Source organism: Arthrobacter sp. 10T419 (genome assembly GCF_056394105.1).
The window spans coordinates 1-226237 of sequence record NZ_JBFTHF010000004.1; the positions used below are offsets into that span (position 1 = coordinate 1).

210 protein-coding genes, 2 tRNA genes, 1 rRNA gene, 1 pseudogene and 4 riboswitches (1 of these 218 cut by a window edge) are annotated in these 226237 nt (G+C 68.0%); of the genes and pseudogenes, 144 read left to right on the forward strand and 70 right to left on the reverse strand.

From position 1 onward, the window contains the following. Nucleotides 1–31 precede the first annotated feature (31 nt). The 3 genes from rrf (at nucleotide 32) to AC1DBD_RS08855 (ending at nucleotide 1443) form a co-directional block, all read left to right on the forward strand. A 5S ribosomal RNA gene (rrf, locus tag AC1DBD_RS08845) occupies nucleotides 32–148 on the forward strand. A 124-nt stretch (nucleotides 149–272) separates the two neighbouring features. Next, nucleotides 273–761, forward strand: a complete 489-nt coding sequence (locus AC1DBD_RS08850) for an SRPBCC domain-containing protein (RefSeq protein WP_476893189.1) — start codon at nucleotides 273–275, stop codon at nucleotides 759–761. Further along, nucleotides 754–1443 (forward strand): GNAT family N-acetyltransferase, encoded by a 690-nt coding sequence (locus AC1DBD_RS08855; protein WP_476925726.1) that lies wholly within the window; start codon nucleotides 754–756, stop codon nucleotides 1441–1443. The genes AC1DBD_RS08850 and AC1DBD_RS08855 overlap by 8 nt, the downstream gene beginning before the upstream one ends. Here AC1DBD_RS08855 and AC1DBD_RS08860 read toward each other — a convergent pair. Further along, the gene (locus AC1DBD_RS08860; protein WP_441418185.1) at nucleotides 1440–2471 is read right to left on the reverse strand and encodes a LacI family DNA-binding transcriptional regulator; all 1032 of its coding nucleotides are present in this window, start codon (nucleotides 2469–2471) and stop codon (nucleotides 1440–1442) included. The genes AC1DBD_RS08855 and AC1DBD_RS08860 overlap by 4 nt on opposite strands. 2 nt (nucleotides 2472–2473) lie before the next feature. Next, nucleotides 2474–4219 carry a glycoside hydrolase family 13 protein gene (locus tag AC1DBD_RS08865; RefSeq protein ID WP_476925728.1) on the reverse strand — a complete coding sequence of 582 codons (1746 nt, stop codon included), beginning with the start codon at nucleotides 4217–4219 and terminating at the stop codon, nucleotides 2474–2476. A 324-nt stretch (nucleotides 4220–4543) separates the two neighbouring features. Between AC1DBD_RS08865 and AC1DBD_RS08870 the strand changes: the two genes are divergently transcribed. From AC1DBD_RS08870 to AC1DBD_RS08890, 5 genes are all read left to right on the forward strand, one after another. Further along, nucleotides 4544–5860 carry a sugar ABC transporter substrate-binding protein gene (locus tag AC1DBD_RS08870; protein ID WP_476981908.1) on the forward strand — a complete coding sequence of 439 codons (1317 nt, stop codon included), beginning with the start codon at nucleotides 4544–4546 and terminating at the stop codon, nucleotides 5858–5860. A gap of 122 nt (nucleotides 5861–5982) precedes the next feature. Beyond that, on the forward strand, nucleotides 5983–7635 hold the full coding sequence (locus tag AC1DBD_RS08875) for an ABC transporter permease subunit (RefSeq protein WP_476981909.1): 1653 nt from the start codon (nucleotides 5983–5985) through the stop codon (nucleotides 7633–7635). Further along, complete coding sequence (locus AC1DBD_RS08880) at nucleotides 7632–8594, forward strand: sugar ABC transporter permease (RefSeq protein ID WP_476981910.1); 963 nt, start codon at nucleotides 7632–7634, stop codon at nucleotides 8592–8594. The genes AC1DBD_RS08875 and AC1DBD_RS08880 overlap by 4 nt, the downstream gene beginning before the upstream one ends. Nucleotides 8595–8596: 2 nt before the next feature. Then, nucleotides 8597–10471: a glycoside hydrolase family 13 protein gene (locus tag AC1DBD_RS08885; protein ID WP_476981911.1), complete on the forward strand. Its 1875-nt coding sequence runs from the start codon at nucleotides 8597–8599 to the stop codon at nucleotides 10469–10471. Nucleotides 10472–10520: 49 nt separating this feature from the next. Continuing rightward, entirely contained in the window at nucleotides 10521–11891 is a 1371-nt protein-coding gene (locus AC1DBD_RS08890) for an FAD-binding oxidoreductase (protein WP_476981912.1), read from the forward strand. A gap of 106 nt (nucleotides 11892–11997) precedes the next feature. Here the strand turns inward: AC1DBD_RS08890 and AC1DBD_RS08895 are convergent, their stop codons facing one another. Both AC1DBD_RS08895 and AC1DBD_RS08900 read right to left on the reverse strand, forming a co-directional pair. Further along, the gene (locus AC1DBD_RS08895) at nucleotides 11998–13407 is read right to left on the reverse strand and encodes a DUF4032 domain-containing protein (protein WP_441418391.1); all 1410 of its coding nucleotides are present in this window, start codon (nucleotides 13405–13407) and stop codon (nucleotides 11998–12000) included. 355 nt (nucleotides 13408–13762) lie between these two features. Continuing rightward, entirely contained in the window at nucleotides 13763–14845 is a 1083-nt protein-coding gene (locus tag AC1DBD_RS08900) for an ABC transporter ATP-binding protein (RefSeq protein ID WP_476909065.1), read from the reverse strand. Between the two features lie 258 nt (nucleotides 14846–15103). Here AC1DBD_RS08900 and AC1DBD_RS08905 point away from each other — a divergent pair, with 258 nt between their 5' ends. Next, entirely contained in the window at nucleotides 15104–15514 is a 411-nt protein-coding gene (locus tag AC1DBD_RS08905; RefSeq protein WP_476981913.1) for a VOC family protein, read from the forward strand. Nucleotides 15515–15555: 41 nt separating this feature from the next. On the opposite strand, the gene AC1DBD_RS08910 is transcribed toward AC1DBD_RS08905, so the two are convergent. The 3 genes from AC1DBD_RS08910 to AC1DBD_RS08920 all read right to left on the reverse strand — a co-directional run bounded on the left by AC1DBD_RS08910 (nucleotide 15556) and on the right by AC1DBD_RS08920 (nucleotide 18344). Continuing rightward, nucleotides 15556–15960, reverse strand: coding sequence for a hypothetical protein (locus AC1DBD_RS08910; protein ID WP_476981914.1), 405 nt, complete (start codon nucleotides 15958–15960; stop codon nucleotides 15556–15558). Between the two features lie 130 nt (nucleotides 15961–16090). Next, nucleotides 16091–16903 carry a trehalose-phosphatase gene (gene otsB, locus AC1DBD_RS08915; protein WP_476893178.1) on the reverse strand — a complete coding sequence of 271 codons (813 nt, stop codon included), beginning with the start codon at nucleotides 16901–16903 and terminating at the stop codon, nucleotides 16091–16093. Continuing rightward, the gene (locus tag AC1DBD_RS08920) at nucleotides 16893–18344 is read right to left on the reverse strand and encodes an alpha,alpha-trehalose-phosphate synthase (UDP-forming) (RefSeq protein ID WP_441418392.1); all 1452 of its coding nucleotides are present in this window, start codon (nucleotides 18342–18344) and stop codon (nucleotides 16893–16895) included. Before AC1DBD_RS08920 ends, otsB begins: the two co-directional genes overlap by 11 nt. 270 nt (nucleotides 18345–18614) lie before the next feature. Here AC1DBD_RS08920 and AC1DBD_RS08925 point away from each other — a divergent pair, with 270 nt between their 5' ends. Continuing rightward, the gene (locus tag AC1DBD_RS08925; RefSeq protein WP_441418196.1) at nucleotides 18615–19505 is read left to right on the forward strand and encodes a DsbA family protein; all 891 of its coding nucleotides are present in this window, start codon (nucleotides 18615–18617) and stop codon (nucleotides 19503–19505) included. Nucleotides 19506–19654: 149 nt separating this feature from the next. Next, a tRNA-Thr gene (locus AC1DBD_RS08930) sits at nucleotides 19655–19731 on the forward strand. A 344-nt stretch (nucleotides 19732–20075) separates the two neighbouring features. On the opposite strand, the gene AC1DBD_RS08935 is transcribed toward AC1DBD_RS08930, so the two are convergent. From AC1DBD_RS08935 to AC1DBD_RS08950, 4 genes are all read right to left on the reverse strand, one after another. After that, nucleotides 20076–20618: a hypothetical protein gene (locus tag AC1DBD_RS08935; RefSeq protein ID WP_476981915.1), complete on the reverse strand. Its 543-nt coding sequence runs from the start codon at nucleotides 20616–20618 to the stop codon at nucleotides 20076–20078. A 119-nt stretch (nucleotides 20619–20737) separates the two neighbouring features. Next, nucleotides 20738–23590: an FAD-binding and (Fe-S)-binding domain-containing protein gene (locus tag AC1DBD_RS08940; protein ID WP_476981916.1), complete on the reverse strand. Its 2853-nt coding sequence runs from the start codon at nucleotides 23588–23590 to the stop codon at nucleotides 20738–20740. A 16-nt stretch (nucleotides 23591–23606) separates the two neighbouring features. Then, nucleotides 23607–24359, reverse strand: coding sequence for a FadR/GntR family transcriptional regulator (locus AC1DBD_RS08945; RefSeq protein WP_476909068.1), 753 nt, complete (start codon nucleotides 24357–24359; stop codon nucleotides 23607–23609). 71 nt (nucleotides 24360–24430) lie between these two features. Continuing rightward, nucleotides 24431–26176, reverse strand: a complete 1746-nt coding sequence (locus AC1DBD_RS08950; RefSeq protein WP_476893174.1) for an L-lactate permease — start codon at nucleotides 26174–26176, stop codon at nucleotides 24431–24433. Between the two features lie 188 nt (nucleotides 26177–26364). Here AC1DBD_RS08950 and AC1DBD_RS08955 point away from each other — a divergent pair, with 188 nt between their 5' ends. The 5 genes from AC1DBD_RS08955 (at nucleotide 26365) to AC1DBD_RS08975 (ending at nucleotide 30279) form a co-directional block, all read left to right on the forward strand. Further along, a complete protein-coding gene (locus AC1DBD_RS08955) occupies nucleotides 26365–27168 on the forward strand; it encodes a (Fe-S)-binding protein (RefSeq protein ID WP_476893173.1) in 804 nt (267 codons plus the stop codon). Next, a complete protein-coding gene (locus AC1DBD_RS08960; protein WP_476981917.1) occupies nucleotides 27165–28703 on the forward strand; it encodes a LutB/LldF family L-lactate oxidation iron-sulfur protein in 1539 nt (512 codons plus the stop codon). The genes AC1DBD_RS08955 and AC1DBD_RS08960 overlap by 4 nt, the downstream gene beginning before the upstream one ends. Further along, nucleotides 28700–29335, forward strand: a complete 636-nt coding sequence (locus AC1DBD_RS08965; protein ID WP_476981918.1) for a LutC/YkgG family protein — start codon at nucleotides 28700–28702, stop codon at nucleotides 29333–29335. Before AC1DBD_RS08960 ends, AC1DBD_RS08965 begins: the two co-directional genes overlap by 4 nt. A 40-nt stretch (nucleotides 29336–29375) precedes the next feature. After that, nucleotides 29376–29666 carry a hypothetical protein gene (locus AC1DBD_RS08970; RefSeq protein WP_476981919.1) on the forward strand — a complete coding sequence of 97 codons (291 nt, stop codon included), beginning with the start codon at nucleotides 29376–29378 and terminating at the stop codon, nucleotides 29664–29666. Nucleotides 29667–29778: 112 nt separating this feature from the next. Then, on the forward strand, nucleotides 29779–30279 hold the full coding sequence (locus AC1DBD_RS08975; protein ID WP_476981920.1) for a GyrI-like domain-containing protein: 501 nt from the start codon (nucleotides 29779–29781) through the stop codon (nucleotides 30277–30279). A 19-nt stretch (nucleotides 30280–30298) separates the two neighbouring features. Here the strand turns inward: AC1DBD_RS08975 and AC1DBD_RS08980 are convergent, their stop codons facing one another. Then, nucleotides 30299–30646 (reverse strand): hypothetical protein, encoded by a 348-nt coding sequence (locus AC1DBD_RS08980; protein WP_476982031.1) that lies wholly within the window; start codon nucleotides 30644–30646, stop codon nucleotides 30299–30301. 141 nt (nucleotides 30647–30787) lie between these two features. On the opposite strand from AC1DBD_RS08980, the gene AC1DBD_RS08985 reads away from it, so the two are divergent. Both AC1DBD_RS08985 and AC1DBD_RS08990 read left to right on the forward strand, forming a co-directional pair. Continuing rightward, the gene (locus AC1DBD_RS08985; protein WP_056741192.1) at nucleotides 30788–31090 is read left to right on the forward strand and encodes a DUF4193 domain-containing protein; all 303 of its coding nucleotides are present in this window, start codon (nucleotides 30788–30790) and stop codon (nucleotides 31088–31090) included. Nucleotides 31091–31359: 269 nt separating this feature from the next. After that, nucleotides 31360–31920, forward strand: a complete 561-nt coding sequence (locus AC1DBD_RS08990; RefSeq protein WP_476981921.1) for an AMIN-like domain-containing (lipo)protein — start codon at nucleotides 31360–31362, stop codon at nucleotides 31918–31920. Between the two features lie 41 nt (nucleotides 31921–31961). Here AC1DBD_RS08990 and AC1DBD_RS08995 read toward each other — a convergent pair whose 3' ends face one another. The 4 genes from AC1DBD_RS08995 to AC1DBD_RS09010 are packed head-to-tail and all read right to left on the reverse strand — an operon-like array spanning nucleotide 31962 to nucleotide 35182. Further along, a complete protein-coding gene (locus AC1DBD_RS08995) occupies nucleotides 31962–32351 on the reverse strand; it encodes a flagellar assembly protein FliW (RefSeq protein ID WP_476893167.1) in 390 nt (129 codons plus the stop codon). Continuing rightward, the gene (gene flgL / locus AC1DBD_RS09000; RefSeq protein ID WP_476893166.1) at nucleotides 32348–33271 is read right to left on the reverse strand and encodes a flagellar hook-associated protein FlgL; all 924 of its coding nucleotides are present in this window, start codon (nucleotides 33269–33271) and stop codon (nucleotides 32348–32350) included. Before flgL ends, AC1DBD_RS08995 begins: the two co-directional genes overlap by 4 nt. Nucleotides 33272–33273: 2 nt before the next feature. Further along, nucleotides 33274–34686: a flagellar hook-associated protein FlgK gene (flgK, locus tag AC1DBD_RS09005; protein ID WP_476981922.1), complete on the reverse strand. Its 1413-nt coding sequence runs from the start codon at nucleotides 34684–34686 to the stop codon at nucleotides 33274–33276. 10 nt (nucleotides 34687–34696) lie between these two features. Further along, nucleotides 34697–35182 carry a flagellar protein FlgN gene (locus AC1DBD_RS09010; RefSeq protein ID WP_441418211.1) on the reverse strand — a complete coding sequence of 162 codons (486 nt, stop codon included), beginning with the start codon at nucleotides 35180–35182 and terminating at the stop codon, nucleotides 34697–34699. 294 nt (nucleotides 35183–35476) lie between these two features. Between AC1DBD_RS09010 and AC1DBD_RS09015 the strand changes: the two genes are divergently transcribed. From AC1DBD_RS09015 to AC1DBD_RS09155, 29 genes are all read left to right on the forward strand, one after another. Continuing rightward, nucleotides 35477–36349, forward strand: a complete 873-nt coding sequence (locus AC1DBD_RS09015; RefSeq protein ID WP_476909076.1) for a flagellin N-terminal helical domain-containing protein — start codon at nucleotides 35477–35479, stop codon at nucleotides 36347–36349. 177 nt (nucleotides 36350–36526) lie between these two features. Continuing rightward, entirely contained in the window at nucleotides 36527–37855 is a 1329-nt protein-coding gene (fliD, locus tag AC1DBD_RS09020; RefSeq protein ID WP_476909077.1) for a flagellar filament capping protein FliD, read from the forward strand. Next, complete coding sequence (gene fliS / locus AC1DBD_RS09025) at nucleotides 37855–38415, forward strand: flagellar export chaperone FliS (RefSeq protein ID WP_476981923.1); 561 nt, start codon at nucleotides 37855–37857, stop codon at nucleotides 38413–38415. The genes fliD and fliS overlap by 1 nt, the downstream gene beginning before the upstream one ends. Beyond that, complete coding sequence (locus AC1DBD_RS09030; protein ID WP_476909079.1) at nucleotides 38408–38797, forward strand: hypothetical protein; 390 nt, start codon at nucleotides 38408–38410, stop codon at nucleotides 38795–38797. The genes fliS and AC1DBD_RS09030 overlap by 8 nt, the downstream gene beginning before the upstream one ends. A 155-nt stretch (nucleotides 38798–38952) precedes the next feature. Further along, the gene (locus AC1DBD_RS09035) at nucleotides 38953–39294 is read left to right on the forward strand and encodes a flagellar basal body rod protein FlgB (RefSeq protein ID WP_476981924.1); all 342 of its coding nucleotides are present in this window, start codon (nucleotides 38953–38955) and stop codon (nucleotides 39292–39294) included. Further along, a complete protein-coding gene (locus AC1DBD_RS09040; RefSeq protein ID WP_349414489.1) occupies nucleotides 39294–39686 on the forward strand; it encodes a flagellar basal body rod protein FlgC in 393 nt (130 codons plus the stop codon). Before AC1DBD_RS09035 ends, AC1DBD_RS09040 begins: the two co-directional genes overlap by 1 nt. After that, on the forward strand, nucleotides 39686–39991 hold the full coding sequence (gene fliE / locus AC1DBD_RS09045; protein ID WP_476981925.1) for a flagellar hook-basal body complex protein FliE: 306 nt from the start codon (nucleotides 39686–39688) through the stop codon (nucleotides 39989–39991). The genes AC1DBD_RS09040 and fliE overlap by 1 nt, the downstream gene beginning before the upstream one ends. Continuing rightward, nucleotides 39991–41601 (forward strand): flagellar basal-body MS-ring/collar protein FliF, encoded by a 1611-nt coding sequence (gene fliF / locus AC1DBD_RS09050; RefSeq protein WP_476981926.1) that lies wholly within the window; start codon nucleotides 39991–39993, stop codon nucleotides 41599–41601. The genes fliE and fliF overlap by 1 nt, the downstream gene beginning before the upstream one ends. After that, a complete protein-coding gene (gene fliG, locus AC1DBD_RS09055; RefSeq protein WP_441418220.1) occupies nucleotides 41598–42614 on the forward strand; it encodes a flagellar motor switch protein FliG in 1017 nt (338 codons plus the stop codon). The genes fliF and fliG overlap by 4 nt, the downstream gene beginning before the upstream one ends. Beyond that, nucleotides 42604–43284 (forward strand): FliH/SctL family protein, encoded by a 681-nt coding sequence (locus tag AC1DBD_RS09060; RefSeq protein ID WP_476909082.1) that lies wholly within the window; start codon nucleotides 42604–42606, stop codon nucleotides 43282–43284. The genes fliG and AC1DBD_RS09060 overlap by 11 nt, the downstream gene beginning before the upstream one ends. Beyond that, on the forward strand, nucleotides 43281–44609 hold the full coding sequence (locus AC1DBD_RS09065; protein WP_441418222.1) for a FliI/YscN family ATPase: 1329 nt from the start codon (nucleotides 43281–43283) through the stop codon (nucleotides 44607–44609). The genes AC1DBD_RS09060 and AC1DBD_RS09065 overlap by 4 nt, the downstream gene beginning before the upstream one ends. Beyond that, nucleotides 44606–45040 carry a flagellar FliJ family protein gene (locus tag AC1DBD_RS09070; protein WP_441418223.1) on the forward strand — a complete coding sequence of 145 codons (435 nt, stop codon included), beginning with the start codon at nucleotides 44606–44608 and terminating at the stop codon, nucleotides 45038–45040. The genes AC1DBD_RS09065 and AC1DBD_RS09070 overlap by 4 nt, the downstream gene beginning before the upstream one ends. Beyond that, nucleotides 45037–45729, forward strand: coding sequence for a C40 family peptidase (locus AC1DBD_RS09075; protein WP_476917768.1), 693 nt, complete (start codon nucleotides 45037–45039; stop codon nucleotides 45727–45729). Before AC1DBD_RS09070 ends, AC1DBD_RS09075 begins: the two co-directional genes overlap by 4 nt. After that, nucleotides 45726–47354 (forward strand): flagellar hook-length control protein FliK, encoded by a 1629-nt coding sequence (locus AC1DBD_RS09080; protein ID WP_476981927.1) that lies wholly within the window; start codon nucleotides 45726–45728, stop codon nucleotides 47352–47354. The genes AC1DBD_RS09075 and AC1DBD_RS09080 overlap by 4 nt, the downstream gene beginning before the upstream one ends. A gap of 18 nt (nucleotides 47355–47372) precedes the next feature. Beyond that, complete coding sequence (locus AC1DBD_RS09085) at nucleotides 47373–47807, forward strand: flagellar hook assembly protein FlgD (protein WP_441418226.1); 435 nt, start codon at nucleotides 47373–47375, stop codon at nucleotides 47805–47807. Nucleotides 47808–47837: 30 nt separating this feature from the next. Continuing rightward, the gene (locus AC1DBD_RS09090; RefSeq protein WP_441418227.1) at nucleotides 47838–48998 is read left to right on the forward strand and encodes a flagellar hook protein FlgE; all 1161 of its coding nucleotides are present in this window, start codon (nucleotides 47838–47840) and stop codon (nucleotides 48996–48998) included. Nucleotides 48999–49414: 416 nt separating this feature from the next. Beyond that, nucleotides 49415–49702, forward strand: a complete 288-nt coding sequence (locus tag AC1DBD_RS09095; protein WP_441418228.1) for a flagellar FlbD family protein — start codon at nucleotides 49415–49417, stop codon at nucleotides 49700–49702. A gap of 3 nt (nucleotides 49703–49705) precedes the next feature. Next, nucleotides 49706–50527 carry a motility protein A gene (locus AC1DBD_RS09100; RefSeq protein WP_476909088.1) on the forward strand — a complete coding sequence of 274 codons (822 nt, stop codon included), beginning with the start codon at nucleotides 49706–49708 and terminating at the stop codon, nucleotides 50525–50527. Further along, entirely contained in the window at nucleotides 50524–51351 is an 828-nt protein-coding gene (locus AC1DBD_RS09105; RefSeq protein ID WP_441418230.1) for an OmpA/MotB family protein, read from the forward strand. The genes AC1DBD_RS09100 and AC1DBD_RS09105 overlap by 4 nt, the downstream gene beginning before the upstream one ends. 87 nt (nucleotides 51352–51438) lie before the next feature. Further along, nucleotides 51439–52335, forward strand: coding sequence for a flagellar motor switch protein FliM (locus tag AC1DBD_RS09110; RefSeq protein WP_476893159.1), 897 nt, complete (start codon nucleotides 51439–51441; stop codon nucleotides 52333–52335). Next, entirely contained in the window at nucleotides 52332–53060 is a 729-nt protein-coding gene (fliN, locus tag AC1DBD_RS09115) for a flagellar motor switch protein FliN (protein ID WP_441418232.1), read from the forward strand. The genes AC1DBD_RS09110 and fliN overlap by 4 nt, the downstream gene beginning before the upstream one ends. After that, a complete protein-coding gene (gene fliO, locus AC1DBD_RS09120) occupies nucleotides 53061–53660 on the forward strand; it encodes a flagellar biosynthetic protein FliO (protein WP_476981928.1) in 600 nt (199 codons plus the stop codon). Nucleotides 53661–53719: 59 nt separating this feature from the next. Beyond that, nucleotides 53720–54535, forward strand: a complete 816-nt coding sequence (fliP, locus tag AC1DBD_RS09125; RefSeq protein WP_441418393.1) for a flagellar type III secretion system pore protein FliP — start codon at nucleotides 53720–53722, stop codon at nucleotides 54533–54535. Continuing rightward, nucleotides 54532–54807, forward strand: a complete 276-nt coding sequence (gene fliQ, locus AC1DBD_RS09130) for a flagellar biosynthesis protein FliQ (protein ID WP_175321994.1) — start codon at nucleotides 54532–54534, stop codon at nucleotides 54805–54807. Before fliP ends, fliQ begins: the two co-directional genes overlap by 4 nt. 1 nt (nucleotide 54808) lies before the next feature. After that, nucleotides 54809–55567 (forward strand): flagellar biosynthetic protein FliR, encoded by a 759-nt coding sequence (locus tag AC1DBD_RS09135; RefSeq protein ID WP_441418234.1) that lies wholly within the window; start codon nucleotides 54809–54811, stop codon nucleotides 55565–55567. After that, complete coding sequence (locus AC1DBD_RS09140; protein ID WP_441418235.1) at nucleotides 55567–56649, forward strand: EscU/YscU/HrcU family type III secretion system export apparatus switch protein; 1083 nt, start codon at nucleotides 55567–55569, stop codon at nucleotides 56647–56649. Before AC1DBD_RS09135 ends, AC1DBD_RS09140 begins: the two co-directional genes overlap by 1 nt. A 49-nt stretch (nucleotides 56650–56698) precedes the next feature. After that, the gene (locus tag AC1DBD_RS09145; protein ID WP_441418236.1) at nucleotides 56699–58747 is read left to right on the forward strand and encodes a flagellar biosynthesis protein FlhA; all 2049 of its coding nucleotides are present in this window, start codon (nucleotides 56699–56701) and stop codon (nucleotides 58745–58747) included. Then, the gene (locus AC1DBD_RS09150) at nucleotides 58725–59867 is read left to right on the forward strand and encodes a hypothetical protein (RefSeq protein ID WP_476981929.1); all 1143 of its coding nucleotides are present in this window, start codon (nucleotides 58725–58727) and stop codon (nucleotides 59865–59867) included. The genes AC1DBD_RS09145 and AC1DBD_RS09150 overlap by 23 nt, the downstream gene beginning before the upstream one ends. A gap of 9 nt (nucleotides 59868–59876) precedes the next feature. Further along, nucleotides 59877–60131: a carbon storage regulator gene (locus AC1DBD_RS09155; protein ID WP_441418238.1), complete on the forward strand. Its 255-nt coding sequence runs from the start codon at nucleotides 59877–59879 to the stop codon at nucleotides 60129–60131. Nucleotides 60132–60137: 6 nt separating this feature from the next. Here AC1DBD_RS09155 and flgN read toward each other — a convergent pair whose 3' ends face one another. Next, nucleotides 60138–60674 (reverse strand): flagellar export chaperone FlgN, encoded by a 537-nt coding sequence (flgN, locus tag AC1DBD_RS09160; protein ID WP_476893155.1) that lies wholly within the window; start codon nucleotides 60672–60674, stop codon nucleotides 60138–60140. Nucleotides 60675–60878: 204 nt separating this feature from the next. Between flgN and AC1DBD_RS09165 the strand changes: the two genes are divergently transcribed. Both AC1DBD_RS09165 and AC1DBD_RS09170 read left to right on the forward strand, forming a co-directional pair. Next, nucleotides 60879–61697 carry a sigma-70 family RNA polymerase sigma factor gene (locus tag AC1DBD_RS09165; protein WP_441418240.1) on the forward strand — a complete coding sequence of 273 codons (819 nt, stop codon included), beginning with the start codon at nucleotides 60879–60881 and terminating at the stop codon, nucleotides 61695–61697. 133 nt (nucleotides 61698–61830) lie between these two features. Then, entirely contained in the window at nucleotides 61831–62313 is a 483-nt protein-coding gene (locus tag AC1DBD_RS09170; protein ID WP_441418241.1) for a Dps family protein, read from the forward strand. Between the two features lie 124 nt (nucleotides 62314–62437). Here the strand turns inward: AC1DBD_RS09170 and AC1DBD_RS09175 are convergent, their stop codons facing one another. Then, nucleotides 62438–64006: an MFS transporter gene (locus AC1DBD_RS09175; protein ID WP_476893154.1), complete on the reverse strand. Its 1569-nt coding sequence runs from the start codon at nucleotides 64004–64006 to the stop codon at nucleotides 62438–62440. Nucleotides 64007–64074: 68 nt separating this feature from the next. Here AC1DBD_RS09175 and AC1DBD_RS09180 point away from each other — a divergent pair, with 68 nt between their 5' ends. Beyond that, on the forward strand, nucleotides 64075–64614 hold the full coding sequence (locus AC1DBD_RS09180; protein ID WP_441418243.1) for a TetR/AcrR family transcriptional regulator: 540 nt from the start codon (nucleotides 64075–64077) through the stop codon (nucleotides 64612–64614). Nucleotides 64615–64638: 24 nt separating this feature from the next. Here AC1DBD_RS09180 and AC1DBD_RS09185 read toward each other — a convergent pair whose 3' ends face one another. After that, nucleotides 64639–65517: an aldo/keto reductase gene (locus AC1DBD_RS09185; protein ID WP_476909097.1), complete on the reverse strand. Its 879-nt coding sequence runs from the start codon at nucleotides 65515–65517 to the stop codon at nucleotides 64639–64641. Nucleotides 65518–65686: 169 nt separating this feature from the next. Continuing rightward, a riboswitch (glycine riboswitch) is annotated at nucleotides 65687–65785 on the forward strand. Between the two features lies 1 nt (nucleotide 65786). Then, nucleotides 65787–65902, forward strand: a riboswitch (glycine riboswitch). 39 nt (nucleotides 65903–65941) lie between these two features. On the opposite strand from AC1DBD_RS09185, the gene gcvP reads away from it, so the two are divergent. The 5 genes from gcvP (at nucleotide 65942) to AC1DBD_RS09210 (ending at nucleotide 73940) form a co-directional block, all read left to right on the forward strand. Continuing rightward, nucleotides 65942–68863, forward strand: coding sequence for an aminomethyl-transferring glycine dehydrogenase (gene gcvP, locus AC1DBD_RS09190; protein ID WP_476909098.1), 2922 nt, complete (start codon nucleotides 65942–65944; stop codon nucleotides 68861–68863). A gap of 12 nt (nucleotides 68864–68875) precedes the next feature. Continuing rightward, nucleotides 68876–70009, forward strand: coding sequence for a glycine cleavage system aminomethyltransferase GcvT (gcvT, locus tag AC1DBD_RS09195; RefSeq protein WP_476917554.1), 1134 nt, complete (start codon nucleotides 68876–68878; stop codon nucleotides 70007–70009). Between the two features lie 497 nt (nucleotides 70010–70506). Then, the gene (gene gcvH, locus AC1DBD_RS09200) at nucleotides 70507–70890 is read left to right on the forward strand and encodes a glycine cleavage system protein GcvH (RefSeq protein WP_441418247.1); all 384 of its coding nucleotides are present in this window, start codon (nucleotides 70507–70509) and stop codon (nucleotides 70888–70890) included. Then, the gene (glyA, locus tag AC1DBD_RS09205; RefSeq protein WP_476981930.1) at nucleotides 70887–72221 is read left to right on the forward strand and encodes a serine hydroxymethyltransferase; all 1335 of its coding nucleotides are present in this window, start codon (nucleotides 70887–70889) and stop codon (nucleotides 72219–72221) included. The genes gcvH and glyA overlap by 4 nt, the downstream gene beginning before the upstream one ends. 306 nt (nucleotides 72222–72527) lie before the next feature. Then, nucleotides 72528–73940, forward strand: coding sequence for an L-serine ammonia-lyase (locus AC1DBD_RS09210; RefSeq protein WP_476981931.1), 1413 nt, complete (start codon nucleotides 72528–72530; stop codon nucleotides 73938–73940). Between the two features lie 24 nt (nucleotides 73941–73964). Here the strand turns inward: AC1DBD_RS09210 and AC1DBD_RS09215 are convergent, their stop codons facing one another. Further along, the gene (locus AC1DBD_RS09215; RefSeq protein WP_441418250.1) at nucleotides 73965–74519 is read right to left on the reverse strand and encodes a TspO/MBR family protein; all 555 of its coding nucleotides are present in this window, start codon (nucleotides 74517–74519) and stop codon (nucleotides 73965–73967) included. Between the two features lie 136 nt (nucleotides 74520–74655). Here AC1DBD_RS09215 and AC1DBD_RS09220 point away from each other — a divergent pair, with 136 nt between their 5' ends. Beyond that, a complete protein-coding gene (locus tag AC1DBD_RS09220; RefSeq protein WP_476981932.1) occupies nucleotides 74656–75729 on the forward strand; it encodes a lipid II:glycine glycyltransferase FemX in 1074 nt (357 codons plus the stop codon). Nucleotides 75730–75760: 31 nt separating this feature from the next. Continuing rightward, entirely contained in the window at nucleotides 75761–77257 is a 1497-nt protein-coding gene (locus AC1DBD_RS09225; protein WP_441418252.1) for a threonine/serine exporter family protein, read from the forward strand. A 166-nt stretch (nucleotides 77258–77423) separates the two neighbouring features. Here the strand turns inward: AC1DBD_RS09225 and AC1DBD_RS09230 are convergent, their stop codons facing one another. Both AC1DBD_RS09230 and AC1DBD_RS09235 read right to left on the reverse strand, forming a co-directional pair. Next, nucleotides 77424–78263, reverse strand: a complete 840-nt coding sequence (locus tag AC1DBD_RS09230; protein WP_476981933.1) for a siderophore-interacting protein — start codon at nucleotides 78261–78263, stop codon at nucleotides 77424–77426. A 26-nt stretch (nucleotides 78264–78289) separates the two neighbouring features. Continuing rightward, nucleotides 78290–78994 carry a uracil-DNA glycosylase gene (locus AC1DBD_RS09235; RefSeq protein ID WP_441418394.1) on the reverse strand — a complete coding sequence of 235 codons (705 nt, stop codon included), beginning with the start codon at nucleotides 78992–78994 and terminating at the stop codon, nucleotides 78290–78292. A 184-nt stretch (nucleotides 78995–79178) separates the two neighbouring features. Between AC1DBD_RS09235 and AC1DBD_RS09240 the strand changes: the two genes are divergently transcribed. The 6 genes from AC1DBD_RS09240 (at nucleotide 79179) to AC1DBD_RS09265 (ending at nucleotide 85157) form a co-directional block, all read left to right on the forward strand. After that, nucleotides 79179–79502 carry a DUF3263 domain-containing protein gene (locus AC1DBD_RS09240; protein WP_441418254.1) on the forward strand — a complete coding sequence of 108 codons (324 nt, stop codon included), beginning with the start codon at nucleotides 79179–79181 and terminating at the stop codon, nucleotides 79500–79502. A 91-nt stretch (nucleotides 79503–79593) separates the two neighbouring features. Continuing rightward, a complete protein-coding gene (locus AC1DBD_RS09245; protein WP_476981934.1) occupies nucleotides 79594–80241 on the forward strand; it encodes a LytR C-terminal domain-containing protein in 648 nt (215 codons plus the stop codon). A 173-nt stretch (nucleotides 80242–80414) separates the two neighbouring features. Beyond that, the gene (locus AC1DBD_RS09250) at nucleotides 80415–80618 is read left to right on the forward strand and encodes a cold-shock protein (protein ID WP_175322015.1); all 204 of its coding nucleotides are present in this window, start codon (nucleotides 80415–80417) and stop codon (nucleotides 80616–80618) included. After that, nucleotides 80618–81931: an ABC transporter substrate-binding protein gene (locus AC1DBD_RS09255; protein ID WP_476981935.1), complete on the forward strand. Its 1314-nt coding sequence runs from the start codon at nucleotides 80618–80620 to the stop codon at nucleotides 81929–81931. The genes AC1DBD_RS09250 and AC1DBD_RS09255 overlap by 1 nt, the downstream gene beginning before the upstream one ends. Before the next feature lie 297 nt (nucleotides 81932–82228). Next, nucleotides 82229–83866, forward strand: coding sequence for a chaperonin GroEL (groL, locus tag AC1DBD_RS09260; RefSeq protein WP_175322016.1), 1638 nt, complete (start codon nucleotides 82229–82231; stop codon nucleotides 83864–83866). A gap of 250 nt (nucleotides 83867–84116) precedes the next feature. Then, nucleotides 84117–85157, forward strand: a complete 1041-nt coding sequence (locus tag AC1DBD_RS09265) for an RNase H family protein (protein ID WP_476981936.1) — start codon at nucleotides 84117–84119, stop codon at nucleotides 85155–85157. A gap of 33 nt (nucleotides 85158–85190) precedes the next feature. On the opposite strand, the gene AC1DBD_RS09270 is transcribed toward AC1DBD_RS09265, so the two are convergent. From AC1DBD_RS09270 to AC1DBD_RS09295, 6 genes are all read right to left on the reverse strand, one after another. Further along, nucleotides 85191–85478, reverse strand: a complete 288-nt coding sequence (locus AC1DBD_RS09270) for a WXG100 family type VII secretion target (protein WP_476981937.1) — start codon at nucleotides 85476–85478, stop codon at nucleotides 85191–85193. 130 nt (nucleotides 85479–85608) lie between these two features. Then, nucleotides 85609–87171 (reverse strand): sensor histidine kinase, encoded by a 1563-nt coding sequence (locus AC1DBD_RS09275; RefSeq protein ID WP_476981938.1) that lies wholly within the window; start codon nucleotides 87169–87171, stop codon nucleotides 85609–85611. A 2-nt stretch (nucleotides 87172–87173) separates the two neighbouring features. Then, on the reverse strand, nucleotides 87174–87884 hold the full coding sequence (locus AC1DBD_RS09280; protein WP_175322020.1) for a response regulator transcription factor: 711 nt from the start codon (nucleotides 87882–87884) through the stop codon (nucleotides 87174–87176). 67 nt (nucleotides 87885–87951) lie between these two features. Beyond that, nucleotides 87952–89598 carry a DNA repair helicase XPB gene (locus AC1DBD_RS09285; protein WP_175322021.1) on the reverse strand — a complete coding sequence of 549 codons (1647 nt, stop codon included), beginning with the start codon at nucleotides 89596–89598 and terminating at the stop codon, nucleotides 87952–87954. Further along, complete coding sequence (locus AC1DBD_RS09290; RefSeq protein ID WP_476981939.1) at nucleotides 89595–92096, reverse strand: helicase-associated domain-containing protein; 2502 nt, start codon at nucleotides 92094–92096, stop codon at nucleotides 89595–89597. Before AC1DBD_RS09290 ends, AC1DBD_RS09285 begins: the two co-directional genes overlap by 4 nt. A 10-nt stretch (nucleotides 92097–92106) precedes the next feature. Continuing rightward, the gene (locus AC1DBD_RS09295) at nucleotides 92107–92340 is read right to left on the reverse strand and encodes a hypothetical protein (protein ID WP_441418260.1); all 234 of its coding nucleotides are present in this window, start codon (nucleotides 92338–92340) and stop codon (nucleotides 92107–92109) included. 177 nt (nucleotides 92341–92517) lie between these two features. Here AC1DBD_RS09295 and AC1DBD_RS09300 point away from each other — a divergent pair, with 177 nt between their 5' ends. From AC1DBD_RS09300 to AC1DBD_RS09310, 3 genes are read left to right on the forward strand one after another with little or no spacing between them, the layout of a single operon-like run. Beyond that, nucleotides 92518–92901, forward strand: a complete 384-nt coding sequence (locus AC1DBD_RS09300) for a cold shock domain-containing protein (RefSeq protein ID WP_175322024.1) — start codon at nucleotides 92518–92520, stop codon at nucleotides 92899–92901. A gap of 9 nt (nucleotides 92902–92910) precedes the next feature. Beyond that, entirely contained in the window at nucleotides 92911–93474 is a 564-nt protein-coding gene (locus AC1DBD_RS09305; protein WP_476893149.1) for a DUF3027 domain-containing protein, read from the forward strand. 42 nt (nucleotides 93475–93516) lie between these two features. Then, nucleotides 93517–94866: an MFS transporter gene (locus AC1DBD_RS09310; RefSeq protein WP_476981940.1), complete on the forward strand. Its 1350-nt coding sequence runs from the start codon at nucleotides 93517–93519 to the stop codon at nucleotides 94864–94866. 27 nt (nucleotides 94867–94893) lie between these two features. Here AC1DBD_RS09310 and serC read toward each other — a convergent pair whose 3' ends face one another. Next, nucleotides 94894–96024: a phosphoserine transaminase gene (serC, locus tag AC1DBD_RS09315; RefSeq protein ID WP_476917561.1), complete on the reverse strand. Its 1131-nt coding sequence runs from the start codon at nucleotides 96022–96024 to the stop codon at nucleotides 94894–94896. 315 nt (nucleotides 96025–96339) lie between these two features. Here serC and AC1DBD_RS09320 point away from each other — a divergent pair, with 315 nt between their 5' ends. From AC1DBD_RS09320 to AC1DBD_RS09360, 9 genes are all read left to right on the forward strand, one after another. Beyond that, nucleotides 96340–97032 (forward strand): iron-dependent transcriptional repressor DtxR, encoded by a 693-nt coding sequence (locus tag AC1DBD_RS09320; RefSeq protein ID WP_175322028.1) that lies wholly within the window; start codon nucleotides 96340–96342, stop codon nucleotides 97030–97032. Nucleotides 97033–97174: 142 nt separating this feature from the next. After that, nucleotides 97175–97394, forward strand: a riboswitch (cyclic di-AMP (ydaO/yuaA leader). A gap of 4 nt (nucleotides 97395–97398) precedes the next feature. Next, a complete protein-coding gene (locus tag AC1DBD_RS09325) occupies nucleotides 97399–98217 on the forward strand; it encodes a M23 family metallopeptidase (RefSeq protein ID WP_441418264.1) in 819 nt (272 codons plus the stop codon). Nucleotides 98218–98363: 146 nt separating this feature from the next. After that, nucleotides 98364–98522, forward strand: a riboswitch (cyclic di-AMP (ydaO/yuaA leader). 263 nt (nucleotides 98523–98785) lie between these two features. Next, a complete protein-coding gene (locus tag AC1DBD_RS09330; protein ID WP_441418265.1) occupies nucleotides 98786–99550 on the forward strand; it encodes an NlpC/P60 family protein in 765 nt (254 codons plus the stop codon). 243 nt (nucleotides 99551–99793) lie between these two features. After that, a complete protein-coding gene (locus tag AC1DBD_RS09335; protein WP_476981941.1) occupies nucleotides 99794–100294 on the forward strand; it encodes an HNH endonuclease in 501 nt (166 codons plus the stop codon). 90 nt (nucleotides 100295–100384) lie between these two features. After that, the gene (gene mobA, locus AC1DBD_RS09340; RefSeq protein WP_476981942.1) at nucleotides 100385–101095 is read left to right on the forward strand and encodes a molybdenum cofactor guanylyltransferase; all 711 of its coding nucleotides are present in this window, start codon (nucleotides 100385–100387) and stop codon (nucleotides 101093–101095) included. Beyond that, entirely contained in the window at nucleotides 101079–101366 is a 288-nt protein-coding gene (locus tag AC1DBD_RS09345; RefSeq protein ID WP_349627252.1) for a DUF6457 domain-containing protein, read from the forward strand. Before mobA ends, AC1DBD_RS09345 begins: the two co-directional genes overlap by 17 nt. Continuing rightward, nucleotides 101363–102868, forward strand: a complete 1506-nt coding sequence (locus AC1DBD_RS09350; RefSeq protein ID WP_476981943.1) for a molybdopterin-binding protein — start codon at nucleotides 101363–101365, stop codon at nucleotides 102866–102868. The genes AC1DBD_RS09345 and AC1DBD_RS09350 overlap by 4 nt, the downstream gene beginning before the upstream one ends. Nucleotides 102869–102955: 87 nt before the next feature. Further along, nucleotides 102956–103840 (forward strand): formate dehydrogenase accessory sulfurtransferase FdhD, encoded by an 885-nt coding sequence (fdhD, locus tag AC1DBD_RS09355; RefSeq protein WP_476981944.1) that lies wholly within the window; start codon nucleotides 102956–102958, stop codon nucleotides 103838–103840. A 105-nt stretch (nucleotides 103841–103945) separates the two neighbouring features. Beyond that, complete coding sequence (locus AC1DBD_RS09360) at nucleotides 103946–106969, forward strand: alpha-mannosidase (protein WP_476981945.1); 3024 nt, start codon at nucleotides 103946–103948, stop codon at nucleotides 106967–106969. 218 nt (nucleotides 106970–107187) lie between these two features. On the opposite strand, the gene AC1DBD_RS09365 is transcribed toward AC1DBD_RS09360, so the two are convergent. The 5 genes from AC1DBD_RS09365 to AC1DBD_RS09385 form a co-directional block, all read right to left on the reverse strand. Then, complete coding sequence (locus AC1DBD_RS09365) at nucleotides 107188–107913, reverse strand: hypothetical protein (protein WP_476893144.1); 726 nt, start codon at nucleotides 107911–107913, stop codon at nucleotides 107188–107190. Nucleotides 107914–107974: 61 nt separating this feature from the next. After that, entirely contained in the window at nucleotides 107975–108760 is a 786-nt protein-coding gene (locus AC1DBD_RS09370; protein ID WP_476981946.1) for a hypothetical protein, read from the reverse strand. After that, the gene (locus AC1DBD_RS09375; RefSeq protein WP_476981947.1) at nucleotides 108757–109497 is read right to left on the reverse strand and encodes a hypothetical protein; all 741 of its coding nucleotides are present in this window, start codon (nucleotides 109495–109497) and stop codon (nucleotides 108757–108759) included. The genes AC1DBD_RS09370 and AC1DBD_RS09375 overlap by 4 nt, the downstream gene beginning before the upstream one ends. Further along, a complete protein-coding gene (locus AC1DBD_RS09380; RefSeq protein WP_476893141.1) occupies nucleotides 109494–110228 on the reverse strand; it encodes a hypothetical protein in 735 nt (244 codons plus the stop codon). Before AC1DBD_RS09380 ends, AC1DBD_RS09375 begins: the two co-directional genes overlap by 4 nt. An 86-nt stretch (nucleotides 110229–110314) precedes the next feature. Further along, on the reverse strand, nucleotides 110315–111094 hold the full coding sequence (locus AC1DBD_RS09385; protein WP_476981948.1) for a hypothetical protein: 780 nt from the start codon (nucleotides 111092–111094) through the stop codon (nucleotides 110315–110317). A 260-nt stretch (nucleotides 111095–111354) separates the two neighbouring features. On the opposite strand from AC1DBD_RS09385, the gene AC1DBD_RS09390 reads away from it, so the two are divergent. Both AC1DBD_RS09390 and AC1DBD_RS09395 read left to right on the forward strand, forming a co-directional pair. After that, nucleotides 111355–113025, forward strand: a complete 1671-nt coding sequence (locus tag AC1DBD_RS09390; protein ID WP_476909116.1) for an ABC-F family ATP-binding cassette domain-containing protein — start codon at nucleotides 111355–111357, stop codon at nucleotides 113023–113025. Further along, nucleotides 113022–114935 carry an ABC transporter ATP-binding protein gene (locus AC1DBD_RS09395; protein WP_441418277.1) on the forward strand — a complete coding sequence of 638 codons (1914 nt, stop codon included), beginning with the start codon at nucleotides 113022–113024 and terminating at the stop codon, nucleotides 114933–114935. The genes AC1DBD_RS09390 and AC1DBD_RS09395 overlap by 4 nt, the downstream gene beginning before the upstream one ends. Here AC1DBD_RS09395 and AC1DBD_RS09400 read toward each other — a convergent pair. The 3 genes and pseudogenes from AC1DBD_RS09400 to AC1DBD_RS09410 form a co-directional block, all read right to left on the reverse strand. Beyond that, a complete protein-coding gene (locus AC1DBD_RS09400) occupies nucleotides 114932–115363 on the reverse strand; it encodes an NUDIX hydrolase (RefSeq protein ID WP_476893193.1) in 432 nt (143 codons plus the stop codon). The two genes, AC1DBD_RS09395 and AC1DBD_RS09400, sit on opposite strands and share 4 nt — an antisense overlap. Nucleotides 115364–115381: 18 nt before the next feature. Continuing rightward, nucleotides 115382–115855, reverse strand: a pseudogene (locus tag AC1DBD_RS09405) (DUF6314 family protein); the annotation flags it as partial. Between the two features lies 1 nt (nucleotide 115856). Next, nucleotides 115857–115929 (reverse strand) — tRNA-Arg (locus AC1DBD_RS09410). An 85-nt stretch (nucleotides 115930–116014) separates the two neighbouring features. Between AC1DBD_RS09410 and AC1DBD_RS09415 the strand changes: the two genes are divergently transcribed. The 6 genes from AC1DBD_RS09415 to AC1DBD_RS09440 all read left to right on the forward strand — a co-directional run bounded on the left by AC1DBD_RS09415 (nucleotide 116015) and on the right by AC1DBD_RS09440 (nucleotide 122057). Further along, entirely contained in the window at nucleotides 116015–116809 is a 795-nt protein-coding gene (locus AC1DBD_RS09415; protein ID WP_441418278.1) for a DUF998 domain-containing protein, read from the forward strand. 41 nt (nucleotides 116810–116850) lie between these two features. Continuing rightward, complete coding sequence (locus AC1DBD_RS09420) at nucleotides 116851–117735, forward strand: hypothetical protein (RefSeq protein ID WP_476981949.1); 885 nt, start codon at nucleotides 116851–116853, stop codon at nucleotides 117733–117735. Then, nucleotides 117732–119255, forward strand: coding sequence for a PGAP1-like alpha/beta domain-containing protein (locus tag AC1DBD_RS09425; RefSeq protein WP_476981950.1), 1524 nt, complete (start codon nucleotides 117732–117734; stop codon nucleotides 119253–119255). Before AC1DBD_RS09420 ends, AC1DBD_RS09425 begins: the two co-directional genes overlap by 4 nt. A gap of 40 nt (nucleotides 119256–119295) precedes the next feature. Next, on the forward strand, nucleotides 119296–119709 hold the full coding sequence (locus tag AC1DBD_RS09430; RefSeq protein WP_476981951.1) for a hypothetical protein: 414 nt from the start codon (nucleotides 119296–119298) through the stop codon (nucleotides 119707–119709). 289 nt (nucleotides 119710–119998) lie between these two features. Next, the gene (locus tag AC1DBD_RS09435) at nucleotides 119999–120532 is read left to right on the forward strand and encodes a DUF7793 family protein (RefSeq protein ID WP_476981952.1); all 534 of its coding nucleotides are present in this window, start codon (nucleotides 119999–120001) and stop codon (nucleotides 120530–120532) included. Next, nucleotides 120522–122057, forward strand: coding sequence for a putative bifunctional diguanylate cyclase/phosphodiesterase (locus tag AC1DBD_RS09440; RefSeq protein ID WP_476909122.1), 1536 nt, complete (start codon nucleotides 120522–120524; stop codon nucleotides 122055–122057). The genes AC1DBD_RS09435 and AC1DBD_RS09440 overlap by 11 nt, the downstream gene beginning before the upstream one ends. Nucleotides 122058–122206: 149 nt before the next feature. Here the strand turns inward: AC1DBD_RS09440 and AC1DBD_RS09445 are convergent, their stop codons facing one another. Then, on the reverse strand, nucleotides 122207–122356 hold the full coding sequence (locus tag AC1DBD_RS09445; protein ID WP_476909123.1) for a hypothetical protein: 150 nt from the start codon (nucleotides 122354–122356) through the stop codon (nucleotides 122207–122209). A 201-nt stretch (nucleotides 122357–122557) separates the two neighbouring features. Here AC1DBD_RS09445 and AC1DBD_RS09450 point away from each other — a divergent pair, with 201 nt between their 5' ends. Then, nucleotides 122558–123631: a hypothetical protein gene (locus tag AC1DBD_RS09450; protein ID WP_476909124.1), complete on the forward strand. Its 1074-nt coding sequence runs from the start codon at nucleotides 122558–122560 to the stop codon at nucleotides 123629–123631. A gap of 258 nt (nucleotides 123632–123889) precedes the next feature. Here the strand turns inward: AC1DBD_RS09450 and AC1DBD_RS09455 are convergent, their stop codons facing one another. Beyond that, a complete protein-coding gene (locus AC1DBD_RS09455; protein ID WP_476981953.1) occupies nucleotides 123890–124543 on the reverse strand; it encodes a hypothetical protein in 654 nt (217 codons plus the stop codon). Nucleotides 124544–124651: 108 nt separating this feature from the next. Between AC1DBD_RS09455 and AC1DBD_RS09460 the strand changes: the two genes are divergently transcribed. The 10 genes from AC1DBD_RS09460 to AC1DBD_RS09505 all read left to right on the forward strand — a co-directional run bounded on the left by AC1DBD_RS09460 (nucleotide 124652) and on the right by AC1DBD_RS09505 (nucleotide 137267). After that, complete coding sequence (locus AC1DBD_RS09460) at nucleotides 124652–125524, forward strand: inositol monophosphatase family protein (RefSeq protein ID WP_476981954.1); 873 nt, start codon at nucleotides 124652–124654, stop codon at nucleotides 125522–125524. Between the two features lie 467 nt (nucleotides 125525–125991). Further along, the gene (gene pcrA, locus AC1DBD_RS09465) at nucleotides 125992–128514 is read left to right on the forward strand and encodes a DNA helicase PcrA (protein ID WP_476981955.1); all 2523 of its coding nucleotides are present in this window, start codon (nucleotides 125992–125994) and stop codon (nucleotides 128512–128514) included. A 55-nt stretch (nucleotides 128515–128569) separates the two neighbouring features. After that, a complete protein-coding gene (locus AC1DBD_RS09470; protein ID WP_476909127.1) occupies nucleotides 128570–129277 on the forward strand; it encodes a hypothetical protein in 708 nt (235 codons plus the stop codon). A gap of 225 nt (nucleotides 129278–129502) precedes the next feature. Next, a complete protein-coding gene (gene sucC / locus AC1DBD_RS09475; protein ID WP_476981956.1) occupies nucleotides 129503–130672 on the forward strand; it encodes an ADP-forming succinate--CoA ligase subunit beta in 1170 nt (389 codons plus the stop codon). A gap of 12 nt (nucleotides 130673–130684) precedes the next feature. Next, entirely contained in the window at nucleotides 130685–131587 is a 903-nt protein-coding gene (sucD, locus tag AC1DBD_RS09480) for a succinate--CoA ligase subunit alpha (protein WP_441418289.1), read from the forward strand. Nucleotides 131588–131766: 179 nt separating this feature from the next. Next, nucleotides 131767–132495: a FadR/GntR family transcriptional regulator gene (locus AC1DBD_RS09485; RefSeq protein WP_441418290.1), complete on the forward strand. Its 729-nt coding sequence runs from the start codon at nucleotides 131767–131769 to the stop codon at nucleotides 132493–132495. 204 nt (nucleotides 132496–132699) lie between these two features. Continuing rightward, nucleotides 132700–134049 carry an MFS transporter gene (locus AC1DBD_RS09490; protein ID WP_441418291.1) on the forward strand — a complete coding sequence of 450 codons (1350 nt, stop codon included), beginning with the start codon at nucleotides 132700–132702 and terminating at the stop codon, nucleotides 134047–134049. A gap of 9 nt (nucleotides 134050–134058) precedes the next feature. Further along, complete coding sequence (locus tag AC1DBD_RS09495; protein WP_476981957.1) at nucleotides 134059–134832, forward strand: SDR family NAD(P)-dependent oxidoreductase; 774 nt, start codon at nucleotides 134059–134061, stop codon at nucleotides 134830–134832. A gap of 63 nt (nucleotides 134833–134895) precedes the next feature. Next, complete coding sequence (locus tag AC1DBD_RS09500) at nucleotides 134896–136398, forward strand: four-carbon acid sugar kinase family protein (RefSeq protein ID WP_476981958.1); 1503 nt, start codon at nucleotides 134896–134898, stop codon at nucleotides 136396–136398. Then, nucleotides 136395–137267 carry an NAD(P)-dependent oxidoreductase gene (locus tag AC1DBD_RS09505; protein ID WP_476981959.1) on the forward strand — a complete coding sequence of 291 codons (873 nt, stop codon included), beginning with the start codon at nucleotides 136395–136397 and terminating at the stop codon, nucleotides 137265–137267. Before AC1DBD_RS09500 ends, AC1DBD_RS09505 begins: the two co-directional genes overlap by 4 nt. Before the next feature lie 29 nt (nucleotides 137268–137296). Here AC1DBD_RS09505 and AC1DBD_RS09510 read toward each other — a convergent pair whose 3' ends face one another. Continuing rightward, a complete protein-coding gene (locus AC1DBD_RS09510) occupies nucleotides 137297–138052 on the reverse strand; it encodes a ZIP family metal transporter (protein WP_441418295.1) in 756 nt (251 codons plus the stop codon). A gap of 240 nt (nucleotides 138053–138292) precedes the next feature. Here AC1DBD_RS09510 and AC1DBD_RS09515 point away from each other — a divergent pair, with 240 nt between their 5' ends. The 8 genes from AC1DBD_RS09515 to AC1DBD_RS09550 all read left to right on the forward strand — a co-directional run bounded on the left by AC1DBD_RS09515 (nucleotide 138293) and on the right by AC1DBD_RS09550 (nucleotide 146494). After that, on the forward strand, nucleotides 138293–138997 hold the full coding sequence (locus AC1DBD_RS09515) for a GntR family transcriptional regulator (protein ID WP_441418296.1): 705 nt from the start codon (nucleotides 138293–138295) through the stop codon (nucleotides 138995–138997). A gap of 159 nt (nucleotides 138998–139156) precedes the next feature. Continuing rightward, nucleotides 139157–140155 (forward strand): sugar phosphate isomerase/epimerase family protein, encoded by a 999-nt coding sequence (locus tag AC1DBD_RS09520; protein ID WP_476893122.1) that lies wholly within the window; start codon nucleotides 139157–139159, stop codon nucleotides 140153–140155. Between the two features lie 60 nt (nucleotides 140156–140215). Next, nucleotides 140216–141937 (forward strand): dihydroxyacetone kinase subunit DhaL, encoded by a 1722-nt coding sequence (dhaL, locus tag AC1DBD_RS09525; protein ID WP_476981960.1) that lies wholly within the window; start codon nucleotides 140216–140218, stop codon nucleotides 141935–141937. Between the two features lie 12 nt (nucleotides 141938–141949). Then, nucleotides 141950–142468 (forward strand): ribose-5-phosphate isomerase, encoded by a 519-nt coding sequence (locus AC1DBD_RS09530; RefSeq protein WP_476893120.1) that lies wholly within the window; start codon nucleotides 141950–141952, stop codon nucleotides 142466–142468. Next, the gene (locus tag AC1DBD_RS09535) at nucleotides 142465–143418 is read left to right on the forward strand and encodes a 3-hydroxyacyl-CoA dehydrogenase family protein (protein ID WP_441418299.1); all 954 of its coding nucleotides are present in this window, start codon (nucleotides 142465–142467) and stop codon (nucleotides 143416–143418) included. The genes AC1DBD_RS09530 and AC1DBD_RS09535 overlap by 4 nt, the downstream gene beginning before the upstream one ends. A 35-nt stretch (nucleotides 143419–143453) precedes the next feature. After that, nucleotides 143454–144221, forward strand: a complete 768-nt coding sequence (locus AC1DBD_RS09540; protein ID WP_441418300.1) for an SDR family NAD(P)-dependent oxidoreductase — start codon at nucleotides 143454–143456, stop codon at nucleotides 144219–144221. Between the two features lie 87 nt (nucleotides 144222–144308). After that, complete coding sequence (locus tag AC1DBD_RS09545; protein ID WP_441418301.1) at nucleotides 144309–145655, forward strand: MFS transporter; 1347 nt, start codon at nucleotides 144309–144311, stop codon at nucleotides 145653–145655. A 38-nt stretch (nucleotides 145656–145693) separates the two neighbouring features. Continuing rightward, the gene (locus AC1DBD_RS09550) at nucleotides 145694–146494 is read left to right on the forward strand and encodes a triose-phosphate isomerase family protein (RefSeq protein WP_441418302.1); all 801 of its coding nucleotides are present in this window, start codon (nucleotides 145694–145696) and stop codon (nucleotides 146492–146494) included. Here the strand turns inward: AC1DBD_RS09550 and AC1DBD_RS09555 are convergent. The 3 genes from AC1DBD_RS09555 to AC1DBD_RS09565 form a co-directional block, all read right to left on the reverse strand. Continuing rightward, entirely contained in the window at nucleotides 146452–146934 is a 483-nt protein-coding gene (locus AC1DBD_RS09555) for an SRPBCC family protein (protein WP_476909132.1), read from the reverse strand. The two genes, AC1DBD_RS09550 and AC1DBD_RS09555, sit on opposite strands and share 43 nt — an antisense overlap. After that, on the reverse strand, nucleotides 146931–147287 hold the full coding sequence (locus tag AC1DBD_RS09560; protein ID WP_441418304.1) for an ArsR/SmtB family transcription factor: 357 nt from the start codon (nucleotides 147285–147287) through the stop codon (nucleotides 146931–146933). The genes AC1DBD_RS09555 and AC1DBD_RS09560 overlap by 4 nt, the downstream gene beginning before the upstream one ends. A gap of 116 nt (nucleotides 147288–147403) precedes the next feature. Then, nucleotides 147404–147853, reverse strand: coding sequence for a MarR family winged helix-turn-helix transcriptional regulator (locus tag AC1DBD_RS09565; protein ID WP_441418305.1), 450 nt, complete (start codon nucleotides 147851–147853; stop codon nucleotides 147404–147406). 172 nt (nucleotides 147854–148025) lie between these two features. On the opposite strand from AC1DBD_RS09565, the gene AC1DBD_RS09570 reads away from it, so the two are divergent. Then, the gene (locus AC1DBD_RS09570) at nucleotides 148026–149288 is read left to right on the forward strand and encodes an MFS transporter (protein ID WP_476981961.1); all 1263 of its coding nucleotides are present in this window, start codon (nucleotides 148026–148028) and stop codon (nucleotides 149286–149288) included. Here the strand turns inward: AC1DBD_RS09570 and AC1DBD_RS09575 are convergent. Continuing rightward, the gene (locus tag AC1DBD_RS09575; protein WP_476981962.1) at nucleotides 149285–150070 is read right to left on the reverse strand and encodes a gamma-glutamyl-gamma-aminobutyrate hydrolase family protein; all 786 of its coding nucleotides are present in this window, start codon (nucleotides 150068–150070) and stop codon (nucleotides 149285–149287) included. The two genes, AC1DBD_RS09570 and AC1DBD_RS09575, sit on opposite strands and share 4 nt — an antisense overlap. Nucleotides 150071–150123: 53 nt before the next feature. On the opposite strand from AC1DBD_RS09575, the gene AC1DBD_RS09580 reads away from it, so the two are divergent. Beyond that, on the forward strand, nucleotides 150124–150618 hold the full coding sequence (locus tag AC1DBD_RS09580; protein WP_476981963.1) for an SRPBCC family protein: 495 nt from the start codon (nucleotides 150124–150126) through the stop codon (nucleotides 150616–150618). 9 nt (nucleotides 150619–150627) lie between these two features. Continuing rightward, a complete protein-coding gene (locus AC1DBD_RS09585) occupies nucleotides 150628–151761 on the forward strand; it encodes an LOG family protein (protein WP_441418309.1) in 1134 nt (377 codons plus the stop codon). A 38-nt stretch (nucleotides 151762–151799) separates the two neighbouring features. On the opposite strand, the gene AC1DBD_RS09590 is transcribed toward AC1DBD_RS09585, so the two are convergent. Both AC1DBD_RS09590 and AC1DBD_RS09595 read right to left on the reverse strand, forming a co-directional pair. Beyond that, nucleotides 151800–152735 carry a matrixin family metalloprotease gene (locus AC1DBD_RS09590; RefSeq protein WP_476909136.1) on the reverse strand — a complete coding sequence of 312 codons (936 nt, stop codon included), beginning with the start codon at nucleotides 152733–152735 and terminating at the stop codon, nucleotides 151800–151802. Beyond that, a complete protein-coding gene (locus tag AC1DBD_RS09595; protein ID WP_476981964.1) occupies nucleotides 152735–153910 on the reverse strand; it encodes a VIT1/CCC1 transporter family protein in 1176 nt (391 codons plus the stop codon). The genes AC1DBD_RS09590 and AC1DBD_RS09595 overlap by 1 nt, the downstream gene beginning before the upstream one ends. A 301-nt stretch (nucleotides 153911–154211) precedes the next feature. Here AC1DBD_RS09595 and AC1DBD_RS09600 point away from each other — a divergent pair, with 301 nt between their 5' ends. Then, nucleotides 154212–154445, forward strand: coding sequence for a hypothetical protein (locus AC1DBD_RS09600; protein ID WP_441418312.1), 234 nt, complete (start codon nucleotides 154212–154214; stop codon nucleotides 154443–154445). Between the two features lie 147 nt (nucleotides 154446–154592). On the opposite strand, the gene AC1DBD_RS09605 is transcribed toward AC1DBD_RS09600, so the two are convergent. Continuing rightward, a complete protein-coding gene (locus AC1DBD_RS09605; protein ID WP_441418313.1) occupies nucleotides 154593–156119 on the reverse strand; it encodes a sodium:solute symporter family protein in 1527 nt (508 codons plus the stop codon). 279 nt (nucleotides 156120–156398) lie between these two features. Between AC1DBD_RS09605 and AC1DBD_RS09610 the strand changes: the two genes are divergently transcribed. Further along, complete coding sequence (locus AC1DBD_RS09610; protein WP_476981965.1) at nucleotides 156399–156974, forward strand: helix-turn-helix domain-containing protein; 576 nt, start codon at nucleotides 156399–156401, stop codon at nucleotides 156972–156974. A 187-nt stretch (nucleotides 156975–157161) separates the two neighbouring features. Here the strand turns inward: AC1DBD_RS09610 and AC1DBD_RS09615 are convergent, their stop codons facing one another. Then, nucleotides 157162–157989 carry a DUF559 domain-containing protein gene (locus tag AC1DBD_RS09615; RefSeq protein ID WP_476981966.1) on the reverse strand — a complete coding sequence of 276 codons (828 nt, stop codon included), beginning with the start codon at nucleotides 157987–157989 and terminating at the stop codon, nucleotides 157162–157164. Nucleotides 157990–158329: 340 nt separating this feature from the next. On the opposite strand from AC1DBD_RS09615, the gene speB reads away from it, so the two are divergent. The 10 genes from speB (at nucleotide 158330) to AC1DBD_RS09665 (ending at nucleotide 172470) form a co-directional block, all read left to right on the forward strand. Continuing rightward, nucleotides 158330–159418, forward strand: coding sequence for an agmatinase (speB, locus tag AC1DBD_RS09620; protein ID WP_476981967.1), 1089 nt, complete (start codon nucleotides 158330–158332; stop codon nucleotides 159416–159418). Further along, a complete protein-coding gene (locus AC1DBD_RS09625) occupies nucleotides 159415–161082 on the forward strand; it encodes a thiamine pyrophosphate-binding protein (protein ID WP_476981968.1) in 1668 nt (555 codons plus the stop codon). Before speB ends, AC1DBD_RS09625 begins: the two co-directional genes overlap by 4 nt. Nucleotides 161083–161241: 159 nt before the next feature. Next, the gene (locus AC1DBD_RS09630) at nucleotides 161242–161727 is read left to right on the forward strand and encodes a MarR family winged helix-turn-helix transcriptional regulator (protein ID WP_476981969.1); all 486 of its coding nucleotides are present in this window, start codon (nucleotides 161242–161244) and stop codon (nucleotides 161725–161727) included. 97 nt (nucleotides 161728–161824) lie between these two features. After that, nucleotides 161825–163903 (forward strand): MDR family MFS transporter, encoded by a 2079-nt coding sequence (locus AC1DBD_RS09635; protein ID WP_476982032.1) that lies wholly within the window; start codon nucleotides 161825–161827, stop codon nucleotides 163901–163903. A 264-nt stretch (nucleotides 163904–164167) separates the two neighbouring features. After that, the gene (locus AC1DBD_RS09640; protein ID WP_441418319.1) at nucleotides 164168–165901 is read left to right on the forward strand and encodes an ABC transporter ATP-binding protein; all 1734 of its coding nucleotides are present in this window, start codon (nucleotides 164168–164170) and stop codon (nucleotides 165899–165901) included. Continuing rightward, nucleotides 165898–167964, forward strand: coding sequence for an ABC transporter ATP-binding protein (locus tag AC1DBD_RS09645; protein ID WP_476981970.1), 2067 nt, complete (start codon nucleotides 165898–165900; stop codon nucleotides 167962–167964). The genes AC1DBD_RS09640 and AC1DBD_RS09645 overlap by 4 nt, the downstream gene beginning before the upstream one ends. Nucleotides 167965–168032: 68 nt before the next feature. Continuing rightward, nucleotides 168033–168467, forward strand: a complete 435-nt coding sequence (locus tag AC1DBD_RS09650; RefSeq protein ID WP_476982033.1) for an acyl-CoA thioesterase — start codon at nucleotides 168033–168035, stop codon at nucleotides 168465–168467. A 164-nt stretch (nucleotides 168468–168631) separates the two neighbouring features. Beyond that, nucleotides 168632–168886, forward strand: a complete 255-nt coding sequence (locus tag AC1DBD_RS09655) for a hypothetical protein (RefSeq protein ID WP_175322085.1) — start codon at nucleotides 168632–168634, stop codon at nucleotides 168884–168886. 124 nt (nucleotides 168887–169010) lie between these two features. After that, nucleotides 169011–171239, forward strand: a complete 2229-nt coding sequence (locus tag AC1DBD_RS09660) for an McrB family protein (RefSeq protein ID WP_476909141.1) — start codon at nucleotides 169011–169013, stop codon at nucleotides 171237–171239. Next, nucleotides 171226–172470, forward strand: a complete 1245-nt coding sequence (locus AC1DBD_RS09665; protein ID WP_476981971.1) for a 5-methylcytosine restriction system specificity protein McrC — start codon at nucleotides 171226–171228, stop codon at nucleotides 172468–172470. Before AC1DBD_RS09660 ends, AC1DBD_RS09665 begins: the two co-directional genes overlap by 14 nt. A gap of 12 nt (nucleotides 172471–172482) precedes the next feature. On the opposite strand, the gene AC1DBD_RS09670 is transcribed toward AC1DBD_RS09665, so the two are convergent. Then, nucleotides 172483–172740: a hypothetical protein gene (locus tag AC1DBD_RS09670; protein ID WP_441418324.1), complete on the reverse strand. Its 258-nt coding sequence runs from the start codon at nucleotides 172738–172740 to the stop codon at nucleotides 172483–172485. Nucleotides 172741–172859: 119 nt separating this feature from the next. On the opposite strand from AC1DBD_RS09670, the gene AC1DBD_RS09675 reads away from it, so the two are divergent. Next, the gene (locus AC1DBD_RS09675; RefSeq protein WP_476981972.1) at nucleotides 172860–173522 is read left to right on the forward strand and encodes a TetR/AcrR family transcriptional regulator; all 663 of its coding nucleotides are present in this window, start codon (nucleotides 172860–172862) and stop codon (nucleotides 173520–173522) included. A 7-nt stretch (nucleotides 173523–173529) separates the two neighbouring features. Here the strand turns inward: AC1DBD_RS09675 and AC1DBD_RS09680 are convergent, their stop codons facing one another. Together AC1DBD_RS09680 and AC1DBD_RS09685 are read right to left on the reverse strand one after the other, a co-directional pair. Further along, entirely contained in the window at nucleotides 173530–173952 is a 423-nt protein-coding gene (locus AC1DBD_RS09680; protein WP_476893102.1) for a very short patch repair endonuclease, read from the reverse strand. 40 nt (nucleotides 173953–173992) lie between these two features. Further along, nucleotides 173993–174427: a pyridoxamine 5'-phosphate oxidase family protein gene (locus tag AC1DBD_RS09685; protein WP_441418327.1), complete on the reverse strand. Its 435-nt coding sequence runs from the start codon at nucleotides 174425–174427 to the stop codon at nucleotides 173993–173995. A gap of 254 nt (nucleotides 174428–174681) precedes the next feature. Between AC1DBD_RS09685 and AC1DBD_RS09690 the strand changes: the two genes are divergently transcribed. From AC1DBD_RS09690 to AC1DBD_RS09705, 4 genes are all read left to right on the forward strand, one after another. Then, nucleotides 174682–175323, forward strand: coding sequence for a DUF4190 domain-containing protein (locus AC1DBD_RS09690; protein WP_476893101.1), 642 nt, complete (start codon nucleotides 174682–174684; stop codon nucleotides 175321–175323). A gap of 295 nt (nucleotides 175324–175618) precedes the next feature. Beyond that, entirely contained in the window at nucleotides 175619–176281 is a 663-nt protein-coding gene (locus AC1DBD_RS09695; protein WP_476981973.1) for a DUF6318 family protein, read from the forward strand. Between the two features lie 177 nt (nucleotides 176282–176458). Next, nucleotides 176459–177223, forward strand: a complete 765-nt coding sequence (locus AC1DBD_RS09700; protein ID WP_476981974.1) for a PKD domain-containing protein — start codon at nucleotides 176459–176461, stop codon at nucleotides 177221–177223. Nucleotides 177224–177313: 90 nt separating this feature from the next. Further along, entirely contained in the window at nucleotides 177314–178384 is a 1071-nt protein-coding gene (locus AC1DBD_RS09705) for an alkene reductase (protein WP_476893098.1), read from the forward strand. Between the two features lie 406 nt (nucleotides 178385–178790). Here AC1DBD_RS09705 and AC1DBD_RS09710 read toward each other — a convergent pair whose 3' ends face one another. Beyond that, complete coding sequence (locus AC1DBD_RS09710; RefSeq protein ID WP_476981975.1) at nucleotides 178791–182465, reverse strand: TM0106 family RecB-like putative nuclease; 3675 nt, start codon at nucleotides 182463–182465, stop codon at nucleotides 178791–178793. Between the two features lie 154 nt (nucleotides 182466–182619). Between AC1DBD_RS09710 and AC1DBD_RS09715 the strand changes: the two genes are divergently transcribed. The 6 genes from AC1DBD_RS09715 to AC1DBD_RS09740 all read left to right on the forward strand — a co-directional run bounded on the left by AC1DBD_RS09715 (nucleotide 182620) and on the right by AC1DBD_RS09740 (nucleotide 190769). Next, a complete protein-coding gene (locus AC1DBD_RS09715; RefSeq protein WP_476981976.1) occupies nucleotides 182620–183264 on the forward strand; it encodes an SOUL family heme-binding protein in 645 nt (214 codons plus the stop codon). Nucleotides 183265–183287: 23 nt separating this feature from the next. After that, complete coding sequence (locus tag AC1DBD_RS09720) at nucleotides 183288–185687, forward strand: Tex family protein (protein ID WP_476981977.1); 2400 nt, start codon at nucleotides 183288–183290, stop codon at nucleotides 185685–185687. Nucleotides 185688–185844: 157 nt separating this feature from the next. Next, nucleotides 185845–187239, forward strand: a complete 1395-nt coding sequence (locus tag AC1DBD_RS09725; protein ID WP_441418335.1) for an OFA family MFS transporter — start codon at nucleotides 185845–185847, stop codon at nucleotides 187237–187239. Between the two features lies 1 nt (nucleotide 187240). Next, nucleotides 187241–187384 carry an MFS transporter small subunit gene (locus AC1DBD_RS09730; protein WP_441418336.1) on the forward strand — a complete coding sequence of 48 codons (144 nt, stop codon included), beginning with the start codon at nucleotides 187241–187243 and terminating at the stop codon, nucleotides 187382–187384. 3 nt (nucleotides 187385–187387) lie between these two features. Beyond that, on the forward strand, nucleotides 187388–189220 hold the full coding sequence (locus tag AC1DBD_RS09735) for a gamma-glutamyltransferase family protein (protein ID WP_476917388.1): 1833 nt from the start codon (nucleotides 187388–187390) through the stop codon (nucleotides 189218–189220). Nucleotides 189221–189290: 70 nt separating this feature from the next. Then, complete coding sequence (locus tag AC1DBD_RS09740) at nucleotides 189291–190769, forward strand: glycosyltransferase family 39 protein (protein WP_476981978.1); 1479 nt, start codon at nucleotides 189291–189293, stop codon at nucleotides 190767–190769. A 760-nt stretch (nucleotides 190770–191529) separates the two neighbouring features. Here the strand turns inward: AC1DBD_RS09740 and AC1DBD_RS09745 are convergent. The 6 genes from AC1DBD_RS09745 to AC1DBD_RS09770 form a co-directional block, all read right to left on the reverse strand. Further along, complete coding sequence (locus tag AC1DBD_RS09745; RefSeq protein ID WP_476981979.1) at nucleotides 191530–192978, reverse strand: HNH endonuclease signature motif containing protein; 1449 nt, start codon at nucleotides 192976–192978, stop codon at nucleotides 191530–191532. Nucleotides 192979–193067: 89 nt separating this feature from the next. Beyond that, nucleotides 193068–193793 carry a YqjF family protein gene (locus AC1DBD_RS09750; RefSeq protein ID WP_476981980.1) on the reverse strand — a complete coding sequence of 242 codons (726 nt, stop codon included), beginning with the start codon at nucleotides 193791–193793 and terminating at the stop codon, nucleotides 193068–193070. Between the two features lie 14 nt (nucleotides 193794–193807). Further along, nucleotides 193808–194587, reverse strand: a complete 780-nt coding sequence (locus tag AC1DBD_RS09755) for an isocitrate lyase/PEP mutase family protein (protein ID WP_476981981.1) — start codon at nucleotides 194585–194587, stop codon at nucleotides 193808–193810. A gap of 62 nt (nucleotides 194588–194649) precedes the next feature. Then, entirely contained in the window at nucleotides 194650–195039 is a 390-nt protein-coding gene (locus AC1DBD_RS09760) for a DUF1622 domain-containing protein (RefSeq protein ID WP_476917384.1), read from the reverse strand. 56 nt (nucleotides 195040–195095) lie between these two features. Further along, on the reverse strand, nucleotides 195096–195986 hold the full coding sequence (locus tag AC1DBD_RS09765; RefSeq protein ID WP_476981982.1) for an SDR family oxidoreductase: 891 nt from the start codon (nucleotides 195984–195986) through the stop codon (nucleotides 195096–195098). A 162-nt stretch (nucleotides 195987–196148) separates the two neighbouring features. After that, nucleotides 196149–197051, reverse strand: a complete 903-nt coding sequence (locus AC1DBD_RS09770) for an MSMEG_6728 family protein (protein ID WP_476981983.1) — start codon at nucleotides 197049–197051, stop codon at nucleotides 196149–196151. 145 nt (nucleotides 197052–197196) lie between these two features. Between AC1DBD_RS09770 and AC1DBD_RS09775 the strand changes: the two genes are divergently transcribed. Then, nucleotides 197197–197769, forward strand: a complete 573-nt coding sequence (locus AC1DBD_RS09775) for a hypothetical protein (protein ID WP_476917382.1) — start codon at nucleotides 197197–197199, stop codon at nucleotides 197767–197769. 14 nt (nucleotides 197770–197783) lie between these two features. Here the strand turns inward: AC1DBD_RS09775 and uvrA are convergent, their stop codons facing one another. Beyond that, nucleotides 197784–200330 carry an excinuclease ABC subunit UvrA gene (gene uvrA, locus AC1DBD_RS09780; RefSeq protein WP_476981984.1) on the reverse strand — a complete coding sequence of 849 codons (2547 nt, stop codon included), beginning with the start codon at nucleotides 200328–200330 and terminating at the stop codon, nucleotides 197784–197786. A 48-nt stretch (nucleotides 200331–200378) separates the two neighbouring features. Between uvrA and AC1DBD_RS09785 the strand changes: the two genes are divergently transcribed. After that, nucleotides 200379–201443 (forward strand): adenosine deaminase, encoded by a 1065-nt coding sequence (locus tag AC1DBD_RS09785; protein WP_476981985.1) that lies wholly within the window; start codon nucleotides 200379–200381, stop codon nucleotides 201441–201443. A 79-nt stretch (nucleotides 201444–201522) separates the two neighbouring features. Here AC1DBD_RS09785 and AC1DBD_RS09790 read toward each other — a convergent pair whose 3' ends face one another. Next, nucleotides 201523–202497 carry an aldo/keto reductase gene (locus AC1DBD_RS09790; protein WP_441418348.1) on the reverse strand — a complete coding sequence of 325 codons (975 nt, stop codon included), beginning with the start codon at nucleotides 202495–202497 and terminating at the stop codon, nucleotides 201523–201525. A 79-nt stretch (nucleotides 202498–202576) separates the two neighbouring features. Further along, nucleotides 202577–203017 (reverse strand): DUF2177 family protein, encoded by a 441-nt coding sequence (locus AC1DBD_RS09795; RefSeq protein ID WP_441418349.1) that lies wholly within the window; start codon nucleotides 203015–203017, stop codon nucleotides 202577–202579. Nucleotides 203018–203174: 157 nt separating this feature from the next. On the opposite strand from AC1DBD_RS09795, the gene AC1DBD_RS09800 reads away from it, so the two are divergent. Together AC1DBD_RS09800 and AC1DBD_RS09805 are read left to right on the forward strand one after the other, a co-directional pair. Then, nucleotides 203175–204041 (forward strand): DUF1295 domain-containing protein, encoded by an 867-nt coding sequence (locus tag AC1DBD_RS09800; protein WP_476981986.1) that lies wholly within the window; start codon nucleotides 203175–203177, stop codon nucleotides 204039–204041. A 123-nt stretch (nucleotides 204042–204164) separates the two neighbouring features. Next, the gene (locus AC1DBD_RS09805; protein ID WP_476981987.1) at nucleotides 204165–205037 is read left to right on the forward strand and encodes a pullulanase X25 domain-containing protein; all 873 of its coding nucleotides are present in this window, start codon (nucleotides 204165–204167) and stop codon (nucleotides 205035–205037) included. A 425-nt stretch (nucleotides 205038–205462) separates the two neighbouring features. Here AC1DBD_RS09805 and AC1DBD_RS09810 read toward each other — a convergent pair whose 3' ends face one another. Beyond that, nucleotides 205463–206698 (reverse strand): mechanosensitive ion channel family protein, encoded by a 1236-nt coding sequence (locus tag AC1DBD_RS09810; protein ID WP_476917378.1) that lies wholly within the window; start codon nucleotides 206696–206698, stop codon nucleotides 205463–205465. A 266-nt stretch (nucleotides 206699–206964) separates the two neighbouring features. Between AC1DBD_RS09810 and AC1DBD_RS09815 the strand changes: the two genes are divergently transcribed. From AC1DBD_RS09815 to AC1DBD_RS09825, 3 genes are read left to right on the forward strand one after another with little or no spacing between them, the layout of a single operon-like run. Then, nucleotides 206965–207165, forward strand: coding sequence for a hypothetical protein (locus tag AC1DBD_RS09815; protein ID WP_476981988.1), 201 nt, complete (start codon nucleotides 206965–206967; stop codon nucleotides 207163–207165). A gap of 25 nt (nucleotides 207166–207190) precedes the next feature. Beyond that, nucleotides 207191–207640, forward strand: a complete 450-nt coding sequence (locus tag AC1DBD_RS09820; protein WP_476981989.1) for a hypothetical protein — start codon at nucleotides 207191–207193, stop codon at nucleotides 207638–207640. A 7-nt stretch (nucleotides 207641–207647) separates the two neighbouring features. After that, nucleotides 207648–208364, forward strand: coding sequence for a hypothetical protein (locus tag AC1DBD_RS09825; RefSeq protein WP_476981990.1), 717 nt, complete (start codon nucleotides 207648–207650; stop codon nucleotides 208362–208364). Nucleotides 208365–208411: 47 nt separating this feature from the next. On the opposite strand, the gene AC1DBD_RS09830 is transcribed toward AC1DBD_RS09825, so the two are convergent. Then, nucleotides 208412–208678 (reverse strand): YegP family protein, encoded by a 267-nt coding sequence (locus AC1DBD_RS09830; protein ID WP_441418356.1) that lies wholly within the window; start codon nucleotides 208676–208678, stop codon nucleotides 208412–208414. A 156-nt stretch (nucleotides 208679–208834) separates the two neighbouring features. On the opposite strand from AC1DBD_RS09830, the gene AC1DBD_RS09835 reads away from it, so the two are divergent. Next, complete coding sequence (locus AC1DBD_RS09835; protein WP_441418357.1) at nucleotides 208835–209152, forward strand: acylphosphatase; 318 nt, start codon at nucleotides 208835–208837, stop codon at nucleotides 209150–209152. A gap of 27 nt (nucleotides 209153–209179) precedes the next feature. Here the strand turns inward: AC1DBD_RS09835 and AC1DBD_RS09840 are convergent, their stop codons facing one another. Beyond that, entirely contained in the window at nucleotides 209180–210892 is a 1713-nt protein-coding gene (locus AC1DBD_RS09840; protein WP_476981991.1) for a RecQ family ATP-dependent DNA helicase, read from the reverse strand. Nucleotides 210893–211048: 156 nt separating this feature from the next. On the opposite strand from AC1DBD_RS09840, the gene AC1DBD_RS09845 reads away from it, so the two are divergent. The 8 genes from AC1DBD_RS09845 (at nucleotide 211049) to AC1DBD_RS09880 (ending at nucleotide 219618) form a co-directional block, all read left to right on the forward strand. Then, on the forward strand, nucleotides 211049–211384 hold the full coding sequence (locus tag AC1DBD_RS09845) for a cupin domain-containing protein (RefSeq protein WP_441418359.1): 336 nt from the start codon (nucleotides 211049–211051) through the stop codon (nucleotides 211382–211384). Nucleotides 211385–211426: 42 nt separating this feature from the next. Continuing rightward, nucleotides 211427–212698, forward strand: coding sequence for an alpha-hydroxy acid oxidase (locus AC1DBD_RS09850; protein ID WP_476981992.1), 1272 nt, complete (start codon nucleotides 211427–211429; stop codon nucleotides 212696–212698). A gap of 81 nt (nucleotides 212699–212779) precedes the next feature. After that, nucleotides 212780–213682 carry an ABC transporter substrate-binding protein gene (locus AC1DBD_RS09855; RefSeq protein WP_476893083.1) on the forward strand — a complete coding sequence of 301 codons (903 nt, stop codon included), beginning with the start codon at nucleotides 212780–212782 and terminating at the stop codon, nucleotides 213680–213682. 6 nt (nucleotides 213683–213688) lie between these two features. Continuing rightward, the gene (locus AC1DBD_RS09860; protein WP_476893082.1) at nucleotides 213689–214777 is read left to right on the forward strand and encodes an amino acid ABC transporter permease; all 1089 of its coding nucleotides are present in this window, start codon (nucleotides 213689–213691) and stop codon (nucleotides 214775–214777) included. Continuing rightward, complete coding sequence (locus AC1DBD_RS09865; protein ID WP_476909160.1) at nucleotides 214774–215541, forward strand: amino acid ABC transporter ATP-binding protein; 768 nt, start codon at nucleotides 214774–214776, stop codon at nucleotides 215539–215541. Before AC1DBD_RS09860 ends, AC1DBD_RS09865 begins: the two co-directional genes overlap by 4 nt. A gap of 194 nt (nucleotides 215542–215735) precedes the next feature. Beyond that, nucleotides 215736–216056, forward strand: coding sequence for a GYD domain-containing protein (locus AC1DBD_RS09870; protein ID WP_476981993.1), 321 nt, complete (start codon nucleotides 215736–215738; stop codon nucleotides 216054–216056). Between the two features lie 98 nt (nucleotides 216057–216154). Continuing rightward, a complete protein-coding gene (locus AC1DBD_RS09875; RefSeq protein ID WP_476917368.1) occupies nucleotides 216155–217519 on the forward strand; it encodes an MFS transporter in 1365 nt (454 codons plus the stop codon). A 206-nt stretch (nucleotides 217520–217725) separates the two neighbouring features. Further along, nucleotides 217726–219618, forward strand: coding sequence for an FAD-binding monooxygenase (locus AC1DBD_RS09880; protein WP_476981994.1), 1893 nt, complete (start codon nucleotides 217726–217728; stop codon nucleotides 219616–219618). A 63-nt stretch (nucleotides 219619–219681) separates the two neighbouring features. Here the strand turns inward: AC1DBD_RS09880 and AC1DBD_RS09885 are convergent, their stop codons facing one another. The 6 genes from AC1DBD_RS09885 to AC1DBD_RS09910 all read right to left on the reverse strand — a co-directional run. Next, a complete protein-coding gene (locus tag AC1DBD_RS09885; RefSeq protein ID WP_476981995.1) occupies nucleotides 219682–220419 on the reverse strand; it encodes a YoaK family protein in 738 nt (245 codons plus the stop codon). Further along, the gene (locus tag AC1DBD_RS09890) at nucleotides 220404–221756 is read right to left on the reverse strand and encodes a Wadjet anti-phage system protein JetD domain-containing protein (RefSeq protein ID WP_476981996.1); all 1353 of its coding nucleotides are present in this window, start codon (nucleotides 221754–221756) and stop codon (nucleotides 220404–220406) included. Before AC1DBD_RS09890 ends, AC1DBD_RS09885 begins: the two co-directional genes overlap by 16 nt. Continuing rightward, on the reverse strand, nucleotides 221746–222714 hold the full coding sequence (locus tag AC1DBD_RS09895) for an SbcC/MukB-like Walker B domain-containing protein (RefSeq protein WP_476982034.1): 969 nt from the start codon (nucleotides 222712–222714) through the stop codon (nucleotides 221746–221748). Before AC1DBD_RS09895 ends, AC1DBD_RS09890 begins: the two co-directional genes overlap by 11 nt. Nucleotides 222715–223349: 635 nt before the next feature. Beyond that, nucleotides 223350–225149: an ATP-binding protein gene (locus tag AC1DBD_RS09900; RefSeq protein WP_476981997.1), complete on the reverse strand. Its 1800-nt coding sequence runs from the start codon at nucleotides 225147–225149 to the stop codon at nucleotides 223350–223352. After that, a complete protein-coding gene (locus tag AC1DBD_RS09905) occupies nucleotides 225146–225802 on the reverse strand; it encodes a DUF4194 domain-containing protein (RefSeq protein ID WP_476981998.1) in 657 nt (218 codons plus the stop codon). The genes AC1DBD_RS09900 and AC1DBD_RS09905 overlap by 4 nt, the downstream gene beginning before the upstream one ends. Next, nucleotides 225799–226237, reverse strand: partial view of a DUF3375 domain-containing protein gene (locus AC1DBD_RS09910; protein ID WP_476981999.1) — the end only. The gene runs 1004 nt beyond the window's last position; the window shows 439 of its 1443 coding nt (coding positions 1005–1443); the start codon falls outside the window, past its right edge; it ends in the stop codon at nucleotides 225799–225801. The genes AC1DBD_RS09905 and AC1DBD_RS09910 overlap by 4 nt, the downstream gene beginning before the upstream one ends.

Genomic DNA, 226237 nt, shown 5'->3' on the forward strand with positions numbered 1-226237 from the left:
CACCAGGGCCCCGGGGGCGCGGACACAGGGTTACGGCGGTCATAGCGTGGGGGAAACGCCCGGTCCCATCCCGAACCCGGAAGCTAAGACCCACAGCGCCGATGGTACTGCACCCGGGAGGGTGTGGGAGAGTAGGTCACCGCCGGACAACCATTACAGTCAGGCCCCGACACACAGTGTCGGGGCCTGAGCCTTTTAACACCCCAAAAACGTATAGCGCCCCTCCCGCACTCCCGGCGTGCACACAACCGACCCTTGTAAAGTTGATGCCTATGGATAACCTCTTCAGCCACGCCGCGGCAGCCCCGGAACCCGAGCCGGCCGAAGGGCTGGAGCCGGTGGTATGCACCGTCGTTGTCCCCGGCCCCGTGGCCCGGGCTTTCATGGGTTTCACCGAGCACACGCACCTCTGGTGGCCGCTCGAGGGCCACAGCGTCTACGGCCCGGGCTCCTATGTTGAGTTCGAGGAAAGCCTCATTCTTGAGACCGCAGACGACGGCAGGACCGCCATCTGGGGGTCCATCGACGACTGGCAGCCACCCTTGTCCTTCCACGCCACCTGGCATCCCGGGACGCAGGCCCTGTGGTCCACGGAGCTGCGGGTGGCCTTCCGGGCCGTTGAGGGCGGCACCGAGCTCCGGTTGGTGCACAGCGGCTGGGAGGGCGCGCAGGACCCCGCCGCTACGCGAGCGGACTACCAGGCGGGCTGGCCCGGCGTGCTGCAGCGGTTCGTCCGGTTTATGGGCGGCGCCGATGACTGACGGTGAGCTGCCGGTGACCCGGCCCGTGATCCGTCGGTTCGAAGCGGGGGAGTGGAAACAGTACCGCGCCCTACGGCTGGAAATGCTGGAGGATGCGCCCACGGCTTACGTGGAGACCCTCGACTCGGCCCGGGAGCAAACGGACCGGCAATGGCAGGAGCGCGCCGCGCTGATGGCGGCTTCGGGTTGCGTATCCCTCGTGGCCGGAGATGCCGCGGAGCCGGCTGATAGCCCGCATTCCGCCTCGCCGCTCCTTGCCGGCGGGGTGCCTGCCGAGGTCAAAGTGCCTGCCGGTGAAGACCTTGCCGCTGCCAGGCTGCGGGCACTGATGCGCGTTGTGCCGAAGGTCCCGCAGGATCCTGACCGTCCGCGCCAGGCAGTGCTGCTCAGCGTCTACGTGGGCCCGGAGTTGCGGGGCTCCGGCCTGGCCGACGAGATGCTGCGGCGGGCCATCGCCGGTGCCCGGGATGAGCTCGGCGCCGTGGTGCTGGAACTTGGCGTGCACGAGGCAAACGGCCGTGCCCAGGCGTTCTACTCCCGGCACGGGTTCAAGGACACCGGACGGCGGGAACCCTACCCGCTTGATCCGGACCGCTCGGAGATCATCATGGAACTTCCCTTGGACGCGCCCTGCGCACTAGAAGCACCAGAAGCTACAGAAGCGCCGGCAGAGTACAGCTAGCGCAAGGGTGCGGCGTCGGCCGGCGGGACGGCCGTGCTGGAACGGATCACAAATTTCGTCGGATACTCGGTGTCCGCCGCCGCCGTGTCCGCGCCGCCGTCGAGCCCTGCGAGCAGACGGCGGACCGCCATCGCCCCTTGACCGCGAGGATCCTGGTCGATGGTGGTGAGGCCGAATAGTTCGCCGAGTTCGTGGCCGTCGATGCCGATGACGGACAGATCCTGGGGAACGCGCAGTCCGAAGTCGCGGGCGGCGAGGATGGTGCCGATCGCCATCTCATCCGAGGCCGCGAAGACCGCTGTGGGGCGTTCCGGGGAACTGCCGAGCAGCTGACGGGCGCTGGCGTAAGCACCCTGGATGGTGAAGTCGGCGGAGACCAGCCATTCCGGACGGATCGTCAGCCCGGCGTCGCGCATGGCCTTGGTAAAGCCGCCCTGGCGCGTGCCCGGCAGCCGGAAGTCCTTCTCATACGCCGCGTCACCGGTCATATGCGCAATCCTGCTGTGGCCAAGCTGGATCAGGTGCCGGGCGGCCGCCTCGGCGATGCCCGAGTCGTTGATCCGGATCGTCGAGGCGCCCGGCAGGGGCCCGCCAATCCCCACGATGGGGCGGTGGATGGCGAGCAGCTGCTGGATCTCGGCCTCGCTGAGCTCCAGGGAGACCGCAATGACCGCGTCCACGCGCTTGCGCAGCAGGAAGTCGTTGAGCACGCTGTGCCGGCGCTCCTCGCCCTCGCTGACGTTGTACAGCGTGAGGTCGTAGCCGGCGTCGAGCAGGGTCGCGGATACGCCCTCCACCACCGAGGAGAAGAACCAGCGGTGCACGGACGGAACCACGACGCCGACGTTGTGGTTCCGCCCGGACGCCAGGCTGGAGGCGTGGTATGACAGGACAAAGCCGAGCTCGGTTGCGGCGGCCTGGGCGCGCTCACGGCTCTGGGCCGAGACATTGCCCTTGCCGCTCAAGGCGCGCGAAACGGTGGCGATGGAGAGGCCGGCCCGTTCCGCGACGTCCTTGATGCCGGGCATTTTTAGCTCTCCGTGTCCTCGATGTAGATTTCCAGCCAAACAGTTTCACCTGAGCTTAACCGATGGGCGTCTTCACCCTGTTCCCCCGACACGGAGCTGCGCAGCAGCACCTGTCCGGCGGGCAGTTCGAGCGGCTCCTGCCCGACGTTCAGCAGCACCGCGGTGGTGCCGTTGAGGTAGGCCAGCGAGGTGTCCGTGCACCAGTTTTCAATCCAGTTGAGGGAGCCCTGGCCGAGGCTGAGCTCGCGCCGGAGCGCCAGCATCCGCCGGTACAGGGACAGGTGCGACGACGGCGACGCGGCCTGCGCGTCCCGGGCCAGCTCGGCGAAGCTCGCCGGCTGCGGCAGCCACGGATCCGCTCCGGCGCCGAAGCCCGCGTGGGGCTCGCCGGAACGCCATGGCAGCGGTACCCGGCAGCCGTCCCGGCCCAGACGCTCGCCGCCGGTCCGACCGAAGGTGGGGTCCTGGCGCTGGCTGTCCGGAATGTCGATGCCGTCGGGGAGGCCGAGTTCCTCGCCCTGGTAGAGGTACGCGCCGCCGGGCAGGCCCAGCATGAACATGGAGGCCGCCGCGGCCCGGGAGCGTCCGAGTTCCTCGTCCGGCTGCACGTCGCCGGGGCCGATGCCGTCCCCGTCGCGGGGCGCTGGTCCGTTGTAGCCGAAGCGGGTGGCGTGCCGGACGACGTCGTGGTTGGACAGCACCCAGGTGCTCGGCGCACCGACGGCGTCCAGGGCGGTCAGTGACTCCGTGATGACGTGGCGCATCCGGTGCACGTCCAGGCCGGCGTGCAGGTAAGGGAAGTTGAAGGCCTGGTGCATTTCGTCCGGGCGGACCCAGTCGGCGAGCCGGGGGAGCGGGTCCACGTTGGCTTCCGCGCAGAGGATGCGGTCGGGGCCGTATTCGGCCAGGATCCGGCGCCAGGTCCGGTAGATGTCATGCAGCGCCGGCTGGCCGAACATCGGGGCTTCGTGCCCGGGGAAGCCGTGCGAGCTGTTGCCGTCGGCGCGGCCGCCCCATTCGGGCAGGCCCGGCGCCTTGACGAGTGCGTGGGCGACGTCGACCCGGAAGCCGGAGACGCCGCGGTCCAGCCAGAAGCGCAGGACGCGTTCGAATTCGGCGTGGACGGCGTCGTTGTCCCAATTGAAGTCGGGCTGGGAGGTGTCGAAAAGGTGCAGGTACCACTGGCCGGGGGTGCCGTCCGGTTCGATGATCCGGGTCCACGCCGGTCCGCCGAAGTGCGACTGCCAGTTGTTCGGGGGCTGCTCGCCGGAATCACCGCGGCCGTCCCGGAAGATGAACATGTCCCGCTCCGGGCTGCCTGCGGGGGCTGCCAGCGCCGCCTGGAAGGCGGAGTGCTGGTCCGAGCAGTGGTTGGGCACGAGATCCACGATCAGCCGCAGCCCGAGGCGCGTGGCCTCGGCCATCATGGCGTCGAAATCCGCCAGGGTGCCGAACAGGGGATCGACGTCGCAATAGTCGCTGACGTCGTAGCCGGCGTCGCGCTGCGGGGAGCGGTAGAACGGCGAGAGCCAGACCGCGTCGATCTCCAGCTCGGCGAGCTGCGGGAGTTCGGCGGTAATGCCGGCCAGATCGCCGACGCCGTCGCCGTTCAGGTCCCGGAACGAGCGCGGGTACACCTGGTAGATCACGGCGGAGCGCCACCAGCCGGGGGTGTCATCTGCAGCGTGCACCAGGGTCAGCGGGCCGGCCAGTGCGGCGGGGGCTGTGAGTACTGAATCAACGGACATGCCGGTAATCGTAAGTCCCCGACGTCGAAATTGAAAACGCTTCCAGTCAATAAATCTTTTGAGTCTGCTCGGGGAGCCTGGGGTGGATCCGCGGCATGGGCCCGTATGTTCCGCGCCACTAGGCCTTCTGGAGGTGTCTCGCAGTCTCCCAGCGTGGTCGCCGCCCCGCGACACGCCACGCTAGAATGACTTTCCAAAGCGTCCATCACCGTGTAGCTTGGAAGCGCTTGCAGCTGTGAGCCACATCACCGACGATGCCACCGGGCCCAGGAGACTTCCGAAGAGCCCTACGCGTGGATGCAGGATTTTATGAAAGGGACACCAATGAAGGTGCAGAACACCCTCACAACCGGAACCAGCCGCCGGGTATTCACGGCCGGTGCGATCTCCGTTGTTGCAGCGCTGGCGCTCAGCGCCTGCGGCGGCGCAGCAGCCTCCGGTCCGGCCACGGCCACGGCCACGGCCTCCGCCTCCGCGAAGCCGGACCTCAAGTCCGGCGGCGCCGGCACGATCACCATGTGGGTCGACGCCGAGCGTTCACCCGCTCTGAAGGACATCACCGCGAAGTTCAAGGCTGACACCGGAATCGACGTGAAGCTCGTCGTCAAGGACTTCGCAGCTGTGCGCGACGACTTCATCACCCAGGTCCCGACGGGCAAGGGCCCGGACCTCATCGTCGGCCCGCACGACTGGGTAGGCAAGTTCGTCCAGAACGGCGTGATCGCACCCGTCGAGCTTGGCGACAAGAAGGACGCCTTCCAGGAGTCCTCGATCAAGGCCATGTCCTTCAACGGCTCGGTCTACGGTGTTCCCTACGCGATCGAAAACATCGCACTGCTGCGCAACACGGCCATCGTGCCCGACGCGGCCAAGACCATGGACGAGGTCATTGCCAACGGCAAGAAGGCAGTCGCAGACGGCAAGGCCAAGTTCCCGTTCCTCGTCGGCATGGACCCGAAGCAGGGCGACCCGTACCACCTGTACCCGCTGCAGGCCTCCATGGGCTCGCAGGTCTTCGGCAAGGCTGCCGACGGCGGCTACGACCCGAAGCAGCTCCTGATCGGCGACGCTGCCGGCGTCGAGTTCGCCAAGAAGCTCACCGCCTGGGGCGACAAGGGCGAAAAGATCATCAACTCCAACATCACCGGTGACATCGCCAAGGAGAAGTTCCTCGCCGGCGAGTCCCCGTACTACCTGACCGGCCCGTGGAACCTCCCGGACGTACAGAAGAAGGGCATCAAGTTCGCCGTTGACGAGCTGCCGACCGCCGGCGACCAGCCGGCCCAGCCGTTCATCGGCGTCAACGGCTTCTTCATCAGCGCCAAGAGCGCCAACGCCCTGGCCACCAATGAGTTCGTCACCAACTACCTGACCTCCGAGGCAGCCCAGGACTCCATGTACAAGGCCGGCGGCCGCCCGCCGGCACTGAAGGCCTCCTTCGACAAGGCAGCCAGCGACCCGGTTGTTGCCGCCTTCGGCAAGATCGGCGCCACCGGCGTCCCGATGCCGGCTATCCCGGAAATGAGTGCTGTCTGGGCTGACTGGGGAGCCACCGAGCTCGCCCTGATCAAGGGCCAGGGCGACCCGGCTGCTGACTGGGCCAAGATGGCAGCCAGCATCAAGAGCAAAATCAAGGGTTAGTCCCCGCGCCGGTTCCTGACGCTTCCACGCGCCGGGAACCGGCAGCACCGGGCCGGGCGGCCACCAGGCTGCCCGGCCCGTTCCTGCATCACCCCAGCTTCTCCCAAGGACTGTAGACAGCCATGTCAGAAACCGAACTCCGCGAGGACACCGAGCCCGCAGCGTCGTCCGCCCCGGACCCCGCCACCACAACCTCCGGCCGGCAGGCCAGAACCCTCCGCCAACGCCGGACCGGCCCCGAGGGGGTGAAGGGCACCATCGCCAAGATCGTGCTGCTGGGCCTTGTCGATGCCCTCGCTGTCTACGTCCTGATCATGCTCTTCCTGAGCCAGTCCTGGCTGGCCCTGGGAGTCTCCGCCGCCGTCGTAGTGGTGATCAACTGGATCTACCTGCGCAAGGGCGGCCTGCCCGCCAAGTACCTGGCCCCGGGCGTGCTCTTCCTGCTGGTTTTCCAGGTCTTCGTGGTCATGTTCAGCGGCTACATCGCCTTCACCAACTACGGCGACGGGCACAACAGCACCAAGGATGACGCGATCGCCGCCATCCAGCTCACCGCGCAGAAGCGCGTCCCGGATTCACCGGCCTACAAGACTTCCGTGCTGGCCAAGGACAACTCCTTCTACCTGCTCTTCACGGACCCGCAGGGAAAGGTCTCGCTGGGCAGCACGGACAAGCCGCTGGAGGAAGTCTCCGGGGCCGTCAAGGACTCCACCGGCAAGGCCAAGACGCTGGACGGCTACCAAACCCTGAACTTCCAGGAAATCGTGGCCAACCAGCAAAGCATCCTGGACATCACCGTGCCGGTCTCCGCGAACCCGGCGGACGGCACGCTGCGCACCGCGGACGGCAGCAACGCCTACCAGTTCAAGCCGGCGCTGAAGTACGACGCGGCCGCTGACACCTTCACCGACACCACCACGGGTGCCGTCTACCGCGACAACGGCAAGGGCGCCTTCGCGGCGGACAACGGCGAGACCCTGTCCACGGGCTGGAAGATCGACGTCGGGATGGAGAACTTCGCCCGCGCCTTCACCGACCCGAGCCTGCGCGGACCCCTGCTGGGCGTCATCCTTTGGACCTTCACCTTCGCCGTGGCCTCCGTCGCGCTGACCTTCGCCATGGGCCTGTTCCTGGCCATCACCTTCAACCGCGAAGACCTCAAGGGCAAGAAGGTGTACCGGATCCTGATGATCCTGCCGTACGCTTTCCCCGCGTTCCTCACCGGCCTGGTCTGGTCCGGCATCCTCAACCCGGAGTTCGGCTGGCTCAACCAGACCCTGCTTGGCGGGGCCTCGATCGGCTGGCTTACGGATCCGGTCCTGGCCAAGATCAGCGTCCTGGTGGTCAACCTCTGGCTCGGCTTCCCCTACATGTTCCTGGTCTGCACCGGCGCCCTGCAGTCGCTGCCCAACGAACTGGACGAGGCCGCCCGGATGGACGGCGCCGGCCCGTGGCGCGTGTTCCGCTCCATCAAGCTGCCGCTGCTGCTGGTCTCGATCGCCCCGCTGCTGATCTCCTCCTTCGCCTTCAATTTCAACAACTTCAACGTGATCTTCATGCTCACCGGCGGCGGACCCCGGTTCGCCGACACCGACCGGGACATCGGAGCCACCGACATCCTGATCACCCTCGTCTACAAGGTTGCCTTCGGGCAGGGCACCGGCCGTGACTACGGCCTGGCCAGCGCCCTCGCCATCATCATCTTCATCATCGTGGCCACCGTTTCGGCCATCAGTTTCAAGCAGACCAAGGCACTCGAGGACGTGAACTCATGAACGGGTCAGCACCGCGCACCGCGGCTCCGGCGCACCAGGCCGAGCAGGGCATCACCACCGGCACCACCGACGTCGAATACCTCAAGTCGCTACAGCGCCGGCGCCCCTTCGGCGTCTGGTTCAAGGACAAGGGCTGGCGCCACCTGGTGGGCGTCATCGTGACGATCTTCGCCGTCTTCCCGCTGCTCTACGTGCTCTCGGCGGCACTGAACTCCACCGGCACCCTGGTGGGTTCCAACGCGCTGTTCAGCAAGATCGACTTCGGGAACTTCACCGCCCTGTTCGACATGCCCTCGCGGCCCTTTGCGCAGTGGTTCCTGAACACCATGGTGGTGGGCGGCGTGACCTCCGCGGCCACGGTGTTCCTCGGGGCGATGGCCGCGTATGCCTTCTCCCGGATGCGCTTCACGGGCCGCCGGGTGGGCCTGCTGAGCCTGCTCCTGCTGCAGATGTTCCCGCAGCTGCTGGCCGTCGTCGCCATCTTCCTGCTGCTCAGCGGCATCTCCGAGGTCATCCCCGCCCTGGGCCTGGGCAGCCAGATGGGCCTGATCATGGTCTACCTGGGCGGCGCCCTGGGCGTGAACACCTACCTGATGTACGGCTTCTTCAACACCGTGCCGCAGTCCCTGGACGAGGCCGCCAAGATTGACGGGGCGAGCCACAGCCAGATCTTCTTCGGCATCATCATGCGCCTGGTCACGCCGATCCTGGCCGTCGTGGGGCTGCTGTCCTTCATCGGCATCTCCGGCGAATTCGTGATCGCGTCCGTGGTGCTCACGGACCCGGACAGCCAGACCCTCGCCGTCGGGCTCTACTCCTTCGTGGCGCAGCAGCGCTCCGAGAACTGGGGTGTCTTTGCCGCCGGCGCGGTCATCAGCGCCATCCCGGTGATGGCCCTGTTCCTGTTCCTGCAGCGCTACATCGTCAGCGGGCTCACGCAGGGCTCGGTGAAGGGCTAGGCATGTCCGGCGCTGGCATGGCCGGGCTGCTGCCGCACCACGACGGGTCCGGCCTGCACGCACCGCAAACGGTGGAGGCCGGAGCCGCGGCCCGGCTCCGGATCCGTATCCCGGACGCGTGGGGCCGGGCCAGCCGGGTCTGGCTCCGCTCCGTGCACGACGGCGAACCCCGGTACACGGGCTGCGTGAACATCGGCGAGGCCGACGGCTGGGTGTGGTGGGAAGCTGACATGGCAGTCACCAACCCGGTGGCCCGCTACCGGTTCCTGATCGAGGCCGACGCGCGGTACTGGACCCTCAACGCGCAGGGCCTGTTCAGCAGGGACGTCTCCGACTACGCGGACTTCCGGCTGACTACGTTCCCGGCCGGCCCGCCGTGGCTGCGCCAAGGCACCATGTACCAGGTCTTCCCGGACCGTTTCGCGCGCTCGGCCCGGGCAGCGGCGCACCCGGTCCCGGACTGGGCCGTGCCCAGCGACTGGGACGGCACCGAAGTGCAAGGCTCGTCCGCCGAGACACCCTTCCAGTTCTACGGCGGCGACCTGCACGGTGTCACGGAACACCTGGACCACATCCAGGGGCTCGGGGCGGACATCATTTACCTGACGCCGTTCTTTCCCGCGCGGTCCAACCACCGCTATGACGCCTCGACCTTTTCCATGGTGGACCCGCTGCTGGGCGGCGACGCGGCCCTGGTCGAACTCGTGGAAGCGGCCCACGCCCGCGGCCTGAAAGTGTTGGGGGACCTCACCGCCAACCACTCCGGCGACGCGCACGAATGGTTCCAGCGCGCCCTGGCGGCACCGGACTCCGAGGAAGCCGGCTACTACTACTTCAACGAGGACCACAGCTCCTATGAGGCTTGGTACGGCGTGCCGTCGCTGCCCAAGCTGAACTGGTCCTCGGCCGGCCTGCGGGACAAGTTCGTCTTGGACGACGAATCCCCGGTGGCCCGCTGGCTCCGCCCGCCGTTCAGCCTGGACGGCTGGCGGATCGACGTCGGCAACATGACCGGACGGCTCGGGGAGACCGACCTCAATCAGGAAGTGGCCCGGCTGATCGCGGAGCGGGTCCGCGGAATCAACTCGGACGCGGCGCTGCTGGCGGAGGCGACCAACGACGCCGCTCCGGATTTCAGCGGCGAACATTGGCACGGCGCCATGACGTACTCCAATTTCACCCGCCCGCTGTGGGCCTGGCTCTCCGGCGACGCCGGGCACGTCAACTTCTTCGGCACGCCGCTGCCCGGGCCCAACCGGATCGGGGCTGAGGATTTCCTCGCCACGCACCAGGATCTGGCCGCCGCCTTCAGCTGGGACGTCCGGCAGCAGAACATGAATGCCCTGAACAGCCACGACACCGCCCGGGCCGCCACGGTCATGATCGACGGCGGCCAGCAGCTGGGCGCCGTGCTGATGTTCACCCTGCCCGGCGTGCCGGTGGTGTTTGCCGGGGACGAGTTCGGGCTCAAGGGCGATAACGGGGAGTTCTCCCGGACGCCCATGCCCTGGACCGACCCCACGCGGATCCTGGCCGACCTCCGTGGCACGTATGCCGCGCTTACCGCGCTGCGCCGGGAACAGCCCGCCCTCACCGGCGGCGGACTCCGCTGGCTGCACGCGCAGGGGGACGCGCTGGCCTTTGTGCGGGAAACCGCGGACAGCACGGTGCTGGTGGTCGTGGCCAGGACCGCCGCAGACGTCGAACTCGCCACTGGCCTGCTCTCCGCCGGGCAGCTCGCTGCGCTGGCGCAACCGCATGTCTTTGCTGCCGGCGACATCGTGGTGGAGCCGGGGTCCGCAGGCGCGCTCTTCCGCAGTGGCGGCCCAGCGGCCGCCCTCTGGGTGCTGCCGGGCGTGGCGCTGCCGGCACCCTAGACTGAAGGCCGAGACTGACGGCCGGATTCGACGGAGAACTGGAGAGCGCATGCGCGGCATTGTTGAGGAGTTGACGTCCGCCCTGGGCGGGGCGAAGGTCACCGTGGATGAGGCGGCCCTGGCGGCGTACGCCGTGGACCAGGCGCCTGTACTGGACTACCAGCTCCCGCAGGCCGTGGTCCTGGCCGAATCGGTGGCGGACGTCCAGGCCGCCGTCCGTGCCTGTGCCGCCCACCGGATTCCACTGGTGCCCCGCGGCGCGGGCACCGGGGTCTCCGGGGGCGCCCACGCCAGCGAAGGCTGCGTGGTCCTCAGCCTGGAACGGATGAACCGCATCCTGGACCTCAACCCGGACGACGAGACCGCCGTCGTCGAACCCGGCGTCATCAACGCCGCACTGAACGACGCGGCGGCGGTGCACGGCCTGATGTACGCGCCGGACCCGGCCAGCTACCGGATCTCCACCATCGGCGGGAACGTCGCCACGAACGCCGGCGGCCTGCGCTGCGCGAAGTACGGGGTGACGCGGGACTCCGTGCTGGCGCTCGACGTCGTGCTGGCGGACGGCACGCTGATCCATACCGGGCACCAGACCTTCAAAGGTGTGGCCGGCTACGACCTCACGGGCTTGTTCGTGGGCTCCGAGGGCACCCTCGGGATCGTCGTCGGGATCACGGTGCGGCTGAAGTACTTGCCCCGGGAAGTCCACACCATCGCCGCGTTCTATCCCGACTTCCGCAGCGCCGCGGCGGGCGTCCTCGCGGTGGGCAAGGCGCGCGTGCAGCCGGCCATCATGGAACTGCTCGACGGTGGCTCGCTCGCCCAGCTCGACGACGCCCACGGCTCGGACCTGGCCTCGCGGGGCGCCTCGCTGCTGCTGATCCAGACCGACGGTTTCGGCGCCGCGGCGGAGGCCGCCGCGATCCGGCCGCTGCTGGCCGCAGGCGGAGCGGTGGTGACCATGGAAGCCAGTGCCGAGGCCGAACAGCTGGTGGAGCTCCGCCGCAACAGCCGCGGCGTCGAGGTCGACGACGAATACCGGGTGGGCGAGGATGTCGCCGTGCCGCGGTCCCGGCTGGTGGACTACATTGCGGAGCTGGAGGCGATGGCCGTGCGGCACCAGGTCAAGCTCAAGGTGGTGGCCCACGCCGGTGACGGCAACCTGCACCCCACCTTCTGGGTGGACCGGGCCGGCGATGCGGTGGACGCCGCGGCCATGGAACGGCTGGGAGCGGCCCTGGACAACTCGGTCACCGTGGCCCTCGCGATGGGCGGCACCATCACGGGGGAGCACGGCGTCGGCCAGTACAAGCTGCGCTGGCTGGGCCTGGAGCAGAAGGAACCGGTGCGCGAACTGCAGCGCCGGATCAAGGAGCTCTTCGACCCGGCCGGGATCCTTAACCCCGGCAAGGCGATTTAGCCCGGCTGTGCCGGAACCGGTTCCACCCAACTAGCTCGCAATAGTTGTCGTTTTGAACTCTCAAAGCGACAACTAATGCGAGCTAGTTGGGCCGGGAAGCGGGTGTTCAGTCGTCGGAGTCCGGGTATTCGTCGATCGCCTCGTCGTCGCCGTACCGGGACTCCTCGGTTTCGACTTCCAGGATCTTGAGCAGTTCGGTGTCCGGGTTCAGCATGATCGCGGCCTCGTCCCGGCGGTGCCGGAGCTCGGAATCGATGTAGGACTGCACAGCCTCGGCCAGCGGAATGTGCCGGTTCTCCTTCTCGGACATGTACCAGCGGTGCTCCAGGATCTCGTGCACGGCCTCCGCCGGTTCGAGCTTCCCGGAGAGGTCGCGCGGGATCGACCGGACGATCGGCTCGAAGATCTGGCTTACCCACAGGTGCGCGCTGTATTCCTCGTCCATGCCGGGGTTGTTGTCCGCCCGGAAGGAGTCCATGTCGTTCAGCAGCCGCCGGGCCTGGTTTTCCTGCGCATCGAGGCCGGTCAGGCGCAGCAGCCGGCGCTGATGGTGCCCCGCGTCCACCACCTTGGGCTGAAGCTGGATCGTGGAGCCGTTCTGCGTGGTCTTGATGGCGTATTCCTCGACGTCGAAGCCCAGTTCGTTGAGCCGGCGGATGCGTGCGGCCACCCGCCAGCGCTCACCGATTTCGAAGGATTCCTTTTCCGTCAGCTCGGTCCAGAGCCGCCGGTAGCTCTCCATGATGAGCTCGCTGGTGGCGACCGGATCGACCTTTTCCTCGATCAGGCCGCCGTCGAGCAGGTCCATCAGTTCTCCGGCGATGTTGACCCGGGCGATTTCCAGGTCGTACTCGCGCTGTCCGGTGGACAGGTCCGGGTACAGCTCGCCGGTTTCGGCGTCCACGAGGTAGGCCGCGAAGGCGCCGGCGTCGCGGCGGAAGAGCGTGTTGGAGAGCGAGACGTCGCCCCAGTAGAAGCCGATCAGGTGCAGCCGGACCAGCAGCAGGGCCTGGGCGTCGATCAGGCGGGTCAGGGTGTCTTTGCGCAGCATCTGCGAGAACAGCGCGCGGTACGGCATGGAGAACTTCAGGTGCCGGGTGACCAGCACGGGGTTCAGCGGCCGGCCCTCCGGGGTAGTGCGGCCGGTGATGACAGCGACCGGCTCCACGCAGGGGACATCCAGCCGGGCGAGCTTGCGGAGCATGTGGTACTCATGCCGGGCGATGTGCTCCGAGGTTTCCTTGATGGCGATCACCGAGCCGCCCAGGTGGGCGAACCGCACGATGTGCCGGGAGATGCCGCGGGGGAGGGCGGCGAGGTATTCCGCCGGCCAGTCCTCCAAGGCGATGTGCCAGGGCAGGTCCAGCAGTTCGGGCTCCGTGGCCGCGGCGGTGATGCTCAGCGAACTGGAGACGGCCTTGTCGTTGGCGCTGGCGGCCTCGTACCGGGGCAGCTTGCCGATCTGGCCGTAGTCAGTGGGTTCGTCGTGCCACTGGGCACCGTTGTCCTCGGTCATGCGGTTTTCCTCGGTCATAACGCAATTCTCCCGTACGAGGGCGGGCCTCGCCTAAAATCTGCCGGTTAACGGCCGACGGCGGCCCTCCCGGAGGAGGACCGCCGTCGAATGCTGACGTGGGCCCACGCCGGCAGGGATCCCTAACCGAAGCGATGCGAGGTTAGGGGGCCGGTGGGTGGGCCCACGCCGGCAGGGATCCCTAACCGAAGCGAAGCGAGGTTAGGGGGCCGGTGGGTGGGCCCACGCCGGCAGGGATCCCTAACCGAAGTGAAGCGAGGTTAGGGGGCCGGTGGGTGGGCCCACGCCGGCAGGGATCCCTAACCGAAGTGAAGCGAGGTTAGGGGGCCGGTGGGGACTAGTCGCCCAGGCGCAGGCCGGTCTTGGTGTCGAACAGGTGCACGTGGCCCGACTGCGGGCGGACCCAGACGGTCTCGCCCTTCATCGGGGGACGGCGGCCGTCGACGCGGGCCACGATGTCGTGGTCCTTGCCGTCCAGCGTGGTGTGGCCGTAGACGTAGGCGTCGGCGCCGAGTTCTTCGACGACGTCGACCTCGACTTGGAGGCCCTCGCCCTGCGGCGCGGTCTCGAGGTCTTCCGGACGGGTGCCCAGCGTGACGGTGGAGCCGGAAGCGTCCTCAAGGACATCGCGCGGGACCGGGTAGACGGTGCCCCCGAACTGCACGCCGCCGTCGACAACGGGGAGTTCGAGCAGGTTCATGGCGGGGGAGCCGATGAAGCCGGCGACAAAGACGTTCTTCGGCTTGTCGTAGAGGTTGCGCGGGGTGTCCACCTGCATCAGCAGGCCGTCCTTGAGCACAGCGACGCGGTCGCCCATTGTCATGGCCTCGACCTGGTCGTGGGTGACGTAGACGGTGGTGACGCCGAGGCGGCGGGTCAGCGACGCGATCTGCGTGCGGGTCTGCACGCGGAGCTTGGCATCCAGGTTGGACAGCGGCTCGTCCATCAGGAACACCTGCGGGTTACGCACGATTGCGCGGCCCATGGCGACACGCTGGCGCTGGCCGCCGGAGAGGGCCTTCGGCTTGCGGTCCAGGTACGGCTCGAGGTCCAGGAGCTTGGCGGCTTCACGGACACGCTCGGCGCGTTCTTCCTTGCTGACGCCGGCAATCTTCAGCGCGAAGCCCATGTTGTCTGCGACCGTCATGTGGGGGTACAGGGCGTAGTTCTGGAAGACCATGGCGATGTCGCGGTCCTTCGGCGGGACGTCCGTGACGTCGCGGTCACCGATCAGGATCCGGCCGGAGTTCACGTCCTCAAGGCCTGCGAGCATGCGCAGCGAGGTGGACTTTCCGCAGCCGGAGGGTCCAACGAGGACCAGGAACTCGCCATCGGCGATTTCAATGTTGAGCTTGTCAACAGCGGGCTTCTCTGTGCCCGGGTACAGACGCGTAGCGTTATCAAAAGTAACTGTAGCCACAGTTATCAATCCCTTCACCGGCAGGTACGTGCCGGACGATCCGTAGTGAATGGTTCTTCATATTCAGTTGTGGCATCCGGAGGTGGATGCGCATGCTCCCCGGCCAAGGCCGAGGAGCATCCAATGACGCCGCACGGTAGTTGTGCGCCACATCACATACAGAGTATGTCAGATTTTTGGCTTTTGGGCTAAAAAGTTACGGATGTCACAGGTGAGGTTGCCCACTCAGGCTCTCCGGGCGGTCTGTATGCTGTGCCCATGACGGCCTTGCAGATCTATGTCAGCTTCCCCGGCACGGCGCGGGAGGCGCTTGGCTTCTACGCGGACGTTTTCGGCGGGGGCTTGTCCCTGTTTACGTATCAGGAGTTCAACCGCACCGACGGCCCGCCGGATGCCATCGCGCACGGGCAGCTTAACGGCCCTGTAGCCCTGGCGGGATCGGATGTGGCGGCGGGCCAGCAGGGTGTCCGGTGCGAAGGCCTGATGCTCTCACTCCTGGGGACCGCCTCGCCGTCCGTCCTGCACGAGTGGTTCGACAAGCTCTCGGCCGGCGGCCGGGTGGTGGACCCCCTGGGCCCGAAGCCGTGGGGCGCCTCAGACGGCCAGGTCGTCGACCGCCACGGACTTCACTGGCTGATTGGTTACGAACCGGAGTCCGCATCCAGCTAATGCGCGTTGAGGCCTTGATCGTCAGCTAACTTGATCGTCAGCTAATGGGAGTCAGTTTGGTTCGGTTCCGACTCTTTTCGCGGGCGGCCTTTGCGCGTGGGGTCCACCGTGCCATCGGTCCCGTAGTTGCCCTCGGAATACCGTCCGACTTCCGAGTCCGCGGTGCGCGCCGGCGCAGATCCGGCCCCGCCGTAGTCCGCCCTGACGTAGCGTCCCGATTCCCGGGCCTTGTCGCCTAGCGGTTCGGGCAGTCCACCTTCGGATCCCGCCGCGCCGTAGTTGCCTTCAATGTACTGGCCTTCCTCGTCGTCCGCGTGCCGGCCGGACTGTGCGCCGGACTTGCCGAAGTCGCCTTCGACGTACCGGCCCCGGAGGTCTTTTTCCTCGGGGTTCGTGCCGGAACCGGCTGCATCCGAGGTGTTTTCCTTGCCGCTGTTCTTGGTCATGATCGTTCCTTCCCGAAACGAAATCTGCGTCTTGTGCGGCGCAATTCAAGTCTAGCGAGGGCAGGCGGTCGTCAACAGGATGTGCCGGGAGCGCCGTGGTGAAGGCGTCCAGGAGCGGAGCGGCGACTGCCTAGGCGCCGACGGCCTTTCGCCGTTCCCGCAGCAGCGCTTCCAGAAACTCGGAGACATGCACAGGCGCCTCCACCCGGAACTCAGCCTGGGTGAAGTCCAATCCGACCTTGACGCCCAGGTCCCCGCGGATGAGGCTGCCCAGGGCGTCCTCGTCCGTGGTGTCGTCGCCGGCGAAGACGACTGCGGTGGCCCCGGTGGCCTGGCGGAGGAATGAGATCCCCTCGCCTTTGGAGGCGTGCACGACGGCGGTTTCCAGCACACGGTTTCCGGTCTTGAGGAAGACGCCCGCGCGGTCCTGCAGAGCGGCCTTGGCGGCCGCCACGGCATCCTCGGCGACGTCGTCGGCGGCCAGGCGGGTATGCAGCACGACGCCGGCGGGCTTGTCTTCGAGCAGGGTGCCGGGCGCGACGTCCACGATCTCGGCCAGGATCCGCCGCACGTCCGCGAGCAGTTCCCGCTGCGCGTCGTCGAGCTGGAGTTCGGTGGAACCGGGGCCCATCCAGACTTCCGCGCCGTGGCTGCCGATCAGCAGGGTGTTCTCCGGCGGCGAGGCGACCGCCCGCAGGCTGTCCAGGGCCCGGCCGGAGATGAGCGCCGTCGTCGTCCGCGGCAACTCCGCGAGGGCGGCGAAGGCGGCGGCCGAGCGGGGCAGTGCCCGGGCGTCCCCCGCATGGTCCACCAGCGGGGCCATGGTGCCGTCGAAGTCCATGGCCACCAACAGCTGTTCCGTGCCGGCGACGCGGTGCACGGCCGCCAGCAGTTCGGGGGAGAGGGAGAGGCTGGTCCGGGCTGGGTTGGGCTCAGGAGTCATCGCGGACCACCTTTTCCTTGAGCGCGCTGAGGAAGTCCGCGGACCAGAGGTCGACGTCGTGGGTGAGGATCTGCTTGCGCATCGCGCGCATCCGGCGAGCGGCCTCGGCGGGCTGCATGTTGACCGCCTTCATGATGGTGTCCTTGAGGCCGTCGATGTCGTGCGGGTTCATCAGGAGCGCCTGTTTGAGCTGGTCCGCGGCGCCGGCGAATTCGCTGAGCACCAGGGCGCCGTCGTTGTTGGTCCGGGCCGTGACGTATTCCTTGGCGACCAGGTTCATGCCGTCTCGCAGGGCGGTGACGAGCATGACGTCGGCGGCCAGGTACAGGGCCACCATTTCCTCGATCGGGTAGCTGTGGTGCAGGTACCGGACGGCGGTGTTCTGCATCGTGTCGTAGGTGCCGTTGATGTGGCCGACGGTGCCTTCCACTTCTTCGCGCAGCAGTCGGTACTGTTCGACGCGTTCGCGGCTGGGGCTGGCAACCTGGATCAGGGAGGCGTCCTCCACCGTGACCTTTCCGTCCTGCAGGAGTTCCTCGTAGGCCTTGAGCCGGTGCCGGATGCCCTTGGTGTAGTCCAGTCGGTCGACGCCCAGCAGGATGGTCTTGGGGTTGCCGAGGTCGCGGCGGATCTGCTTGGCGCGCTCGATGATCTCCGGCTTCCGCGCCAGTTCACTGATCTGCTTCACGTCGATGGAGATCGGGAAGGCCTGCGCGCGGGCAATGTGCGTGGTTTCGCCGTCGGCGCCCTTCACGTGGACCTGCTGCTGTTTGACGCTGGCCCCGAGGAAGCGGCGGGCGGAGCGCATGAAGTTCCCGGCGTCGCTGCTGCGCTGGAAGCCCACCAGGTCCGCGCCCAGGAGCCCGTCGATGATTGCGCGGCGCCACGGCAGCTGCGCGAAAATCTCCGGCGGCGGGAACGGGATGTGGTTGAAGAAGCCGATCTTGAGGTCCGGGCGCGCCTCGCGGAGCATCTTGGGGACCAGCTGCAGCTGGTAGTCCTGCACCCAGACAGTGGCGCCCTTGGCGGCATGGCGGACGACGGCGTCGGCGAACCGTTTGTTGACCTTGCGGTATGAGTCCCACCAGGCGCGGTGGAACTCGGGAGGGGCGATCACGTCGTGGTAGAGCGGCCAGAGCGTGGCGTTGGAGAAGCCCTCATAGAAGAGCTCGATATCCCGCGTGCTGAGCTGGACCGGGATTAGGTCGATGCCGCCGTGGCTGAACGGCTCGAGGTGCTCGTCGGGGGCGCCGTGCCAGCCCACCCAGGCGCCATCGGTCTTGGTCATCATCGGCGCCAGCGCGGTCACCAGGCCGCCGGGGGAACGGCGCCAGCCGTCCTCGCAGCCGGGCTCATCCGGGGAGCACCGGTCGACCGGCATGCGGTTGGACACCACCATGAAATCGAAGGTGGCGCCTGGCTCCGACGCGTTGGCGTGCATTTCGGTGGCGGGCTCGGTGTGTTGCCCCCCGTCGGCTGTCTGTGCAGTCTCCTGCTCGGCGCGCTGCTCAACGCTCTCGGTTGCTTGCATTGGTGCCCCCTGGGGTCGCTTGTGGCTCTCATCCACCCTAGCCGGGCGGAATCTTCTGTGCTATTCGTCCGTTGGGCACACGGAAGGAAACTTGAAAGCGCAAGCTCCTCAGGTTTCTCCCCTAAAATGATGAAGTTGCCACCCAGTGGACCATCCCAGGCCGATCGACACGAGGAACCAATGAGCGCCGCAAACGAACCCCGTCAGTCCAAAGCGGAGCGCACCGCCGCGGCCCGCGAGAAAGCCCGTGAGATCCGCGAGGCGCAGCTGAAGAAGGAAAAGCGCAACAAGCTGCTCATCGGCTGGGGCATCGTGGCCGCCGTCGTCGCCATCATCGTGATTGTGGCCCTGGTGGTCACCTCGAACATCAAGAACAACGCCCCGGTAGCCGACTCCGGCCCGACGCCGGCCAACGGCAACGTCCACGGCGGCGTCACCCTGCTGGCCAACACCGCAGTGGCGAAGACCGAACCGGCCACCGTCAATGTCGCGGATCTGCCCTCGCCCGCCGCGACGCCTCCCGCCGACATCAAGGCACCCGGCGCCGAGGCCGAGGCCGGCAAACCGGTCAAGGTGGTCCTCTACATCGACTTCATCTGCCCGGTTTGCAAGAACTTCGAGGCGCAATACAACCCCACCCTCACCAAGCTGCGCAACGAGGGCAAGATTACGGTCGAGTACCGTCCGCTGGGCTTCCTGGACAGCCGCTCCAGCACCAATTACTCCTCGCGGGCCGCCAATGCCGCGGCCTGTGTCGTGAACGAATCCCCGGAAAAGTACTCGGACTTCGTTGACGCCCTGTTCGCCAAGCAGCCGGCCGAGGGCACTGCGGGCCTCTCCGACGCGGAGCTCAAGACGATGGCGACCGACGTCGGGGCCAAGAGCATCGACAAGTGCGTGGATGACAAGACGTACCGCCCGTACGTGAAGTACACCACCCAGGAGGCGGCGGCCATCGGTGTCACGGGTACGCCGACGGTCTTCGTCGAGGGCAAGCAGTGGGGCAAGGGCGCCAGCGCGCAGACCCCGTTCGAGCAGTTCCTGCAGGCCGCGGTGGACGCCAAGAAGTAACCGCCGCACGAAACAGCAGCCCGGCCCCGGATCCGTCCGGGGCCGGGCTGTCTTGTTTCCGGCATTTTTCTCCGGCGGGGGTCCGTGGGCTACCCTTATCTAGCAGTCAGCGTCGGGCCGGATTTTCGGTCAGGCGACGACGGCGGATTGCCTCCTTAGCTCAGTTGGCCAGAGCACCGCTCTTGTAAAGCGGGGGTCGTCGGTTCGAATCCGACAGGGGGCCCCACGAACCCCTCCATCCCGGCGATTTTGCCCGGGATGGAGGGGTTTTTTGTGCGCTTGGAGCCTGCCTGCGCCGCCGTTTCGACGGTTCCCTGCGCACTCGATGCTTCTCAACGTCGAGTGTGCAGGGAACCGTCGAAACGGGTCCCTGGGGAAGGCCGGGTTGAGCTGCCAGGGCGGCCGACCGAGGAGGCAAGCCTCAGGGAGGGGGTGCCCCGGAGCCGCCTCCGCTGCTTCGCCGCCGGAGCAGCCGCACTGCCCACGCGACAAGCAACGTCACGCCTTGCACCACAACGGCTGCAGCCACCAGGAGTAGCAGGAAGACCGTGATGTTCCAGCCCTCGAGTCTCATGGAGCGGTGATCCTGATCCCGGCGACCGCCCCGGTCCAGGCGCCGTCCGGGTGGACGCGGGTGAGCTGGGCGCCGACGGGCCCTGCCGCCAGCTGAACTACCTGCGTCTGGGTCCGTGAGCAGTCAACCTCGAATACCGTATGCTCGGTTCCGCTTTCCGTGTCCTGGGAGAGGTAGATCTGGGCATGCGGAATGCCGACGCAGGCCATGGTGACAGTATGCTGACCGGCCGCCGGGACGGCCGCAGCCTTGCTGAACCCCACTCCCGGACCGTCGGCGGGGCCCGAGTCGGCCAGGATCACAGACCCGAAAGCCTTCGCTAAGCGCCGCTCCAGTTCCGCGTAGTTGCGCGCCTCCACCGCCAGGAGATCGGGATCCGTCGTCGCAGTGCTGCGCGCCGCCGCGTGGCTTTGGCTAGCCGTGCGTTGCGGATCGCCCGGATCCTCGTAAGTGCAGCCGCCCAGGCCCGCGGCCAGCAGCAGGCTGATGGTGAATGCCGCAATGGAGCGGACTGCCTTCGTTCCCCCAATACCAGACATGCGCCGAGTCTAGGGCCCCGTTCCGCCACTTCGACGGTTCCCCGCGGATTCGACGCCTTGAAACGTCGAATTTGCACGGAACCGTCGAACCGGCCACTCACCCGCTCCTCACCCGCCCCTCACCCCTCCGGACGGGTGGCCTCTTCCAGGATTTCCAGCAGGTGCCGGTAGGAGTGGCCGGTGGCCTTGGACATGCCCAGTTCGCAGGTGCGGTTCGTTGAGGCGTAGGCGTCGAACTCGCGTTCGTTGATTTCCCGGGCCTGCTTGTCCGTGGCGGAGTCGGTCAGTTCCGGGTGCAGCAGGCCGCGGTCGCCGGCGAAGGCGCAGCAGCCCCAGTTCAGCGGCACAAACACGTCCCCGGTCACGGCCCGGGCGATGTCCATCAGCGCACCGTTGGTCCCCAGCTGGGTGGAAGAACAGGTCGGATGCAGGGCCATGGATCCCACCGGCGCGGTGACGGTCAGTTGCCCGAGCACGTGCTGGTGCACGAACTCCACCGAGTCCACGAACCGCAGCCCGGCGTACCGTTCCCCGCCCTCGGCCGCGAGCCGCTTCATGGTCTCCAGGCCCTCGGTGCAGGAGGCGGCGTCGCACACCACCGGCAGCCGGCCCTGGCCGCTGGCCTCGTAAAGGCCGTCCAGGACCTTCGCGGACATCGCCGCGTAGCCCTGCGCGAAGCCCTTGGATTTCCACGGGGTGCCGCAGCACAGGCTGCCGATGTCGTCCGGAACGGTCAGCCCCACGCCGGCGCGCTCGCAGAGCTCCAGGAACGCCTGGGCCGAGCCCTTGGCGGGGCCGCCCGCACCGCCCTCAGCGCCACCGGGCGTGTCCGCGGGGCCGAACATGGTGCCGATGCAGGCGGGGAAAAACACGGCGACGCTGTCCGGGTCGCGCCGCGGCCGGCGCCTGGAGCCGCCGCCGGGCAGCACTGCGTCGTAGGCGGGAACGGTCTCCGCGCCCAGCAACGCACGGCCGACGGCGGTCGCTGCCTTGGCCAGCGGCGCGGGCATCGCCTTCGCCACGGTCAGGGCCACGCCGCCGCCGGACGTGACCGCGCCCCAGTGGTCCGCCGCGGCGCTCCAGCCGGCTTCCGCGACGGCGTTCGCGTTTTCCTTCCGCAGCCGCCGGACCAGGTCCCCGGTATTGATCAGCACCGGGCAGGCGGTGACGCACATGCCGTCGGCCGCGCAGGTCTGCACGCCGTCGTACTCGTAGTCCTTGCGCAGCCGGGCGGCCAAGGCGTCGTCGCCGCGCAGTTCCGCGGCTGCCATCTCGCGCCGCAGCACGATGCGCTGGCGGGGCGTGAGGGTGATGTCCTTGCTCGGGCAGACCGGTTCGCAGTAGCCGCACTCGACGCAGCGGTCCACCTCTTCCTCCACCGTCGGCGCCACCTTGAGGTTCTGAACGTAGGAAAGCGGCTCCTCCGCGAGCAGCACGCCGGGGTTGAGGAGATTGGCGGGGTCGATCAGCCGTTTGATCTCCTGCATGACTTCATAGAGCTCGTCGCCGTACTGGCGGCGCACGAACGGGGCCATGATGCGCCCGGTGCCGTGCTCGGCCTTGAGTGAGCCGCCGGCGCCGAGGACCAGGTCCACCATGTCGTCGGTAAACGCCTGGTAGCGCAGCAGCTGGGCGGGGTCGTCGAAGCGCTCGTTGAGCATGAAGTGGACGTTGCCGTCCTTCGCGTGGCCAAAGATCACCGAGTCCTCGTAGCGGTGTTCGGCGAAGAGCCGGGTCAGTTCGCCGCAGGTGTCCGCCAGGGCCGGAACCGGAACCACGATGTCTTCCAGCAGCGCGTTGGTACCGGAGGGGCGGGCGCCGGCCACCGTCGTGTAGAGGCCCTTGCGCACGTGCCAGAGTGCCGCGCGGTCTTTCGGGTCCGTGGTCAGCGCGAACGGCGAGGCCAGGTCCAGGGACGCGAAGAGCGGCTGCGAGTTGTGACGCTTGCCGGTCAGTTCCGCGGCGTCGGCGCCCTGGTGTTCCACCAGCAGCGCGGTGTGTCCCTCGACCGGGAGCGAACGGATGGCCGCGGGCGCGTCGGCAGCGAGCTGCGCGACCTTCAACGCGGCGGCGTCCATCAGTTCGATGGTCGCCAGGCCGGATGCCACCAGCTCGGGCAGGGCGGCCGTGGCTGCGGCGAGCGTGTTGAAGACCAGCAGCCCGGTGGCGACGGCGGGCTTGACCTCGACGGTGCGGAAGACCGCTTCCGCCACGAAGCCGAGGGTGCCTTCGCTGCCGATCATCAGGTGCATCAGGATGTCGACGGCGCGTTCGTAGTCCAGGAACGAGTTCACCCCGTAGCCCATCGTGTTCTTCATCGAGAACAGCGAGGTGATGGTGCGCACCGACTCCGCGTTTCCGGCCACCCGGCGGCGCAGCCGCAGCAGGCCCTCGTGGAGTTCCGGCTCCAGTTCGCGCAGGCGCGCGTCCGCGTCGGCGTCGGCGGTATCGATGACTGTGCCCGAGGGCAGCACCAAGACCATGGATTCCAGGGTGCGGTAGGTGTTGAACTCCGTGCCACAGGCCATCCCGGAAGAATTGTTGGCGATCACGCCGCCCACGGTGCAGGCGATTTCGCTCGCCGGGTCGGGGCCGAGTTTGCGGCCGAACGCGGCCAGGCGGGCGTTGACGCTGCGGATGGTGGCGCCGGGCTGGACGCGGACGCGGGCGCCGCCGTCGAGGACCTCAATGCCGCGGAAATGCTGGCGGGTGTTGATCAGCAGGCTGTCGCTGAGCGCCTGGCCGGAGAGGCTCGTGCCGCCGGAACGGAAAGTGGCGGGCAGGTTGAGCTCGCGGCTGCGGCGCAGCAGCTGCCCGACGTCGTCGGCGTTGCGCGGGGTGGCGACGCCCTGGGGGATCAGCAGGTAGTGGGACGCGTCGTGCGCCATGGCCCGGCGGTCCAGGTCCCTTGTGCTGACCGTGTCGAGGTTCAGCTGGTCGATCAGGGGTGCGGCGGCGGCCGTGGCGGTCATGCGGTGCTCCAAGGTGTTACGGGGTGGGAGGGGACTGCGGCGGGGTGGCTTCCTGCGCCCGAAGGTAGAACCACTCGATGTGTTCGCGCAGCAGGCGGCCCGCAAGCTCGCCGTCGCGCGCCCGGACGGCATCAAAGATGCCGTGGTGCTGGCTCCGCAGCTCGCACAGGACGTCCGGCCAGGACTCCATCGCGTCCATGGCGCCCTTGACGTAGCCGACAATGGAGCCGCTGAGGGAGTCCATCATCGTGGCGACGACGGCGTTCCCGGCGAGCGAGCTCAGCGCGACATGGAACCGCGCATCGAGTTCGTGGAAGGTCGCCCGGTCAATCCCGGGATTGTCCATGGCGTCCAGCAGCGCGGCAGCCTGCTCCAGCTCTTCCTCCGTGCCGCCGCGGGCAGCCCCGGCCTGGGCCGACCAGGTCTCGAGCAGGATGCGGGTCTGCACGATGTCCTCGACGGGCAGCCGGTTGCTGGCCACATGCAGGCGCAGGGCGGAGGACAGGCCCGCGGACGGGTCGGAGATAACGATGGCCCCGGAGGTTGGCCCGGAGCCGACGGAGCTGCGCAGCACGCCCATGGCGTCCAGGATCCGGATGGCTTCGCGGACCGAGGCCCGGGAGATCCCGTAGCTTTCCGCCAGGGTCCGCTCGCCCGGAAGGCGGTCGCCGAGCTTGATCTTGCCGGAGCGCAGATCGGCCTCGATGTCCTGCAGGAGCGCGTCATAGGTACGACGGCGGGGGGCTGCTCCTGCTTCGGCGGCTGTCACGGGCTTTTCCTTCCGGGCGGGAGTGCGGGCCGTGGCGCGGCCCGCACTCTTGATTGCGTGGGGGCTGGCGGCTAAGGCAGCATCCAGCCCAGGACGGGGGTGGACTGCAGGAAGGCAAGGGTGCACAGGACCAGCAGGAGAGCCACGCTCCACCCGACCACCTTACGCAGGATCACCGACTCCTGGCCGTCAAGGTTGACGGCTGTCGCCGCGATGGCGAGGTTTTGCGGACTGATCAGCTTGCCCACGACGCCGCCGGAGGTGTTGGCGGCCACCAGCAGGTTCGGATCGATGCCCGCCTTCAGGCCCGCGGTCTGCTGCAGCTTGGCGAACAGCGCGTTGGCGGAGGTGTCCGAGCCGGTCACGGCGGTGCCCAGCCAGCCGAGCACGGGCGAGAGGAAGGCGAAGAAGCTGCCGGTGCCGGCCAGCCAGGTTCCGATCGAGACCGTCTGGCCGGAGTTGTTCATGACGTACGCCAGGGCGAGCACCGTGATGATGGTCAGCCCTGCCCAGCGCATCTTGAAGATGGTCCGTCCGATCTCCCGGACCGCGTCGCCGACCGAAAGGCGGAAGCGGCCGCCGTCGTCGTACTTGGAGTAAACCAGCGCCACCAGCAGCCCGGTGATCAGCAGCAGCGTGCCCGGGCTGGACAGCCACTGGAAGGTGTACACGGTGGAGGAGACCGGCTTGCCCTCGGCGTTGACCAGGGCGTCGTGCAGGATCGGCCAGGGAATCTTGATGTCCGTGGCGGCGAGGAACGCGGGCAGGTCGACCCCGAGCTTCCAGAGCTTGGCGATGCCGAACACGACGATCACGAGGAAGTACGGAAAGAGGGCCAGCCACGTGCGCGTCGGGGTAAGGCCGCCGTCCGTGGCCTTTTCGGCGGTCACGACGCCGGCCTTGCCGGCATCCTGCGAGCCGCTGCTCCGGGCGGCGGTGCCGCGGGCAACAGCGTCGGCGGCAACGCCAAGGCGCTCGCGGGCGGCCGCGCTGCCCTTCGGCTTCCACATCCGGAAGAACACCACGGCGGCGCCGAGGCCGACCAGCGAGGCCAGGATGTCGGTGAGTTCGTAGGAGAAGAAGTTGGAGCACAGGAACTGGGCGACGGCGAAGGAGCCGCCGACCACCAGCGCGGCGGGCCAGCAGTCCTTCAGACCGCGGCGGCCGTCGATGATGAAGAGCAGGATCAGCGGCACGAAGGTGGCCAGCAGGGGAGCCTGGCGGCCCACGATGGATGCGATGTCGGTCGCGTGCAGGCCGGTCAGTCCGGCGGCGGTCGTAATCGGGATGGCCATCGCGCCGAACGCGACCGGTGCGGTGTTTGCCACCAGTACGGCGGCGGCAGCACGCAGCGGCGGGAGACCCAGGGCCAGCAGCATGGTGGCGGTGATCGCCACCGGGGCGCCGAAGCCGGCGAGGGCCTCAAGCAGGCCGCCGAAGCAGAAGGCCACCAGAACGGCCTGCAGGCGCACGTCGCCGCCGCCGATCACGTCGAAGACGCGGCGCAGGTCCTCGAACCGGCCGCTGAGGACGGTCACCTGGTAAAGCCAGACGGCCATGACGACGATCCAGAGCACCGGGAAGGCGCCGAAGACCCCGCCCTGGGTGGCCGAAAGGATCGCCAGGCCGGCCGGCATGTGGAAGGCGGCGATGCCGACCACGAGGGCGGCCAGCAGGGCGAAGGCACCGGCCACGTGGGCCTTGGTCTTCACAACGGCCAGCAGGATGAAGAAGGTGAGCAGCGGCAGTAAGCCAACGATGGCCGACCAGGCCACGCTGTTCAGCACCGGGTCGGTGGTGGGGGTGAAGTGGTCCACGGAAGTTCCTCTGCGTTGAGAGACGACGAGTTCTTTGGTCAGACCACTGTGGTCGGACCATGAGAGTGTAGCGCAGATCTCATTCGGCGTGTGAGGGGGTTCACTTCCCTGTTCAGGTTGGGAGTGGCGGGCATCACGTGCTTTACTATGGTCAGACCACACACGTCGGCGCTGCTCGAAAGGCTGTCATGAGAATCGCTTTGTTCGCCACCTGCATCGTCGATGCGATGTATCCGCGCACCGCGCAGGCCACCGTGAGCATCCTGGAACGGCTGGGGCACGAGGTCGTGTTCCCGTCCGGCCAGGCCTGCTGCGGGCAGATGCACGTCAACAGCGGCTACCTCCAGGAAGCCGTCCCGGTCGTCGCCAACCACGTGCGCGCCTTCGACACCGGGGACTACGACGTCGCCGTCGCGCCGTCCGGGTCGTGCGTCGCCTCGGTCAAGCACCAGCACCCGATGGTGGCCCGCTCCTGCGGCGACAGCGCGCTGGAAGCCAGGGCTGCCGCCGTCGGCGCCAGGACCTACGAGCTCTCCGAGCTGCTGGTGGACGTGCTGGGCGTGACCGACGCCGGCGCCCAGCTGGGCTCCTACTTCCCGCACCGGGTCACCTACCACCCCAGCTGCCACGGCATGCGCCTGCTCCGCCTCGGCGACCGCCAGGCCCGGCTGCTGCGCAGCGTCCAGGGAATCGAGCTGGCCGAGCTGCCCGAAGCCGACCAGTGCTGCGGCTTCGGCGGCACCTTCTCGATGAAAAACGCCGACGTGTCCTCGGCCATGCTCGAGGACAAGACCGCCAACGTCCGCTCCACCGGCGCCGAGCTGTGCACGGGCGGGGACGCCTCCTGCCTGATGCACATCGGCGGCGGCCTGTCCCGCCAGGGCAGCGACGTGACCACCCTGCACCTGGCCGAAATCCTCGCCAGCACCGCGGAAGCGCCGGCGTCCGTCACCGGCGAGGTACGCGTTTCCACCGGAAAGGCAACACGATGAGCACCTTCCTGGGCATGCCCTCCCTTCCCGTCTTCGGCACGGGTAACCTGCATGCCGCCGAATCGTTCCCGACGGCGGCGCACCGCGAGCTGGGCAACGCCCAGCTGCGCGCCAACCTCGGCCACGCCACCCACACCATTCGCGACAAGCGTCTCCAGGTCGTCTCCGAACTGCCCGACTGGGAACAGCTGCGCGACGCCGGATCCGCCATCAAGGAATCCGTGATGGCCCGGCTCCCCGAACTCCTCGAACAGTTCGAGCAGCACTTCACCGCCCGGGGCGGAGTCATCCACTGGGCGCGCGACGCCGACGAGGCTAACGAAATCGTCGCGGGACTGATCCGGGACACCGGCGAAACAGAAGTGGTCAAGGTCAAGTCCATGGCCACCCAGGAGATCGGGCTCAACGAATACCTCGAACAGCAGGGGATCGCGGCGTTCGAAACGGACCTGGCCGAGCTGATCGTGCAGCTGGACCACGACAAGCCCAGCCACATCCTGGTCCCCGCCATCCACAAGAACCGCACCGAAATCCGCGACATCTTCCTGCGCGAAATGCCCGGCGCGGACCCGGAGCTGACCGATAACCCCGCGGTGCTGGCCATGGCGGCCCGCGCGCACCTGCGCCGCAAGTTCCTCACGGCCAAGGTGGCCGTGTCCGGAGCCAACTTCGCGCTCGCTGATTCCGGCACCCTGGCCGTCGTCGAATCCGAGGGCAACGGCCGGATGTGCCTGACGCTGCCGGAGACCCTGATCACCGTGATGGGCGTGGAAAAACTGCTGCCGAGCTGGCAGGACCTCGAGGTGTTCATGCAGCTGCTCCCGCGCTCCTCCACCGGGGAACGGATGAACCCCTACACCTCGTTGTGGACCGGTGTCACCGAGGGGGACGGGCCGCAAAACGTGCACCTGGTGCTGCTCGACAACGGACGCAGCGCCGCGCTCGCGGACGAGCTTGGCCGCTCCGCACTGCACTGCATCCGTTGCAGCGCGTGCATGAACGTCTGCCCGGTGTACGAGCGGACCGGCGGCCACGCCTACGGCTCCACCTACCCCGGCCCGATCGGCGCCATCCTTTCCCCGCTGCTGACCGGCATCGAGTCGGAGGAAAACAGCTCCCTGCCCTACGCTTCCTCACTGTGCGGGGCCTGCTACGACGCCTGCCCGGTGAAGATCAACATTCCGGACATCCTGGTGCACCTGCGCAGCGTGGACGTGGACAGCAAGCGCGGAAAGAAGAAGCTGCCCAGCCAGATGGACGTCGGCATGAAGGCCGCATCCTGGGCGCTGTCCTCGGGGAAGCGGCTCGGGCTGCTCGAAAAGGGCCTTCCCGTGGGCCGCCTGGTGGCCGGTCCGGACAAAAAGATCACCAAGCTGCCCGGCATCGCCGCCGGCTGGACCCAAAGCCGCGACATCCCGGCGCCGCCGCAGAGATCCTTCCGCGACTGGTGGGCCAAGGAACACCACGGCCCGGAATCCGGCGGCACCCCCGCGGATACCCACAACAACGCCCAGGACAAGGAAGACGGAGCATGAGCGCGCGCGAAGATATCCTCGGCCGGATCCGTTCCGCGCTGCGGGACGCACCCGTAGCACCGCAGATTCCGCGGGAATACCTCGCATCATCCGAGCTGGACCAGGATGCGCTGATCCATCTGCTGGTGGACCGTTTGGTCGACTATAAAGCCCGGGTCTGCGTGGTGGACGCGGCCGAGGTGCCCGTGCGGATCGCCGAACTGCTCGCGGACGCCCGCAGCTACGTCGTGCCGGCGGGGCTCGACGCCGGCTGGACCGCCGGCATCGGCTCCGCCCGGGGCGGCGATCGCCGCCGCGTGGATTCCGTCTCTGAGCCGCTGACCGTTGCCGAGCTGGACGCCACCGACGCCGTCGTGACTGCCAGCGCCGTCGCCGTCGCCGAAACGGGGACGATCATCCTGGACGGGAGCCCCAACCAGGGCCGCCGCGCCATCAGCCTCGTCCCGGACCACCACATCTGCGTCGTGAACGCCGCCGACATCGCCGGCATCCTCCCCGAGGCGCTGCGGCGGATCGACGGCACCCGGCCGCTCACCATGATCAGTGGACCGAGCGCCACCAGCGACATCGAACTTGAACGCGTCGAAGGGGTCCACGGTCCGCGCACCCTCGACGTGATCATCGCGCGGTAGTCGCGGCGGTCCTGACCAACGCCGTAGGAAGGAAGCGTCCGTGGCCTATTACTGCCATCACGCCTGGCACGACCTGGTCGGCCTCGTAGTGGAGGTCCGCAGGGAAGGCGCGGTGGTCCGCGAAGGACTCGTCGACGCCGCCATGGCGGATTCCTCCGCCCTGTGGATCGCCGCCGACGGATTCCAGGACCGGGTGCTGATCGAAGCCGCAGAGGGCTATGAGGTGTGGCTTGAACCCCGTCGGCTGGACGGCAAGTCCGCTTATCGGCTGGCTCAGAGCTGGCCGGCTCCCCGGAGGCCCGGAATGGCATCTTCCTTGGTGGGGAAGTAGCCGAAGAGGACCTGCCGGGGCTGCCCCCGAGTCCACTTTCTGCCAGACGCGACGACCGCCGGCGGGACGTTCGGCCCTTGACCGTCCCAAGGTCGCGGCGAAGTGTAGGCCTATGACTGATCCACATCCGGAACTGACGCCGGACATCAAGTCCACCGACCTCGAGGAAAAGCCGACGGCGGTGCTGCGCGAGACCGTGCCCATGAATGCGCTGCGCGAATTCTTCGACCGCGCCTACCGTTCCGTGATGACGGCCGTGCAGCAGCAAAACGTCCAGCTGGCCGGGCCGCCGTTTGCCCTGTATCGCGGCATGCCCACGGACGTCGTCGACGTCGAGGCAGGCTTTCCGCTGGCCGCGCCGTATCCGGGCGGGGGAGCCCAAGCGGAAGAGTCCGGCGTGACGGCGGGCACGCTGCCTGCCGGGCGGGCGCTCGAGGCGATGCACGTGGGGCCATACGAGACGTTGCCGGAGACCTACAATGCCGTGATGGCCAGGATGCAGGCGGAAGGCCTCACTCCGGGCGACGCCATGTGGGAGTACTACCTCAGCGACCCTGCCACGGAACCGGATCCGGCGGTTTGGAAAACCCTCATCGTCTGGCCGGTGGCCTGAGCCCGGACGGAACCCGGCGCTAGTCCGCGTCGATTTCTTCGAGGAGCTTCCTGGCGGCTTCGGCGATATCGTCGTGGCCGTGTTGCGCGGCCCGGCTCTCCAACGAAATGACGGCGCAGCGGTGGACTTTCTTGAAGTCGCCGAAGGGAAAGGTCACGCTGCCCTTGGTTCCCTCGGAAGCGTCCGGGTCCACCCCCAGATGCCAGTGGGAGAACTCCGCGAATCCGTTCTTTTCAATGAACTTGTTCTCCTGCTCGGCTGGCGGTGCGTGCTCGCTCCAGTCGTCCCGGGTGTCCCGCTGGACCTTCCCGTCTTTGACCAGTCGGCGGGCGAGGGAGAGCGCTTGTTTGTTCAGTTTCGTAGCCATCATTGCCTCCAGATTGACCCTGTCCGGCGACGCTTAATGTCGCTTTCACCACACTATTCTTCATCTCCAAGGATGATGCCCTAAACTGCTTCACTGAGGTGCCTGAAATGGCGCTGCGCAGCAACGAAAGTGAACCCCGCTATGGCTACCGATTACGACGCCCCACGCAAGACAGAAGAAGAGTCTCCCGCTGAATCGCTGGAGGCCCTTCAGGCATCCCGTGGCGGCGGTGCCCAGACTGCTGTTATCGACGTCGACGAGAACGACACCGCTGAAGGCATCGACCTTCCCGGCGCCGACCTCTCCGGCGAAGAACTGACCGTCATTGTTGTTCCTGAGCAGTCCGACGAATTCACCTGTTCCTCCTGCTTCCTGGTCCGCCACCGGTCCCAGGTGGCCAAGGAAAAGAACGGCCTGAAGTACTGCCGCGACTGCGAAGGCTAAAGCCCTCCCGCCCGGACCCCCGGGCTCGTTTCGAGAATTTTGATTTACCCAAAGCAAAGCGCCGGACGCCCGCCAGGGCCCGGCGCTTTGCCGTACCCGCCCGCTGCCGAACCCAACTGACTCGCAGCAGGTGTCGTTTTGAACCCTCAAAACGACACCTGCTGCCAGTTAGTTGGGGCTAACGACCTCTCGTCAACCCAGACGGGCGGTTCTACTCTTGAGGTATCCGGGTGAGGTGGATGTCCGGATGATTCGAGGGGGCGGCTGTCGTGACAAAATCCCGAGCGAACAGGCTCACCGTCTGGCTGGTGGCCTTGCTGACGGCGGCCGGGCTGGGGCTCCTGGCGCCCGGGCCGGCCGCGGCGTCACCCTATTGCGGACTCGTGTGGGGATCGCTCGCCAAGGCCGACGCCGCCATGAGCCAGGCGAAGGTGGTCAACGTCCGGACTGGCCAGCACTACTGCTTCGACCGCCTCGTCATCGACCTCAACGGACCGGCGGCCGGCTACTCGGTGCGGTATGTGCCCCAGGTGGTGCAGGACGGTTCCGGCCTGCCGATCCCGCTGCGCGGCCAGGCCTTCATCCAGCTCACCGCCAACGCGCCGGCCTACGACGCGGCCGGGAAGTCCACCTACAACCCGGCCAACAAGGCCGAGCTGAGCAATGTTGCCGGGTACCAGACCTTCCGGCAGGTGGCGTGGGCCGGAAGCTTCGAGGGATATACCAGCCTGGGACTGGGGGTCCGCGCGCGACTGCCCTTCCGGGTCTTCACCTTGGCCGGGCCTGGCTCGGGCTCCCGCTTGGTCATCGACGTGGCGCACTTCTGGTGACCAGGCTCTGCTGAGCCTGTGGGGCCCGACGGCGGTATCGGCTACAGCGCGCCGAGCTCCGCCCGAAGCGGGTACTCCTTGCCGTCCAGCACGAGCTGGGTGCAACGCCCGCTGGCGGGGTTGAACACGATCGGTGCCATCAGGTTCACCGTGGTGGACGCGGGGGAGTGGTTGACCACCACCAGCACCCGGGGCGAATCGCCGTCGGCAAGCTCCAGGGCTTCCAGCGCGGCGGCCGGAAGCGGCGGCGTATAGCCGGGGACGAAGACTGCGGCGTCCGCAAGGAACAGCCGCACCGGCGTGGAGCCGGATTCGAGGGCGAACAGGCCAGGGGCGCTGTCGATGTTCCGCAGGGCGAAGTCGTGTACCTTCTCCAACCCCGGCATCGGGGCAGTGAAGGTCACCGGGGTGCTGCTGAGGACGGAGTTCATCGCAGGAAGTCCATCAAGGTGGGCTGCAGGACCTTCGCCGTGGCGGCCAAGGCCACCTGGTAGTTGGTCTCCTGTAGCTTCAGGTCCATGATCACGCTGCCGAGGTCAGCTTTTTCGATGCCGGTCCGCTGGGCGTCCAAGGAAGCCTCCAATTCGGTGTTGACGTTTCCGGCACGTTCCAGCTGTGCCTGCCGTGTTCCAATTTCAGCACGGCCGTTGACGATGTTCTTGAAGGCGGTGTCGACGGCGGCCACCCGCGGGTCGATATCGGTGCCGGTCCGCAGGTCGGCCGCCAGCTTGCCCACGATGTCGAAGACGGAACCGGTGCCGTTGCCGAAGATCGTGGCGCCGTCGGCGTCAACCCGGACGGTCTGGGTGGCGCTGATCCGCCGCTCCACCGCGCTGGCACCCGTGCCGTTAAAAGTCGGCGGCGTGCCGGTGTCACTGGGAATACTGGGGTTGCGTGGCGTTCCGGTGGTGAAGGCGCCAGCGGCGTCCGAGTTGCCGGCGAAGATGTTCCGGCCCAGATGCTGGGAGTTGGCGATCGAAATCAGGTCCGTCTTCAGCGACTCCAGCTCGGCGGCGATCGCGTCCTTGCCGGACTGGTTCAGGGAGCCGTTGCCGGCCATCACGGTGAGGTCCTTGACCCGGCGCATCACGTTGGTGGCCTGCTCCAGCGCAGAATCCGCAGCGGTCAGCCAGGTGTTGCCGTCGTCAATGTTCCGGCCGTACTGGGCATTGGCCGCCTGAAGGGACCGCGTCGCCAAAGCCTGGGCCGTAGCGGCAGGGTCATCCGAGGGGCGGGAGATTTTGTTCAGCGAGGTGGCTTTTTCCTGCAGCTCGGCCAGCTTTGCCTGCTGGAACTGCAGCGTCCGCTGGGCGCTCGCATTCATGGTCAGGTTTGTTACCCGGTTCAGCATGATTACCTTCCTACCAGTCCGGTGCGGTTGATCAGGACGTCCAGGGCTTCGTCGACGGCGGTCATCACGCGGGCCGCCGCCTGATAGGCGTGCTGGTTGGAGAGCAGGTTGACGTTTTCTTCGTCCAGGCTCACCGACGCCTGCGAGGCGCGGCTGGTCGCCGCGGACGCCTGGGCCGCGGTGGTCAGGGACTCGCGCTGCTGTGCGCCGCGGGACTCGACGCCGATCCCCGTAACGATGCCGGACCACAGCTTGTCCGGTGAGGCCGGTCCGGTACCAAGCTGGGAAATCCGGTCCGCGATGCTGGTGTCCAGCGCGCCCTTGTTCGGGGCCTTGAGGGCGATGTTGTCGGTGCTGGCGGGGGTTTTGAGCCCGAGAGCAGCAGGCCCGGTGGCGCTGACCGTGAAAAAGTCGACGTTGGTGGCGCCGGTTCCGGCTTGGCCGGAGCGGTGCACGGTGTTGACGGTCTGGGCGAGGGAGCTGGCGAGCTTGTTGTAAGACTCAGCTGCCTCGGCGATGACGCCGCCGTTGCCGCCGGCAGCCGGGGCCAGCACCGAGAGGGCTCCGGCGATTTCACCGCCGTCGGAGGAAGCCACTCCCGCCGGGTTCTTCCAGAGCAGTTGCACGGTGGATCCGAGGGCATCCCCGGCCTGGCTGCCGGAGAGTTCCAGTTCCCGCACGGAGGTGCCCATTACGAGGGCATTGCCGCCGACATGGACGTCCACTGTGCCATCCGGCTGTTCGCGCACGGTGCCGCCGGCAAGCCGGGAAATGGTTTCGGTGAGTTTGGCGCGGGCGTCGATGAGTTCGTTCGCGGATCCGCCAGACGCCAGGGTGGAGCGGATGGTGGCGTTGTAGGCGGCCACCTGGCTGGCGGCGGCATTGACGACGCTGACGGCGTCGGCAGCCTGCGCGCGGACACTGCTCCACTGCCCTTGAAGGGCCTGGTAGGCGGAGGAAATCTTGGTCGTGAGGGAGTTGGCGGCGTTCAGCAGCAGACCCTTGGGGCCGTCCTCGCCAGGCTGGTTCGCGGCACCCTGCCACGCGGACCAGAACCCCTGGAGGGCGGCGGAGATGCCGTTGTCGCCGGGTTCCTGCAGGGTGGCCTCGATGCCTTGCAGGGCCGAGGAACGTATCCCGGCGTAGCCAGCCTGCGCACTGGCGGAGCGGACGCCGGCATCGAGGACGCTGCTGCCAAGCCGCGCGATGGCGTCAACCGAAACGCCCTGGCCCACCTGGACCGTGCCGCCGCTGAAGAGTCCGCGGGCCGGCGCGGCCAGAGCGGACTGCTCGACGCGCTGGCGGGTGTATCCCTCGGTGGCGGCGTTGGCGATGTTCTGGCCGGCAACGTTCATGCCCTGCTGGGCAGCAGTCAGCCCGCGGTAGGCGGTATTCAGGGCGCCGAAGGTGCTCATGGTCGCTTCCTTAGAATTGCTTGTCGAAGATGCGGGAGCCGGCGGATTCCCCGGTCTTGCCGTGGGCGTCGTACGTGCCGGGAGTGGCCGGCCGCAGATCGGCGAGGGACTCCTGGGTGGAGCGGACCGCGGTGCGCAAGTACTGCTCATTCGCATCGCGCAGTTCCTTGATCAGGGCAGTCTGGCGGGTCAGGGCTGCGAGATGCGCACTGAGCACCTCGGCCCAGGCGCCCTCCGGGGCCGCCTCAGCAAGCTCGCCGAGCGTGGCGTCGGTGGGCAGTCCCCACATTTCGGCGACGACGGCGGCTTCGATGGTGCGCGCCAGGCTTGCCTGGGAGAGGTGCCCCAGGACCTGCTCCACTTCCCGGGTGCCGTGGGGCAGCCAGCGGGACTTGCCGGAGGTGAGCAGCAGCTGCTCCTCTTCCAACTTGAAAGTCAGAACGTCCAGAAGTTCACGCTCCCGCCACAGCAGGGCAGAAAGTTCGTGGATGGCCATGGTCCGGACGGCTCCCTCAGGTGTATGGATAATGCGGGCGAGTAATGCATGAGTGCAGAGGCGTTGCTGCATCGTGCGGACGGTGCAGCCTTCTGCAGGGTTCGTACAAACTATCGGCAGGATTTGCGCACCCGTTAGCAGGAATAAGGCTGATAACACGCGGATTCTGACGGCCGGGAAATTCCGAAAAGAATTTTGGATTTCTCCTTACCTGTGCAACCCAAGTGGCGATAGCTACTGCTGAAGGCCCACGGACGGGCCATCGCTTACAGTCCCACTCACGGAGGAAATACCATGGGCTTCGTTATTAACAACAACCTCGCGGCTAACAACTCGTACCGCAACCTCAACTCCACCCAGAACGATCTCTCCAAGTCCCTGGAGAAGCTGTCCACCGGCCTGCGCATCAACCGCGCCGGCGATGACGCAGCAGGCCTGTCCATCTCCGAGGGCCTGAAGGCACAGGTCACCGGTTCGGCCCAGGCCGCCCGCAACGCCCAGGACGGCATCTCGGTCATCCAGACCGCTGAAGGCGCCCTGACCGAGGTTCACTCCATCCTGCAGCGCATGCGCGACCTCGCTGTCCAGGGCGCAAACGACACCAACAACGCGGATGCTCGTACCGCTATCAAGACTGAAGCTGACCAGCTCGGCGGGGAACTGTCCCGCATCTCCGAGTCGACCAACTTCGGCGGCATTAACCTCTTCCAGGCCGGTACGGTTGCCGGTCCCGCGACGCTGAAGATTCAGGTCGGCGCCGAAGGTGATGCCACCTCGCAGATCACGGTCAAGAACGCCGATCTCAAGACGGCTCTCACCGACGTCGTAACCCTTGTCGGTGGAACGGTTGGCACCGCTGCGGCTGGTTTCACGGTCACCGATGCGACTACGGCGCAGACGACCATCGAAAACATCGATAAGGCGATCAAGAACATCTCGACCTCCCGTGCGGACCTGGGTGCCTCTCAGAACCGTCTCGAGCACACCATCAAGTCGCTGAACGTTGCCGGTGAAAACCTGCAGGCCGCTCAGTCCCGCATCGCCGACGTCGACATGGCTCAGGAAATGGTCAAGTTCACCAAGGCAAACATCCTGTCCCAGGCCGGCACCGCAATGCTGGCCCAGGCCAACCAGTCCAGCCAGGGCGTTCTTTCGCTCCTGCGCTAGGCAAATCCGGCAGTTTAGCAGTAGGGCTGCCACCGGCGATCGGACGAAGAGACACCCCCGATCATCCAGCTGCGGAGGGGCCGGACGATGGCAAAACCATCGTCCGGCCCTTACGTGCAAGACCGATACTTCAGATACAGCAGCATTAATCATTCTTGACAGCAAGGAGAGGCAGCGATGGGAATCTCACTCGACGGACTGGCCAGCGGGCTCGATACCACCGCCCTCATCAGCTCCATCATGCAGTCGGAGGCCCTCCCGCAGACGCTGCTCAAGAACAAGTCCTACGACATCCAGTCCATGGTCTCCGCCCTCCAAGGGCTCAACGGCAAGGTTGCCGCGCTGGCAACCCAGGCCACAGCCGCCGCCAAGCCCGGCGCCCTGGACCTCTACGCCGCGACCACGAACAGCGACAAAGTCGTCGCCACCACCACCGCGGCCGCCAAAGCGGGATCCCTCGACTTCCAGGTCACCAAGTTGGCCCAGACCCAGGTCACCGTCACCCCCAAGGTGAATGCCGTGACCGGCTGGCCTTACAGCACCCTGACCATCAACAGCGGGGGCACGAACTACACCATCACGCCGGCCTCCAACAACCTGGACGACGTCGTGACCGCTGTCAACGCCGCCGGTGCCGGCGTCACCGCCAGCAAGGTCGACGTCGGCGGCGGAGACTTCCGCCTCCAGTTCACCGCGACGAAGTCCGGCGCAGCCGGCGCGTTCACCATCACGGACCCGGGAACCACCTTCACGGACGTCAAGACCGCCCAGGACGCAGAGATTTCGCTCTGGCCGGGCACCACCGCGGCGCAGCCCGTGACGTCCTCCACGAACACCTTTACGAATCTGCTGCCCGGCGTCTCCATCACCGCCAAAGACGTCACCACCACGCCCGTGACCCTCACGGTGTCCCGCGACAACGCCGGCATCACGAAGCTGGCCTCCGACCTGGTTGACGGAGTGAACGGCATTCTCTCACTGGTTGCCAGCAAGACCGCGGTCAGCACAACCACAAACACCAGCGGCACTAGCGTCTCCGCCGGAGTCTTCGCCGGCGACAGCACCGTGCGTTCCGTGAACCAGAGCATCCTCTCCGCCGCCTCGCTGCCCGTCGGCACCCCGCCGCGGTCGCCGTCGGAGATCGGCATCAGCATCACTAAGACAGGTTCGATGGAGTTCGACGCCACCAAGTTCGGCGCCGCCCTGGCCGCCGACCCGGCCGGCACCGCCGCCAAGGTGCAGGAACTTGCCGGCCGCATCGCGACCGCGGCTACCAACGCCTCGGACAAGTACACGGGCACGCTGACCACCAAGATCACCGGCCAGCAGTCCGAGGTCCGGGATCTGGCTGACCGGATCAGCGACTGGGATATGCGGCTCGCCTCCCGCAAGGCCACCCTGCAGCGCACCTACTCCGGCTTGGAAACCGCGCTGAGCAACATGAAGGCGCAGCAGTCCTGGCTCACCTCCCAGCTCGCGGGCCTCTCCGGCGGGAGCGCCCAGTAATGACCAGCACCCCCTACGGCTACGGCAACGGCTACGGCAATGGCTACGGCAGCGGCAGCGGCAGCGGCTTCGGCGGCGCCGCCCAGCGCAACCAGTACCTCGCGGACTCGGTCCTCTCCGCCCCGCCGGCACGCCTCCTCACCATGCTCTACGACCGGCTCCTGCTGGACCTCGGCCGCGCCGAGAGCGCCCAGCAGGCCGCCAACTGGCAGGTCGCCTCGGAGAACCTCCTGCACGGCCAAGCAATCATCGCCGAGCTGATCTCCTCGCTCAAGACCGATGCGTGGGACGGCGCGGACGGTCTCCTGGGCCTCTACAACTACGCCTTCACGGCGCTGGTCAACGCCAACATCCAGCGGGACGCGGCTTTGACCCGCGAAGCAATCGAGCTGCTGGAGCCCCTCCGCCAGGCCTGGCATGAGGCCGCCGCGGCCATCCCGGCAGCCCGGCCGGCCGGCCTGTCGGCGGCACAGGCCGCACCGGCCGCCACGCCCTTCGCTGCAGCCGGCGCCTGGAGCACGCAGCCGGGCGCCGCTGGCGGGAGCCTTGGTTTTGGCTGAGCCTGCCTACTGGGAGGACTACCCCCGCGCCGCGCAGTCCGCACCCGACCCGGCCCTCGCCGCGTGGATGCTGGTGCTGGACGTGCTGGAGATGGCTGTCGTCGCCGCGGAGAAGACGTTGAAGGATCCGCTCGGTCCCTTGTCCGCCCCGGAGCAGCCGGTGGCCGCTCTGCCGGTGGAGCGCTGGTCCCCGCCGACTCTTAGCGGCCCCTTGCCGCCCGAAGCGCGGCGCCGGGCCATGGCGTTGTCAGCAGCACAGGAGCGGGTGGCCCGGCGTCTGGAAGCCGCGAAACAGGACGTGGCCAAGCAGCTGCAAGCCGTGAGTTCGGTGCCCGGCGTCGGCGATCCTGCCGGCGCGATTTACCTCGACGTGAACAGCTAAACCCGCCGTCGGCCGGTCAATTCAAAGAACCCGAATAAACCTTTCACATTTTCTCTAACGCGGCGCTGAACAGTGCCGATAACCACAGTAAGAGCACGGATCGCTCGTTTACCGGCCACGGATCGGCCACCCCACAATTCCCCAGGCAGGACTCTGTGCTCGAATCCGTGACTTCCGCAGCCCTGGCCAGCGCCATGGACGGGCTGGCTTTGCGCCAACGCGCCATCGCGAACAACATCGCGAACGTCAACACACCGAACTACCACGCCAAGCGCGTCAGCTTTGAAGCTGCCCTTGCCGCGTCCGTGCAGTCCGGGGACGGCCACGCCGAGGCCACGACGGCGACCTCGCTTGAGCCCACCCAACTCAACGGCAACAACGTCAACCTGGACACCGAGACCCTCTCCAACATCGACACCGTGCTGCGCTTCCAGTTCGCCGCCCGCGCCATCGGTGGGGAATTCACCGCCGTCCGCGCCGCTATGAGGACCAACTAATGACCTTCGACGCCATCGGCATCGCCGGCTCCGCGCTCACCGTGCACCGTAAGTGGCTCGACGCCGTCTCGGACAACCTGGCCAACATGAACAATGCCTCCGCCACCTCCGGCCCTGCCTTCCGTGCGAAGTACGTCGAAGCGGCCGAAGGCGCCGAGGGCACGGGCGTGTACGTCAAGAGCACCCAGCTGGGTGACGGCGCGGGCCGCATCGTCTACCAGCCGGACCACCCCCTCGCCGACGCCAACGGCAACGTGAAGTACCCGGACATCGACATGGCCGAGCAGATGGGCGCCCTGATCATCGCCCAGCGCGGCTACCAGGCAAACGCCCAGGTCGTGGACCGCGCCCGCGAGACCTACCTCGCCGCCCTTGAGATTGGAAGATCCTGATGCCTGTTTCCCCCATCGCTCCGGTCCAGGGCGTACTGCCGACGGACTACCTCGGCGGGGCCGCCTCGGTGCCCGCAACGGACGGCTCCGGTTTCGCCTCTTCCCTCACCGGCGCCGTGGACAACCTCCAGCAGCTGCAGTCGACGTCGAAAGAGCTCGCCGTCTCCGCCGTGACCGGCAACCTCGACGACATCCACAACGCCACCATCGCCGCCAGCCGGGCCCAGATCACCCTGGAACTCGTGGCCACGGTCCGGAACAAGGGCGTTGACGCGTTCAACGAGATCATGAGGATGCAGGCCTGATGCCTCCGCAGATCACTGTCTTCTTCCAGCGCTTCGGCGCCGGCCTCAAGAGCTTCACCACCGGCCAGCGCACGCTCGCCGTCATCGGCGCCGCACTGTTGATTGTTGGCGTTGTGGCGCTCTCCGCCTGGCTCACCCGGCCCACCCTGGCGCCGCTGTTCTCCGGCCTCAAGGACACGGACGCGAACGGCATTGTGGAGCAGCTGCGCAAGGACAACGTGCCCTACGAGCTCAGCGACGGCGGCTCCACCATCCTCGTGCCGCAGGACAAGGTCTACGACGAGCGCCTCAAAGCCGCCGCCGCCGGCCTTCCGACCGCCGCGGCCACCGGCTACTCGCTGCTGGACAAGATGGGCGTCACGTCCTCCGAGTTCCAGCAGTCCGTGACCTACAAGCGCGCCCTCGAAGGCGAACTGGCCAGCACCATCTCCGCCATGGACGGCGTGAAGACCGCCGCGGTCCGGCTCGCCATCCCGGAAAAGACCGTCTTCGTCTCGAAGACCCCGGACACCACGGCCTCGGTCTTCGTCGAGACCGCGCCCGGCGTGACCCTCTCCGGCGACAAGGTCCAGGCCATCGTGCACCTGACCTCCGCCGCGATCGAGAACCTCAAACCCGCCAACGTCTCCGTGGTGGACTCGCAGGGCAACGTCCTCTCCACGGTGGGTGGCGGGGCCGCGGGATCCTCCTCCAAGCAGGCCGCCGACTACCAGCAGCGCACCGGCGACGCCGTCCGCGCCGTCCTGGACCGCGTGGTCGGTCCTGGCAACTCCACCGTGGCGGTCGCGGCAGATGTCACCGGAGAATCCGCCCAGCAAAAGAGCGAAACCTTCTCCAACACCCCCGGCGCGCTGCCGCTGAGCGAATCCTCCAAGACGGAAAAGTACAGCGGAGGCGCGGGCGGTGCCGCCGGCGTCCTCGGACCGGACAACATCGCGGTCCCCGGCGGAACCAGCGGCAACGGCAGCTTCGACTCCACGACCGCGACCAAGAACAACGCCGTCAACAAGGTCACCGAGGACCGGGTCATCCCGCCGGGCGCCGTGAAGCGCCAGACCATTTCGGTGGCCGTCAGCCAGTCCGCCGCGGGCGGCCTGAACATCGGCTCGCTCACCGCGCTGGTGACCTCCGCCGCCGGCGTCGACAAGGCCCGGGGCGACATCGTCACCGTCGAGGTGATCCCGTTTAGCACCGCGGCCGCGGATGCGGCCAACGCCTCCCTCGACGCGGCCAAGGCCGACCTCGAGGCCCAGAAGCAGCAGGCGTTCTTCGCAACCCTGGTCACGGCCGGCAGCATCCTGCTCGGACTGCTGATCCTGGCCCTGGTCATCACCATCATCCTGCGCCGCCGCCAGAAGCGTGAGCCGGTGGACCTGGGCGAACGCCTGGACCTGCTGCCGGCGATCCCCGCTGTCACGGCCATCGATCCGGCCCCCGCGACGTCGGCCATCCCGCTGACGGCCCTGCCGCTGCAGCCGCTGCCGGCGCCGCCGATGGAGGTGCTTGAAGCCGAACGCCGCATGCAGGAGATCGACAACATGGTCGCCGCCAACCCGGAGAAGGCAGCCGACTACCTCCGCAGCCTCATGGATGACAGGCAGCCCGCATGAAACTTGCCGAATCGACCCTCACCGGCACCCAGCGCGCCGCCGTCGTCCTGATGCAGATGAGTCCGCCCAACGCGGCCCGGGTGATGGCACAGTTGACGGACTCCGAGGCGGAGGAAATCGCCGCCGAGATTGTCCGGCTCCGCAAGGTGGATCCGGAGGTCGCCGAGCAGATCATGAAGGACTTCCACGAGGCTGCCCTGAGCAGCCCGCGGCAGGCCCGCGGCGGCCGTGAGCTCGCCGAAGGCCTGCTCGAGGCCTCCTTCGGCTCGGAAAAGGCCGCCGGCCTGATCAACCGGCTGACCGTCAACATGGCCGGCAAATCGTTTGAGTTCCTCGAAGACATCGAACCGGTGCAGATCCTCGCGCTGATCGACGGCGAACTTCCGCAGACCATCGCGCTGGTCCTGGCCCACCTGAGCCCGCGCAAGGCCTCGGCCGTGATGTCCGGGCTGCCGGGCTCGCTGCGGGCCGACGTCGCGCTCAGCATCGCCACCATGGGCTCGGGCGCGCCGGAAGCCATCGGCATCGTCGCGGACACCCTGAAGCTGCGCGGCGGCGCGGCCGTCTCGCAGCAGGCCTCCAAAGTGGTCGGCGGCATCCAGCCGCTGCTGGAAATCATCAACCGGACCGACGCCGGCACCGAACGCTCCGTCCTGGACGGGCTCGACCTGCTGGATCCGGACCTCGCCGTGGAAATCCGCGCCCAGATGGTGACCTTCGACGACATCGTCAAGCTGGAACGCCGCGACGTGCAGCTGGTGCTCCGCGGCCTGGACGCCTCCGTGCTCGCCGTGGCCATGAAGGGCGCCACCGAACCGGTGCTGGAAACCATCACCACCAACGTCTCCGGCCGCAACCTCGAAATCCTCGAATCCGAGATGGCGGCACTGGGACCGCTGCGCGCCTCGCAGATCGAGGAGGCGCGGGCCGCCGTCGTCCGCTCCATCCGCGAGCTCGAAGCCGAAGGCCAGATCACCATCCAGCGCGGGGACGAAGAAGACTATGTTTACTGACGGGTCGTTTACGGACGCCGGCTCCGCCGAAAGCGCCCCGGCCCGCATCGTCTTCCCCTCGCTGCGGTCCAGCGGACCGGCCAACGAGCAGGCCGGCTACACCGAGGGCCACGCCGCGGGCTACGCCGCGGGCGTCCGCGCCGCCGCCAAGGAGCAGCGCCGCTGGCGCGACCGGATGGCTGCCGAGCAGGCCGCCTCGCTCGCCGCCGGGCAGCAGGACCTGGACCGTGCCGTCCGCGCCCTCGCCGTGGCCCGCACCGACTTCGCGCACCGCAACGTCCAGGCCCTGCACGACGCCGAAGAGGTCCTGGCCCGCACCGCGCTGGAACTGGCCGAAGCCATCCTCGGCTACGAACTTGCCGAGGGCACCCGGACGGCCCGCGCCGCCCTGGACCGCGCCCTGTCCGGAAACGACGCGGCCACCGTGCTGGCCATCCGGCTGCACCCGGCCGACATCGAGGTGCTCGCCAAGGAAGGCCAGGACCTGCCGGCCGGCCTTCCGCTGCTCGCCGACGCGTCCCTGCAGCGCGGCGACGCGAAGGTGGAATACCAGCAGGGCTGGCTGGACGCCAGCCTGGGCAGCGCCCTGGCCCGTGCCAAGGCGGCCCTGATGGGGGACCAGCAGTGGCCCGCCGATGCCCCGGATTCGCTCTCCGGCGGGCAGCCATGATCGCCCAGTGGCGCCCCAAGGGCGACGACTTCGCGGCTGCCCTCGCCGCGGCCGCGCCGCAGCGCGTCGGCACCGTCACCTCCGTGATGGGCCTGGGCCTGGAAGTGTCCGGCCTGGACTGCGCCCTCGGTGACCTGGTCACCGTGGGGGAGAACCCCGGACTCGACGCCGAGGTCGTGGCGGCCCTGGACGGCTCCGTGCGCTGCATGCCGCTCGGGCGCCTCGCCGGCGTCGCCGCCGGAGACCCGGTCCGCGCCAAGGGCGGCACCGTGCTGGTCCCCACCGGTGCGGGGCTCTTCGGCCGCGTCATCGACGGCCTCGGCCGCCCGATCGACGGCAAGGGCCCGCTGCTCAGCGGACCGCGCGTGCCGATCGACAACGAGGCGCCGAACGCCATGAAACGCGCACGGATCGACACCGCGCTGCAGACCGGCGTCCGGGTGCTGGACACCATGACCACCCTGGGCAAGGGCCAGCGCATGGGCCTCTTCGCCGGCTCCGGCGTCGGCAAGTCTTCACTGCTGTCCATGATCGCCCGCGGCACCGACGCCGAAGTATCCGTGATCGCCCTCGTGGGGGAGCGCGGCCGCGAAGTCCGCGAATTCCTGGAGGACGACCTTGGCCCCGCCGGGCTGGCCCGCTCGGTCGTCGTCGTCGCCACCTCCGACGAGCCGGCGCTGATGCGCATGCGCGCCGCGTTCACCGCCACCCGGATCGCCGAATCCTTCCGGGACCAGGGCCAGGACGTTGTGCTCATGATGGATTCGCTGACCCGCGTGGCCATGGCCCAGCGCGAGATCGGCCTCTCCGCCGGCGAGCCCCCCGCTACCCGCGGCTACCCGCCGTCGACGTTCTCCGTCCTGGCCCGGCTGCTGGAGCGGGCCGGCACCGCCGAGGCCGGCTCAGTGACCGGCATCTACACCGTGCTGGTGGACGGCGACGACCACAATGAACCCATCGCCGATGCCGCCCGGTCCATCCTCGACGGCCACGTGGTGCTGGACCGGAAGCTCGCCGTGACGGGACACTTCCCCTCGGTGGACGTGCTGGGTTCGGTCTCGCGCGTCGCCTCCAAGGTCAACGCCCGTCACCACCTCGACGCGGCCTCCACGCTGCGCAGGGTCCTCGCGGCCCGCAAGGCAGCCCAGGACCTGATCGACGTCGGCGCCTACCAGGCCGGGACCAACCCGCTGGTGGATGCCGCCCTGGCGCATGAGGACTCCGTCAGCGGCTTCCTGCAGCAGCCGATGGACGAGTCCACCCCCCACCCCGAGTCCTGGCGTCAGCTGGACCACCTCACTTCGATCCTGGGAGCCGCGGCATGAACCGGCAATTCTCGCTCGCGGGGCTGTTGCGCCTCCGCCAGATCCAGCAGGACCAGGCGGCGTCCGGGCTGGCCCGCGCCCGTTCCCGGTCCACTTCGGTCCGGGCCCGGGAAGCCTCGGCCCGCCGGCAGCTGTCCGCCACCGACGAGGACATCGTCAGCTCCGCGTCGCTGCGCGCCGTCGCGGCGTCCCGCGCGGCGTCCCACAGCATGCTGGCGGACCTGGAGAACCTGGCCCGCGCAGCCGAGACGGACGAGGCCGCGGCGCGCGAGGAATTCATCGCCGCCCGCACCCGGTCCGTCGGCCTGGAAAAGCTGCAGGCCCGCCACCACGCCGAAGTGAACACCGCGGAGCTGCGCGCCGAACAGTCCACCCTGGACGAGATTTCCTCGACGATCTGGCACCGGGACGAACAGCAGGTGCGCTCATGAGCATGACCGAGGCGCTGGGCCGCATGCAGGGCATCCAGTCGATGATCGCTGAGCTCACCCGTCCCACCCAGACCGAAAGCACCGCCGCGGCGCTGAAGTCCGCCGCAGCCACGTCCCTCGCGACCGGGACCGGCACCGGCGACGCCGGCTCCTTCACGGAGGCGCTCACCGCGGCCCTCGGCGGAAGCGCAAGCGCCTCCGGAACGGATCCCTCATCCCTGGCCGGCGGCCTGGGCCTGGGCGGCACCGCGGGCATCGGCGCCTTCAAGGGGCTCACCGCACCGGCACCCGCTGTGCCGGTAGCTGCAGGCAGCGCGACCGGCACGGACGTGGTGGCCATGGCCAAGAAGTACATCGGGGTGCCCTACGTCTGGGGCGGCACCAACCCGGCCACCGGGATGGACTGCTCTGGCTTCACGCAGCGGGTCTTCAAGGACCTCGGCGTCGAGCTTCCGCGGGTCGTCAGCGACCAGATGAAGCAGGGAACCCCGGTGGCGTCCCTCGCCGAGGCCAAGCCCGGCGACCTGCTGATCAGTTTCGGCGGGAACCACATCTCCATCTACCTCGGCAACGGCAAAGCCATCGACGCGCCCGTGCCAGGCAAGACCATCCAGATCCGCGACGCCTGGGAGCAACAGTCCAACCTGACCTCCATCCGGCGGATCGTCCCGGCGGGAGGCGCCTCATGAAGGGCATGGCTTCGATGGACCTGGCGACTGCGCTCGCCGGGTCTCCGGTGCACGCCCGCGGCGCCCAGCAAGGGAGCCGCGCGCGCACAGACAGTGGGGCGCCCGACGCCGGCGGCTTCGGGTCCGTGCTGAGCGACGCGGTGAGCCACGAGGCAGCTTCCGCTGCCCCGTCGTCCGTCACGGCTGCCCCCTCGTCCACCGCTACTGCGACCGGCACCGCTACTGCGCCCGGCACCGCCGCGGCGCCCGGCGAGGCCAAGACCTCGAAAGACGGGGCCCCGGCGGACGCCCCCGCCCAGGACGCAACTGCTGCCCCTGACGGCTCCGCCGCTGCGTCAGCGGCCGATGCCGGCATCCTGGCCGCTTCGGCCCAGTTCGCCGCAGCGATCCAGCCCGCCGCGGCCGCGGGGGAGACAACGCCCGCGACGGCGGAACCCGGCGGCATCGCCCCGCCATCTGTGAGCCCAGCAGCAGCTTCCGGCCAGCTCTTTGTGGACCCGCGGCTGGCGCCCCCGACCGGCGCTGTGACGGCCCCGTCCGCGGGAGAGACTGCGGCGGCGCCCGCACCGGTCGTGGCGTCCGTTGCCGGCGGTGTCGCCCTGCGCCACGAACCGGCGAGCAACCCAGCAGCGGGCCCCGCAGCAGCCGGCCTCGCCACACCACCGCAAGCCGGTGCGGCGCTTCCGGGCATCGTCCTTCCGGCCGCCGCGGCTCAGGCTGCCCTCCGCCCGGCGGGCGTCCCGGCGGGTGGCAAGCCGGCCGCTGGCACGGCTGCCGGCGTCGTTCCCGCCCAGGCTGTTGCCGCGGCTGGAGCCACGACCGCGACCGCGGATCCCGCTGCGGCGCTGCCCCCGGCAGCCGCTCCGGCGACGGGAGTTCCGCCGACGGCGGCGCAGACCGCAGCGGCGCCCACCGCTGCCGGCACGGCGGCACCGGGCCTGCCCGGCGTCGTCGTCGGGATCGGAGGGAGGCTCCCCGGCGGGGCCCCCGACGCTCCCGCCGAGAGCCGTCCGGCTGCTCCCGCAGCGACGGACAGCGTGGCCGCTGCCGGCGCCGCAGCGGTGGCCCCGCCCACGCCGGGCCCGGCCCGCAGCACGGCACTACCGGCGGCCGCGACTCCGGCTCCGGCCCAGCAGCCCGCCCTCACCCCGCAGCTGGCAAAGCCGCTGTTCACGCTCGCTGCGGCCCCGCACGGCCAGCACATCATGACCCTGAAAGTTACCCCCGAGGACCTCGGTCCGCTGACCGTGCGCGCCCACATCGACGGCGCCGGCGTTCGGATCGAACTGTTCGCTCCCGGAGACACCGGCCGGGAAGCACTGCGCGGGATCCTGCCGGAACTGCGCAAGGAACTTGCCGACGCCGGCTTTGGTGCGACCCTCGACCTCTCGGACCACAGCGGACCGGCGGGCCGGGGCCAGGACGCAGGAGGGGACGCGGGACAGGGTGCAGCCGGCCGCGAAGCCTCCGAAGCCGGCAGCGGTGCCGACTCGGGACCCGGCGGCCGGAACGGGCCCGGCGAACCGCGGCCCGGGCACCGGTGGGATGCCCTGGCGGACCAAGCGTCGCTGCGCAGCACCAGGATCCTGAACGGTCCCCAAACCACCCTCGACATTCTCGTCTGACACGAAGGAACCCGACCCATGACTATCCAGCCCATCGCCCCGCAGCCGGTTACGGCCGCGGGGACGACCCCACAGGCTGCCGCCGTCCGGGCCCCCGTGCAGTCCATGGACGCCAACGTGTTCATGACCCTCCTCGTGGCCCAGCTCAAGAACCAGAACCCCAGCGCCCCCATGGATACGAACCAGATGATGGCGCAGACCATCCAGCTTTCCATGATGGAAAAAATGACCGAACTGACTTCCAACAGCAAGGAGGGATTCTCCCTCCAGATGCGCTCGGCAGCATCACAGCTGATCGGCCACTCCGTTGACTACAAACTCGCCGACGGCACCACCGGCACCGGAATCGCCAGCTCGGTTTCCTTCGCCGACGCAGTACCGACCGTCAAGGTCGGCGATCTCTCCATCCCCCTCGACTCCATCACCGGCCTTACCGCGCCGGCCGCTTCCTGACCAGTTTCCTCCCGTAGAAAGGCAGTTCCCATGCTCCGCTCGCTGTACTCCGGAATCTCCGGCCTTCGTGCCCACCAGACCATGCTGGATGTCACCGGCAACAACATCGCCAACGTCAACACGGCCGGCTTCAAGGCGTCCTCCACGCAGTTCCAGGACACCCTCTCGCAGCTGACCCAGGGCGCGTCCGCGCCGCAGGGTGAGTCCGGCGGCAGCAACCCGGCGCAGATCGGCCTCGGCGTCCGCGTCGCCGGCGTCAGCACCAACTTCGCCCAGGGCTCCTCGCAGAGCACCGGCCGCGCAACGGACATGATGATCTCCGGCGACGGCTTCTTCGTCACCAGCAAGGGCGGCCAGCAGCTGTTCACCCGTGCGGGATCCATGACGTTCGACGCCGCCAGCCAGCTCGTCAGCCCGGACGGCGGCATCCTGCAGGGCTGGACCGCCAACAACGGCAAGGTGGACCAGGCGGGTGCCATCGGCGACATCACGCTTAACCCCAACACCATGATCGCGACCCCCACGACCTCCATGACGCTGGACGGCAACCTGCCCGCGGACGCCGGTTCGGCGTCGTTCGACCGCGTGGTCAAGGTCTACGACTCCGTCGGCGCCGCCAGCAACCTCACCCTCACCTTTGTCCAGCAGCCTGGCGGCTGGGGTGTGTCCACCGACGGCGGCGCCACCATCGCGGACCGGATGAGCTTCACCGACGGCCGACTGACCTCTCCGGGCAAGCTCAACGTTGCGGGCAAGACCATCGACGTAAGCCAGGTTTCCTCCTTCGCCGGCATGAGCTCGCTCACCGTCAGCGGCCAGAACGGCACCCCGGCCGGGAAGCTGGAATCCTTCACCCTCGGCAATGACGGCTCCCTGATCGGGTCCTTCAGCAACGGCACCAAGCAGGTCCTGGCCAAGATCGCGCTGGCGAAGTTCACCAACCCGGCCGGCCTGGAGAAGGCCGGCGGATCCTCCTACGTCGCCACCGCCAACTCCGGCAACGTCCAGCTGGGCGCGGCCGGCGACCCGGGCATCGGCACCCTGGCCGGCGGCTCGCTGGAGATGTCCAACGTGGACCTGTCCCAGGAGTTCACCAACCTGATCGTCGCCCAGCGCGGCTTCCAGGCCAACGCCCGCATCATCACCACCTCGGACGAGGTCCTGCAGGAGCTCGGCAACCTCAAGCGCTAACCCCTGGCGCACCGCGGTCCAAGGTCGCCAGCGAGGGGCGCACGGAAGACAGCCACGGGCCTCATCCAGTTCCGAGGCCCGAGCTGTCCCCTCGAATGCACCCGTGCGACGGCAAACGCGGTGCCGGCCGTGTTTTTTCGCACCGGTTTTGGAAAAACGCGGCGCGGGCGGCCTGATGCGCCCCGGATCCGGGGCGCGCAGGCCCGTTTCCGCCGCGGGTGTCCGCTGCCGTAGCGAAATGCGGGCGAACGGCACGGCCGTGGAACGGCGTGCCACATGGAAGGGGTCCCTTGGGGACCCCTTTCGTGTGTCCGCGGCGCCTAACGAAAGCGCGGGGGCGGCCGACAGTAAGGGGAGAACACCCCTACCCGCCGCTTGGCCGCACCGCCAGGCAGTCCCCAGAGCAGAATCGGCCCATGATCGTTGTCACACGCCTCAACGGAACGCGCTTCGCGGTCAATCCGGACCTGATTGAACGGATCCACGAGAGTCCGGACACCCACCTGGTCACGCTCGACGGCGCCGCTTACGTTGTGCTTGAAAGCCTGGCCGAGGTGGTCGAGCTGATTGCCGACTACCGCGCCTACGTCCTGAACAAGGCTCGGGATTTCCCCGCCGTCACGGGCTACCCCTTGAGCCTGGTCCCGCCTGCCGGACCGGACGACGACGCCGACGCCTCCGCACCTGAACCACCAAGGAAGTAAGCCATGGATCCCGCAACAATCATTGGACTGCTCCTCGCGTTTGGTTCCGTCGTCACCATGGTGGTCATTGAAGGTGGCAGCATCTCCGGCCTGCTGCTGCCCGGGCCCCTGGTCCTGGTCTTCGGGGCAACCCTGGCCATCGGGCTGGCCGGCAACACGCTCAAGGACGTGATCCAAGCGTTCAAGGCCGTGCCGGCAATGTTCATGGGAAAGACGTCGAAGCCCCAGGAAAGCATCGACCAGATGGTCCGCTTCGCGGAGAAGGCGCGCGCCGAGGGCCTGCTCTCCCTTGAGGAAGAGGCCGCGAGCGTCAAGGATCCGTTCCTGGCCCGAGCCCTGCAGAACATCGCAGACGGCACCGACGCCGAGGACCTCCGCCTGCAGATGGAGGACGAGATTGACACGAAGTCCCGCAGCGACCACGCGTCGTCGAAGTTCTTCGCCAGCCTCGGCGGCTACGCCCCTACCGTGGGGATCGTCGGAACTGTCGTGTCCCTCACCCACGTCCTCGAAAACCTCTCCAAGCCGGACGAACTGGGGCACATGATCGCCGCCGCCTTCGTCGCGACCCTGTGGGGCCTGCTCTCGGCCAACTTCATCTGGCTGCCGTTCAGTTCGCGACTGGCCAGGCTCTCCGAGTTGAACATCGAACGCATGACCCTCGTGATGGAGGGCATGCTCGCCGTGCAGTCCGGCGCCCAGCCCCTGCTGCTGGCCGAACGGCTCCGTTCCATGGTCCCGGAGCACCAGCTCAAGAGCGCCGACAAGGGCCGCAAGGCGCCCAGCGGTGACGGCACCGCGGAGTCGATGGACACCGCAGCGTGAGCGGACGCCGCCGGCCCCGCAAGAAACCCGAAGCGCACCACGTCGACGAACGCTGGATGGCTTCCTACATGGACATGGTCACCGTGCTCATGTGCCTCTTCATCGTCCTTTACGCCATGTCCACGGTCGACGCGAACAAGTTTGAGAAACTGCGCAACTCGCTCGCCACCGGGTTCGGCGCGGTGGCCTCGGAAACCGTGGACACCGCCTCCGGGACCGTGGTCCCGCCCGAATTCGTCAACAAAGACCTCGAGGCCTTTGCCGCCGTCCAGTCGGACGACAAGAAAGCCCAGGACGCAGCCCTCGCCGCCGCGAAGAAAGAAGTGGACCGGCTGCGCGCCCTCGAGAAAAAGATGAAGGCCGGCCTGGCCGCCGCCGGGCTCAGCCAGAACGTGGAGTTCCAGATCGACCAGCGCGGCCTGACGGTCAAGCTCATCGGCTCCCAGGCTTTCTTCGCCCCCGACCGGCCCGAGCTCACCAACCGCGCGTCCCAGGTGCTGCACATCATCTCGCCCATCCTCGGCCCCGCGGCGCTGGAGATCATGGTGGAAGGCCACGCGGCGAAGGGCATTACCGCGTACCCGTCCACTTGGGAGCTGTCCTCGGCGCGCGCGGTCAACGTGCTGCGCTACATGGTGGACCGCGGCGGGATCCCGCCGCAGCGGATCGGGGCCGTCGCCTTCGGCTCGGCCCGCCAGGTCAACGACGATTCCACGCCGGCGCTGATGGAGCGGAACCGGCGGGTGGACATCGTAGTCATCTCCGACAAGCCCGACGTCGTCCGGGCCCTCATTCCCCAGGCCTTGAAGCTGACCCAGAAATAGCGGCTCTTTCGCGTGCTGTCTGACGCCCCGTTTATTGCCTGGGGCAGACTGCTTACGACGGCGGATCCCTTGCCGATAGTGGCAACCGTGAGTGTTCTGGATGAGCGGGAAGTGGTACGGGAGCGGACCGTCAGCGTCTATGACTTCCGGCGTCCCGCGACGCTGGCGCGAGAGCACAGCCGCGTCCTGGAACTCGCCTTCGAGACGTTCGCCCGCCAGTGGGGCACCCAGCTGACCGCCAAGGTCCGCGTGAAGTCCGTGGTGCGGCTCGAGGACGTCGGCATGCAGAGCTACGACGAGTACGCCGCCTCCCTCCCGGCGGTGACCGCCATGGTGCTGTGCACCGTGGAGTCGCACGATTCCAAGCTGGTGGTGCAGTTCCCCGCTCCCTCGGCCCTGGGCTGGATCAACCGGATGCTGGGCGCCTCGAACGACACGGTGATGCCGGACCGGAAGTTTACGCAGATTGAACAGGCCCTGGTCAAGGGACTTATGGACGAGGCCCTCGAGGACCTCGGCTACTCGCTCGGGCCGCTGTTGAGCGAAACCATCCGGGTGGACACCGTCCAGTACAACTCCCAGTTCGCCCAGGCCGCAGCGCCCAGCGAACTCATGATTGTCGCCTCCTTCACGATCAACGTCGGCAACATCAGTGCCCCGGCCACCCTGGCGGTGCCGGCGGGAATCCTGCTGGGCCGGCTGAAGAAGGTCAACCCGACGGACAACCGCGGGGACGCCGCCGCCCGCATCAGCTCGCAGTTGGAGCGCGTCCCGGTGGAACTCTCGGTGCGGCTCTCGACGTCGTACGTCACCCCCAGCCAGGTGCTGGGCCTCGCGGTGGGGGACGTCCTGACCCTCCCGCACCTGGAAAACCGGCCGTTCGACCTCACCCTGGATGGCACGAGGCTGGCCACCGCCGCCCCGGCCCGCAACGGGTCCCGGGCCGCAGCCGTCATTGTCACAATCGAGGAGAATAACCAATGAGCATCACCCTGACCAAGCATGAATCGTCGGCGGAACGGCTCGTTGAGGAACTGCCGAGCCCGGTAGCCCTGAAGGTCGTCGCGCTGGTCCCGGCCCGCGCCGCAGCCCCCTACGCCCGCCAGGCCGTCACCGCGACCTTCGTCGGCTCCGTGACCGCAGATCTCGCCCTGATGCTCAGCGACCGCACGTTCCTGGACGAGGCGGCCGGCGGAATGGCCGGCGGCCAACTCGGCGTCGTCTCCGTCACCGATGTCCTCCGCCCCGCGATGGAAAGCGCAAGCTCGGTCTTTGGCGCCGGCGTGCTCTCGGACCTGCGCGAGTCCGACGCGTCCGGGCTGCTTTCGGACCCCGACACTGCCGTCTTCGAACTCTCCGACGGCACCAGCCCGGCGGCATGGTTCGCGGTCCGGCTGCGCGAACACGGCACCAGCCAGGACCGTGCCGGCGACCTCTTCGGCGGCGGCGACACGGTGGCCGGCCGGCTGGGCCGCATCAACAACATCGAGATGGCCCTGACCGTGGAGATCGGCCGCACCCGCATGTCCGTCCGCGACGTGCTCTCGCTCGAACCCGGCAAGATCATCGAACTGGACCGCTCCGCGGGCGCCCCCGCCGACGTTCTGCTCAACGGCCGGCTGATCGCCCACGGCGAGGTTGTGGTCCTGGACCAGGACTACGCCGTGCGGATCACCCGGATCCTCGACGTGGCCGAGGGGCTTAGCTGAATGGACTCGCTGATCCTCGGGCTGCGGGTAGCCGTAGCCCTGGGCGCGGTGCTTGGACTGATCTGGCTGCTGCAGCGCCGTCTCGGCAAAGGCACGGGACGACGCCGCGCTGACGCCGCCCTGAGCGTCGTCAGCCGCCAAAGCGTCGGCCAGCGTGCCTCCGTAGTGGTGGTCGACGCCGGTGGCCAGCGCTTCCTGCTCGGCGTCACCGACCACGCCGTCAACGTCCTGCACACCGGCGACATCCCGGCAGAGGCGGCAGAGGCCCTGGATCCGGAGCCCCGCCGCGCCGGCGCCGCCGGCGCCTTCGCGCAGATCCTCGCAAGCGCGGGAGCCGGAGCCGGAGCCGCTGCCTCCGCCGCACCCCTAAACGGGGCCGGGACCGCGGACCAGGTCGGCAGCCTGGCGGCTGGCGAGCCCGGGGCACCGGACCGGCCGCTGTCCCGCCGCAACTCCATCCGCCGCGAACCCCACCCCCGGACCGCCCCGGGGCGCGGGACCGCGCCCGCCGCGTCCCACCCGCCGCTGCACGGGTCAATTCTGGCCGGTTCCACCTGGAAGCAGGCCGCTGCCGCTCTCAGGAGCGGACGCCGCAATTGATCCGCCCTGCCACCGCCCGCTCCGCCCGCGTCCCGTCAACCAGCAGCAGCCGAACCGGCATCAGCCGAACCACAAGGTTCCTGGCCATCGGCGTCGCCGCCGTGCTCTGCGCCGTCCTGCTGCTCTGGCTTAACGCCTCCGCCGGCCATGCGACTGCCCCCGTGCCGCCGGTTCCGCCAACCCCGCCGGCCAGCCCGGACACCGGCAGCGTCAACATCGAGATCAACGGCATGGACGGAAAGCCATCCACAGCGGTCCTGACCCTGATCGGGATCACCCTGTTGTCCGTCGCGCCCGCGCTGCTGCTGATGATGACCTCGTTCACCAAGATCTTCGTGGTGCTCGCGATGACCCGCAACGCGCTCTCGCTCCCGTCCATACCGCCCAACCAGGTGCTGGCGGGCCTGGCCCTGTTCCTGTCGATCTTCGTCATGTGGCCGGTCATCAACGAGATGAACACCATCGGCGTGCAGCCCTACCTGAACGGCACCTTGGATTTCAACGGCGCGCTCAGCGCCGGCTCGGGCCCGCTGCAGCACTTCATGCTGGCGCACACCCGCGAGGAAGACATCGCACTGATGACCCGCGCCGCCGGCATGGAGAACCCGGCCACGCCGGAAGCGGTGCCGCTGCAGACGCTCATCCCGGCGTTCATGATTTCCGAACTCCGGGCCGCCTTCATTATCGGCTTCGTCATCTTCATCCCGTTCCTCGTGATCGACCTCGTCGTCTCCGCGGCCCTGATGTCGATGGGCATGATGATGCTTCCGCCGGTGATGATCTCGCTGCCGTTCAAGATCCTGCTCTTTGTCCTCGTGGACGGCTGGGGCCTGATCATCACCTCGCTGATCCAAAGTTATGCAGGCTCGGGATGAACGCCAACGCCGTCCTGGACATCTGCCTCCAGGCCATGATCGTGGCCGCCAAGCTCTCGGCCCCGGTGCTGGTGACCGCGCTGGTGGTGGGCCTGGCGATTTCCCTGCTTCAGTCCATCACCCAGCTCCAGGAAGCCACCCTCTCCTTCGTGCCCAAACTGGCCGCCGTGGCGGTGGCGCTGCTGATCTGCGGGCACTGGATGATCTCGGAGATGGTCGCGTTCACCAACGACCTCTTCGCCAAGATCCCCTCCCTGCTCGGAGGCTTGTGAGGTGGGCATCCCGATCGATCAGACGTGGCTGGAAGTCCTCCTGCTGGCCACCGTCCGGATGACGGCATTCCTGATCGTGGCACCGCCTTTCGCGCACCAGGCCTTCCCCGGGCGGATCAAAGCCATGCTGGGCGTCGGCCTGGGCCTGGCCGTCTCGCAGCGGCTCTCCGCCGGCTACGTCGCCCGCGACACGGCAGGCTTCCTCACCGGAGTGGTCCTGGAACTCGTCACCGGCCTGGTCCTGGGCTTCCTGGTCATGCTGGTCTTCGCGGCGGTCCAGTCCGCCGGCAGCCTGATCGACCTCTTCAGCGGCTTCCAGATGGCCCAGGCCTTCGACCCGCAGATGATGGTCAACGGCGCCCAGTTCACCCGGCTGCTGCAGATGGCGGCGCTCGCCCTGCTGTTCTCCTCGGACGGCTACCAGCTCGTCATCGGCGGCCTGACCGGAAGCTTCACCGCCCTGCCGCTGGCCGGCGGCCTTGACCTGGCCCAGCCGGTCCAGGCCATGACCTCCGCCGTCACCGGCATGTTCCTCGCCGCCGTCCAGATCGCCGGCCCGCTGCTGGTGGTGCTGTTCCTCGCCGACGTCGGGCTCGGCCTGCTGACCCGGGTGGCCCCGGCACTGAATGCCTTCTCGCTGGGCTTCCCGCTCAAGATCATGCTGACCCTCTCGTTGGCAGGATTCCTCTTCCTCGCCCTGCCCAGGATCGTCTCCACCCTCGCCGGGCAGGCCGCCAAGACTGTGCTGGGGGTGGGCTGATGGCGGATTCACAGGAAAAAACCGAACAAGCCACCGACAAACGCATGCGGGAGGTCCGCTCCAAGGGCCAGCTCTCGCGCTCCCAGGACCTCACCGCCTGGCTGGCGGTCGGCGCCGCCGCCGTCATGATCCCCGCGACCGTGCAGCGCGGGGCCAACGCGGCCACGGACCAGCTCTTCAGCGTCCGGGGCGTCATGGCGCAGCCGGATCCGGCAAGGGCCGTGAAGGCCCTCGAGGACGGCCTCGGCGCGCTCGCCGGAATCCTCGGACCGTTGCTAATCGTCGTGCTCCTTGTCGTCCTGGTGGGTTCGGCGCTGCAGGGCGGCATCCACCTGAAGAAGTTCCGCCTGGACTTCGAGAACTTCAAACTGCTCAGCGGGCTGAAGCGCATCTTCGGCACCCAGGCGCTGTGGGGCGGGGTCAAGGCGCTGCTGAAGGCCAGCGTTGTCGGCCTCGTGCTCTACTCCGTCGTTCAGGGGCTCATCCCGGTGCTGCTCACCGCCGGCGGCCTTCCGGTGTCCGGCGTCGTGGCGGCGGCCGGGAGCGGCATCTCCTCCCTGGTCCAGTTCGCCGTCTTCGCCGGCATCGCGCTGGCGGCCGTGGACTTCTTCGTGGTGATGCGCCGGAACCGGAAGAAGACCCGGATGTCCAAGAAGGAAGTCCAGGACGAGAACAAGAGCAGCGAAGGCGATCCGCTGATCCGCTCCCAGCGCCGGGCCCGGCAGCTGTCCATGAGCCGGAACCGCATGATCGCGGCAATCGGGGACGCCGACGTCGTCCTCGTCAACCCCACGCACGTCGCCGTCGCGCTGAAGTACGAGCCCGGAAAGTCGGCCCCGCGGGTGGTGGCCAAGGGTGCCGGTCACGTCGCGTCGCGGATCAGGCAGGAGGCCGAGGCGAAGAACGTGCCCATGGTCCAGGACATCCCGCTCGCCCGGGCGCTGCACGGCGCCTGCGAGCTGGGGCAGGAGATCCCGGTGGATTTCTACCACGCCGTGGCCGGGGTGCTGGCCTTCGTCATGTCGCTCAAGGCCCGCGGCGCCGGAGCCGGGCTGCACCGGATGGCCGGAGCCGCGCTATGAGCATCTTCGCGAACATTTTTGGAACCAGCGTCTGTGAAAGGACCGCATCATGAACAACAGGCTCGCCCGGCTGGCGGTGCCGATCGGCATCGTGGGCATCGTGCTGCTGCTGGTGGTTCCCGTGCCCGCCCCGCTGCTGGACTTCCTCATCGTGTGCAACATCCTGCTGGCGCTGCTGGTGCTGCTGACCAGCATGTTCGTGAAGAAGCCGCTGGACTTCTCCGTGTTCCCCTCGCTGCTGCTCGTGGCCACGCTGTTCCGGCTGGGCCTCAACGTTGCCTCCACCCGGCTGGTCCTCGGCAACGGTTACGCCGGCCAGGTCATTGAGGCCTTCGGCAAGGTGACCGTGGGCGGCTCCATGATCATCGGCGCCGTCGTGTTCCTGATTCTGGTGGTTATCCAGTTCGTCGTGGTCACGAAGGGCGCTGAGCGCGTCGCCGAAGTCGGGGCGCGGTTCACCCTGGACGCCATGCCGGGCAAGCAGATGGCGATCGACGCCGACCTCAACGCCGGGCTGATTACCGACACCCAGGCCCGGGAGCGGCGCGCCGAGGTCTCGGCAGAGGCCGACTTCTACGGCGCGATGGACGGAGCCTCGAAGTTCGTCAAGGGTGACGCCATCGCCGGCATCATCATCATCATCATCAACTTCATTGGCGGCATCGCCATCGGCATGCTGCAGCGCGGCATGGAGATCGGCGACGCCCTCAACACCTACGGCCTGCTGACCATGGGTGACGGACTTGTCACCCAGATCCCGGCGCTGCTGATGGCTGTCTCCACCGGCATGATCGTGACGCGGTCCAACGCGGAGGCGGACATGGGCCGGACGGCCTCCACGCAGCTGCTGCAGTCGCCCAACGCCCTGATGATCGCGGGCGTGGCCGCCCTCGCCATGGCCCTCATCCCCGGCATGCCGCCCATTCCGTTCGTCCTGGTCGGCGCCGGCCTGATCCTGGCTTCGCGCCGCACCGCCGCCGGTCAGCAGCAGGCGGAAAAGGCCCGCGACGCCGAGGCCGCCGCGCTGAACTCCCCGCAGCTGGACCCCAACGAGAAGCTGCTGGAGGACATGCGCGTCCACCCCGTGGAGATCCTGCTGGCCCCCGACCTTGTCGACATGGTCTCCGGCGCCTCCGACGACCTGCTGGCCCGGGTCCGATCGCTGCGGCACAAGATCGCAATGGAACTGGGCCTGGTCATCCCGCCGGTCCGCACCCGGGACAGTGTGGATCTCCCGCCGGCCACCTACGCCATTCGGATCGCCGGGGTGGAGGCCGGCCGCGGCACCGCCCCGGGCGGCCAGATGCTGGCCCTCGGCGACTCACTGGACTCGCTCCCGGGCGTCGCCATGATTGAGCCGGTCTTCGGGCTCGCCGGGAAGTGGATTCCGGCCGAGATGCGGCACAACGCCGAGATGACCGGGGCCACCGTGATCGACCGCGTCTCGGTGCTGGTCACGCACCTGTCCTCCATCGTCACGGGCAATGCTGCCCGGCTGCTCTCCCGCGAGGATGTCCGGGTGCTGACCGAGGGCGTCCGCAAGCAGAGCCCCTCCGCCGTGGACGAACTGACTCCCGCGCTGCTCTCGCTCGCCGAGCTGCAGCGGGTGCTCCAAGGCCTGCTCGACGAGCAGGTCCCCATCAACGACCTGGCCCGCATCTACGAGGCGCTTACGCTCCGGGCCAAGGTTTCCACCGACCCGGAGTCGCTGGTGGAGGCGGCCCGCCAGGCACTCGGTCCGGCGCTGACCGCCAAGTTCATGGAGGGCCCGGTGCTCAACGTGATCATGATCGACCCGCTCCTGGAACAGTCCATGCTGGAGGATATGCGGCCGGCCGAGGGCGGCAGCCAGATCGTGATGGGACAGGACCGGCTCGACGCCGTGCTCCGCTCGGTGCGCAACGCGGTGGACTCCGCGGCCGCCGCCAACCGGCAGGCCGTCCTGGTCTGCGCCCCGGCGCTGCGTCCGGCCATCCACCGGCTTATCGGAGCCCAGCCCGGGTCCGTCCCGGTGCTGTCGTACCGCGAAGTCACTTCCGCCAATGTCCGGATCGAAACTGTAGGAGTCGTGCGCCATGCCGAACCGCTATCGGCTTAAGGGAGCCTCGCTGGAGGAAATCCGCAGCAAGGCCGAGGCCCAGTACGGCCCGTCGGCCCGCATCGTTTCCGCCGAGCGCGTGATCAGTCCCGGCATCGCCGGGCTGTTCGCGGCGAACCGCTACGAGGCCATCGTCGAGGTCCAGCCCAAGCACGACGTCGTCACCGGCGAGGTCGTGCCGGATGCGGACATCCTGTCCGAGGGTGAGATCGTGGAGCGGGCCGCCGCCACATCGGCAGACGCCCCGCGGGATACCGTCCGGGAAGCGCCGCGGCGGACGGAGACGCCGCCCAGCACGCGGATCGCCGCGGCCCCCGCCCACCAGCTGCAGGGCGACGCGATCGCCGCCCTGCTGGCCGAAGCCGACGCCGCCGAACTGACCCTGCACCGGACCGGCACCCCAGGGGTCTCGACCGAGTCGCCGGACTTCGCCGAACTGCTGGACCAGCTCGGATCCGGGCTGCGGCCGACGTCGGCCGGAGCGGGACAGCCCGACCCGGACCGGGCAGCACGCCCGGGGAACGGCGCGGGGGAGCGCACCGCACCGGCCCACGACCGCGTGCCGCCGTCGCCGTCCGTGCGAAATGCCGCGCCGGCGCGCGAGCCGGTCCCGGTCCCGCTGAGCGGCACCGGGGACCTGGTGGTGCTGGTCGGCCTCGGCGACGACGCGATGGACACCGCCCTGGCCATGTCCATCGCCGCTGGCGGCGCGGACGTGCGCACCGCCGGAGAATTGAGCGCTTACGGCCACCTGCACCTGGACGGACGCCAGAGCGCGACGGCGGCCCGCGCCCACGCCGTGGAGACCGAGCAGACGGTGCTGGCCGCCTTCGGGCTCGGCAAGGCCCGCAATACCCTGGCGCGGCTGCAGGCGATCTCGGCGCTTTCCCCGGACCAGCTCTGGGTTGTGGTCGACGCCGGGCGCAAGCACGAGGACACCGCCCGCTGGGTGAGCCTGCTGCGGGCCCGGCTCGAGGTGGCCGCGGTGGCCGTGGTGGGCGCAGCGGACACCGGGACGCCCGAAAGCGTGGACGCCCTCGGCCTGCCGGTGGGCTGGATCGATGGCCGGCCGGCGACCCGGCCGACGCCGTGGGCCGCAGCGTCCGGCCGCGAAGGGTAGATTGAGAGAATGCTGGTACTAACACGCAAGCCGGGCGAACAGATCATGATCGGCGACGGCATCGTCATCACTGTTCTGGAAGGGCGCGGCGACGGCGTCCGGATCGGCATCGAGGCGCCCCGCGGCGTTCCGATCCAGCGGCGGGAAGTAATCGAGGCCATTGCTGCGGCGAACCTGGCGGCAGCTGAAGCAGGCGCCGAATCCGGTCCCGGCACCGAGGACGCGCTGCGCGGCCTGCTGCCCCCGGCGGCCGCCCGCGACTAAAGGCTGTCAGTGCGAGTTCGCGTCGTCGCCTAGGTACTGGGCCATGAGCGGCTGGGTCGCGCGGCGCGTAATGGCAAGGGCACGCTCAATGTTTCCGGCAACCGTCAGCTGTTCGAGGATTCCGGCAGGATCGTTCGGGCCCGCGGGCCGTTGCAGGCTTCGAAGCAGCTCCTCGTTGGCGCGGGCGGCCTCGCCAAGCCGGCCCATCAAGCCGCGCAGTCCGTCCAGGTGCTCCTGCAGGACGGTGGGCCAGGACCCCTGCGGCGCGCCGGCAATCAGTTCAACCAGCGTTGCCTGCGCCGGCAGGCCCCATTCGGCCGCCACCGCCGCGGACTCGACATTGCGGGCCAGCGCTTCGAAGCGCAGCCGGTCCAGAACGGCTTCCACCTCGGAAGCGGTGAAGGTCAGCCAGTGGGTGTTGCCGGCGGCCACGTGCAGGCGCTGGGTTTCCAACCTGAACAGGAGCAGTTCCAACTGCCGCCGTTCCTGCCACAGCGCCGCCGAAAGATCCCCTGCACCCATGGGCCCCATTTCCCCTGCCATCACGGCCAAATTACGGCTTTCCGCATTTTCCGCCAAGCTTTTCCCTGAGGGTACACGCAGATGCCGGATCAGGTGATAGGTTTCGTTCTGGGTGCTGCGCCCGAGCTTCGAACACCGCCTCCCATGGGGGGAGCGCTGGACCGTTTGTGGGTGCGGCTCTCAGGGTTTTAAAGCTCCTGATCCGTCTCATGGGGGGACACACTATTGAATCGCGTGGAACGCAACGAGATGGTCACCCAGCACCTTCCGCTGGTCGGCTATCTCGTCTCAGATTTGTGCTCGAAGGCGTCCCACCTCTCGCGCGATGACCTGGCGTCGGCTGGCGCCGTGGCCTTGATTACCTCGGCCGATTCCTTCGACCCTGACCTTGGCGTGCCCTTCGGCGCGTTCGCGCGCCGCCGCATCCTTGGCGCGTTCGCCGATGAGATGCGCGCCAGCGACTGGGCCACGCGCTCGGCACGCCGCCGGATCAAAGAGACCATGTCCGTCCAGGAAACCTTGGCGGCGGCTCTCGGACGCACGCCCTCGGTTGACGAGATCGCCTCCGCGCTCGGCGTCCAGCAAAGCGTCGTGGAAGCCGCCCTCGCGGACGCGTCGCGCACCCTCACACCGCTCGACGACGCCGTCGTTGACACCCTCGCCGCGGAGACCCTGTCCCCGGAAAGCTCGGTGCTCGCGGACGAACGGCTACAGTACCTCCGTGCCGCCGTGAAGTCGCTGCCGGAACGGATGCGCTACGTCGTCGAGGAGATCTACTTCGGCGACCGGACGGTCAAGGACCTGGCAGCCGAACTGGGCTCCACGCACGCCGCCGTGTCGCAGCAGCGCGCCGAAGCGATCCGCCTCATGCGTGATGGCCTCACCGCCCACTACGCGGACGACCCGGACCAGGGTTTCGAACCGCAGTCCCGGATCACGCCGCGCCGCCGGAACGACTACCTCGCCCAGCTTTCCGAAGCCACCGCCGGGGGGATCACCCGGGCCATCTTCCCGCAGGGACCGATGCTGAACCAGGCCGTCTGAGCCGGTCCCGGGAGGCTTACTAAGCTTACTTAGTAAGCTGATCGTGAAATTGCGCCGCGACCATCGCGTGCCGTCTGCTCGGTGGGGTAGCGTCTGAGGCATAACGCCAAGCCGTTCCTATCAAGGAGGATGCATGAAAGCAACGCCCACCCTGACGAGCAACCTGCAAGCCGTTCTCGTGGACCTGATCGAACTCCATGTGCAGGGCAAGCAGGCGCACTGGAACATTGTGGGGACGAACTTCCGCGACCTTCACCTGCAGCTTGACGAGATCATCGAGGCCGCCCGCGGCTTTGCCGACGACCTGGCCGAGCGTATGCGCGCCCTCCACGCCCTGCCGGACGGCCGCAGCTCCACCGTTTCCAAAACCACCGCACTCGCAGAATTCCCGACCGGCCTGATCAACACCAAGGACGCGATCGACAAGATCGTCGCCGCCCTTGAGGCTGCCGTCGGTACGATGCGCAAGGTGCACGATGAGGTGGACGAGGAAGACCCCACGACCGCCGACCTGCTGCACGCGTTCATTGCCAAGCTCGAGCAGTACGCCTGGATGGTCAACGCCGAAACCATGCGTGCCACCGCCAGCGTCACCACGCCGGACACCAAGAAGTAGCCGCTTCCTTCTACGCGCTTACTTCCACGCGTCCGACGCCGGGTTCCGTCCCGGCGTCGGACGCTTGCCATTTAACGCCTTGCCGGCCGCTGCCATCTGAACAGAGGTGCCCTGCACCTGACGCCTAGTTCGCCGTCGGTACCTTGCGCAGCACGACGGCGGCAAGGGCCGCGGCGCCGGCCATCAGCACCAGCGCGATGGCGGCCGTGATGTGAACGCCGGAGTCGAATGCGGCCCGGGCGGCAGCCATCACGGCCTCGGCCAGCGGAGCCGGGAGGGTATGCGCCAGTTCGGCGGCCCCGGCGAGCGTCTCGCCGGCCTGGGCCGCGGTTTCCGCCGGTGCCGTCCCGGCGACGCCGGCGGGCAGCTGCAGGTTGCGCTGGTAGGAGGCGGTCAGGATGGAACCGAGGATGGCGGTGCCGAGCAGGGAGCCCACCTCGTAGCCGGTTTCCGAGATGGCGGACGCTGCGCCCGATTTCGCCGCCGGCGCCGCCCCCAGGATCAGGTCGTTGGAGATGGTCTCGGCCGCGCCGACCCCCAGGCACAGCACCAGCAGGGCGGCCAGCAGCACGCCGGGCCCGGCGCCGTGGTCTCCGAAGGCCACGAGGCCATAACCCGCAGCGCTAAGGAGCAGGCCGCCCGCCACCACGAACCCCGGACGGACCTTGCGGACCAGCGGGACCACGAGCAGCCCGGCGACGACGGTGGCGACGAGTGCCGGGATCATCGCCATGCCGGATTCTGACGGCGACTGCCCCTCTAGCAGCTGCAAATGCTGGGCGAGGAACAAGATGAAACCGTTGTACGAAAACAGGGCCAGGACGTTGGCGGTGATCGCGGTGCTGAAGACCGGGTTGGCGAAGAGGCTAAGGTCCAGCAGCGGAGCAGAGGATGCCGAGGCCGCCAGCCGGCGCTGCCGCCGGACGAAGGCGTACCCCATCAGCAGCCCGATCCCGAGGGCGGCGAGCGGCTCCGGCGCCACGCCGTCGGTCGCCAGGATCTTGATGCCGTAGACCGCCGGACCCATGGCCAGCAGGGACAAGACGATGCTGGGCGCGTCCACCCTGCCCGGGTTGGGGTCCCGCGATTCCGGAATCAGCGCGGGGCCCAGGACCAGCAGGGGCAGGATGATCGGCACGGCGACCAGCAGGACCGCACCCCACCAGAGGTGCTCCACCAGCCAGCCGCCGAAGATCGGGCCCAGCGCGGCGCCGCCGGAGAAGCCCGCGGCCCAGATCGCCACCGCGAGCCGCCGCCGGTTGGGCTCCGGGAAGATATTGCGGATCAGGGACAGCGTGGACGGCATCAGCATGGCGCCGAAGAAGCCCAGGCCGGCCCGTCCCGCGATCAGCCATTCCGCGCTGGGCGCGAAAGCCGTCACCGCGGAAACCAGGGCGAAACCGGTGCTGCCGATGAACAGCAGCCGGCGCCGGCCGATCCTGTCACCGAGGCTGCCCATCGCCACGAGCAGGCCGGCCAGCACCAGCGGATACGCATCGACGATCCACAGCAGCTGCACCCCGGTGGCGTCCAGGCTGCGGGCGATCGCCGGCAGGGCAAAGGTCAGCGCGGTGTTGTCCACGGCTACGAGCAGGACCGGGAACATCAGCAGCGACAAGGCCAGCCAGTCGCGCCAAGGCGCGCGCGGGGCCTGTTCGGTGCGGGTGGCTGCGGACAGGGATGCGGTGCTCATGACGGTTAACTGTACCGTCCAGACGGTACAGTTAAGAAATTCGCGTCACGGCAGGCATGATGGGAGCCATGGCCAGAAAACCCGTAGCCCGTGAAGCCGTCCTCGACGCCTTCGAATCCCTCCTCATTGCGGAGGGGGAGCGCGCCGCGACACTGGACGCGGTCGCCCGGCGGGCCGGCGTCTCCAAAGGCGGACTGCTGTACCACTTCCCAAACAAGGAGGCCATGATCTCGGTGCTGCTTGAGCGCCTGGACCGGCTCCTCGCCGCGGACCTGGCGGCCATGGCCGCGGCACCGGAAGGAGCGGCGGCGTACTTCATCAGATCCTCCGTATGGGCCGATACCCCGCTGGACCGGGTCTTCGTGGCCGCCACCCGGTTGGCCGAGGTGGCCCACGCCGAGACCCTGCGGCGGATGGCCGGGGTCCAGGCGAGCTGGCTGGCGCTCCTTGCCGCTGATGTGGGCCCCGCCATGGCCAAGCCCGTGCTGTACATGGGGGACGGGCTGTACTTCAACGCCATGCTGGCGCGGGGACCCGGCGAGGCGCCGGCCGAGGTGGCCGGCGACGTCGAGAGCCTGCTGGCCGCCGTCGAACGCCTGCGCAGCTAAGGGCGGCTTTAGGCTTGCCGGCCGTCAGGTCGAGGCCGGCCAGCCGGAGCCCACAGCGTGCCAGGCGCGGTCGATGCCTTCCAGCGTAGAAGCCGGAAGAGGGCCCCGTCCGGCGGCGGTGATATTAGCGCGCAGGTTGGCCAGCTTGGCCGTGCCGGCAATTGCGGTGTCCACGCCGGGCGCGTACACCGTGAAGCGCAGGGCGAACTCGGCCCAGTCCAGGTCTCCTGGGTCGAGCTCCAGGGCCCGCAGCCGTTCCCAATAGAGCTCCGCGTAGTTCCCGGTGGGTCGTTCAGCGAAGCGCCACGGCGCGTTCGCGATCGGGCGCTTGGCGATGACTCCCGGGCCGAGCCGGGGACGGAGAACGTTTCGGAGATTCCACTGGTCGGCTATGTTGACGCTGGTTTCGATGGCACCGAACCGGCCGGAGTCCACAGCGAATGCGAGCGGCGCGTTGTCTCCGCTGTAGCCGGCGACACCGATCTTGCCGGCGGCGACTGCCTGGTCCAGGGTGTCCTGCAGATCGCCACGCCGCAGGATTTCAAGCGGGCATGAGTGCAGATAGAAGACGTCGAGCCGTTCCGACCGGGTCAAGCGCAGGGACTGTTCGATACTCTCCAGCACGCTGCCCGGCGACCAGTCCCGTCGGCCGTTGATCTTGGGCCCACCCTTCGTGGACAATACGAACTCGTCCCGGCGTCCGCCGAGGTGCCGGCCGATGCGCTCTTCGCTCAGCCCGTAACTGGCGGCGGTATCGATCAGCGTGACGCCGAGATCCAATGCCCCGTTGAGCACCTCGGCGGCTTCGGCCTCGGTGACATCACTTTCACCGATCTGGCCGGCGCCGAGCCCCACGATGGAGACTTCCAAACCAGTGTTCCCGAAGGGCCTTCGCTCCAGCATGAATTGTCTCCTTGAGTAGTAATTTGCCCAGTGGCCGCATGCGCCGCCGCCTCTTGGCCACCGCTCTACCGTAACGCTGAAGCGGCCCGGGTACCGGAGTTTGCGGACGTGCCTCCGGCATAGGACAATGGGAGTTGTGACTGCGGTCACGAGCAATTGAATATGCCTTTGATCTGCGGCGGGAGAGTTCTGCAAGTAGGTACAAGCAGGCGCCGTAGGAGCAAACCCTCCCCAGGAATCTCTCAGGCCCATGTACCGCCGCGGCAAGGCAACTCTGGAAAGCAGCAAGTGCGTCACGCGGCGCGCTGTGCTCACCGACGGTGCAAGCGGAGCCTCGCGAAAGCGGCTGCGCGGAAACTCTCAGGTCCAATACAGAGCGGGGAGGAACCCGAATCAATGTGGCGTACCCTGCGCCGCCTTAGTTATGGAGTTCCTTGTGACTGTTACCTCAGCCTCCACGTCCTTCGTTGACCGGCATATCGGCGCCCGGCGCCAGTCCGACGTCGACGCCATGCTGAAGGCTGTCGGCTACGACACCGTCGACGCCTTGGTGGATACCGCCGTCCCGAAGGACATCCGGCAGGACTCCGACCTGGCGCTCGCCGCGGCGCTGAGCGAAGTGGAAGTGCTCGCCGAACTGCGCAAGCTGGCATCGAAGAACAAGACCGCAGTGCAGATGATTGGCCAGGGCTATTACGACACCGTCACCCCGGCCGTGATCCGCCGCAACATCCTCGAGGCACCGGCCTGGTACACCGCGTACACGCCGTACCAGCCCGAAATCTCCCAGGGCCGGCTCGAGGCGCTGTTGAACTTCCAGACCATGGTCCAGGACCTCGTCGGGCTCCCGATCGCCAACGCCTCGCTGCTGGACGAAGCCACGGCCGTCGCCGAGGCCGTGCTGATGATGCGACGGGCCAACAAGAACAAGACGGCCCACGACGGCAAGACCGTCCTCGACGCCGACTGCCTCCCGCAGACCATCGCCATCGTCAAGGGCCGCGCCGAGGCCCTCGGCTTCGAGGTCGAGGTCGCGGACCTGTCCAAGGGCCTGCCCGAGGGCGTCATCAACGGCGTCGTGCTGCAGCAGCCCGGTGCCTCCGGACGCGTGTTCGACCACTCGGACGTCATCGCGGACGCCAAGGAACGCGGCGCGCTCGTCACCGTGGCCGCGGACCTGCTGTCCCTGACCCTGATCACCTCCCCGGGCGAACAGGGCGCGGACATCGCGGTCGGCTCCGCCCAGCGCTTCGGCGTGCCGCTGTTCTTCGGCGGCCCGCACGCCGCGTACATGGCCGTCCAGAAGGGCCTGGAGCGCTCCATGCCCGGCCGCCTCGTGGGCGTCTCCAAGGACAACGCCGGCGTCCCCGCCTACCGGCTGGCGCTGCAGACCCGCGAACAGCACATCCGCCGTGAGAAGGCCACCTCCAACATCTGCACCGCCCAGGCGCTGCTGGCCATCGTGGCCTCCTTCTACGCCGTTTACCACGGCCCGGACGGGCTGAAGGCCATTGCCGAGACCACCCACGGCCACGCCCGGACCATTGCCGCCTCGCTGAAAGCTGCGGGACTGGACGTGCTGCACACCTCGTTCTTCGACACCGTGACCGTCTCCGTGCCGGGCAAGGCCGCGGAATTCATCGCCGCCGCCGACGCCAAGGGCATCAACCTGCGCGCCGTCGACGCCGACACGGTCGGCATCTCCGCCGATGAGGCCACGACGGCGGCGATCGTCGCCGACGTCGTCGCCGCTTTCGGCGCCAGCGTCGCGGATAGTGCCGCAGGCACGGACACTGCGTTTGCCCTGGACTCCGCCGTCGAGCGCACCTCCGACTACCTCCAGCACCCGGTCTTCAACACGCACCGCTCCGAAACCCAGCTGCTGCGCTACATCCGCCGCCTCTCGGACCGGGACCTGGCCCTGGACCGCACCATGATCCCGCTGGGTTCCTGCACCATGAAGCTGAACGCTACGGCCGAAATGGAAGCCATCTCCTGGCCGGAGTTCGCCTCCATCCACCCCTTCGCGCCCGAATCCCAGACCGCCGGCTGGCGCGAACTGATCGAGGACCTCGAAGCCCAGCTGACCGAGATCACCGGCTACGACCAGGTCTCCATCCAGCCGAACGCCGGCTCCCAGGGTGAGCTCGCCGGACTGCTCGCCATTCGCGGCTACCACCTCTCCCGCGGCGACGACCAGCGCAACATCTGCCTCATTCCGGCCTCCGCGCACGGCACGAACGCCGCCTCCGCAGTGCTGGCCGGCATGAAGGTCGTCGTCGTGGCCACCGCCTCCGACGGCACGATCGACCACGCTGACCTGCAGGCCAAGATCGAGCTGCACAAGGACGCCCTCTCGGCGATCATGATCACCTACCCGTCCACGCACGGGGTGTACGACGCCGACGTCCGCGAGGTCTGCGATGCCATCCACGCCGCCGGCGGCCAGGTCTACATTGACGGCGCCAACCTCAACGCACTCGTCGGACTGGCCCAGCCGGGCCAGTTCGGCGGAGACGTCTCGCACCTGAACCTGCACAAGACCTTCTGCATCCCGCACGGCGGCGGCGGACCCGGCGTCGGACCTGTCGCGGCGAAGGCCCACCTGGCCCCGTTCATGCCCGGCAACGCGGCTGATCCGGCCAACGGCGCCGAGGGCACGCCGATCTCCGCCTCCCGCTACGGCTCGGCCGGCGTGCTGCCGATTTCCTGGGCCTACGTGAAGCTGATGGGCGGACAGGGCCTGACCGAGGCCACCAAGTCGGCCCTGCTCGCGGCCAACTACATTGCGGCCCGCCTCAACGACTACTTCCCGGTGCTCTACACCGGCGAGGGCGGCCTGGTGGCCCACGAATGCATCCTGGACCTGCGCGAACTCACGGCCAAGACCGGTGTGACCGCCGAGGACGTCGCCAAGCGCCTCATCGACTACGGTTTCCACGCGCCCACCCTGGCGTTCCCGGTGGCGGGGACCTTGATGGTGGAGCCCACCGAGTCCGAGGACCTCGGCGAGATCGACCGTTTCATCACGGCCATGATCGCCATCCGCGCCGAGATTGACCAGGTGGCCCACGGCGACTTCACCGTGGAGCACAGCCCGCTGCGCAACGCCCCGCACACCGCGGCCGCCGTCATCAGCACCAACTGGGAGCGGAGCTACCCGCGCGAACAGGCCGTCTTCCCGGTGCACACGCTCAAGCAGGACAAGTACTTCCCGCCGGTCGGCCGGATCGATGGGGCCGCGGGCGACCGCAACCTGATCTGCTCATGCCCTCCCCTCGAAGCCTTCGAGGAAGACACAGCAGCCCACTCCGACGACTCCGCCAACTCCGCCTCTAACAACTAGGGACAGCCAACGATGACTGAGAACTACACGGCACTTTACGAAGAGCACAAGAAGCTCGGCGCCTCCTTCACGGACTTCGGCGGCTGGCAGATGCCGCTGAAGTACAGCTCCGAACTCGCCGAACACCACGCCGTCCGCAAGTCCGCCGGCCTGTTCGACCTCTCCCACATGGGCGAGGTCTGGGTCACCGGCCCCGACGCCGCCGCCTTCCTGGACTACGCCCTCGTGGGCAAGATCTCCGCCATGGCGGTCGGCAAGGCCAAGTACTCGCTGATCTGCAACGAGGACGGCGGCATCATCGACGACCTCATCACCTACCGCCGCGGTGACGAGAAATTCCTTGTCGTCCCCAACGCCGGCAACGCCAAAGTCGTCGCCGCGGCCCTGGCCGAGCGGGCTGGAAAGTTCGACGTCACGGTCCGGGACGCCTCCGCCGAGACCTCGCTGATCGCGGTCCAGGGCCCCAAAGCGGAAGCCATCCTGCTCCGCCTGGTCCCCGCCGCCCAGCACGAGCTCGTCACCGGCCTGAAGTACTACGCCGCCGTCGACGTCCCGTTCATGGTCAGCGGCGCCAGCCAGGACCTGCTGCTGGCACGCACCGGTTACACCGGTGAGGACGGCTTCGAAATCTTCGTCTCCAACGACGACGCCGCCGCCCTCTGGCAGGCGCTCATCGCCATCGCCGAGGACGGCGAGCTGACGCCCGCCGGCCTGGCCTCCCGCGACTCGCTCCGGCTCGAGGCCGGCATGCCGCTGTACGGCAACGAACTCTCCCTCGAGGGCGACCCGTTCGCCGCCGGGCTCGGCCCCGTCGTCGCGCTGTCCAAGGACGGCGACTTCGTCGGCAAGGCTGCCCTGGCCGCCAAGAAGGAGGCCGGCGCAGGCTCCACCGCCGGGCGCAAACTCGTCGGGCTCAAGGGCCTCGGACGCCGGGCCGGCCGCGGCCACTACCCGGTCCTGAAGGACGGCAACACGGTCGGCGAAGTCACCTCCGGCCAGCCCAGCCCCACTCTGGGCTACCCGGTCGCCATGGCCTACGTCGACGTCGAGTTCACCGAACCCGGCACCGCACTGGACATCGACCTGCGCGGCAAAACCGAGCCGTTCGAAGTTGTCGCACTGCCGTTCTACAAGCGCCAAAAGTAGCCCGTGCCGTGCCGTCCCGGGGCCGTGGCTGGCTCCGGGACCGGCCGTCCCCGGCTCCGGGACCGACTAGCCCCAGTTTTCACGCGTGCTCGCTCGTTCCTCGCTTAGACGCACGCTTTCGAAAACCGCGGCCAGCCGCCCCCTCGTGGACAGCTCACCTTTTAGAACAACCCACAACACCAAAACCAACGGGAGCCATCGCCTTCGAAAGCCAAAGGTGATGGGGCCCGTACCGCCTACCGAGGGTCGGCTCTAAAAGATATCGACGGCCTCTGTTTCTTTCCGGAGAACGGCGGTTTGGCCCAAAACTATTGGCCTCCGGAACTGAACTGGCATTTAGCGGTGGGGGACGTCATCCGGAAACGTGCGTCTAAGCGAGGGACGAGCGAGCACGCGGAGGATGGCGGGCCGCGCCGCGTAACCCGGCCACGGTCACTCCGCAACCCGGCCACAATTGATTTAGCACCAACGACCACTTCAAGACTTAGGAAAAACACATGGCAAAAGTTGCCCCTGAACTGCAGTACTCCGACGAGCACGAGTGGGTTGCGCGGGAGGCCGGGAACCTTGTGTCCATCGGCATCTCCGCGGTCGCCACGGACGCCCTGGGCGACATCGTATACGTTGACCTGCCCGAGGTCGGCTCCGCGGTGACCGCGGGGGAGACCTGCGGCGAGGTCGAGTCGACCAAGTCCGTCTCGGACCTGTACGCCCCCGTCACGGGCGAGGTCACCGAAATCAACCCCGCCGTCGTCGACGACCCGGCCCTGATCAACAGCGACCCGTACGGCGCCGGCTGGCTCTTCAAGGTCGCCGCCGAATCGGACGGCCCGCTGCTCTCCGCGCAGGATTACGCGTCCAAGAACGGCGGCGAACTGTGAGCGCCGCCGCGGCCGCAGGTACAAACACCGCGGTATTCGAGCAGGTCGTTTCGCCGAGCCTGGACGCTGAACTGTCCGCGCTGGATCCGGAGATCGCCGCGAAGATCGACGCCGAGCTCAGCCGCCAGCGCGACGGCCTGGAAATGATCGCCTCGGAAAACCACACCGCCAAGGCCGTCATGCAGGCGCAGGGCTCGGTGCTGACCAACAAGTACGCCGAGGGCTACCCGGGCAAGCGCTACTACGGCGGCTGCGAACACGTCGACGTCGTCGAGCAGCTCGCGATCGACCGGGTCAAGGCCCTGTTCGGCGCCGAGTACGCCAACGTCCAGCCGCACTCCGGCGCGCAGGCCAACGCCTCGGTCATGCACGCCCTGATCCGTCCGGGCGACACCATCATGGGCCTGAACCTGGCGCACGGCGGACACCTGACCCACGGCATGAAGATCAACTTCTCCGGCCGGCTGTACAACGTCATCCCGTACCAGGTCCGGGAGGATGACCACCGGATCGACATGGCCGAGGTGGAGCGCCTGGCCCAGGAGCACAAGCCGGCCCTGATCGTCGCCGGCTGGTCCGCCTACGCCCGCCAGCTCGACTTCGCGGAATTCCGCCGGATCGCCGACTCCGTGGGGGCCTACCTGATGGTGGACATGGCCCACTTCGCCGGGCTCGTCGCGGCCGGGCTGCACCCGTCGCCGGTGCCGCACGCGCACGTGACCACCTCCACGACGCACAAGACCCTGGCCGGTCCGCGTGGCGGCATCATCCTCTCCAACGACGCCGACATCGCCAAGAAGATCAACTCGGCAGTGTTCCCGGGCCAGCAGGGCGGCCCGCTGGAGCACGTCATCGCCGGCAAGGCCGTGGCGTTCAAGATCGCCGCCTCGCCCGAGTTCAAGGAACGCCAGGAACGTGTGCTGGCCGGCGCCCGGATCCTCGCCGAGCGCCTGGTCCAGCCGGACGTCACCGCCAAGGGGATCAACGTGATCTCCGGCGGCACCGACGTGCACCTGGTCCTGGTGGACCTGCGCAACTGCGAGCTCAACGGGCAGGAGGCCGAGGACCGCCTCGCGGAAATCGACATCACCGTCAACCGCAACGCCGTTCCGTTCGACCCGCGCCCGCCGATGGTTACCTCGGGGCTGCGGATCGGCACCCCGGCGCTGGCCACCCGCGGCTTCGGCGAGGCCGCCTTTACCGAAGTTGCGGACATCATCGCCGAGGCGCTGACCGCCGACGCCGGCGCGGACCTGTCCGGTCTGCGCTCCCGCGTCGAGGCCCTCGCCGCCGCCCACCCGCTCTACCCCTCGGTTGCTAATCTAGGTTGACCGCTGCGGCTGGCTCCGGGGCCGATCTCTTTCGGGTTGGCTCCGGGCCCGGCGGACCGGACTTTTCACGCGTGCTCGCTCGTCCCTCGCTTAGACGCACGCTTTCGAAAAGCCCGGCTCCGCCGGCCCCTCGTGGGCACCTCGCCCCCGCATTGACGTCTCAACCACATAGTGCCGCTCACGGTGACGGCCCCCGGGGAGGGGGCCGAGCATCCGGCAGCATGCGTCAAAGCGACGAAGGAGCAGCATGCAGAGGATGTCCGTCCCCCTCCCCGCCCGACCGCAGTGCCTAGTTAGGATTCAGTAATGGCTGTTGGCGTCTTTGATCTTTTTTCGATTGGGATCGGGCCTTCGAGTTCGCATACCGTGGGGCCGATGCGGGCTGCTGCGGTGTTTGCCGAGGAGCTCAAGGCCTCGGGGGATCTGGACCGCGTGGCGTCGCTCCGGGTTGACCTGTACGGCTCCCTCGCCGCCACCGGCCATGGCCACGGCACCATGACAGCCATCCTGCTCGGACTCGAGGGCTTCCACCCGGAGAAGATCCTCCCCGAGGAAGTCGAGGACCGGCTGGCCGCCATTGCCCAGACGGGCACCCTGCACCTGGCCGGATTCGTCGCGTTGCCCTACGGCGTGAAGGACATGGTGCTGCGCCCGCTCACCATCCTGCCCCGGCACACCAACGGCATGACGTTCACGGTGTCTGACGCCGACGGCGCCGTCGTGCACAACGCCACCTTCTTCTCCGTCGGCGGCGGCTTCATCGTCCGCGAGGGTGAGGAGGACGCGGCGCTGAAGGAACTCGACGAGTCCAAGAAGGAACTCCCGCTGCCGTTCCGCACGGCCGCTGAACTGCTGGGCCGCTGCCAGTCCAAGGGGCTCTCGATCGGCGAAATCATGTTCGTCAACGAGCGCGCCTCCCGTACCGACGAGGAGATCCGCGAAGGCCTCCTGCACATCTACTCCGTGATGGAAGGCTGCGTCGAGGTCAGCCTTAAGCGCGAGGGCCTGCTTCCCGGCGGGCTCAAGGTCCGCCGTCGGGCCCCCGACTGGCACGAACGGCTGATGAAGGAAAACCACGGCCAGGACCCCGACTACCGGGACCCCAAGTACTGGCAGGAGTGGGTGAACCTGATCGCGCTCGCGGTGAACGAGGAGAACGCCTCCGGCGGCCGGGTTGTCACCGCGCCCACCAACGGCGCCGCGGGTATCATTCCGGCCGTGCTTTACTACGCGCTGCACTTCGCCCCCGGCATGGATAAAGCCACCCAGGCCGACCGCGACGACGTCGTGGTTAAGTTCCTGTTGACCGCCGGTGCCATCGGGGTGCTCTACAAGGAACAGGCCTCGATCTCCGGCGCCGAGGTGGGCTGCCAGGGCGAGGTGGGTTCGGCGTCGTCAATGGCGGCCGCCGGCCTGGCCGAGGTGATGGGCGGAACGCCCCAGCAGGTGGAGAACGCCGCCGAGATCGCGATGGAGCACAACCTCGGCCTGACCTGCGACCCGATCGGCGGGCTGGTGCAGATCCCGTGCATCGAGCGCAACGCCATCGCCGCAGCTAAGGCGATCAACGCCGCCAAGATGGCCCTCTGGGGCGACGGCTCACACCGCGTGTCGCTCGACGAGGTCATTGTGACCATGCGCGAGACCGGCAAGGACATGAGCTCCAAGTACAAGGAAACCGCCATGGGCGGCCTCGCCGTCAACGTGGTGGAGTGCTGATTTCCCAGTCGTTCCTGATTGTCCTCAGTTGTTCAGTGCCGCCCACAGATTCAGTGACGCGGCGAACACGATCCAGGACAGGTAGGGGAGCAGCAGCAGCCCGGCGGTGCGGCTGATCGGGCCGAAGCGCAGCACGGTGGCGGCCACCGCGACCGCCAGCGCCACGATGATGACGAAGCCGATCCAAAGCGCGGGGGAACCCATGGCGGGGTACAGGCCAAAGAACACCGGGGTCCACAGCAGGTTCAGCACCAGCTGCACGGCGTAGGCGGTGAGGGCGGGCCTGGCGCCTTCCGCCCGGCTGCGCCAGACCAGCCATGCCGCTACGGCCATCGCGATGTACAGAATCGTCCAGACGGGCCCGAAGAGCCAGTTCGGCGGAGACCACGGGGCCTTGTCCGCGGCCGCGTACCATCCGTCGACGTTGCTGGCGCTGGCCAGTCCGCCGAGTGCCGCCACGAGGGCCGAAGCGCCGAGCAGTACCAGCAGGGCCACCGCCTCGACGCCGGGCCGGCGCGTCCCGGCCCCGCCCGGACGGAACTGCCGGCGGACGGCTGACGGTTCCGGCTGCGCATCCATACCTTCAGCCTAAACCCGGTGCGACGGCCGGCACAGGGCCGCAGCGCCCTGAGAGCCGCCGGCCTCCCGATAGACTTGATGCTGCATGCCAGCCATGCCGCCGAAGCTCGTTCCGCAAAGATTGGATACCGCACCCTTGCGAGAATTCACTGCCCGCTTTGCCTCCGCCGAAGAGGTTGCCAACTGGGACGCCCACGTCACCGCGAACCCCAACGGCGGGAATCTGCTTCAATCCGAGGCCTTCGCCGAGGTCAAGCAGCACTTCGGCTGGAAGCCCCTCCACCTGGTCTATGAGACGGCCGACTACACCAGCTACAACCTGGTCCTGGAGAAGTCCTTCCCCCTCCTCGGCAAGCTCTGGTACCTCATCAAGGGCCCGGATGTGGCCTCGGTGGAGGACATCCCCGGCATCGCGGCCGCCAACGCCGACTTCGTCAAGCGCGCCCGGCTGGGGGTATTCGCCATCAAGATCGAGCCCGACATCGTCTTGTCGGAGGACGCGCGGCGCATCATCGAAGGCGCGGGCCTGGTCAAGACCCACAACCTCCAGCCCAACGACTCCACCGCGCTGCTGGACATCTCGCCGCAGGAAAACCAGCTGCTGCGCAACCTGCACTCCCGCGGCCGCAACGCCGTCCGGCGGGCCATCCGCGAGGAGGTCGAGGTCCACAACGTGGAGCCGACCGAAGAGAACTTCCGGGCGATGTACGCGCTGATGACGAACACCGTGGAGGCCAAGTCCCAGGTCCGGGTCCGCGAGTACGAGTATTACCGCCAGTTCTGGACCAACTTCGTGGACCGCGGCCAGGGCCGGCTGCTCTTCGTCTATGAAAACGGCGTGCCCTCGGTGGGGGCGTTCGTGATCAACTACGGACGGAAGGGCACCTACAAGGACGGCGGTTCCCTGCAGAAGCGCAGCCAGTACGGCGACTCGCACCTGGTCCAGTGGACGGCCATCAACCAGCTCAAGGAACTCGGCTGCACCGAATACGACTTCTGCGGCACGCCGCCCAGCGACAAGCTGAAGGACACCTCCAATCCCTTCCACGGCCTCGGCCTGTTCAAGACCAGCTTCAGCAAGACCGTCACGGACTTCGTCGGCTGCTACGACCAGGTCCTGAGTCCGCTGAAGTACAAGGCCTGGATGGCCGCCGGGGAGCGCGTCGCCCGCCAGCTGTACACGCGGCGCACGGGCCAGCAGTTCTACTAGACCGCCCGCAAGGTGAAATGAGGAGGCCGGAATGACCAAACCACCCGACGGCCGCCGCGGGCCGCAGACGGACGGCCTGCCCCGGACCGAGCCGATGTCGCCCCTGCAGGTGCGCCAGAACGCCGCCGCCAAACGCATGCTCCGCAGGCTGGTCCAAGGTGAGAACCCGCCCACGGCACCGCTGAGCATCGTCGACCGGCTGGCCGGCAGCCCGTACGCCAACCCGATGATCCAGGTCGGAGGCGTGGACACCTCCGCCCGCAAGACCATCGACTTTGCCCTCAAGCTGGCCGAATCGATGTTCCGCTACGGCGCCGGTGCCCTCGAAGTGGAAACCAGCATCATCGCCATTACCGCCGCGCTGGGGCTGAAGAACATCGAGGTGGACATCACCAACCAGTCGGTGGCCATCAACTATGCCCCGAAGGACCAGACACCCATTACGCTGCTGCGCGTGGTGCGGTCCTGGACCAACAACTACGCCGGCCTCGCCCAGGTCCACCAGTTGGTCACGGACATTGTGGCCGGCGGAGTGGGCCGCGAGGAAGCGGTGCGCCGGCTCGAAGAGATCACGCACAGCTCGAAGCCATTCCCGCGCTGGATGGTCACCGTGGCCTTCGGCGTCTTCTCCGCGGTGTTCGTCGGCGTGCTGGGCGGCGGGGTGGCCGCGTCCGGCATCGCCTTCCTGTCCAACCTGCTGATCAGCCTGCTGGCGCGGCAACTGGGCCGCTGGCGCACCCCGGACTTCTTCATCACGGCGTCCTGTTCCTTCGTCGTCACCCTGATCGCGCTGCTGCTCTGGCGCTTCGGCAGCCCGCTGGGAATCCAGATCGCCCCCGCCATCGTGGTGGTCGGCGGAATCCTCCTGCTGCTGCCCACCGGTCGGCTCGTCTCCTCGGTGCAGGACGCCATCAACGGCTTCCCGGTGACCGCGGCCGGCCGGTTCCTGTCCACCATGCTGACCTTCGGCGCGCTGGTCTCCGGGATCGCCGTCGGCTTTGTGGTGGGGGCGATGACCGGGATGCAGTCCATTGACGTCACCGAAACATTCCCGCCGAAGTATCCTTTGTGGGTGCTTGTGCCGCTGGTGGCCATCGCGGTCGTCGCGATCGGCGTCACCGAGCAGACCTCGCTGAAGCTGTTGCTGCCGACGGCGGCCGTCGGCGTCGTGGGTCATCTGGTGCTGATCGGGGGAACAGCCATCGGCATCGGTCCCCGGTTCGCCCCGGCCCTCGCCGCCGTGGTCATCGGCCTCCTGGCCCGCGTGGTCGCACTCCGGATGGGGGCCCCGCAGCTGGTCGTGGCGGTGCCCGCGGCGCTCATCCTTCTGCCGGGCCTGACTATATTCCGTTCCATGTATGTATTGACGATTGAAGAGTCCGAGATCCTGATGGGAGCCGGCGGGATGCTCAACGCCGGGGCAATCGTGCTCGGCGTCGCGGCCGGCATTGTGCTCGGCGACACCCTCGCCCGGCCGTTGACCCGGAGCCTGGCCAGCAACGAGCGGCGCCGCGCCCGCCGCCGCTAACGACGGCGGAGATGGCTCGTCTGCCTACGAGCTGAAGCGCCGCGTTTCCCCACCTTCGCCGGGCTCCGACGGCGTGTCAGCCGGCCGCGCCGGGCTGTCCCGGCGTCGTGGCGGCAAAAGTGGGGAAACTCCGCGGCGCCCGCCCGCGTCAGCCGGGGATGGCTGGCTAGATCTTGCCGATCGGCAGCTTCTTTTCGGCCTGGAAGTCGTCCTCTACCCGGCCACTGGCCCAATACCCGGAGAGCGAGACCTGGCCCCGTTCGAGGCCACGGTCGGCAAAGAACACCGGGCGCAGGCCCTTCATGTAGCCGCGCTCCCCGTGCGCGAAGACCTGCACTCGGCCCTCGGGCCACTGCGCGCCGCGTACGGCGTCCACCAGCAGGGTCCCGTTTCCGGCCGGAGTCCCGCGGCGCAGCAGCCAGCGCAGTTCCACCCCGGCCGGGGCGTCGATCGCCAGGACGTCGGCGTCGCTGTCCACCTCCAGGAAGGCCAGACCGCGGGCATCCCGGGGGAGTGACTCGATCGCGGCGCTGATCGCCGGCAGGGCGGACTCGTCGCCCGCGAAGAGGTACCAGTCCGCCGCCGGGTCAGGGTTGTAGCCCCCGCCCGGCCCGGTGAAGACAAGGCTGTCCCCGGCCTGTGCGGAGGCGGCCCACGGCCCGGCCAGGCCCTCATCGCCGTGGATGACGAAGTCGATCGCCAGCTCGCCCGCCGCCTCGTCGACCCAACGGACGGTGTAGGTCCGGGTGCGCGGCCACTCTTGCCGCGGGTGGGACTCCCGGATGGCCCAGAGATCCAGCGGCTGCGGATAGTCGACCCCCGGCTGCGGGAACGCGATCTTGACGTACCGGTCCACGTAACCGTTGTTGACGAAGGCAGCGAAACCCGGGCCGCCGGCGACGATCCGGACCATGTGCGGCGAGAGCTGCTCGCGGCGCAGGACCGTGAGGTTGGTCTGCGGCCGGGAGTTCCGGTTGGCGGTGGTGGTGGCGGGGACGGAAGTCATGGACCTAAGCCTAGCCAAGAACCGTGTCAGGGCAGCGGCGGCAGTTCCCAGTCCACGGTGCCGTCACCCTGGGCGGTGAGCAGGTCATTGGCGCGGCTGAAGGGCCGTGAGCCGAAGAACCCGCGCGAGGCCGAGAGCGGGCTGGGGTGGGCGCTGGCGATCACGGCGGCCGAGCCCAGCAGCGGCCGCACGCCCTCCGCGTCCTTGCCCCAGAGGACCACCACGAGCGGCGCGGGGCTGCCGTCGTCTCGGCGCCGCTGCGCGACGGCCCTGATGGCGGCCGCCGTGACGGCCTCCCAGCCCTTGTTCCGGTGCGAACCGGCTGCTCCGGCCCGGACGCTGAGGACTCGGTTGAGCAGCAGCACCCCCTGCTCCGCCCACCGGCTGAGATCACCGTGGACGCGGGGCGGCAGCCCGAGGTCGGCGTCGAGCTCCTTGTAGATATTGGCGAGACTGCGCGGGATCGGCCGGGTGCCGCCATCCACCGCGAAGGACAGCCCGACGGCGTGACCCGGTGTGGGGTAGGGATCCTGGCCCACAATCAGAACCCGCACGCCGGAGAGCGGCTGCCGGAAGGCCCGGAGGATGTTCGACGGCGCCGGCAGCACCTCATGGCCGTCGGCCGTCTCGGCGGCGAGGAACGCGAGGACCGACCGCAGCTGTCCCTCGACCGGTGCCAGCGCCGCGGCCCAGTCCGGCGCCACCAGCCCGTCCAAGGGAAGGTGCGCCATCGCCGCGAGGTCCACCGCCTCTGCGGCGGGGTCAAGTTCGAAGAGCGCGTCGGGATTAGATGAATCAGGCACGGCTTCATTCTCGCAGGAGCCCGGGCAGCCGGCCGGGCCGGCTAAATGACAAGCCTGTTATTCGGCCGTAACATGTGGGGGAGACCTATCGGAACGAGCCAGGGAGTGTGCAGTGGCCGAAGCAGCACCCGAGTACCTGTCGGCGGATGACGCCGACGCCGTGCTCGCGGCAGTCTCCGAAGACTCGCCGTTGAGCAGCCGGGAGCAGCAGATGCTTGCCTTGGAGCGGCAGTGGTGGAAGTACGCCGGCGCCAAGGAACAAGCCATCCGGGAACTCTTTGACCTCTCCGCCACGCACTACTACCAGATCCTCAACGCCCTGATCGACACCGAGGCGGCGCTGGCCCACGATCCCATGCTGGTCAAGAGATTGCGTAGACTACGTACGTCACGACAACGTGCCCGCACTGCACGCCGTTTGGGCTCGGACGCTTAAGAGCACGTGAAGTCCGGCCGGAAGCGCGGAATTTCGCGCGGATTCCGGCGTCGGGCCATCAGCCAGAAATCAGCAAGGACGTCGTTTTACCATGACCAAGTACGCACGGGATGAATTTGATCGGGTCCCGGAGGCCTCCACGCGCCAGGGTGTCCACCGGACGGTCGCCGCTCCCGGTGCCCGCCGGCTGGGCCCCGTCCTCGCCACCGGCGCCGCGGCCCTGGTAGTCGGCCTCGTCGCCTTCCTTCTGCTGCCCAAACTGGGCTTTGGTCCCGCCGGTGGCTCGGCCATGACCGCGGACCAAGCCAGCAACAACGCCGCGGCGTCGCAGGCACCCACAACGTCCGCCGGCTCGAAGCCGTCCCCCAGCAGCCAGCCGACCGGGAGCCTCGCCCCCGCGGGCTCCAAGCCCTCCGCTTCTGCAACGCCGAGCGCCGCCGGGGACCAGTCCGGGGACCAGAAGCTTGACAAGACCCAGCCCGTGGCGATCTACAACGGAACCACGACGCCGGGCTTGGCCGGTCGCGTCGGCTCCAGGATCTCCGCCGCTGGATGGGTCCAGGGCCCGCTCGGCAACTGGGGCGGCGCCCCCCAGCAGACCTCGGTCGTCTTCTACAAGGGCCCGGCGCAGAAGGCCAACGCCGCAGAGCTGGGTTCCCTCCTCGGGATTGGCACCCTGGTGGATTCGGCGGAATTCCAGATGCCGCTGGTCATCGTCCTCGGCCCCGGTTTCAATTAGCCCCAGGGTGGCCGCCGGCTTCGGTTACGCCTGAATAACTATTCCCGGCCGGGCCGGGACCCTGCCCGGGCACCGGTGGAAGGCTGTGGGTAGAGTGTCTGCGGACTTCATTTCGCATAACGCGGCGCACATTGGGGTGGGCCGTTCGCAAGCTAGCTGAAAGTGTGGAGAACATGGCACTGGGGACCGTCAAGTGGTTCAACGCCGAAAAGGGCTACGGGTTCATCACCGTCGACAGCTCCGGGGCCGACGTCTTCGTGCACTGGTCCGCGATCGCGGGCGAAGGCTACCGTGCTTTGGCTGAAGGCCAGCGGGTGGAACTGGAAGTCGGCGAGGGCGAAAAGGGCCCGCAGGCCGAAAGCGTCCGGCCCGCCTAGTGGCAGTCTCCGCTGCGGCAGCTGCCCCGAAGAGCGATGGCCGCCGGCGCAAGCTCCGGCGGTTCAACCGTGCAGCGGCCGCCGGCGTGGCCGCAGCCGTGGCGCTGGCCGCCTGCGCCGGTCCCACCGGCAACGCCCGGGTGGATGCCGCGGAGGCGAGCGGCGACGGAACGCTGCGGATCGGCCTGATCCTGGACAACACCGGCCGGCAGGACTTCCTCAATCCGCCCCAACTGGCGGCGGCGAAGCTGGCGGTCAAGGAAATCAACGCGGCGGGCGGCCACAAGGGTAAGCCCGTGGAACTGCTGCCCGAGTCCATCGGTACGGACACCGCGGCCCAGGCCAAGGACCTGGTGGCGGCCAAGGCCGACGTCGTGATCGGGCCCACCGACTCCAGCCGCGCCGCCGGCGCCATCGACGTCCTCTCCCGCGCCAAAGTCGCCCTCATTTCACCGGCCAACACCGCGCCGGGACTCAGCTCGTACAAGAGCGGCGGCTACTACTTCCGGACCGCGGCCGCCGACATCGCGCAGGCCTCGGTCCTGGTCAAGCTCGCCCAGGACGGCGGCGCCAAGACCCTTGCCGTGGTGCACGAGGAAGGCGACTACGGCAAGGACGTCTCCGTGGCCGTCTCGGCGGCCGCGAAGGCCGCGGGCCTGGGCACCTCCGTCGACGCTGAATTCAAGGCCGGTCAGGCGCAACAGGCGGCCGCGGCGGCCAAGGCTGCCTCGCCGGACGCCGTCGTGCTGGTGGCCCGGGACGGTGCCCAGGGCGCCATCGCCGAGCTCAACAACGCGGGACTGTCCGGAAAGAAGCTCATCCTCAGCGACGGGGCCGTAAACCAGTACGGCGACGGCCTTGGCTCCAAGGCGCTGGACGGCGCCCGCGGGGTCCTGCCGGGCACGTTCCCCTCCGCGCACTTCCAGGCGGAACTCGTGGCCGTCGACCCGGGCCTGAAGGACATGGCGTTTGCCGCCGAGACGTACGACGCCGTCAACCTCGCCGCCCTCGCCGCCGCCGCGGCGGAGGACGACGCTGGGACCTCCATCGCCTCGAAGCTGGTCGCAGTGTCCGGCGGAACGGCTGCCGGCACCGGGGCCCCGTCCGGGGAAGCCGCGGCCTGCAAGTCCTACCAGGAATGCGTGGCCGCGCTCCGCGCCGGCAAGCGCCCCGACTACGACGGCGCCTCCGGCCCGATCAACTTCGACAGCAACGGCGACGTCACCGCCGCCGCCTACATGGTCTACAGCTATGGCCCGGACAACAACGCCGAGATGACCGGCAGCGAAACGGCCCGCAGCGCCGGCTCCTGATCGCTCCTAGCGAAGAGCGCCCGGCGGGGCGCACCCTGACCTCACCACTGCTTGCACTCTCCCCGGGGGAGTGCTAATTATGGAGTTAGCACTCCCGCGTATTGACTGCTAACTCGACGCCCCGGTTCGGCCGGTCGCGTGGAGGCGGCGGACGGACCGGGAGCGAGAGAAATACCTGGCTGGGGTGAGATCCCCGGCCCGGCGGCGTACAGAGGCTGCCGGGTTGGAATCGTCCGTCGCGGGCACCGCAGCGCAAGGTTCATTCTTAACGACTGTCCCGAAAGGACTACTGCCGTTATGGCCAAGATCATTGCATTTGATGAAGAGGCACGCCGCGGTCTTGAGCGGGGCCTGAACATCCTCGCCGACGCCGTCAAGGTCACCCTCGGCCCGCGTGGACGCAACGTCGTCCTCGAAAAGAAGTGGGGCGCCCCCACGATCACCAACGATGGTGTCTCCATCGCCAAGGAGATCGAGCTGGACGACCCTTACGAGAAGATCGGCGCCGAGCTGGTCAAGGAAGTTGCCAAGAAGACTGACGACGTCGCCGGTGACGGTACCACCACGGCAACCGTGCTGGCCCAGGCCCTCGTCAAGGAAGGCCTGCGCAACGTCGCGGCCGGCGCTGACCCGCTGTCCCTCAAGCGCGGCATCGAGAAGGCTGTTGAAGCGGTCACCCGCGAGCTCCTGGCTTCTGCCAAGGAAATCGAAACCAAGGAAGAGATCGCCGCCACCGCGTCCATCTCCGCCGGTGACAACGAAATTGGCGCCCTGATTGCCGAAGCCCTGGACAAGGTCGGCAAGGAAGGCGTCATCACCGTCGAGGAGTCGAACACCTTCGGCCTCGAGCTGGAGCTCACCGAGGGCATGCGTTTCGACAAGGGCTACATCTCGGCCTACTTCGTCACCGACGCCGAGCGTCAGGAAACGGTCCTCGAGGATCCGTACATCCTGATCGTCAACTCCAAGATCTCCAACGTCAAGGAACTGGTTGCAGTCCTCGAAAAGGTCATGCAGTCCAACAAGCCGCTGCTGATCATCGCCGAGGACATCGAGGGCGAGGCCCTGGCCACCCTGATCGTGAACAAGATCCGCGGCACCTTCAAGTCCGTCGCCGTCAAGGCTCCGGGCTTCGGTGACCGCCGTAAGGCACAGCTGGCCGACATCGCCATCCTCACCGGCGGCCAGGTCATCTCCGAGGAAGTCGGCCTCAAGCTTGAGACCGCCGGCCTCGAACTGCTGGGCAAGGCACGCAAGGTTGTTGTCACCAAGGACGAGACCACCATCGTCGAAGGTGCCGGCGACGCCGACCAGATCGCCGGCCGTGTGTCCCAGATCCGCGCCGAGATCGAGAACTCCGATTCCGACTACGACCGCGAGAAGCTGCAGGAACGCCTGGCCAAGCTGGCCGGCGGCGTTGCAGTCATCAAGGCCGGTGCCGCAACCGAGGTTGAGCTCAAGGAACGCAAGCACCGCATCGAGGACGCTGTCCGCAACGCCAAGGCTGCTGTCGAAGAGGGCATCGTCGCCGGCGGTGGCGTGGCCCTGATCCAGGCCGGCGCCAAGGCGTTCGCCAACCTGCAGCTCGAAGGTGACGAGGCAACCGGCGCGAACATCGTGCGCGTAGCCATCGACGCCCCGCTGAAGCAGATCGCCTTCAACGCCGGCCTCGAGCCCGGCGTTGTGGTGGACAAGGTCCGCGGCCTGCCCGCGGGCCACGGCCTGAACGCAGCAACCGGCGAGTACGTCGATCTGCTCGCTGCCGGCATCAACGACCCGGTCAAGGTCACCCGCTCGGCCCTGCAGAACGCGGCTTCCATCGCCGGCCTGTTCCTCACCACCGAGGCCGTCGTGGCCGACAAGCCGGAGAAGAACTCCCCGGCCATGGGCGGCGGCGACGACATGGGCGGCATGGGCGGCATGGGCGGTTTCTAACCACCCGGCTACCAAGCCCTGAACGCCTGAACTGACGGTTCTCCGTCAGCGACGGCACGTTCGACGACGGCGGTCCCACCACTGGTGGGGCCGCCGTCGTCGTTAAACCCTCCCGCCCCGGGGCATCGCCCCTCAGGTGGTGCGGTGGTTGGCCGGGTGCTCTCGGTTGGTGGGGTGCTCTTACCCGGTGCCGGTGCCAGTGCCGGTGGTGCGGGAGCGTCGGGCGGCGGAGGTCTGGCAGGATGGTGCAGTGACGATTACAGCAGCGGCCGACGGTTCGGCTTTAGGAAATCCCGGCCCGGCCGGATGGGCCTGGTACGTGAACGACGACTGCTGGCGTGCCGGCGGGTGGCCGCACGGGACCAACAACCAGGGGGAGCTGATGGCCGTCCTGGACCTCTTCCGGGCCACGGCGCACCTTCCGGGCGAGGACCTGCACATTCTGTGCGACAGCCAGTACGTCATCAACTCGGTGACCAAGTGGATGCCCGGCTGGAAGCGTAAAGGCTGGCGGAAGTCCGACGGCAAGCCGGTGCTCAACGTTGAGCTGCTCAAGGAGATCGATCAGGCGCTCACCGGACGCAAGTACACCTTCGAATGGGTCCGCGGACACGCCGGCCACGACCTCAACGAGGCGGCGGATGACCGCGCCAGGGCCGCCGCCACCGCCTACCAGCAGGGCGTCGCGGCCCGGCAGGGCCCCGGCTTCGTCCGAGCCGGAGACGTTGCCGCCGCCGGCGTGCAGACTGCCCCCGCCGCGCAGCAGGCTTCGGCCGCGCCGGCCCCGGCCTCAGCCCCGGCGCAGTCCCGGCAGGCATCGTCCGCTCACGCCGGAACGCGGGAACTGATCGCTGAGCCGACGCTGTTCGGCGAATCCAGCCTTTTCGCTGAGCCGGATCTCTTCAGCGAACTGGAGGAGGAATCCCGCGTTGCGGCGGCCGGCCCGGAGCAGAGCCCGGAGGCAATCGTCGAGGCGCTGGAGCGAGAGCTGCTGCTCCCCGAGACGCGCTCGGATCTGGGGCGCACAGGAGTGCTGCTGCACCCGGACTTTACCGAGATCGGCAGTTCCGGACGGCTCTGGACCCGCGACGAGACGATGATGGCCCTCGAGGATGATCCCGGTGTGCCCGCCGAGCTGGAGCTTCTGGCCGCGGACCGCCTCAGTGAGGGCGCCGTGCTGCTCACCTACCGCAGCCACACCCGCACGGGGACGGCGTTGCGCAGCTCCCTGTGGGTCCTGGACGGCGCGCAATGGCGGCTCCGCTTCCACCAGGGCACTCCCGAGGCCTAGGAGGCACACAGGGCCGCGGGCAGGCCTCCGCCGCTAGTTGAACCGCTGGGCGTTGCTCAGCTCGGCCTGGGCGTAGCTGGCCGCGGCGGATTTGAGCGCGAGATTGATCGAAGCCAGGGAGGCCTCGACCTTGCCCTGGGTCAGGGTCCATTCTGCAAGCAGGGCCTGGAAATTGGTGGCGGCCGACCCGCGCCAGCTCGCCTGCAGTTCGTCCAGCCCGTGCCTCATGGCCTGCACGTCGGCGCTGATTCTTTCCACCGTGGCCTGGACGTTGGCGGACTTGAGCTGGAGCAGTTCGGTATCGACGGAAATGATGCTCACGGGAGGGCCTTTCACGGGTGCCGGGGATGAGGATGTCCGGATTTTCCTGACACTGTCAGCCTAGGAAGGCGCTGCGGCCTGCCCCAGCGGAGAAGCCCCCTATGTGGAAAACCCGACCAGCGTAAAAGGGTTACCCGCGCGCCGCGCCGCCCGACCCCAGGCCAGGCTCCACGCCTGCATCAGCGCCGGACCCAGCGCCGGACTCAGCGTCCGGCTCAGCGCCTTTCAGCTCCGCTTCTGCTGTCTCGGCCTCCGGCGGCTCCGCTTCGGCCAGGAACGGGAGGCTGACCACCAGGGTGGCGCCGCCGCCCTCGGTCGGCTGGACACGGACCGAGCCCGAGTGCGAGCCGACGATGGCCGCCACGATTGCCAGTCCGAGGCCGCTGCCGCCGGTCTCCCTGGTCCGGGAGGTGTCCGCACGGTAAAAGCGTTCAAAGATCCGGGCCGCTTCGTCCTCCGAGACACCCGGCCCGTGGTCACGGACTTCGATCACGGAGCGGCGCGTCCCGTCGGCGTCGGACCGCACCCCCACGGCGAGCTCGATCGGGGTGCCATCCGGGGTGTAGCGCAGGGCGTTGCCCACGAGGTTGCCGACCACCTGGCGCAGCTTCGCCTCGTCGCCCATCACCGGGGCCGACGCCCCCGCGCCGCCGTCGAGGCCCCGGAGCGAGATCACCCGGCTGCGGTCGCTGGCCTGGGTGTCAACCACGGCGTCATGGGCCAGCAGCAGCAGGTCCACCGGCTTCTGCTGCAGCGGGCGCTGTTCGTCGATCCGGGCCAGCAGCAGCAGGTCTTCCACCATCGCACCCATCCGCTTGGCCTCGCTCTCGATCCGGCCCATCGCGGTGGCGACGTCCTCGGGCGTGGCCAGGGCGCCGTGCCGGTACAGCTCCGAGAAGCCGCGGATTGTGACCAGCGGGGTGCGCAGTTCGTGGGACGCGTCGGCGGCGAAGCGGCGCATCCTCTCCTCGGAGGCCATCCTGGCGGCAAAGGCCGACTCGATATGCGCCAGCATGGCGTTGAGGGACCGGCTGAGCCGGCCGACCTCGGTGTCGGGGTTCTCGACTTCCACGCGCCGCGAGAGGTCGCCCGCGGCGATGGCGGCCGCGGTCTTTTCCACCCGCGCCAGCGGCCGGAAGGACCGGGTGACGGTCCAGGTGGCAATGAAGAAGGCCAGCACCAGGGTCAGCAGCCCGACGCCGACCACCACGAGCGCGGCGTGCTCCATCACCGAATCCACCGGATACAGCGGCAGTCCGATCACGACGACGGCGGCGCGCTGGTTGCCGTCCAGCACGTTGACGGCCACCACCCGCCAGTTCCGCCCGTCGGTGCCGCGGACCTGGAACGGAACCTCGCCGCGGTCGTGGGCCTCCTGCGGCGCGATGCTGCTGATGGCCGGCCGTGAGCCCTTGCTGCCGCCGAACACGTAGGCGGACTGGCCCGGGCTGAAAAGCATCAGCGAATAGTCGGTGGGGACGTTCGGGTTCTGGTCCTGCAGCTGGCTGAAGGATTGCTGCTGCCGGGCCGATCCCACGGCGGCCTTGAGCTTGTCATCGACCTGGCCCTGCAGGTAGCTGTGCAGCAGGGCAAGCGTGCCCGCGCCCGTGGCGGTGAGGGCCACGAGCATCAGGGCCATCATGATGGCGACCAGCTGCGACCGCAGCGATGCCGCCTTCCATCGGTGCAGCAAGGTCAGCGCTTCTCAGCCGTCCGGAGCACGTAGCCGACGCCCCGCTTCGTCTGGATCAGGGCCGGCGCCGCGGGGTCGATGTCCACCTTGCGCCGGAGGTAGGAGATGTAGGACTCCACGATCGAGGCGTCGCCGTTGAAGTCGTACTCCCAGACGTGGTCCAGGATCTGGGCCTTGGAGAGCACCCGGTTCGGGTTGAGCATGAGGTAGCGCAGCAGCTTGAACTCGGTGGGGGACAACTCGATCACTGTGCCACCGCGGCGCACCTCATGGGCGTCGTCGTCGAGCTCAAGATCGTCGACCCGGATGACGGCGTCGTCGTCCTGCAGCGGCTGGGTGCGGCGCAGCACGGCGCGGATGCGGGCCACCACCTCGTCGAGGCTGAACGGTTTGGTGACGTAGTCGTCGCCGCCGACGGTAAGGCCGGTGACCTTGTCCTCGGTGTCGTCCTTGGCGGTCAGGAACAGCACCGGGAAATGCTTGCCCGCGGCGCGCAGCCGGCGGGTGACGGTGAACCCGTCCATGTCCGGCAGCATCACGTCGAGGACGGCGAGGTCCGGGGAGTGGAGCTCCGCGGCGGCGAGGGCATCGCGGCCGGTACCTGCGGAGACGACTTCGAACCCGGCGAAGCGCAGCGAGGTAGAAAGCAGCTCGCGGATGTTGGGTTCATCATCGACGACGAGCAGCTTGGCTTCGGGACCGTTCTTTTTCATGGTTCCCATGATGCTCCCAGACTCTGTGAGTTTTCTGAAAGGCGGATGTGTGTTGAATGGGCGTCTGCTAGTTGCCTGCGCCGACGTCCTTGGCGTCCATGATCCGGTAGGCGTAGCCCTGCTCGGCCAGGAAGCGCTGGCGTTTCGCGGCAAAGTCCTGGTCCAGGGTGTCCCTGGCCACGAGCGAGTAGAACCGCGCGGCCCGGCCGTCCTGCTTGGGACGTAGCAGGCGTCCCAGCCGCTGCGCCTCCTCCTGGCGTGAGCCGAAGGAACCGGAAACCTGGATCGCCACCGAGGCCTCCGGCAAGTCGATGGAGAAGTTGGCGACCTTGGACACCACAAGGGTCTGGACCTCCCCGGCGCGGAACGCGTCGAAGAGCCGCTGGCGCTCCTTGACCGAGGTGTCGCCCTTGATCACCGGCGCCTGCAGGCGCTCGCCGATCTCGTCCAGCTGGTCGATGTACTGCCCGATCACGAGCAGCTGCTCGCCGGCGTGTTCCGCCACAAGCCGCTCCACGATCCCGGTCTTGGTCTCGGACGTCGCGCAGAGCCGGTACTTGTCGGCGTCCTCGGCCATGGCATAGGCCACCCGTTCGTCCCGGGGGAGGTCGACCCGGACTTCAACGCAGTCCGCAGGGGCGATGTAGCCCTGCGCCTCGATGTCCTTCCACGGGGCGTCGTAGCGCTTGGGTCCGATCAGGCTGAACACCTCTCCCTCGCGGCCGTCCTCGCGGACCAGGGTGGCGGTCAACCCGAGGCGGCGGCGCGCCTGCAGGTCCGCGGTCATCCGGAAGATCGGCGCCGGGAGCAGGTGGACCTCGTCGTAGATGATGAGGCCCCAGTCGTTGCCGTCGACCAGTTCCAGGTGCGGGTACAGCCCGCCGCGCTTGGTGGTGAGCACTTGGTACGTGGCGATCGTGACGGGGCGGACTTCCTTGACGGAACCGGAGTATTCGCCGATCTCCTCCTCGGTGAGCGAGGTCCTCTTGAGCAGCTCGTCCTTCCACTGCCGCGCGGACACTGTGTTGGTCACCAGGATCAGCGTGGTGGTGGAACTCGTGGCCATCGCGGCGGCACCCACCAGGGTCTTGCCGGCCCCGCAGGGAAGCACGACGACGCCGCTGCCGCCGGCCCAGAAGTTCTCCGTGGCCAGTTGCTGGTACGGGCGGAGCTTCCAGCCGGTTTCGTTGAGCATGATGGGGTGCGGCGTGCCGTCCACGTAGCCGGCGAAGTCCTCCGCAGGCCAGCCGATCTTCAGCAGCAGCTGCTTGAGCTGGCCGCGCTGGGAGGAGTGCACCACCACGGTCTCGGCATCGATCCGCGGCCCCAACAACGGAGCGATCTTCTTGGCGCGGCTGACTTCTTCGAGGACCGGATAGTCGGAGGTGCGCATCACGAGGCCGTGCTGCGGATCCTTCTCCAGCCGCAGCCGGCCGTAACGGGACATGGTCTCTTCGATGTCGATCAGCAGGGAGTGCGGCACCGGGAACCGGGAGTACTTGAGCAGCGTATCCAAGACCTGTTCGGCGTCCAGCCCGGCGGCCCGGGCGTTCCAAAGTCCCAGCGGCGTGAGGCGGTAGCTGTGGACATGCTCGGGGGCGCGCTCCAGCTCGGCGAACGCCGCGATTGCATGGCGCGCCTCGGTGGCCTGTTCGTGGTCCACTTCCAGCAGGATGGTCTTGTCACTCTGGACGATCAGCGGTCCGTCATTCACTGGAGCAATTCCTCTGTGGCTTCAACATCAATGATCCGGTGGATGGACAGGACACGTTCGGTTTCCTTGGCCGGATCGAACACGCGCACACGCCCGCCATTCACTGCTACCGGAACAACGGTTTCGCGGGTGGCATTCCCCAGGCTGTCCACGATGTTCATCACCACCCGCTGCTTGAGCCGGATGGCCTTCTGCAGGGTCTCCAGGCCCAGTTGCGTCGCGGCCTCGCCGCCCGCCCCGGCCCCGCGGCTTCCGGGGGCGGCGGCATCGGAGAAGGAGGAAGGCGAACCGCCGTCGCGCAGCACCGCGAGCTGGGCGTCGACGTCGGCGTTCGCCGGAGCGGTGCGCGGGGCGGTGTAGACCGGCCGGACGCTGCCTGGCGCCGCGGTGCTGCGGCGCAGCCGGACGGTGGCCGAACCGGTTTCCTCCACCGCGGGGGACAGGCCCAGCCCGCGCAGCAGCTGGGCCGCTTCCCGGGGTGCGACGTGCGAGACCAGCACGGTCGGGGCGATCCGGACCAGGCCCAGTCCGGACGCCGCGGGGGTGTTGAGCAGCTCCAGCAGGGCTGTTTCATCCTCGCTCTGGATGAAGCTGGCGGCCGGGCCCACCCGGAGCCGGGCGTGGCGCGCGGCGGTGTCCTCGATGAGGTACTGCAGCGGCTGGGGCACGGCGGTGGCCGAGTGCTCGCGCAGGAAGTCCATGAGTGCCCCGGCGTCCTGCCCGGCGTCCAGGGCGCGCCGGACGGACGCCACCGAAAAGCGGTAGATGGTGGCCGGCCCCTGGCCCTCCGCGTCGGCCATGGTCAGGAGTTTCTCGCTCAGTTCCGGGTCCAGGTAGCCGGGGGCGACGGCGGTCAGGTCCGCCTGGAGCAACACATGGTTCAGCGCCGCCGGCAGGTGCTCGCCGAGGATGGCCAGGGCTTCGTCGGGCTGTTCGACGGCGATCGCCGCCCCGATCTGGCTGAGGGCGCCCGAGCCGACCAGGCCCAGCATTTCGGCTTCGGCGAGGACGCCCTGGATGAGCGAACTGAAGCGCCGCGCCATCCGCGGCTGCGACCAGTCGGCCCGTTCCAACACGGCGGCGGCGTCCAGCACCGGCGCCTCCCCGTCGGCCGCGGCCGCCTCCTGGGTGAGTTCGTTGAGGATTTCCAGGATCCGTTTCCGGACCACGGGGGCGTCCGGCCGCTGCGCCTCCGCGGAGAGGGCATTGATGGCGCTGCCGGCGGGGCCGCGGTGCGCCTGCGCGGTGGCGACGCCGCTGACCGGCTGCCCGACCAGCGACGGGACCCGTTCGCTGGCAAGCCAGGCGTTGACCAGCCACAGCCACTGCTCCTGCCGGGGCAGCGTTAGCCATTCCAGCTGCGGCGCCTGGATCCAGGCGGAGCTGTCCACGTCCAGGCGGAGCAGCCCGGAGAGGGCGCACAGCTCGGCGAGGACGCCAGCCTCATGCAGCCCGATTCGCAGGGCGTCGGCGAGGCGCTTCATTTCCCGGATGCCCACGCCGCCGCTGCGCAACGTGGCGAGCGGCTGCTCGCGCACGGCGTACAGCAGTTCGCCGGTCAGCCGCAGGGTTTCGGCGATGGCGCCGAGCGCGGCATTGCGGCGCAGCGAAGCGCTGGTCTGTCCCAGTCTCGGCACCGGCGGGCTGAGCGCGAAGTGCTCAATGACGAAGCCGCCGCGGAGCGAGACGCCCACGCTGTGCGGGAGCTCCACGTGGGCGGCGTCTAGCGGCACCAGCAGCCCGCGGGCCAGCAGCCAGTCGACGGGCCCGACGTCGGAGCCCTCGTTCAGCACGGACGCGCGGCGCTGCGCCTGGGGCACCGCGCCCATGGCCCAGTTTCCGAAGCGGGCGAGGAGCGCGGTCGTGCGCTCCGGTGCGGTGGCCAGGATCGCTTGCAGGGCCTCCGGCGACGCGGTCCAGTGCTGCAGCGACAGCGCCGCCTCCATCGGGGTGCTGGCGGGGGCGATGTCGGCGCCGGTGTGGTGGAGCTCGCCGACCAGCTGCACCACACGCTGCGCGAAGGCCGGCTGGAGCCGGACGAGCTCCGTGTAGCTGCGTCCCAGCCCCGCCGGGTAGATGCCGATGACGTCCTTGAGGCTGCCGACCGGGAGGTAATGGCGCTGCCGGGCCGTGGCCTGGCTGGCGCCGTGCGGGGGGTCGGCCCGGTGCACAAGCGCCAGTTCCTGCAGGGAGTGCAGCAGCCGGTCCAGCGCGGCGACGGAAGAGCCGTTGATCAGGCGCTTGAGCGTCGCGGCGGACGCGCTGTGTCCGGTGTCCGTGTTGGTGCACAGGTGCAGGGTTTCGAGCACCTGCATTTGCGGACGGTTCAGCCGTTCCAGCGCCCGTTGCACACTGACCCGGCCGCTGGCTCGGGCGGCGAGGGCGGAGAAATCCGGCACCGGGGGGGAAATCAGGTCCGGCCGCGCGGAGAACAGGGCCCGCAACGAGTCGTCGCTGCGGGACTGCAGTTCCTTGCTGAGCGCGCGGATAAGGGACATCAGTCCAACGCTACCTTCCGCCGTGCCCGGGTGTCCGGCGCCGGGCAGCGACGGCGTCGACCACCAGGGCGAGCATGAGCAGGAACGCCACGGGCAGCCCGTAGAGCGCGGTCGACGTGACCCAGGCCGGCGCCACCGTGTTGTTGAAGGCCATGACCATGACGGCTCCGACGGCGGCCAGCGAGAGCGCGGCAACGGTGGCCGCAAGAATCAAGAGCGGCCGCCGGAAGCGCTGTGGTGTCATGGAGGCAACGCTAACAGCCCGGCTTCGCCCGCGCCTCAAGCCGTCAAAGTGGCCAAGGCAGGATAACCTTGGAGGAACAGACCAACACGGTCCGGGCAGTCACACCCTGAACCCGCATATCCATGCGGATGCGGTGACCGCCGGCCGCGTCCCCGCAGAACGAAGAAGGTTGATTACGTGCCTACCGGCAAGGTCAAGTGGTATGACAAGGAAAAGGGCTTCGGATTCCTCGCAGGCGAAGACGGCCAGGAGGTCTTCCTGCCCAAGTCGGCGCTGCCCGAGGGCGTAACCGAGCTCAAAGCCGGAACCCGGGTGGAATTCGGCGTCGCCGACGGCCGCAAGGGAGCCCAGGCCCTGGGCCTGCGGGTGCTGGACAAGACCCCGTCGATCGCCAAGGCCAAGCGACCCAGCGCCAAGGACCTCGCACCGCTGGTGCAGGATCTGGTCAGCGTGCTGGACAACCTCTCGGGAACGCTGTCCGCGGGCAAGTACCCGGAAGGCAACAAGGCCAAGGCGATCGCCGTCGCGCTTCGTAAGGTCGCCGACGAGCTGGACGCGTAAGGCTCTGCGATGACAACGGAACCTGAACAGAACGCCGCCGCGGCGGCCGGTGCGGCCGCCAAGGCCGCCGGCGCCAAAGCAGGATCCAAGCCGCGCTACGGCGTGCCCGTGTGGCGCGTCGGCAAGCCCGACGCCTTCCTGGCCGCGTCCGTCGATGTGGCCCGTGCCGCCGTGGAAGGCATCGCGCCGGCAGAGCAGATCGGCCGGCACCTGGGCGCGAAGAGCGAAGGCGACCGCCTGGTCACGCACCTCTTCGAGTCCAAGCTGCCCGGCTACGGCGGTTGGCAGTGGTACGCGGTGCTGACCCGCAATTCGCGCTCCAAGACCGTGACGGTGGATGAGCTGGGCCTGCTGCCCTCCGAGGATTCCATCCTGGCCCCGGAGTGGGTTCCGTGGGCCGAACGCGTGCGCCCGGAAGATGCGCAGCAGGACGAGGCCGCCGAAGCTCCCGCCGCCGCGGCTGCGTCGGATGAGACCGCCGACGACGGTGCCGCGGAGGCGCAGGCAGAGCCTGCCGAAGCAGGAGCCGACGCTGGAGCGGTCCAGGACGAGTCCGCCGTCGAGGTCGACTAACGGTTTGGGGCCGTTCGGGAGCGTGCAGCGGAAGGTCGGGACATGAGGTCCACCTTCAAATCGCTGCACATCCTGAACTACCGGATCTGGTTCATCGGCGCCCTGATCTCCAATATCGGGACCTGGATGCAGCGCACCGCGCAGGACTGGCTGGTCTTTGACCATCTGAGTGCCCAGGACGCCGGCGCCATGGGCATCACGATGGCCCTGCAGCTGGGACCACAGCTCTTCCTCGCCCCCGTCGCCGGGCTGGTCGCCGACCGCTTCAACCGCAAGCAGCTGCTGGTCCTGACACAGTCCTCCATGGCCGTGTTGAGCGCAGCGCTCGGTGCCCTGGTGCTGTCCGGGGCCGCGCAGCTCTGGCACGTCTACATATTCGCCCTGCTGCTGGGCGTGGTCTCCGCCCTGGACGCCCCGGTGCGCCAGACCTTTGTCTCCGAACTGGTGCGCGACGACTACCTGCCCAACGCCGTGGCCCTCAACAGCGCCTCGTTCAACGTGGCCCGGATGATCGGCCCGGCCGTCGCCGGCCTGCTCACCGTGGCCATCGGGCCCGGCTGGGTCTTCCTGGTCAACACCGTCACGTTCCTGGCGCTGCTCCTGAGCCTGGCCAAAATCCCCGCCGCCTCGCTGCGCCAGCTGCCCCGCGCGCCGGCCGGGAAGGGCCGGATCCGCGAGGGCCTGCGCTACGTGCGTTTCCGGCCGGACATTGTGGTCGTGCTGGTGGCGGTGTTCATCGTGGGAACCCTGGGGCTGAACTTCGTCCTCTTTATCGCTGCCATGGTCGGCACCGAATTCGGCCTCGATGCCGGCGCCTTCGGCCTGATGAACTCGATCATGGCGATCGGTTCGGTCGCCGGAGCGCTGCTCTCGGCCGGGCGGGGCCGGCCGCGGATGCGCGTGATCTTCGGCGCGGCCGGCGCCTTCGGCCTGACCTCCGGCCTCGCCGCGCTGGCGCCGGACTACTTCTGGTTCGGCGTCGCGCTGGTGCCGGTCGGCCTGTTCGCGATCACCATGATGACCAGCGCCAACGGTTACGTCCAGACCACCACGGACCCGGTGATGCGCGGCCGCGTGATGGCCTTGTATATGGCGATCTTCATGGGCGGCACTCCGATCGGCGCACCGCTGGTCGGCTGGGTGGCGAACGTCGCCGGCGCGCGCTGGTCCATGGGGGTGGCGGCGGCCTCCGGGCTGATCGCGGCACTGATCGGCATACTCTGGATTGTCCGGGCCAAGCAGCTGCGGATCGCCTTCAACCGGCGTGCGCGGGGCCTGCGGTATTTCCGGGTCGTCCCCGGCAGTTCTGTGACCGGCGGCTCTGTGACCGGCGGCTCGGTGACCGGCGGCGCCGCCCGGGAGGAAGACCCGGACGACGCCGTCGACCGCTGACGCGTCCCGAAGGGGACGGCGCGGTGGCTACTTCTTGAGCTCGCCGACGACGAAGTCGATGCACTCGAGCAGTGCGGAGACGTCGTCGGGTTCGATCGCCACGAAGGTGGCGATGCGCAGCTGGTTCCGTCCCAGCTTGCGGTACGGCTCGGTATCCACGATCCCGTTGGCGCGCAGGACCTTGGCGATGGCGGAGGCGTCGATCGAGTCGTCGAAGTCGATGGTGGCAATCACGTTGGACCGGTCCTCGGCCCTGGCTACGAACGGCGTGGCGTAGGCGGAGGCCTCGGCCCAGCGGTAGATGCGTCCGGCCGAGTCGGCGGTGCGGGCGGCGGCGAAGTCGAGGCCGCCGTTGGCGTTGAGCCACTGCACCTGCGCGTCCAGGGTCACGAGGGTGGCCAGCGCCGGAGTGTTGTAGGTCTGGTTCAGCCGCGAGTTGTCGATCGCGGTCTGGAGGTCCAGGAAGTCCGGAATCCAGCGGCCGCCGGCCTTGATCCGGGCCGCGCGCTCCAACGCCGCCGGGGAGAACAGTCCAAGCCAGAGGCCGCCGTCGGAGGCGAAGTTCTTCTGCGGGGCAAAGTAGTAGACGTCGGCTTCGGCGACGTCCACGTCCAGGCCGCCGGCCGCGGAGGTGGCATCCACCAGCACGAGGGAGCCTGCATCGGCGCCGGCCACGCGCTTGACCGGCGCTGCGACACCGGTGGAGGTCTCATTCTGCGGCCACGCGTAGGCATCGACGCCGGCCTCGGCCCGCGCCTCGGGTCGGGTGCCGGGTTCGGATTTGATGATCGAGGACTCGGCCAGGAACGGTGCCTTGTTGGTGGCCGCGGCGAACTTCGAGCCGAATTCGCCGAAAGACAGGTGCTGCGCCTTGTTTTCCACGAGGCCGAAGCTGGCAATGTCCCAGAACGCCGTGGACCCGCCGACGCCGAGGATGACCTCGTAGCCCTCCGGGGCGCGGAAGAAGTCGCTCAGTCCGCTCCGGACCGATCCCACGAGGTTCTTGACCGGGGCCTGGCGGTGCGAGGTCCCCAGCAGCGTCGCCGCCGCAGCAGACAGGGCCTCCATCTGCTCCGGCCGGACCTTCGACGGGCCGGCGCCAAACCGGCCGTCCTTGGGCAGGAGGTTCGCGGGGATGGTGATGCTGGTGTCGCTCACAGGGGCTCCAATTTTCGGCTGGGTGTGTGGCGTGGCTTGGACGGGCTCTGCCGGGCGTGACCGGGACCCGCTATTTATTCTGCCCGACGGCCCCACGCGGGTGGGAATAAGGCCCGTCATAGTCCGGTCATTGAGACGGCGGCCCGGCGCCGGGCGGGGCGTAGTCCACAGGTCCGCGCGGCAGCCCACAGATTATCCGGACTAATTCAAAATAGGCTAGGCTGTGCGGTGACGTACGGCGGATCTCGCCAGGGCGCAACCCGCACGCTGTACGGTGGGAATGACGCAAGGACGGCGCTCGAGGAGCTGAGCTGAATGACGGATCTGATCGATACCACCGAGATGTATCTCCGGACCATCCTGGAACTTGAAGAAGAGAACATCATCGCCCTCCGCGCCCGCATCGCCGAGCGGCTCCGTCACTCCGGCCCCACCGTTTCCCAGACCGTCGGCCGCATGGAGCGCGACGGCCTCGTGGTTGTCTCCGGCGACCGGCACCTTGAACTGACCGAAACGGGCCGGAAGCGCGCCATCGAGGTCATGCGCAAGCACCGCCTGGCCGAACGGCTGCTTGCCGACGTGATCGGGCTCGACTGGGCCTACGTCCATGAGGAAGCGTGCCGCTGGGAGCACGTGATGAGCGAACGGGTCGAGCGCCGCATTTTCGAAATGCTGGACCACCCGACCGTGTCCCCCTACGGGAACCCGATTCCCGGACTCGCCGAACTGGGCGGGCTTCCGACGCCGGACCGCGGCGCCGTGGTCAACCTGCTTGACGCCATGGCCGGCTACGGCGCCGATTCGCGGATCACCGTGAGCCGGCTGGCCGAGCCGATCCAGGTCGAGCCGGAGCTGCTGGTCCAGCTGGACGAGGGCGGAATCCGTCCGGGCGCCAGGGTGTCGCTGGAGCGGGTGGGGGAGTACATCTCTGTCCGGGTCCCCGACATTGAAGGCGCCCTCGAGCTGCCTCCCGAGGTCGCCGCCCATGTGTTCGTTACGCTCGGGTAACCCGGCGTCAAAATCCTTCCGCCGGACAGCAGGTAAGTTGTGCACAGGCGAGATAACGGAATTATTACCGCCTGCCTTAATCCCCTATAGTTGATGACTAGCACTGATACTAAAGCGTTATCTGATCCGGAGCCGAGCTCTGCCAGCGGATCAGCCGGCGATTCACCTTCTGGCAGAGGCGGGGGAACCACAACCGGCTGTTGATTCAACAGCCTTGGGGTGAAGTCCGCTAGCGGCAAGCAATTCAAACTGGGACCTCCGTGGATGCCCCTGCGTCTGGATGCTTGCACCGGCGGACCGGGTCTTTGATCTCTCTGACCCGAATCCGACAGCTAACTTCGCAGGCTATCCAGAGAGGAACCGTTCTTGACCACCCAGACCGTCAGGGGCCGCCGTCGTGCGACCGGTCCCGCTCCGGAGCCACGCCCGGCCGCCGTCGTCCTCGACGAGCGCCCGCGTGACGCGCACCGCGAAGCGCGCCGCGGCCGGCGCAGCGCGTTCCGTCAGGTAACAGACTTCGCCGCTGTCAGCGGCGTGGGGCAGAAGGCAGGCATTGCCCTGGCCGCCACGGGTTTGGTCCTCACCGTTACAGTTCCGGCCACCGGCCCCGTGATGGCCACCGATGCGGCCAGGTCCGGTTCGGTTTCCGCGGCGGCCCAGCCCGAGGTCAAGGCCCCGGCCGCCGAGATCAACTTCAACCGCACGGCCGTCACCACCAAGGGTGACCCGGACAGCAAGCTCAAGCAGTTGCTGAGCGCGCAGTCCGTCGGCAGCATCACCCGGGCAGCCTCCGCGGGCAGCCTCGGGGCGCCGCTGGATTCCATGGTCACGGCCTCGCCGTTCGGCTACCGGGTCAGTCCCATCACGGGAGCCGTCGGGGAATTCCACCGGGGCCAGGACTACGCGGCCCAGTGCGGCACTCCTGTACATGCCGCCGCGAGCGGCACCGTAACCTTTTCCGGCTGGCACCCCTACGGGGGCGGCAACCGGGTCGTGATCGACCATGGCAACGGCCTGGAGACCACGTACAACCACTTGTCGTCCTCCGACGTCCACGTGGGCCAGCAGGTCTCACGTGGCGATGTGGTGGCGATGAGCGGGACCACCGGCGCCTCCACCGGCTGCCACCTCCACTTCGAGGTGATGGTCAACGGGGAAGTTGTTGACCCGCTCGGCTGGCTTTAGCCAAGCCGAGGGACCACTCGCATTTCTGTGACACGCCGTGATCTGAATGTGACATTGAGTCCCAACTGCTGTACCGTATGAAGCACGCCAACTTCTCCGAAGTTGGCGCTCTTGAGTGGATTGCCTAACTCTGCCACCGCTCAAGGTCCGTTCGCATGACATCGTCTGGCAGGGGCGGGGGAACCAATTTTGGTCTTCGCAAGAAGACCTTGGGGTTAAGTCGCAAAGCTTCCCAGGAAGCAGCGCGGCCGGGTGACTCCCATCCGAATCCGACAGCTCACCTCGTAGGCATTGGGAGAGGCTACTTTCGTGTCTTCACGCCACAATGCTGCGCGTTCTCGCGCTGGCGAGGCTCAGTTGAGCCCGCTGAATTCCATGCTCCGTGCCGCCCTTGCCGGCGCCCGGACTGGATCACACAACGCAGTTCCCGCTTTTGGCGCGTCTTCGCAGTACACCCTTCGCTAAGAAACCCGTTTCGGGGCGATCCGGCGTACCCCCAAGATGCCGGAGCGTCCTCAGTCCCGCCTGCAAGCAGCGCGGACCCAAGGATCACGAAAGAGAGAACTGAATGACTACTCGTGCAACCATTGCACGCCACCGCGCGGAGGTCACCAAGACCAACTCGCTGGCTGTCATTGCTAAGGCCGTCGGCGACAACGCCGGTGGTATGGGTCGCCAGGCCGCGGTTATCGCTGCAGCCTCCGGCCTGGTCCTGACCAGCGGTATCGCAGCCAACGCTGCCGAGACCAACGTTCAGCGTGAATCGACTTCCGCTTCGGCCATGGAAGTACAGTCCAACGCACCGGCCACGATCTCCGCGGCCTCCAGCATCGCGATCTCCTACGAGAAGCCTGCTGTCACCACCGCGCCGGCTCCGGTTGTCGAGGCGGCCAAGCCCGTCGTCAACGTCCAGGAAGCGGACACCGCCGTCACCGGTACCGGAACTGGTACCGGCACCGCGGTCACCGCATCGCTGGCCACCAAGGCTCCGGCCGCCGTCAGCGGCATGGGCGCTTCGATCGCCGCTGCTGCCTACGCACAGATCGGTGTCTCCCAGGACTGCACCATGCTGGCCACCAACGCGCTGGCCGCAGTCGGCGTCCACTACCACGGCTGGCCGGCGGGTTACCTGTCCTTGGGCCGCACCGTGAGCGCCGCCGAGGCCCAGCCGGGCGACCTCGCCTACTACCAGAACGGCGGCATGGGCATGGCCCACATCGCCGTTTACGTCGGCAACGGCATGGCCGTCCATGGCGGCTGGAACGGCGGCACCACCGCGCTGTACAGCGTCAACGTGGGCTCCGGCCCGGTCTTCATCCGCGTCGGCGGCTAGGACTTAGGCGCGTCTAACGCCTGAAGCTTTGTGAAGGACCCCTGCCCTCGCGGCAGGGGTCCTTTGCAGTTTGCGGCTCGCTCGCGCCCGACCGCCGAGGCGCGGCCAGGAAGCCCGGCAAAGAAAAATTCGGCAATCCGGGCCTTCGGTGTTTACTCTTGTGGTGTCGATCCATAGCCCGACCATGCACAGGGCAGCCGGCCCTCGTGCCCCTGGCGGGTGCGGCCGTGAAGAGGTATGCGGATGCGCACTCTCGTTCTGAATGCTGGATATGAACCGCTGGCGGTAGTCACCTTCCGCCGGGCGCTGGTGCTTGTACTGACCGGGAAGGCCAGCGTGGTGGCCGAGGGGGATGAGCCCGTGGTGGGTCCGCAGGATATCCTCGGCCGACCGACGGTGATCCTGCTTAACCGGTACATCAGGCCGCGCTACAACACCCTGACGGCCGTGAGCCGCAGGGGAGTGCTCCGCAGGGACAACCACCGTTGCGCCTACTGCGGCAAGGCTGCCCACACCATCGACCATGTCCACCCCAAGTCGCGGGGCGGGGCGGATTCCTGGGAGAACCTGGTGGCGGCCTGCCTGCGCTGCAACAACGCCAAGGGAGACCACACGCCCGCCGAAATGGGCTGGAAGCTGGGCTTCGTTCCCGGGCCGCCGAAGGGCACGATCTGGCAGATCAAGGAACTGGAGAAGCCGACGCCCGCCTGGGATCCGTTCCTGCTCCCCGAAAAGGCGCACTAGGCAGGCGCACCGGGCAGGCGCACTGAGCAGGCGCACCGGCGTCGCGGGCTGACCCGGCCGCGGTGAGGCCGATGCGGCTAGGCTGGGCTGGTGGAATTCGACGCTGTTGTACTCGCCGGGGGCCGGTCCGCCAGGCTTGGCGGCGTACCCAAGGCCCTGCTGACGGTCGACGGCGGCACCCTGCTAAGTCGGTCACTGCAGGCTGCCCGGGGCGCCCGCCGGACCGTCGTCGTCGGCCCCGACCCCGGCGACCTCCCACCAGATGTGCTCGGCTGCCGCGAGGACCCGCCGTTTGGCGGACCCGCCGCCGCGATTGCCGCCGGCCTTTCCGCCCTGGCCGCCGTTGGGCGCGGCGAGCCCACCGCAGCCGGCGCGGCCTCGCTGACCCTCGTGCTGGCCTGCGACATGCCCCGCGTGGCCGACGCCGTCCGCGCCTTGCTCGACGCACTGGCTGATGTCCTCGCCAATGCCCCGGGTGACGCCGCGGCCGGCCCCGTCGACGGGTTCGTGGCCGTTTCGGCGGACGGCCGCCTGCAACCCCTCGTGGGACTTTATGGCACGGCCGCGCTAGAACGCGCCGTCGCCGACGCGGCGCGGCGGAACGCCCTCGAGGGGGGCTCAGTGTTCTCCCTCCTTGCTAGTCTTGAGCTGCGGCAGGTTCCGGTTCCGTCGGGTTCCACCGATGATGTGGACACTTGGGACGACGCCTCCGCCATGGGGGTGTCCACGCCCGGTCCGGGCCAGTCCGGGGCGCTGGGGCCCAACTCAACTTTGGAGGCAAACGGTGAAGAGCCAGGATGAAACGCTTGAAGACTGGTGCCGTGCGCTGCTCCAGGCCCTTGAGCTCGAAGATGTCGAGATCGACATCAACGAAGTGCTGGGGCTGGCCGGTGTGGCCGCCCACTCCGTCGTCCGGCCGGCCGCGCCGCTGACCACCTTCATCGCCGGCTTCGCCGCCGGCCTGGCGTCCGGATCCGGCCAGGCGCCGGACAGCGTGTCAATGCAGGCCGCCATGGGCGTGGCCCGGAAGCTCGCCAAGGAGTACGCCGCCGCCGAGGCTTCCGGGGCATGACCCCGGAGCCCCCTGACGGCAGCAGCGGCGTCGAGGACGACGATTCCGTGTCCGAACCGTCCGCCGCGCCACCGGATGCCGACGCCTCCGTCGACAATAACGCCCACGACGACGATGACGCCGACGACGGCGCCGCGGCCGTCGCGGAGGCGCCGCACCGGCATCTCGCCCACAGCTGGCAGGAAGCCCGGCAACTGGCCTTCGACTGCGCCGTGCCCATCCCGTCCTCGCCCATTCCGCTCCGGCACGCCTTGGGCCGGACGCTGGCCGAGGACCTGACAGCACTGCATGACATGCCCCACTACGCCTCCTCCGCGATGGACGGCTGGGCGGTCAACGGCAGCGGCCCGTGGATCCTGGCCGAGCCGGGCCAGCGGCTGGCCCCGCACCAGGCGAGCCCGATCAACACCGGTGGACTGATCCCGCCGGGTGCGAAAGCCGTGCTCCGCAGCGAGAGCGGCGTCATCGCCCCGGACGAGGACGGGCTGCCGGTCCTGAAACTGGGCGGTGGCGCCAAGCCCGGGGAACCCCGCAACGGCGAACACATCCGCAAGGCCGCGGAGGAAGCCGCCGCCGGAGAGGTGCTGATCAAGGCCGGCGCCGTGCTCAACCCCGCGCACCTGGCCCTGGCCGCCCTCGCCGGTCACGACGCCCTGCCGGTCCTCGGCAAGGCGATGGTGCGGCTGGTGCTCACCGGCGCCGAAGTCGTCAGCACCGGCGTCCCAGCGCCGGGGGAGGTGCGGGACACGTTCGGGCCGCAGCTCGGCGCCGTCGTGGAAATGCTCGGCGGAATCTGCGCGGGCGAGGTCAAGATCGGGGACAGCGACGCCGATTGGCTCGCCGCGCTCGAAGACACCGAAGACACCGGCGCAGCTCACGATCCGGTGGGCGGCGCGGAGCCGGCCGGCGAGACACTCCCGGCCGACGTCGTGATCACCACAGGCGGCACCGGCCGCTCCGGCACTGACCATCTCAGGCGCACGGTTGCGGAATTGGGCGGCAGGCTGCTGATTGATGGCATCGCCATGCGCCCGGGCCATCCCGCGGTGCTGGCCGAACTGCCGGACGGGCGCTTCGTCATCGGGCTCCCCGGGAACCCGCTCGCCGCCATGATGGCGCTGTCCACGATTGGCGCCCCGCTGCTGGCCGCGCTGGGCCACGGGACGCCGCCGCCGGTGACGGAGGTGCCGTGCGGGACCATGATCGAGCCCGACCCCGGCCGGACCAGGCTGATGCCGTTCCGTATGCTGTACGGGATGGCATCGCCGGCGCACCACACCGGCCCGGGCATGATGCGGGGACTGGCGGCGGCCGACGGCATCCTGGTGGTCCCGCCGCACGGCGTCCAGCTGGGGGAGCCGGTCCCGGCGTTTGCCCTCCCGTGGGGAGCCGCGCTTCCGGAGCCCGCCCCCGCGAAGGCTGCCGCCAAACCGGCCACCAAGCGCACCGCCAGGAAGCCGGCACCGGAGGGTCCGGTTGACTGGAGCGGTCTGCTTGGCTGACGCCCGGACAGAGTTCATGATGGATTCAGGGGAGAGCCGCCGCAGCTGGCGGCCGAACCCGTACTTAACGCTGATGAGGAGTATCCGATGGGCCGCGTGACACAGCGCCGCAAGGTGCACAAATTTGTCCTGGACGGCTCGCCGCAGGCGCTCGAGTTCCCGGTCCGGCACCGGGAAGACGTGTTGGCGGTCGAGGAGCCGCTTGAGATCCGGCTGGGCAATCTGTCCTTTTCCGTCACGATGCGGACCCCGGGCAACGACTTCGACCTTGTTGCCGGGTTCCTGGTCTCGGAGGGCGTCATCTGGACGCCGGATCAACTCGTCTCGCTGCGCTTCTGCGCCGGCGAGGACGAGGACGGCATCCAGACCTTCAACGTCGTCGAAGCGCAGCTGCGCCCCGACGTCGTCCGGCCGGACACGGGGCGAAACTTCTTCACCTCCAGCTCCTGTGGGATCTGCGGCACCGACTCGATCGACGCCGTGCGCAAGTCCTCGCACTTCAGCCCGGCAGCGGACCCGCTGACCGTGCCGGTGGAGACCCTCGCCTCGCTGCCGGACCGGCTGAGGGAGGCCCAAACCGTTTTCGACGTCACCGGCGGCGTGCATGCGGCGGGACTCTTCCGGATTGCCGACGACGGCTCGGCCGAGCTGCTTTGCCTGCGCGAGGATGTGGGCCGGCACAACGCAGTGGACAAGGTGGTGGGCTGGGCGCTGCGCGAAGGCCTGCTGCCCTTGAGCGGGACCGTGCTCCAGGTTTCCGGCCGGGCATCCTTCGAACTGGTGCAGAAAGCCTCGCTGGCCGGGATCCCGGTGCTGGCCGCCGTCAGCGCGCCCTCCAGCCTGGCCGTCGAACTCGCCGAGGACAGCGGGATGACCCTGGCCGGGTTCAGCCGTGGCACCACCTTGAACGTCTACGCCGGCCACGAACGCGTGTCCATGCGGCAGTCATCGGCCAGCGGCGCCCCCGCTTAACAACGTTGGCTTAACCGAGGCGGCCGACGTAGATTTTATCCATCGACTGGACACAGGGGTCGACCACGACTTGGCAACACCGGCACCAGCGCGAAGAGGATCACATTGCACGACGACCGCCGTCTCACGGAAGTCCGGCTGGACCGCTTTCTGCGCGAACGCATCATCCCCGCCGTGTACCCGCGCCGGGTCCCGCTCACGCTAAGCAGCTGGGACGTTGCGGGGGAACCGGTCCCGGTACAGGATGCGCTGCGGCAGACGTTCGTCCCGCAGGATCAAGGGGCGGCGTGGGGACAGCCATGGAGCACCAAGTGGCTGCGCCTCCAGGGCGAGGTCCCCGACTCCTGGGGCAGCCGCGCGGACACCGCCGTCGAAATCCTGGTGGACCTCGGCTTCAGCGGTGACCTGCCCGGGTTCCAGTGCGAGGGTACGGCCTGGCGGGCCGACGGATCGGTAATCAAGGCGATCTCCCCGCGGAACCAGTACATCCCCCTCAAGCTGCTGGGCAGCGGCATGTCCGTGGACTTCTACGTCGAAGCCGCTGCGAACCCCGACCTCTCGCAGGGCTGGACCTTCGCAGCTACCCCTTACGGCGATAAGGCGACCGCCGGCACCGAGCCGCAGTACCGGCTGGGTCCGATCGTCATCGCCGAGCTCAACCAGGCCGTCTGGGAACTGCACCAGGACATTGCCACGCTTAGCGGGCTGATGCACGAACTCCCCATGGAGCTGCCCCGACGGCACGAGATCCTCCGTGCGCTGGAACGGATGCTGGACGTCATGGACCCGGACGATGTCCCCGGCACCGCTGCCGACGGCCGTGCCGCGCTCGCCGAAGTCCTCGCCCGGCCGGCCTACGCCTCGGCCCACCAACTCGTCGCCACCGGCCACGCTCACATCGACTCTGCCTGGCTGTGGCCGGTCCGGGAAACCATCCGGAAGTGTGCGCGGACCTTCTCCAACGTCGTGGCGCTGATGGACGAGGACCCTAGCTTCGTCTTTTCCTGCTCGTCGGCGCAGCAGCTGGCCTGGATCAAGGAGTACTACCCGGAGCTGTTCGGGCGCATCCGGGAAAAGGTCAAAACCGGCCAGTTCGTCCCGGTGGGGGGCATGTGGGTCGAATCGGACAGCAACATGCCGGGAGGCGAAGCCATGGCGCGCCAGTTCCTGGAGGGCAAGAGCTTCTTCCTGGCCGAGTTCGGCGTCGAATGCCAGGAAGCGTGGCTGCCGGACACCTTCGGCTACTCCGCCGCGCTGCCGCAGATCGTCAAGGCCGCCGGCAGCCGCTGGTTCCTGACCCAGAAGATTTCCTGGAACCAGGTCAACCGGATGCCGCACCACACCTTCCACTGGGAAGGGATCGATGGCACCCGGCTCTTCACGCACTTCCCGCCCGTGGACACCTACAGCTCCGAAATCAGCGCCCGGGAGCTGGCACACGCCGAACGCAACTACCGGGACCACGGCCGCGGCACCATGTCCCTGCTCCCGTTCGGCTACGGCGACGGCGGCGGCGGACCCACCCGGGAGATGCTGGCGGCGGCGCAGCGCAACGCGGACCTGGAAGGTTCGCCGAAGGTGCGGCTGGGCTCGGCCGCGGAGTTCTTCGCCGGCGCCGAGGAGGAATACCAGGGCCTCCCGGTCTGGGTGGGCGAGATGTACCTGGAACTCCACCGCGGCACGTATACCAGCCAGGCCAACACTAAACGGGGCAACCGACGCAGCGAGCACCTCCTCCGGGAGGCGGAACTCTGGTGCGCCACCGCCGCGGTCCGAGCCAGCGCCGCGTACCCGGCGGCGGAGCTCAAGCGGCTCTGGCGGCTGGTGCTGCTGCAGCAGTTCCATGACATCCTTCCCGGCAGCTCGATCGCCTGGGTGCACCAGGACGCGGAGCGGAACTACGACGCCGTCGCCCGCGAGCTGGAGGCGATCACCGCCGCCGCCGCCGTGGCCGTGTTGGGAGAGGGCGAGCAGGAGTTCCTGCTCAACGCGGCCCCGCACCCCCGCCGCGGTGTCCCGGCGCTCGCCGCCGCCACGCCCGTCAACGCGGCCGCACCCGTGCAGTCCACGGATGCCGACGGCGGCCACGTGCTGGACAACGGGATCATCCGCGCGGTGGTGAACGCAGACGGACTCCTGGTCTCGCTGCGGGACCACGCCAGCGGCCGTGAAGCAATCGCGCCGGGGGAGTTCGGCAATCTCCTCGAACTGCACCGGGACACCCCAAACGAATGGGACGCCTGGGATATCGACGCGTTCTACCGCCGCAACGTCACCCCGCTGACGGAGGCCCGCTCCTTGACGCTGGAACGCGACGGCGGGGCCGTCGTCGTCGTGGTGGAGCGGCTGGCCGGAACCTCCGCCGTGACCCAGCGGATCCGGCTGGAACCGGGTGCGCCGTCGCTGGCGATCTCCACCGCGGTGGACTGGCAGGAACGTGAGAAGCTGCTTAAGCTCGGCTTCGCCCTCGACGTCCGGGCCGATCGCTCGGCCTCGGAGACGCAGTTCGGCCATGTGTTCCGGCCCACCCACCTCAACACCTCGTGGGAGGCCGCCAAGTTCGAGATCTGCGCACACCGGTGGATCCACGTGGCCGAGCCCGGGTACGGCGTCGCGGTCTCGAACGCCGCCAGCTACGGTCACGACGTCACCCGCAAGATCCGCGCGGACGACGGCGGGACCACCACCACCGTCCGGGTTTCGCTGTTGCGGGCACCCAAGTTTCCGGATCCGGACGCGGACCGCGGCCGGCACGAACTGACGGTCACCGTGCGGCCAGGCGCCAGCATCGCCGACGCCGTCGAGGAGGGGTACCGCACCAACCTCGCCCCGCGCGTGGTCAGGGGAGCCCGCGGCGCGGAGCCGCTGTTCACGGTCTCCAATCCCGCCCTCGTGATCGAGGCGGTCAAACTGGCGGAGGACGGCTCCGGCGACGTGATCGTCCGCCTTTACGAGTCACTGGGGGAGCGCTCCGCCGGCACGGTCTTGGCCCAATTCGCCGCCACGGGGGTGCGGACCGTGGACCTCCTGGAACGTCCCGCGGACGCACCGGGCGTAACGATTCAGGACGGTTCCGCGGAGCTGGTCCTGCGGCCGTTCCAATTGCTGACCCTGAGATTCCAGCGCTGAGCCTTCTTTGCCCGGGTCAAGCGGCCAGCCGAAGCTTGATTCCCGTTAAACAGGCTGAGTGGGAGCGGTCCTTGCGGACCGCTACCACTCATCCCCCCAATGGCGCTTGGACGCCCCGCCAGGTTCCGTAAGACTGAATCCCCATTCACGGATGCTGGCCGGCGTTTTCACACATTCATGATTATCTCACGGTCTAATGATTTTGTGAATCCCCTGGCTCACGACTGAGGAAACGTTGCCGGAGTGTTACGTGGCGGGCGGCCGCTTTGCCCGGAGAACCAGAAGGCGAGGAGTCCCAGGACGTATCCCAGCACCGCCAGGTAGTTCACGAACAGCCGGGGCAAATCCCATGACTCCGGGGCGAAGGACACGGGCACGCTCGCGACGGCCGCCACGGCTCCCACCATGGTCAAGGCGGCGCCGGTCCGCACCAGCCGTGGCAGGGCTGCCTTGATGGCTGCCCGCAGTGAAGGGAGCAGGAGCAGCGAAACAAACGCGGGGTAGCTGCGGCCGGCTGCCGCGTAGAGCGGGGCGAGAACGGCGTTACGCCCGCTGCCTGTCATGTCTTGAAGACCGGCTGAAGAACCCCGGGTGTCCATCAGGAAGAACGTCACTCCGACGGCCAGGCACGCGGCTGCCAGCGCCCAGCGTCCCGCGCGGCCGGTGATCAGCTCCTTCGCGCGGGCTGCGCCCAGCCCCGCGGCCAGGCGCAGCCCGACCAGGAAGACCATTCCGAACACAATGAAGCGCAGAACCAGGTTGGTGAGGTTCAAGCTCCCCAGCGCACCATCGATCGCCGCGTAGGGTCCGGGGATGCTGAGCAGACTGCAGAGGGTGGCGAGGAACAGGATCCCGAACACAGCCCTGTTGCGACCGCGCAGGGCATCCGGCAGACGCAGTAACAGAACCAGGCCGCAAATAATCAGCGTTCCCCATTCAAGCATGTCCACCTCCTACTCACTCCGGCTTGGGCTCCCGGCGCCGCGGGCCCTTGAACTCTCTCACCTAGTCGCGTCCAATCTCACCCGGAGTCTTCGTTGATGACCCTTGGAGTCGCGGGGCTTTTCCCGCCGCTTCCTCCGGCAGCTGCCGGGTTGCCGCGACCCGCGCCAGCCAGATGACGGTCAGACCAATGCTGAGGCCAAGCGCGGCGGTGAAGTTGATCTTCGCCTGGACCCCGGATGAGCCTGGCGCAAAGAGCGGAAACAGGGCCGCAGCAATCAGTGCTGCGTACCCGAAGGACAAGAGCCCGGCACCGATCCGGATCGCGGCCGGCAAACGCCCCCTGACGGCACGCAGCGTAGCAGGGACCAGGCAGGCTGCCACGAAGGCGGGGTAGACCCTCCCCGCTGTCGCGTACAGTCCGATTAGCTGGGCGTTTTCCGCGCTCCGCAGGGGCAGCCCGTTGAGGCCAGTGGAGGAGCCGGTGGTGTCCGCCAGCAGGAACAGAACCGCAGTGGCAACTGCGATGGCGCCGAGCACGGCCAGCCCCAACGGCCCTGAGACGCGGCGGAGGCCGTTCCCGTCACCGAAGGCCTTCGCGGTGCGGTAGCCGGCCAAGGCCACCGCCCCGTATACGAGAAACCTCAAGATGAGGTTTGCGTAGTTGGCGCTCCCAAGCCACGCGTCGACGGCCAGGTACGGGCCATCGATGCTCAGCAGGATCGCGCCGGCCGAGAGGAGGAAGGCGCCAACAATTGACCGGTTGCGGCCCTTGATGGCGTCGGGGACGCGGGCTAAGGCGACGGCGCCGCAGATCGCCAAGGCCGACCACTGCAGGACCGCGGTCATCTATCTGCTCCGCGGGTCCGGCTTCGCGGCGGACGCTTGGCCGCCAGACGCCCCACCCAGATCAGAACGAGCCCGAGCACAAGGCACAGAATGCCGGTGTAATTGATGACAAACTCCCAGCTGGACAGCCCGGCCGGAATGATCGGGAATGCCAGTGTCAATGCGATGGCCACGGACCCGATGCCCAGGGCAACGGCGCTGCCGCGGATAATCAGCGGGAGCCTGCCGATGGCCGTCCTGGCCAGCGCGGGCAGCAGGGCCAGCAGGACGAAGGCCGGATAGAGCCTTCCGGCGGCGCCGTAGTACTCGGCCAGCACGGCATTGCGGCCGCTGCTGGCCGCCACCCCGGCAAGTCCCGCGGAGGACCCGGCCGTGTCCATCATCAAGAACAGGATGGTGACGGCGGCGCACGACAGTAGCGCCATACCGATCCCCAAAGGACCCGTCAGGAAGCGCCGGGCATCGTCGGCACTGAAGCCTTTCGCGAGCTGGAGGCCCAGGAAGAACACCGCGGCGAACCCAATGAAACGCAGCACCAGATTCGCTATGTTGAAACCGCCCAGTACCTGGTCAATTGCCTGGTACGGTTCCTCGATGCTTAGCAAGATGGTCAACATGATCAGGACAAGGACGTAGAAGACGGGCCGGTTTTCACCCCGCCGGGCACTGGGGATCCGGGCAAGCGCCACCAGGGTGCACACTGCGAAGGTGCTCCATTGCAGGGCGCCGACGTTCATCCGAGGTTCTCCCAGATCTTTTCGGCTTGCGCCTGCTCCTGCTCCTGGCGGCGGAGTGTCTTGCCCAGGGCTTGGAGCCGCTCACCGGCCAAGGCAACCAGCTCGCCGTCGGACAGTGCATCCAGCGCGGACTGCCGGGCATCCGCGGGCCAGCCGGCTTCGGCCTCGGTGATGAGCCCCGTCGCGACGAGGCCGCCCGTCAAGCCCACGCCCCCGGCGCGCGAGGTTGCCACCGCAAGTTCCGGCGAGAGCCGGTTCGCGGTCAGCTGGGCTGAATAGTTCTGCGGGGCGACGCCGGTAGCGGCGGAAACGCGGTGGCGGAGTTCGCCGTCGTCGATGGCGTCCACCCAGTTTCGCACCGAGGTGGCGTGCGGAGCCGGGCTGAGCACGCGGAGCGTCCCAGTGCCGTTCTCGTGGTCCTGAGCGGAACGGGTAATGACGGCCCGCAGCAGGTCCATGGTGGCGACCTGGCTGACGAGCTCCGCCGGGGTGGGCGGCTGGGCAAGCCGGGTCAGGTCCGCGTACGTGCTGAAGTCGGCGAGCGATTCAGCGGGGTTCAGGCCGAGGGCCCGGCTGATGCTCACCACGGTGGTTTCGGCGACCTTGCCGCGCACCAGTTGCTGTGCCAAAGTGGTGCGCTTGACGCCGGAGATCCTGCAAATGTCCGCGGTGCTCATTGCCGGGGCAACGCCATGGAGCCAGAGTTGAAACGCTTTGGCGGGTAGTGCCATCTATGACTTTCTGCAGGGTCTTGCGCGGACTTAGCTGCTGGGCCGCTACACCGCCGGAGAAGCGCGGTGCCGCAACCCTCACATCATCATAATTCTTCAGCCGCGATCTTTTCTTGACCTTGCCCGCGGTGCGCGTCGGCCAAGGACGGGCTGTTTCGCGGGCCGCGTCGCGCGGACACCCTTCCCAGCCAGATCAGCGACAGGCCCACCATCAGCCCGAGCACCCCAACCAAGCTGATGATGTATTGGATGAAGGCCAGGCGCTGGGGCAGGAGGTCGCTGATGGGCAGAAGGATCATGGCGGCGGATCCGGCCGTCAGGAGTGCCGCTCCGCCGCGAACGAGCCCCGGCAGGCGGGATCGAAGGGCCTTGATGGTCGCCGGCAGAAGGCAGGCCGCCACGTATGCCGGGTAGAGCCGGCCGGCCGTCGTATAGAGGGCGATCAGCTGGCGGTTAGGGCCGCTCTGGTCCGGCAGCGTGGCCAGTCCCACTGAGGTGCCGGCGGTATTCGCCATCAGGAACGGCACTGCGGTGGCGAGGCAGATGGTCGCCAGCGCCGCCAGGCCCACGGGGCCGAGGAGCAGGCGGAGGCTGTGGGTGTTCTCAAAGCCCTTGACAATCTTGTACCCGGCCAGCAGGACGGTTCCATAAACCACATAGCGCAGCGCCAGGTTGGCGTAGTTGTAGGAACCCAGGAAACCGTCGATCAGCGTGTAGCTCCACTGGATGCTCAGCACCATGCCCACCGTGACAAGCAGGAAAATGCCGAAGAGCGAGCGGTTTTCTCCGCGCAGCGCCGCTGGCAGGCGGAGGAAGGTGATCAGGGCACAGACAGCCAGGACGAACCATTGCAGGGCACTGATCATGGGCGTTTCCTTTTCCAGCGCGTCCGCACGTGCTTCCGTTGTGCGTCTTCACTCACGAGGGTCCGAGACGCTGGCAATTTTGCCGTGGGACCCAATTCAACTATGCTAGATGCTCGAACCCGCTGGTCCGTACACCCCCCAAGTCCGGACCAGCGGGTTCTTCTATGCCCGGCGGGTTGTCGGCGGATCTGCTACGAATTTCCGGCCCCTGACGGCTGCCTGCGGCCGTCCGTTTTGGGCCTCAGTGAGAGAATGGACTAATGACTGCAACCCTTGTTGCCAAGGACCTTTCCGGTGGTCACGACCACCGGACTCTCTTCTCCAAACTCTCCCTCACCGTCGCGCCGGGCGACGTCGTCGGCGTCGTGGGCGCCAACGGTGCCGGCAAGTCCACGCTGCTGCGGCTGCTCGCCGGCGTCGACCAGCCGCAGGAGGGAACGGTGAGCCTTGCCCCGGCCGACGCGTTCGTCGGGTGGCTGCCGCAGGAGCATGAACGGATCGACGGCGAAACCGTGGCCGGCTACATCGCCCGGCGCACCGGTTGCGGCCAGGCGACGGCGGACATGGAGTCCACCGCGGAGGCGCTGGGAACCGGCGCCCCGGGTTCCGAGGACGCGTACTCGGTGGCGTTCGACCGCTGGATGGCGTCCGGCGCCGCGGACCTGGAAGAGCGGATTCCGCCGGTACTGGCGGACCTGGGCCTCGAAGTGGGACCCGACGCCGCGATGACCGGGCTCTCCGGCGGGCAGGCCGCCCGGGTGGCGCTCGCGGCCCTCCTGTTGAGCCGCTTCGACATCGTGCTCCTCGATGAGCCCACCAACGACCTCGACCTGGGCGGCCTGGCCAAGCTGGAGGCCTTCGTCCAGGGACTGCGCGGCGGCGTCGTCCTGGTCTCGCACGACCGGGAGTTCCTGGCCCGCTGCGTGACCACGATCGTGGAATTGGACCTGGCGCAGAACTCCGTCGCGGTTTACGACGGCGGCTACGAGGCCTACCTGGAGGAGCGCGCCGTGGCCCGCCGGCACGCCCGGGAACGCTATGAAGAGTTCGCCTCCACCAAGGCAGACCTGGTCTCCCGCGCCCGCACGCAGCGTGAATGGAGCTCCCAGGGCGTCCGCAACGCGATGAAGAAGAGCCCGGACAATGACAAGATCCGCCGGGCAGCGAGCACCGAGTCCTCGGAAAAGCAGGGGCAGAAGGTCCGCCAGATGGAATCACGGATCGCCCGGCTCGAGGAAGTCGAGGAACCGCGCAAGGAATGGCAGCTGCAGTTCAGCATCGGGGCGGCGCCGCGCTCCAGCGCCGTCGTCGCGACCCTGCGGGACGCCGTCGTACACCAGGGGGACTTCACCCTGGGGCCGGTGAACCTGCAGCTCAACGCCGGCGAGCGGATTGGCATCACCGGGCCCAACGGGGCGGGCAAGTCCACCCTGCTGCGCCTGCTGCTCGGCGTGCAGCGGCCCGACGCCGGCGACGCCTCCATGGGCGCCTCGGTGGCGGTCGGGGAAATCGACCAGGCCCGCGGGCTGCTGGCGGGGCACCTCAAGCTTGCCGACGCCGTTGAAGCCGTGCTGACGGACCAGACCCCGGCGGAGGTGCGCACCCTGCTGGCCAAGTTCGGGCTCAAGGCCGACCACACTGCCCGGCCCGTTGACTCGCTCTCACCGGGCGAACGGACCCGGGCCGCGCTGGCGCTCCTGCAGGCCCGCGGAGTGAACCTGCTGGTCCTCGACGAGCCGACCAACCACCTGGATCTTCCCGCGATCGAGCAGCTGGAGGAAGCCCTCGACAGCTACGACGGCGCCCTGCTGCTCGTCACACACGACCGCCGACTGCTGGAAAACGTGCGCCTTGACGTGCGCTGGAACGTCGTCGACGGCGTCGTCACCGAACTGCTGGGCGCGAGCGCCCCGAAAGGTACCAACCGATGAGCATGGACCGGGTTGCCTGGAGCTCCCTTTACAACATCACCCGCGCCTCGAGCGGCTCCAAGCCGTTCTCCAAGGAACTGCTCAAGCGCGTGTTCGGCTTTGCCCGGCCGCACCGGGGCCGGCTGATCGCCTTCGTGCTGCTGTCCATCGTGATGGCGGTCCTCGCGGTCGCCACGCCGGTGCTCGCCGGCCAGGTGGTGGACGCGATCATCGCGAAGGCGGACGCCGGCACCGTGATCTGGCTGGCCGTGCTGATCGCGATCGTGGCGGTCGCCGAGGCCGGGATCGGGCTGGTGACGCGCTGGCTGTCCTCGACCATCGGTGAAGGCGTGATCGTGGACCTGCGCACCAAGGTCTTCGACCACGTGCAGAAGATGCCGATCGCGTTCTTCACCCGGACCCGCACCGGGGCGTTGGTCAGCCGGCTCAACAACGACGTGATCGGCGCGCAGTCGGCCTTCGCCGGCACGCTCTCCGGTGTTGTCAGCAACGTGGTGGCGCTGGCCCTCACCCTCGTGGTGATGCTGAACAAGTCCTGGCTCGTTACCGTGCTGGCCATGATCCTGCTGCCAATCTTCCTCATCCCGGCCCGCCGGATGGGCTCCAAGCTGGCCGAGCTGCGCCGCGAGGCGGCCGAGCACAACGCCGCCATGGGCACGCAGATGACGGAACGCTTCTCCGCCCCCGGCGCCACCCTGGTGAAGCTCTTCGGCAGGCCCGACGAGGAATCCCACGAATTCGCGCTTCGCGCCGGCCGGGTGCGGGACATCGGCGTCCGCACCGCCATGCTCCAGTTCACCTTCGTCACGGCCCTGACCCTGGTTTCGGCCCTTGCCCTCGCGCTGGTCTACGGCCTGGGCGGCTGGCTGGCCCTTGGCGGGCAGCTCGCCGCGGGCGACGTCGTCGTGCTGGCACTGCTGCTCACCCGCCTGTACGCGCCGCTCACCGCGCTGTCCAACGCCCGGGTGGAAATCATGAGCGCCCTGGTCAGCTTCGAGCGGGTCTTCGAGATCCTGGACCTCAAGCCGCTCATCCAGCAGAAGCCGGACGCGGTGGAATCGCCACGCGGCCCGCTCTCGGTGGAGTTCGACGACGTCCGCTTCTCCTACCCCTCGGCGGACAAGGTCTCGCTGGCCTCGCTCGAGGACGTCTCCACGCTGGACACCCGCGGCGGCGAGGAAGTGCTGCACGGGATCAGCTTCCGGGTGGAACCGGGCCAGACCGTGGCGCTGGTGGGTTCCTCGGGCGCCGGCAAGTCCACCATCGCGCAGTTGCTCTCACGGCTCTACGACGTCGATTCGGGCGCCGTCCGCTTCGGCGGTGCGGGGTCCGGCGCCGGCGTGGACGTCCGCGACCTCACCTTCGATTCGATGCGCGAAACCCTGGGCATGGTCACGCAGGACGGGCACCTCTTCCACGAGAGCATCGCCTCCAACCTGCGCCTGGCCCGCCCGGGCGCCAGCGAAGAACTGATGTGGGACGTGCTGCGCCAGGCCCGGCTTGAGGACATGATCCGCTCGCTGCCGGACGGGCTGGACACCGTGGTGGGGGAGCGCGGCTACCGACTCTCGGGAGGCGAACGGCAGCGGCTCACCATCGCCCGCCTGCTCATCGCCCAGCCGCGGGTCGTGATCCTGGACGAGGCCACGGCCGCGCTGGACTCGACGAACGAGGCCGCGGTGCAGGAAGCGCTTGGCGCGGCGCTCGAAGGCCGCACCGCCGTGGTGATCGCGCACCGGCTTTCCACGATCCGCGCCGCCGATGCCATCCTGGTGGTCGAGGACGGCACGATCGTGGAACGCGGGACGCACAACGAACTCCTCGCCGCCGAGGGGCGCTACGCAGAGCTCTACCGGACCCAGTTCGCCGAGGCCACCGCGGTGGCCGCTGAGGCGGTGCCGGAACTCTAGCTTTTCCGGGCCGCCTTCGCGGCGAGGGCCGGCAGAACATGGTCCGTAAGCAGCGGAGCCAGGTCGTCCGGCAGCCCGGCGGCCAGGTCCAGCCAGCGGATTTCGGCGATCTCCGCCGACGGGTGCGCCGTCCAGCTGCCTGCTGCATTAACTAACGTGGGCGCGGTGAACACCGTGGCCTCGATCTGCGTGGCGGCCTCGTTGGCGGCCTCGGCCAGCCAACTTCCGAAGGGTTCGAGGTCCTCGGGCGCCACAATGATGCCGACTTCCTCCTCGAGTTCCCGGGACGCCGCCTGTGCCGCGGATTCACCGGCTTCGGGTTTGCCGCCCGGATGCATGAACTTGTCAGTGCCGCGCTTGCGGACGGTGAGGAGGCGTCCGGCGTCGTCAAAGACGCAGACGGCGGACACCACGATGCGGGGGTTCACGGCCGCTCGGTGCAGCACGGATTCGAGCAGCAGATCCTTGGCCGGACCCGTGACATCCCAGCGGTAGCGGAAGTCATCCGGACCGAGCTTGGTGTACCCGACCCGGTACGTGTCGGGATCGCACCAATGCTGGTCCCGGTTGTCCTGGCCGCCGAAGCCGATGCGGTGGAAAGGGCGGCCGTCGGGGAAGAACATGTCCATCGTCGCTGGTGTTGCCGAGGGCTTGAGCAGATACTCGCGCCTTGCCGGGCCTTTAAAGGGTGCACCGCCGGCCGGGTTCCACTGCACGGTGCCTTCTTCGCGGAAGCGGAGGCCGCCGTCGTCGGTTTCAGTGAAACGGACGACGCCGTTAAAGGTGCCGCGGCTGCCGGTGGCCCGGTCCAGCATGGTGCGGTCCACGCTCCAGTTGCCCAGCAGGTAGGCGCGCAGTTCAAAGCGCGGCTCAGCGGGCTGGTCAGGTTCCGGGCCGGCGCCCGGCGTCTGGGAGTCCAAGTGCCCTCGATTGGAATCGAACCAACGACACCGGCTTTAGGAGAGCCGTGCTCTATCCACTGAGCTACGAGGGCGGGCGAACAGGCGGGCGGCCTTCGGCCGGCCCGTCGGGACACGGATACAAGCATACAAGGTGGGCGCGCGTACTACGCTCTTGGCATGACAGCCTCTGCCCCGACGGTTTCCCGGGAGCTCATCTACATCCCCGACGTGGCCTCCGCCCGGTTTTATCTCGGCGCGCTCGCGAAATTGAGCGTGCTGCAGTATTTCGTCGCCGAAGCGGCGGTGATCGGCGCCTGGGCGGGCCGGGAGCCGTACAGCCGGCGCACCGGCTACATCAGCGATCTCGGCGCCCTTGGCTGCGGCGAATTCTCCGGCCGCGACGTCTGCTCGCCGGCGCACCTGCTGATGAATGCCTCGTTCGTGGTGCAGGGGATCGGCATGATGGTCGGGGCGCTGCTGCTCAGCTCGGCCGTGATCGGTGTTGCCGCCCGGGCCGGAACCAGGCTCGCCGTGGCCCCGGGCCGGCGGTCGCCGTCGGCCGCGGCGTTTGGCGCCCGCTCGCTCAGCATCACCGCGGGCGCCGGAACCGTGATCGTGGGACTGGTGCCGGAAGACGCCGGCTCCGGCTGGCACGTGGCCGGAGCGCTCATGTACTTCGCCGCGGGAGGTCTGGCCCTCCTGCTGGTCGGCTGGCTCTGGCGCAAACAGACACCGCTGGGCTGGTTCATCCTTGCCTGCGGCGCGGTCGCCCTGGCCGCGCTCATCGCCGGCGGAGCGACCGGGATGCGGGTTCCGGAACCCGGCACGTTGGAACGGCTGATGGGGTATCCCATCACGATTGGCACGGCGGCACTGGGACTGGTCGTCGCGCAGCGCGTCCGGCAGGAGCTCGTTGTGCGGAAGCGTGCGCGCGTGCAGGGGAGTTCTCCCCATCCCGCCGGTCGCGCCTAGCCAGTAGGGTAAGCGCACGGTCTGAACTATTTGGGGGAATCGTGCTGCAAAGTATTGGGGATCCTGATCTCAACATTTTTGAGATCAGCGGGCTGGCCTGGGCGGTCGCCGTTGACAGGGCGCTGAGGGCACTTGCCGCCGAACCGGAGACCGACTTTGCCGCCTACCAGCAGTCCTCAACCGCCCTGGCGCTGGGCTCGCTGGAGCCGGCGGACACTCGGCGCCTCGACGCGGAACTTCGCGAGGCAGGCATTGTCGACCCGGACGGCACGATGCCGGATCAATGGCTGCTGGCGGTGCTGATTGCCGTCAGTGCCCCGATCCGGGTCACTGTCGTGGCCCGAACCGGGGAGCACTCCGCGCACACCCACCTGGGGCTGGCTGGCGGGCGCGGAATCGCCGTCTCCTACCGGCGGCGGATCCGGACCACGGACGCGGGGACGGCCGTGACCGGGATCCAGGACGTCGTCGAGGTGGCCCTGTTCGAGGAGCAGCACGCCTGGTCCGCCGTGCGACGGATTCTTCCGGGCTTCACGGAGCTCCAGGCCGGCCCAGGCAGCGACCGCGGCCTGGACGGCGCCCGCGGCCTGGACGGCGCCCGCACGCCGGTCAGCCCGCAGCAGCTTCAGGCCGTTGGCAGCGCCGAGCTGCAGCAGGACGTGAAGGACGCCGTCCTGGCCCCGCGCTGCACCGTGCACCTGGACGTGGTGGCGGCTCCGCCCGGGACCGCGCCTGCCTTCCGCGCCGCGGATCTCTGGCACCTGTCGGAAAAGCTCTATTCGGTGCGGACCAGCGGCGACGACGGCGGCCGTTCCCTCGTGATGGTGGATGTTCCGCCGGGGGATGTGGCCAGGGAACTGTTCTGGCGGCTGCTCGGAGCGCGCGAGTTCCTCGCCGGTTCCGCGGGTCAGGCGGCGCAACGATGAGCCTGCACGGAATGGATGTGGAGTCCGGACGCCGGCTCAGCGAAGAACTGGACCGGGCCGGCGAGCGGCTGCTGGCGCTGAGCGCCAGCCTGACCCCCGCCATTGCCGCCGCCCCCTGGGCCGGCCAAGACGGCCAGCGGTTCAAGGATGAATGGGCCGGGCACCGGCAGCGGCTGACCGGGGCGGGAAACGCGCTCAAGGCGGCGTCGGGCGCAGTGCGGCGCAACGTCGAAGAGCAGCTCGAAGCCAGCAACCACGGCGCCGGGGCCGGCGGCCTTTCCGGTGCCGGGGCCGGCGGCGGGTCCGGCGATGCGGGCGGTGCCGGCGGCGGCTCCCTTTTCCACCGACTGGGACTCGACCGGCTGGCGGGCGGCGTTGCCGACACGGCAGGGGATCTCTGGAACCAGGGCGGCAAGGTCCTCAGCACGGTGGGAGCCGCGAGCGACTTCGGCTGGAACTGGCTCCAGGACGGCGCGCCCCTGCCGGTCAGGAACCTGATGGATGCCCAGTCCAACGTGCTGGACCAAGTCGGCCACTATGGAGACATGGGAATGCGGTGGCTGAGCACCGGCGAGCCCCCTTCGCTCACCGAACTCGCATCGAACGGCGTCCTGCTCAGGGCCGGAGTCCTCTCCCTGGCCGCCACCGCGCTGAGCGTGGGTACCTACAACCCGCATCTGCTCGACGATGGTCGGCCGGTGGCTGGCGAGCCGCTCCCGGTTCCGGTCGGAGAACCTGCCGGGACGGACAAGGACGGGCGATTCAACACCCCGGTGCCCTCGACCATCAGTGCGATCCTGCAGACCACCAATGCCGCCTACGGTGACGAAGGCAAACCTGCGACACCCGACGCTGCGGTCCGCATCACCACGATCCACAAGCCCGGGGAACCGGACGCCTACATCGTGAGCATCCCCGGAACCACCCGTTGGTACCCAGACGGCGCTGCCAACGCCACCGACCTGACGGGCAACCTGGAGCTGGCCGGCGGCAACTTGTCCACGGCGTCCCAGGCGGTCCGCCTGGCCATGGAAAACGCAGGTATCCCGGACGGGGCGCCCGTGATGCTGTCCGGCCATTCGCAGGGCGGCATGATTGCCGCCGCCCTGGCGTCGGACAATTCGTTCACCAACCGGTTCAATGTGACGAACGTCGTGACATTTGGCTCCCCGGTGGACTCTGCGCCAATACCGGCCCGCATTGACGTTCTTGCATTGCAGCACGCGGGTGATCCAGTCCCCAAAGTCGACCTCGGGGACCTCACGGTGGGACAGGACGGAAGTGTTTCGGCCAGCCAGGATAACGGCGCGGTCAGGGTCACGCTGCCCAACCCCGCCGTGGCGCCCGGCGTTGCCGGGATCGGCTACCACGACGGCGGCGAATACGTGAAGTCCACCGGCAGCCTTGAGCACCAGGGACCGATCGCCGACTACGCTCAAAGGGAGTCGACCCAGCAGTTCCTGACCACGGACCCCGGCCAGGTCAGCTCCACCGTTTCGAGCATCTCGCGCAAGCAATGAGCGTGAGCAGCCCGACGCCGAACCATAGCGGAAGTTATCGATGAAGAAGCTATTCCACCCCATTGCAGGAGCACTGATCATGGGCATTCTCGCGGCAACACTGGCGGCCTGCGGCCTGGGCGGACCCTCCGAGCCGGATCAGCTGGAGGCCGCCCTGCAGAAAGCCGGAAAGTCCGTCCCGGGCGTGACCGCCGTCCAGGCCGACGCCAACGTCAACACCTCCGGCAAATTCATCACGGTGAAACTGGTCGGTGAAAGTGCGGACAAGGCAGCGCTCACTCAGACGTTGGAACAGGCCATGCCGGCCCTGCTGGACAGCCTCAAGGACGTGGAAGGCGGCACCCTCGGGGTTAGCATTTTTTCGCCCGACCACGCCGTCCATGCCGGCCCCGCCGATCTCGGATACAGCGGCTCAAGCTCGCTGTCGAGTATTCGCGAATACTTCGCCCGGTAATTACGGAATTGCCGCGCCCGCGCAACTGTGGGGCTTTCGGCGATTCTGTGTCGCGGGGGTGTCTTATGTCTCATATATACGCCTACTTGCACTATCATGAGGGCATTCGCCGGAATGTTCCGGTGCCTCGTGCGGGAGAACGGGTCCAGCGCACGCCGAATTGCCGACTTTGTAGTCTGTGGGGGCACATGTCTGATCAGCTGGTTGCGCCGCGCCTGGCAGCGACTTCTTTCGGCGACCCCACCAGTGTCCCTTCGCGGCTGGCCTCTGTCCGTCGGATTGCCATCCGATGACAGTCGAAGCCCCGATTGCCCCGGACGGGCAAATCCCCGAGGAACCGCCGGCAGTCATTGACGCACCCGACGCCGGGACGCCGTCCTCGTCCAGGTCCCGGACAGAGCTCGGCCTGGCGGACTTGGGGCTGGCCGAGCCGGTCATTCCCGCGACGGAAGCCTCCGCGGAGCCCGTCATCGGCGTCCGGCTGCTCGAGGGCGGCATCATTGAAGTCGCGCTCCCGCCGAACCAAGAGATCGAGGGTCCGGAAGCGCGGGTGGCCGGTGAAACAGTCCGGATGCTCGCCGGCGGCGAGAGGGTTCCGGTGCTGCTGGTCATCTCCGGCGTCGTCGGCGTCAGCGTGGAAGCGCGCCAGGTCTACGCCGGTTCCATCGCGGCGTCGGCGTTCGCACTGGTGGGCGAGAGCCCCGTGGACCGTGTCATTGCGCATTACCTGCTGCGCTCAAGAACCGAAACGATCCCGGCGGAGTTCTTCCTTTCGCGGATAGAAGCCCTCAAGTGGTTAAGGCCTTATACGAGTGAAAAGTGATGTTCCAGACCCCCGGCTCCATGCGCTCGTGGAGGGCATTGTCCGGATTGCCAGCGGAGACCTAAGTACCCGGATTCCTCATTCCGGTGCGCGCGACGACGTCGCCGCCGTCATCGCGGGCATCAACCTGATGGCCGATGACCTGCAGACCATTTACCAGGAGCTCGAGGAGCGGGTCGAGAGCCGGACCGCCATGTTGCGCCAGGCCCAGGTTGAGCTCGAGCGGATGGCGCTGACCGATCCGTTGACCCAGCTGGCCAACCGGACGGCGCTGAACTCGGTGCTCAGCCACGCGCTGGCGGAGACGTCCCGCGGCGAGATGCCGCCTGCCCTGCTGATTCTTGACCTTGATTCCTTCAAGGGCATCAATGACACGCTAGGACACAGCGCGGGGGACGATGTCCTGCGCGTGATTGCCCGGCGTCTCCAGGACGCGGTCCGGGTCACCGATACCGTGGCGAGGCTGGGCGGGGACGAATTCGCCGTCATGCTGCCTAAATCCAACCTCGTGCGGGCCCGGCGGGTAGCCAACCGGATCCTGAAGGCGCTCAGTGAGAGCCTGGAGATCGGCGACCTGCGGGTCACGTGCGGCACCAGCATTGGCGTCCGCGTCGCCGAACCGGGCCAGTCCGCCGATGACCTGGTGATGGAAGCCGACACAGCCATGTACGCCGCGAAGGCGCAGCCGCACAGCGGGATCAAGGTCTTCGAACCGGCGCTGTTGTACGCCCGCAGGCTGCAGAGCCTGATGGTCACGGAGATGCGCGAGGCGATCCTCGAGGATCAGCTGACGCTGCATTACCAGCCGGTGGTGGAGCTCGCCACCGGGCGGATCGAGGGCGTCGAGGCGCTGGTCCGCTGGAACCACCCGGAGCGCGGGCTCCTGATGCCGGACCAGTTCATTCCGCTGGCGGAGGAGACTGGGATGATCGTGGAGCTGGGGCACTGGGTGCTGCGCAACGCGGTCCGGCAGCTCCGGGACTGGCAGGACCGGCTGGCGCTGGACAGCGAGTTCTCCGTCCGGGTCAACATCTCCACCACCGAGCTGCAGAACCTCGAGCTCATCGAACACGTCCAGGACATCCTCCGCGAGACGGGTGTGGATGCCGCGAACCTCATCATCGAACTGACCGAGTCCATGGCCGTGACCGGCGGCGACGTGGACAAGTACTCCCTGAGCGGGTTGCGGCAGCTGGGGGTACAGCTCGAGATCGACGACTTCGGCACCGGCTACTCTTCCATCAGCTACCTGCGCAAGCTGCCCGTGAATGTGGTCAAGATCGACAAGAGCCTGATCGACGGGCTCGGGACGGATGCGGAACAGGGCGGCTTTGTCGAAGCTGTGCTGCATCTGATCCATGCGTGCGGGCTCAAGGCCGTGGCGGAGGGGATTGAGACGGCCGAGCAGGCCGAGGAGTTGGTGCGGCTGGGTTGCGCCAGCGGCCAGGGTTACTACTTCGGGCGCCCGGCGCCCGCCGAGGCCGTTGAGGCGCTCATCAGCCAGGACAGCTCGGTTTCGCAGTAGCCACGCAGTGGCGCGGGCGTGCCGGAGTGGCGCGGGCTTGCCGAAGTGGCGAACGACGGCGGCTGGACGGCTGGCTTGTTGACTGGCATGACAAAGGGCGGAAGTTGGAGGTGAATCCGACTCCCGCCCTTTGCGGTTTGCTGACTTGTCTACTTGCGGATGGTGTCCGGCCAGTAGCCAACTGCCACTACGGAGCCCTGTCCCGAGTTGCTGCCGCTGGCTGAGACAGCGGCAGTGGCGGACAGGCCTGCGGCCGCCAAAGCGCCAGCGACGAGGAGTGTAGCAAGGGTTTTCTTCATGTAGGACTCCTGTTACGTGAGAGGCTGATGTGACTCATGTGGTACAGCTTCAGTATATGCGGTAAGAACACGCCAAGGGATAACGATTTCTCCGATTTAGTGAAACCTTGTGATATTCGCGCGTAACTCTTGCGCTTTTACAACGGCGGTGGCTCGCGTGTGCTGTCCGGCTTCGGCTCTCCCGGAACGGATAATTGACCCATGCGACAACAATCAGTCTCGCCGGCGTACGCCGCGGCCGAGCTCCGAGCGCGGGAGCATCGGGGCAACCATGATTTCTCCGAGGCAGCAAAGAGCGCGGGTGTCGCCGCCGACATCGCGTTGAGTGAAGGCGATATTGAATCATGGCGGGCGATGACCTATTTCAGGGCAGAGAGCTACCTGTCGGACGCCAACTTCGAAGCATGCGCTGAGGCTGCCTCGACAATCGTGATGGAGTCCCATACGATCTCCTCGCAGCTGCGGGCGCAGGTCCACGTTCTTGTCGCCAAAGCGCACCAGGGTTCTGGCCTGCTGGAGTCAGCGGCCGCCGAAGCACGGGCGGCTGTTGAACTAACGATCGACGAAGCTGACATCGATTTCAACGTCAAGGCACGGCAGGCCCTAATAGCTGCCCTCGCAGACTCCGGCAAGCTGGAAGAGGCGTGGTCCGAAAGTAAGGGTCTCGCCGCTGTCATCTCCGATGAAGTGGATGAACAACTCGCGGGCAAGGCCTACTGGGTGATTGGCAACGTGGCGTTTCTTTGCGACAACGTAGAGGAGGGCTTGCGCTACCACGAGCTTGCCGCCGCAACTTTTTCGCCGTCCCGGGACCTGGATGTCTGGGCGAAATTCAACAAGGCGTCCGCTGCGATGCGCCTCGCTGCAAATGTCGCCGACCCCGATACTCTGCGGTGCATCGAGCGGGCCGAGTTAGCCACTGACGTCATCGGCGGTAGCGATAACGATTTGCTGCTGTTGCGCCGCAACCGCGCTCATTGGAGTTACCTAGCTGGTGATGCAAAGTCCGCAGTCGACATTCTCGAAGAAATCTGCGAAACCGGGTCAACCACACCGCAAAATACGGGAGATGCCTGCCTTCTTCTTGGGCGGGCGTACCTCGCGACGGGCGACAGGATGGCAGCGCGGCGCGCGCTCGCAGAGGCGGCCGCCCACTTCGCAAGTGCGGGGGCTCCTGACCGTGCCCAGCAGACCCGTGACTTCCTCAAAGCCGAGCTGGGCCGGGCCTCGTTGTGGTCATGGCTGCTCCGAGTCACGGGTTTCGACCGCAGCTAAGCCCGCTTCTGGATATGCCCCTCGCTGGCGTCGTGCAGTGGGCATATAGGGAATATGCTCGTCGGTCGCGGCGAAGAGTGGGCATGTCCCGAGGTCCCAACGCTCTTGGTCCGGCGGGCAGGGTAAGCATGCCCCTCGCCGGCGTCGTGCAGTGGGCATATAGGGAATATACTCGTCGGTCGCGGCCGAGAGTGGGCATGTCCATCGGGGGCCCCGGAGCGGGAAGGCCGTGGATACCCGGCCAAGGATCCCGAACTGCTAGGCCTGGGCGGAACCCGAAGCGCGAGCCCGCGCGGCAGGGGTTTTGCGGCCCAGGAACACTGCCGCGGCGCCGACCACAAGGCTCAGCACCAGCAGGGCCCAGCCAGCCACGGTGAGCCCCGACGCCAAGGCGACTTGGCCGCCGTCGAGCGTGTCAGCGGCCATCATGGCGTCAATTGCCGCGTTTCCCCACAGCCGCACACCCGCGAACAGCAGCGGCACTGCCCACAGCGCCCAACGGAGCGGTTTCCGGGCCACGTTCGTGCCGATCAGCAGCAACCAGGTGAATCCGAAGATCAGCGGAAACAGTGTCCCTGCCGTCTTGTGCACATAGTTGAGCTGTCCGCGGGCGTCCCCGTCCATGGCAGAGCGCAGCTGCTCCACAAAGCCCCGCTCAAAGCCGCCGAGCAGCGAGTCGGGCATCGGTAGGCCGCCGCTGAGCTGGGTGAGCTGGTTCAGGGTCAGCAGGTGGACGTACCAGAACAGGAACAGGCTCGCCACGACGCCCGCAATCAGGATCAGGCTGCTATTGCTCTGGGCCTTCTGTGGGGTCCGGGTGGTGCTGGGATTGATCACCGCGGGCAGATGGTGCTGGGGAACGGCCGCGCTCGCGCCGTGCTTCTTGATCCGCTGGGCGGGTGTCTTGGCCATGGCTCCATTATCGCCCCTCGCCGGCGCCACACCGGCCGGTCCCAGGCAGGGCTACCGTCAACTCGGTCTGTCTGTTCAGCACCTCCGGGCGCCCGATAGGCTGAACGCGTGAGCGAATCAGGCAGCAACGAACTTGTCAGGCACCGGCTCGGTCGGCACAGCACCGCGGAACTCAGCCCCGAACTGGACGACTACCAGCTCGCCGAGGCCTTGGTGCGGGAGGCCGGCAATCTGGCGCTGCTGATGCGGCAGGCAGGACTGGAGGGGCAGCGGAAAACGTCCGTCTCCGACGTCGTGACCGCCGCGGACCACGCCGCGGAAGCCTATGTGCTCGAACAGCTGCAGCGCTGCCGGCCCGACGACGGCGTCCTCGGCGAAGAAGGTGCCTCCGAGCGGGGCAGCAGCGGCCGGACCTGGGTGATCGACCCGGTCGACGGAACCTACAACTTCCTGCACGGCTCAAGCTACTGGTGCTCCGCGATCGCGCTCAAGGATTCATCCGGCCCACTGCTCGGCGCCATCTTCCAGCCGGAGGAAGACAAGCTCTGGCTCGGCGGCGCCGCCCGGAAGGCAACCCTCAACGGTGAGGCGCTGACGAGTTTTCGGCCCCGCGACGCAGGTGGCCTGGGCCGCGCGGAGACGCCGCTCGCCGAGCTTGGCGCCGCCACCTACATCCATCCCACTTGGCTGGCCGACCCGATGTGCGCCATGCCGTGGCACGCTGCGGCAACGTCCGCGGCGGCGCTGCGGATGTTCGGCTCGGGCTCATGCGATCTCGGCCGGGTTGCCGACGGCGAGCTGGACTGCTGGTTCCAGCACAGCTCCCCGGAGTGGGACTGGCTGCCGGGCCAGGCGATCGTGCTCGCCGCCGGCGGCGCCATCGACGTCGTGCGCGTCAACGGACTTGAGTGGTTCGTGGCCGGAGGCGCGACGGCGGTGCGCCAGCTCCGGGCGGCGCTCGAGTCAGGCTCCGTGGGGTAGGCCGCACCGGCGCACGTTCGGCCGGAAGCGACTTGCCTGGTCCTGGTATCACACGAGGGACATGCTCATTCGGGACGTCGGTGCGGAATGGGCAGGCTCATTCCTCAGCTTCACGCGGGGACACAATGGGCATATGTCCGCTGCTGGGCGCAGGCGAGGGGCATGTCCCGCGGCGGACCAGGCGACGTGGACCGTGACGTCGGTAGGAGAGGGGCATGCTCATTCCGGACGGCGGCGGAGGGGCATGCTCATTCCGGACGGCGGCGGAGGGGCATGCTCATTCCTGACGGCGGCGGCGGGGGATGCTCATTCCTGACGGCGGCGGCGGAGGGACACGCTCATTCCTCAGCTTCAGGCATGTACACAATGGGCATATGTCCGCTGCTGGGCGCAGGCGAGGGGCATGTCCGGCGCAGGAGGAGCCGCGGACGGTGCCGTCAGTGGCACCGCCTAGACTTGTTAACACCATGGATATGTTGTTTGACCCCTACGCCGACGGACCCTTCCAAGCTGCCTCGCATCCGGCCGCGCCGGCCAAAGCGTCCGGAAACCCGGGGACCGGAACCGGAATGCCGGACCTGAGGTCACCCGCTTTCGGGGCCCACGGCGGAAGGGGCGCTGGTAACGGTGAGGACTCGGACCGCCCCCAGCTGCCGAACGCGGAAGAGCTGCTGCAGGGACTGAACCCGCAGCAGGAGGAAGCAGTCAAACACGCGGGGAGCGCGCTGCTGATCGTCGCCGGCGCAGGTTCCGGCAAGACCCGTGTGCTCAGCAACCGCATCGCCTACCTGATCGCCACCCGGCGGGCGCACCACGGCGAGATCCTGGCCATCACCTTCACCAACAAGGCAGCCGCGGAGATGCGCGAGCGGATCGAGCTCCTGGTCGGCGGCCGGGCCAAGACCATGTGGATCTCCACCTTCCACTCCTCCTGCGTCCGGATCCTGCGGCGCGAAGCGGCCAACGTCGGCCTGAACTCCAACTTCTCCATCTACGACTCCGCCGATTCGCTCCGCCTGATCACGCTCGTGGCCAAGAACCTGGACCTGGACCCCAAGCGCTTCGCGCCCAAGGCCATCCAGCACAAGATCTCCGCGCTCAAGAACGAACTGATCGACGCGGACAGCTACGCCTCCAGCGCGAACTACAGCGACCCCTTCGAACAGGCCGTCGCCGAAGTCTTCAAGGGCTACACGCAGCGCCTGCGCCAGGCCAACGCGATGGACTTCGATGACCTGATCGCCGAAACCGTCTACATGTTCCGGGCCTTCCCGGCGCTCGCCGACTCTTACCGGCGCCGCTTCCGGCACGTGCTTGTGGACGAGTACCAGGACACCAACCACGCCCAGTACGCCCTGGTGCGCGAGATCGTCGGCGAGGGCCCCGGCGCGGCCGAACTCACGGTCGTCGGCGACTCGGACCAGTCCATCTACGCCTTCCGCGGCGCGGACATCCGCAACATCGTGGAGTTCGAGAAGGACTACCCGGACGCCCGGACTATCAAGCTCGAACAGAACTACCGCTCCACCCAGACCATCCTCAGCGCCGCCAACTCGGTCATCTCCCGGAACCCCAACCGGCCGGAGAAACGGCTCTGGACGGCCGAGGGCGACGGCGAAAAGATCGTCGGCTACGTGGGCGAGAACGAGCACGACGAGGCCCAGTTCATCGCCAAGGAAATCGACCGGCTGCAGGACGAGGGCAACCTCCGCCCCGGCGACGTCGCGATCTTCTACCGCACCAACGCCCAGTCCCGGTCCATCGAAGACGTCCTGGTGCGCGTTGGGCTGCCCTACAAGGTGGTCGGCGGCACCCGCTTCTACGAGCGAAAGGAAATCAAGGACGCCCTCGCCTACCTGCGCGTTCTGGTAAACCCCGACGACGACGTCAACCTGCGCCGCATCCTCAACGAGCCCAAGCGCGGCATCGGCGACCGGGCCGAGGGCGCCGTGGCATCGCTGGCGCAGCGCGACCGGACCTCCTTCATGGCCGCCGCCCGCCGCGCCGAGGAAGCACCCGGCATGGCCACCCGCTCCGTGAACGCCGTGCTGGGCTTCGTCAAGCTCCTCGACGACCTGGCCGAGGTGGCCTCCGGCTCCGGTGCCGCCGCTGCCCTGGAAGCCGTCCTTGAGCAGACCGGCTACCTCGCCACCCTTCGCTCCAGCACCGACCCGCAGGACGAATCCCGGGTGGAGAACCTCGCCGAGCTCGTCGCCGTCGTCCGCGAATACGAGCGCGACAACCCGGAAGGGTCCCTCGGCGCCTTCCTGGAGCAGGTCTCCCTCGTGGCCGACGCCGACCAGATCCCGGACGCCCCCGGGGCGGACATTGACGCCGCGGTCGCCGAAGCCAAGCGGCTCGGCGTCGTCACCCTGATGACCTTGCACACCGCCAAGGGCCTTGAGTTCCCGGTGGTGTTCCTGACCGGCATGGAACACGGACTGTTCCCGCACCAGCGCTCCGCCACCGACCCCAAGGAACTGGCCGAGGAACGCCGGCTCGCCTACGTGGGCCTGACCCGGGCCCGGAAACGGCTCTACCTGACCCGCTCCGAGGTCCGCAGCATGTGGGGACAGAGCCAGTACAACCCCGCCAGCCAGTTCATCGAGGAAATCCCGGCCGAGCTGGTCGAGTGGAAGCGGGAAGGCTCCACCCGCCAGGCCAGCAGCTGGGGGAGCGGCGGATCGATCGGTTCCAGCCGCTACGGCGGGTCCTTCTGGGGCGCCGGCACCGCCCGGGGCGCCGGCGCGGACTCCGCGGCAGGCTTCAACGCGGACGTCCCCGCGGCCATCGCCAAGAACCGGGTGCAGCCGCAGAAAGAGATCGTCGCCGTCAGCGTGGGGGACAAGGTCAACCACACCAGCTTCGGCAACGGCACCGTACTGGCCGTCGAGGGCGCGGGGGACAAGACCGTCGCGAAGGTGAAGTTCGGCGTCGGCGAGAAGCGGCTCCTGCTGCGGTACGCCCCGCTCACCAAGATCGACGCGTGACCGGGGCTCTCAGCCGCCCCGCGGATCCACCGGTAACCGCGCGCCGACAGGCATAATGGAGCGCATGCGACGGACATCTTTGGGGATCCTGGCCGCCTTCCTGGCACTGGCGGCCACGGCGTGCACCGTCACGCAAAAGGACCCGGACTACGTCCCGCCGGCCCCGCTGCCCGCCCTGGAGCAGCTCAAGCAGGCACCCCTGACGGACCCGGCGACATTGGGAGCCGGCCAGGACTCCCTGAGCTTCGTCACCGCGGACCGCAACATCGTTTGTTCACTGACCTCGGCCCGGGGCGAGCACGTCAACCTGCCCTATGAACAGAACGGCTTCGGCGGCAGCGGGAACGGCAAGTTCGCGACCGTGCCGGTGGCCCATTGTGAGCTCGGCGCCTACCCGAAGCCGTCCGCCAAGGACATCCGCGACGACTGCGCCGGCACCGGACTCGGCTACCTGGGCGGCACGGCCCTGCTGACCCCGGCCAAGGCGGTTTACGGGGAGTGCCGCTCCGGCGTCACACAGCAGGAAACCGAATTCGGCCCCAAAGGCACCCGCAACGGTCCGATCTCGCAGCTTCCCGTCCTCGAGGATGGGAAGAACGTCGAGCGCAACGGCCTCCGCTGCTCCGCCTACAACGGCGGTGTAGCCTGCGGAAACGTCTCCGCCGGCGTCGCCTTCTTCGTTGCGCGCGACCGTTACGAGCTGATCTTGCCGGCCCCCAAGGCGGCCTCCGCGGCGCCGTCGGAGGCCCCAAAAACCCCGTAATCTAGCGGTTTTTCTACGCTCAATAGAATAGTGTCCTTACTCACATAACAGGTAGTCTGGGTCGGGCTGGTCCAAACGAAGGACTAGAGTTCAAAAGAGGAGCATTGCGCCGTGTGGCTCGTTTCCAAGCTTGTCGCAGGGTGCGTTTATTCCGCAGCCCGGTAACCGCGAGTACGTGGGGTCCGGCTGTACAGAAACTACTTCGACGTAGAAGGACACTAAACCGTGGACCTGTTTGAATATCAGGCGCGCGATATGTTCGAGGCGCACGGTGTACCCGTGCTTGCTGGCATCGTGGCGCACACCCCTGAAGAAGCAAAGGCAGCTGCCGAGAAGATCGGCGGCGTAACTGTCGTCAAGGCACAGGTTAAGGTCGGTGGCCGCGGCAAGGCCGGCGGCGTTAAGGTCGCCAAGACTGCCGATGAGGCACTCGAGCACGCCACCAACATCCTCGGGATGGACATCAAGGGCCACACCGTCAACAAGGTGATGATTGCCCAGGGTGCCGACATCGCCGAGGAATACTACTTCTCCGTCCTGCTGGACCGGGCCAACCGCAACTACCTGGCCATGTGCTCGGTTGAAGGCGGCATGGAAATCGAGCAGCTCGCCGTCGAGCGCCCGGAAGCCCTGGCGAAGATCGCGATCGACCCGGCCGTCGGCATCGACCAGGCCAAGGCCGACGAGATCGTCGCCGCCGCGGGCTTCGCCGAGGAACTGCGCGGCAAGGTCGCCGCCGTGATCCTCAAGCTCTGGGACGTGTTCAAGAAGGAAGACGCCACCCTCGTGGAGGTCAACCCGCTGGTCAAGACCGGCGCCGGCGACATCGTTGCCCTGGACGGCAAGGTCACCCTCGACGAGAACGCCGACTTCCGCCACCCGAAGCACTCCGCCCTTGAAGACAAGGACGCTGCGGACCCGCTCGAGGCCAAGGCCAAGGCGCAGGACCTCAACTACGTCAAGCTCGACGGCGAGGTGGGCATCATCGGTAACGGTGCCGGCCTGGTCATGTCCACGCTCGACGTTGTCGCCTACGCCGGCGAGAACCACGGCAATGTCAAGCCCGCCAACTTCCTGGACATTGGCGGTGGAGCTTCCGCCGAGGTCATGGCTGCGGGCCTCGACGTCATCCTGGGTGACGACCAGGTCAAGTCCGTCTTCGTCAACGTCTTCGGCGGCATCACCGCCTGTGACGCTGTCGCCAAGGGCATCGTCGGCGCACTGGCCGAGCTGGGCCACTCCGCGAACAAGCCGCTGGTCGTCCGCCTCGACGGCAACAACGTCGAGGAAGGCCGCCGCATCCTGGCCGAGGCCAACCACCCGCTGGTTACCCTGGCCGCCACCATGGACGAGGGCGCCGACAAGGCTGCCGAGCTCGCCAACGCAGCTAAGTAAAGGGACACGACTATGTCTATTTATCTGAACAAGGACTCCAAGGTCATCGTCCAGGGCATCACCGGCGGCGAAGGCACCAAGCACACCGCCCTGATGCTCAAGGCCGGCACCAAGATTGTCGGCGGCGTCAACGCCCGCAAGGCCGGCACCACGGTCCTGCACGGCGATAACGAGATCACCGTCTTCGGCACCGTCAAGGAAGCCATGGCCGAGACCGGCGCCGACGTCTCCATCGTCTTCGTGCCGCCGGCGTTCACCAAGGACGCTGTCGTCGAAGCCATCGAGGCCGGCATCGGCCTGGTCGTCGTCATCACCGAAGGCGTGCCGGTCCAGGACTCCGCCGAATTCTGGGCGCTGGCCCAGTCCAAGGTTGACGCCGACGGCAAGCAGGTCACCCGAATCATCGGACCGAACTGCCCCGGCATCATCACCCCGGGCGAGGCCCTGGTCGGCATCACCCCGGCCAACATCACGGGCAAGGGCCCCATCGGCCTGGTCTCCAAGTCGGGCACCCTGACCTACCAGATGATGTACGAACTGCGTGACCTGGGCTTCTCCACCGCCATCGGCATCGGCGGCGACCCGGTCATCGGCACCACCCACATCGACGCCCTCGAAGCTTTCGAAGCTGACCCGGAGACCAAGGCGATCGTCATGATCGGCGAAATCGGCGGCGACGCCGAAGAGCGTGCAGCCGACTACATCAAGGCCCACGTCACCAAGCCGGTCGTCGGCTACGTGGCCGGCTTCACCGCCCCGGAAGGCAAGACCATGGGCCACGCCGGCGCCATCGTCTCCGGCTCCGCGGGCACCGCCCAGGCCAAGAAGGAAGCCCTCGAGGCTGCCGGCGTCAAGGTCGGCAAGACGCCGTCCGAGACCGCCAAGCTGCTGCGCGAAGTTTACGCGGCACTCTAGGCACCAGCACCAAGGCAACGCGGGGTCACTTGCGGCCCATTCCACTCGGTGGGATGGGCGCGAAGTGACCCCGCGTTTCTTCGTTGAGGCACGACGGCGGCGAGGACCGCCGCCGTCCGTCTAGTAGTGTTTAGGAAAGGCAAAGTGCGCGCTTGGGTGCGCGCAGGCAGGGGATCACGATGGCAGAAACGCGACGGACGCTGGTCGACGTCGTCGTGGACAAAGTCCTCGAGTACATCCTCAGCGGCCAGATCAAGGCCGACGACGCCCTCCCGCCGGAAGCCGACATCGCCAAGGAGTCAGGGGTCAGCCGCCTGACCGCCCGCGAAGCGATGAAGGTCCTCAAGGCGCAGGACGTTGTCTACGTGAAGCGGGGCCTGGGCACCTTCGTGAATCCGCCCGAGCGCTGGACCGGCCTGGACGCGATCATGCGGGCAGCGTCAAGGGGGGTGGCTTCGGACCAGGTGGCACTGCGCCTGCTTGAGGTCCGCCGGATGGTCGAGACCGGCGCCGCCGAACTCGCGGCCTCACGCCACAGCCAGGCCGACCTCGCCGCCATGACGGAAAGCGTCGAGCTGATGGAGGCCGCGCACCACTCGGGCGACGTCGACGCGCTGACCCTGGCGGATATCTCCTTCCACGACACCGTGCTGCGGGCCTCCGGCAACCCGTTCGTGCCCGCCCTGCTCGGCCAGCTTTCGACGCTGCTCTACGCCATGCGGCGGGAGACCTCGGCGTTCCCGGATGTGCAGCGGCACGCGATCCACCACCACAAACTGGTCCTGGCCGCCATTGCCGCCGGCGAGCCCGGCGCCGCGCGCTCCGCGATGGACGCCCACATCACCCAGACCTTCGAGGACTACGAACGCTACCTCGCGGTCTCCAGCCGCGGCGCCGCCGCGAGCTGACCCGCGCGGGCGCTGCGCCGGTTTCGATCCCGCCCGGCTGTTTTACCAATCCTGTTGACGCTGCTCTTTCGTGTGATTAGAATCTCATACAGATATCAGACATCTGATATCTACTTTCGACAAACGATCGCCGCCAGCCAAAGGAGTCTTCATGCGCGCGCACGTCCCTTCCCAGGGCACCCTGATCACCGGTGGAGGCCCGCGATGACCTCCCTGACTGCAGCTCCGGCCCTGAGTGAACTGGGCCAGACCACCCTCCGCAAGGTCCGCCGGCGGCTCATGCCGCTGATTGTCCTGCTGTACTTCGTTGCCTATCTGGACCGCAACAACGTCGGCTTCGCCAAACTTGGCATGCAGGGCGACATCGGCCTCACCGAAGCCGCCTACGGCCTCGGCGCCGGCATCTTCTTCCTCGGCTACGCCCTGCTGGAAATCCCCAGCAACGGCGGCATGTACCGCTACGGCGCCCGCAAGTGGATCGCCCGCATCCTGATCAGCTGGGGCATCTTCGCCACCGCCATGTTCCTGGTCAACGGCGAGACCACCTTCTACATCATCCGCTTCCTGCTGGGTGCGGCCGAAGCCGGATTCTTCCCGGCCATCCTGTTCTACCTGACCCTCTGGTTCCCCGCCGCGCAGCGCGTGACCGTCCTGGGCATCTTCATCCTGGCCCAGCCGATCTCCAACGCCCTCGGCGCGCCGGTGTCCGGCATGCTTCTGGGCCTGGAAGGCGTTGCCGGGCTGCACGGCTGGCAGTGGCTGTACATCATTGAAGGCATCCCGGCGATCGTGCTGGGCCTCATCACGCCCTTCGTCATGACCGACCGGCCGGAGCACGCCAAGTGGCTCAAGCCCGAAGAGCGCGACTGGCTCGCCACCACCATGAGCAAGGAACTGGCCGACAAGCAGAAGTCCGGCAACCACAACTTCCTCGCCGGCCTCAAGGACCCCCGCACCCTGGCCTACTCGGCCCTGTACTTCGGCCTGGTCTGCGGCATCTACGGCCTGGGCCTCTGGATGCCGACCATCGTGAAGGCGCTGGGCAAGTTCGACACCGTCCAGGTGGGCTTCATCGTCTTCATCCCGTACGCCATCGCCGCGGTGTTCGTCTACTTCTGGAGCAAGCGCTCGGACCGCACCGGCAACCGGGTCTGGCACGCCAGCGTCAGCATGGTGATTGCCGCCGTCGGCCTGCTCGGCGCCGGCTACCTGCTCCCGGTCAACGCGGTCCTCGCCATGGTCTTCCTGACCCTCGCAGCGATGGGCATCTACTCGGCGATCGCCCCCTTCCTGGCTATGCCGTCCGCGGCGCTGACCGGTGCCGCAGCAGCGGCCGGCCTCGCCATGGTGAACTCGCTCGGCAACCTGGGCGGCTTCGTCGCCCCGTACATCGTCGGCATCCTCAAGGACGCCACGGGCAACAGCCAGAGCGGCCTGACCTTCCTGGCGGCCTGCCTCGCGATCACCGCCGTCGCCACTTATCTCTACGCCCGCAAGCGTCCGGAAGGTGTCTCCGCCCCCCGGGCGACCGCCCCCGCCGCAGACAGCCATTAGGAACCACTCATGACACAGAGCACTTTCCCCGCCGAACGCACCGTCGTCCTGACCGGCGCCGCCTCCGCCCGCGGCATCGGCCGCGCCACGGCCGACCGGCTGGCCCGCGACGGCTGGTCGATCGCGATCCTGGACATCAACGCCGAAGACGCCAAAGCCGCCGCAGCCGAGATCGGCTCCAACCGGGCCGTCAAGGCGGTCGGCGTCGGCGCCGACGTCTCGGACGAGGCCTCGGTGGACCGGGCCATCACCGAGGTCGAGGAGTCGCTTCCGGCCATCGTCGGCCTGGCCAACCTCGCCGGCATCAGCTCGCCGACGCCGTTCATGGAGACTTCCGTCGCCGAATGGGACAAGGTCTTCGCGATCAACATGCGCGGCACCTTCATCGTTTCGCAGCGGGTCCTCAAGGGCATGATCGAACGCCGGCTCGGCCGGATCGTCAGCGTTTCCTCGATCTCCGCGCAACGCGGCGGCGGAACGTTCTCCAAAGTGGCCTACAGCGCCTCGAAGGCCGGAATCCTCGGCTTCACCCGGGCACTGGCCCGCGAAGTCGGAGAGTTCGGCATCACCGTCAACGCGGTGGCCCCGGGCCCGATCGACACCGACATCATGGGCGGCACGCTGAGCGAGGAGCGCAAGGCCGCCATGTCCGAGGGCATCATGATGGGCCGGGTCGGCACCCGCGACGAAGTCGCGGCGCTCATGGCCTTCCTCCTGAGCGAGGACGCCGGCTACATCACGGCCGCCACCTACGACATCAATGGCGGCCTGCAGGTCTCCTGACCTCCCGGCGCCTCTGGAAGTGCCGTGCGGTTCCGGCCGCACGGCACCCGGAAGGATCACAGCATGACCCACGAAACCTACCCCGCCGGCCATCCCACTGCACACCCAAGCGCCCCGGCCGGGCCCGCACCCGCACCTGAACCCGTGCGCCTGGCCGATGCCCGGCAGCGGATCCGCGACTACCGCGCCGCAACCGGACGGCGGACCGCAGTGCTCGACGACGACCCGACCGGTTCGCAGTCCGTGCACGGCGTCTCCGTCGTCACCGTGCTCGAGGCAGACGAGTACGCCGCGGCCCTTGCACGGCCGGAGTCGACCTGCTTCATTCTGACCAACACCCGCAGCCTCGACGAGGCCGACGCGGTCGCCCTGAACCAGGCGGCCGGCCGGGCCCTGTTCGAGCTCGAGGAGCGGCTCGGCGCGCCCCTGGACCTGGTCAGTCGGAGCGACTCAACCCTCCGCGGCCATGTCATGGCCGAAATCCGCACCCTTGACGCCGTCCGGCGCGAGGTGACCGGGCGCGGGTTCGACGGCGTCCTGCTGGCGCCGTCCTACTTCGAAGCCGGACGCTTCACCGCCGGGGATGTGCACTGGGCCATGGTGGGCGGGGAACCCGTCCCGGCCGGGGAAACCGAGTTCGCCAAGGACGCGACCTTCGGATACCGGTCCTCCGACCTGAAGGATTTCGTCGCGGAGAAAAGCGGCGGCACCGTCGCGCCGGAGCAGGTGCTCAGCATCAGCCTCGAGGACATCCGCCACGGGGGAGAGGACCGGGTCGCGGAGATCCTGCGCTCGGCCAGCGATCTGCAGCTCATCATCGTCAACGCCACCGAGTTCGCGGACCTGGAAATCGTCGTCCTGGGCCTGCAGCAGGTCCAGCGCGAAGGCAAAGTGTTCCTGCACCGCACCGGTCCGTCCTTTGTCCGCGCGCTCGCAGGGCTCGATCCCAAGCCGACCCTGCAGGCGCAGGACATCTGGCCCGACGGCCGCCCGGCCGGCCATGGGCTCGCCGTCGTCGGTTCCCATGTGGGCCAGACGGCACGCCAGGTCGCTGCGGCGCAGGCCCGGGGCGGCGTGACCGAGGTCGAACTGTCCGTCGCCGAGCTCGTCAATCCGGCGGCGCGCGGTGCGCACATTGCAGACACCGCGGCCCGGGTGGTCAGCGCCCTCGCCGACTCCGACGTCCTGCTCTACACCTCGCGGTCGCTGCTCAAGGGCGCCGACGCTGCCGCCAGCCTGGAGATCGCTCGCAGCGTATCCGCGGCCCTGATCGAGGTGGTCCAGGCCGCCCTTCCCGCCCAGCCCGCCTGGGTGATCGCCAAGGGCGGCATCACCTCGCACGACGTCGCCGTGCGGGGCCTCGGAATCAGGCGGGCCACCGTGCTCGGCCAGCTGTTCCCGGGCATGGTCTCGGTGCTCCGGCCCGACGACGCCGCCCCGGGCGTGCAGGGGATGCCGTACGTCGTTTTTGCGGGCAACGTCGGCGACGAGAACGCGCTCGCCGACACCATTGAACTCTTCCGCGGCGCCACGTCCGCGGCACCAGGAAAGGAAGTAACCCCATGACCAAGGTCGGATGGATCGGGCTGGGCGCGATGGGCGGACCGATGGCGGTCGTCCTTGCCGAAGCCGGACACGAGGTCGCCGCCTTTGACGTTGCCGAAGGCCGGGCGCAGTCGCTGGCAGTTCCCGGCCTGACACCGGCGGCCACGGCCAAGGAGGCGGTGGCCGAGGCCGACGTCGTCGCCCTGATGGTCGCGACGCCGGCCCAGGCCGATGCGGTGCTCTTCGGCGTGGACGACCTCGCTGCGGCCCTGCGTCCGGGCACCGTGGTCCTCCTGATGGCCACCGTCGGTCCAGCCGCGGTGGTGTCGCTGGCTGAGCGGCTGGCGGCGTTCGACGTCGAACTGGTGGACGCCCCGGTTTCCGGCGGCACCAAGCGCGCCGCCACCGGCGAGCTGCTGATGATGGTCAGCGGCTCCGAGCGGGCCCTGGCGGTGGTGCGGCCGCTGCTGGACGCGATGGCAAGCTCTGCCCCCGTGGTGGGTGCGAACGTTGGCGACGGTCAGAAGGTGAAGCTCGTCAACCAGCTGCTGTGCGGCGTCCACATCGCCGTGGCCGGGGAGGCCCTGGCCTTCGCCGAGGCCCTGGGCCTGGACCCGAAGCAGACCTGGGAGGTGCTGCGTTCGGGCGCCGCGGCGTCGTTCATGTTCGATGACCGGGGCTCCCGGATGGTGGACCCGGACAACACCGAGGTCCGCAGCGCCCTGGACATCTTCGTCAAGGACATGGGGCTTGTGGTCGAGGCGGCGCGGGACAGCACCTACCCGGCTCCGCTCGCCGCCGCGGCCGAGCAGCTCTACCTCAGCGGCCGGCGTAAGGGGCTCGGCCGGCGGGACGACTCTTCAGTGATCGACGTGCTGCGCGGGCACTAACGTTGACTGCCGGCGGGCCGGGGGAGTGTTCAGCCCCCGGCCTGGCTGATGGTGAAGGCCGCCAGGAAGCCCACAGCTGCAATGAGGCCCGTCAGGACATGGTGTTCCTCGAAAGCCTCCGGGATCATGGTGTCGGCCAGCATGGCCAGAATCGCGCCGGCGGCGATTGCGGTGATGAAGGCGACCATCTCTGCCGGAGCGTTTTGCAGGCTGGCATAGCCGATCAACGACGCCAGCCCGGAGATGAGGGCAATGCCTCCCCACACGCCAAAGACGTACCCGGCGCTGCGTCCGGATTTTTTCATCCCCGCTGTGCTGGATAGCCCTTCGGGGACGTTGGAGATGAACACAGCTGCGAGCACGGCCGTGCTGACCGATCCTCCTGAGACGAGACCGAGCCCCAGGACGACGGATTCGGGAATCCCGTCCAGTAAGGCTCCGATGGCGATCGCGGTGCCGCTGCCCGGCTTGTCCTTTTCAGAGGGTTGCTTTCCGCCGGAGCGTTTCCTGTGTTTGGCTCCTCGCCGGGCCAGCAGCGCGTTCGCCCCAACATAGACCAGTGCTCCGGCAAGGAATCCCGCCACGGTCGGCCAGAGACCGCCGCCCTTTTCGGCTTCATCGACGAGGTCAAACGACAGGGCGGAGATGAGGACTCCGGCCCCAAAAGACATGATGGAGGAGACGACTTTGGGGGCGATCGTCCACTTCCAGGCAATGGCCGAACCCAGAACCAGCGCTGCGCCCGCCACGGTTCCCCATAGCAGGGCCTGCACCCATGTGGGCATCTTGTTCCACCTTCCATTCTTTCCATCACGATGACGCCATGGCCGGCACGGCGCAGCGACCCGGCGCGCCGCAAGTCGACCCAGTCACCGCTGAGCGCTGCCGCACCCCGGTCATGACAATATAAGCATGCTTTCTAAGTTGCGCCGTCGCCGGTCCCGGCGACGGTATAGCCGGGGGAGCGATCCCGGAAAGGCTTACGGCCGGCGTCCCGCGGGGCGGGGCGGCTATAGGATTCCAGTATGGCAATCAAGGATCCGGCCGCACGCGGCGTCAGCAGGCAGGTCCTCGCCGACCACGTCTACGAAGCGCTTCTCATCGCCTTGATGGACGGCCGGCTCGAAGCCGGCACCCCGGTCAGCATCGACGGGATGGCCCGGGAACTGGACGTCTCGCCGACGCCCGTGCGCGAGGCGCTGGCCCGGCTGGAAGCCACCGGCATGGTGCGCCGGACCGCCCTGCGCGGCTACCGGGTGGCGCCGCTCTTCACCGCGGACGAACTGGCGGACCTGATGGACGCGCGCCTGGTGATCGAACCGGCCAACGCCTTCATGGCCTGCAGCCATGCCGACGCCGACCTCACCGCCCAGCTGGCGCAGGCCATCGACGACCTCAAAGCCGCGCCCCGGGGGCCGTCCTTTTCCGAGTTCCGCGCCTACTGGGAGGCTGACGAACGGTTCCACCGGCTCATCGCGGAGCACGCGGACAACCAGTTCCTGCTCTCCGCGTACAACGCGCTCGGCGGACAGGTGCAGCGCTTCCGCTTCTTCGGCGGCCTCGGCGTCACCGACGCCGACTTTGCGATCGCGGAGCACACCGAGATCCTGCGGGCCTTTGAGGCCGGCGACGCCGACCTGGCGCGGAAGAAGATGATCGCGCACATCGAAGGCGTCAAGCAGCGTTCCCAGCACGACAGCGAAGTACACGACAGCGAAGTGCGCAGCTAGGCCCAAACCCGCCAGCTACGCCGGGCGACGGCACCCTCCGCTGCCCGCTGCCCGGCCCCGGCCTCCGGTTCGGCCCGCGTCCCGATCCACAAAAACCCTTGACAAGCTTTCCTATCGGGTGAATCCTATAGGAAATGTGATTCAAGATTTGGAGTGACAATGTCGTACACCGCCGAAAACTGGCCCATCACCGCGGCCCTGCTGCAGTTCCCGGGCGTCCGGCCCGACGGAACCTCCGTCCAGGATGCCCCCGCCGCCGAGTGGCAGCGCGTGTTCGAGGAAGTCGCGGACGCGGGCTTCGCCAACGCCGACCTGACCGACAGCTGGGTGCGTCCGGGGGACCTGAGCCCGGCCCGGCTGGATGAACTCACGGCCGCCGCCCGCCACGCCGGAATCGGCCTCCCGGCCATCTCGGCCATCCGCCGCAGCGTGATCGACGAGGCCAACTGGGAAGACAACCTGGCCTACACCCACCGCACCCTCGACGCCGCCGCGCAGCTCGGCTGCGAGGTCGTGTCGATCGGCCTGCACCAGGCCCTGACTCCCGCCCAGCGCGAACAGCTCTGGTTCTGGACCGTCCAGGGCCACCGGGACCCGGTGGGGGACAAGGAAACCTGGCAGAAGGCTGTCACCCGGATCCGCGAAGTCGGCCGGCACGCGGCCGAGCTCGGGCTCCTGGTCTCCCTGGAGATGTATGAGGACACCTACCTCGGAACCGCCGACTCGTCGGTGCAACTGGTCCAGGACATCGGCCTGTCCAATGTCGGGCTCAACCCGGACATCGGCAACCTGATCCGCCTGCACCGGCCGATTGAGGACTGGCGGGAAATGGTCCACAAGACGCTGCCGTACGCCAACTACTGGCACGTCAAGAACTACGTCCGCGACGAAAACCGGGCGAAAGATCAGTACGTCGCCATGCCCGCGCCGATGGAATCCGGTCTGATCAGCTACCGCGAGGCCTTCCACTTCGCCATCTCCGTCGGCTTCCAGGGCATCATCTGCACCGAGCACTACGGCGGGGACGGGCTCAGCGTCACCGCCGCCAACCAGGACTACCTGCGCCGCCAGGTCCTGCCCAAACGCGACGGGTACGCGCTCGGCACTTCCCTGGTGGCCCAGGGCCGGCAGCTCCCGGCCGCCGTCCCCGCACTCTAAACCGGCGGGCCCCGGTCCTGCCGTCTGTTCCATCCGCTCCAACCGGTTCAACGAGGAATCATGACCAAGATATTTGACGATCCCGCAAGCTTCGCGGACGACGCCCTGGACGGCTTTGCCGCCGTCCACCGCCGGTACGTGGCACGGGTGGATGGCGGTGTTGTCCGCTCCACCGAGACGCCGGCCGGCCAGGTCGCGCTCGTGATCGGCGGGGGATCCGGGCACTACCCGGCCTTCGCCGGCCTCGTCGGCGCCGGGCTGGCCGCGGGCAGCGCCTGCGGAAACATGTTCGCCTCGCCATCCGCGGGCCAGGTCTACCGCGTGGTCAAGGCCGCGGAGTCCGGAGGCGGTGTGCTCCTGAGCTACGGCAACTACGCCGGGGACGTGCTGCACTTCGGCCAGGCGCAGGACAAGCTGAACGCAGAGGGCATCGAGACCCGCACCGTCCTGGTGACCGACGACATTGCCAGCGCCCCGCTCGAGGAGATCGCCAAACGCCGCGGTATTGCCGGGGACCTGACGGTCTTCAAGGTTGCCGGGGCCGCCGCCGAGGCCGGGCTGGACCTGGACGAGGTGGAACGGCTGGCAGTCAAGGCCAACCACCACACGCGCTCGCTGGGCGTCGCCTTCGCCGGCTGCACCCTTCCAGGCGCCGCGGAACCGCTGTTCACGGTGCCAGAGGGCATGATGTCCGTGGGCCTCGGCATCCACGGCGAACCCGGGATCTCCGAACAGCCGTTGCCGACGGCCAGCGAACTGGCAGCACTGCTGGTGGACGGACTGCTCAAGGACAAGCCGGAAACCGCGGGCCGCCGCGTGGTGCCGATCCTCAACGGCCTCGGCACGGTCAAATACGACGAGCTGTTCCTCCTGTTCGGGAAGATCGAGGCCCTGTTGACCGCCGCGGGACTTGAGATCGTTGAACCGGAATGCGGCGAGCTCGTCACCAGCCTGGACATGTCCGGACTTTCGTTGACGCTGTTCTGGCTGGATGCGGAGCTGGAAAAGTTCTGGTCCGCACCGGCCGACACCCCCGCCTTCCGCAAGGGCAACCGGGCTCCGCGCCGGGCCCGGACCCTCTCCGCGCAGGACGACGCCGCAGCAGCGCCCGCGCTGGCTGCCACGGCGGCGTCGACCTCGCTGGCCGCCACCGCCGTCGGCGTGCTCAAGGTGGCCCAGTCGGTCGTCGTCGAACACGAGGAAGCCCTCGGCAAACTCGACGCGATCGCCGGCGACGGCGACCACGGCATCGGCATGCGCCGCGGCGTGGACGCCGCCGTCGCCGCGGCCGAACAGTCGCACGCGGCCGGCGCCGGACTGGAGGAACTCCTCACGGCGGCCGGCGAACAGTGGGCCGAACGCGCCGGGGGCACCTCCGGAGCGCTCTGGGGCGCCGCGGTCACCGCCGTCGGCCGGGCCCTCGGCAGCAAGGACGCCTACACTCCGGCGGACGCGGCCGCCGCTGTCGACGCCCTCCGGGACGCCATCATCACCCTCGGCAAAGCCGAAGCGGGAGACAAAACGATGGTGGACGCGCTGCTTCCCTTCGCTGACGTTTTCAACCGGGCAATCGACGACGGCGACGGCGTGGCCCGCAGCCTGCGGACCGCGGCCGACGCGGCCGCCCAGGCCGCCGAAGCCACGGCGTCGCTCAGCCCCAAGAAGGGCCGGGCCAGGCCGTTGGCCGAGAAGAGCCTGGGCCACCCCGACCCCGGGGCCGTGTCATTTGGCCTGATCGCCGGCCGGGTGGCCGACTACGCAGCCTCCATCGAACGCAGCTGAAGGAGAAATCCCTTGTCACACGAGACACAGAGTCACAGCACCACCGACCCCCAGCCCGGCTGGCGGATTGTCGTCGGCAACGACGAGGCCGGCGTCGAATACAAGAACGCCCTGCGCGAACTGCTCGAGGCGGACCCCCGGGTCGCGTCCGTGGAGGACGTCGGCGTCGGACCGGACGACAGCACCGCCTACCCGCACCTGGCCGTCGCCGCGGCCCGCAAGGTCGCCGCTGGCGAGGCCGACCGGGCCCTGCTGATCTGCGGCACCGGACTGGGCGTGGCCATCTCGGCCAACAAAGTCCCCGGCATCCGTGCCGTCACCGCACACGACAGCTACTCCGTGGAACGCTCCGTGCTGTCCAACAACGCCCAGGTGCTGACCATGGGCCAGCGCGTCATCGGCCTGGAACTGGCGAAGAAACTCGTCGGCGAATGGCTGGGCCACCGCTTCGACGACACCTCCGCATCCGCGGCCAAGGTGGACGCAATCCACTCCTATGAAGGAGCCCCGGAAGGAATTGAAACCACATGACCCCTCGTAACATCGCCGTCGTCGGTTCCGGCTACATGGGCGGCGGAATCGCGCAGGTACTGGCCCTCGCGGGAGCCCGCGTTGCCCTCGCCGACGTCTCCGCCGAGATCGCCCAGAGCAACTACGAGCGGCTGCTCAAGGAATCCGACGAGTTCGTCGCGGCCGGCCTGTTCCCGGCCGGCTCCACCGAACGGTTGAAGGAAAACCTCTGGGCCGCGAAGGACATCGAAGAGGCCGTCGCGGACGCCGAATACATCGAAGAAGCCGTACCCGAGGTCCTGGAGATCAAGCACGGCACCCTGGGCCGGATCAGTGCCGCCGCCCGGCCGGACGCCATCATCGGCTCCAACACCTCCACCATCTCCATCGCGAAGCTCGCCGAAGTCGTGGTGAACCCGGAGCGCTTCCTGGGCGTCCACTTCTCCAACCCGGCGCCGTTCATCCCGGGCGTGGAAGTCATCCCGCACGCGGGTACCTCCGAGGCCGCCGTGGAAGCCGCACGCGCGATCGTGGCGGAGACCGGCAAGGAAACCGCGACCGTCAAGGATGTCACCGGCTTCGTGCTCAACCGGCTGCAGTACGCCCTCTTCCACGAGGCCGCGCAGGTTGTGGAGGAAGGCATCGCCACGGCCGAGGATGTGGACACCATGGTCCGCACCACCTTCGGCTTCCGGCTGCCGTTCTTCGGGCCGTTCGCGATCGCGGACATGGCCGGGCTCGACGTGTACGCCTTCTGCTACAAGTCACTGCAGACCGGCTTCCCGGAGCGGTTTGCCACGCCGCAGATTCTCCAGGAAAAAGTCGACGCCGGCCAGCTCGGAACCAAGACCGGCTCCGGCTTCCTCAACGTCCCCGCCGACCGGACCGCCGCCCTGGTGGCCTACCGGAACAAGGCCTACGTCGCCATGCAGAAGCTCATCGAGGAACTGGGCCCCGCGCCCCTCGCCTGACGACCCCCTCACCCTAACCTCCCAAGGAAACCTCCATGACCTCATTCCCCACAGACCGCACCGTGATCGTGACCGGAGCCGTCTCAGAGCGCGGCATCGGCCGGGCCACGGCGGACTACCTCGCCGAACGCGGCTGGAACATCGGCGTGATCGACCTGGACGACGCCGCCAGTAAGGCCCTGGCCAAGGAACTGGCCGAAAAGCACGGCGTGCAAGCCCACGGCGCCGGCGCAAATATCGGTGACGAGGCCTCGGTCCGCGCCGCGATCGACGAGATCGAGGCCGAACTGCCGCAGCTCGTAGCCCTGGCCAACGTCGCCGGGGTGAGCTCTCCGGTGCCGTACCTGGAACTCGACGCCGCCGAGTGGGACCGGGTGCTCAACATCAACATGAACGGCGTGCACTACGCCACCCGCCGGGCGGCCGAATCGATGGTAAAGCACCGGCTCGGCAGGATCGTCAACATCTCCTCCGTCTCCGCCCAGCGCGGCGGCGGAACCTTCAGCAAGACCCCGTACTCCGTGGCGAAGGCCGGCGTCATCGGTCTAACCCGTGCCACCGCCCGCGAACTGGGCGAGTACGACATCACCGTCAACGCCATCTCACCCGGTCCGATCGATACCGACATCATGGGCGGGACGCTCAGCGAGGAACGCAAGGATGAGCTCGTCAAGGACCTGGTGGTGAACCGCGTGGGCAGCACCCGCGACATTGCGGCCGCGATCCACTTCCTGATCGGCGAGGACGCAGGCTACATCTCCGGGCAGACGCTCAACGTCGACGGCGGCCTGTACATGCACTGACGGCTCCCGACCGCGGAAGCCAGCAGAAACCGCGGGCCGCCGGCCCGCGGGGGAACCACCCCACCTCATCACTCGAAGGAGAGTGCTGTGTCCGTAACCACCGCTACATCCAAGGAGCTTCTGGCCCGTCCGGTCCTGAAGTCCGCGATCTCCAAGGCGGCCCGCCGGCTCATGCCGATGCTGGTCATTCTGTACGTCGTTTCGTTCCTGGACCGGACCAATGTCGGCTTCGCCGAGGCCGCCCTGGGTGCGGACAAGGGCGTGTCCGCTGCGGCCTTCGCCCTTGGTGCCGGCATCTTCTTCATCGGCTACGCGATCTTCGAGATTCCCAGCAACCTGCTGCTCAAGAAGGTGGGCGCCAAGATCTGGCTGGCCCGGATCGCGATCACCTGGGGCATTGTCTCGGCCTGCTTCGCCTTCGTGCAGGGCGAGACCTCGTTTGTGGTCCTGCGCTTCCTGCTCGGTGTCACCGAGGCCGGGCTCTTCCCGGGCGTGATCATGTACCTCGCCGAATGGTTCCCTAACAAGGTGCGCGTGCAGATGTTCGCTATCTTCTACCTGGCCCAGCCGTTCTCCCAGATGATCGGCAACCCGCTCTCCGGCTGGCTGATCAACATCGGTGACCAGGTTCCGGGACTGCGCGGCTGGCAGGTCATGTTCTTTGTCGAGGGCCTGCTAGCCGTCCTGGCCGGCATCGCAGCCTTCTTCTTCCTGATCAACGGTCCGGCCAAGGCTAAGTTCCTCAGCAGCGAGGAGAAATTCGCGCTCAAGGAAGTCATGGCGCTGGAGGACAACATCAAGGACGAGCACGGCCCCCGCGGCATCCTCGCGGCCATGCGCAACGGCCGGGTCTGGTACTTCACCGCGATCTACTTCTGCCTGCAGATCGCGGTCTACGGCGTGACGTTCTTCCTGCCGCAGCAGGTCTCGTCCCTGACCGGGCAGAAGGTGGGCCTCGCCGTCGGCCTGCTGATCGCCGTGCCCTGGTTCTTCGGCATCTTCTCCTGCTACTTCATCGGCAAGGCCGCCAACACGGTGGCCAAACGGCGCAAGTTCGGCACCGCGCTGTTCATCTCGACCGGCCTGTGCATCTTCGGCTCGGCCTGGGCCGGCACCAACCACCAGCCGGTGCTGGGCATGATCTTCATTACCCTGGCGGTCTGCAGCTTCCTCGCGGTCGGCCCGGTGGTGTGGTCCTACCCGACGGCGTTCCTCGCCGGCTCCGCCGCGGCGGCGGGCATCGGCCTGATCAACTCGCTGGGCAACCTGGGCGGCTTCGTCGCCCCGATCCTGCGGACGGCGGTGAACGAGGCCACGCATTCGCCCACGGGTTCGATGGGCGTCTACGCCCTGGGTGTGCTGCCCTTCGTGGCGGCGGCGATGATGTTCGCCACCCGGCGGTTCAGCAACAAGGCGGACGAGCTGCTGGACTAGATCCGGTCCGGCCGCCCAGCCCCAGCTAAAGGAGACCCATGAGCCGCACCTCCGGCACCAGCGCCGCCGTCGACCCCCTGTACATCGGTGTCAGCACCAAGATGTACCTGGGTTATCAGGAAAGCCTGCGCTGGCTCTCGGAGGTGCGCGCCGTGGTGGACGCCCGGCCCGCCCTGGCCGCGGGCCGGGACGTCCGGGTGTTCGTCATCCCGTCCTTCCCGGTCCTGGCCGAGGCCGGGAAAATCCTGGCCGGCTCGCCGGCGCTCCTTGGCGCACAGAACTGCGCCTGGGGGGACGGGGCGCTGACCGGGGAGGTCAGCCCGGGCATGCTGGCCGAACTCGGCGTCTCGCTGGTGGAGCTCGGCCATGCGGAGCGCCGGGCACTGTTCGGCGAGAACGACGACGTCGTGGCCCGCAAGGTCCGGGCAGCCGTCGACGCCGGGCTCACGCCGCTGCTCTGCATCGGCGAGCCCGGCACGTTGGGCCCCGAGGAGGCCGCGGCCTTCTGTTTGCGCCAGGTCCGGGCCGCGACCGGGGGCGACGAGTCGCTGACGCCCCGTCTGGTCCTGGCCTACGAACCGGTCTGGGCGATCGGGGCGGACCAGCCCGCCGCGCCCACGTACGTCAACGCGGTGGTGCAGCTGATCCGCCAAGGGCTCGGCGCGCCGTGTCCCATCATTTACGGCGGCAGCGCCGGACCCGGGCTGCTGCCGCAGCTGGCGTCCGCCGACGGGTTATTCCTGGGGCGCTTTGCGCACGACGCCTCGAACCTCGGCCGGGTGCTGGACGAAGCGCTTCAGACCTTCGCGCCGGCCAGCAGCTCTTCGAGCCGCTCGTAGCCCTCGGTCAGGCCACCTTCCATCCCGGACTGCGCCATGCCGTCACGGGCTTCCATGCTGGGGTAGACGGCATGCGCACTCAGCCGGGTGCGGCCGCCGCCGAGGTCCCGGAAGGTGAGGAACTCGATGCTCACCACGTCCGGGTAGCCGCCGTATTCGAAGGTCTGGACCGCGAAGTCGTTCTCCCGGACGGTGTGGAAGACGCCGCTGAACCGGTGCGCGACGCCGTCGAGCCCCGTGTGCGTGTAACGGTAGCTGCCGCCGGTGCGGAAGTCGTAGTGGTCCACGTCCATGGTGATCCGCCGGGGGCCGAGCCACTGGGCGACGAGTTCCGGTTCCTTGTGGGCCCGGAAGACGTCCGCCACGGGAAAGTCGAACTCCCGCTCGAAGTCGATGAAGGGCAGTCCTTCCGGAACCGTCAGTTTCAGGGCGTTGCTCATGATGAGTCCTTTGCCTGGGTGCCGCGCGCGGCGGCCTGGGATCGGAGCACGGCGTCGAGGCTGCGGAACTGCTCCTCGCGGACCAGCCGGTACTGGTCGATCCAGGCGGTGAGCGCCTCCAGCCGTGCGGGGTTCAGGTGGACGGGCCGGCGCTGGGCGTCCCGCGTTCGCGTGACGAGCCCCGCCTGCTCGAGGACCTGGATGTGCTTCGAGACCGCCTGCTTGGTGATCGCGAAGGGTTCCGCCAATTCGTTGACCGTGGCCGGGCCCCGGCTGAGCCGGGCGATGATGCGGCGGCGGACGGGATCGGCAAGCGCCAGGAAGGCGGTGTCGAGGTGTTCGTCGTCGGCCATGTGGTCAAGCTCCGTTATTCAACTGCCGGTTATTCAACTGCCATTATTCAATGCATACGTTGATCAACCTGCTGGTTGTTTAAGGCTAGCCCTGACCCTGCGGGCTGGCAAGAGGTTCAGACTGCCGCGTGCAACCGGGGGAGCGCGTCCACCAGCGGGGCGAGCTCAGGAACCTCCTGCGCCTGGGCCAGGGCGCGCTCCAGCGTGTGGTCGTGGACGGGCCGCGCCTGCTCCAGTAGCTCGACGCCGCTGGGCGTGAGTTCGGTGTAGATCCCGCGGCGGTCGTCCGCGCACAGGATCCGGGTGAGCAGGCCGCGCTCCTCGAGCCGGTTGACCAGCCGGGTGGTGGCGCTGGGGCTCAGGGCCGTGGCCCGGGCAAGCTGCTGCATCCGCATGTGCCAGCCGTCCTGCCGGCTCAGCGCGTCCAGCACCGTGTACTCCACTACCGAGAGCTGCGCCTCGCTCTGCAGCGAGCGCTCCAGCTCCGCTTCGATCAGCCCGTGCAGCGCCGCGAGGGTCCGCCAGCCTTGCGCCCGGACCTCGACGGCGTCGTCTTTGATGCCCATCTGTTGTGCTCCCTTTCAGCTCGGGCAGCCGTGCTCCGAACGGCGAAGTGCGGACAGCCCACAAAAGTAGTTGCTTGCGCGCTATAGTTGCGTGTGCAACAATAAATAACGCGTCTGCAACTACTAGCTTACGCTTCGCACATCCCCCGTACAGTTTTGAAGGAGCTCAGCCATGCCTATCGGCCTGATAGCACTCGCCCTCGGCGGGTTCGGAATCGGACTCACCGAGTTCGTCATCATGGGCCTGCTGCCTCAAGTGGCCGCAGACTTCCGCGTCACCGAGGCCACCGCCGGATGGCTGATCTCCGGCTACGCGCTCGCCGTCGTGGTGGGAGCGCTGCTCCTGACCGCCGCAGTGTCGCGCTTCGAACGCAAACCTGTCCTTGCGGTGCTCATGGTGCTGTTCATCGCGGGCAATCTCGTCTCCGCGGTCGCGCCGGACTACGCCCTGATGATGGTCGGCCGGATCATTGCCGCACTGGCCCACGGCGCGTTCTTCGGGATCGGCGCGGTAGTGGCCGCCAGCATGGTCGCCCCGAACAAGAAGGCCGGCGCCATCGCCATCATGTTCACCGGGCTGACGGCGGCCAACGTCCTGGGCGTGCCGTTTGGCACCATGCTCGGCCAGGCCGCCGGCTGGCGGTCCACGTTCTGGGCCATCACCGGGATCGGCGTACTGGCCCTCGTGGGAATCCTTGCCCTGGTGCCGAAGACCGGGGCGGGTGAAGCTGCCGCTGGCGGACTGCGGGGCGAACTCCGGGCCTTCCGGTCCGGCCAGGTCTGGCTGTCCATCTTCGTGACCATTCTCGGCTACGGCGGCATGTTCGGCGCCTTCACCTACATTGCGTTCACCCTCACCGAGGTCACCGGCTTCTCGGCGGCCACCGTGCCGTGGCTGCTGATCATCTTCGGCGTGGGCCTCTTCATCGGCAACACCGTCGGCGGCAAGGCAGCGGACCGGAACGTGGACCGCACCCTGCTCGTGGTGCTGGCCGCCCTCGTCCTGGTGCTCGTCGTCTTCGCCCTCACCTCGGCCAACCAGCCGATGACCATCGCCTCCATGGTGCTGCTGGGCGGCTTCGGCTTCGCCACCGTGCCCGGGCTGCAGATGCGCGTCATGAAGTACGCCGACAGTGCGCCCACCCTGGCCTCCGGCGCCAACATCGGCGCGTTCAACGTCGGCAATGCCCTGGGCGCGTGGATGGGCGGCGTGACCATCACGGCCGGCCTCGGCTACACCTCGCCGATCTGGGCGGGCGCCGGAATCACCCTGCTCGGCCTGGTGGTGATGGCGTTCGCCGCCGTTGCTGCCAAGAAGGGCGACGGCAAGGGTTCCGCTAAGCACGACGCCGGACGCCTCGCGGCGGCCCTGGCCGGGCCGGCTGCCAGCGAGACTAAGGACGCGCGGGAAGACGCCGCGCTGCAGCGGCTCTAACCAGCGGCCGCCGCACGGCTCCGGCAGAGCTCCACGAAGGCGCGGAACGGGGCCTGCCGCTCCTCGGCGGGAAGCTCAAGGGCCTCCGGATGCCACTGCACCGAGGCCACCCAGCGCTTCGGATCTTCCAGGGCCTCCACCGTCCCGTCGTCGGCCACCGCCGTCACCACTAGTCCCTCGGCCACGCGGGCCACGGCCTGGTGGTGGCCGGAGGCAATCTTGACCGTGACTGCGGCTGCAGCGCCGGATCCCGTGGCGGGTCCGGTGTTGCCGTACAGCCCGGCCACCTTCGAGCCTCCGGCGAGCCCGACCTCGTGCCAGGCCCACGGGCCCGAGCCATGGAAGGGATCCGGCTCGCGGTGCGCCACGGTGCCCGGGTCCATGTCCTGGATGAGGGTTCCGCCGTAGAGCACATTCAGGAGTTGGTGCCCGCGGCAGATGCCCAGCACCGGCAGTCCGGCGTCGATGGACTGCCGGGCCACCGCGAGATCCAGCTCGTCCTGCTCCTGGTTGACGTCGTAGCAGGTTCCGCTGTCCTCCTCCCCGTAGAGCCGGGGGTCCAGGTCGCCGCCGCCCGGAAGCACGACGCCGTCGAGCCCGCCAAGTCCCTCGGCGCTGGTCAGCGGCACGGGCTCGCCGCCGCCCTCGCGCACCAGCTCAACGATGTAGTCAAATAGTCCGTTGGCCTCGCCCACCCTGGGATCGGGGTCTAGGGAGCTGCTGAACCGGACCGGAAGGCCGATGCGGGGGCGGCCGCCGGAGGGCCGTGGTGGAATCTGCATGACTCATTTTGCACCACCGGTTCCGCATCGCAACGCAGGGCTAGGATTGCCGGATGACCAACAGATATCTCGTCTCCCGCAGCCGCTTCATCGTGGCCGCTCCGGAAGCCATCTTCGAAGTGCTTGCCACACCCGCACTGCACAGCGTCATCGACGGCTCGGGCACAGTGAAGGGTGCCCAGCCGCGCGGTCCCGAACGGCTGGCGCTCGGCGCGAAGTTCGGCATGGAAATGAATATCAAGATGGACTACAAGATCCTCAACACGGTCTGTGAGTTCGAGGAGGGCCGGCGGATCGCGTGGCGGCACTTCGGCGGCCACGTCTGGCGCTACCTGCTGAATCCGGTCGCCGACGCCGCCGGAAATCCGGGCACCCTGGTCACCGAGCAGTGGGACGCGCGGGAAGTGCGGGCCAGGATTCTCCTCCGCTTGGCCGGCTACCCCCGCCGCCACCCGGCCAGCATCGAGCAGACCCTGGCCAAGCTCGACGCCTACATGACCTCGGAAGCCGCAGCCGGGTCCGGACCCGCCCCGGACCAGCTTCACTAGGGCCGCCGGATGAGCGCCGCCCGCAGCCTGCATCCGAGTCCGCGCACCCTTGAGGTCGAAAGCGCCGGCAGTTTCGACCGGCTGGTGGCGGCAGGCGCGCGGTCCATGCACGGCTGGCACGTCCAGTCGCTGGACCTGCGTGGCCGCCGGGAACCGCTGGAGTCCCTCGACGCGCAGGGTGCCATCTTCCTGGGCTGCACCTTCGATGAGGGCGTGGAAGATTCACTGCGCGGCCGCGGCGCCCTGATCTTTCCCAAGCTGGAAAAGGTCCCGTTCAACCCCTACCGCGGCCGGCTCTACACACCGCAGGAGCTCTACGCGGGCATAGCGGAGGCCCGCTACGAGGACACCCTGGACGCCAGGGTCTACCAGTGGAGCATCCGCCCGGGCCAGCGGCACCGCCTGGACGCGACGCTCGCCGCGGCCCTCCATGACCACTCGATCGGTGATGCGCTCGAAGAGCTGACCCGGTCGGAGCTGTGCCTTGGCCGAACCATGGTGGGCGTCATGGGTGGCCATGCCGCGAGCCGCGGCTCGGCCGGCTTCACCGAGGCAGCGCTGCTGGGCCGCCTGCTGGCGCGGAACGGAAGGGTGGTCGCCACCGGCGGCGGCCCGGGCACCATGGAAGCGGCTAACCTGGGCGCCTACCTCAGCGCGGCGGACGAAACGGATTTCCAGCAGGCGCTGACTGAGCTCGCCGTCGTGCCCGGCTTCCGGCCCTCGGTGTCGGCATGGGCGCGGGCAGCGGCCGCCGTCGTCGAACGCCATCCGGACGGCACGCCGTCGCTGGGGATTCCCACCTGGTTCTACGGCCACGAGCCGCCCAACTTCTTCGCCACGCACATCGCCAAGTACTTCGCCAACGCGATCCGCGAGGCCGTCCTGCTCGAGCTGTGCAACGGCGGGATCATCTTCCTGCCCGGATCCGGCGGCACCGTGCAGGAGATCTTCCAGGACGCCTGCGAAAACTACTACGGCGCCCCGGAGACCATCACGCCCATGGTGCTGGTGGGCGAGGAGCACTGGCTGCGCAGGTTCCCGGCCTGGCCCCTGCTGCAGAGCCTGGCCGCGGGCCGGCGGATGGAAAACCGGATCTTCCTGGTGGACACGGTCGACGAAGCCCTCGCGGTGCTGGAACGCTAGGAGCCCGCAGCGCTCAAGGGGCCGGCGTGCCCAGGGGCCTAGAGGTCCTTGCGGCAGGGGGCGTGGCCCAGCTCGTAGAGGCCGTTCAGGTCCCCGGCGGCCAGCCCGTCCGGCGCGCCGATCTCGGGGTACATCAGCTGCGTGGGGTCGTCCACATGTTCCAGGCCCATCACGTGGCCCAGCTCATGCAGGATCACCGCCGTGGCATACGCCGAGCTGTCCCCGCGGTCCAGGTCCTGCGTGATCTGCGGCGCGTCCAGTTCCAGGCTGCCGGTGACGAAGCTCTTGGGGCCGTCACCGAAGCTGAAGTGGGTGCTGCCGCCGGTGCCGATCACGGCACCCTTGAGTTGCGGCGCCTGCTCCGGGGTGGTCCAAGCGATCAGCAGGGGAGCCCAGCGCTCGCCGTATCTCGCCTTCTGGTACGGCGCGCGGGACTGGGACGGGGCCTCCGTGGTGGGGCCGTCGTTGACGAACTTGATTCCGGTCGCCTCGGAGATGGTCCTGATCGCGTTTTCCACCAGCGGCCCGGCGCCCCTGGGGGCCAGGGCGGAGTTGACCACATAGTGCAGGGGCCGGCAGGGGGAGTAGCCCACCGGGCCGCCGTCGGCGTTGGTGGCCAGGAACTTATAGGACTTACTGGCGGACGGCGGCGTCTGCGGCTGTCCCAGGGGCTGGTCCTGCTCCTCGTAACCGGGCGGTGGAACAGCCATTTGCGATTCGTCTTCGGGGATTCCGGCTTTCCTGCCCGCCGGACTGGCCGTCGGGTGGCTCGCCGGGGCGCTGGCCGGCTTGGCGTCGGCTCCGCCGTTGAACTCGAAGAGCCCGACAAAACGCGGGTCGCCGTACACCAGCCCGGCCGACAGGAAGGCCGCTCCGGCGATCAGGATGACAGCCGCAAGGTTCCGGACCACCCTGACGGCACTGCGGGCGCGGCTGTGCCGCGGGGAGCGGTCCCGGAACCCGGGATCGTCCACTAGGCGACCACCGCGCCGAACACCATGCCCAGAAGATAAGTAACAGCGGCCGCACCGATGCCGATGGCGAGCTGGCGGAATGCGCGGCTGGCAGGGGAGGTGCCGGAGAGCAGGCCGACCACGCCGCCGGTCAGCAGGAGCGCGATCCCCACCAGGACGGCGGAGACCACGAGGGCGGCGATCCCGGTCATGCCCAACAGGAACGGGATGATCGGCACGATCGCGCCGGAGGCGAAGAAGCAGAAGCTCGACGCCGCGGCACTCCAGGCTGTGCCCACGGCCTCGTGCTGGTCCTCCGTCTCGGGAAGTTCCGGCCGCAATGAAAGGCTCGGATCGCAGTCGCAGTCCAGCAGCCCCATGCGCTCGGAGACGCGGTGCTCGGCCGCCTCCCGGGACATGCCGCGGGCCAGGTAGACGAGCAGGAGTTCGTTGTGTTCGATGTCCAGCGACGGCGCAGCCGCGAGCGTGACCTGGGTGGGGCGGGTGGCGGCCAGCAACTCACGCTGGGAACGCACGGAGATGAACTCGCCGGCTCCCATCGACAGGGCCCCGGCCAGCAGGCCGGCCACACCGCTGAGCAGGACCACGGAGCTGCCCACGCCGGAGGCGGCCATGCCCATGACGAGGGAGAGGTTGCTGACCAGCCCGTCGTTGGCGCCGAACACCGCGGCGCGGAAGCTCCCGGCGAGGCGGTTGCGGCCGCGTGTGGCCAGCCCGCGGACTACTTCCTCGTGAATCTGCTCGTCGGCAACCATGGCCGGCGTGGCGTTGGGGTCGTTCGCATACGGGGAGCGGCTCTCGGCGCGCTGCGCCAGGGCCAGGACAAACACGGAGCCGAAATGCCGGGCCAGGAAACCGAGGAACTGGCTGCGGAGCGAGGCGGGGCGCGGCCGGCCGGCATGTTCGCCGAGGAGCTGCAGCCAGTGCGCCTCGTGGCGTCCCTCGGCTTCGGCCAGGGCGAGCAGGATGTCGCGTTCCTCGCCGCTGCGGTTCTGTGCGAGGTCGCGGTAGACGGATGCCTCGGCGCGTTCGTCGGCGAGGTACTGCCGCCAGCGCTTGATGTCCGCCGAGGTGGCGGCGGGACTTGCCGTGAGGCTTGCCGCCGGGCGCGACGGGGATCCCGCGGCGGGGCTGTGGGCAGAATGGTTTGGGTCAGATGGGGCGTGCTGAGACACGTAAACTCCTGGGCTTGATGGGGCATGGTTCGGCCCCATTGCGACTCCAGCGTACCCCGTAATTCCGCGGATTTTCGGCTGGCAATCCTCAGTGGAAAGTTTCGGTACGCCGTAAAGTAAGCACCCTTACTGCCCGGCGGCGTCCGGGCAGGACGGCCCTTGACCCCCACCGCCGGCGGTGTTCGAATAAAGGTCAGGGCGGGTTCTTCGGCAGGCCCGTCCGGCCGTTTCCGGGCGTGAGCCTGAGGGCCCGGGCGGCTTGAAGACCACTGCCGCAGCCCGAGCGCACGGAGGTCGCACCATGGACAACACCGGACCACAGGCCGCCCAGCCGGCCAGGGACTCCGTCGAGTCTGATCCTGCCTACGACTTTGCCGAGGATGCCCCGGTCGGCGATGCGGAGACCGTGGACGAGGAGCTGCTCGAAGAAGCGGACCGGAACGTCCCGCTCGATGCGGAGGATTTCCTCGGAGACGACCAGCCGATAGTGCCTGCCGATACGGACGAGTTCCGTGAAGCCGAGGAAGAAGAGTAGACGGCCCGCGTCAGACCGGCTGTTTCAGCAACAATCCGGACAGTACGACGGCGGTGCCTCTCCGCGTGGGAGGCACCGCCGTCGTTGTTGTGGGAGCCGGTGCTGCCTGGCCCGCTTTCCCGGGCCGGGCATGTGTTCAGGCGTGGACTAGTGGCTCAGCGCCGGGACCTTTTCCTGTTCCTCCGTGGCGTCGCCGGCAACACGGTCGTGCCAGTTCTTCATCACCGCGGGATCCGTCGGCCTGGTCAGCAGTGAGACCGCGACGTAGACCACCGCGGAGGCCAGCAGGCCGTAGTAGATCGGTTCGTTGGCGTAGATGCCGTCCAGCGGGACCTCGGCATTGATCTCCAGCACGATCATGGTGCCGAGGGTCAGGACCGACCCGACGGCCATCGATGCAGCCGCAGCCACCCCGGTGCCGCGCTTCCACACCAGGCCGCCAAGGATCGCGACCAGCAGGCCGCCCACGAGGATGTCGTAGGCGATGGTGAGCGCCGCGACGACGTCCTTGGTGATGATGGCGATCACGATCGCGACGACGCCCAGGCCCAGCACCCACAAGCGGTTGGCCCTGACGTCGTGCTCCGGGTTGTCCGTGTCGTCGGTATTGATGGTCTTGCCGAACCAGCCGGCGACGAAGGGCAGGACGTCGGCGCGGGCCACGGTTGCGGCGGCGATCAGGGCGCCGGAGGCGGTGGACATCATGGCGGCAACGGCCGCGGCGAGCACCAGGCCGCCGATGCCGATCGGCAGCAGGTTGGTCGCGACCTCGGCGTAGACCACGTCCTTGCCGAGCGCTTTGACGTCGATGTCGGGCAGGGCGACCCGGGCGCCCAGGCCGATCAGGGCGCCGGCGGCGCCGTAGAGGATGCAGTAGACGCCGGCCGTCGCGCCGCCCCAGCGCGCGACCGTGGGGGTCTTGGCGGTGAACACGCGCTGCCAGATGTCCTGGCCGATCAGCAGGCCGAGGGTGTAGACGACGAAGTAGGTGATGATCGTCTGGACGCCGATGCCGTCAATCTGGAAGAAGCTGGCATCCACGCGGCTGCGGATGCCGTCGAGGCCGCCGGCGGCGTTGAGTGTGAACGGCAGCATCAGCAGGAAAATGCCGACCGTCTTGATCACGAACTGCACCTGGTCGGCCAGGGTAATGGACCACATGCCGCCGATGGTCGAGTAGACCAGGACGATGGCGCCGCCGATGGCGATGGCCAGCGCCCGGTCCCAGCCGAAGAGGACGACGAAGATTGTGGCGTACGCGCCTGTGGAGGTGGCGCAGAGCATCAGCGTGTAGGCGAGCATGACGATCCCCGAGGTCTGGGTGGCCCGGCTGCCGTAGCGCAGGGTCAACATCTGGGAGACCGTGTAGATCTTGAGCTTCTGGATGGTGCTGGCGAAGAGCAGGCTGAGCAGCAGCACCCCGGCGCCGATCGCGACCACGAGCCACATGCCGGAGATACCGAACTTGTAGCCGAGGCCCACGCCGCCGACTGTCGAGGCGCCGCCAAGGACGACGGCGGCCATGGTGCCGGTGTACAGGAAAGGCCCGAGCCGGCGACCTGCCACCAGAAAGTCGCTGTTGTTCCTTGTGCGGGACTTGCCCCACCAGCCGAAGGCCAGCATGGCGATGAGGTACACCACCACGATGGCGATGTTGACGAAACTTGCGTCCATAAGGGGGCTCCTTGGAGCTGTTCGGAAGCAGCGCAGGGCGTCCGGGCCGCAACCTTGCGGCCGGCGTCCGTTACTGCTTGACGGTAGATTGCGGGAGGGCAGCCCGTGAGACTCCCTCCATTGCCCAATAGGCAACAGTTGTTGCCAAACAGTAAGTTGTGACGGGGGTAACAGTCAAGGTCTTTCCGCGGCGTGTCCTTCCGGGCATCCCGGTGCCGGTCTGCGGCTAGGATTGGCTCCAATGATGGGGCCGCGCGGCCGGCCGTGAAAGGTTCCCTTATGAAGGCTCTACCCGTAGAACCGAGCAACGTTCCCGTTGCCATCGGTTCCAGGATCCGTGCCGCCCGGCAGTCCCAGCGGCTCACCATCGAACAGGTCGCCGATGCCACCGGCTTGACCAAAGGCTTCCTCAGCAGGGTCGAGCGGGATCTCACCTCGCCCTCCGTGAGTTCACTGGTGACGCTGTGCCAGGTCCTCTCCATCTCGATCGGCGAGCTGTTTGCCGCGCCGGAAACCCACCTCACCAAGCAGGGCGAGGGCCCCCGGATCTCGCTCGGCGGCGAAGGGATCGTGGAACGCCTGCTCACCGCCCGCTCCGAGCGCCGGGTGCAGATCATCCAGGCCGTGATCGAGCCCCGCGGGCGCGGCGAATCAGAGTTGTACGCCGTGGACTGCGACGTCGATGTGCTCCATGTGGTCAAGGGCAGCATCCGGCTCATCCTGACCAACGAGGAGTTCGAGCTGGCAACCGGAGACACCGTGACCTTCCCCGGCCGCGAGCCGCACACCTGGATCAACCCCACCGACGAGCCCGTTGAGGTGCTCTGGGTGCTGGTTCCGGCCGCGAGCCGGTAGGTTCTCCAGGCCCCGCCGGACCCGCCAGGCGGCCGCGCTGCCTGGGCCGGCTGCGTTCCTGCCCGGTTGTTGGCTCCCCGGCTCGTGCCTGGCCGAGGCGAGCCCCGGAATTCCGCGGGTCGACGCTGCAGCGCGGGAGTCCGACGTCGAAGAACTGGGCTGGAACGTCAGCGGGCAGGCTGGAACGTCAGCGGGCAGACTGCGGGCCCCGGCCCAGCACGGCCCGGATCTCGGCCAGGACACGTTGCGGCTCGAACCAGATGTGTTCGGGCATGTACCGGAGCACGGCAAACCCGTGCAGGGTCGATGCGTTGTTCCGGCCCAGGTCGCGGCGGAGCGCGTCGCGGTTGGAATGGAACGCGAAGCCGTCCACCTCCACGATGAGGAATCCGTCGAGCAGGAAGTCCACCCGGCCAATTCCGGGCAGGTAGACCTGGGCGTCGTAGCCGATTCCGTTGGTTTTGAAGAGGTGCTGGGCGTCGACCTCGACAATGGATTCGGCCCGCAGGTCCAGGAGATGCAGTGCAGTGCGCACCGGTCCGGATCTTTTGCCCGGGAGCTCGCCCTTCAGCAACTCCAGCGGCACACCATGCAGCCGTAGCGCCGAGGTCGCCATCGCCGTCGACGCCGGGGGAGCGAGGCAGCTCATGGCGTGCAGGACCACGTCCTCGACCGCCGCCAGCGGTAGTGTCGCATGACCCTCGAACCTGACGGTCCTGTGTCTGATGAAGCCGGATCCGTGGCCGTGGTTGCAGGCGAGGTGGTGCCGGTCCGGCGGTTCACGCAACCAGAGGCCGTAGTGCCCGGCGGCGCTGGCGCAGCTGACCCGGGCATTGTGCCGGAGTGCGGCTACGAACTCGGGAGCGCATCCGGGAAGGACAAATACGCCCCGCCGCAGCTGGCGCACGCCGGCGTCAGGCAGCCGGGCAACGTCCGTTCGGGAAAAGCCGGCAGCCAGGAGTTGGCCGGTCCGGGCGACGCCGCCCACCCGGCCGAGGTAGTCGAGGAGGTCCATCAGGCCAGTACAGGGGCGTGACCGGTCCGGCGACACCCGGCAACCGGGCTATCTGGACAAACCCCGAGGGCGCCCTGGCCCGCCCGGACCCGTCGGCGGCCGCGTTCCCGCCCAGTTCTCCAGGCCCGGCCGGCCCCGGTGGCCGTGGAAAGCCCGGAAAGCCGAGGACCGGCCGCGGCGGCGCACGCTGCGCGACCCAAGAACTGGGAGGGAGCGCTCGCTGCCGGTCCGAGCGCGAGCGCAGTCGCCATCGTTGGTAAACAACTGATGCGCAGCAGACAACTCCGAGTGTATGATGGCAGTCACACCCGTCGGACAACCCTCGAAGGAGACTCCTCCCTTGGAAGAGCTGCGCATCGAGGCCAATGGCAACCTTGGCCCCATAGATTCCTCCCGCATCCCGCGCTACGCCGGCGCCGCCACTTTTGCCCGCCTGCCGCGGCTGGACCAGGTGGCCAAGGCTGACGTCACGGTGGTCGGCGTTCCTTTTGACTCCGGTGTCTCCTACCGCCCCGGCGCGCGCTTCGGCGCCAACCACGTCCGTGAAGCCAGCCGGCTGCTGCGGCCGTACAACCCGGCCTGGGACATCAGCCCCTTCGAGAACATCCAGGTCGCCGACGCCGGGGACATGGCCGTCAACCCGTTCAACATCAACGAGGCCATCGAAACCATCCAGCAGAACGCGCTGGACCTGACCGCTGCCGGCGGCAAGCTGCTGACGCTGGGCGGAGACCACACCATCGCGCTGCCCCTGCTTCGCGCCGCCGCCGAACGCGCCGGACAGCCCGTCGCCATGCTTCACTTCGACGCGCACCTGGACACCTGGGACACCTACTTCGGCGCCGAATACACCCACGGCACCCCCTTCCGCCGCGCCGTCGAGGAAGGCATCCTGGACACCGAGGCAATCAGCCACATCGGCACCCGCGGCCCGCTTTACGGCAAGAAGGACCTCGACGACGACCACCGCTTCGGCTTCGGCATTGTCACCTCCGCCGATGTCTACTACCAGGGCGTGCTGGAAACCGTAGCCAAGGTCCGCGACCGGATCGGCAACCGCCCGCTCTACATCTCCGTCGACATCGACGTCCTCGACCCCGCCCACGCGCCCGGCACCGGAACCCCGGAAGCCGGCGGCATCACCAGCCGCGAACTGCTGGAGATCATCCGCGGCTTCCGCGGCATGAACCTGGTGGGGGCCGACGTCGTCGAGGTCGCCCCGGCGTACGACCACGCCGAGATCACCGGCGTCGCCGCCAGCCACGTCGCCTACGAACTCGTCACCCTGATGGCCGACAGCGCCGTCGACGGCGACCGGACCGGCGCGCCCAACGGCTACGCCGCGCAGGCCCTCGGCCACGAGTCCCGCCGTCCGGCCGGCTTCGCCGCTCCGGCAGCCCAGCCGGTCGAAACCGGAGCCGCCCAGTGACCGGCGTGCGCAACGGCGGCGACCTGGTCGTTGAGACGCTCGAGGCGCTCGGCGCCAAGACCGTCTTCGGCATCCCCGGCCAGCACGCCCTCGGACTCTTCGATGCGATGGGCCGCGGAAAACTGCATTTCGTCTCCTCGCGGGTGGAGAACAACTCCGCCTTCGCCGCCGACGGCTATTCCCGTGCCACCGGTGAAGTCGGTGTCCTGTTCCTCTCCACCGGCCCCGGGGCGCTGACCTCTTTGGCCGGCCTGCAGGAGGCCTACGCCACCGGGGTGCCGATGGTGGTGGTGGCCAGCCAGATTCCGCTCGACGGCCTCGGCGCGCGGCGCAAGGGCATGCTGCACCAGCTCGATGACCAGAAAGCCTCGGCCGCCAACGTCACCAAGAGCCAGCGGCTGATCCAGCACGCCTCCGGCATCCCCTCGGCCATCCAGGACGCCTGGACCGAGGCCATCTCCTCACCGCAGGGCCCGGTGTGGATCGAAATCCCGCAGAATGTCCTGCTGGACCCGATCATGGTGCCCCCGGTGGAGGACGCACTCGCCGAAGCCGCGGACAACCCGCCCCGCGTGGAGCTGGTTCGCGAAGCCGCGAAATGGCTTGCGGAGGCGAAGCGTCCGGCCATCATCGCCGGCGGCGGCACCCGCCGCGGCCACGCGGAGAAGTCGCTGCTGTCCCTCGCGGAGAAGCTGCACGCGCCGGTGATCTGCACCCCCGGCGGCAACGGCGCGTTCCCCTGGACCCATGAACTCTCGCTCCAGTCCTGGATCGAGGACCAGTACATGACGGAGCTGCTCGAGGACGCCGACGTGCTGATCGTCATCGGCTCCTCGCTCGGCGAGGTCACCTCCAATTACTTCACCTTCGAACCCCGCGGCCGGATCATCCAGATCGACGCCGAGCCGCGGGTGCTCGAGTCCAACCGTCCGGGCCTGGGCATCCGTGCCGACGCCGGCCAGGCTCTCGCAGCCCTCGACGAGGCCCTGGCAGCCGCACCGGCCGACGCCCGCCCCGACTGGCACGGCAGTTCGGCTGAGAGCATGGTCAAAGAGACCCTGGCCAAGGTAAAGGCCCGGCTGGAATCGCAGGACCTCGCCAAGGAACTGAAGTTCATGGCCGACATCCGCGAAGCCGTTCCTGCGCAGATGCAGACGTTCTGGGACATGACGATCTCCGCCTACTGGGCCTGGAGCTGCTGGGACGCCCGCGAGGGCCAGTTCCACTCCGCCCAGGGCGCCGGCGGCCTCGGCTTTGGCTTCCCGGCGGCAATCGGCGGCGCCGTGGGGCTGGAGACCACCGGTAAACCGGGCGGTTCGGCCCGGGTGCTCGCGGTGTCCGGCGACGGCTCGGCGATGTACTCGATCTCCGAGCTGGCCACCGCCAAGCAGCACAACGTTCCGGTCACCTGGCTGATCGTCGACGACGGCGGCTACGGCATCCTGCGCGAGTACATGGTGGGCGCGTTCGGCAAAGCCACTGCCACCGAGCTGGCCCGCCCCGACTTTGTGAAACTGGCTGAGGCCTTCGGCGTCCCGGCGGTCCGGGTGGCCCCCGAGGACGTCGGGGACGCGCTGAGGGCGGGCTTCGCGGCGGACGGGCCGAACGTCGTCGTCGTCGAAACCCTGCTCAAGATGTTCGCCCCCACGCACCTGGACGTCTAAACCCCCATCCCAACGAACGAACACAACAGGGCCCCGAATCCTCACGGATCCGGGGCCCTTTTGTGTATGGGTGCGCTCCCCGTCGAGGCTTCTTAGTTTCCCAAAGCAATCAATTTATTGTATTGTTGCTTCAGGCAAGTAAGTAAGGGGCTTCCAAACATGTCAGTTGCATCGACCACTGCAGCCAAGCTGGTCCACCAAATCTTCGATCTCCAGCGCGCCGTCCGGTGCGTCGCCGCGGCGAACCTTCGCGGCGACGATACCGGCGTCGCGCTGCAGGGCGTCCTGCGCTTTGTGGGGGAGGGCGAAACCCGAGCCACGCAGCTCGCGGAGCGGCTGGGCGTCAGCGCCCCCGTGCTCAGCCGACACCTCGCCGAACTGCTCGAGCAGGGCTACGTGGTCCGGCGGCCGGATCCCGAGGACGGCCGGGCGCAGCTCATCGCGCTCTCGACGGCCGGGACCGAGAAACTGCGCTCCATCGAGGCGCAGCGCGCCGCCACGCTGCAGGGCTTCCTGCAGGACTGGAGCGAGGACGACGTCGAAGAGACCTCGCGCACCTTGAAGAAACTAGCTGAATCCCTCAGGAGTTCAGCCCGGGCAAAGACGGCCGGATCCGCCGACACGACCAACTTTGTTGAGGAGTAAATCTATGGCCAGCCACGCTGCCGCCGCCGGGCCGTACCCGGCCACCACCGCGCAAGCGGCCCCCGCACCGCAACCGCACCACGAACCGCAGGCGGCCATGAGCCACCGGCAGATCATGGAAGCGCTGACCGGCCTGCTGGCGGCGTTCTTCACTGCCATCCTGAGCAGCACCATCGTTGCGAACGCGCTGCCGACCATCATGTCCGAACTCAAGGGCACCCAGACGGACTTCGCCTGGGTCATCACGGCCGCATTGCTGGCCAACGCGGCCACCACCCCGATCTGGGGCAAGCTCGCGGACCTCTTCAACAAAAAGGTCCTCGTCCAGCTCAGCATCGTGATCTTCGTGGCCGGCTCCGTCATGGCGGGCCTGTCCGAGACCATCCCGCTGCTGCTGACCGCCCGCGTCATCCAGGGCATCGCGATGGGCGGCCTCACCGCCCTGGCGCAGGCCATCATCGGCTCGATGATCCCGCCGCGCGACCGCGGCAAGTACTCCGGCTACATGGGCGGCGTCATGGCCGTCGGCACGGCGGGCGGCCCGCTGCTCGGCGGCTTCATCGTCGACAGCCCGCTCGGCTGGCGCTGGACCTTTTTCGTCTGCGTCCCGCTCGCCGTCGTCGCCCTGATCCTGCTGCAGGTCACGCTGAAGATCCAGCACGTCAAGCGCCCGGCCAAGATCGACTGGCTCGGCTCCATCCTGCTGACCTCCGGCGTCAGCCTGCTGCTGATCTGGGTTTCCTTCGCCGGCAACCCGGACTACTACGACTGGTGGTCCTGGCAGACGGTCGCCATGGTGGGCGGCGGCATCGTGCTCCTGGGCCTGCTGGTGCTGGTGGAATCCAAGGTGGCCCAGCCCATCATCCCGCTTAAGATCATCTCCGAGCGCACCACCGCCCTGGCAATCCTCGCCTCCGTGGCCGTCGGTGTCGGCATGTTCGGCTCCTCGACGTTCCTGGGCCAGTACTTCCAGGTGGCCCGCGGTGCCACCCCCACCGAAGCCGGCCTGCTCACGCTGCCCATGATCGCGGGCAACCTCATCGGCTCCGTGCTCTCCGGCCAGCTGATCAGCCGCACCGGCAAGTGGAAGCGCTACCTGGTCGCGGGCGCCGTCGCGCTGATCGGCGGCCTCGGCCTGGCCGGCAGCATGGACCACACCACGGAGCTCTGGCTGACCGGAATCTACACGGCCATCCTCGGCGTCGGGCTGGGCTTGCTGATGCAAAACCTCGTCCTCGCCGTCCAGAACACGGTCCAGGCCAAGGACATCGGCACGGCCAGCGCCTCGGTAGCCTTCTTCCGGTCCGTCGGCGGCGCCATCGGCGTCTCGGTCCTCGGCGCCGTGCTGGGCAACCGGGTCAAGGATCTGGCCGTGGAAGGCCTCGCTGCCGCCCGGATCAAGGTCCCGGCAGGATCCACAGGGGCCAGCATGGACCTCAAGGACATGCCCGCACCGATCCGCGACATCATGCGGGCCGCTTACGGTGACGCGATCGCAGAGGTCTTCCTGATCTCCGCCATCATCGGTCTCGTGGCGCTGGTGGCCATCCTGTTCATCAAGGAAAAGCCGCTCCGCCGCACCGTCGACATCCGACCGGAAGCTTCGGCCTCCGCCGCCGTTACCGGTTCCGGAACCGCCGCCGACGTCGAAGCTGCCGCCGGGGTGGCTGCCCACGCCGCCGCCGCTTCCGGCCCCGCAGTGGGGCCCGCCGCGGCTCCCACGCCAGGGCACGACTCCGCCGAGACCGGCATCGTCGACCTGGACCGCGAGTTCATCGAGGTCCTGAGCCGGCAGCGCGCCACCGGGTCCCGGTTCCCGGACGCCGCGCGGCTGAGTGCGGACAACCGCCAGAACAGTGACGGCGAAGCCAGGGCCGAGCGTGAAGGCGCCCGGCTCCGGGCCCGGACCATGGTGGCCGAGGCGCGCGCCGACGACGCCGACGTCGTGCCCCTGCTGCTCCAGACCCAGCGGTTGCTGGCCGAACAGCAGGTGCAGCTGGCGGATGCCCTGCGTGCCGTCCACGAGCAGGCGGCGGAACAGCGCGCGATCGCGGCCGAACAGGCCCGGGTGGCGGAGCAACTCACCACCCTGCGGCGCCAGCTCGCCAAGGAACGCAAGCTCCAGCGCGCGGCGGCCGACTACATCGCCACGCAGGGCCGGCACCGCGGCGAGTAAACGACCCCACGAAAGCGGTCCCGCGTCTGCCCTCCGGGGGAGCCGCGGGGCCGCTTTTGGACGCCTCGGCGCCCTCGCGGTGGCCCCCTCAGCGGGTTAAGTACAACGATTGGCTGACATCCGCAGCTGGAGGTACCACCCCGGCACGGGATTTCGTAGAGTGGGACAGCTAAGGCTGTCGGTCCCGGCTGCTATAACTTTCCTTGTTCGTCTGCTGTTCTTCCTCTTCTGCGCTTCATGAACCATTCTTAAGGACCCGTGGGCATGCTTGTCACCCTCATACGGCGCTATTCCAAGCCGTATTTGCCGTTTATTGCGGCCGTCGTCATCTTCCAGTTGGCCTCCACTATCGCGGCCCTGTACCTGCCCAGCCTCAACGCCCAAATCATCGACGAGGGAGTCTCCCGCGGCGACACGGACTACATCTGGCGCACCGGCGGTCTCATGCTCGGCGTCGCCCTGGTCCAGGTGGTCACCGCGATTGCCGGTGTGTACTTCGGTTCCAAGGCCGCGATGGCGTTCGGCCGGGACCTGCGCCGGGGCGTTTTCCGCAAGGTCAGCAGCTTCTCCGCCAGGGACGTCAACGTCTTCGGCGCCCCAACGCTGATCACCCGCGGCACCAACGACGTCCAGCAGGTCCAGATGCTGATGCTGATGGGGCTGAACTTCATGGTGGCCACGCCCATCATGTGCATCGGCGGCATCGTCATGGCCCTCCGCGAGGACCTCAACCTGTCCTGGCTGGTCTGGGTCTCGGTGCCGCTGCTGGTGGTCGTGGTCGGCTACCTCGTGGTCCGCCTGATGCCGCTGTTCCGTTCCATGCAGGCCAAGATCGACCGGCTCAACGGCATCCTGCGCGAGCAGATCATCGGCATCCGCGTGGTCCGTGCGTTCGTCCGCGAGCCGCACGAAGCGCAGCGTTTTGGCGCCGCCAACAAGGAACTCACCGACGTCTCGCTCAAGATCGGCGCCTTGTTCGTGCTGATGTTCCCTGCGATCGGGATGATCCTGCACGTTTCCACCGCCGCCGTGCTCTGGTTTGGCGGCCAGCGGGTGGACGCCGGGGAGATGCAGGTGGGCTCGCTGACGGCGTTCCTGCAGTACCTGCTGCAGATCCTGATGGCCGTCATGATGGGCACGTTCATGGCGATGATGATCCCGCGCGCCTCCGTCTGCGCGGACCGCATCGGCGAGGTGCTCGACGTCGAACCCTCCATCCACGAACCGCTCGCCCCCGTGGCGCCCGCCGCCAAGGCTGGCCGGGTGGAGTTCCGGAACGTCTCCTTCGCCTACCCCGGTGCCGAGGCACCGGTGCTCAGTGACATCAGCTTCACCGCCGAACCGGGCCAGACCGTCGCGATCATCGGGTCCACCGGCGCAGGCAAGACCACCCTGCTGGCGCTGCTGCCGCGGCTCTTCGACGCCGCCTCCGGCGAGGTGCTGCTCGACGGCGTCCCGGTCACCCAACTGGACCGCGCCGAAATCACCGGGCGCGTCGCGATGGTGCCCCAGCGGCCCTACCTGTTCTCCGGCACCATCGAGCACAACCTGCGCTTCGGCAAGTCCGAAGCGACCGACGAGGAACTTTGGGACGCCCTCACGGTGGCCCAGGCCGCAGACTTCGTCCGTGAAAAGAAAAACGGACTCGGCGCCCGGATTTCCCAGGGCGGCACCAACGTCTCCGGCGGCCAGCGGCAGCGTCTCTGCATCGCCCGCGCACTCGTCACCGAACCCAAGGTCTTCCTGTTCGACGACTCCTTCTCCGCCTTGGATGTCGCCACCGACGCCCGGCTGCGGAAGGCGCTCAAGGCCAAGACGGCCGACGCGACGGTGATCATCGTGGGCCAGCGCGTCTCCACCATCGCGGACGCGGACCAGATCCTCGTCCTGGACAACGGCCGGATCGTGGACCGCGGAACCCACGAGGAGCTCCTCGCCAGCTCCAGCACCTACCAGGAAATCGTCGAATCCCAGCTGACCGCGGAGGCCATCGCATGAGCACCAACGAAAAGCTCAGCCACGGCTCCGCCGGCAAGGCTCCCCACGAGGCGCCCGTGGAGGCCCCCGCCGAAGCTCCCGAGGAGGACTTCTACGAGGAGGAATTCACCCCCGGCGAAGCCGACGGCGGTATGTTCGGCGCCGTGCCGGCGAAGAAAGCCCAGCACTTCTGGCCCTCGGCGAAGCGGCTGATGGGCCTGCTGAAACCCGAGCGGGCCGGCATCGCCGCGGTCCTCGCGATGGTGACAGTCGCCGTCGTCCTCAACGTGATCGCCCCGCGCATCCTGGGCCAGGCGATGGACGTGATCTTCGGGGGAGTGGTCGGCAAGCAGTTGCCGGCCGGCGCCACCAAGGACCAGTTCATCGCCGGACTGCGCTCCCAGGGCCAGGACAACTTCGCGGACATGCTGGCCCGGATGGACGTTGTGCCCGGCGTGGGCATCGACTTCCAGAAGCTCGCCTTCCTCATCAGCATCGTGCTGGTGATGTACTTCGTCGCGAACATTTTCCTGTGGCTGCAGGGCTACGTCCTGAACGTGCTGGTCATGCGGGTGGTCCGCCGGCTGCGCGACGACACCGAGAAGAAGCTCAATAAGCTGCCGCTGGGCTACTTTGACACCCGCCAGCGCGGCGACATCCTTTCCCGCGTCACCAACGACGTCGATAATATCCAGCAGGCCCTGCAGCAGGCGTTCGCGCAGCTGGTGAACTCGGCACTGACCGTGATCGGCATCGTGATCATGATGTTCATCGTGTCCTGGCAGCTGGCCCTGATCGCGCTCATCGCCCTCCCGCTCTCGGGGGTCGCCGCCGGCATCATCGGCGCCCGCAGCCAGAAGCTCTTCGCCGCGCAGTGGAAGAACACTGGCGAGCTCAACGGCCAGATCGAGGAATCCTTCTCCGGCCACGACCTGGTCCGCGTCTTCGGCCGCGACGCCGACATGCTGGCCCGCTTCGACGAACGGAACGAGGAACTCTACAAGGCCAGCTTCGGCGCCCAGTTCGTGTCCGGCATGATCATGCCGGTGATGCAGTTCGTCTCCTACCTCAGCTACGTGGGGATCGCCGTCGTCGGCGGGCTGCGGGTGGCCTCGGGCGGGATGAGCCTGGGCGACGCCACGGCGTTCATCCAGTACTCGCGCGAGTTCACCCAGCCGCTGGGGCAAATGGCCGGCATGGCCAACATGCTGCAGTCCGGCGTGGCCTCCGCCGAGCGGGTCTTCGAACTCCTCGACGCCGACGAACAGGACGCCGAGACCGCCCTCGAGCACCTCCCGGCCAAAACTGACGGGCACGTTGAGTTCAAGCACGTCACCTTCAGCTACACCCCGGACAAGCCGCTGATCGAGGACCTGTCCTTCACCGCCGAGCCCGGGCACACCGTGGCCATCGTCGGCCCGACCGGGGCGGGCAAGACCACCCTGGTGAATCTCGTGATGCGCTTCTACGAGCTCAACGCAGGCAGCATCACGCTCGACGGCGTCGACGTCACCCGGCTCAGCCGCGCCGAACTGCGCTCCAAGGTGGGCATGGTCCTGCAGGACGCGTGGCTGTTCGGCGGCACGATTTACGAGAACATCCGCTACGGCAAGCTGGACGCCACCGAGGACCAGATCATGGCCGCGGCTAAGGCGACCTTCGTGGACCGCTTCGTGCGGGCGCTCCCGGAGGGCTACAACACCGTCATCGACGAGGAAGGCAACAACATCAGCGCCGGGGAGAAGCAGCTGATCACCATTGCGCGGGCCTTCGTGGCCAACCCCTCGCTGCTGATCCTGGACGAGGCCACCAGCTCGGTTGATACCCGCACCGAGGTTCTGGTCCAGAAGGCCATGGCCGCGCTGCGCACCGAGCGGACCAGCTTCGTGATCGCCCACCGCCTCTCCACCATCCGGGACGCGGACACCATCCTGGTGATGGAAGCCGGACGCATCGTCGAACAGGGCAGGCACGCGGAACTGCTCGAACTGCGCGGTGCCTACTACCGCCTGTACATGTCCCAGTTCGCCGGCGAAGACGCTGAGGCGTCTCTCGAGGAAGAGCCGACGGCGGTGCACAGCTGAGCGCCGGAACCGGGGCCGGGAGCATGCCCGGAACCAGCGAACCCCGGCGCCTCGAGGTGCAGGTGCCGATGCGCTGGGGCGATATGGACGCCTACGGCCACATCAACAACGTGCAGATCGTCCGGATCCTGGAGGAGGCCCGCATCGCCGCCTTCGGGCCGCCGCGGGGAGCGGGCCTGCCCGGCATGGAACCCCAGGTGTCGCTCTTCAACGACATCCCGGAGGGCACGCTGGCGCTGGTCGTTGAGCATAAGATCCGCTACGTCCGGACGCTGGAATACCGCAACGTTCCCGCCGTGGTGCAGTTGTGGGTCGGCGCGGTCAAAGGGGCCAGCTTCGACATCCACTACCTGGTCCAGGACCCCGTCACCGGCGAAGACTGCGTCAAGGCGAGCAGCCACCTCGCTTTTGTGGACGAAGCCACCGGGCGGGTGCTTCGGCTGACCCCCGAGCAGAAGGTAAAGCTCGCGCCTTTCGCGGCGGCCCGCCACGAACCCAACTGACTGGCAGTAGTTGTCGTTTTGAGCCCGCTAAACGACAACTAATGCGAGCTAGTTGGGCCGGCGGCCCGCCAGACCCACTAGCCCCTACCTCGCTGCCGGGATCGGTCCTAGACTGAACAGGCCCGCGGGAAGCCGGCAGGATGCAAACCTTAGGAGCACGGATCATGGCCAAGCGAAGCAAGATGAAGGCGCGGAAGAAGACCTGGAAAGAGCTCTCGCCGATGGCGAAGTTCGGCACCATCACAGCGGCCGTCGTCCAGCTCTCCCTCCTGATTGCCGCCCAGCGCGACATCTCGCGCCGCCCGGCGGAGGAGATCCGCGGCAGCAAGGCGTTGTGGCGGGCAGCCACTCTCATCAACTTCGTCGGCCCGGGCAGCTATTTCACCTTCGGCGTCAAGCGCCGCCCGGCCGTCAAGTAATACCCCGGCCGCCCTCCGCGGGCGCTCTGCGGGCTCCGCCAGAACCGCGGAACAAAGCTACTCGCCGGTAGTTCTGATCTGCGGCGTGATGCGGGCGTTCAGCTTAAGCCTGTAAATTGAAGGCATGACCCCCAACAAAAAGCCCGCCATGCACCGCGCCCTCGGCATCTCCAAAGAGATCGAAGACGCGGCGTGGTTTGTACTGGGCCCGGGGCTGCTCGGCAAGGCGTCGCCGCTGGACGGCCGGACTAGGACGTGGTCGGTTGCGGCGGCCTCGGAGTTGCTGGAGCGGCTGGAGCGGGGCATCCCGGACCCCAAGGCGCCGATGATGACCAACCTCCGCGAAAACCTTGAGGGCGCCACCCGCGGGGCGAAGCAGCTGGCCGTCGAGCTATTGTTCCTGCAGTCGCTGCCGCTGGCGCACGAGGTCAAGTCACTCAAGGTCAAGCGGGCCCGCGTCGCGGAGGCGGCGTCCTGGCTGGAGCCTCCGCTGGCGCTCCCGGACGAACTCTATGCGGGCATGACGGACCACGGGGTGATCCGGGACCGCACCGCGGAGTTCAACTGGACGATTTGGGACCACCTGAAGTGGCTCTGCCGCTTCGTTCGGCACGTCGCCCAGCGACCGGCCGGCGTCGTCCAGGCCGCGATCAAGGACCCGCTGGCCTTCCACGAACTCACGATTGGCACCCCGGAAGACCAGCCCGCGATCCGGCGCAGCATCGAATTCCTGGTCTGGCCCGGCTACTTCGAGCCCGTCGTTGCCGACGTCGAACGCCAGGAGATCCGGGATGCCTTCGCCTCCCTGGTTGGCGGTGCCAGGGGTGACTCCGACGAGGAAATCTCCGCGGACATCCACCGCATCAGGCTGCACCTCGACGAACAGGCCGGGCAGCGGATCGACTGGTACTCGCGGCAGCTGGTCAGCCAGTGGCGGAAGGTGGCCGATCCCGGCCGCCGCGCCTGGCTGCTGCGCAGCCACCACGACAACGCCGAGCTGCTGGCCGCCTGGCAGGACGACGAAGCGGTGACCCTCGACGTCGAACACCTCCGTCTGTTGGACCCGGGCGTGACCGCCGGCCTGGTCCAACACGCCGTGGACGAGGACTACAAGCACCTCAGCTACGTGGAACGTGAGGACACCAAGACCGCCGTCTTCGCCTTCCTGACCGTGATGAAGCCGGGCGACTTCACGCTGTACCAGAACTCGGGGACCGTCCGAGTCGGCGTGGTGCTGGGCGAACCCGAACACCATGATGACAACCGCCGGCTACGCCGGAAGGTCCGCTGGTTCGACGAGGTCCACTCGATGGCCGAATTGCCCCGCCACGTGCAGCGCCAGCTGGCCAGCTCGGGGCTCATCGTGGACGTCACCCGGGTGATCCAGGCGCTCGAGACCTTGCTCCCGGCCGAAGCCGAGGCAGAGGCCGACGACGGCGCCGAGCCGGACGCCGTCGTCGAGCCATGCGAGGGCTTCCGGCCGCTGACGGCGGAATTCGCCGCGTCCCTGCACATGGACCTCGAACCGCTGCAGGAAATCGCCGAACTGCTGGAGGAAAACCGCCAGTTGGTGCTCTACGGCCCGCCCGGCACCGGCAAAACCTACCTGGCCAAGCACCTCGCCGCCGAACTGGCCGGGGACACCGGCGACGAGCGGGTCAAACTCGTCCAGTTCCACCCCTCCTACGCGTACGAGGACTTCTTCGAGGGCTACCGGCCGGACAAGACCGACGAGGGCCAGGTGTCCTTTAAGCTGGTGGCCGGACCGCTCCGCAGGCTGGCCGAGGAGGCCGCCAAACCCGGCAACGAGGGCAAGCCATACTTCCTGATCATCGATGAGATGAACCGGGCCAACCTGGCGAAGGTCTTCGGCGAGCTGTACTTCCTGCTGGAGTACCGCGACGACCGGATCTACCTGCAATACAGCCCCACGGAGCCGTTCTCGCTGCCGGACAACCTGTACATCATCGGCACCATGAACACCGCGGACCGCTCCATCGCGATGATGGACGCCGCCATCCGCCGGCGGTTCTCCTTCATCGAACTGCATCCCAAGACCGAACCGGTGAAGGGCTCGCTGCTGCGCTTCCTGCAGGCCCGGGGCCTGGACACGACGCCGGCGCTGCTGCTCGACGAGCTGAACAACGCCATCGACGAGTGGGACCGGGACCTGATGATCGGGCCGTCCTACTTCATGAAAAAAGCCGCCCAGACACCCACCGGGCTGCGCCGGATCTGGAAGTACGAGCTGATGCCGCTGCTGGAGGAGCACTACCACGGCCAGCTCAACCGGGCGCAGCTGGAGGAACGGTTCGGACTGGAGCAACTGTTGAGCCGCCTTGCGCGCGTCTAGCCTCGCCCCTGCCGGCACCGTCCGCCACATCGTCCTGGATGAGCTGTCCGGGGGAGTGGTGGAACGGGTCGATGCGGGCAGCGCCGCGTACATCAACGGCAGCGGACTGGCCAAGGCTTCTCCGCTGGGCATGGGCCTGTTCCGGATCGAACCTGTCGGCAAGGTGGGCTCCGTGCGCACCCCCTCAGTGCAGCTGGAAGTCCGGCCCAAGGAGCGGCTGGGCCTCGGCCGGCTGCTGTTCCTGCTCGGCTACACGGAAAACCAGGGCTTTCGGGATGACGCCGTGGCCGCGGTCGAGGACACCGATCTCTGGAGCGCCCTGGCCGAGTCGCTGGCCCAGCTCGCCGACCGGGCCCTCAGCCGCGGGGTGCTGCAGGGCTACCTGAACGTCGACGAGTCGCTCCGCACCGTTAAGGGCCGGATCAGGATGTCCGACCAGATCTCCCGCCGCCCCGGCATGCTGGTGCCGCTTGAGGTCTCCTACGACGAATTCACCGAGGACATCTCGGAAAACCGCATCCTGCGCGCGGCCCTCGAACGGATGTCGCAGGTGCCGGGGGTGCGGGCCGATGTGCTGAGCCGGCTGCGGCGGTTGAAGGGAAAGCTCGACGCCGTGACGCGCCTGCAGTCCGGCGCCCCGTTGCCGCGGTGGCGGGCCAGCCGGATGAACACCCGCTACCACGCGGCCTTGCGGCTCGCGGAGGTCATCCTGCGCAACGCCTCGGCCGAAGCCGGGGACGGAAAGCAGCACTCGGCGTCGTTCGTGGTGGACATGGCCAAAGTCTTCGAGGACTTTGTCGGCATCGCGCTGCGCGAGGCCATGGCCGCGTACCCGGGGGAGATGCGGCTGCGCTACAACTCGATGTTGAACGAGGCGGTGCGGGACTCCGACCGGATCATGGTGCAACCGGGCGCGGTGCATCTGCTGGGCGGCCGGCCCGTGATGGTGTATGACGCGAAGTACAAGGCGGCGTCCGACATCGGCGCCTCACTGTCCGCTGACCACTACCGGATGCTCGCGTATTGCACGTCGCTGCGGGTGCCGACGGCGTGGCTGGTTTACGCCGGCGCGGGGGAGATCAAGCTGCGGCGGATCCTCAACACGGATATCGATGTGGTGGAATTTCCGCTGGATCTGTCGCTGCCGCCGTCGGAAATCCTGGCGTCAGTGGCTGACCTGGCGCAGCAGTCGTGGGGCGAAGTGGTCCGTCAGGCGACGATCAGCCGCTGACGGGGTGCCCATCTAAGCGGTGTCATCCTGCAGGGTCGTGGAGACTGACAGCAGGTGGTTCAGGAGCGCTTTTTCCGGCTCCCCGGGATTGTTCGCGACGTGCCAGCGGAGCTGTTCCCGGACCAAGGCCTCGTCCGGCTTGGTCTCTTCAAGAATCGCCTCGATGATGGCGGAAACCTGACGGCGCAGGGGCTCCAGATCCTCATGTGTTTCGGGGCTCCGGGCGGCGTGCCGCGTGCGGGTCTCGGTAGACAACAACAAGTGTGGCATGGTGCTCTCCTGCGGAGTTTGTAGTATCCCCACGTACTGACCAATAGAGTCCTAGTCCCCGAGTTTTGATCTTAGCTCAGGGAGACCAGTCTGTCTCGCGTAGCGGTACTATATTTTTGATGTCTGTTTCAACCAATTCCCAGGCTCCCTCTCCACAGCCCCATGGCGCGGGCAGTGGTGGCGTTCCTGCGTCCGGCGGTGGGACCAACGCCGGTGGTGCTGAGATTACCGGGATCCGGGAGCGTATTTTGGATGTCGCGTACGAATTATTTTCGCGTCGCGGCGTGCGGGACGTGGGCATTAACGAACTCATCGGCCGCTCCGGAGTGGCGAAAGCCAGCTTCTACCGGCACTTCGGCTCCAAGGACGAGCTGGTGCTGGCTTTCCTGGAACGCCGCGACCGGCAGTGGACCGTAGCCACCATCATTTCCGAGGCCCGACGCCGGGGGCGCACCCCCGTGGAGCAGCTGCTGGCCATCTTCGATGTGTTTGCCGATTGGTTCGCGCGGGACGACTTCGAGGCCTGTTCCTTCGTGAACATCCTGCTGGAGATGGGCCCGTCGCATCCATTGGGCAGGGCGAGCATCGATTACCTCGACAAGATCCGGGGCCATGTGCAGCAGCTCGCCGAGGAGGCGGCCCTGACGGATCCTGACGGCTTCGCCCGGTCCTGGTACATCCTGATGAAGGGCTCGATCGTCGCCGCGGCCGGAGGAGACCGCGCAGCCGCCGGCCGGTCGCGGGAGATGGCCGAGTGGCTGATTGCGCACCACCAGTCTTAGCGCAGACTTAGCGGCCGAGGAAACTGTCCAGTTGCTGCTCGAGGGCCGAGAGGTCTTTGAGCTCGCACTCCCAGACGGTGAGAACGTCCCAGCCCGAACGTTCGAGCAGGCGGCGCTGTTCGGCGTCGCGGGCCCGCGTGCGGGCGCGCTTGGTTTCCCAGAAATCCGCGTTGGATTTGGGTGCATGCTGGCCGACCCTGCAGTCATGGAAATGCCAGAAGCAGCCGTTGATGAAGATGACTTTATGGCGGCTGGCGAACACCAGGTCGGGGTTTCCGGGGAGCCTGCCGCCACGGGCGGTGCCGTGCAAGCGGTAGCGGTAGCCTTTCGCGTGCAGCATCCGGCGGACGAGCAGTTCGGGCTTGGTGTTCTTCCCCCTGATGCGGGACATGTTCCAGCTGCGCCGCTCCGGGGTCAGACTGTCCGCCATGGCTTAAGTCTAGGCGGCGGCTGTCTGCCGCGAATTTGGCCTAGATTTCCCGTTCGGGGTGTTCGCCGAACTGGAAGTGCCGGCCGCTGACCGACGTCGGAGCAATTTCGACGTAGAAGTCTTTCAGCGTCGGCACCCACGGTTTAAGGCCCAGCGCCTCGGCCACGGCGATGTCCGCCGACTGCTCCAGGACCCGTGCCGTGCCGCGAACGACCACCGACCATGCCTCTTCGGAGAGGATGCCGTCGGTTTCAAACAGCACCTTGGAATTGATGGTCAGTTCGGCCAGCTTGTTGCCGGGCGCCGTGCGCAGGTAAAGCTTCCGGTTGTCGACGGCGTAATTCACCGGGAAAATATCCGGTTCGCCGGCCACGGTGACGACGAGCCTGCCGTGTTTAGTTCCTTCGATGAGTTTCCAGGTCTCATCCTCGGACAGGTTCAAGATGGGGCTGCTGTCTGCGTGTTCGAACATCATGGGCTCATTGTTCTGTCCCGTGTAGAAAAACGCCAGAGGCAATCGGAATTGATTGCTTAGTCGGTCGTGAGGTTGCGGTCGCTATATTGTCCGACCCCCTCCCTATCGTTCATCTTGTTCGGATTGCATCGCATCCAGCGGTGGCCCATCAGGGTGTTTTTCCGTTGGACGAGATGCCCCTCCGCGCCATGGGGGCGCTTGGGCCCGGACACTTCGCACCGCCAGGCACCGCCTGGCCATGAGTATGGGGAATCATGAGTACTTTCAATTCACACGGCACCGCGCCCGCGGATGCGCCCACGTCCACCGTTCCGAGTATGGGCGGCGCTCCTGTTGCCCCGCGGGGCAACGGCTGGGGCATCACCGCACTGGTGCTCGGCATTGTTGCTGTCGTCTTTTCGTTCATCCCGGTGATGGGCGTCGTCGCCTTTGTCCTGGGTCCACTGGCCGTCCTGTTCGGGATCATCGGTGCTACCCGCAAGTTCGCCAAGAAGGGTGCCGCGATTGCGGGCATCGTTCTTGGCATTCTGAGCATTGTGATCGCGGCTATCTGGATGGCCGTGGTGTCCGCTGCTGTTTCCTCGGCCGATCAGGCGCTGAACTCGGAGCACAAGGTCCAGTACGTGGTGACCACGAACGGCAAAGCCTCGGTCAGTTACTGGACCAGCGGCGGGACGTCCAACGTTGATGTCAGCGCTGGCTGGAAGAAGGAGCAGACCGTGAAGAATTCGGATCTGCTCTCCCTGGTTGTCAGCGGGGATTTTTCGAATGCCGCGGCAAAGGTTGGCTGCGAAATTCTGTTTGACGGCAAGTCGATCTCGAAGAACTCCGGAACCGGCCAGGGCGCCATGGCAAGCTGCAGCGGCTCGGGCCTCGGGGCGGACAAACAGAAGTAGGAAGCTGAGCCGGGCCTGAAATCCGGCCGCACGGCGGGGGCGTTGCAGGAACTTCTGCAACGCCCTGTTTGCGTTGGCAATTGGGGGCGCGTTTGGGGTGTCTTTGTAGTGCGTTTGGGGGTGTCTTTGGGGGTGGGGAGTGAGGTATTTGGGGCGCCTGCTTCCCTAGGGGCGCGTGGTTCAGAAGTGAGGCGGGGGCCTGTGGATAACCCTTACGGCGAGAGTGTGGTGTCAGTTACCCTTAGGCATTGTTTGGATTCAGGCGTCTTGATTTCTATCGGGGGATTAGCTGAACATGACATCTCGCACTCCAACCTCCAGCCGCAGGCTCACCGCCGCGGCCGCCCTGCTCACCGGTATTGCCCTGATGGGAACGGCATGCACCGCCGGCCAGGCGCCGCCGAGTGCGGCACCGAGCGATGCGTCGACCAGCATGTCCACGTCCCGGACTCCCAGCGCCACCGCGACGCCCATCGCCACTGCCAGTTATAAGCCGGCCGACGCCAAGGGGAGGGCCCAGAACGTCCCGGTTCCGGTGCTGCCGGAGGCTGCGAAGGCGAAGACGAAGGAGGGGCTGGAAGCGTTCGCGAGGTATTGGTTTCAGCTCCTGAGCTACGGCTATGAGACCGGCGATACCTCACGTTTGAGTGTCCTAACTAGCGCCGAATGTGAATCGTGCGAGCATGCCAAGAAAGTCATTTCGGGGTGGCACAGTGACGGTCGTTGGCTCGTTGGCGGGCAAGTCACGACGCCATCCGTGTCTACCACCTTCCGTCTGGCCCGCGACGGTAACTATCAAGTCGCCATGCAGATATCGCAGCAAGGCATTTCGTACTACAACCCGGACGGCACCTTAAGCAGCAAGGACCCCAAACCCGAGGATTCAGGAAACTTGATGCTTGCTGTGTTCAAGAATGGGTCATGGTTTGTAAAAAACATCCAGCCGATCGTGGGTTAGCAAATGCAAGCCCGAGCTCCGCTTGAAGCCGCAGTTCTACTAGCTCTGCTTCTGATGATTGGGCCTGCTGCTGCGTCGGACGCGGGCAGCAATGAACCCCCGATCAAGGGCACCTGGGGTCCCGGATCGGTTCGCGTGGGAGGATCGTGGTCGCTGGATCCATCCACGGGCGAGTTCATGTGGGTGGAACCCGGAATACCGGCAAGCGACCCCTTCCAGTACAAATACGAACTCCAATGCCATCTTGGCGGTGGCGACTTCGACGCTGAGTGCCTGGCGACCGTGATGGAGTGCAAGAACGGTCCCGGTGGGAAAGACGGGATTCCCGTCACTTGGTTCAAGGCTCCTGCAGGGGTCCCCAACCCAGTCTGGAGCTACCATTCCGGGCCGACGTGCCTGTTTGATGCGCGGCCCGAAGACTTGCTGCCCCGCATCGCCGCCATGATCCAAACCGAATTCCAGAAACTTCCGATCGCCGCGGGCCGAGTAACCGCGCAACCCAGTCCGCACACGCTTCGGGGCGCTGAGACGAACTTCTTTGCTGAGGCAGCAGAACAGCAGTTCGACATCAAGATTCTGGCCCAGGCCGTCCATGTCGACGCCAAGCCCGTCCAATACACCTGGAACTACGGTGACGGCAGTTCGCTGGGCCCACAGGGCTCGGCCGGCGGACCACTGCCGCAGGACCGGTGGGGCGAAAAGACGACCACCAGCCACATCTACACCCAGACCGGGGACTTCTCCGTGACGCTAACCACGTATTTTCAAGGGACCTACTCCGTCAACGGCGGCCCACCGCTGCCGATCCCGGGCCAAGGACAGTTCAGCTCCCCGCCACAGACCGTCAGCGTCTGGCGGTCCATCACCCGCAACTATGCCGACGATTGTCTCCAAAATCCGGAAGGCCAGGGTTGCCCCGGCTCACCACCGACCTCGCGGTAATTCAGGCGTGATCTGAGTCTCAACCGGAATAGTTGCAGACGCTATGAAGTTTCCGCCAGTGGACCCAATCCACTCCGAAAGGAACTGCGCATGCTGTTTTCCCCCTTGACCCTCGGCCAGCTTGAACTACCGAACCGGCTCGTGATGGCGCCGCTCACCCGCGTCCGTTCGGGCAAGGAAGGCGTTCCCGGGCCGCTGGTGGTGGAGCACTACCGGCAGCGAGCCTCGTTGGGGCTGATCGTCAGCGAAGGTACCTACCCCAGCCCGGCCGGACGGGGATTCCCGGGACAGCCCGGCTTGGTCACCGAGGAGCAGCTCAAGGGCTGGGCCGACGTCACCGCCGCCGTGCACGCCGAGGGCGGCAGGATCTTCGCCCAGGTAATGCACGCGGGCCGCGTCACGCACGAGGACACCACTGGCGGCCATGAGGTCGTCGCCCCGAGCGCGATCGCCATTGACGGCGAGACCCGTACCTACGAGGGCAAGCAGGCTTTCCCGGTGCCGCGCGCGCTGGCTACTGATGAACTGTCCGGCATCCGTGAAGAGTTCGTTCAGGCGTCCCGCAATGCGATCGACGCAGGGTTCGACGGCGTCGAGCTTCACTCCGCGAATGGCTACCTGCTGCACGAATTCCTGACGCCGGCGGCGAACCAGCGCGAGGACAACTACGGCGGCTCACCCGAAAATCGTGCCCGCTTCGTCATCGAAGTCGTCCAGGCTGTTGTGGACGCCGTCGGCGCGGACCGCGTAGGTATCCGCATCTCGCCGGAGCACAACGTCCAGGGCGCCCTGGAACTGGACGCCGCCGACGTCCGCGCAACCTACGGCTACCTCGTGGACGCCCTGGCCCCGCTGAAGCTGGCCTACCTCAGCGTCCTTCACAAGGAGCCGACGAGCGAACTGGTCCAGGAACTGCGCACGCGCTTCAATGGAACCTTCCTGCTGAACACCGGCTTTGGCGTCATCACGACTGCCGAAGTAGCCAAGTCCCTGGTCTCGGACGGCCACGCTGATGCTGTGGTCGTTGGACGACCGGCCATCGCCAACCCCGACCTGGTGCGCCGCTGGCGCGAGGGGCTCCCGGTGAACGAGCCCAACCAGGCCACCTTCTACTCCGACGGCGCCGAGGGTTACACCGATTACCCGGCTTACCAAAACTAGGAGCGGGGCGCCGGCGTAATCATTCACCGGACATGCCCAGCGCACGCCTTGAACAGTGGACAGAATCCGATTCTGTCCACTGTTGGCGTTTAAGGATGGGCATGTCCCCCGGAGCAGCTCGAAGGCGAGGGGCATGTACCGTGGCGCACCCAGAGGACGGGCATGTCCAATGGTGGGTGTGAAGGATGGGCATGTCCCCCGGAGCAGCTCGGAGGCGAGGGGCATGTATCGTGGCGCACCCAGAGGACGGGCATGTCCAATGGTGGGTGTGAAGGATGGGCATGTCCCCCGGAGCAGCTCGGAGGCGAGGGGCATGTATCGTGGCGCACCCAGAGGACGGGCATGTCCATTGGTGGGTGTGAAGGATGGGCATGTCTAGTGGTGGGGGGAAGGATGGGCATGTCCCCTAGGGGGCGGGGGACACGGACCGCTGGCAGAGGCCGATGAAGCCGCCCAGCTGTTCCAGGCCTTCCGGATGGGTGGGCAGGTAGTTTGTCAGCTCCGGAGCGCGCACGACGACGGCGCGCCACTGCCCGCGTGACACAGCCACGTTTATCCGGTTCCGGGAGAGCAGGAACTCCATGCCCCGGGGCGCCTCGGCCACCGCCGAACACGCCATGGACACGATCACCACCGCGGCTTCCTGGCCCTGGAACTTGTCCACGGTTCCGACCCGTACGCCTGACAGTCCGGCCCGGTCCAGAGCTTCGCGAACAAGGTTCACCTGGGCGTTGTAGGCAGCCACCACAAGGATGTCCGAGGCCTCAAGAGGGCGCGACCCCTCCGGAGTGTGCCACGCCAGACCCAGATGGCGCCGCACCTGCCGGACGACTTCGGCGGCTTCCTCCGGGGACGACGTCGTGTTGCCGCTGTGCGGCACCATCACCGTTTCGATCCCGGCGGGAACTCCATCCAGGCGCCGGAGGTCAGCGGACGGCGCAGACCGCAGCCGGCCCTCGTAGGACAGCTCGGAGACCGCCAGGCACAGCTCGGAGTTCATCCGCCACGAGTCGGCCAGGAAGTAGCCAAGCTCCGCCGGCAAGGTGGCGTGACCCGCGGAGATCCAGCCCAGCGCCGACTCGTCGACAGGCTCGGGATGCTTGCCTTGGCTGACCTGCGGGAGCTGCTGCGGGTCGCCTAGCTGGAGCAGCCGGCTGCTGGACTGGGCGACCGCGAGCGTGTTGGCCAGGGAGAACTGGCCGGCTTCGTCGATCACCAGCAAATCGAGTGAGCCGGCCGGGACGGTGGCGCCGGTCATGGTCCACGCCGTGCCGCCGACCAGGGCACCGCCGGGCGCGCTCAGCAGCGCCGCAACGTCCTTGGCGGTACGCGCTTGCCACGGCAAGGGATTGTCGTGCTTCACGTCCTTCGCGACCAGGGCGGGGCTGACCCCCGCTTTGGTGATGGCGGTCGTCAGCAGGTTCTCCACCACGGCGTGGGACTGGCCGACGACGCCGACCTTCCAGCCTCGGGCGACGAGCCGGGCGATGACGTGGGAACCCACATGGGTCTTGCCGGTTCCCGGGGGACCCTGCACCGCCAGGTAGGAGTGGTCGAGTCCCAAGACCGCCGTGGTGATCGCATCGATGAAGCGGTCCGGGCCGTCGCCCGGCTGCGGCAATGACGCGCCGCCGGACAGCCGTGGCGGCAGATGCCGGACGAGGTCAAGGGCAGGGTGCCGGGGGATGGAACCGGACTGCAAGCCATCGGCTACCAGGTCGGCGAGTGACTCCAACGCCTGCTCCAGGCTTTTGGTGGCCAGCGGCTGGTCCTCGGTGAGCGCGATGGGCACCTCGCTGTGGGGCGATACGTTTCGGTGCAGCCGGTCCCGAATGACGACGGTGTCCTTGCCGTCCTCGTGCCCAAGTTCCAGAACCTCCGTGCCGAACCAGCCGCTTCGGCCGGCACCGTTCTTGCCCGTGCCGTCCAGCCCCGCGGGAAGCGGAAGCCCGTACATCCGGAACCATTTGCTGCCTTCGCGCAAATCCGAGCCGGGGCTCACAGTGCCGGTCAGCCGGACCCGCCGCTCCGGAAGCTTCCGGCCTTCTTGCTGCCAGTCGTCGAGGATCACGGCGGAATCGACAAGGAAGACGTTCCGGTCCCGCTCGTGCGTGTCCGGGCCTTGCTCGCACCGGTCGAAATGCGCCCACCAGAAGGACTTGCGCTCCCGGCGGTGATAGCTCACAGCCGCAGCCAGCATGGCGACGGCCTTGCGATCCTCCTCGGACAGGCCGCTCCCGGGCTCGGCAAGGGCCAGCAACGCCAGCTCGGCCGGGCCAAGCGCGGCAGCAGCGGCCGGGGAGTCGACGTCGTCCCCGGCGCCCGCCGGTGCGGAACCGGCGCCGCCCGACCCGGACCCGGTGTCCCCGCCCGGCCCGGAGCCGGTGCCGCCTGGCTCAATCCCGCCCGGCTCGATCCCACGTTCCTTGGCCCGCTGCAGCAGCCAATTCCGCAGCTCCAGCGTCGAGAGGCAGTCGTATTCGTTGTAGTCGGAGATGCCGGCGAGGATCCTCGCGGCGTCCTCGGCCCTGGCCTCATCCACCTTGCCAGCCTCGCGCGCCTCGCAGTAGTGGGCGTAGGCGACAACGGAGGCGCCGGCGTCCTTTACGTCGCCCGTGCGGAGGTTCGTGCCCATGTAGAGCGGCTCGAGCTTCTTGATGCTGTACGAGTTTTCCGAGATGCGGATGCTGTTCCGGACCGTCTGGTAGAGGTCCACCAGCAGGCCTTCGCGGAGCCACTCATCCACAATGTCTTCGCCGGCCACATGCAGCACGGAGAGCTTGCGGAGTGCCGTCTTCTCATAAGGGGCGTAGTGGTAGACGTGCATATCGGGGTAGTCCCGTCGACGCTGTTCCACGTAGTCCAGGAAGTCGAGGAACGCCTGCTTCTCCGCCGCCCGGCTGTGCGCCCAGAACGGCCGGAACACGCCCGGAACGCTTGGCCCGGAGGGCGCCTCGATGACGCCGAAAAGGTACTCGAGTCCCCACACCCCGGTGGCGCTGTCCTGCCACAGTGGATCGCCCTCGAAGTCGAAGAAAATGTCGCCCGGACTGGGCGGCGGAAGCTCAGCCAGGGTGTTCTGCGGGAGCACGGCGTAGCGCAGCGTGTGTTCCTCGCCGTCCTTGCGGTACTGCACTTCCCCGTCGGCCGGTCCAACGCCGCTCTGCATCCGGGCCTGTTCCTGCAGCCGCAGGAGCGTGGGCGTCGGCTTGGCGAGCGGAGTTTGGGCCAGCTCCGTGACGGTGTGAATGCCCAGCTCGTGGAGGTTCTTGCGCTGCACCGAGTTCATCCGGGCCACCAGGAGCAGATCGTCGGTGGCCTTGACCTGTTCCTGGCAGTAGTCGCACCGGCCGCAGGCGGTGACATCCTCCGCGCCCCAGCGGACAGCGTCTGGCTGTGCGATGTGCACGGCCGTCAGGCCGAGGAAACGTTCACGGCGTTCCCGGAAGACCGGCAGGATCTCGGCGAGTTTGTGGTGGCTCCGGACGTAGTCGTAGCCGCCGTCGGCCAATTGCACCGTGGCGCCAAGGACAAGGGTGACCGCGGGATCCACGGGGATGCCCTCCTTGAGCAGCTGGTCGCCGTAGGCGGCGAGCTGCAGCAGGGCGGTCACTTTGGCGTGGCGGGCCAGTTTCGTGTCGAACACGGCGTAGCCGCCGTCGGCCTGCCGGACCAGGAAGTCGGAGCGGCCGTGGAACTGGCCGTCAAAGAACGCGGCCTGGAAGACGACGTCGGCGCCCGCCCGCAGCGCCTCGATGGACTCGTGGTGCTTGGCCGCCAAGGTGGCGCGGTCCATGGCAGTGGCGGGAACGACGTCGTACACGCCGCGCCCGCGGGTGGGGTCCCAGGTGCCGAACTCGTCCATGAACCCGTCCAGGACCTTGCGCTCGTGAACGTCGCCCAGCATGGCCGCGTGCTGGAGCATTTCATCGGTGCCGAAGTCAGCCTTCGGGGCACGGCCCAGCTTTTCGTCGAGCTTCCGGAGCAGCTGGTACTCGCAGCCGACGGCCACCACAAGGTCGCTCGCGGAGTAGACCAGATCCGGTGCCGCGCCCGGTACTTCCGGTTCAAGAAAAAACACTGCGCCCCGCTTTGCTTGGCTCTGGCCGACTGACTCATTTTGACCGACCGGCCGGCTCCCGACGCCGTCGATCTCTCTTCTGCCAAGCTACCAAAGCCCTCTGACACTCAAACACTGGCCGTCGTCGTGGGAGCGGCGTAAGGTCAGCAAGACCATGACCGAACAACAACCCTTCGAGCTGGTCCGCAGCTACCCACACTTCGACTTGCGCCGCTATCCCGCGCACGTCGTCGCCGAGATCCGGGTCAACGCGAGCTTTGACCGCGCCGGAAATGCGGCCTTCCGCCACCTGTTCAACTACATCAGTGGCAGCAACAGCGCGTCGCAGAAGCTGGCGATGACCGCCCCGGTGATCCAGGGGACCGGTGGCCCGGGAGCCGGAGGCCAGGGGAGCTCGGGCCACGGCCCCTCGCAGAAACTGGCGATGACCACTCCGGTGCTCCAAAGCGGCCCGTTGCCCGGGAAGGATGCGCCGGCCGACTTCGTGGTCGCCTTTGTCCTCCCCGCGGGCATGAGCGCAGAAACCGCTCCGGTCCCGACCGACCCCGAGGTCAGAATCCGGGCTGTTCCCGGCTCGCTGGCCGCGGCGCTGCGCTTCTCCGGCAGCGGCTCGGAAACCGCGTTCGCGCGGCGCAACGACGGGCTGCAGTCGGCGCTGACCCTGGCCGGGCTGACGCCGGTGGGGCCGCCGAGGTTCGCCCGCTTCGACCCGCCGTTCAAGCCGTGGTTCCTGCGCCACAACGAGGTCGTGCAGGACGTGCAGGAGACCCCCGACGCTGCGGTAACGCCCGGCTCCTGACCCGGGTAAGGCAAAATGGCTGGGTGAGCCAACTCCCGCAGCACCCCGCCGTGACCACCCCGATTGAAACCCAGATTGCCGCCGAGCTCGGCGTGAAACCCTGGCAGGTGAAAGCGGCCGTGGAGCTGCTCGACGCCGGGTCCACGGTGCCGTTCATCGCCCGGTACCGCAAGGAAGCCACCGGCACCCTGGATGACACCCAACTCCGCGGGCTTGAAGAGCGGCTGCGCTACCTGCGCGAGCTGGAGGACCGGCGTCGGACCATTCTGGAAGCAATCGCCGCCCAAGGGTCGCTCACCCCGGAGTTGCAGGGCGCCGTCGTCGCCGCCGACACCAAGTCGCGGCTGGAGGACATCTACCTTCCCTTCAAGTCGAAGCGGCGCACCAAGGCCCAGATCGCCCGCGAGGCCGGCCTGGAACCGCTCGCGGACTCGTTGCTGAAGCGGCCGGAGCTGGACCCGGAACGCGAAGCCGCCCGGTACCTGAACGAAGAACATGCCATCGGTGACGCCGCCGCGGCGCTGGCCGGAGCCCGGTCCATCCTTGTCGAGCGCGTCGCGCAGGACGCTGACCTGGCCGCCACCCTGCGGGAGCGGCTCTGGAGCCAGGGCCGGATGGTGTCGCGGGTCAAGAAGGGCATGGAGACCGAGGGGCAGAAGTTCAAGGACTACTTCGAGTTCTCCCAGGCTCCCTCCGGGATGCCCTCGCACCGGGTCCTCGCGCTGCTGCGCGGTGAAAAGGACGGCGTGCTGGAACTGGATCTCAGCGAGGCGGAACCGGACGACGACGCCGCCCTGGCCGCCGCCCGCGGCCGGTACGAAGCCGCTGTGGCCAAGTTCCTTGGGGTCGCCGACCGAGGCCGGCCCGCCGATGCCTGGCTGCTGCAGACGGCGCAGCAGGCGTGGCGCTCGCGGGTGCTCAGCCGCCTGAGCGGCGACCTGCGCAGCCGGATGTTCGCCGCGGCCGAGGACGAGGCCGTCCGGGTGTTTGCCGCCAACCTCCGGGACGTGCTGCTCGCCGCACCCGCCGGCAACCGCGCCACCCTGGGACTGGACCCGGGGCTGCGCACCGGCGTGAAAGTCGCCGTGGTGGACGGGACCGGCAAGGTGGTTGCGACGGACACTGTCTACCCGCACGCCCCGGCACGGAAGTGGGATGAGGCGCTGCGCACGCTCCTGGCGCTGGCCCGGAAACACGGTGTTGAACTCGTGGCGATCGGCAACGGCACCGCCTCGCGGGAGACGGACAAGCTCGCGGCGGAGCTGATCAAACAGCTCGGTGCCGAAGCCGGCGGCGCGCCGCAGAAACTCGTCGTGTCCGAGGCCGGGGCGTCTGTGTACTCGGCGTCGGCGCTCGCCGCGGCCGAACTGCCCGGCATGGACGTGTCGCTGCGCGGCGCGGTGTCGATCGCCCGGCGGCTGCAGGATCCGCTCGCGGAACTGGTCAAGATCGAGCCGAAGTCGATCGGCGTCGGGCAGTACCAGCACGACGTCACGGCGTCGAAGCTGGACCGCAGCCTCGACGCCGTCGTCGAGGACTGCGTCAACGCCGTCGGGGTGGACGTCAACACCGCCTCACCCGCGTTGCTGAGCCGGGTGGCCGGCGTCGGACCGCTGCTGAGCGAGAACATCGTGGCGTACCGGAACGAGCACGGTCCGTTCAACAAGCGCAGCGAGCTGAAGAAGGTGCCCCGGCTGGGCGCGAAGGCTTTTGAACAGTGCGCCGGCTTCCTGCGGATCAGCGGGGGAGCGGAGCCGCTGGACGCCTCCAGCGTGCATCCGGAGGCGTACCCGCTGGCCCGGAAGATCAAGGCCGCGGCCGGCGCCGGTCAGGGCGGCGGCCTGGCTGCGCTCAACCCCCAGGACTTCGTGGACGGCTCGTTCGGTCTGCCCACCGTGCGGGACATCATCGCCGAGCTGGAAAAACCAGGCCGGGACCCGCGGCCCGCGTTCGCGGCGGCGACGTTCCGGGAAGGGATCGAGAAGATCTCCGACCTCAAGCCGGGCATGGTGCTGGAAGGCACAGTCACCAATGTGGCCGCGTTCGGCGCGTTCGTGGACGTCGGAGTGCACCAGGACGGGCTGGTCCACGTTTCCGCGCTGGCCAACCGGTTCGTCGCCGACCCGCGCGAGGTGGTCAAGTCCGGCCAAGTGGTACGGGTCAAGGTGCTGGAGGCCGACCCGGACCGGAAACGCATCTCACTGACGCTCCGGCTCGACGACGAACCCGCGGCAGGTTCGCAGGACCGGGGCCGTCGGGGCCAGGCGAGGCCACCGCAGCCCAGGTCCGCCGCCACGCCGACCCCGGCCAGGCAGGGCTCACCCACGCCTGGCCCCAAAGCGGCCCCGGCGGCGGCCCCGGCATCGGCGCCCGCCAACACCGCGATGGCCGAGGCGCTCCGGAGAGCGGGCCTCGGAAAGTAACCTGACCGCTCATCGCGGAATCCCTACCGCTCGGCGCACAACTGATACGTTTGCTGATGAATTGCACCATGATTGCCGGAGGCAAGTGCCCGCATTTGGGCCTTTCGCCTCTAGAGCGCCGAGACATCGGCGTCTTTCGACACGCAAGGGAGCAACTATGGGCTGGCTGGACCGCGAACGAACTATTGCCCCGCCGGGGTTCAACCGGTGGCTTGTGCCGCCCGCGGCGCTCGCCGTCCACCTGTGCATCGGCCAGGCGTACGCGACGAGCGTTTACAAGACGGCGCTGGTTAAGCACTTCGGCGCCAGTCTGACCGAGATCGGTGTGATCTTCTCCATCGCGATCGTGATGCTCGGCCTGTCCGCCGCGATCATGGGCACCTGGGTGGATAAGAACGGCCCGCGCAAGGCGATGTTCACGTCCGCCTTGTTCTGGGCCAGCGGCTTCGTGATCGGCTCGCTGGGCATCTTCACGCACCAGCTCTGGCTCGTCTACCTCGGCTACGGCGTGGTCGGCGGCATCGGCCTGGGTATCGGCTACATTTCGCCGGTGTCCACCCTGATCAAGTGGTTCCCGGACCGCCCGGGACTCGCCACCGGCATGGCCATCATGGGCTTCGGCGGCGGCGCGCTGATCGCGAGCCCCGTCTCCACCGCGCTGCTGAAGATGTACGACCCCAACTCCGGCGCCAAGGGCTGGATTGCCAGCGGTGACTCGGTCGGCAAGCTCTTCCTGACCCTCGCCGTCGTCTACCTCGCCTACATGCTCTTCGGCGCTTTCACCATCAAGGTGCCAGCCGACGGCTGGAAGCCCGTCGGCTTCGATCCGGCCAAGGTCAAGGCGTCAAAGCTGGTCACGACGGACAACGTCTCGGCGAAGAACGCGGTCAAGACCCGGCAGTTCTGGCTCGTCTGGATCGCACTGTTCTGCAACGTCACCGCCGGCATCGGCATCCTGGAGCAGGCTGCCCCGATGATCCAGGACTTCTTCCGGAAGTCCGACGGCGTCTCCCTGGTCAGTGCCGGCGTCGCCGCCGGCTTCGTGGGATTGCTCTCCATCGGCAACATGGCCGGGCGCTTTGCCTGGTCCGCGACCTCGGATGTGACCGGCCGGAAGCGCATCTACATGGTGTACCTCGGCGTCGGCGCGCTGCTCTACACAGTGCTGGCCCTCGCCGGTTCCTCGACCACGGTCCTCTACGTGGCGCTCGCCTTTGTCATCATCTCCTTCTACGGCGGAGGCTTCTCGACGGCTCCGGCCTATCTGCGGGATCTCTTCGGCACCTTCCAGGTCGGCGCCATCCACGGCCGGCTGCTGACCGCGTGGTCGGCTGCCGGCGTCGCCGGACCGCTGATCGTCAACGCTTTCCTGGACGCCCAGGGCAAGCCCGGCCAGCTGAATGCCGCGTCCTACCAGCCCGCGCTGCTGACCATGGTGGCGCTGCTGGTGATCGGCTTTGTGGCCAACCTGCTGGTCAAGCCGGTCGACGCACGATTCCACGAACCCCGCCCGGACCGCGACCGGTCTGCAGAACCCGCCATGGAGGCCTGAGATGAGCACAGCACATACCCCCGGTACACAGACGGCGGTCACAGCGTCCACCGGCAAAATCGCGGTGGCATGGGCCCTCGTCGGCGTGCCACTGGCCTACGGGGTCTACGAGACCCTGACCCGCGTGGCGGCGCTGTTCGGCTGATCCATGACCTTCACCGCGGCTGAGCAGTTCACCACCCGCCCCACCTTGCAGGGCACCTTTGGGATGAGTGCATCCACCCATTGGATCGCGACGGCGGCAGCGCAGGCGGTGCTCGAACGCGGCGGTAACGCGTTCGACGCCGCCGCGGCCGGCGCCTTCGTGCTGCACGTTGTCGAGCCGCACCTCAACGGCCCGGGCGGGGACATGACGGGTGTCTTCGTGACGGCGGCCGAACCCGGCAGGCCAGTGGTGTTGATGGGGCAGGGGCCGGCGCCGGCTGCGGCCACGGTCGAGCACTACCGCGCCGAAGGGCTGGACCTGGTGCCGGGCTCCGGGGCGCTGGCCGCCGCGGTGCCCGCCGCCGTCGACGCCTGGCTCCTGCTGTTGCGCGACCACGGTACCTGGGAGCTGGACGCGATCCTGGCGTTCGCGGTCGGCTATGCGCGCGACGGGCACCCGGTGCTCGGCCGCGTCGGCACCACGATTGCCGCGGTGGCGGAGCTGTTCCAGGAGCATTGGCCCAGCTCGGCCGAGCTGTGGATGCCGGGCGGCCGGATTCCGGCCGAGGGCGACGTCATCCGCAACCCTGCCTACGCCCGGACGCTGGAGCGGCTCATCGAAGCAGGCTCGGCGTTGGGGTCCGACGGGTCCCGGGAGGCGCGGATCGATGCTGCCCGCCGGGAATGGCGCGAGGGCTTCGTAGCCCGGGCGATGGTCGAATCCGTGCAGGCCCCGCACCGGCACTCCTCTGGGACCGACCACCGGGGCGTCCTGGCGGTGTCCGACCTGGCCGGCTTCGAAGCAGGCTATGAGTCGGCGGCCACCATCGATTTCCGGGGCCACACGATCGCGAAGACCGGGCCGTGGGGTCAGGGTCCGGCGCTGCTGCAGACCTTGGCCATCCTCGCCGGGTTCGAGGACCAGTATCTCGATCCGTCGACCGAGCTCGGGGCGCACACAATCCTGGAGGCCCAGAAGCTGGCGTTGGCCGACCGCGAGGCGTACTACGGCGACACGGACGTACCGCTGGAGTACCTGCTGTCCGAGGAGTACAGCGCGGGCCGCCGCGATTTGATCACGGAGCGGGCGTCACACGAATTCCGGCCCGGGAAGGTCCCGGGGCGCGAGCCTTATCTGCCGCAGCTGCGCACCGAATACACGCCGCCAGCTTTGGTCCGGAACGGTGTGGGGTCCGGACCGGCGGGACTGGGCGTCGGCGAGCCAACCGTAGCGCCGAGCGGGGAAACCCGCGGCGACACCTGCCACATCGACGTCGTGGACCGCTGGGGAAACATGGTCTCGGCCACCCCGTCCGGCGGCTGGCTGCAGTCCTCGCCCGCGATTCCAGAGCTGGGTTTCTGCCTCGGCACCCGCCTGCAGATGACCTGGTTGGAGCCGGGCACACCTTCCACCCTCACTCCGGGCCAGCGGCCCCGCACCACCCTGACCCCGACCCTGGTCCTCCGGGAGGGGCATGCCGTGACCGCGCTGGGTTCGCCGGGCGGTGACCAGCAGGACCAGTGGCAGCTGCCGTACTTGCTGCGAACGATCGTGGGCGGCTACTCGCCGCAGCAAGCCATCGACGCACCGACGTTCCATACGACGTCGATGCCTGGATCGTTCTGGCCGCGCACCTGGGAGCCCGGCGGCGCAGTGGTCGAGGACCGGCTGGGCGAGGACGTCATCGCGGGGCTCCAACGCCGCGGGCACGTGGTGACCGTGGCCGGCGGCTGGACCCTCGGCCGGCTGTCCGCCGTCGTGCGGGACCCCGCAACGGGGGTGCTGCAGGCCGCGGCCAACCCCCGCGGCGCCCAAGGGTACGCGGCGGGGCGGTAGCGCATAGGGAGGCTTGGACGCCCCACGCGGGGCAGCCAATGCACCTGCGCATCCATGCTTAGATTGTCCGGTGAGTAGAACCAGCCGCGTCCCCTTAATCGTGGGTTTGCTTACCTTTTTCTATTCAATGGTCGGAGTGTCCGTCCCGAGCTTTTGGACTGACGAGGCAGCCACCGTCAGCGCGGTCAACCGTGACTTTCCCGAGCTCTGGACCATGCTGGGGAAAGTGGATGCGGTTCACGGCGCCTACTACGGCCTGATGTATGGCTGGACTCGAATTTTCGGACTGTCCGAACTGTCGCTGCGCACGCCCAGCCTGATCGCGGTGGCAGTGGCCGCTGGACTGCTGACGGCACTCTGCCGCAGGCTCGGGGGGACCGCGTACGGAGTGAGCGCCGCGGTCATCTTCGTCATCCTCCCGCGGGTCCAATACGTGGCCACGGACGCTCGCTCGTATGCCATGACCATTTTGGGTGCTGTGCTGGCAACCTACCTGCTGGTGCTCATCCGCGAATCCCCGACCAAACTGCGGTGGCTCTGGTACGGACTTACCGGCCTGCTCACCGTTGGTTTGTCGTTTTACGCCGTGCTGTTGGTCGCGGCGCACGGGATTACCCTGCTGGTCGACGGGCGCCTGCGCAGACAATGGCGTGGCATGGCGGTGGCCTCGCTAGGGTGGCTTGTCCCGGCAGCCCTGATCGCCGCCGTCGCCTCGCGCCAACAGTTTCAGATAGCTTGGGTGCAGCCCATCGGGGCGTCCACACCTTACGAGGTCGCCTTTATCCAGTTCTTCAGCGACGCCTATTCCGTTTCGGAGGACTTCGTCACCAGCCCCAAACCGACGCCGGGCGAGGACTTTTCGATGTACGGCCTGGCGGCGGTCGTCTGGGTTACGGCACTGATCGGCACAATCCTGGCCCGAAAGCATTTCGCAGTGAAGCTGGCCTTGCCATGGCTTGTGCTGCCGCTGGCACTGGTGATTCTAGGATCAGCGATCGCCGGGCGCGGCTATTACCTGCCGCGGTATGTCTCGTTCGAACTGGCCGCCCTGCCAATGCTGGCTGCCGCTCCGCTGCTGGCCAGGCCGCTTGGACATCCTGTCCATCGACGCTGGCTGGTTGCGGTGTTGGCCGCCGCGCTGGTGATCTCGGTGCCGTCGTATGTCGGCCAGCGGACGGAATATGGGCGCATTGAAAGTGATGACTTCCGTTTCATTGCTGAAACTATCCAGAGGAACGCCGCCCCGAATGACGCGTTCGTAATAAGCAACGACCGGGACATGGCGTTCCAGGGCTACCGGGCCGACTTTGAGCGCCTTAACGATCCCACAATGGCTCTTCCGGCCGCCCAATGGGGGCGCATTTTTGACCGGCGCTATGACGTCAAGACGGCCAGGAATCGAATTCTTAAATACGACACAGTTTGGGTTGTGGAAGTGTCCAGCAAGACCGGCGCACGCAAGGCAATGGAAGCTATTGGCTACGCGCCGAAGCGGCAGTTTGCGGGGCTGACGACGTCCGTCACCGAGTTCAAGCGCACTCGTCCCTAGGTCAATTTAGGCACACGGCGACTGCGACGGCGAGCCGCCAGAAACGTTCCTGCGGTCGCGGCAACCGGTACGGCGAGGAATACCGCGGCCCCCGATGCGCCACTGGCCGCACCTCCAACCGCAAGATAGCCGGTGAGCCCAATCCACCAAAAAAGGGCCGCCGCAAACCCCGCTATGGCGAGCAAGACATCACGAGTCCCCAAGCGGCTCCGCCCGCGGCGGCTGGAAGTCGGGAGATTTCCCTGACGGGTCGATGCACTGGACGACACAACTGCACGATGGCGCCCGGGACGTGAAGATCCGTGCACGTCAGGCAGGGGAACCGGCAACAAACCTGAGCTAACAGAGCGTCTGGTTCGGCGTGCCACGAGGTAAGTTCCCAAGGTTGCCGCCGCCGGTACTGCGATAAAGACAAGCAGTCCAACCCCGCCGCTGGCTGGGCCGCCGACGATGACATACCCGGTCAGCCCGATCCACCAGCAGATAGCCGCTACGAATGCACCGATGATCACTTGAGCCTGCGCCGTGCGGGAGCGGCTGGTCTTAAGAGAATTGAAGCTGCTGTCCCGTGTCACGAGTATTCCCCTCTGAACTGTCATCACAAAGGCCATCTGGTAGTCATCACACCACGGTTCAGCAGCTTTGATAAGGCCTGGTCGCGGACGACAAGAGTACGCTCCTTCGGAACCTAACGGACATTCTGAGTCCAGAGCCTGGTCAGTTCGAATGATCGAGCCGCCTGTATGTCGATACCCCGCGGTCACGATCGGAAGTAGTGGTTTCGTTGGGGTGTTTGGTGGGGGTCGAGGTGGGGCGGTGGGATAAACCAGGGGATGCCGTGGCGGGGTTGGATGGTCCATTGTTCTTTGTGGATCAGGTGGTGATGGTGGGAGCAGAGGAGTGTTCCGTTGTCGGTGGATGTGCTGCCGCCTGTGGACCAGTAGTTGATGTGGTGGGCTTCGCACCAGGGTGCGGGGATGGTGCAGCCGGGGAAGGCACAGCCTTGGTCGCGGGCGGTGATGGCTTTGCGGAGGTGGGGCGGGAAGAGCCGGGTGGTGCGGCCGATGTCCAGGATCCGGCCTTGGGAGCCGAGGAGGACGGGGATGATGTCGGCGTCGCAGGCGATGGTGCGGATGGTCGCGGCGGTGACGGGTCCGGTGAACGCCAGTGTCCCGGTGCCGGTGTCGGTCTCTGCGCGCTGGTGGAGGCGGTCGAGGAGGTCGCGGTAGTCGATGGTGGCCATGATCTGGGGCCGGAGTCCGCCCGCGGCGGGCAGCCCGCCGGAGCTTAGGGCGACTTTGCAGGCGCCGACGAGTCCGTCGAGGAGTTTCTGCGGCCGGGACCGCCGGTCCATGCTGCCCGGTCCTGTCCCGTCGGGTTCTTCGCCGTTGAGTGCTGCGGTGCCGGTTGCCGCATCACCGGGAGCTTGGGTGCCGGTGCGGGGGTTGGTGGCGGTGTTCATCACGGTCAGGAGGTGTTCGTATTGTGCGGTGGTCGCGAAGATCTCCAGGTGTTGGAGGCCGTGGCGGGGTTTGCGGATGAATGCGCCCTGTAACTGGCGGAGGACGTCTTCGGCGGGTTCGGCGCCGTCCTGGTCGATTGCGTCCATCCAGCGCCGGGCGATCCGGGCCAGGAAATCCGGGTCATGTTCCGCGGCGGTGCGGGTCAGGGCGTGTTCCATCCGGGCACTCGTGTCCGGGTCGCAGAGCGGCCGGGCGCGTTCTAGGGCCTGGCTGATGATGGTCGCGGACCGGGACGGGACGGTACCGGCGGCCACGGCGGCGGCGAGTTCCTCGTGCAGGGCCGCCAGAGGCTGGCCGGTGATCCCGGCGCGGGGCAGCAGGGCGCCGGCGAGGGTGAGGCGGCGGTGGGCCTCGACGGCGGTGATCTGCAGCCGGTCCCGGAGGAAGTCCCCGGTCCTGCGGTACCCGTCACCGGCGGCCGGGAGCGCATCGGGGCTCTCTTTGCGGGTGCGGTCCACGGCCCCCGCGGCAACGACCTGCAAATACTCCAACGCCCGGGAAACTTCCTCGACCCGGCCAGCGAACTCCGCCGCCTCAGCGAATCTCAGCAGCGCCGCGTCCCCGGCCGCCGTCGCGCACAAGCGTCGGAGCAGCACCAGGACCTCGTCAACAACAGGACCAGCGCTGCGCCCCTCACCGCCCGGCCAACTGGCCGGACGAACGATGAGGGCTGCACCGATTCCCATAACCCCATTCAACTGCCGACCACCGACATTATTAGCCCGCCGCGGAACGCGCACCGAACTGGTAGGCCGCAACTCGACTCGGGGCCGCCCTAATCCAAAACCCGCGGCCGTCCAAACTGCGTCCGAACGCCCGGCGAGAACAACACCGAGTCGGGCGGCCCCGACACAGCGATGCCGGCCGCTGCGACGAGTTGGTCCTCCAACACCGTCACCCGAGCCGGGTACAGCGGCCACGGCGTGTGCGTATTCGGAACGTAGAGCGTCTTGCCGCGGAAGCGGGTATGTAAACCAAACCGGGCCGTGAGGTGGACGGACAGCGGATCGGTTGCTCCGGCGTCGGACTCCGGGACTACCGCGAAATCGCTGCGTGCCCCGCCCCGAAACCTGCGCACCGAATACCCGGTCGACGGGTCCGCCAGGTTCGTTGCCCTGAACCGGTCCCGGGACCACACATAGGGAATTCCCGCCACTCGGGCAGCCAGCACCACCGCCAGGCGCGACGCGTCCAGGCTCAGGAAAACCACGCCCCGCGTGCCGTCCGCTTCCCGGGAGTAGAGCCGCACGTTGATCTCGTTGAAGCTGCCGAAGTACGGAATGCCGGGCCCGTGGCCCAAGCCGGCGCCCTGCATGCGGAAACCGATGAGTCCCACCCAAGCCGATCCGTCGAACAGGTCCGGAACAACGCCGGGCGGCATGAATTTCGCGGCAACCGCCTCGGGGATGCGCCAGTGCAGGAACACGGCGTCCGTCCACCGCTGGTCCATGATGACCGGTCGCGGCAGCTCCGGCGCCGCAGGCCAGGGATCGTTTGCCATCGGTTCGCGGCCCGTTAGTTCAGGGCCCGGGTACCGCCCGGAAGTTCTCCGCCGGACAGCAGTTCCGCCGCGGTATCCGCCAGGGCGGTCAGCGCCACGCGCTGGGTCCACGGACCGTATGAGATGCGGGCGACGCCGAGTTCCTGAAGCTTGGCCGGGGCCAGTGAGCCGGGGACGTTGATGACTGATACCTTGTTCCACCCGATGCCGTCCACCAGCGCCTTGACGGTGGCTTCGTCCAGCAGCCCGGGTACAAACACGGCCGTGGCGCCGGCGTCCAGGAAGGCCCGGCCGCGCTCAACCGCGTCCGCGAGCACTGCGCCGGGGTCCCGGTCCTTGCCCTTCAGAAACGCGTCCGTGCGGGCGTTGAGGACAAAGTCGATGCCCTCGGCCTCGGCCGCCCGCACCACGGAACTCATCTGGTTCACCGCGTCCGCGAGCGGCCGCATCTGGTCCTCGATGTTGGCACCAACAATGCCGACGCCGATCGCCTTGCGGGCGGCCTCGCCCGGGTTGCCGTAGCCCGACTCAAGGTCGGCGCTGACCGGCAGGGAGGTCGCCGCGGCAATGCGGCCGACGGCGGCGATCATCTCGTCCAGCGGGATCTTCTCGCCGTCTTCATAACCCAGCGAAGCAGCAATGGAGTGGCTGGCCGTTGCCAGGGCAGTGGTGCCGGGGACGTCGGCGACGACCTTCGCGGTGATCACATCCCAGACGTTGATGACCTGCAGGATCCCGGGCGCGCGGTGGAGACTCAGCAATTCGGTGGCTTTGGCGGCAAGTGAATTCGTCATTTCGCGAGCCTAGCCGGAGCCAGTGAGCGCCGAGAAGGGCTTTCCGCTCTCGGGAGAACCGGTCAGCCGGCCGTCGACGGCGCCTGGGCGACCGCCGGCTGCTTCTGCCAGGGCCAGCGTCCGGTGATTTCAAGTTCGAGGGAGAAGCTCAGGAACGTCCGGATCAGCACGATGATGGCCAACACGCCCACGCTCTCGAAGGTGGGGGTGACGGCGACGGTCCGGATGATGTCGGCCGCCACCAGCAGCTCGAGGCCGAGCAGGATGGAACGGCCCAGCAGTTGCCGGTAGGAACGGTAGACCGAGAGCGGTTCGGAGCCGGACGGCAGCTGCCGAGGCTGAAACCCCCGCAAAGCCATCGGGATCGACACCAGCGCGCCGATGACCATGATGGCCACGCCGGCGAAATCCATGAACCGGCCGACCGTCTCGATGATGTGCTGAAAATCCATGCTGCCCCTCGGAAAAGTCGGGAGTGAACTCTAGTGCTCTGCGAGCAAACGCCGCGTCAGGGGTGCCGCTCGCCGACGCCGGCCAGGATGGCACGATAGCCCTCGCGGAAGCTCGGATACTCGAACTCGAAGTCCGTACCGCGCAGCAGCGCGTTGCTGACGCGCTTGTTCCCGCCACGCGACGGCTCGCCACCGCCTGCTCCGGCAGCCCCCGACGCCGGTTCGGTAGGCCCTGGCTCCGGGAGCCCCAGCTCGCGGGCCAGGAACCGCAGCACCTCGCCAAGTTCGGCCGGCTCGTTGTCCACGCCCAGGTACACGGGCGCCGGCTCGGCGGCCATGGTGCACAGGTGCACGATGGCGGCAGCGGCGTCGTCGCGGTGGATCCGGTTGGTGAAGCGGGACTCGGCCGGGACCATGGCGTTCCCGCCGCGCACCTGGTCGATCAGTCGGGTCCGGCCGGGTCCGTAGATCCCGCCGAGCCGCAGGACCACCGGGGTAACCCCGGTGCCGCGCAGGCGGCTGTAGAGCAGGTCCTCGGCCTCGCGGATGATGCGGCCGGAGAACCCGGCCGGGTTCGGCGTCGTCGTTTCGTCCACCCAGCCGCCGTCGGCGTCGCCGTACACCGCGGTGGAGGACACGAACAGCACCCGGCGGACCGGCGCGCCGGAAGCGGCCACGGCGTCGAGCACATGGGCCAGGCCGTCCACATAGGCCGCCCGGTAGGCTTCCTCGGTGGGGGAATCCGCCGCAATCGCGACGACGACGGCGGTGGTGTCCGCCGGGACCGGCGGCAGTTCGCCGGAAGTCAGGTCGACCGCGGCGCCCTCTATCGCCGTCGGCAGCTTCCCCGGGGAGCGCCGCCAGCCCACCACGCGGTGGCCGGCCGCGGCAAAGCGCAGGCCGGCTTCGGTACCCAGATCGCCGCAACCGGCCAGCAGTACAGTCATACGGGCCAGTCTGCCAGTAAATGCGGGCAGCGCCGTGAGCGACGGAGCCGCCCCTCGCGGGTTTCGTTCGGGCTCGACGTTCGGAAGCGCCGACGGCGGACCGAACCCGCGAGCAGGAGAGTCGCCCGGAGCCGCTAACCGCGCGCGCCCCGAGCTACCGCGCTACCGTGCCGGGATCGGGAAGAACGCCCGGGGATCCTGCAGCAGTGCCGGGTAGTCGAAGTCCCGCCGGGCCAGGATCTCGTTGACCTGGAAGTTGCGTGCAAACACGCCGTCCACCGTGATCGGACGCCCCTGGACCTCGCCGACGGCGAAGGAGCGGCCGCCCTCGAGCGGGATCGCCACGACGGATTTCCCTGGCAGCGTGGTGAACGCCTCTTCCTGCGCCTGGCGCTTGCGGGTGGGCTTCTTCACCAGCGGCTTGGCGGGGCGCTTGCGGGCGTTCTTGTCCGGCCGGCGCGACCCGTTGTCCGCGTAGACGAACTGGTACTCGTCCTCCCCGGCGTTTGCGGCCTTGCCGCGAACCGGCGGCAGGCTGATCGTGTCCAGCTGCTTTGGATCGGTATCGCCCAGCGGCAGGCGGAGGACCCACATGCGGTCTCCTGCGGGATCTTCCGGCAGCAACTCGTGCTTGGGTTCAGGCCACACGTACTCCAGATCCGGATCCGTGCCGGGGAACACCGCAGTGTAGAACCGCTGGTCCTTGGCGAGCAGCCGGGAGCGGTGGCTGGCGTGGAAGTCCGGGTTCCCCAGCCAGTACGGCATCGGGATCTTGGCGGCGTAGTCCGGGTGCGCGGCTTGCGGAGCGAACTCCATGATCTTCTCCCGGGTGGTGTCTTCGCCGCCGCGGGCGGTCCATTCGTCCACCATGGCCAGGCCGTACATCGTCAAAGCGGGGACGTGGCCCATCCACATCCGGACGGCCGGGTGGGACTGCCAGCCGTACTCGGGAATCACCAGCGCGCGCAGCATCTGCAGCGCCTCAACGCGCTGCTTGCCGAGCCGCGCGGGGTCAAGGGCCGCGGCGCTCTGCTGGAAATCGGGGAAGGGGAGGAAAGTCTGCATCTCTCCAGTTTGAGGCCACGGGCCCGCAACGCCAATTGCTGGGCGCCGCGGGTGAGCGTGTTCACATCGCGGATACCTACAGACAGCTCCCAGCCTCGGGATTTATCATTTAGCCCAACCACCCCAGCCGCACGGAAGACCCGCCATGACCCTTGAAGCAGCGGCGCCCTTTGCGCCCAAGTACGGACAAATGCTCGGCCCGGAAGCCAACGGAATCCTGGTCCTCGAAGAATTCACCCTGGACCCCGCCGCGGCCCGCAAGGAGCAGAGCGGTTTCCGCACGGCCCTGGCCTCGGTGGCCCTGACCATGCGCCGCCTGCTCGCGTTCCGCCTTTTCATTGCCCTCGTCGCAATCGCCAACCTGCCGCTCTTCCTGCTCTCCAGCGGCTGGGAGATCTACGCCATCTCGCTGACTCTCGTTGTGGCCGTGCACGCGGCCGTGTCATGGCTGAACCGGCACGAGCCGCGGCTGCGGCAGCGCCGGCTGCTCGAACTCCACCTGCACCGGGAGCGCAGCGACAACTACCGCAAGGTCCGCGACGCGGTGAAGTATGTGATCGACACCCCGGCCCGGATGAACGAACAGCTCTACCTGGAACTGCTCGCCGCCAAGCGCGTCGCGCTGCACCTTGCGCAGGGCACCGTGGCCCTGCTGGACACCAGCGACGACGCCGCGTGGAAGGTCCGCATCATCCGCGAACTCCCCAAGACTGCCTGACGCCCGTCCCGGCTCTAGCCCTTCAGGACCGCCCCGAGGTACGGGGCGGTCCTGCTTGTTTTGGAGCGCGCGACGACGGCGGGTTCCCCGGCGGCGATGATCTTGCCGCCGGCGTCGCCGCCGGCCGGTCCCAGATCGATCACCCAGTCCGCGGCGGCCACGACGTCCATCTCGTGCTCCACCACCACGACGGTGTTGCCGGCGTCCACCAGCCGGTGCAGCTGGGCCATCAGGAGTTCGACGTCGGCCGGGTGCAGTCCCGTGGTGGGCTCATCCAGCAGATAGAGCGAGTGACCGCGCTGGGCACGCTGCAGCTCGGTGGCGAGCTTGATGCGCTGGGCCTCGCCGCCGGAAAGCTCGGTGGCGGGCTGGCCTAGCCGGAGGTAGCCCAGCCCGACTTCGCGCAGGGTCTGCAGGGCGCGCGCGGCGGCGGGGACCTCGGTGAGGAAATCGGCCGCCGCGTTGACCGTCATGCCCAGCACTTCCGCCACGTTCTTGCCGCGGTAGGTTACTTCCAGGGTCTCCGGGTTGTAGCGCGAGCCATGGCATTCCGGGCAGGGGCCGTAGCTGCCGGGCAGGAAGAGCAGCTCGACGGCCACAAAGCCCTCGCCCTGGCAGGTTTCACAGCGTCCGCCGGCCACATTGAAGGAGAAACGTCCGGCGCCGAAACCACGGACTTTGGCCTCGTCCGTGGCCGCGAACTCCTTGCGGACGGCGTCGAATAGCCCGGTGTAGGTGGCCAGGTTGGAGCGCGGGGTCCGTCCGATCGGCTTCTGGTCCACCTTCACCAGCCGGTCGATCTGCTCCAGCCCGGACACGGGACCCACGCTCAGCGGGGCGCTGGGCTCCCCGGCGTCGTCGGCTGCTTCCTCTGTGGTGACGGCGTCCGAGTCCGGGTGCAGCCAGGAATTGGCCACCTCGGCGAGGACCTGGCTGACCAGGGTCGACTTGCCGGAGCCGGAGACGCCGGTGACGGCGGTCAGGACACCGAGCGGGAAGCTGGCATCGAGCTCCTGCAGGTTGTGGCGGCTGATGTCGCGCAACTCCAGCCAGCCGGCCGCCTCCCGGCGGGCCCGCGGGCCGCCGTCGTCCGCCTTGCCGGCAGCATCCGGGAACAGGTAGGGCCGGGTGACGGAGGCTTCCACTTCGGCGAGGCCGGCCACCGGGCCGCTGTAGAGCACCTCGCCGCCGCCTTCGCCGGCGCGCGGGCCCACGTCCACCAGCCAGTCGGCCCGGCGCACCACGTCCATGTTGTGCTCGACGACGAACACCGAGTTGCCGGAGGACTTGAGCTGGTCCAGCACCGCGAGCAGGGGCTCGGCGTCGGCCGGGTGCAGGCCCGCGGAGGGCTCATCGAGCACGTAGATCACGCCGAACAGCCCGGAGCGCAGCTGGGTGGCGATCCGCAGCCGCTGCATCTCGCCGGGGGAGAGGGTGGGGGTGGAACGGCCCAGCGCGAGGTAGCCCAGGCCCAGGTCCAGCAGCACGGTGACGCGCTGGAGCAGGTCGCGGGTGATGGCAACGGCCACCTCGTTGGACTCGCCCGAGGACTGCTTCCGCGACGCCGTGCCCGCGGACGTGAGCTCGGTGGTGGGGCGGATAATCGCGGCCAGCTCGGTCATCGGCACCGCGTTGAGCTCGGCGATGGTCTTGCCCGCGAACGTCACGGCAAGCGCCTCGGGACGCAGCCCGCTGCCGCCGCAGCGCGGGCACGGGCCGGTTTCCATGAAGCGCAGCACCTTCTCGCGCATGGTGCTGCTCTTGGAGTCCGCGAGCGTGTGCAGGACGTAGCTGCGGGCGCTCCAGAAGCGGCCCTTGTACGGCTTGGCCACCCGGTCGCGCTGCGGCGTCACCTCCACCACGGGCTGTTCCTCGGTGAAGAGGATCCAGTCGCGGTCCTTCTTGGGCAGCTTCCGCCAGGGGGTATCGACGTCGTAACCCAGGTGGGTGAGGATGTCGCGCAGGTTCTTGCCCTGCCAGGCGCCGGGCCACGCGGCGATGGCGCCGTCGCGGATGCTCAGCGAGGTGTCCGGGACCAGCGAGGATTCGCTGACCGTGTGCGCGATGCCGAGGCCGTGGCATTCGGGGCAGGCGCCGGCCGCGGTATTGGGGGAGAACGCGTCCGAGTCCAGCGATGCGGCGCCGTCGGGGTAGCTGCCGGCGCGGGAGAAGAGCATCCGCAGCGAGTTGGACAGCGTGGTGACCGTGCCCACGGTGGAACGGGAGCTGGGGGTGCCGCGGCGCTGCTGGAGCGCGACGGCGGGCGGCAGCCCGGTGATCAGCTCGACCTTGGGGTTGTGGCCTTGCTGGATCAGCCGCCGGGCGTAGGGCGCCACGGATTCGAAGTAGCGGCGCTGGGCCTCGGCGTAGATGGTGCCGAAGGCCAGGGAGGACTTCCCGGAGCCGGAGACGCCGGTGAAGGCGACAATCGCGTCGCGGGGCACGTCCACGTCCACGTTGCGCAGGTTGTTTTCCTGGGCGCCGCGGACCCGGACGAAACCATCCGTGGGGCGGTCCGGCGCCAGGCCGGCAAGATCGGAAGCCTGCTGATTATTCTGCATCTGTTCGACTCTATCCGTCCTTGCTTCCGGCAGGCATATCCTTACCGAATGGAAACTAACAATGGCGGCGCCGACGCGGCCCTAGCTGAGGGCGTCCCCGAGTTCGCGGAGGTCCCGGCAGGAGTCCATGCCGCGCTGCCCGTGGCCGAGCTGCACCTGCATATCGAGGGCACGTTGGAGCCGGAACTGATCTTCGCGCTCGCGGAACGAAACGGGATCGCGCTGCCCTACGCGGACCTGGACGAGCTGCGCGCGCGGTACGAGTTCACGGACCTGCAGTCGTTCCTGGATCTCTACTATGCCAACATGGCCGTGCTGCAGACCGAGCAGGACTTCGCCGATATGACCCGCGCGTACCTGGCGCGCGCCGCCACAGCCGGGGTGCGGCACGCCGAGATCATGCTGGATCCGCAGGCGCACCTGTCCCGCGGCGTGTCGCTGGCGACGTGCGTGAACGGCGTGGCTTCCGTGCTGGCCACCTCCGCGCAGGAGTTCGGCGTCTCCACCCTGCTCATCGCCGCGTTCCTGCGCGACCTCTCCGAAGAGTCGGCGCTGGAGGTGCTGGAGCAACTGCTGGCGATGGACGCGCCGATCGCCGGCATCGGGCTGGACTCGGCGGAGGTGGGCAACCCGCCGTCGAAGTTCGAACGGCTCTTTGCCCGCGCCAAGGAGGCCGGACTGCACCGCATCGCGCACGCCGGCGAGGAGGGCCCGCCGTCGTACATCATCGAGGCGCTGGACGTGCTGGGCGTGGAACGGATCGACCACGGCATCCGCTGCATGGAGGACCCAGAGCTGGTGGAACGCCTGGTCAACGAACTCATGCCGCTGACCGTCTGTCCGCTCTCCAACGTCCGGCTCCGCGCGGTCGACACCCTGGCCGAGCACCCGCTGCCGGGCATGCTCGCGGCCGGGCTCAACGTCAGTGTGAACTCGGACGACCCGGCCTACTTCGGCGGGTACGTGGATGAGAACTTTGCCCAGCTCAAGTCCGTGATCGGGCTCTCCGAGTTCGACTGCGTGCGGCTCGCCGCCAACTCCATCCGGTCCTCCTTCGCGAGCGAGGAACGCAAAACCGAGCTGCTGGCCGAACTGGCAGCCTCGGGACGCTAATGCCCTTAACGCACCGCGGGGTCACTTACGGCCCATGCCACCCCTGGGGATGGGCCGTAAGTGACCCCGCGTTGTGGTTTTAGACGTCGATGCTGTCCATGTGCGGGTAGCGCGCTCCGGCCGCGACGCCGGCCGGAGCCAGCTCATCGAGCCGGGCGAGGTCGTTCTCGGAGAGTTCGACGTCGACGGCGCCCAGGTTCTCCCGCAGCCGTTCGCGCTTCTTCGTCCCGGGGATCGGCACGATGTGCTCGCCCTGCGCCAGCAGCCACGCGAGGGCCAGCTGCGCCGGGGTGCAGCCCTTCTCCGTGGCGAGTTCCGTCACTCGATCCACAAGCTCGAGGTTGCGGGTGAAGTTCTCGCCTTGGAAACGCGGCGAGTGGCGGCGGAAATCGTCCTCGGCAAAGTCTTCCTCGCTGCGCAGCTGGCCGGTGAGGAAGCCGCGGCCCAGCGGGCTGTAGGGGACGAAGCCGATGCCGAGTTCGGCGAGGACCGGGAAGATCTTGGTCTCCGGCTCGCGCTCCCACAAAGAGTATTCGGTCTGCAGCGCGGTAATCGGGTGCACGGCGTGGGCGCGGCGGACGGTGTCGGCGCTGGCTTCGGAGAGGCCCAGGTGCTTGACCTTGCCGGCCTGGACCAGCTCGGCCATGGCGCCGACGGTTTCCTCGATCGGCACGGTCTTGTCCACCCGGTGCTGGTAGTACAGGTCGATGTGGTCGACACCGAGGCGCTGCAGGCTCGCGTCGCACGCGGCCCGGACGTACTCGGGCGTGCCGTTGATGCGGACCCACGAACCGTCTTCGCGGCGTTCGTTGCCGAACTTGGTGGCGAGGACGACGTCGTCGCGGCGGCCGGCGATCGCGCTGCCTACCAGCTTTTCATTGGTGAACGGGCCGTACATGTCCGCGGTGTCCAGCAGCGTTCCGCCCGCGTCGAGGAAGGCATGGATGGTGGCGACGGACTCCTTTTCGTCGCCTTGGCCGTAAAATTCGCTCATGCCCATGCAGCCGAGCCCAAGGGCGGAGACGGTGAGTGAGCCGAGGGTGCGTGATTCCATGGGGATCTCCTGAACCAGAGTGGGATGGGGTGCCGCAGATCAGCCCCGAGCGAGCGGGGGCGGCGGCGATCAACCCACTCTAGCCAGCTTGTTTGCCGTGGGCAACGGGTTTGCCCAGCCGCAGCAGCAGGGCGGTGAGAGCGGTGACGGCCGCACACACCGCGGCTCCCCAAACGATGTCGGTCAATGCCACCACGGCGGGGAAGTCCTTGAGGATCGCGAACGCGGTCAGGGCCCAGGTTGCGTAGGTGAAGAAACCGAACAGCGCCGCCCCGGCCGCCCGGCTCCGCAGTGTGGCATTGGGATCGTTGGGGCGGATGCCGTAGTGCACTATGCCCACGACGTAGACGACGTAGAACAGCACCGCGCCCAGGACGTTGAAGCTGGCGGGGAGCAGGTGCCCGATCTGGCTGCGGTATTGGTTGTTCGCCACGGTGCTGATCCAGAGGGCGTCGATGCCGGCAAAGATGACGGCGGCAACTGCGTAAGCGAGCAGCCACTTCTTGGTGGGACCGGTCATGGTGGCTCCTCTTGTCGGCAAGGTGCTGGCGTTCCCCGAAGTATAGGCGGCGGCCAGTCAGGGCTGCGATTCTCCAGTATTGAACAATACTGATGGTGGCGGGGTTCCCCGCCCCGGAGCGCCAGCGCTTGGCGACGCCTGTGAAAGGAACATCCTGATGAAAGACTCGGACCGCAAAGCCCTCGCCAGCATTCCCGGGGTTGTCGTGATTGGGGCGCTGCTGGCGGTTGCCGGCAGCCAGGGCGGCGCCGTGGCCGGCGGGATTCCCGTTTTCGCGCTGGCCGTCGGGGCCGCTTTCCTGATCCAGTGGCTGGCGTTCATTCCGGCGTTCCTGGCGCAGACGGAAAAGTTTTTCGACCTGACCGGGTCGCTGAGCTACATCGCCGTCACGCTGTTGCTCGTCCTGCTCACTCCGGGCATCGACGCGCGGGGATTGTTGCTCGCGGGTTTGGTGCTTGTCTGGGCGGTCCGGCTGGGTACGTTCCTGTTCCGTCGGATAAGCCGGGCCGGCAAGGATGACCGTTTTGACGACATCAAGCCCTCCTTTGCCCGCTTCCTCAGTGTCTGGACCATGCAGGGCATTTGGGTGGCGTTCACCGCCGCTGCCGCGTGGGTGGCCATGACATCCGCGAACCGGGTAGCGCTGGATGGCTTCGCCGTAGCCGGCCTCCTGGTGTGGGTGGCGGGCTTCGGCTGCGAGGTTTTGGCGGACTCCCAGAAGTCCCGGTTCAGTGCGGATCCCGCCAACAAGGTCAAATTCATCTCGACAGGTTTGTGGGCGAAGTCCCGGCACCCGAACTACTTTGGCGAAATCCTGCTCTGGGTCGGCGTCGCGATCATTGCCTTGCCCACACTGCAGGGTTGGCAGTGGGTTGCCCTCATCTCACCGGTGTTCGTGGCTCTGTTGATCACCAAGGTCAGCGGCGTACCGCATCTCGAAAAGAAAGCCGACACCAAGTGGGGCGGCCAGGCCGACTACGAGGCGTACAAGAAGAACACCCCGGTGCTGATCCCCCGGATCTAGCCGCACAGCCGCACTCCGGTCCGTCATAGTGGGTCACGACACCCAGAGTTAACCCGGTCCGGTCGCGGAACCTGCCGAACCTTGGCAAAATGCAGGTGGATCAATTGCCTCTAAAGGAGACCCATGGGCGCGAACGCTGCGGAAAACACGAACCTTCGGCTTAAGGCTGTGCTGGACGTCCTGGCCGAGGGGGTCTGGTCAGGCGAAAAACTGAACGCCGGCGTCGTGCTGGGCGAGGCCATCGCCCGGGTGCCGCTCAATGACCATGAGCGCGAACTGCTCAGCGGCGGCATTCCCCGTGGCCACAAGGCCCTCACCACCGCGACGGCCAAGCTGGTCAAGGCCGGCTGGCTGGTCAAGGGCCGCTCCGGCTGGACCATCACCGAGGACGGCCAGCGCGCTACGGTCGCCTTCGCCGACCCCGCCGCCTTCACTGCAGCGCTCGACGCCGGTACTCCGGTCCCGGCCGACACCCCGCTGCCGTCCGCCCCGGCCGGGAAAGCCGCCGGCAAGCCGGCGCCCAAGACAGCCCCGAAGGCCGTCCAGGTGGCGGAAAAGGTCGCCGAAAAGGTGGCCGACACAGCTGCCAAGCTGGTCGAAGAGGCCGTGGCTCCGGTGGCGAAGGCCGTCCGGAAGCGTAAGGCGGCGTCCGAGGCGTCCGCCGAAGCCGGCCCTGCAGCAGGCGTGGAGGCCATCGAGCAACCAGAGGCGGTTGCCGTTGCCGGCGATTTCACCGTCCTGCTGGGTGCGCCTGCCAACTGGGCCCCGCAGTACGACGAGGTCCAGATGCAGCTGGACGAGGTGGACCAACTCTGGAAGCTCGCCGCGGAACTGCCGGCCGGCTCCTACAGCTTCAAGATCGCGATCAACCGGTCCTGGGACGAGAACTACGGCGCCTTCGGCCACTTCGACGGCGCCAACCACGAGGTGCACCACCGCGGCGGCCTGCTGGTCATCCAGTACGACCACCGGACCCACGACATCGTCATCGACTAGGCGCCCGGCGAGGAGTCAGTCCCGACCCTCAACAAACAACGCGGGGTCACTTACGGCCCATCCTGGCTATCGGGATGGGCCGTAAGTGACCCCGCGTTGCTTTAAACCGCGGTTCAGAACCTTGTGGGGTCGGGCCGCGGCGGCACAGGACCGGGGTCCGGAATCGGGAGGGGATTAGGCGTCGGGAACGGTCCCGGTGCCGGCGACGGTGTGGGCGCTGGCCCCGGTACAGGCTCAGGCCCGGGAATGGGCGACGGCGGCGTGGGCCCCGGATCCGGCGGGAACGGATCGCCGGGCTGCGGCTCGGGCGACGTCGGCCCCGGTTCCGGCGGGAACGGGGACGGCTCGGGCGCTGGGGGAATGGTCATGGCTCCGATTATCGACCTGCACCAGCCGCGAGGGAAGACTGGCCCGGCAGGGCGGGCCTAGTTCTGCGCCGCGATCGACTTGTCGCGGTCCTCGAACACATCCTCGCCCGGGCCGGAGAACGCACGGGAACGCTGCACGGCCTCGATGGAACCGGTGAACAGCTGTGAATCGTGCGGATCGGAGGGCAAGCGCGAGGCGGTGTCGTCCGCCGCGGAGAGCTTGCCCGGACGGCGGGGCGCGGGCGGCGTCGAGGCTCCGGCGGCCGGCATGGACTCGAGCCGGACGTGCGGCAGCGCCGTCGGGTGTTCCTGCTGCAGGAAGAGCACCAGCTCTTCGCGGATCAGGCAGCGCAGGTCAAAGAGCGAGGCGCTGTCCCCGGCGCTGACCAGGATGCGAACCCGGACAAAGCCAGCCGTCGCGTCCGTGATTTGCAGGATGCCCACGCGCTTGTCCCAGAGTTCGGTCGAGGCGAGGACCTTCTTTAGCTCCGCCCGCATGGCCTCCACGGGGGCACGCCAGTCGAGGTCGAACTCCACGGTGCCCATCACCTCGGACTGGCGCCGCGTCCAGTTCTCGAACGGGGTGGTGGTGAAGTACGTGGAGGGCAGGATCAGCCGGCGGTCGTCCCAGATGTGGACCACCACGTAGGTCAGGGTGATCTCCTCGATCCGACCCCACTCCTTCTGGACCACCACGACGTCGTCCACCCGGATCGCGTCCGTGAAGGCGAGCTGGATGCCGGCGAAGACGTTGACCAGTGAGGTCTGCGCCGCGAGACCGGCAACAATCGAGATCACGCCGGCAGAGGCCAGCAGCCCCGCGCCGAGGGCCTGGATCGCGGGGAAGGTCAGCATGATGCTGCCCAGCGCCACGACCGCGATCAGCGCGACGCCGATCCGGCGGGCCAGTATCACCTGGGTCCGGAGCCGCCGGGCACGCCGGTTGTCCGCCACGTCCACCCGGTACCGAGTGAGGACCATGGTTTCGATGATGAGCAGCACGGCGATCGCCAGCCAGGCGACGGAGGCAATCAGCGCGATCGCCAGGGCGTGGTCCACGTTGCGGCGCCAGTCGGCGTCGTGGGTGGTCAGAGCCAGCGCGATCCGCACCCCGATCAGGCAGAGCGCGAAGCGCAGCGGCAGCCGTGCCATCCGGGAGGTTTCCCGGAGGGCCTCCTGCTTGCGGTTGAGCCGGAGGATGACACGGCGCACCAGCCAGGAGGCGGTCAGCCCGGCGGCCACGGCCAGGGCCACGGCGAGGAAGGGCATGGCAGAGCTCAGAAAGTCTTGCATCCTTCAAGGTCTAGCAAGCTTCGCTGATCAACTGAAATCGGTGGAATGTCAACGTGGGTCTGGTCACCCCAACGCTCCCGCGCCGCATCCGTGCCGCATCCGTGCCCCACCGGAGACAATTCGGGACCTAAGCCCCTAGGATCCGCGGTGCAAAGCCCCAGAATAGTGCCACCACTTGCATCTCTGGGGGAGGGTGACATGAGCCATAGGATCTCATTCGGCACATTCGGTTCCGCCGCGGTCTGCGCGGCGGTTTTGTTGTCTGGGTGCGGGTCCCCGGCGGCGGCGCCAGCCAGCAGTGCGCCGGCCAGCATGTCGCCAGGCACGACGTCGGCCTCCGCTACCGCGAGCGCCTCGCCGACGGCGGAATCACCGTCTCCCTCGAGCAGTTCCGCACCCAGCTCCACGACGACGGCCCCGGCGGGCTGGAAGTCGTACACGACGCCGGACGGGACCCTGACGTTTGACTACCCGGCGACCTGGTCGGTCAAAGTGACCGGCAGTGCTGCCGCGCTGGTGAGTGACTACGGCAAAACCATGGCGACGCTGCGGACCCAGGCGGGACCGGCACCGGCGTGCAGCACCAAGTCGCAGTTCATGGCCTACGACTCCGCGCCGATCCCGGCCCTCACCCAGTCCGGAGTGACCCCAAGGTTCGCCTATGAGGCACGGGTCGATTCCGCCGCGGCCGATCCAAGTAAGGCGCAGACCTACGCGTACGGCATCACCTCCGCGCCGAAGCCCACCGGAACCGAGGCCTGCCCGTTCGCGCAGTCCTTTACCTGGCCGCCGAACACGGCGTCCTTTGGCGGCGTCTATGACCCGTTCGACACCACGCCCGGCAAGCCCATGCATGTGGACACGCCGGAGGTGTACAAGGACACCGCCGAGTACAAGATCATCCGGCAAGCCCTGCTCTCCCTGCGACCGGCGGGGAAGTAGTCCGCCGGTGGCACGTGCTCGGCAAATGGCGGGCGCCGCGCTTGCGCTGGCCGTACTGCTCGCCGGCTGCGCAGCCCCGGTAACACCGACGGAGAGCACGGCACCCACCACTACGACGGCGCCCGGCTCACCGACTGCAGCAACGGCAACGCCGCCGGAGGCAACGCCGTCGAACTGGCAGACCTTCACAACCTCGGACGGCCTGTCCTTCGACTACCCGCCCGGCTGGACCGCCCGGGATCCCGGCGGTGACCTCGGTGGAGCCTTCGTGGATGTCTCCAACGCGGCTGGGAAACCGATGGCCCAGCTGCGCACCAACATCGTCACCGGCGCGGAGTGCACCGTGCAGTACCCGTACCAGGTCTACGATTCACAACCGCTCCAGGCCCTGGTGGAAGCGGGCAGCGCGGACCGGGGCGTTCCACGCTATGTCTTCGAATCCCGCGGTGACGGCACCGGACCGGGCCCGAGCACCACGGCCGCCTACGGGATCACCATGATGCCGGAGGAAACCGGGCCGCTCGCCTGCCCCATGTTCCATCTCTTCCTGTGGCCGCCGAGCGGGGCGTTGTTCGGCGGCACCTACAACCCGGCGAACAACCTCACCCCCGGCCCGTCCTCGTTGCCGTATCTGGAGAAGGCGAAGCGCTACGCCGGCACGGAGGAATACCAATCAATCCGGAAGATGATTACGTCCCTGCGGCCGGCGAAGGCGACGGGGTAGCCGCACCCAGGTAGCCGCACCCAGGCGCGGCGCCCGCATCCCAAAATTTACACGGCGGGGAAGTGCCGTCGCTGGCGGCTGTGGGGGCGGGCCGCCGTGCTGCTCTTGGTCCAGGTGGTGCCGCCCCAGGGAGTTGAATGGGTCTCCCGGATCAGTCCGGTGCCGGCGCACTCGCGGACTGCCATGATGCCGTCCGCCGCGGAACGCTTGTCCTCGAAGGCTTTTGAGACAGCGAGCACTGTGCCGTCCGCCCCCAGCAGCCGGAACCGGACGTTCGATTCTGCGTCGGTGAAGATTTCGAATTGTCCTGCCATTGTCTTTTCCTTTCAGGCGTTCCGGCAGGCGTCGCGGGGTGTCCGCTGAGTGCGCTGTGCCGGAGGTCTTGTTCAACCCTCCTTGGCCCGGGACAGGGCTGAAAGGGGCAAAGGTCCCGGATGTGGGCAGCGCCGGACCCGGACTACATTGGAGGCATGGCTGATTTTGCTGGTGGATCCGGGGCTGCGGACGCGGGTGCCGCCGTGCGTCTGACGGCCCGGGTGCAGGGCATGGTGCAGGCGGTCGGCTTCCGGTACTGGACAGTGCGCAAGGCCGAGGAACTCGCCCTGCGCGGCACCGTGCGGAACAACGACGACGGCACGGTCGGCGTCGTCGTCGAGGGCCCGCAGGCGGTGGTGCTGCAGTTCCGGGCCTGGCTGCGCTCGCCGGAGGCGCCTGGACGGGTGGACCACGTGGACGAGCGGATCTCTCCGGCCACCGGAGCCTTCAGCAACTTCCGGGTGCTCTACTGAGCGCGGGTCACACCCAAGGTGCGGGCATCAGGGCAGCGACCTCAGCAACCCGCTCGCCAGCACCGCTCGCCGGGACAGGGTCTTGTAGCCCTCCCGCTCAAACAGCACCGTGATCAGCCCGTCGTCGTGGCCCATCACCAGGCCCGGACCCCAGAGGGCATGCTCCACGGCCGCGTTCAGCGGGAACTCTTCCGCGCCGGCCATGGACGAACCGGCCGTGGCAGCGCCGTCGCCGTGCGTCCTTCCTGCCGAACCGTCGCCGCAGTTGTCACAGTTCCCGCACGGGGCCGGGAAGTCCTCGCCGAAGTAGCCCAGCAGGAACTGGCGCCGGCAGCGGTGCGTCTCCGCGTAGCCGCGCATCATGGCGATGCGGGACTTGTCGACTCGTTCCCGCGCCGCGGCGAGGTCGACGGCGCGTTCCACCAGCGCCGCGGGATCGGCGCCCGGCGCCAGGCCCACCCCGTCGGACGCCATTGTCACCCCGCCGGTGTCCTGCAGCTGGTTCAGCAGCCCAGTGAGCCGGCGCGGCGGGAACCCCGCGGCCGCCGCGAGGACCTGCGGCGGCACCGGGCCTTCGGCGTCGCGCAGGACGTCGAGGACGGCCAACAGGGCCTCCTGGTCCGGACGGTGGGTGGCGAAGTAGCGGCGCAGGCCCAGGTCCTCGGAACGGTAGTGCAGCGCCGCGACGGCGGGCCGGCCGTCCCGTCCGGCGCGGCCGAACTGCTGGTAGTAACTGTCCAGCGACTCGGGAATGTCCGCGTGCAGCACGAACCGGACGTCCGGCTTGTCGATCCCCATCCCGAACGCGGTCGTCGCCACCACCACGTCGAGGTCCCCGGCCAGGAACTGCCGGTGCACCTCGTCCCGTTCCGCCGCGCTCCGGCCCGCGTGGTAGGCCGCGGCGCGCAGGCCCTTCTGCGCCAGCTTCGCGGCGTACTTCTCGGTGTCCTTGCGCTTGGCCGCGTAGACCAGGCCAGGGCCCTGAAGCTCGCGGACCAACTCTGCCGCCTGCCGCACCACGGCACGGCGCTTCTCCTTGTCCTCGTGGTGCCGGATGACGTCCAGGCTGATGTTGGGCCGGTCGAAGCCGCGGACCAGCACCAGCGGATCCGTCATCCGCAGGCGGTCCAGGATCTCCTCCCGGACCGGGGGAGCGGCGGTGGCAGTGAGGGCCGCCGTCGTCGGGTTGCCCAGGCGCTCGCGGACCTCGCCCAGGCCGAGGTAGTTGGGCCGGAAATCGTGACCCCAGGTGGACACGCAGTGGGCCTCGTCCACCACGAACAGGGCAATGTTCAGGCCCGCGAGCCGCTCCACCGTGCTGGCCTTCGCCAGCTGCTCCGGGGCGAGGAAGAGGAACGCGGCCTCGCCGTGCTCCACGGCCTGCCAGGCGCTCTCCTGCTCCGCGGCGCTGTGCGAGGAATTAACGGCGACGGCGTAGTCCGGGCCAAGCACGGCCGCCAGGCCGTCCAGCTGGTCCTCCTGGAGGGAGATCAGCGGGGAGACGACGACGGTGGGCCGCTTGAGCTGCCGGTGAAGGAGCAGCGCCGGGACCTGGTAGATGGCCGACTTCCCGTACCCGGTGGGCATCACCGCGAGGACATCCCGGCCGACGGCGAGCGCGTGCATGCCTTCGAGCTGTCCCTCTCGGAGCTGGGGGAGACCGAAACTGGCGGCGGCGAGCGTGCGGAGGGCGCCGTCGTCGAGTGCTTCGCGGACCGGGCCGGCGGTGGCCTCACTCATTCGACGCTCCCTTGCGACGGTGCGGACTTTGGCGGCCCGCAACGCAGGCCGTTGGGTTCAGGGTAGGCGCAGCCGGGAGATAGAAGAAACGCTTCGGCTGACGGTCGGGACAAATGGCCCTCGGCAGGGACCTCAGCGGTGGGTAGGGTGACCCGCATGCAGAAGATATCGATCGAGGCCCTTGCCCGCCAGCAGGTTACGGCGGCGCTCGCGGCGCCCAGCGGCCGGGCCGCAGACACCGCTTACGGCGGCCACGAGAAGGTGCTCAGGCAGACCGTGATGGCGTTCAAGGCCGGGACGCAGCTGAGCGAGCACCAGAACCCGGGGGAGGCGACCGTCTACGTGATCCGCGGCTGCGTCCGGCTGCAGGCCGGCGAGGAATCCTGGCAGGGGAAGGCCGGCGACCTGCTGATTGTGCCCGACGGGCTGCACAGCCTGATGGCGGAAGAGGACTCGGCGATCCTGATGACGGTGGCGAAGACCAAGGGCTGAGTACGGACCAGAACGCGCACCCACCCAGTTGAAAGGCCCTCCTTGAAAGTCAGCGAAGCCAGGCAGCTCATCCAGGTCAAGGCGCCCATCTTGTCGCGCCGGCGCCGGGTGCTGGCCAACGCCTTCAACGTTGAGGAGTACCGGAAGGCGGCACGGAAAGTGCTGCCCACCGGGATCTTCGACTACCTCGACGGCGGGTCCGAGGACGAAGTGACGCTGCGCCGCAACCGTGCCGTCTTCGATGCCTGGGCCTTGATGCCCAGCTGGGGCCCGGTATCCGGACCCGACACGACCACCACCCTGCTGGGGAACGAAAGCGCCCTGCCGCTCACCCTGACCCCGACCGGAGCCACCCGGCTGTTCCATCCCGAGGGCGAAGCGGCCGTCGCCGCGGCTGCAGACCGGGCCGGTATTCCGTACGGGCTGGCAGGGCTAAGCACCGTGGCGATGGAAACGATCGCGGCGCGCCAGCCGAACCTTGACCGCTGGTTCAACTTCGGCCTCACCTCCGATGCCCGGGCGCTCAAAGACAAACTGGCACGCTGCGAAGCCGCTGGCTTCACCACGCTCATTGTCGGCGTCGACACCCGCGCGCTGGGATCCCGGGAGCGGGATCTGCACAACGGCTTCACCGCGCCTCCCGCGCTGACGCTGTCAACCATCGCAGACATCGCCCGGCGTCCTGCCTGGTGGATCAACTTCCTGAAGTCGGACGGCATCAGTTTCCCCAACCTGGACCCCCGCAGCGCGGCGGCAACCTCCATGATTACGCCCGCCATGTGGCAGGACATCCTGGGCCACTCGGACGCTACCAGCGGATGGAATGAGCTGGAGGCTTTGCGGCAGGCGTGGAGCGGCAAAATCGTCCTGAAGGGCTGCGTCAACCCTGCCGACGTCGCCAAAGCCTCGCGCATTGAGCTGGACGCCGTGCAACTGAGCAACCACGGCGGACGCCAGCTCGACCACATGCTCAGCCCCATGGACGTCCTGCAGGAATCGCGGCAGCGCGTGGGCGGTTCGATCGAGATCTACGTGGACTCCGGCATCCGGCGGGGCAGCGACATCCTCAAGGCACTCGCGCTGGGCGCCGACGCCTGCTCGATCGGCCGGGCCTACCTTTACGGGCTGGTCGCCGCGGGGTCGCCCGGCGTCGGACGGATCATCGAGATCCTCGCGGACGAACTCCGGCGTACGATGACGTTAGTAGGCGTTTCCAGCATTCCCGAGTTGAAAGCCCGGGGTGGAGAAATTCTCCGGGACATTCGTCATTCCGGGGAAATCCTTGAATCGACGGCGTCAGGCGACACGAAGTGATTCACTCTGATCCAGCAGGCACCCAGAGTTCTCCCGCAGCGCCGCGGGAGGCCAATGAATCCCTGAACAGCTAAGGAAACCATGCGTACTCGATACCTTTTTCCCGTTCTCACGATCGCAACCGCGCTCTCCCTCTCAGGCTGTGTCAACAACAGCGAACCCGCGGCCTCCGGCGGAGCGAATGCAAGCTCCGACGCCGTCGACGTGAAAAAGAACGACGCCATTGCTGCGGCTCTGCCGGAGAAAATCAAGAACGCCGGCGTGCTCAATGTCGGCATGGCCAACAATTACCCGCCCAACGAGTTCAAGGACGATAACGGGGCACCCGCAGGCTGGTCCGTGGATCTCACTAACGCGCTGGGAAAAGTGATGGGGTTGAAGGTCAATTTCGACATTGGCACCTTCGATAACATCCTCCCGGCCGTCCGGGCAGGGAAGGACGACATGGGGATGTCCTCCTTTACCGACACCGTGGAACGCGAAAAGCAGGTGGATTTTGTGAACTACTATTCCGCCGGTATTCAGTGGGCCGCGCCGAAGGGCAAGACCGTGGATCCGAAGAACGCCTGCGGGCTCAAGGTCGCCGTCCAGGCCACCACTTACGAGGACACGCACGAGGTGCCGGCCAAGTCGAAGGCCTGCACGGATGCCGGGAAGCCGGCCATCACCATCTTCCGCTACGACGCCCAGGACCAGGCCACGAACGCCCTGGTGGTGGGTCAAGTCGACGCGATGAGCGCCGATTCACCCGTGACGCTGTATGCGATTTCCAAGACCAAGGACAAGCTGCAGACCGCCGGCGACGCGTTCGAGGTGGCACCGTACGGGATCCCGGTGGCGAAGGGCAGCGCTTTCACCCCGGTCCTGCAGAAGGCGCTCCAGTCGCTGATCGACGACGGTTCGTACACCAAGATCCTGGCCAAGTGGGGAGTGGAAGCCGGCGGCATCAAGACGGCGGAACTCAACGTGGCCGCCAAAGGGTGACACCCCATGAGCGAGCGGGAACCCGACCGGATGATTGAGCCGGATCCGGCCAAGCCGCTGCCCGCGGGCGCGGCGCCGGCCGGCGGGGCGCAGCCTGCCGGTAACGCGCAGCGCGCCGGCGTGGGCAGCGGGACGGACGACGCCCCGGCGGAGGCCATCGTCGCGATCCCGCTGCGCCACCCCTGGCGGAATGTGATCGCCGTGCTCCTGCTGTTGGGCCTTGCGGTGTTCGTGCTCGACGCCGCCCAACGCCCTGATTACGGCTGGGCGGATGTGGGCAAGTATATTTTCGACCGCCGGATCAGCCAGGCCGCCTGGGTGACATTGTGGCTGACCATTTACGCGATGATCGGTGCGATCGTCATCGGGCTCCTGCTGGCCATCATGCGGCTCTCCCCGAACCCCGTGCTGAAGAGCATCGCGTGGCTCTACATCTGGATCTTCCGGGGAACTCCGGTCTACGTCCAGCTGGTTTTCTGGGGCATCGTGTCGCTGATTTATCCGGTGTTCACCCTGGGGATTCCGTTCATGACGCCGTGGGTCACCATCCCGAACGAGGTCTTCACCAACCTGTTCATCACCGCCGTGATCGGCCTGGGCCTGAACGAGGCCTCCTACATGTCTGAGATCGTGCGGGCCGGCCTGCTGTCCGTGGACGAGGGCCAGGCCGAGGCCTCGACGGCGTTGGCCATGTCCTGGGGGCAGACGATGCGGTACGTCGTGGTCCCGCAGGCCATGAAAATCATCATTCCGCCCACGGGGAACGAAGTTATCTCGATGCTCAAGACCACCTCCCTGGTGGCCGCGATCCCGTTGAGCATTGACCTTTACGGCGTCTCCCGCGGCATCTCCGCGGTGACGTTCACTCCGGTGCCGCTGCTGATCGTCGCGTCCCTCTGGTACCTGCTCTTCACTTCGGTGCTGATGGTCGGCCAGCACTTCATCGAAAAGCGGTTCTCGCGCGGAACCGGCCGGATGAAGACCAGCAAGGGACCCGCGGAGCCCGGGCCGGCGGCGACGGCGGGACCTGGCGTGCAGGGCGCACCCGGGGCGCCCGGCGCCCCGACCGGCAACGACTTTGGAGGAAAAGGATGACCGGCGCTCCCATGGTCCTTGCGGAAAAGGTTTCCAAGAATTTCGGCACCAACAGGGTGCTGCGCGGGATCAGCCTGGAAGTGGACCGCGGCGAGGTGCTCTGCATCGTGGGCCCCAGCGGCTCAGGCAAGTCGACCTTCCTGCGCTGCATCAACCACCTGGAGCGCGTCGACGGCGGCAGGCTGTCGGTGGAAGGCCAGCTGGTTGGCTACCGTCAAAAGGGCGACAAGCTCTACGAGCTCAAGCTAAGTGAAGCAGCGCACCAACGGCAGGACATCGGAATGGTCTTCCAGAGGTTCAACCTGTTCCCGCATCTCACCGCGTTGGAGAACATCACCCTTGCACCCATGCGGGTGAAAAAACAGTCCAAGGCAGCGGCCACCGCCAGGGCTATGGAACTGCTGGAGCGTGTGGGGCTGGAGGACAAGGGGGATGCCTATCCCGCGCACCTGTCGGGTGGCCAACAGCAGCGCGTGGCGATCGCCCGTGCCTTGGCCATGGACCCGAAACTGATGCTCTTCGACGAACCGACCAGCGCCCTGGACCCGGAGTTGGTGGGCGAAGTCCTGGACGTGATGAAGGGGCTGGCCAAGAGCGGCATGACCATGATCGTGGTGACCCACGAGATGGGGTTCGCCCGGGAAGTCGCGGACACCCTGGTCTTCATGGATGAGGGTGTGGTGGTGGAGGCCGGACCTCCCCGGCAGCTCCTCAGCAACCCGCAGCACGACCGCACCAAGGCGTTCCTTTCCAAGGTTCTCTGACGCGCCACCGGAAGCCGGCCCGGATGGTGGGATGCCGCCGTCGGACTTTCCGGAACCCGTTGTCAGTGTGCCGGAGCGGGCCTACGCTGTGCCTCGACGGCCCCACTCCGGGACCGGCTCCAGGACCCTCCCTCGCTGGGGTGCCAGCACACCCCGGATGCCTGCGTCCTGGACTTCACGGGACAGGAACTGCCATGACCAAGTATCTGTTTGAAGCCAATTACCTGGGCGAAGGAATCAAAGGACTGATGCGCGAGGGCGGCAGCAAACGCCGCGACGCCCTGGTGGAGGCCCTTAAGTCCGTGGGCGGATCGCTCGAGTGCTTTTATTACGCCTTCGGGGACACCGACGTCCTGGGTGTCCTTGAGGCCCCGAGCGACGCCGACGCCGCAGCCCTCTCGCTGATGATCAACTCCACCGGCAACGTCAACGTCCGGCTGAAGCCGCTGATGACGGTGGAAGACATCGACGAAGCGGTCAAGAAGGCACCCACCTACCGGGCGCCGGGTCAGTAGGGGCGTTACCCGCCAAGCATGCGTTCTGTGACGGCCCAACTGGTCCGCGACGGCCGGCGGGTTCGGTGCCGGCCGCCGTCGTAGGACAGACTGTTGCCGTGAGCAACTCTCCCCGCACCGGCATCGCCATCGCAGGGCTCAGCCTCGGCACGGCGCTGAACCCGCTGAACTCCTCGATGATCGCCGTCGCGCTGGTGGTCTTGCGCGCGGATTTCGCGCTCGACGTCGCCACGGTCACCTGGGTGGTCACCTCTTTCTACCTCACCTCGGCGGCCGGCCAGCCGCTGATGGGACGGCTCGCGGACCGCTTCGGCCCGCGCCGGCTGTTCCTGCTGGGCATGGCCCTGGTGGCCGTGACCTGCGCGTTGGCCCCCTTCGCGCCGAACTTCGCGCTGCTCTGCGTGGCGCGGGCGTTCATGGCGCTCGGCACCGCCACGGCGTATCCCAGCGCCGTCGTGATGGTCGCGGCGCTGGCGCGGCAGGCGAACGTCAAATCCACCCGGCCGCTGGGCCGGATCCAGATGGCGAACACCTCGGCGGCCGCCGTCGGGCCGGTGGTGGGCGGACTGCTGGTGAGCCTGGTGGGCTGGCAGGCGCTGTTCCTGATCAACGTGCCCCTGGCGCTGGCGGCGATCCTGGTGGTCCGCAGGTTCGCCCCGGCGGACGTTGAGCGGGAACGCGGAAAGGTGTCGGAGCTGCTCCGCGACTCGGACCTGCCGGGCATCGGCGCGTTCATCGGCGCCCTGGTGCTGGTGATGATGGCGCTGCTCAATGTGCTGCCCGCCTACCGCTGGTGGCTGCTGGGCGGCGGGCTGCTGCTCGCCGTGCTGTTCACTGTGCGGGAGCTGCGCTTCAGCCCGCCCTTCCTGGACCTGCGGCTGCTGGGGACCAACCGGCCGCTGCTGCTGGTGTACCTGGGCTTCGCGTTGTTCAACGGCGTCTACTACTTTGCCTTCTTCGGCCTCCCGCAGCTGCTGCAGACCGCCGGCGGTTACGACCCGGGAATCGTGGGTCTGCTGATGCTGCCGCTCGCCGCCATCTCGGTGGTCGGAACACCGTTCGCGGTCCGTGCCATCGACAGCTTCGGCGTGCGGCGGGTGCTGATCGCCGGGGTCGTGTTGCTGATCGCCGCGTCCGGAACCATGTGGCTGCTGACCGCGTCCCTGGCCGCTCCGCTGGTGCTGGCGATGACGGCGCTGCTGGGGGTCCCGTATTGCGTGGTCAGTATCGCGTCCAGCCAGGGCATGTACCTTTCCACCCGGTTGGAGGAGCGTGGTGTGGCGGCGGGGATCTACCAGACCTGCCGCTACCTCGGCGCCATCACCGCGACAGTGCTGATCGGCATTTTTTACGGCACCGGAGTCAGCCAGGCGAACTGGGGGCTGATGGTGTTTGTCATGCTCGGCCTCGGCGCGGTGGTCTTCGTCGTGTCGCTGCTTTGGCGGGAGCGCCGGCCGGCCTAGCGCGGTCTGGCCGGCACTGCCGCCGGAGCCCTTGACGCCCCCGCACCACGGAGGCTATGTGTGAGCGGAGCCACAAAATATTTGCCTGTGCGCCTTCGGGGCGCCTATAGTCAACTCAGCGGTTCGATAATAGAACATTGAGTTCTATTATCGAACAATCGATTTTGACGGCAGCAGCCAGCCCTACAACGACGTAAGGAAATCCCGTGCACTTCCACCACCACGGTTATGTATCCGGGGACCCGCGGGTCCAGCCCGCCGCCGGCGTCGGCGTCAACCGCCCGGCAGAGCTTCCCCACGCCGTCGATGTGCTGATTGTGGGCACCGGGCCCGCGGGCATGGTCGCCGCCGCGCAGCTCTCCCAGTTCTCCGACATCACGACGCGGATCGTGGAGCGCCGGCCGGGCCGGCTCGCCATCGGCCAGGCCGACGGCATCCAGGCCCGGAGCGTCGAAACGTTCCAGGCCTTCGGCTTCGCCGAGCGGATCATTGCCGAGGCGTACCGGATCACGGAGATGGCGTTCTGGAAGCCGGACCCCGCGGACCCGTCCCGCATTGTCCGCGCCGCCCGCACCCTGGACGACCCGGCCGGGATCAGCGAGTTCCCGCACCTGATCGTCAACCAGGCCCGCGTCCTGGACTACTTCGCCGAAGTCATGGCCAACGCCCCCACCCGGATGAAACCGGACTACGGCTACGAATTCGTGGGGCTGGAAGTCGGCGAGGGGGAGTACCCCGTCACCGTGACGCTCGCGCACACCTCCGGACCGGAGGCCGGCACGGAACGCATCGTCCGGGCCAAGTACGTGGTGGGCGCGGACGGCGCCCGGAGCAAGGTGCGGGATTCGATCGGCTGCACCATGGCGGGGGACAAGGCCAACCACGCCTGGGGCGTGATGGACGTGCTAGCCAACACCGACTTCCCGGACATCCGCACCAAATGCGCCATCACCTCGGGCGCCGGCGGCAGCATCCTGCTGATTCCGCGCGAGGGCGGCCACCTCTTCCGGATGTACGTGGACCTGGGCGTGGTCCCGGAGGGCGACGCCGGCGCGGTGCGCAGCACCAGCATCGAGCAGATCATCGCCAAGGCGAACGCCATCATCCACCCCTACACCCTGGACGTGCGCAACGTCGCCTGGCACAGCGTCTACGAGGTGGGCCACCGCCTCACCGACCGGTTCGACGACGTCGTCCCGGAGGAGCGCGGCACCCGCACGCCGCGCGTGTTCATCACCGGCGACGCCTGCCACACCCACAGCGCCAAGGCCGGCCAGGGCATGAATGTCTCCATGCAGGACGGCTTCAACATCGGCTGGAAGCTGGGGCATGTGCTGGAAGGCCGCAGCCCGGAGAGCCTGCTGGCCACCTACTCAGCCGAACGCCAGGTGGTCGCGAAGAACCTCATCGACTTCGACAAGGAATGGTCGACCCTGATGGCGAAGAAGCCGGAGGAGTTCGACAGCCCGTCCCAGCTGGAGGATTTCTACGTCAGCACCGCGGAGTTCCCGGCCGGCTTCATGACCCAGTACACCCCGTCGATGCTTATCGGCGAGGCCACGCACCAGGAGCTGGCCACCGGCTTCCCGATCGGCAAGCGCTTCAAGTCCGCGCCCGTGGTGCGGGTCTGCGACACCAACCCGCTGCACCTGGGCCACCAGGCCACGGCGGACGGCCGGTGGCGGATCTACGTCTTCGCGGACCAGGCTGTGGCGGGGGCGGCGTCGCCCACCACGGACCTGGCCGCCTGGCTGGCCGAGGCGCCGGATTCGCCGCTCGCCGCCACCCCGGAGGGTTTGGACCGCGACGCCTGGTTCGACGTGAAGGTCATCTATCAGCAGGAACACACGGAGGTGGATATCACCGCCGTGCCGGCGGTCTTCAAGCCTGCCGTGGGGCCGTTCCAGCTCAACTACCTCGAGAAGGTCTACGCCGCGGATCCGCGGGCGGACATCTTTGAGCAGCGCGGCCTGGACCGCGGCGGCGTTGTGGTGGTGGTGCGCCCGGACCAGTACGTGGCCACCGTGCTTCCGCTGACGGCGACGGCGGAGCTCGCCGCGTTCTTCGCGGGGTTGGTGGGGGAGCGTTCGTCGGTCTAAGGCGGGGCTGGGCCGGCCCCGCCCGGCCCGGCCCAACCCGGCCGCCCCAACCCGGCCCCGGGTCTAGCGGTTGGCTGCCATCGACGCCGCTGGCGCTGCGGCCTCGGTGGCCCCGGCGTCGGTCCGGGTCCGGGCAATCCCGCCGGCAACCGCGATGATGAGCGTCAAGAGCGCGGTCAGCAGCACCCCGAGGCCCGGGTGCACGTGCAGCAGGGCCGCGCCGACGGCGGCGCCGCACAGGATCAGCACGACGGCGCCGAGCCGGCGGCCGGTGTGGGCGCCGGATCCGCCGCCCAGCCGGGAATCGGCGGCGAGGCCGGTCAACGTCGAGGTGACCACCACGGTGGTGACGTCCTTGACGGCCAGGTGCCGGGCGGTGGCTGCTTGGATTCCCATCGCGACGGCGAGCGCGCCGGTGATGGCCAGGGTGACCGGGTCGCCGGCGTGCGGGGCGTGGAAGAACAGGACCACTGCCACTGCGGCCATGGTGAGACCGACGGCGGTCAGCAGACCCGTGGTCCGGCGGCTCCAGCCCGCGGCTTCCGGGCGCAGGGCTCGGCCGGCCACCACGGCGCCGAGCATAAAGCAGGCCAGGGCAATCAAGGGGCCTACCACCGGCAGGTTGTCCGCACCGATCAGCGCCATGCCCAGGATCACCACGTTGCCGGTCATGTTGCCGGTGAAGACCCGGTCCAGGCCGAGGTAGCCCACGGCGTCGATGACCCCGGTGGAGAAGGTCAGCACCAGCATCAGGATCAGGTGCAGCCGGGCCTGTTCGGCGGACTTCAATCGTTTAAGCATGGATCATCTTTCGTTGCTGGGGCCGGGTCGCGGTGTGGGTGCTGAGCTGGCAGGAGTCGCTCAACCGCCCAGTCCCAGCGAATCAGTTCCTGCTCGAGGCGGACGGCCGGTCCGTGGGCGTCATTTCGCAGCGCTTCGTAGACGGCTGCCTCCTCAGGTGTCAGCCGCGTCAGCGCCGCCCGCGACGGGGCCGGCTCGCTGACCCAGGCGTCGCGGTGGGCCAGGAGGGTGGCCTCATCCATCAGGACGCTTGCCACATGCGGGTGCACGGCGCGGAGCTGGTCCAGGATCCGGAATCCATGCGTGTCCAGGTCGCCCCAATAGAGGACTGCACAGTCCCGCAGCCAGGCCGCATCCCGCAGCGACGAAAACCCGTAGCCGGCGCCGTAGAGGGCCAGTGTTCCGGGACGCTCGGGCAGTGCCAGGAAATTGACCTGGTTCTCGGTCGCGATCACCGTGTGGACGGGCACTTGCAGGGTGCTGAACGCGGCACTGGTGACGGTGATATCCCGGGCCCCGCCGACCAGGTGAAGGTCAGGATCGAGGATCCGGAACCGGACCAGCTCGGGCGGGTGCAGGAACCCGTGGCGCCGGGCGAACCGGGCCGCCGGCGTCCGGCCGGCACCGCTGCCCAGGGCAACGTCCGCTCCGGATCCATCCAGGGAGACCTCGACGCCGGCCCGAAGATCGGCCGCCTCGGAGCCCGCCTCCAAGGCGGGCGGGGAGCCACCTTCCGAGCCGGCCGGGGCGTCGGTCACGAGCGCGGCGAGCAGCTGGTCGATGACCTGCCGGTGCCGCTCAATGAACTTGGTGTGCACCCCGGGCAGTGCCAGCTGCCGGACGTAGATTCCCGGCGAGGGGTTGTCCCGCAGCCACAGCGCGGCCCGCGCCGCGGCGAGGGCGTCCACCCCCAGCTCGAGCAGTTTCAAGGTGTGCCCTGCGGCCCAAGGCAGGAGCGCAGGCTCCACTTCGGCCAGGGCGGCCGCCAGCGACCGGAAGCGGGCGGCCTCTGCGGATTTCCCGGCGAAGGCGATCTCGTCCTCCACTGTGGCCAGCACGGCCGCGGCCGGGATCCGGTTCGAACCAACGGTACGCCGGCCCGCCTCGACAGTCTCCAGTGCGTACGGGCCCGCCCCGCCGGAGAGCTCGGCCGCCCACTGACGGACCGCGGCATAGTCGCTGAGCAGCTCCGTCGCCGTCGGACGCTTCAAGGGACGCCGCCGGGGGTACGCGTCGGAGGGGGCCAGCAGCTCCCGCAGCAGCGCGCCGCTGTTCCACGCCTTCAGCGACTGGGCGCGCAGCCCCGCCACGGTGGTCCAGCGACCGTCAGCGTCCACGACGGTCCCGTTCGTCCCGGTATTCCTGGATGGTCATGTTGCGCAGCTGGGAGTCGTCGCCGTTGGTGTTGGCGACGAACCCCACATGCGAGACAAAGGGCTCAATCACCTGGATCTTCTGCAGCGGAGTGACGATCAGCAGCTGCAGCTTCATCCGCTGGAACAGCTCAAGGCCGTACCGAGCGGATTCGTCCGAGCCGCGTCCGAACGCCTCGTCAATCACCACGAACCGGAAACTGCGGCCGTTGCCGGCGTTCCGTCCCGCGTCCTTGCCCGACCCGAGGCCGAACTGGAAGGCTAGCGCCGCGGCCAGGATCGTGTACGCCAGTTTCTCCTTCTGGCCGCCGGATTTCCCACCGGAATCCGTGAAGTGCTCGTACTCCTCGCCGGTCTCGGTCCACTTTTCCGACGCCGAGAAGGTGAACCAGTTGCGCACGTCGGTGACTTTGGCGGTCCACCGCTCGTCCAGCGTGGTCAGTCCGTCGCGGCCACGGAACCGTTCGATCAGCCGTTCCACCTGCAGGTACTTCTGTTCCGAGTACTGGTCCTCGTCGCCGATGGTCCCCTCCGAGCACGCCCGCAAATCGATGCCGAATTCGCGCACGTCCTGGTCTGAGGTGTTCTGGTGTTCCAGCTGAATGTGCCGGCCCGTGTTGTACTGAATTCCCGCCAGGGACTGGTTGATCTCGTCGACGCGGTTCACGATGTCCTGCCGCCGGCCGTCCAGGAAGGCGTTGAACGCCACCACCTCGTGGATGGTGTTCTGGTTCAACGACTCCTTGAACCGAGCCTCGAAGCGCGGCAGGTCGTTGCCCTCCAGCTGCTCCAGCAGCCGGTTGTAGTCCGCCGTGGCCTCAAGGGAGGCGTCGATGTCCGTGGTCTCGTTCGGGTACTTGTTCCGGAAGTCCGCCATTTGCCGGACAGTGCCTTCTGCGGCCCGCGCGATCCGCTTGGACATCGCGTCGATAGTGTCGGTCAGCCCGGACCGCACTGCGCTTTCCACCGTCCCGGTGTTTTTATAGGTGAGAGGTTTGTCGCCCAGAGTGTCGCCGGCGAGGCGTCCGACGGCGGCCAGCACCCCGCCGTCGTCTGTCAACGGGGTTTCGGACAGGACCGTGCGGCACTCCTCGATCGCTTCGGCGATGTCCCGGACGTCCTTATCATTGGCGCCGAGCCGTTGCTGCAACTTCCCGGTCTTCTCCTCGAGCCGGGCGAGCTCTTCGAGGTCCCGGGTTTGCCTGGCAGTGAGCTGCTGCAGCACGTCGGACGTGGACTCCAGCTCCCGCTTCTCCGCCTTGAGTTCCTCGATCCGCCGAGCGGTGAGCTGCCAGCTGATCTCGCCGAAATCCTGCACCGCTCCGATGGTGCCCAGGTGCCGGTTCTGCAGGCCCAGCGTTCCGAGCCGGTCGTTGACCTTGCCGAGCTCCGTGACCGCGACCTTCAGCCGGCCCTCCAGCTCGTCCTGCTCGACGCGGAACCTGGCGATCTTGTCGTGGTTGTCCCAGCCCAGCACGTAGTTGCGCCGGTCCGCGAGGTCTTTGCGGTCGTCCTTCTCATGCCGACCGCGGCCGCCCTTGAGCTGGCCGTTGGCTGTCAGCGCCCTGGGATATCGGCGGAAGTCCGCGAGGTTCTCACAGCAGTAGTAGTCGAACCGGCTGCTGAGCTCATCCTGCAGGAAATCTCGGAACGGCGTGCCCTGTTTGATGGCGATCTTGGCCGCCAGCGTCCCTGGCCCGGCAGCTTTCGGTGCGGAGGTTTCCCCGATCCGTAGGTACACCAGCCGGCCGCGCAGGTTGTTCGAGTCCACCCACGTGCTGAAGGCGGCGTAGTGCTCGCCGGGCACCAGCAGCGACAGGGCGAACCCGCGCAAGGTGCGCTCCGCGGCGCCCTCCCACGCGGCCTCGCCGTCGCGAACGCGCAGCAACTCGCCGGCGTACGGCAGGGCCGTGTCCGGGATCCCGGTTCCGTCGCAGAGCCGGCGGCGGAGGTCCAGCTGGGGGAGAGGGATCGGTTCCGAGCCTGCAGGCTGGTGAGTTCGGCGGCGATGTCCCCCGCTCGGCTGGTGAGCTCGGACCGCTGGATTTCGAGCCGGGTGCGGTCCTCCTGCTGCGTCTCCGAGGCGCCGGCGAGCTCGGCTTCCACCTCCGGCAGCCGGGACCGGTTGGCATCGAAGACCACGCGGTCTTCGGGCGCCTGAAGGCCCAGGACCGCCGCGGCGGCGGTGTAGGTCTCGAACCGCTTCCGCTGCGCGGCCGATTCGGCGGCCAACCGGGACAGGTCGGCGTCGAGCGCTGCCAGCCGGCCGCCGCCGTTGGTGCGGATGTCCTCCTCGACGCCGGCGAGGTCCCGGCGGAGCTGCTTGGTCTCGCCGTTCAGCCGGGCCGCGTCCTCCTGCAGCCGGACGCCGGTCCGTTCCAGTTCGGCCTGGTGCTCGAGGCTCAGCCGCAGCTTCCGGTCCGTGAACCAGGGGTGCAGCTGGTCCCGCTGTGCCCGGGCCAGGTCGTCGTCCGCGCTGAGCCTGGCGTGCTGCGCGGCGCCGTCCCGGATGGGCGCCAGCAGGGCGATCTGGTCCTTGGCGCGGAGGACGGCGTCGTGGGCTTTCTTCAGGTCGTCGAAGTGGTGGATCAGGTTGCTGATCCGGCTGGCGACATCGTCCTCTTCGAGCATGTTGCTGCGCACGAAGGAGGTGATGTTTTCCACCTGCTTCATGGACACGGTGCGGTGGAACAGCTCCATGGCCTGGTTCCCGCTGATGCCGAACTGCCGCTTGAAGGCGGCCGAGTACTGCTCGAAGGAATCATGGACGGACGCCCCGGCTGCCCGGAGTTTCTTCTTCAGTTTCAGCGGGTCCTGGCCGAAGTTGCTGAAGTCCGCGGCGATGGACTGCTCAGCCTCCGCGAGAGAGTAGAAGCGGCTGGGCTGTCCGGCCTCCTGGGTGGCCCAGAGGGTGATCGCCAGGGTGACCGACTTGCCCAGCACGGCGTTGTGGAAGACACCGAGGACCACGGTGAGCTGGCCGGTGCCGCGGAGGGCCACCGGCTTGGAGTACTCCCCGCCGGCGCTCCGGGCGCTCTTGTGGAAGCCCCGGACATAGGACATCAGGGAGCGTTCCTTCTTCTGGGCCCCGGCGGCCTTGTTGTACTCGATCTTGTGCGCCGGCAGTAGCAGCGTGGTGATCGCATCCACCGCGGTGGACTTGCCGGAGCCGATGTCGCCGGTGAGCAGGCTGTTCGCGCCGTCCAGCCGGAAGACTCGCACGCCCTGGTGGAAGGTGCCCCAGTTGAGCAGCTCCAGCCGGTGCAGCCGGAATCCCGGGGGCGTGCCGGCGTCATCCGCGGTGTCGTCCAGGCTGAACAGGCTCTCCTGCAGGTCCGTGCCGAGCTGCGCCGTCATTTTCCCTCCTCCGCTGCCGCGCCGACGCCGGCGGGCGCGCCGGCGGGCGGTTCGCCGGCGAGGGTCGCGCGGTAGTCGGCCAGCCGCGCGTCGAACTCCTCCAGCCACTGCGCGTCCACGTAGGCCTTCAGGATCCGCGCCACCTCATAGGTGTCCGGCTGGCCCTTGAGTTTGCGTAGGAACCCCAGCTCCACCACCTTTTTGATGTCCGCGCCCAGCCGGTCCAGGATCCGGGCCTCGTTGCTGGACTCGGGCAGGAACACCGAGACCAGGTCCGCGATCTCCTGCTCCGTCATGATCAGCCGGAGCTCGCTGCTGCTGGTGTCGAACTCGAGCATCCGGCCGCGGAGCAGCGCCAGCAGCAGGCTGACGTTAAAGGTGAGGGTGCGGCGGGCGATCAGCCGGGGGAGCGTCCCGTCCGGGTCCTCCCGGGAGCGGAGGAACGCGTAGCCTTCCGATTCGTCGAGGACCAGGTCCAGGCCCAGCACGGAGACATAATCGCGCACCTGGGAGGTCAGGCCGAGCAGCGACTGCCACACCTTCTCGTCATTTTCCGCGTAAAGCACGCCTTTGAAGAGCCGGGTGACGACGCCGGGGAGTTCCTCCGGGGTCCGCGTTTCAGGGTGTTCGGTGCTGGTGGTCGCCGGGCTCATGCTGGCCTTCCGAAGATGATCTGTTCGAGGGTGGCCTCGCGGAGGCTGCCGTCGGGCAACTGCCAGGACAGCTGCTGGGACTGCTCAGGGTTGATCGTGGCCCAGTCCGATTCGGTGGCGAGCTGGTAGTAGGCCACCACCTCGGCCAGGCCCTGGGAGAGCGGATAGGCGGCGGTGACCTCCGCGAGGGTGGCCTGCTCCGCCTCGGCCAGGACGGCGTCGATGTTTCCGCGTAGCCGTTCCTTGTCCACGTGGAACTGGCCGAACAGGGCGCCGGCGTCCACGTCCGAGTCATCGGCGGCGAGGACAACGTCGTCCACCGTCACCCTTCGGCTGGGCTCGTAGAGGGGCCGCTCGAACGGCAGCACCACGTCTACGGACGCGGCGGCGATCTCGGTGAAAGCCCCAGACGGCGGCGCCTCGCGGGTGGCCAAC

Coding starts and splice junctions, on each gene's coding strand:
- AC1DBD_RS09015 (WP_476909076.1), top strand. CDS start 35,477: ATGGGCTTCGTTATTAACAACAACCTCGCGGCTAACAACTCGTACCGC.
- AC1DBD_RS09330 (WP_441418265.1), top strand. CDS start 98,786: ATGACTACTCGTGCAACCATTGCACGCCACCGCGCGGAGGTCACCAAG.
- AC1DBD_RS09785 (WP_476981985.1), top strand. CDS start 200,379: ATGGAAACTAACAATGGCGGCGCCGACGCGGCCCTAGCTGAGGGCGTC.
- fliO (WP_476981928.1), top strand. CDS start 53,061: ATGGACTCGCTGATCCTCGGGCTGCGGGTAGCCGTAGCCCTGGGCGCG.
- AC1DBD_RS09870 (WP_476981993.1), top strand. CDS start 215,736: ATGACCAAGTATCTGTTTGAAGCCAATTACCTGGGCGAAGGAATCAAA.
- AC1DBD_RS09305 (WP_476893149.1), top strand. CDS start 92,911: ATGACAACGGAACCTGAACAGAACGCCGCCGCGGCGGCCGGTGCGGCC.
- gcvP (WP_476909098.1), top strand. CDS start 65,942: ATGGAGTTCCTTGTGACTGTTACCTCAGCCTCCACGTCCTTCGTTGAC.
- AC1DBD_RS09245 (WP_476981934.1), top strand. CDS start 79,594: ATGACCAAGTACGCACGGGATGAATTTGATCGGGTCCCGGAGGCCTCC.
- AC1DBD_RS09370 (WP_476981946.1), bottom strand. CDS start 108,760: ATGACCGCGGTCCTGCAGTGGTCGGCCTTGGCGATCTGCGGCGCCGTC.
- AC1DBD_RS09690 (WP_476893101.1), top strand. CDS start 174,682: ATGAGTACTTTCAATTCACACGGCACCGCGCCCGCGGATGCGCCCACG.
- fdhD (WP_476981944.1), top strand. CDS start 102,956: ATGGGCCGCGTGACACAGCGCCGCAAGGTGCACAAATTTGTCCTGGAC.
- AC1DBD_RS09470 (WP_476909127.1), top strand. CDS start 128,570: ATGGAGCGCATGCGACGGACATCTTTGGGGATCCTGGCCGCCTTCCTG.
- AC1DBD_RS09425 (WP_476981950.1), top strand. CDS start 117,732: ATGAGCCTGCACGGAATGGATGTGGAGTCCGGACGCCGGCTCAGCGAA.
- AC1DBD_RS09670 (WP_441418324.1), bottom strand. CDS start 172,740: ATGCCACACTTGTTGTTGTCTACCGAGACCCGCACGCGGCACGCCGCC.
- AC1DBD_RS08850 (WP_476893189.1), top strand. CDS start 273: ATGGATAACCTCTTCAGCCACGCCGCGGCAGCCCCGGAACCCGAGCCG.
- AC1DBD_RS08895 (WP_441418391.1), bottom strand. CDS start 13,407: ATGACCGAGGACAACGGTGCCCAGTGGCACGACGAACCCACTGACTAC.
- AC1DBD_RS09155 (WP_441418238.1), top strand. CDS start 59,877: ATGCTGGTACTAACACGCAAGCCGGGCGAACAGATCATGATCGGCGAC.
- AC1DBD_RS09225 (WP_441418252.1), top strand. CDS start 75,761: ATGACCAAACCACCCGACGGCCGCCGCGGGCCGCAGACGGACGGCCTG.
- AC1DBD_RS09445 (WP_476909123.1), bottom strand. CDS start 122,356: ATGAAGAAAACCCTTGCTACACTCCTCGTCGCTGGCGCTTTGGCGGCC.
- AC1DBD_RS09295 (WP_441418260.1), bottom strand. CDS start 92,340: ATGACACCACAGCGCTTCCGGCGGCCGCTCTTGATTCTTGCGGCCACC.
- AC1DBD_RS09320 (WP_175322028.1), top strand. CDS start 96,340: ATGACGGATCTGATCGATACCACCGAGATGTATCTCCGGACCATCCTG.
- AC1DBD_RS09790 (WP_441418348.1), bottom strand. CDS start 202,497: ATGGAATCACGCACCCTCGGCTCACTCACCGTCTCCGCCCTTGGGCTC.
- AC1DBD_RS09725 (WP_441418335.1), top strand. CDS start 185,845: ATGGGCTGGCTGGACCGCGAACGAACTATTGCCCCGCCGGGGTTCAAC.
- AC1DBD_RS09865 (WP_476909160.1), top strand. CDS start 214,774: ATGACCGGCGCTCCCATGGTCCTTGCGGAAAAGGTTTCCAAGAATTTC.
- AC1DBD_RS09085 (WP_441418226.1), top strand. CDS start 47,373: ATGACTATCCAGCCCATCGCCCCGCAGCCGGTTACGGCCGCGGGGACG.
- AC1DBD_RS09680 (WP_476893102.1), bottom strand. CDS start 173,952: ATGGCGGACAGTCTGACCCCGGAGCGGCGCAGCTGGAACATGTCCCGC.
- AC1DBD_RS09645 (WP_476981970.1), top strand. CDS start 165,898: ATGAGCACCAACGAAAAGCTCAGCCACGGCTCCGCCGGCAAGGCTCCC.
- AC1DBD_RS09170 (WP_441418241.1), top strand. CDS start 61,831: ATGAAAGCAACGCCCACCCTGACGAGCAACCTGCAAGCCGTTCTCGTG.
- flgL (WP_476893166.1), bottom strand. CDS start 33,271: ATGCTGAACCGGGTAACAAACCTGACCATGAATGCGAGCGCCCAGCGG.
- sucD (WP_441418289.1), top strand. CDS start 130,685: ATGTCTATTTATCTGAACAAGGACTCCAAGGTCATCGTCCAGGGCATC.
- AC1DBD_RS09845 (WP_441418359.1), top strand. CDS start 211,049: ATGCAGAAGATATCGATCGAGGCCCTTGCCCGCCAGCAGGTTACGGCG.
- AC1DBD_RS08960 (WP_476981917.1), top strand. CDS start 27,165: ATGAGCACCTTCCTGGGCATGCCCTCCCTTCCCGTCTTCGGCACGGGT.
- fliD (WP_476909077.1), top strand. CDS start 36,527: ATGGGAATCTCACTCGACGGACTGGCCAGCGGGCTCGATACCACCGCC.
- AC1DBD_RS09065 (WP_441418222.1), top strand. CDS start 43,281: ATGATCGCCCAGTGGCGCCCCAAGGGCGACGACTTCGCGGCTGCCCTC.
- AC1DBD_RS09145 (WP_441418236.1), top strand. CDS start 56,699: ATGAACAACAGGCTCGCCCGGCTGGCGGTGCCGATCGGCATCGTGGGC.
- AC1DBD_RS09230 (WP_476981933.1), bottom strand. CDS start 78,263: ATGACTTCCGTCCCCGCCACCACCACCGCCAACCGGAACTCCCGGCCG.
- AC1DBD_RS09635 (WP_476982032.1), top strand. CDS start 161,825: ATGAGCCACCGGCAGATCATGGAAGCGCTGACCGGCCTGCTGGCGGCG.
- fliF (WP_476981926.1), top strand. CDS start 39,991: ATGCCTCCGCAGATCACTGTCTTCTTCCAGCGCTTCGGCGCCGGCCTC.
- AC1DBD_RS08940 (WP_476981916.1), bottom strand. CDS start 23,590: ATGACCGCCACGGCCGCCGCCGCACCCCTGATCGACCAGCTGAACCTC.
- AC1DBD_RS09415 (WP_441418278.1), top strand. CDS start 116,015: ATGACAGCCTCTGCCCCGACGGTTTCCCGGGAGCTCATCTACATCCCC.
- AC1DBD_RS09745 (WP_476981979.1), bottom strand. CDS start 192,978: ATGGGAATCGGTGCAGCCCTCATCGTTCGTCCGGCCAGTTGGCCGGGC.
- AC1DBD_RS09350 (WP_476981943.1), top strand. CDS start 101,363: ATGACCCCGGAGCCCCCTGACGGCAGCAGCGGCGTCGAGGACGACGAT.
- dhaL (WP_476981960.1), top strand. CDS start 140,216: ATGACCAAGATATTTGACGATCCCGCAAGCTTCGCGGACGACGCCCTG.
- AC1DBD_RS08985 (WP_056741192.1), top strand. CDS start 30,788: ATGGCTACCGATTACGACGCCCCACGCAAGACAGAAGAAGAGTCTCCC.
- AC1DBD_RS09100 (WP_476909088.1), top strand. CDS start 49,706: ATGGATCCCGCAACAATCATTGGACTGCTCCTCGCGTTTGGTTCCGTC.
- groL (WP_175322016.1), top strand. CDS start 82,229: ATGGCCAAGATCATTGCATTTGATGAAGAGGCACGCCGCGGTCTTGAG.
- AC1DBD_RS09765 (WP_476981982.1), bottom strand. CDS start 195,986: ATGACTGTACTGCTGGCCGGTTGCGGCGATCTGGGTACCGAAGCCGGC.
- AC1DBD_RS08885 (WP_476981911.1), top strand. CDS start 8,597: ATGTCCGGCGCTGGCATGGCCGGGCTGCTGCCGCACCACGACGGGTCC.
- AC1DBD_RS09385 (WP_476981948.1), bottom strand. CDS start 111,094: ATGATCAGTGCCCTGCAATGGTTCGTCCTGGCTGTCTGTGCCCTGATC.
- AC1DBD_RS09700 (WP_476981974.1), top strand. CDS start 176,459: ATGTGGGTGGAACCCGGAATACCGGCAAGCGACCCCTTCCAGTACAAA.
- AC1DBD_RS08980 (WP_476982031.1), bottom strand. CDS start 30,646: ATGGCTACGAAACTGAACAAACAAGCGCTCTCCCTCGCCCGCCGACTG.
- AC1DBD_RS09335 (WP_476981941.1), top strand. CDS start 99,794: ATGCGCACTCTCGTTCTGAATGCTGGATATGAACCGCTGGCGGTAGTC.
- AC1DBD_RS09235 (WP_441418394.1), bottom strand. CDS start 78,994: ATGGCGCACCTTCCCTTGGACGGGCTGGTGGCGCCGGACTGGGCCGCG.
- AC1DBD_RS09615 (WP_476981966.1), bottom strand. CDS start 157,989: ATGGACCTCCTCGACTACCTCGGCCGGGTGGGCGGCGTCGCCCGGACC.
- gcvT (WP_476917554.1), top strand. CDS start 68,876: ATGACTGAGAACTACACGGCACTTTACGAAGAGCACAAGAAGCTCGGC.
- fliQ (WP_175321994.1), top strand. CDS start 54,532: ATGAACGCCAACGCCGTCCTGGACATCTGCCTCCAGGCCATGATCGTG.
- AC1DBD_RS09575 (WP_476981962.1), bottom strand. CDS start 150,070: ATGCAGATTCCACCACGGCCCTCCGGCGGCCGCCCCCGCATCGGCCTT.
- AC1DBD_RS08920 (WP_441418392.1), bottom strand. CDS start 18,344: ATGCACGCCAACGCGTCGGAGCCAGGCGCCACCTTCGATTTCATGGTG.
- AC1DBD_RS09180 (WP_441418243.1), top strand. CDS start 64,075: ATGGCCAGAAAACCCGTAGCCCGTGAAGCCGTCCTCGACGCCTTCGAA.
- AC1DBD_RS09490 (WP_441418291.1), top strand. CDS start 132,700: ATGACCTCCCTGACTGCAGCTCCGGCCCTGAGTGAACTGGGCCAGACC.
- AC1DBD_RS09540 (WP_441418300.1), top strand. CDS start 143,454: ATGACCTCATTCCCCACAGACCGCACCGTGATCGTGACCGGAGCCGTC.
- AC1DBD_RS09650 (WP_476982033.1), top strand. CDS start 168,033: ATGCGCTGGGGCGATATGGACGCCTACGGCCACATCAACAACGTGCAG.
- AC1DBD_RS08910 (WP_476981914.1), bottom strand. CDS start 15,960: ATGACCAAGAACAGCGGCAAGGAAAACACCTCGGATGCAGCCGGTTCC.
- AC1DBD_RS08975 (WP_476981920.1), top strand. CDS start 29,779: ATGACTGATCCACATCCGGAACTGACGCCGGACATCAAGTCCACCGAC.
- AC1DBD_RS09805 (WP_476981987.1), top strand. CDS start 204,165: ATGGGCGCGAACGCTGCGGAAAACACGAACCTTCGGCTTAAGGCTGTG.
- AC1DBD_RS09150 (WP_476981929.1), top strand. CDS start 58,725: ATGCCGAACCGCTATCGGCTTAAGGGAGCCTCGCTGGAGGAAATCCGC.
- AC1DBD_RS09500 (WP_476981958.1), top strand. CDS start 134,896: ATGACCCACGAAACCTACCCCGCCGGCCATCCCACTGCACACCCAAGC.
- AC1DBD_RS08855 (WP_476925726.1), top strand. CDS start 754: ATGACTGACGGTGAGCTGCCGGTGACCCGGCCCGTGATCCGTCGGTTC.
- AC1DBD_RS09095 (WP_441418228.1), top strand. CDS start 49,415: ATGATCGTTGTCACACGCCTCAACGGAACGCGCTTCGCGGTCAATCCG.
- AC1DBD_RS09455 (WP_476981953.1), bottom strand. CDS start 124,543: ATGGCCAAGACACCCGCCCAGCGGATCAAGAAGCACGGCGCGAGCGCG.
- AC1DBD_RS09390 (WP_476909116.1), top strand. CDS start 111,355: ATGACTGCAACCCTTGTTGCCAAGGACCTTTCCGGTGGTCACGACCAC.
- flgN (WP_476893155.1), bottom strand. CDS start 60,674: ATGGCAGGGGAAATGGGGCCCATGGGTGCAGGGGATCTTTCGGCGGCG.
- AC1DBD_RS09560 (WP_441418304.1), bottom strand. CDS start 147,287: ATGGCCGACGACGAACACCTCGACACCGCCTTCCTGGCGCTTGCCGAT.
- fliE (WP_476981925.1), top strand. CDS start 39,686: ATGCCTGTTTCCCCCATCGCTCCGGTCCAGGGCGTACTGCCGACGGAC.
- AC1DBD_RS08965 (WP_476981918.1), top strand. CDS start 28,700: ATGAGCGCGCGCGAAGATATCCTCGGCCGGATCCGTTCCGCGCTGCGG.
- AC1DBD_RS09600 (WP_441418312.1), top strand. CDS start 154,212: ATGGACAACACCGGACCACAGGCCGCCCAGCCGGCCAGGGACTCCGTC.
- AC1DBD_RS09580 (WP_476981963.1), top strand. CDS start 150,124: ATGACCAACAGATATCTCGTCTCCCGCAGCCGCTTCATCGTGGCCGCT.
- AC1DBD_RS08890 (WP_476981912.1), top strand. CDS start 10,521: ATGCGCGGCATTGTTGAGGAGTTGACGTCCGCCCTGGGCGGGGCGAAG.
- otsB (WP_476893178.1), bottom strand. CDS start 16,903: ATGACTCCTGAGCCCAACCCAGCCCGGACCAGCCTCTCCCTCTCCCCC.
- AC1DBD_RS09895 (WP_476982034.1), bottom strand. CDS start 222,714: ATGTCCAAGCGGATCGCGCGGGCCGCAGAAGGCACTGTCCGGCAAATG.
- AC1DBD_RS09610 (WP_476981965.1), top strand. CDS start 156,399: ATGAAGGCTCTACCCGTAGAACCGAGCAACGTTCCCGTTGCCATCGGT.
- AC1DBD_RS08925 (WP_441418196.1), top strand. CDS start 18,615: ATGAGCGCCGCAAACGAACCCCGTCAGTCCAAAGCGGAGCGCACCGCC.
- AC1DBD_RS09040 (WP_349414489.1), top strand. CDS start 39,294: ATGACCTTCGACGCCATCGGCATCGCCGGCTCCGCGCTCACCGTGCAC.
- AC1DBD_RS09555 (WP_476909132.1), bottom strand. CDS start 146,934: ATGAGCAACGCCCTGAAACTGACGGTTCCGGAAGGACTGCCCTTCATC.
- AC1DBD_RS09685 (WP_441418327.1), bottom strand. CDS start 174,427: ATGATGTTCGAACACGCAGACAGCAGCCCCATCTTGAACCTGTCCGAG.
- AC1DBD_RS09070 (WP_441418223.1), top strand. CDS start 44,606: ATGAACCGGCAATTCTCGCTCGCGGGGCTGTTGCGCCTCCGCCAGATC.
- AC1DBD_RS08880 (WP_476981910.1), top strand. CDS start 7,632: ATGAACGGGTCAGCACCGCGCACCGCGGCTCCGGCGCACCAGGCCGAG.
- AC1DBD_RS09080 (WP_476981927.1), top strand. CDS start 45,726: ATGAAGGGCATGGCTTCGATGGACCTGGCGACTGCGCTCGCCGGGTCT.
- AC1DBD_RS09395 (WP_441418277.1), top strand. CDS start 113,022: ATGAGCATGGACCGGGTTGCCTGGAGCTCCCTTTACAACATCACCCGC.
- AC1DBD_RS09735 (WP_476917388.1), top strand. CDS start 187,388: ATGACCTTCACCGCGGCTGAGCAGTTCACCACCCGCCCCACCTTGCAG.
- AC1DBD_RS09485 (WP_441418290.1), top strand. CDS start 131,767: ATGGCAGAAACGCGACGGACGCTGGTCGACGTCGTCGTGGACAAAGTC.
- AC1DBD_RS09535 (WP_441418299.1), top strand. CDS start 142,465: ATGACCCCTCGTAACATCGCCGTCGTCGGTTCCGGCTACATGGGCGGC.
- AC1DBD_RS09510 (WP_441418295.1), bottom strand. CDS start 138,052: ATGCCCACATGGGTGCAGGCCCTGCTATGGGGAACCGTGGCGGGCGCA.
- AC1DBD_RS09450 (WP_476909124.1), top strand. CDS start 122,558: ATGCGACAACAATCAGTCTCGCCGGCGTACGCCGCGGCCGAGCTCCGA.
- AC1DBD_RS09660 (WP_476909141.1), top strand. CDS start 169,011: ATGACCCCCAACAAAAAGCCCGCCATGCACCGCGCCCTCGGCATCTCC.
- AC1DBD_RS09830 (WP_441418356.1), bottom strand. CDS start 208,678: ATGGCAGGACAATTCGAAATCTTCACCGACGCAGAATCGAACGTCCGG.
- AC1DBD_RS09715 (WP_476981976.1), top strand. CDS start 182,620: ATGACCGAACAACAACCCTTCGAGCTGGTCCGCAGCTACCCACACTTC.
- AC1DBD_RS09515 (WP_441418296.1), top strand. CDS start 138,293: ATGGCAATCAAGGATCCGGCCGCACGCGGCGTCAGCAGGCAGGTCCTC.
- AC1DBD_RS09630 (WP_476981969.1), top strand. CDS start 161,242: ATGTCAGTTGCATCGACCACTGCAGCCAAGCTGGTCCACCAAATCTTC.
- AC1DBD_RS09280 (WP_175322020.1), bottom strand. CDS start 87,884: ATGAAAAAGAACGGTCCCGAAGCCAAGCTGCTCGTCGTCGATGATGAA.
- AC1DBD_RS08935 (WP_476981915.1), bottom strand. CDS start 20,618: ATGTCTGGTATTGGGGGAACGAAGGCAGTCCGCTCCATTGCGGCATTC.
- AC1DBD_RS09900 (WP_476981997.1), bottom strand. CDS start 225,149: ATGACGGCGCAGCTCGGCACGGACCTGCAGGAGAGCCTGTTCAGCCTG.
- AC1DBD_RS09290 (WP_476981939.1), bottom strand. CDS start 92,096: ATGTCCCTTATCCGCGCGCTCAGCAAGGAACTGCAGTCCCGCAGCGAC.
- AC1DBD_RS08875 (WP_476981909.1), top strand. CDS start 5,983: ATGTCAGAAACCGAACTCCGCGAGGACACCGAGCCCGCAGCGTCGTCC.
- AC1DBD_RS08860 (WP_441418185.1), bottom strand. CDS start 2,471: ATGCCCGGCATCAAGGACGTCGCGGAACGGGCCGGCCTCTCCATCGCC.
- AC1DBD_RS08905 (WP_476981913.1), top strand. CDS start 15,104: ATGACGGCCTTGCAGATCTATGTCAGCTTCCCCGGCACGGCGCGGGAG.
- AC1DBD_RS09605 (WP_441418313.1), bottom strand. CDS start 156,119: ATGGACGCAAGTTTCGTCAACATCGCCATCGTGGTGGTGTACCTCATC.
- AC1DBD_RS09495 (WP_476981957.1), top strand. CDS start 134,059: ATGACACAGAGCACTTTCCCCGCCGAACGCACCGTCGTCCTGACCGGC.
- AC1DBD_RS09795 (WP_441418349.1), bottom strand. CDS start 203,017: ATGACCGGTCCCACCAAGAAGTGGCTGCTCGCTTACGCAGTTGCCGCC.
- AC1DBD_RS08995 (WP_476893167.1), bottom strand. CDS start 32,351: ATGAACTCCGTCCTCAGCAGCACCCCGGTGACCTTCACTGCCCCGATG.
- AC1DBD_RS09505 (WP_476981959.1), top strand. CDS start 136,395: ATGACCAAGGTCGGATGGATCGGGCTGGGCGCGATGGGCGGACCGATG.
- AC1DBD_RS09430 (WP_476981951.1), top strand. CDS start 119,296: ATGAAGAAGCTATTCCACCCCATTGCAGGAGCACTGATCATGGGCATT.
- gcvH (WP_441418247.1), top strand. CDS start 70,507: ATGGCAAAAGTTGCCCCTGAACTGCAGTACTCCGACGAGCACGAGTGG.
- pcrA (WP_476981955.1), top strand. CDS start 125,992: ATGGATATGTTGTTTGACCCCTACGCCGACGGACCCTTCCAAGCTGCC.
- uvrA (WP_476981984.1), bottom strand. CDS start 200,330: ATGCAGAATAATCAGCAGGCTTCCGATCTTGCCGGCCTGGCGCCGGAC.
- AC1DBD_RS09375 (WP_476981947.1), bottom strand. CDS start 109,497: ATGAACGTCGGCGCCCTGCAATGGAGCACCTTCGCAGTGTGCACCCTG.
- AC1DBD_RS09840 (WP_476981991.1), bottom strand. CDS start 210,892: ATGAGTGAGGCCACCGCCGGCCCGGTCCGCGAAGCACTCGACGACGGC.
- AC1DBD_RS09755 (WP_476981981.1), bottom strand. CDS start 194,587: ATGACGAATTCACTTGCCGCCAAAGCCACCGAATTGCTGAGTCTCCAC.
- AC1DBD_RS09175 (WP_476893154.1), bottom strand. CDS start 64,006: ATGAGCACCGCATCCCTGTCCGCAGCCACCCGCACCGAACAGGCCCCG.
- AC1DBD_RS09520 (WP_476893122.1), top strand. CDS start 139,157: ATGTCGTACACCGCCGAAAACTGGCCCATCACCGCGGCCCTGCTGCAG.
- AC1DBD_RS09760 (WP_476917384.1), bottom strand. CDS start 195,039: ATGGATTTTCAGCACATCATCGAGACGGTCGGCCGGTTCATGGATTTC.
- AC1DBD_RS09210 (WP_476981931.1), top strand. CDS start 72,528: ATGGCTGTTGGCGTCTTTGATCTTTTTTCGATTGGGATCGGGCCTTCG.
- AC1DBD_RS09435 (WP_476981952.1), top strand. CDS start 119,999: ATGACAGTCGAAGCCCCGATTGCCCCGGACGGGCAAATCCCCGAGGAA.
- fliN (WP_441418232.1), top strand. CDS start 52,332: ATGAGCATCACCCTGACCAAGCATGAATCGTCGGCGGAACGGCTCGTT.
- AC1DBD_RS09800 (WP_476981986.1), top strand. CDS start 203,175: ATGAAAGACTCGGACCGCAAAGCCCTCGCCAGCATTCCCGGGGTTGTC.
- AC1DBD_RS09365 (WP_476893144.1), bottom strand. CDS start 107,913: ATGCTTGAATGGGGAACGCTGATTATTTGCGGCCTGGTTCTGTTACTG.
- AC1DBD_RS09565 (WP_441418305.1), bottom strand. CDS start 147,853: ATGGGCATCAAAGACGACGCCGTCGAGGTCCGGGCGCAAGGCTGGCGG.
- AC1DBD_RS09380 (WP_476893141.1), bottom strand. CDS start 110,228: ATGGCACTACCCGCCAAAGCGTTTCAACTCTGGCTCCATGGCGTTGCC.
- AC1DBD_RS09585 (WP_441418309.1), top strand. CDS start 150,628: ATGAGCGCCGCCCGCAGCCTGCATCCGAGTCCGCGCACCCTTGAGGTC.
- AC1DBD_RS09675 (WP_476981972.1), top strand. CDS start 172,860: ATGTCTGTTTCAACCAATTCCCAGGCTCCCTCTCCACAGCCCCATGGC.
- AC1DBD_RS09090 (WP_441418227.1), top strand. CDS start 47,838: ATGCTCCGCTCGCTGTACTCCGGAATCTCCGGCCTTCGTGCCCACCAG.
- AC1DBD_RS09655 (WP_175322085.1), top strand. CDS start 168,632: ATGGCCAAGCGAAGCAAGATGAAGGCGCGGAAGAAGACCTGGAAAGAG.
- AC1DBD_RS08865 (WP_476925728.1), bottom strand. CDS start 4,219: ATGTCCGTTGATTCAGTACTCACAGCCCCCGCCGCACTGGCCGGCCCG.
- flgK (WP_476981922.1), bottom strand. CDS start 34,686: ATGAGCACCTTCGGCGCCCTGAATACCGCCTACCGCGGGCTGACTGCT.
- AC1DBD_RS08870 (WP_476981908.1), top strand. CDS start 4,544: ATGAAGGTGCAGAACACCCTCACAACCGGAACCAGCCGCCGGGTATTC.
- AC1DBD_RS09215 (WP_441418250.1), bottom strand. CDS start 74,519: ATGGATGCGCAGCCGGAACCGTCAGCCGTCCGCCGGCAGTTCCGTCCG.
- AC1DBD_RS09770 (WP_476981983.1), bottom strand. CDS start 197,051: ATGCAGACTTTCCTCCCCTTCCCCGATTTCCAGCAGAGCGCCGCGGCC.
- AC1DBD_RS09060 (WP_476909082.1), top strand. CDS start 42,604: ATGTTTACTGACGGGTCGTTTACGGACGCCGGCTCCGCCGAAAGCGCC.
- AC1DBD_RS09010 (WP_441418211.1), bottom strand. CDS start 35,182: ATGGCCATCCACGAACTTTCTGCCCTGCTGTGGCGGGAGCGTGAACTT.
- AC1DBD_RS09810 (WP_476917378.1), bottom strand. CDS start 206,698: ATGCAAGACTTTCTGAGCTCTGCCATGCCCTTCCTCGCCGTGGCCCTG.
- AC1DBD_RS09075 (WP_476917768.1), top strand. CDS start 45,037: ATGAGCATGACCGAGGCGCTGGGCCGCATGCAGGGCATCCAGTCGATG.
- AC1DBD_RS09860 (WP_476893082.1), top strand. CDS start 213,689: ATGAGCGAGCGGGAACCCGACCGGATGATTGAGCCGGATCCGGCCAAG.
- AC1DBD_RS09310 (WP_476981940.1), top strand. CDS start 93,517: ATGAGGTCCACCTTCAAATCGCTGCACATCCTGAACTACCGGATCTGG.
- AC1DBD_RS09730 (WP_441418336.1), top strand. CDS start 187,241: ATGAGCACAGCACATACCCCCGGTACACAGACGGCGGTCACAGCGTCC.
- fliS (WP_476981923.1), top strand. CDS start 37,855: ATGACCAGCACCCCCTACGGCTACGGCAACGGCTACGGCAATGGCTAC.
- AC1DBD_RS09905 (WP_476981998.1), bottom strand. CDS start 225,802: ATGAGCCCGGCGACCACCAGCACCGAACACCCTGAAACGCGGACCCCG.
- AC1DBD_RS09695 (WP_476981973.1), top strand. CDS start 175,619: ATGACATCTCGCACTCCAACCTCCAGCCGCAGGCTCACCGCCGCGGCC.
- AC1DBD_RS09775 (WP_476917382.1), top strand. CDS start 197,197: ATGACCCTTGAAGCAGCGGCGCCCTTTGCGCCCAAGTACGGACAAATG.
- AC1DBD_RS09140 (WP_441418235.1), top strand. CDS start 55,567: ATGGCGGATTCACAGGAAAAAACCGAACAAGCCACCGACAAACGCATG.
- AC1DBD_RS09185 (WP_476909097.1), bottom strand. CDS start 65,517: ATGCTGGAGCGAAGGCCCTTCGGGAACACTGGTTTGGAAGTCTCCATC.
- AC1DBD_RS09250 (WP_175322015.1), top strand. CDS start 80,415: ATGGCACTGGGGACCGTCAAGTGGTTCAACGCCGAAAAGGGCTACGGG.
- AC1DBD_RS09550 (WP_441418302.1), top strand. CDS start 145,694: ATGAGCCGCACCTCCGGCACCAGCGCCGCCGTCGACCCCCTGTACATC.
- AC1DBD_RS09750 (WP_476981980.1), bottom strand. CDS start 193,793: ATGGCAAACGATCCCTGGCCTGCGGCGCCGGAGCTGCCGCGACCGGTC.
- AC1DBD_RS09855 (WP_476893083.1), top strand. CDS start 212,780: ATGCGTACTCGATACCTTTTTCCCGTTCTCACGATCGCAACCGCGCTC.
- AC1DBD_RS09570 (WP_476981961.1), top strand. CDS start 148,026: ATGCCTATCGGCCTGATAGCACTCGCCCTCGGCGGGTTCGGAATCGGA.
- fliG (WP_441418220.1), top strand. CDS start 41,598: ATGAAACTTGCCGAATCGACCCTCACCGGCACCCAGCGCGCCGCCGTC.
- AC1DBD_RS09705 (WP_476893098.1), top strand. CDS start 177,314: ATGCTGTTTTCCCCCTTGACCCTCGGCCAGCTTGAACTACCGAACCGG.
- AC1DBD_RS09835 (WP_441418357.1), top strand. CDS start 208,835: ATGGCTGATTTTGCTGGTGGATCCGGGGCTGCGGACGCGGGTGCCGCC.
- AC1DBD_RS09640 (WP_441418319.1), top strand. CDS start 164,168: ATGCTTGTCACCCTCATACGGCGCTATTCCAAGCCGTATTTGCCGTTT.
- AC1DBD_RS09885 (WP_476981995.1), bottom strand. CDS start 220,419: ATGCTTAAACGATTGAAGTCCGCCGAACAGGCCCGGCTGCACCTGATC.
- AC1DBD_RS08955 (WP_476893173.1), top strand. CDS start 26,365: ATGAGAATCGCTTTGTTCGCCACCTGCATCGTCGATGCGATGTATCCG.